At 70.0% G+C, this 227758-nt stretch carries 210 protein-coding genes, 1 tRNA gene and 3 pseudogenes (2 of these 214 only partly in view); 100 read left to right on the forward strand and 114 right to left on the reverse strand.

Translation table 11 applies throughout. From position 1 onward, the window contains the following. The 4 genes in view from KA711_05475 to KA711_05490 are tightly spaced (at most 51 nt apart) and all read left to right on the forward strand, a layout consistent with a single transcriptional unit that may run on beyond the window. A protein-coding gene (locus tag KA711_05475) for a site-specific DNA-methyltransferase (protein MCM0608435.1) crosses the window boundary here: on the forward strand, positions 1-1251 show its 3' portion. It extends 288 nt beyond the left edge of the window; only the last 1251 of its 1539 coding nucleotides appear in the window; its start codon lies off the left edge, out of view; the stop codon is at positions 1249-1251. 51 nt (positions 1252-1302) lie between these two features. Next, the gene (locus KA711_05480) at positions 1303-1524 is read left to right on the forward strand and encodes an addiction module protein (protein MCM0608436.1); all 222 of its coding nucleotides are present in this window, start codon (positions 1303-1305) and stop codon (positions 1522-1524) included. After that, entirely contained in the window at positions 1521-1814 is a 294-nt protein-coding gene (locus KA711_05485; protein MCM0608437.1) for a type II toxin-antitoxin system RelE/ParE family toxin, read from the forward strand. The genes KA711_05480 and KA711_05485 overlap by 4 nt, the downstream gene beginning before the upstream one ends. A 5-nt stretch (positions 1815-1819) precedes the next feature. After that, a complete protein-coding gene (locus tag KA711_05490) occupies positions 1820-4627 on the forward strand; it encodes a DEAD/DEAH box helicase family protein (protein MCM0608438.1) in 2808 nt (935 codons plus the stop codon). Between the two features lie 131 nt (positions 4628-4758). On the opposite strand, the gene KA711_05495 is transcribed toward KA711_05490, so the two are convergent. After that, positions 4759-5475, reverse strand: coding sequence for a DUF433 domain-containing protein (locus KA711_05495; GenBank protein MCM0608439.1), 717 nt, complete (start codon positions 5473-5475; stop codon positions 4759-4761). Positions 5476-5739: 264 nt separating this feature from the next. Here KA711_05495 and KA711_05500 point away from each other — a divergent pair, with 264 nt between their 5' ends. The 4 genes from KA711_05500 (at position 5740) to KA711_05515 (ending at position 9085) form a co-directional block, all read left to right on the forward strand. After that, on the forward strand, positions 5740-5997 hold the full coding sequence (locus KA711_05500; protein ID MCM0608440.1) for a toxin HicA: 258 nt from the start codon (positions 5740-5742) through the stop codon (positions 5995-5997). Continuing rightward, positions 5987-6310 (forward strand): toxin-antitoxin system HicB family antitoxin, encoded by a 324-nt coding sequence (locus KA711_05505; GenBank protein MCM0608441.1) that lies wholly within the window; start codon positions 5987-5989, stop codon positions 6308-6310. Before KA711_05500 ends, KA711_05505 begins: the two co-directional genes overlap by 11 nt. A 310-nt stretch (positions 6311-6620) precedes the next feature. Beyond that, the gene (locus KA711_05510; protein ID MCM0608442.1) at positions 6621-8300 is read left to right on the forward strand and encodes an AMP-binding protein; all 1680 of its coding nucleotides are present in this window, start codon (positions 6621-6623) and stop codon (positions 8298-8300) included. Between the two features lie 59 nt (positions 8301-8359). Further along, positions 8360-9085 carry a 16S rRNA (uracil(1498)-N(3))-methyltransferase gene (locus KA711_05515; protein MCM0608443.1) on the forward strand — a complete coding sequence of 242 codons (726 nt, stop codon included), beginning with the start codon at positions 8360-8362 and terminating at the stop codon, positions 9083-9085. 39 nt (positions 9086-9124) lie between these two features. On the opposite strand, the gene KA711_05520 is transcribed toward KA711_05515, so the two are convergent. Then, positions 9125-10354, reverse strand: a complete 1230-nt coding sequence (locus KA711_05520; GenBank protein MCM0608444.1) for an MFS transporter — start codon at positions 10352-10354, stop codon at positions 9125-9127. A gap of 257 nt (positions 10355-10611) precedes the next feature. On the opposite strand from KA711_05520, the gene KA711_05525 reads away from it, so the two are divergent. The 9 genes from KA711_05525 to KA711_05565 all read left to right on the forward strand — a co-directional run bounded on the left by KA711_05525 (position 10612) and on the right by KA711_05565 (position 25158). Next, the gene (locus KA711_05525) at positions 10612-13470 is read left to right on the forward strand and encodes a TonB-dependent receptor (protein ID MCM0608445.1); all 2859 of its coding nucleotides are present in this window, start codon (positions 10612-10614) and stop codon (positions 13468-13470) included. 293 nt (positions 13471-13763) lie between these two features. Then, positions 13764-15308 carry a site-specific DNA-methyltransferase gene (locus KA711_05530; GenBank protein MCM0608446.1) on the forward strand — a complete coding sequence of 515 codons (1545 nt, stop codon included), beginning with the start codon at positions 13764-13766 and terminating at the stop codon, positions 15306-15308. Further along, entirely contained in the window at positions 15305-16870 is a 1566-nt protein-coding gene (locus KA711_05535; GenBank protein ID MCM0608447.1) for a putative DNA binding domain-containing protein, read from the forward strand. Before KA711_05530 ends, KA711_05535 begins: the two co-directional genes overlap by 4 nt. A 321-nt stretch (positions 16871-17191) precedes the next feature. After that, on the forward strand, positions 17192-19999 hold the full coding sequence (locus KA711_05540; GenBank protein MCM0608448.1) for a DEAD/DEAH box helicase family protein: 2808 nt from the start codon (positions 17192-17194) through the stop codon (positions 19997-19999). After that, positions 19996-21111, forward strand: a complete 1116-nt coding sequence (locus KA711_05545; protein MCM0608449.1) for a serine hydrolase — start codon at positions 19996-19998, stop codon at positions 21109-21111. The genes KA711_05540 and KA711_05545 overlap by 4 nt, the downstream gene beginning before the upstream one ends. A gap of 153 nt (positions 21112-21264) precedes the next feature. Further along, positions 21265-22185: an LD-carboxypeptidase gene (locus tag KA711_05550; protein ID MCM0608450.1), complete on the forward strand. Its 921-nt coding sequence runs from the start codon at positions 21265-21267 to the stop codon at positions 22183-22185. A 369-nt stretch (positions 22186-22554) separates the two neighbouring features. Continuing rightward, positions 22555-23460, forward strand: coding sequence for a phosphoribosylaminoimidazolesuccinocarboxamide synthase (locus tag KA711_05555; GenBank protein ID MCM0608451.1), 906 nt, complete (start codon positions 22555-22557; stop codon positions 23458-23460). Next, positions 23457-24431 carry a succinylglutamate desuccinylase/aspartoacylase family protein gene (locus KA711_05560; protein MCM0608452.1) on the forward strand — a complete coding sequence of 325 codons (975 nt, stop codon included), beginning with the start codon at positions 23457-23459 and terminating at the stop codon, positions 24429-24431. The genes KA711_05555 and KA711_05560 overlap by 4 nt, the downstream gene beginning before the upstream one ends. A gap of 16 nt (positions 24432-24447) precedes the next feature. Further along, a complete protein-coding gene (locus KA711_05565) occupies positions 24448-25158 on the forward strand; it encodes a hypothetical protein (protein ID MCM0608453.1) in 711 nt (236 codons plus the stop codon). A gap of 145 nt (positions 25159-25303) precedes the next feature. Here the strand turns inward: KA711_05565 and KA711_05570 are convergent, their stop codons facing one another. Then, positions 25304-26521, reverse strand: a complete 1218-nt coding sequence (locus KA711_05570; protein ID MCM0608454.1) for a ProQ/FinO family protein — start codon at positions 26519-26521, stop codon at positions 25304-25306. Between the two features lie 36 nt (positions 26522-26557). Between KA711_05570 and KA711_05575 the strand changes: the two genes are divergently transcribed. Next, on the forward strand, positions 26558-27862 hold the full coding sequence (locus tag KA711_05575) for an NAD(P)-binding protein (protein ID MCM0608455.1): 1305 nt from the start codon (positions 26558-26560) through the stop codon (positions 27860-27862). On the opposite strand, the gene KA711_05580 is transcribed toward KA711_05575, so the two are convergent. From KA711_05580 to KA711_05590, 3 genes are read right to left on the reverse strand one after another with little or no spacing between them, the layout of a single operon-like run. After that, the gene (locus KA711_05580; protein ID MCM0608456.1) at positions 27763-28665 is read right to left on the reverse strand and encodes a class I SAM-dependent methyltransferase; all 903 of its coding nucleotides are present in this window, start codon (positions 28663-28665) and stop codon (positions 27763-27765) included. The two genes, KA711_05575 and KA711_05580, sit on opposite strands and share 100 nt — an antisense overlap. Then, positions 28665-29339 carry a TIGR04283 family arsenosugar biosynthesis glycosyltransferase gene (locus KA711_05585; protein MCM0608457.1) on the reverse strand — a complete coding sequence of 225 codons (675 nt, stop codon included), beginning with the start codon at positions 29337-29339 and terminating at the stop codon, positions 28665-28667. Before KA711_05585 ends, KA711_05580 begins: the two co-directional genes overlap by 1 nt. A gap of 14 nt (positions 29340-29353) precedes the next feature. Continuing rightward, positions 29354-31747 carry a xanthine dehydrogenase family protein molybdopterin-binding subunit gene (locus KA711_05590; protein ID MCM0608458.1) on the reverse strand — a complete coding sequence of 798 codons (2394 nt, stop codon included), beginning with the start codon at positions 31745-31747 and terminating at the stop codon, positions 29354-29356. A 104-nt stretch (positions 31748-31851) separates the two neighbouring features. Here KA711_05590 and gshA (KA711_05595) point away from each other — a divergent pair, with 104 nt between their 5' ends. From gshA (KA711_05595) to KA711_05620, 6 genes are all read left to right on the forward strand, one after another. Beyond that, complete coding sequence (gene gshA, locus KA711_05595; protein MCM0608459.1) at positions 31852-33387, forward strand: glutamate--cysteine ligase; 1536 nt, start codon at positions 31852-31854, stop codon at positions 33385-33387. Between the two features lie 46 nt (positions 33388-33433). Further along, positions 33434-33706, forward strand: a complete 273-nt coding sequence (locus KA711_05600; GenBank protein ID MCM0608460.1) for a hypothetical protein — start codon at positions 33434-33436, stop codon at positions 33704-33706. Between the two features lie 7 nt (positions 33707-33713). Then, a complete protein-coding gene (locus KA711_05605; protein ID MCM0608461.1) occupies positions 33714-34178 on the forward strand; it encodes a PIN domain-containing protein in 465 nt (154 codons plus the stop codon). A gap of 168 nt (positions 34179-34346) precedes the next feature. Continuing rightward, positions 34347-35951, forward strand: a complete 1605-nt coding sequence (locus KA711_05610; GenBank protein MCM0608462.1) for a Fic family protein — start codon at positions 34347-34349, stop codon at positions 35949-35951. A 175-nt stretch (positions 35952-36126) separates the two neighbouring features. Beyond that, the gene (locus KA711_05615; protein ID MCM0608463.1) at positions 36127-36597 is read left to right on the forward strand and encodes a helix-turn-helix domain-containing protein; all 471 of its coding nucleotides are present in this window, start codon (positions 36127-36129) and stop codon (positions 36595-36597) included. Between the two features lies 1 nt (position 36598). Next, positions 36599-37180, forward strand: coding sequence for a PIN domain-containing protein (locus KA711_05620; protein MCM0608464.1), 582 nt, complete (start codon positions 36599-36601; stop codon positions 37178-37180). On the opposite strand, the gene KA711_05625 is transcribed toward KA711_05620, so the two are convergent. Together KA711_05625 and KA711_05630 are read right to left on the reverse strand one after the other, a co-directional pair. After that, the gene (locus KA711_05625; protein ID MCM0608465.1) at positions 37177-37668 is read right to left on the reverse strand and encodes a hypothetical protein; all 492 of its coding nucleotides are present in this window, start codon (positions 37666-37668) and stop codon (positions 37177-37179) included. The two genes, KA711_05620 and KA711_05625, sit on opposite strands and share 4 nt — an antisense overlap. A gap of 133 nt (positions 37669-37801) precedes the next feature. Beyond that, positions 37802-37993, reverse strand: a complete 192-nt coding sequence (locus KA711_05630) for an antitoxin VbhA family protein (protein ID MCM0608466.1) — start codon at positions 37991-37993, stop codon at positions 37802-37804. A 107-nt stretch (positions 37994-38100) separates the two neighbouring features. On the opposite strand from KA711_05630, the gene KA711_05635 reads away from it, so the two are divergent. From KA711_05635 to KA711_05655, 5 genes are read left to right on the forward strand one after another with little or no spacing between them, the layout of a single operon-like run. Next, on the forward strand, positions 38101-38526 hold the full coding sequence (locus KA711_05635) for a hypothetical protein (protein MCM0608467.1): 426 nt from the start codon (positions 38101-38103) through the stop codon (positions 38524-38526). A 12-nt stretch (positions 38527-38538) separates the two neighbouring features. After that, positions 38539-38799 carry an AbrB/MazE/SpoVT family DNA-binding domain-containing protein gene (locus KA711_05640; protein MCM0608468.1) on the forward strand — a complete coding sequence of 87 codons (261 nt, stop codon included), beginning with the start codon at positions 38539-38541 and terminating at the stop codon, positions 38797-38799. Then, complete coding sequence (locus tag KA711_05645; GenBank protein ID MCM0608469.1) at positions 38796-39236, forward strand: type II toxin-antitoxin system VapC family toxin; 441 nt, start codon at positions 38796-38798, stop codon at positions 39234-39236. Before KA711_05640 ends, KA711_05645 begins: the two co-directional genes overlap by 4 nt. A 20-nt stretch (positions 39237-39256) precedes the next feature. After that, positions 39257-39559, forward strand: coding sequence for a hypothetical protein (locus KA711_05650; protein MCM0608470.1), 303 nt, complete (start codon positions 39257-39259; stop codon positions 39557-39559). Between the two features lie 9 nt (positions 39560-39568). After that, on the forward strand, positions 39569-39823 hold the full coding sequence (locus KA711_05655) for a hypothetical protein (protein ID MCM0608471.1): 255 nt from the start codon (positions 39569-39571) through the stop codon (positions 39821-39823). Between the two features lie 100 nt (positions 39824-39923). Here KA711_05655 and KA711_05660 read toward each other — a convergent pair whose 3' ends face one another. The 8 genes from KA711_05660 to KA711_05695 all read right to left on the reverse strand — a co-directional run bounded on the left by KA711_05660 (position 39924) and on the right by KA711_05695 (position 48021). Next, positions 39924-40787, reverse strand: coding sequence for a DUF4338 domain-containing protein (locus KA711_05660; protein ID MCM0608472.1), 864 nt, complete (start codon positions 40785-40787; stop codon positions 39924-39926). Further along, complete coding sequence (locus tag KA711_05665; protein ID MCM0608473.1) at positions 40784-42430, reverse strand: IS66 family transposase; 1647 nt, start codon at positions 42428-42430, stop codon at positions 40784-40786. The genes KA711_05660 and KA711_05665 overlap by 4 nt, the downstream gene beginning before the upstream one ends. Before the next feature lie 225 nt (positions 42431-42655). Continuing rightward, positions 42656-44347: an IS1634 family transposase gene (locus KA711_05670; protein MCM0608474.1), complete on the reverse strand. Its 1692-nt coding sequence runs from the start codon at positions 44345-44347 to the stop codon at positions 42656-42658. A gap of 96 nt (positions 44348-44443) precedes the next feature. Beyond that, positions 44444-44692 (reverse strand): hypothetical protein, encoded by a 249-nt coding sequence (locus KA711_05675; protein MCM0608475.1) that lies wholly within the window; start codon positions 44690-44692, stop codon positions 44444-44446. Between the two features lie 86 nt (positions 44693-44778). Next, positions 44779-46374, reverse strand: coding sequence for a hypothetical protein (locus tag KA711_05680; GenBank protein MCM0608476.1), 1596 nt, complete (start codon positions 46372-46374; stop codon positions 44779-44781). Between the two features lie 144 nt (positions 46375-46518). After that, entirely contained in the window at positions 46519-46809 is a 291-nt protein-coding gene (locus tag KA711_05685; protein MCM0608477.1) for a hypothetical protein, read from the reverse strand. 113 nt (positions 46810-46922) lie between these two features. After that, entirely contained in the window at positions 46923-47321 is a 399-nt protein-coding gene (locus KA711_05690; protein ID MCM0608478.1) for a M15 family metallopeptidase, read from the reverse strand. Beyond that, a complete protein-coding gene (locus tag KA711_05695) occupies positions 47299-48021 on the reverse strand; it encodes an RHS repeat-associated core domain-containing protein (protein MCM0608479.1) in 723 nt (240 codons plus the stop codon). Before KA711_05695 ends, KA711_05690 begins: the two co-directional genes overlap by 23 nt. 354 nt (positions 48022-48375) lie before the next feature. Here KA711_05695 and KA711_05700 point away from each other — a divergent pair, with 354 nt between their 5' ends. From KA711_05700 to KA711_05710, 3 genes are read left to right on the forward strand one after another with little or no spacing between them, the layout of a single operon-like run. Next, positions 48376-48735: a helix-turn-helix transcriptional regulator gene (locus KA711_05700; GenBank protein MCM0608480.1), complete on the forward strand. Its 360-nt coding sequence runs from the start codon at positions 48376-48378 to the stop codon at positions 48733-48735. Positions 48736-48765: 30 nt separating this feature from the next. Continuing rightward, positions 48766-49029 carry a hypothetical protein gene (locus KA711_05705; protein ID MCM0608481.1) on the forward strand — a complete coding sequence of 88 codons (264 nt, stop codon included), beginning with the start codon at positions 48766-48768 and terminating at the stop codon, positions 49027-49029. 2 nt (positions 49030-49031) lie between these two features. Continuing rightward, entirely contained in the window at positions 49032-49409 is a 378-nt protein-coding gene (locus tag KA711_05710; GenBank protein MCM0608482.1) for a type II toxin-antitoxin system VapC family toxin, read from the forward strand. Here KA711_05710 and KA711_05715 read toward each other — a convergent pair. The 9 genes from KA711_05715 to dacB all read right to left on the reverse strand — a co-directional run bounded on the left by KA711_05715 (position 49399) and on the right by dacB (position 57049). Further along, the gene (locus tag KA711_05715) at positions 49399-49773 is read right to left on the reverse strand and encodes a hypothetical protein (protein MCM0608483.1); all 375 of its coding nucleotides are present in this window, start codon (positions 49771-49773) and stop codon (positions 49399-49401) included. The two genes, KA711_05710 and KA711_05715, sit on opposite strands and share 11 nt — an antisense overlap. Further along, entirely contained in the window at positions 49770-50201 is a 432-nt protein-coding gene (locus tag KA711_05720) for a hypothetical protein (GenBank protein MCM0608484.1), read from the reverse strand. The genes KA711_05715 and KA711_05720 overlap by 4 nt, the downstream gene beginning before the upstream one ends. After that, positions 50198-51259: an RHS repeat-associated core domain-containing protein gene (locus KA711_05725; protein ID MCM0608485.1), complete on the reverse strand. Its 1062-nt coding sequence runs from the start codon at positions 51257-51259 to the stop codon at positions 50198-50200. The genes KA711_05720 and KA711_05725 overlap by 4 nt, the downstream gene beginning before the upstream one ends. An 86-nt stretch (positions 51260-51345) precedes the next feature. Further along, positions 51346-51582 (reverse strand): hypothetical protein, encoded by a 237-nt coding sequence (locus KA711_05730; GenBank protein ID MCM0608486.1) that lies wholly within the window; start codon positions 51580-51582, stop codon positions 51346-51348. Positions 51583-51590: 8 nt separating this feature from the next. Continuing rightward, positions 51591-52619: an RHS repeat-associated core domain-containing protein gene (locus tag KA711_05735; protein MCM0608487.1), complete on the reverse strand. Its 1029-nt coding sequence runs from the start codon at positions 52617-52619 to the stop codon at positions 51591-51593. Positions 52620-52725: 106 nt separating this feature from the next. Further along, positions 52726-53133, reverse strand: a complete 408-nt coding sequence (locus tag KA711_05740; protein ID MCM0608488.1) for a hypothetical protein — start codon at positions 53131-53133, stop codon at positions 52726-52728. 26 nt (positions 53134-53159) lie between these two features. Then, positions 53160-53972: an RHS repeat-associated core domain-containing protein gene (locus KA711_05745; protein ID MCM0608489.1), complete on the reverse strand. Its 813-nt coding sequence runs from the start codon at positions 53970-53972 to the stop codon at positions 53160-53162. Positions 53973-54436: 464 nt separating this feature from the next. After that, the gene (locus tag KA711_05750; protein ID MCM0608490.1) at positions 54437-55423 is read right to left on the reverse strand and encodes a tripartite tricarboxylate transporter substrate binding protein; all 987 of its coding nucleotides are present in this window, start codon (positions 55421-55423) and stop codon (positions 54437-54439) included. 114 nt (positions 55424-55537) lie between these two features. Next, entirely contained in the window at positions 55538-57049 is a 1512-nt protein-coding gene (gene dacB / locus KA711_05755; protein MCM0608491.1) for a D-alanyl-D-alanine carboxypeptidase/D-alanyl-D-alanine-endopeptidase, read from the reverse strand. Positions 57050-57078: 29 nt separating this feature from the next. Here dacB and KA711_05760 point away from each other — a divergent pair, with 29 nt between their 5' ends. The 5 genes from KA711_05760 to KA711_05780 are packed head-to-tail and all read left to right on the forward strand — an operon-like array spanning position 57079 to position 62924. Further along, positions 57079-58029 (forward strand): ATPase, encoded by a 951-nt coding sequence (locus KA711_05760; GenBank protein ID MCM0608492.1) that lies wholly within the window; start codon positions 57079-57081, stop codon positions 58027-58029. Between the two features lie 35 nt (positions 58030-58064). Then, positions 58065-58934: an N-acetylmuramoyl-L-alanine amidase gene (locus KA711_05765; protein ID MCM0608493.1), complete on the forward strand. Its 870-nt coding sequence runs from the start codon at positions 58065-58067 to the stop codon at positions 58932-58934. Then, positions 58931-60562 carry a family 10 glycosylhydrolase gene (locus KA711_05770; GenBank protein MCM0608494.1) on the forward strand — a complete coding sequence of 544 codons (1632 nt, stop codon included), beginning with the start codon at positions 58931-58933 and terminating at the stop codon, positions 60560-60562. Before KA711_05765 ends, KA711_05770 begins: the two co-directional genes overlap by 4 nt. Positions 60563-60578: 16 nt before the next feature. Next, a complete protein-coding gene (locus KA711_05775) occupies positions 60579-61469 on the forward strand; it encodes an N-acetylmuramic acid 6-phosphate etherase (GenBank protein MCM0608495.1) in 891 nt (296 codons plus the stop codon). A 33-nt stretch (positions 61470-61502) separates the two neighbouring features. Beyond that, complete coding sequence (locus KA711_05780) at positions 61503-62924, forward strand: FAD-binding protein (GenBank protein ID MCM0608496.1); 1422 nt, start codon at positions 61503-61505, stop codon at positions 62922-62924. A gap of 6 nt (positions 62925-62930) precedes the next feature. On the opposite strand, the gene KA711_05785 is transcribed toward KA711_05780, so the two are convergent. Further along, complete coding sequence (locus tag KA711_05785; GenBank protein ID MCM0608497.1) at positions 62931-64484, reverse strand: SpoVR family protein; 1554 nt, start codon at positions 64482-64484, stop codon at positions 62931-62933. Beyond that, positions 64481-65770: a YeaH/YhbH family protein gene (locus KA711_05790; protein MCM0608498.1), complete on the reverse strand. Its 1290-nt coding sequence runs from the start codon at positions 65768-65770 to the stop codon at positions 64481-64483. The genes KA711_05785 and KA711_05790 overlap by 4 nt, the downstream gene beginning before the upstream one ends. Between KA711_05790 and KA711_05795 the strand changes: the two genes are divergently transcribed. After that, positions 65769-66053 (forward strand): hypothetical protein, encoded by a 285-nt coding sequence (locus tag KA711_05795; GenBank protein ID MCM0608499.1) that lies wholly within the window; start codon positions 65769-65771, stop codon positions 66051-66053. The genes KA711_05790 and KA711_05795 overlap by 2 nt on opposite strands. Before the next feature lie 235 nt (positions 66054-66288). Here the strand turns inward: KA711_05795 and KA711_05800 are convergent, their stop codons facing one another. Then, entirely contained in the window at positions 66289-68211 is a 1923-nt protein-coding gene (locus KA711_05800) for a PrkA family serine protein kinase (GenBank protein MCM0608500.1), read from the reverse strand. Between the two features lie 395 nt (positions 68212-68606). Between KA711_05800 and KA711_05805 the strand changes: the two genes are divergently transcribed. From KA711_05805 to KA711_05820, 4 genes and pseudogenes are all read left to right on the forward strand, one after another. Then, positions 68607-69785: an MFS transporter gene (locus KA711_05805; GenBank protein MCM0608501.1), complete on the forward strand. Its 1179-nt coding sequence runs from the start codon at positions 68607-68609 to the stop codon at positions 69783-69785. A 76-nt stretch (positions 69786-69861) separates the two neighbouring features. Further along, positions 69862-70116 (forward strand): annotated as a pseudogene (locus KA711_05810) (SAM-dependent DNA methyltransferase). 280 nt (positions 70117-70396) lie between these two features. Continuing rightward, a complete protein-coding gene (locus tag KA711_05815; GenBank protein MCM0608502.1) occupies positions 70397-71584 on the forward strand; it encodes an AAA family ATPase in 1188 nt (395 codons plus the stop codon). A 104-nt stretch (positions 71585-71688) separates the two neighbouring features. After that, complete coding sequence (locus KA711_05820; GenBank protein MCM0608503.1) at positions 71689-72261, forward strand: cob(I)yrinic acid a,c-diamide adenosyltransferase; 573 nt, start codon at positions 71689-71691, stop codon at positions 72259-72261. 12 nt (positions 72262-72273) lie between these two features. Here the strand turns inward: KA711_05820 and KA711_05825 are convergent, their stop codons facing one another. From KA711_05825 to rsmI, 8 genes are all read right to left on the reverse strand, one after another. Then, positions 72274-72999, reverse strand: coding sequence for a mobilization protein (locus tag KA711_05825; GenBank protein ID MCM0608504.1), 726 nt, complete (start codon positions 72997-72999; stop codon positions 72274-72276). An 18-nt stretch (positions 73000-73017) separates the two neighbouring features. Continuing rightward, positions 73018-73173 carry a hypothetical protein gene (locus KA711_05830; protein ID MCM0608505.1) on the reverse strand — a complete coding sequence of 52 codons (156 nt, stop codon included), beginning with the start codon at positions 73171-73173 and terminating at the stop codon, positions 73018-73020. A 20-nt stretch (positions 73174-73193) separates the two neighbouring features. Beyond that, positions 73194-74276, reverse strand: a complete 1083-nt coding sequence (locus tag KA711_05835; protein MCM0608506.1) for a 3-deoxy-7-phosphoheptulonate synthase — start codon at positions 74274-74276, stop codon at positions 73194-73196. 244 nt (positions 74277-74520) lie between these two features. Then, entirely contained in the window at positions 74521-75051 is a 531-nt protein-coding gene (locus KA711_05840; GenBank protein MCM0608507.1) for a hypothetical protein, read from the reverse strand. Positions 75052-75211: 160 nt separating this feature from the next. After that, on the reverse strand, positions 75212-76414 hold the full coding sequence (locus tag KA711_05845; protein MCM0608508.1) for a threonine ammonia-lyase: 1203 nt from the start codon (positions 76412-76414) through the stop codon (positions 75212-75214). 261 nt (positions 76415-76675) lie between these two features. Continuing rightward, positions 76676-78151: a metalloprotease TldD gene (gene tldD, locus KA711_05850; GenBank protein MCM0608509.1), complete on the reverse strand. Its 1476-nt coding sequence runs from the start codon at positions 78149-78151 to the stop codon at positions 76676-76678. Between the two features lie 40 nt (positions 78152-78191). Next, on the reverse strand, positions 78192-79118 hold the full coding sequence (locus KA711_05855) for a DMT family transporter (GenBank protein ID MCM0608510.1): 927 nt from the start codon (positions 79116-79118) through the stop codon (positions 78192-78194). 5 nt (positions 79119-79123) lie between these two features. After that, entirely contained in the window at positions 79124-80035 is a 912-nt protein-coding gene (gene rsmI / locus KA711_05860; GenBank protein ID MCM0608511.1) for a 16S rRNA (cytidine(1402)-2'-O)-methyltransferase, read from the reverse strand. A gap of 10 nt (positions 80036-80045) precedes the next feature. On the opposite strand from rsmI, the gene KA711_05865 reads away from it, so the two are divergent. From KA711_05865 to KA711_05875, 3 genes are read left to right on the forward strand one after another with little or no spacing between them, the layout of a single operon-like run. Then, entirely contained in the window at positions 80046-80423 is a 378-nt protein-coding gene (locus KA711_05865; protein ID MCM0608512.1) for a YraN family protein, read from the forward strand. 45 nt (positions 80424-80468) lie between these two features. Then, on the forward strand, positions 80469-81017 hold the full coding sequence (locus KA711_05870) for an SIS domain-containing protein (GenBank protein ID MCM0608513.1): 549 nt from the start codon (positions 80469-80471) through the stop codon (positions 81015-81017). Positions 81018-81067: 50 nt separating this feature from the next. Continuing rightward, positions 81068-81640, forward strand: coding sequence for a BON domain-containing protein (locus tag KA711_05875; protein ID MCM0608514.1), 573 nt, complete (start codon positions 81068-81070; stop codon positions 81638-81640). 24 nt (positions 81641-81664) lie between these two features. On the opposite strand, the gene KA711_05880 is transcribed toward KA711_05875, so the two are convergent. From KA711_05880 to KA711_05895, 4 genes are all read right to left on the reverse strand, one after another. Beyond that, positions 81665-82558, reverse strand: coding sequence for an NAD(P)-dependent oxidoreductase (locus KA711_05880; protein MCM0608515.1), 894 nt, complete (start codon positions 82556-82558; stop codon positions 81665-81667). Beyond that, positions 82555-83229, reverse strand: coding sequence for a DUF502 domain-containing protein (locus tag KA711_05885; GenBank protein MCM0608516.1), 675 nt, complete (start codon positions 83227-83229; stop codon positions 82555-82557). Before KA711_05885 ends, KA711_05880 begins: the two co-directional genes overlap by 4 nt. Next, positions 83226-84362, reverse strand: a complete 1137-nt coding sequence (locus KA711_05890) for a PilT/PilU family type 4a pilus ATPase (GenBank protein MCM0608517.1) — start codon at positions 84360-84362, stop codon at positions 83226-83228. The genes KA711_05885 and KA711_05890 overlap by 4 nt, the downstream gene beginning before the upstream one ends. A 99-nt stretch (positions 84363-84461) precedes the next feature. Beyond that, entirely contained in the window at positions 84462-85505 is a 1044-nt protein-coding gene (locus KA711_05895) for a type IV pilus twitching motility protein PilT (GenBank protein ID MCM0608518.1), read from the reverse strand. A 60-nt stretch (positions 85506-85565) separates the two neighbouring features. On the opposite strand from KA711_05895, the gene KA711_05900 reads away from it, so the two are divergent. Next, complete coding sequence (locus tag KA711_05900; GenBank protein MCM0608519.1) at positions 85566-86258, forward strand: YggS family pyridoxal phosphate-dependent enzyme; 693 nt, start codon at positions 85566-85568, stop codon at positions 86256-86258. 35 nt (positions 86259-86293) lie between these two features. On the opposite strand, the gene KA711_05905 is transcribed toward KA711_05900, so the two are convergent. From KA711_05905 to KA711_06020, 24 genes are all read right to left on the reverse strand, one after another. Beyond that, complete coding sequence (locus KA711_05905; protein ID MCM0608520.1) at positions 86294-87160, reverse strand: DMT family transporter; 867 nt, start codon at positions 87158-87160, stop codon at positions 86294-86296. Positions 87161-87210: 50 nt separating this feature from the next. Further along, positions 87211-87633, reverse strand: coding sequence for a universal stress protein (locus KA711_05910; GenBank protein MCM0608521.1), 423 nt, complete (start codon positions 87631-87633; stop codon positions 87211-87213). A gap of 82 nt (positions 87634-87715) precedes the next feature. Further along, entirely contained in the window at positions 87716-88489 is a 774-nt protein-coding gene (locus KA711_05915; protein MCM0608522.1) for a metallophosphoesterase, read from the reverse strand. Continuing rightward, positions 88486-89637, reverse strand: a complete 1152-nt coding sequence (locus KA711_05920) for a DUF2332 family protein (GenBank protein ID MCM0608523.1) — start codon at positions 89635-89637, stop codon at positions 88486-88488. The genes KA711_05915 and KA711_05920 overlap by 4 nt, the downstream gene beginning before the upstream one ends. A gap of 10 nt (positions 89638-89647) precedes the next feature. Next, entirely contained in the window at positions 89648-91555 is a 1908-nt protein-coding gene (locus tag KA711_05925; GenBank protein MCM0608524.1) for a phosphoenolpyruvate carboxykinase (GTP), read from the reverse strand. A 427-nt stretch (positions 91556-91982) separates the two neighbouring features. Further along, positions 91983-92735 (reverse strand): hypothetical protein, encoded by a 753-nt coding sequence (locus KA711_05930; protein MCM0608525.1) that lies wholly within the window; start codon positions 92733-92735, stop codon positions 91983-91985. Positions 92736-93072: 337 nt separating this feature from the next. Next, a complete protein-coding gene (locus tag KA711_05935) occupies positions 93073-93228 on the reverse strand; it encodes a hypothetical protein (GenBank protein MCM0608526.1) in 156 nt (51 codons plus the stop codon). 119 nt (positions 93229-93347) lie between these two features. Next, a complete protein-coding gene (gene istB, locus KA711_05940) occupies positions 93348-94109 on the reverse strand; it encodes an IS21-like element helper ATPase IstB (protein MCM0608527.1) in 762 nt (253 codons plus the stop codon). 13 nt (positions 94110-94122) lie between these two features. After that, a complete protein-coding gene (istA, locus tag KA711_05945; GenBank protein ID MCM0608528.1) occupies positions 94123-95583 on the reverse strand; it encodes an IS21 family transposase in 1461 nt (486 codons plus the stop codon). After that, a complete protein-coding gene (locus tag KA711_05950; GenBank protein ID MCM0608529.1) occupies positions 95576-95998 on the reverse strand; it encodes a hypothetical protein in 423 nt (140 codons plus the stop codon). Before KA711_05950 ends, istA (KA711_05945) begins: the two co-directional genes overlap by 8 nt. Positions 95999-97145: 1147 nt before the next feature. Then, positions 97146-99368: a hypothetical protein gene (locus KA711_05955; GenBank protein ID MCM0608530.1), complete on the reverse strand. Its 2223-nt coding sequence runs from the start codon at positions 99366-99368 to the stop codon at positions 97146-97148. Next, on the reverse strand, positions 99365-101617 hold the full coding sequence (locus KA711_05960) for an AAA family ATPase (protein ID MCM0608531.1): 2253 nt from the start codon (positions 101615-101617) through the stop codon (positions 99365-99367). The genes KA711_05955 and KA711_05960 overlap by 4 nt, the downstream gene beginning before the upstream one ends. 231 nt (positions 101618-101848) lie before the next feature. Beyond that, positions 101849-103408, reverse strand: a complete 1560-nt coding sequence (locus tag KA711_05965; protein ID MCM0608532.1) for a hypothetical protein — start codon at positions 103406-103408, stop codon at positions 101849-101851. Then, entirely contained in the window at positions 103386-106721 is a 3336-nt protein-coding gene (locus KA711_05970) for an AAA family ATPase (protein MCM0608533.1), read from the reverse strand. The genes KA711_05965 and KA711_05970 overlap by 23 nt, the downstream gene beginning before the upstream one ends. Then, entirely contained in the window at positions 106718-108106 is a 1389-nt protein-coding gene (locus tag KA711_05975) for a hypothetical protein (GenBank protein ID MCM0608534.1), read from the reverse strand. Before KA711_05975 ends, KA711_05970 begins: the two co-directional genes overlap by 4 nt. Then, the gene (locus KA711_05980; GenBank protein ID MCM0608535.1) at positions 108103-108828 is read right to left on the reverse strand and encodes a protein phosphatase 2C domain-containing protein; all 726 of its coding nucleotides are present in this window, start codon (positions 108826-108828) and stop codon (positions 108103-108105) included. Before KA711_05980 ends, KA711_05975 begins: the two co-directional genes overlap by 4 nt. 7 nt (positions 108829-108835) lie before the next feature. Next, a complete protein-coding gene (locus tag KA711_05985; GenBank protein ID MCM0608536.1) occupies positions 108836-109498 on the reverse strand; it encodes a VWA domain-containing protein in 663 nt (220 codons plus the stop codon). A 305-nt stretch (positions 109499-109803) separates the two neighbouring features. After that, complete coding sequence (locus tag KA711_05990; protein ID MCM0608537.1) at positions 109804-110121, reverse strand: DUF4258 domain-containing protein; 318 nt, start codon at positions 110119-110121, stop codon at positions 109804-109806. A 208-nt stretch (positions 110122-110329) separates the two neighbouring features. Then, a complete protein-coding gene (locus tag KA711_05995) occupies positions 110330-111979 on the reverse strand; it encodes a sigma 54-interacting transcriptional regulator (GenBank protein ID MCM0608538.1) in 1650 nt (549 codons plus the stop codon). 3 nt (positions 111980-111982) lie between these two features. Beyond that, positions 111983-112879 carry an antitoxin gene (locus KA711_06000; protein ID MCM0608539.1) on the reverse strand — a complete coding sequence of 299 codons (897 nt, stop codon included), beginning with the start codon at positions 112877-112879 and terminating at the stop codon, positions 111983-111985. Beyond that, entirely contained in the window at positions 112879-113973 is a 1095-nt protein-coding gene (locus tag KA711_06005) for a MarR family transcriptional regulator (protein ID MCM0608540.1), read from the reverse strand. Before KA711_06005 ends, KA711_06000 begins: the two co-directional genes overlap by 1 nt. A 70-nt stretch (positions 113974-114043) precedes the next feature. Then, the gene (locus KA711_06010; protein ID MCM0608541.1) at positions 114044-114307 is read right to left on the reverse strand and encodes a type I restriction-modification system subunit M N-terminal domain-containing protein; all 264 of its coding nucleotides are present in this window, start codon (positions 114305-114307) and stop codon (positions 114044-114046) included. Between the two features lie 27 nt (positions 114308-114334). Next, positions 114335-116875, reverse strand: coding sequence for a S8 family peptidase (locus KA711_06015; GenBank protein MCM0608542.1), 2541 nt, complete (start codon positions 116873-116875; stop codon positions 114335-114337). Then, positions 116853-117893 (reverse strand): ATP-binding protein, encoded by a 1041-nt coding sequence (locus tag KA711_06020; protein MCM0608543.1) that lies wholly within the window; start codon positions 117891-117893, stop codon positions 116853-116855. The genes KA711_06015 and KA711_06020 overlap by 23 nt, the downstream gene beginning before the upstream one ends. 401 nt (positions 117894-118294) lie before the next feature. Here KA711_06020 and KA711_06025 point away from each other — a divergent pair, with 401 nt between their 5' ends. Then, on the forward strand, positions 118295-118888 hold the full coding sequence (locus KA711_06025) for an MOSC domain-containing protein (protein ID MCM0608544.1): 594 nt from the start codon (positions 118295-118297) through the stop codon (positions 118886-118888). A 31-nt stretch (positions 118889-118919) separates the two neighbouring features. On the opposite strand, the gene KA711_06030 is transcribed toward KA711_06025, so the two are convergent. After that, positions 118920-120032, reverse strand: a complete 1113-nt coding sequence (locus tag KA711_06030) for an alkene reductase (protein ID MCM0608545.1) — start codon at positions 120030-120032, stop codon at positions 118920-118922. Between the two features lie 92 nt (positions 120033-120124). On the opposite strand from KA711_06030, the gene KA711_06035 reads away from it, so the two are divergent. Further along, a complete protein-coding gene (locus tag KA711_06035) occupies positions 120125-120982 on the forward strand; it encodes a 23S rRNA (adenine(2030)-N(6))-methyltransferase RlmJ (GenBank protein MCM0608546.1) in 858 nt (285 codons plus the stop codon). An 18-nt stretch (positions 120983-121000) separates the two neighbouring features. On the opposite strand, the gene ppk2 is transcribed toward KA711_06035, so the two are convergent. Continuing rightward, positions 121001-121756 (reverse strand): polyphosphate kinase 2, encoded by a 756-nt coding sequence (ppk2, locus tag KA711_06040; GenBank protein ID MCM0608547.1) that lies wholly within the window; start codon positions 121754-121756, stop codon positions 121001-121003. Between the two features lie 143 nt (positions 121757-121899). After that, entirely contained in the window at positions 121900-122151 is a 252-nt protein-coding gene (locus tag KA711_06045) for a hypothetical protein (protein ID MCM0608548.1), read from the reverse strand. Positions 122152-122327: 176 nt separating this feature from the next. Here KA711_06045 and KA711_06050 point away from each other — a divergent pair. After that, positions 122328-122615: pseudogene (locus tag KA711_06050) on the forward strand (transposase). After that, positions 122563-123023, forward strand: a pseudogene (locus KA711_06055) (sensor histidine kinase). The pseudogenes KA711_06050 and KA711_06055 overlap by 53 nt, the downstream one beginning before the upstream one ends. 23 nt (positions 123024-123046) lie before the next feature. Here KA711_06055 and KA711_06060 read toward each other — a convergent pair. The 9 genes from KA711_06060 to KA711_06100 form a co-directional block, all read right to left on the reverse strand. Further along, on the reverse strand, positions 123047-123478 hold the full coding sequence (locus KA711_06060; protein ID MCM0608549.1) for a F0F1 ATP synthase subunit epsilon: 432 nt from the start codon (positions 123476-123478) through the stop codon (positions 123047-123049). An 836-nt stretch (positions 123479-124314) separates the two neighbouring features. After that, positions 124315-125715: a F0F1 ATP synthase subunit beta gene (gene atpD / locus KA711_06065; protein ID MCM0608550.1), complete on the reverse strand. Its 1401-nt coding sequence runs from the start codon at positions 125713-125715 to the stop codon at positions 124315-124317. Between the two features lie 50 nt (positions 125716-125765). Further along, entirely contained in the window at positions 125766-126650 is an 885-nt protein-coding gene (gene atpG, locus KA711_06070) for a F0F1 ATP synthase subunit gamma (GenBank protein ID MCM0608551.1), read from the reverse strand. Between the two features lie 27 nt (positions 126651-126677). Beyond that, positions 126678-128231, reverse strand: a complete 1554-nt coding sequence (gene atpA / locus KA711_06075; protein ID MCM0608552.1) for a F0F1 ATP synthase subunit alpha — start codon at positions 128229-128231, stop codon at positions 126678-126680. Positions 128232-128257: 26 nt separating this feature from the next. After that, positions 128258-128797 carry a F0F1 ATP synthase subunit delta gene (locus KA711_06080; GenBank protein MCM0608553.1) on the reverse strand — a complete coding sequence of 180 codons (540 nt, stop codon included), beginning with the start codon at positions 128795-128797 and terminating at the stop codon, positions 128258-128260. 8 nt (positions 128798-128805) lie between these two features. Then, entirely contained in the window at positions 128806-129276 is a 471-nt protein-coding gene (locus KA711_06085; GenBank protein MCM0608554.1) for a F0F1 ATP synthase subunit B, read from the reverse strand. A 116-nt stretch (positions 129277-129392) separates the two neighbouring features. Then, positions 129393-129656: a F0F1 ATP synthase subunit C gene (atpE, locus tag KA711_06090; GenBank protein MCM0608555.1), complete on the reverse strand. Its 264-nt coding sequence runs from the start codon at positions 129654-129656 to the stop codon at positions 129393-129395. A 96-nt stretch (positions 129657-129752) separates the two neighbouring features. Continuing rightward, positions 129753-130610 (reverse strand): F0F1 ATP synthase subunit A, encoded by an 858-nt coding sequence (gene atpB, locus KA711_06095; GenBank protein ID MCM0608556.1) that lies wholly within the window; start codon positions 130608-130610, stop codon positions 129753-129755. 16 nt (positions 130611-130626) lie between these two features. Then, positions 130627-131127, reverse strand: coding sequence for an ATP synthase subunit I (locus tag KA711_06100; protein MCM0608557.1), 501 nt, complete (start codon positions 131125-131127; stop codon positions 130627-130629). Positions 131128-131307: 180 nt separating this feature from the next. Here KA711_06100 and KA711_06105 point away from each other — a divergent pair, with 180 nt between their 5' ends. Together KA711_06105 and KA711_06110 are read left to right on the forward strand one after the other, a co-directional pair. Then, positions 131308-133449, forward strand: a complete 2142-nt coding sequence (locus KA711_06105) for a thioredoxin family protein (GenBank protein ID MCM0608558.1) — start codon at positions 131308-131310, stop codon at positions 133447-133449. A gap of 22 nt (positions 133450-133471) precedes the next feature. Then, positions 133472-134089, forward strand: a complete 618-nt coding sequence (locus KA711_06110; protein MCM0608559.1) for a thioredoxin family protein — start codon at positions 133472-133474, stop codon at positions 134087-134089. A gap of 10 nt (positions 134090-134099) precedes the next feature. On the opposite strand, the gene KA711_06115 is transcribed toward KA711_06110, so the two are convergent. The 6 genes from KA711_06115 to KA711_06140 all read right to left on the reverse strand — a co-directional run bounded on the left by KA711_06115 (position 134100) and on the right by KA711_06140 (position 141652). Further along, positions 134100-135743, reverse strand: a complete 1644-nt coding sequence (locus KA711_06115) for a glycerol-3-phosphate dehydrogenase/oxidase (protein MCM0608560.1) — start codon at positions 135741-135743, stop codon at positions 134100-134102. Further along, positions 135740-136663: an SMP-30/gluconolactonase/LRE family protein gene (locus tag KA711_06120; protein MCM0608561.1), complete on the reverse strand. Its 924-nt coding sequence runs from the start codon at positions 136661-136663 to the stop codon at positions 135740-135742. Before KA711_06120 ends, KA711_06115 begins: the two co-directional genes overlap by 4 nt. Next, positions 136660-137520 carry an aldose 1-epimerase gene (locus tag KA711_06125; GenBank protein MCM0608562.1) on the reverse strand — a complete coding sequence of 287 codons (861 nt, stop codon included), beginning with the start codon at positions 137518-137520 and terminating at the stop codon, positions 136660-136662. The genes KA711_06120 and KA711_06125 overlap by 4 nt, the downstream gene beginning before the upstream one ends. Positions 137521-137647: 127 nt before the next feature. Further along, complete coding sequence (mdeB, locus tag KA711_06130) at positions 137648-140419, reverse strand: alpha-ketoglutarate dehydrogenase (protein MCM0608563.1); 2772 nt, start codon at positions 140417-140419, stop codon at positions 137648-137650. A gap of 22 nt (positions 140420-140441) precedes the next feature. Continuing rightward, positions 140442-140957: a GNAT family N-acetyltransferase gene (locus KA711_06135; GenBank protein MCM0608564.1), complete on the reverse strand. Its 516-nt coding sequence runs from the start codon at positions 140955-140957 to the stop codon at positions 140442-140444. A gap of 17 nt (positions 140958-140974) precedes the next feature. Beyond that, positions 140975-141652: a cytochrome b/b6 domain-containing protein gene (locus KA711_06140; GenBank protein MCM0608565.1), complete on the reverse strand. Its 678-nt coding sequence runs from the start codon at positions 141650-141652 to the stop codon at positions 140975-140977. Positions 141653-141845: 193 nt separating this feature from the next. Here KA711_06140 and KA711_06145 point away from each other — a divergent pair, with 193 nt between their 5' ends. Beyond that, entirely contained in the window at positions 141846-142301 is a 456-nt protein-coding gene (locus KA711_06145; GenBank protein MCM0608566.1) for a cytochrome c, read from the forward strand. A gap of 59 nt (positions 142302-142360) precedes the next feature. On the opposite strand, the gene tgt is transcribed toward KA711_06145, so the two are convergent. Together tgt and queA are read right to left on the reverse strand one after the other, a co-directional pair. Further along, complete coding sequence (gene tgt, locus KA711_06150; protein MCM0608567.1) at positions 142361-143533, reverse strand: tRNA guanosine(34) transglycosylase Tgt; 1173 nt, start codon at positions 143531-143533, stop codon at positions 142361-142363. A gap of 251 nt (positions 143534-143784) precedes the next feature. Next, a complete protein-coding gene (queA, locus tag KA711_06155) occupies positions 143785-144855 on the reverse strand; it encodes a tRNA preQ1(34) S-adenosylmethionine ribosyltransferase-isomerase QueA (GenBank protein ID MCM0608568.1) in 1071 nt (356 codons plus the stop codon). A gap of 58 nt (positions 144856-144913) precedes the next feature. Between queA and recG the strand changes: the two genes are divergently transcribed. Continuing rightward, positions 144914-147040, forward strand: coding sequence for an ATP-dependent DNA helicase RecG (recG, locus tag KA711_06160; protein MCM0608569.1), 2127 nt, complete (start codon positions 144914-144916; stop codon positions 147038-147040). A 27-nt stretch (positions 147041-147067) separates the two neighbouring features. Next, positions 147068-147988 (forward strand): LysR family transcriptional regulator, encoded by a 921-nt coding sequence (locus tag KA711_06165; protein ID MCM0608570.1) that lies wholly within the window; start codon positions 147068-147070, stop codon positions 147986-147988. Between the two features lie 58 nt (positions 147989-148046). On the opposite strand, the gene KA711_06170 is transcribed toward KA711_06165, so the two are convergent. After that, positions 148047-149528: a response regulator gene (locus KA711_06170; GenBank protein ID MCM0608571.1), complete on the reverse strand. Its 1482-nt coding sequence runs from the start codon at positions 149526-149528 to the stop codon at positions 148047-148049. A 366-nt stretch (positions 149529-149894) separates the two neighbouring features. Between KA711_06170 and KA711_06175 the strand changes: the two genes are divergently transcribed. The 6 genes from KA711_06175 to KA711_06200 all read left to right on the forward strand — a co-directional run bounded on the left by KA711_06175 (position 149895) and on the right by KA711_06200 (position 156955). Further along, positions 149895-151523 carry a peptide chain release factor 3 gene (locus tag KA711_06175; protein MCM0608572.1) on the forward strand — a complete coding sequence of 543 codons (1629 nt, stop codon included), beginning with the start codon at positions 149895-149897 and terminating at the stop codon, positions 151521-151523. Positions 151524-151840: 317 nt separating this feature from the next. After that, positions 151841-152050, forward strand: coding sequence for a hypothetical protein (locus KA711_06180; protein ID MCM0608573.1), 210 nt, complete (start codon positions 151841-151843; stop codon positions 152048-152050). A gap of 187 nt (positions 152051-152237) precedes the next feature. Next, the gene (locus KA711_06185; protein MCM0608574.1) at positions 152238-152951 is read left to right on the forward strand and encodes a response regulator transcription factor; all 714 of its coding nucleotides are present in this window, start codon (positions 152238-152240) and stop codon (positions 152949-152951) included. Positions 152952-152961: 10 nt separating this feature from the next. Beyond that, positions 152962-154131 (forward strand): HAMP domain-containing histidine kinase, encoded by a 1170-nt coding sequence (locus KA711_06190; protein MCM0608575.1) that lies wholly within the window; start codon positions 152962-152964, stop codon positions 154129-154131. A 158-nt stretch (positions 154132-154289) separates the two neighbouring features. Beyond that, positions 154290-156251 (forward strand): TonB-dependent receptor, encoded by a 1962-nt coding sequence (locus KA711_06195; GenBank protein ID MCM0608576.1) that lies wholly within the window; start codon positions 154290-154292, stop codon positions 156249-156251. A gap of 68 nt (positions 156252-156319) precedes the next feature. Then, the gene (locus KA711_06200; GenBank protein MCM0608577.1) at positions 156320-156955 is read left to right on the forward strand and encodes a hypothetical protein; all 636 of its coding nucleotides are present in this window, start codon (positions 156320-156322) and stop codon (positions 156953-156955) included. Here KA711_06200 and KA711_06205 read toward each other — a convergent pair. Further along, the gene (locus KA711_06205; protein MCM0608578.1) at positions 156883-157050 is read right to left on the reverse strand and encodes a hypothetical protein; all 168 of its coding nucleotides are present in this window, start codon (positions 157048-157050) and stop codon (positions 156883-156885) included. The two genes, KA711_06200 and KA711_06205, sit on opposite strands and share 73 nt — an antisense overlap. 418 nt (positions 157051-157468) lie before the next feature. On the opposite strand from KA711_06205, the gene KA711_06210 reads away from it, so the two are divergent. Further along, positions 157469-157978, forward strand: coding sequence for a DUF1993 domain-containing protein (locus tag KA711_06210; GenBank protein MCM0608579.1), 510 nt, complete (start codon positions 157469-157471; stop codon positions 157976-157978). A 318-nt stretch (positions 157979-158296) separates the two neighbouring features. Continuing rightward, a complete protein-coding gene (locus KA711_06215) occupies positions 158297-160099 on the forward strand; it encodes an NAD(P)/FAD-dependent oxidoreductase (GenBank protein ID MCM0608580.1) in 1803 nt (600 codons plus the stop codon). Between the two features lie 41 nt (positions 160100-160140). On the opposite strand, the gene KA711_06220 is transcribed toward KA711_06215, so the two are convergent. Both KA711_06220 and KA711_06225 read right to left on the reverse strand, forming a co-directional pair. Next, complete coding sequence (locus KA711_06220) at positions 160141-160908, reverse strand: SDR family oxidoreductase (GenBank protein ID MCM0608581.1); 768 nt, start codon at positions 160906-160908, stop codon at positions 160141-160143. A gap of 32 nt (positions 160909-160940) precedes the next feature. Continuing rightward, positions 160941-161930, reverse strand: coding sequence for an acetamidase/formamidase family protein (locus KA711_06225; GenBank protein ID MCM0608582.1), 990 nt, complete (start codon positions 161928-161930; stop codon positions 160941-160943). A gap of 432 nt (positions 161931-162362) precedes the next feature. On the opposite strand from KA711_06225, the gene KA711_06230 reads away from it, so the two are divergent. From KA711_06230 to ubiA, 3 genes are read left to right on the forward strand one after another with little or no spacing between them, the layout of a single operon-like run. Continuing rightward, positions 162363-162626 (forward strand): CopG family transcriptional regulator, encoded by a 264-nt coding sequence (locus KA711_06230; protein ID MCM0608583.1) that lies wholly within the window; start codon positions 162363-162365, stop codon positions 162624-162626. A 6-nt stretch (positions 162627-162632) separates the two neighbouring features. After that, on the forward strand, positions 162633-163106 hold the full coding sequence (locus KA711_06235) for a PIN domain-containing protein (protein MCM0608584.1): 474 nt from the start codon (positions 162633-162635) through the stop codon (positions 163104-163106). 41 nt (positions 163107-163147) lie between these two features. Next, positions 163148-164071, forward strand: a complete 924-nt coding sequence (gene ubiA, locus KA711_06240; protein ID MCM0608585.1) for a 4-hydroxybenzoate octaprenyltransferase — start codon at positions 163148-163150, stop codon at positions 164069-164071. 13 nt (positions 164072-164084) lie between these two features. On the opposite strand, the gene KA711_06245 is transcribed toward ubiA, so the two are convergent. Then, complete coding sequence (locus KA711_06245; protein ID MCM0608586.1) at positions 164085-164900, reverse strand: pyrroline-5-carboxylate reductase; 816 nt, start codon at positions 164898-164900, stop codon at positions 164085-164087. A gap of 597 nt (positions 164901-165497) precedes the next feature. On the opposite strand from KA711_06245, the gene KA711_06250 reads away from it, so the two are divergent. After that, entirely contained in the window at positions 165498-166796 is a 1299-nt protein-coding gene (locus KA711_06250) for a Glu/Leu/Phe/Val dehydrogenase (GenBank protein ID MCM0608587.1), read from the forward strand. 149 nt (positions 166797-166945) lie between these two features. Further along, positions 166946-167896, forward strand: coding sequence for a tetratricopeptide repeat protein (locus KA711_06255; GenBank protein MCM0608588.1), 951 nt, complete (start codon positions 166946-166948; stop codon positions 167894-167896). Between the two features lie 18 nt (positions 167897-167914). Here the strand turns inward: KA711_06255 and KA711_06260 are convergent, their stop codons facing one another. After that, positions 167915-170935 (reverse strand): L-glutamate gamma-semialdehyde dehydrogenase, encoded by a 3021-nt coding sequence (locus tag KA711_06260; GenBank protein MCM0608589.1) that lies wholly within the window; start codon positions 170933-170935, stop codon positions 167915-167917. A 98-nt stretch (positions 170936-171033) separates the two neighbouring features. Between KA711_06260 and KA711_06265 the strand changes: the two genes are divergently transcribed. After that, positions 171034-171543, forward strand: a complete 510-nt coding sequence (locus tag KA711_06265; GenBank protein MCM0608590.1) for an Lrp/AsnC ligand binding domain-containing protein — start codon at positions 171034-171036, stop codon at positions 171541-171543. An 18-nt stretch (positions 171544-171561) separates the two neighbouring features. Here the strand turns inward: KA711_06265 and KA711_06270 are convergent, their stop codons facing one another. After that, positions 171562-172179 carry a TetR/AcrR family transcriptional regulator gene (locus KA711_06270; GenBank protein ID MCM0608591.1) on the reverse strand — a complete coding sequence of 206 codons (618 nt, stop codon included), beginning with the start codon at positions 172177-172179 and terminating at the stop codon, positions 171562-171564. A 454-nt stretch (positions 172180-172633) separates the two neighbouring features. Between KA711_06270 and KA711_06275 the strand changes: the two genes are divergently transcribed. Continuing rightward, complete coding sequence (locus KA711_06275; protein MCM0608592.1) at positions 172634-173941, forward strand: Hsp70 family protein; 1308 nt, start codon at positions 172634-172636, stop codon at positions 173939-173941. A gap of 21 nt (positions 173942-173962) precedes the next feature. Here KA711_06275 and KA711_06280 read toward each other — a convergent pair whose 3' ends face one another. Beyond that, the gene (locus tag KA711_06280) at positions 173963-174457 is read right to left on the reverse strand and encodes a tetratricopeptide repeat protein (protein MCM0608593.1); all 495 of its coding nucleotides are present in this window, start codon (positions 174455-174457) and stop codon (positions 173963-173965) included. Further along, on the reverse strand, positions 174454-175128 hold the full coding sequence (locus KA711_06285; GenBank protein MCM0608594.1) for a YecA family protein: 675 nt from the start codon (positions 175126-175128) through the stop codon (positions 174454-174456). The genes KA711_06280 and KA711_06285 overlap by 4 nt, the downstream gene beginning before the upstream one ends. A 171-nt stretch (positions 175129-175299) precedes the next feature. Here KA711_06285 and KA711_06290 point away from each other — a divergent pair, with 171 nt between their 5' ends. Together KA711_06290 and KA711_06295 are read left to right on the forward strand one after the other, a co-directional pair. After that, entirely contained in the window at positions 175300-176832 is a 1533-nt protein-coding gene (locus KA711_06290) for a CoA-acylating methylmalonate-semialdehyde dehydrogenase (GenBank protein MCM0608595.1), read from the forward strand. A 23-nt stretch (positions 176833-176855) separates the two neighbouring features. Next, on the forward strand, positions 176856-177494 hold the full coding sequence (locus KA711_06295) for a hypothetical protein (GenBank protein ID MCM0608596.1): 639 nt from the start codon (positions 176856-176858) through the stop codon (positions 177492-177494). A 90-nt stretch (positions 177495-177584) separates the two neighbouring features. Here the strand turns inward: KA711_06295 and istB (KA711_06300) are convergent, their stop codons facing one another. From istB (KA711_06300) to KA711_06310, 3 genes are read right to left on the reverse strand one after another with little or no spacing between them, the layout of a single operon-like run. After that, positions 177585-178346 carry an IS21-like element helper ATPase IstB gene (gene istB / locus KA711_06300; protein MCM0608597.1) on the reverse strand — a complete coding sequence of 254 codons (762 nt, stop codon included), beginning with the start codon at positions 178344-178346 and terminating at the stop codon, positions 177585-177587. Positions 178347-178359: 13 nt separating this feature from the next. Then, positions 178360-179820: an IS21 family transposase gene (gene istA / locus KA711_06305; protein ID MCM0608598.1), complete on the reverse strand. Its 1461-nt coding sequence runs from the start codon at positions 179818-179820 to the stop codon at positions 178360-178362. Further along, entirely contained in the window at positions 179813-180235 is a 423-nt protein-coding gene (locus KA711_06310) for a hypothetical protein (GenBank protein ID MCM0608599.1), read from the reverse strand. The genes istA (KA711_06305) and KA711_06310 overlap by 8 nt, the downstream gene beginning before the upstream one ends. A gap of 717 nt (positions 180236-180952) precedes the next feature. On the opposite strand from KA711_06310, the gene KA711_06315 reads away from it, so the two are divergent. Further along, entirely contained in the window at positions 180953-181903 is a 951-nt protein-coding gene (locus KA711_06315) for a diguanylate cyclase (protein MCM0608600.1), read from the forward strand. A gap of 43 nt (positions 181904-181946) precedes the next feature. On the opposite strand, the gene KA711_06320 is transcribed toward KA711_06315, so the two are convergent. After that, a complete protein-coding gene (locus KA711_06320) occupies positions 181947-183794 on the reverse strand; it encodes a PhoX family phosphatase (protein ID MCM0608601.1) in 1848 nt (615 codons plus the stop codon). Between the two features lie 115 nt (positions 183795-183909). Next, the gene (locus tag KA711_06325) at positions 183910-185802 is read right to left on the reverse strand and encodes a PhoX family phosphatase (GenBank protein MCM0608602.1); all 1893 of its coding nucleotides are present in this window, start codon (positions 185800-185802) and stop codon (positions 183910-183912) included. Between the two features lie 205 nt (positions 185803-186007). On the opposite strand from KA711_06325, the gene phoU reads away from it, so the two are divergent. The 3 genes from phoU to KA711_06340 all read left to right on the forward strand — a co-directional run bounded on the left by phoU (position 186008) and on the right by KA711_06340 (position 188326). Continuing rightward, positions 186008-186715 (forward strand): phosphate signaling complex protein PhoU, encoded by a 708-nt coding sequence (phoU, locus tag KA711_06330; GenBank protein MCM0608603.1) that lies wholly within the window; start codon positions 186008-186010, stop codon positions 186713-186715. Between the two features lie 14 nt (positions 186716-186729). Next, positions 186730-187440 carry a phosphate regulon transcriptional regulator PhoB gene (phoB, locus tag KA711_06335; GenBank protein MCM0608604.1) on the forward strand — a complete coding sequence of 237 codons (711 nt, stop codon included), beginning with the start codon at positions 186730-186732 and terminating at the stop codon, positions 187438-187440. 100 nt (positions 187441-187540) lie between these two features. After that, on the forward strand, positions 187541-188326 hold the full coding sequence (locus KA711_06340; protein ID MCM0608605.1) for an SDR family oxidoreductase: 786 nt from the start codon (positions 187541-187543) through the stop codon (positions 188324-188326). Between the two features lie 98 nt (positions 188327-188424). Here the strand turns inward: KA711_06340 and KA711_06345 are convergent, their stop codons facing one another. Further along, on the reverse strand, positions 188425-189123 hold the full coding sequence (locus tag KA711_06345) for a septal ring lytic transglycosylase RlpA family protein (protein MCM0608606.1): 699 nt from the start codon (positions 189121-189123) through the stop codon (positions 188425-188427). A 139-nt stretch (positions 189124-189262) separates the two neighbouring features. Between KA711_06345 and KA711_06350 the strand changes: the two genes are divergently transcribed. From KA711_06350 to KA711_06360, 3 genes are all read left to right on the forward strand, one after another. Beyond that, on the forward strand, positions 189263-189499 hold the full coding sequence (locus KA711_06350) for a hypothetical protein (protein MCM0608607.1): 237 nt from the start codon (positions 189263-189265) through the stop codon (positions 189497-189499). A gap of 73 nt (positions 189500-189572) precedes the next feature. Further along, positions 189573-189809, forward strand: coding sequence for an Arc family DNA-binding protein (locus KA711_06355; protein ID MCM0608608.1), 237 nt, complete (start codon positions 189573-189575; stop codon positions 189807-189809). Further along, entirely contained in the window at positions 189806-190201 is a 396-nt protein-coding gene (locus KA711_06360) for a type II toxin-antitoxin system VapC family toxin (protein ID MCM0608609.1), read from the forward strand. The genes KA711_06355 and KA711_06360 overlap by 4 nt, the downstream gene beginning before the upstream one ends. A 175-nt stretch (positions 190202-190376) precedes the next feature. Here the strand turns inward: KA711_06360 and KA711_06365 are convergent. After that, positions 190377-190451 (reverse strand) — tRNA-Arg (locus tag KA711_06365). Positions 190452-190617: 166 nt separating this feature from the next. On the opposite strand from KA711_06365, the gene KA711_06370 reads away from it, so the two are divergent. Further along, the gene (locus tag KA711_06370) at positions 190618-191175 is read left to right on the forward strand and encodes a c-type cytochrome (GenBank protein MCM0608610.1); all 558 of its coding nucleotides are present in this window, start codon (positions 190618-190620) and stop codon (positions 191173-191175) included. Between the two features lie 19 nt (positions 191176-191194). On the opposite strand, the gene KA711_06375 is transcribed toward KA711_06370, so the two are convergent. Genes KA711_06375 through purU form a run of 4 tightly spaced genes read right to left on the reverse strand, consistent with a single transcriptional unit; the run spans position 191195 to position 194112 of the window. Then, the gene (locus KA711_06375; protein ID MCM0608611.1) at positions 191195-191752 is read right to left on the reverse strand and encodes a DUF2946 family protein; all 558 of its coding nucleotides are present in this window, start codon (positions 191750-191752) and stop codon (positions 191195-191197) included. 24 nt (positions 191753-191776) lie between these two features. Continuing rightward, a complete protein-coding gene (locus KA711_06380) occupies positions 191777-192754 on the reverse strand; it encodes an alpha/beta fold hydrolase (protein ID MCM0608612.1) in 978 nt (325 codons plus the stop codon). Continuing rightward, entirely contained in the window at positions 192754-193206 is a 453-nt protein-coding gene (locus KA711_06385; protein ID MCM0608613.1) for a nuclear transport factor 2 family protein, read from the reverse strand. The genes KA711_06380 and KA711_06385 overlap by 1 nt, the downstream gene beginning before the upstream one ends. A 21-nt stretch (positions 193207-193227) precedes the next feature. Next, positions 193228-194112: a formyltetrahydrofolate deformylase gene (purU, locus tag KA711_06390; GenBank protein ID MCM0608614.1), complete on the reverse strand. Its 885-nt coding sequence runs from the start codon at positions 194110-194112 to the stop codon at positions 193228-193230. A gap of 143 nt (positions 194113-194255) precedes the next feature. Here purU and KA711_06395 point away from each other — a divergent pair, with 143 nt between their 5' ends. Then, positions 194256-195257: an XdhC family protein gene (locus KA711_06395; protein MCM0608615.1), complete on the forward strand. Its 1002-nt coding sequence runs from the start codon at positions 194256-194258 to the stop codon at positions 195255-195257. Positions 195258-195274: 17 nt separating this feature from the next. Here KA711_06395 and KA711_06400 read toward each other — a convergent pair whose 3' ends face one another. Genes KA711_06400 through KA711_06410 form a run of 3 tightly spaced genes read right to left on the reverse strand, consistent with a single transcriptional unit; the run spans position 195275 to position 197383 of the window. Continuing rightward, on the reverse strand, positions 195275-195781 hold the full coding sequence (locus KA711_06400; GenBank protein ID MCM0608616.1) for a TPM domain-containing protein: 507 nt from the start codon (positions 195779-195781) through the stop codon (positions 195275-195277). Between the two features lie 11 nt (positions 195782-195792). Beyond that, the gene (locus tag KA711_06405) at positions 195793-196710 is read right to left on the reverse strand and encodes a TPM domain-containing protein (protein ID MCM0608617.1); all 918 of its coding nucleotides are present in this window, start codon (positions 196708-196710) and stop codon (positions 195793-195795) included. A gap of 25 nt (positions 196711-196735) precedes the next feature. After that, the gene (locus KA711_06410) at positions 196736-197383 is read right to left on the reverse strand and encodes a LemA family protein (GenBank protein MCM0608618.1); all 648 of its coding nucleotides are present in this window, start codon (positions 197381-197383) and stop codon (positions 196736-196738) included. Positions 197384-197500: 117 nt separating this feature from the next. Here KA711_06410 and KA711_06415 point away from each other — a divergent pair, with 117 nt between their 5' ends. The 3 genes from KA711_06415 (at position 197501) to KA711_06425 (ending at position 201842) form a co-directional block, all read left to right on the forward strand. Then, the gene (locus KA711_06415; protein MCM0608619.1) at positions 197501-198250 is read left to right on the forward strand and encodes a hypothetical protein; all 750 of its coding nucleotides are present in this window, start codon (positions 197501-197503) and stop codon (positions 198248-198250) included. A gap of 42 nt (positions 198251-198292) precedes the next feature. Continuing rightward, positions 198293-199381, forward strand: a complete 1089-nt coding sequence (locus KA711_06420) for a uroporphyrinogen decarboxylase (GenBank protein MCM0608620.1) — start codon at positions 198293-198295, stop codon at positions 199379-199381. Positions 199382-199745: 364 nt separating this feature from the next. Next, a complete protein-coding gene (locus KA711_06425; protein MCM0608621.1) occupies positions 199746-201842 on the forward strand; it encodes a primosomal protein N' in 2097 nt (698 codons plus the stop codon). Positions 201843-201894: 52 nt separating this feature from the next. Here KA711_06425 and KA711_06430 read toward each other — a convergent pair whose 3' ends face one another. Beyond that, positions 201895-203424, reverse strand: coding sequence for a YifB family Mg chelatase-like AAA ATPase (locus tag KA711_06430; GenBank protein MCM0608622.1), 1530 nt, complete (start codon positions 203422-203424; stop codon positions 201895-201897). Between the two features lie 305 nt (positions 203425-203729). Between KA711_06430 and KA711_06435 the strand changes: the two genes are divergently transcribed. The 4 genes from KA711_06435 to KA711_06450 all read left to right on the forward strand — a co-directional run bounded on the left by KA711_06435 (position 203730) and on the right by KA711_06450 (position 208952). Beyond that, positions 203730-204068, forward strand: a complete 339-nt coding sequence (locus KA711_06435) for a P-II family nitrogen regulator (GenBank protein ID MCM0608623.1) — start codon at positions 203730-203732, stop codon at positions 204066-204068. A gap of 98 nt (positions 204069-204166) precedes the next feature. Next, a complete protein-coding gene (gene amt / locus KA711_06440) occupies positions 204167-205633 on the forward strand; it encodes an ammonium transporter (GenBank protein MCM0608624.1) in 1467 nt (488 codons plus the stop codon). Between the two features lie 140 nt (positions 205634-205773). Continuing rightward, positions 205774-207066, forward strand: coding sequence for a glutamate--cysteine ligase (gene gshA, locus KA711_06445; GenBank protein ID MCM0608625.1), 1293 nt, complete (start codon positions 205774-205776; stop codon positions 207064-207066). Continuing rightward, positions 207063-208952: a potassium transporter Kup gene (locus tag KA711_06450; protein MCM0608626.1), complete on the forward strand. Its 1890-nt coding sequence runs from the start codon at positions 207063-207065 to the stop codon at positions 208950-208952. Before gshA (KA711_06445) ends, KA711_06450 begins: the two co-directional genes overlap by 4 nt. Here the strand turns inward: KA711_06450 and KA711_06455 are convergent, their stop codons facing one another. Then, the gene (locus KA711_06455; GenBank protein MCM0608627.1) at positions 208953-210026 is read right to left on the reverse strand and encodes a homocysteine S-methyltransferase family protein; all 1074 of its coding nucleotides are present in this window, start codon (positions 210024-210026) and stop codon (positions 208953-208955) included. Between the two features lie 45 nt (positions 210027-210071). Here KA711_06455 and KA711_06460 point away from each other — a divergent pair, with 45 nt between their 5' ends. Further along, on the forward strand, positions 210072-210464 hold the full coding sequence (locus tag KA711_06460) for a rhodanese-like domain-containing protein (protein ID MCM0608628.1): 393 nt from the start codon (positions 210072-210074) through the stop codon (positions 210462-210464). Positions 210465-210491: 27 nt separating this feature from the next. On the opposite strand, the gene KA711_06465 is transcribed toward KA711_06460, so the two are convergent. From KA711_06465 to KA711_06475, 3 genes are all read right to left on the reverse strand, one after another. Next, positions 210492-212003, reverse strand: coding sequence for a bifunctional diguanylate cyclase/phosphodiesterase (locus KA711_06465; protein MCM0608629.1), 1512 nt, complete (start codon positions 212001-212003; stop codon positions 210492-210494). Between the two features lie 128 nt (positions 212004-212131). Then, entirely contained in the window at positions 212132-212389 is a 258-nt protein-coding gene (locus KA711_06470) for a DUF3567 domain-containing protein (GenBank protein ID MCM0608630.1), read from the reverse strand. A 54-nt stretch (positions 212390-212443) separates the two neighbouring features. Continuing rightward, positions 212444-213604 (reverse strand): DUF3108 domain-containing protein, encoded by a 1161-nt coding sequence (locus KA711_06475; protein ID MCM0608631.1) that lies wholly within the window; start codon positions 213602-213604, stop codon positions 212444-212446. A gap of 31 nt (positions 213605-213635) precedes the next feature. Here KA711_06475 and KA711_06480 point away from each other — a divergent pair, with 31 nt between their 5' ends. The 9 genes from KA711_06480 (at position 213636) to KA711_06520 (ending at position 221856) form a co-directional block, all read left to right on the forward strand. Further along, entirely contained in the window at positions 213636-214493 is an 858-nt protein-coding gene (locus KA711_06480) for a fumarylacetoacetate hydrolase family protein (protein MCM0608632.1), read from the forward strand. 19 nt (positions 214494-214512) lie between these two features. Beyond that, on the forward strand, positions 214513-214998 hold the full coding sequence (locus tag KA711_06485) for a clan AA aspartic protease (protein MCM0608633.1): 486 nt from the start codon (positions 214513-214515) through the stop codon (positions 214996-214998). Positions 214999-215113: 115 nt separating this feature from the next. Beyond that, positions 215114-215743 (forward strand): hypothetical protein, encoded by a 630-nt coding sequence (locus KA711_06490; protein MCM0608634.1) that lies wholly within the window; start codon positions 215114-215116, stop codon positions 215741-215743. A gap of 21 nt (positions 215744-215764) precedes the next feature. Further along, positions 215765-217006 carry an FIST C-terminal domain-containing protein gene (locus tag KA711_06495; GenBank protein ID MCM0608635.1) on the forward strand — a complete coding sequence of 414 codons (1242 nt, stop codon included), beginning with the start codon at positions 215765-215767 and terminating at the stop codon, positions 217004-217006. A 32-nt stretch (positions 217007-217038) separates the two neighbouring features. Beyond that, complete coding sequence (locus tag KA711_06500; GenBank protein MCM0608636.1) at positions 217039-218541, forward strand: FAD-binding protein; 1503 nt, start codon at positions 217039-217041, stop codon at positions 218539-218541. A 5-nt stretch (positions 218542-218546) separates the two neighbouring features. Next, positions 218547-219653: a glycolate oxidase subunit GlcE gene (gene glcE, locus KA711_06505; protein ID MCM0608637.1), complete on the forward strand. Its 1107-nt coding sequence runs from the start codon at positions 218547-218549 to the stop codon at positions 219651-219653. A 29-nt stretch (positions 219654-219682) separates the two neighbouring features. Continuing rightward, positions 219683-220318, forward strand: coding sequence for a class I SAM-dependent methyltransferase (locus KA711_06510; GenBank protein ID MCM0608638.1), 636 nt, complete (start codon positions 219683-219685; stop codon positions 220316-220318). A gap of 16 nt (positions 220319-220334) precedes the next feature. After that, positions 220335-221615: a glycolate oxidase subunit GlcF gene (glcF, locus tag KA711_06515; GenBank protein MCM0608639.1), complete on the forward strand. Its 1281-nt coding sequence runs from the start codon at positions 220335-220337 to the stop codon at positions 221613-221615. A gap of 85 nt (positions 221616-221700) precedes the next feature. Continuing rightward, positions 221701-221856 carry a hypothetical protein gene (locus tag KA711_06520; protein ID MCM0608640.1) on the forward strand — a complete coding sequence of 52 codons (156 nt, stop codon included), beginning with the start codon at positions 221701-221703 and terminating at the stop codon, positions 221854-221856. Between the two features lie 23 nt (positions 221857-221879). Here KA711_06520 and KA711_06525 read toward each other — a convergent pair whose 3' ends face one another. Then, positions 221880-222917 carry a M48 family metallopeptidase gene (locus KA711_06525; protein ID MCM0608641.1) on the reverse strand — a complete coding sequence of 346 codons (1038 nt, stop codon included), beginning with the start codon at positions 222915-222917 and terminating at the stop codon, positions 221880-221882. 17 nt (positions 222918-222934) lie between these two features. Further along, positions 222935-224101: a DUF898 domain-containing protein gene (locus KA711_06530; protein MCM0608642.1), complete on the reverse strand. Its 1167-nt coding sequence runs from the start codon at positions 224099-224101 to the stop codon at positions 222935-222937. Positions 224102-224233: 132 nt separating this feature from the next. On the opposite strand from KA711_06530, the gene purB reads away from it, so the two are divergent. Together purB and KA711_06540 are read left to right on the forward strand one after the other, a co-directional pair. Further along, positions 224234-225649, forward strand: coding sequence for an adenylosuccinate lyase (gene purB / locus KA711_06535; protein ID MCM0608643.1), 1416 nt, complete (start codon positions 224234-224236; stop codon positions 225647-225649). 227 nt (positions 225650-225876) lie between these two features. Next, positions 225877-227758: the 5' portion of a DEAD/DEAH box helicase family protein gene (locus KA711_06540; GenBank protein MCM0608644.1), read on the forward strand. The gene runs 1415 nt beyond the window's last position; 1882 of the gene's 3297 nt are visible here — the first part of the coding sequence; the start codon lies at positions 225877-225879; the stop codon falls past the right edge of the window.

Genomic DNA, 227758 nt, shown 5'->3' on the forward strand with positions numbered 1-227758 from the left:
CCGCGGCTGCAGCTGCTGCGCGAGTTTCTGCGCGAGGACGGCAGCATCTGGGTGACCATCGACGACCACGAGGGGCATTACCTCAAGGTGTTGATGGATGAGGTGTTTGGGCGGGGGAACTTCATCGGCGAGTTGGTCTGGCAGAAGCGCACATCGCGCGAGAACCGCGCACCCATAAGTTCCGCGCACGATGCGCTCTTTCTATACGGCAGAAACCCGCCGAACGTTTGGAAGGCGCACCGAAACCTGCTGGCTGCGAATGAAGCCGGGCTCTCCAATCCTGACCACGATCCTCGCGGTCCTTGGAAGTCCGTACCTTTCACGGCTCAAGGGTATCGAGAGAACCAGATGTACAAGATCCGGACGCCGACCGGGCTACAACTTGATCCGCCTAAAGGTCGCTGCTGGGGTGCTACGGAGCCCGAGTACTTGAAGCTTCGGGACATTGAGAGGCGTGTGTACTTTCCAAAGCAAGGGCGTGGTAGGCCACGAATCAAGCAGTTCCCTGAGCAGCAGAAGGGTCTGGTTCCAATGACGCTCTGGTTTGCCAAGGAGGTGGGAGACAACGAGGACGCAAAAAAGGAAAGCCTTGAGCTGTTTCCCGATCGAGAGGCCTTTGGAACGCCGAAGCCGGAAGGGCTCCTACAGAGAATCGTTCACATCGCCACCAACCCCGGCGACCTCATCCTCGACTCCTTCCTCGGCTCCGGCACCACCGCCGCCGTCGCCCACAAGATGGGCCGCCGCTGGATCGGCATCGAGATGGGCGAGCACGCCGTCACCCACTGCCTGCCGCGCCTGCAGAAGGTGGTGCAGGGCGAACAAGGCGGCATCAGCCAGGCCGTGAACTGGCAGGGCGGCGGCGGCTTCCGCTTCGTGCAGCTGGGCGCGCCGCTGTTCGATGAACACGGCGAGCTGCACCCCGAGGTGCGCTTTGCCGACCTGGCCGCCTTTTTGTGGCTGCGCGAAACCGGCACCGCCTACGAGCCGGCCGCCAGCCCCGTGCAGGGCACGCCGCTCTTGGGCGTGCACGAGGGCCGCGCCGTCTACCTGCTCTACAACGGCATCCTCGGCGACAAGCGCCCCGCCGCCGGCAACGTGCTCACCAGCGCGGTGCTGGCCGCCATGCAGGCCCGCTGCTGGCACGAAGGCCCCAAGGTCGTCTACGGCGAGGCCTGCCTGCTGGGCGATGCGCGGCTGCACAGTGCCGGCATCAGCTTCCGCCAGCTGCCGCATGCGGTGCCGCGCTAAGCTTCGGCACACGCCCTTCGCGTTGCGACGTTCAACCTTCTGGAGACGGCCATGACCACTGTCGACGCCATCGTGGCCCAAGCCGAGGCCCTGCCCCCCGAAGAGTTCGAGCTGCTGGTGCTGCGGTTGACGGACTGCCTTCACCACTTCGCGAGCCCCGAAGTCGAGGCGGCCTGGCATGCCGAGATCGACCGGCGCGTGGCCGCCGATGACCGCGGCGAGACGACGTATGTGCCTTGGGAACAGGTTCGCCAGGAGCTGGGCCTGAAGTGATTCGTGTCGTCTTCGAAGTCGCCGCGCAGGCCGATGTACGGGCTGCGATGGCCCACTGCAGCGCCGTGTCGACGGAGTTGGCGACACGCTTCGCCACGGACCTCGACGACGCCGTAGGCCGCATCCAGCAGTTGCCCGAAGCCTGGCCCCCGGCTGGCGCTGGTTTGCGTCGGTGCCTTCTTCGCCACTTCCCCTATTCGGTGGTCTACCGCACGGCCTTCGACCCCTTGCGCGTGTTGGCCGTGATGCACCACCGCCAAAGTGCAGCCCGCTGGCAGGGCCGGCTTTGAACGCCATGCCGGCCTTCGCGCTCAAGCACTACCAAACCCAGGCGCTCGAAGCGCTGGAGCGCTACCTGCGCCGCACCGCCGTGCTGGGCGCCGGCAGCGCCTTCAACGACTGCACCGGCTACGGCTACAACGCCGAGCCCTTTGGCGAGCTGCCCTGCGTGTGCCTGCGCATCCCCACCGGCGGCGGCAAGACGCTGCTGGCCGCGCACGCCATCGGCACGCTCTCTCGTGAATGGCCCGGCCGCCACCCCCGGCCGCTGGCGCTGTGGCTGGTGCCCAGCGACACCATCCGCAGCCAGACGATCAAGGCCCTGGCCACGCCCGGCCACCCGTTCCGCGCGGCGTTGGTTGAGGCCTGCGGCGATGACGTGGTGGTGTGCGATCTCGACGCCCTGGCGCAGCTCTCGCCGCAAGACTTCGAGCAGCGCGCCGTGGTGGTGGTGGCCACCATCCAGAGCTTCCGCGTCGAAGACACCGACCAGCGCAACGTCTACGCCTTCAGCGAGGCCTTCGAGCCGCACTTCCGCGGCGTGCCGGCGGCGGCGCTGCAGCTGCTGCACGGCCTGCCCGATGCGCTGGTGACCGAGGCCGATGTGAGCGCGGCGCACGCCGCAGCGAAAGCCGGTGAACCGGAGCGGCCGGCCAAAGCCGGCCGCGGGATGCTGGCGCGCTTCGTGGGCCAGCCGCGCTGGAGCCTGGCCAACTGGCTGGCGCTGCGGCAGCCCTACGTCATCGTCGACGAGGCGCACACCACCAAGACCGAGCGCAGCTTCGAGGCGCTGAAGCGGCTGAACCCGGCGCTCATCCTCGAGCTCACCGCCACGCCGCTGCCCCAGCGCAGCAACGTGCTGTTCCACGTGTCGGCCCAGCAGCTGCAGGCCGAGCACATGATCAAGATGCCCATCACGCTGGTGGAGCACACGCGCGGCTGGCAGGCCGCGGTGCTGGACGCCGTGCAGACCCAGCGCCTGCTGGAGGCCGAGGCGCACGAGGAAGAGTCAGCCACCGGCGCCTACATCCGCCCCATCGTGCTGCTGCAGGCGCAGAACCAGGGCGAGCCGGTGGACGTGGACGTGCTGCGCGCGCACCTGGTTGAGGACCTGCACATCCCCGAGGCCCAGGTGAAGGTGGCCACCGGCACGCGGCGCGAGATCGATGGCATCGACCTGGCCGCGCGCGACTGCCCGGTGCGCTTCATCATCACCGTGCAGGCGCTGGGCGTGGGCTGGGACTGCCCCTTTGCCTACGTGCTGTGCACGGTGCAGACCATCCGCTCGGGCACCGCCATCGAGCAGTTGCTGGGCCGCGTGCTGCGCATGCCCTACGCCACGCCGCGCACGCGGCCGGCGCTGAACCGCGCCTACGCCCACGTCACCGAGGCCAGCACCGGCCTGGCCGCCAATGCGCTGGCCGACCGGCTGATCGACGGCATGGGCTTCGATCCGCTGGACATGGCCTCGATGATCGCGCCCCAGTTGCCGCTGGCCTTGACGGGGGGTGGGGGCGGGCCGCGCGACGACGGGCCGCTGTTCGCCGCCGCGCCGCCTGCGGCGCCGCTGCCGGCGCTGACGGTGGACGTGCCCCCCGGCAAGCCGCTGCCGCCGGCGGTGGCCGCGGCCGTGGCCGCGGGCGAGGCCCAGCTCAGCAGCGACGGCGAGCGCCAGCGCGTGCGCGTACCCGGCCATGTGGGCGAGGCCCTGGCCACGGCGCTGGTGGAGGCGCAGCCCAGAAAGCAGCGCGAGGCCACGCAGCAGCAGGTGGAGCGGCACAACGCGCTGGTGGCCGGCGCGGCGGCGCCGGCCAACCGCGGCGACGTGTTTGCGCCGGTGCCGCGCCTCGCTTACCGCATGGCTGCGGGCGGTGAGTGGCCGGCGGGCGGGCAGATGCCGCTGGCCCTGCTGGAAGTGGAGTCGGTGCGCGAGACGGTGGCGCTTAACCTGCTGGCGGAGCCCATCACCATCGACGGCTTCACCATGGTGGAGCAGGCCGCGCAGTGGGAGCTGTACCTCGATGGCCAGAAGCGCCTGGTCGTGGGCCGCGGCGACACATCGCAGTTGCCGCTGGACGGCGTGGCCACCACGGTGCGGCCCGAAGACCTGGCGCGCTGGCTGGCCGAGCAGCTGCAGCACCCTTCGCGCAACGTGGCGCGCGACGTGCTGCCGGCGCACCTGCGGGCGTTTGCGCTGGCCTGCGTGAACCACCTCGTGCACAGCAAGGGCGTGCCCCTGGCCCAGCTGGTGCGGCATCAGGTCCCGCTGGTGCAGCGGCTGGCGCTGCGCATCGACGAGTTGCGAGAGCTTGCCGGGCGCAGCGCGTTCCGGCAGCTGGTGCTCGATGGTGGCTGGGAGCTCGTTGCCGGACCGGCGTTCGAGTTCCGCTTCGACCCCAACGCGTATCCGGTGCCGGGCAACAAGCGCTATGGCGGCAAGTTCCGCATGGCCAAGCACTTCTATCCCGTGGTGGCCGACCTCGAAGACGGCTCGGAAGAGATGCTGTGCGCGCTGGCCATCGACGGGCACCCGCGCATCAGGCGCTGGGTGCGCAACCTCGACTCGGAGCCGGTGCATGCCTTCTGGCTGCCCACGTCATTCGGCCGTTTCTACCCGGACTTCGTGTGCGAGCTGGACGATGGCCGCGTCTTCGTGGCCGAGTACAAGGGCGCGCATCTGCGCAACGTGCCGCGCGAGATCGAGAAGGGCCAGGTGGGCCGGCTGTGGGCCGAGCGCAGCGGCGGCCGCGCGCGGTTTGCCATGCTGTTCAAGCTGGAGCGGGGCATGAGCGTCGCGCAGCAGATCGACGAGGCGCTCGGATAGCGTTCGGCGGGCATTGCGAGGCCACCGAAATCGCACCGCAAGGGGTGATGGATCCTCACGCCGCAAGCCGCGCGCGACACCGACCACACGGCCGGTGGTCGCTGGCTCGCCGCGGCGCGCTGGATGGCGGGTCAGGCCTGCACCACGATGCGCCCGGTGTCGGCCGCGCGAAGGCGCTCGAAGCGCAGCGCTTCTTCGATCACCGACGCCGGCACCGCGTAGTCGGTGGCCATCTGCTCGATGGTGTCGCCAGCACGGAAGCGGTCTTCCACCACCTCGGTCCGCACGAAGGCGCCGCTGATGACGGGCCGGCCGAAGGCGCGGGTCGGGTCCACCACCACCGTGCGCGGCTGAGTCTCGCGGCTGTCGCCCAGGCGCGTGTACGGGAACAGCGCCACCGGCAGCCCGCCCTTGCCGTAGTCGATGCGCGCCAGGGCGGCCTCGAAGTCGGCTTGCAGCGCTTGCTGGCCACCGTCGGACACGTTCAGCAGCTGGCCGGCCTCCTTCACGAACAGGGCCACGCCGTTGGTGCGGAACTCGCGGGCCACGAGGGGGCGCTCCGCGCGCAGGTGCTGGCTCACGTAGTCGAGTGCCCGCCGCACCACGGGCAGCGTCACGCGGTGACGGCGACGCATGGCCGCCAGCACGTGCAGCTCACAGAGGTTGGTGAACGAGAGCAGCCGTTCGGCCGGCGCAGCCGGTGCGATGACGGCCCTGAAGCGATCGGATTGGCCGAAACACCAAGCCCGAACCGTGGCGCTGGGAAGGGCCAGGATGCGCGCTGCCTCGGCGGCGCGATAGGCCGGCTGGTCTTGAGGTCGATCTCGTGCGGGTTGGGCGGGCTTCATGGCATCTCCGAGTCCATCGTGGGCCGGATCGGCGCGGCGCTCAGTGTAGTCAACGGGCGGTGGGCGGCTCCGCGTATGTCCACCCCTGCGCTCACGCTTCAGTTGCCTGCTGTTCCTGAAGATGGGCCAGGCGCGCACCGGCCCGGCGAAGCTCAAGCGCGTGGTGTCGCTGATCGACGCCGAAACCTGGATCGGCATTGGCGTGGTCGCGAACCTGCCTTTCGATCTTGACGGATGGTGCCACTATTGACACCATTCCCCGCCATGGCGGACATCGCCAAGATCCTCAGCCGGATGCAGGCCTCGCCCACCAGCGTGCGCTTTGCCGATCTGGCCAAGGTCTGCGAGCACTTCTTCGGGCCGCCCAGGCAGTCGGGTTCCAGCCCTGCGGTGTTCAAGACACCGTGGCCGGGTGACCCGCGGGTCAACACTCAGAACGACAAGGGCAAGGCCAAGGGCTACCAGGTGCGCCAGGTGCTGGAAGCCATCAGCAGACTGAAGGGGCAGCGCGATGAACACTGATCACTACACCTACCGCGTCACCTGGTCGGCCGAAGACGGCGAGCACCTGGGCCTGTGCGCCGAGTTCCCCTCGCTGTCATGGCTGGCCGCCAAGCCCGAAGACGCGCTGTCCGGCATCCGCGCCGTCGTGGCCGGGTGCGTGCGCGACATGCAGGCCGGCGGCGAGGCGGTGCCGGTGCCGATCGCCGACCGCCGCTACAGCGGCGAGTTCAAGGTGCGCATCCCGCCGCAGCAGCACCGGCGCCTGGTCATCGAGGCCAGCGAGCAGGGCGTGAGCCTGAACCGGCTGGTGAGTGCGAAGCTGGCGGGCTGAAGGCTGACGACTTTGGCAAGCTGCTGCGGGAGAAGCTGCACGAGGTGCTGACACGCCGGCAGAGGGTCGGCGAGGCGCACAAGCTGAACCCGTCACTCACCGGCAGGGCCATCCGGAACCCTGGGCCCGGCACGCCGCACTCGAGGCCATCCAGCCCGCCGCCCTGAGGGCAAGCGCCAGCAGACAGCCCCTTGCGCGAACCTTACAGTCAGCCCATGACCCCGTTTCCCCTGCCCTTGCCGGCGCGGCGTGCCGGGCGGCCCGCCTGCGACACCCGGGCGGCGCGCTGAAGCCGTCGGGCCGCTCCGCCATGCTGGCACCGCGCATCAGGCCGCCGGAGACGCTGCCCGCCGGGTCGGCCCCGGCGGCCGCCCGGTCGCTGGGCTTGGCGCTGCGCGCCGCGATGCAAACCCATGCCCAGCGGCCCGCGCTGCGCTGCCACGGCCGCACGTTGCGCTACGCCGAACTCGACACCGCCTCGCGCGCGCTGGCGGCCTTCTGGCAGCAGCGCGGGCTGGTCGCGGGGGACCGCCTCGCGGTGATGCTGCGCGGCGGCCTGCCGCTGCCGGTGGCGGTGATCTCGGCCTGGCGCGCCGGGCTGGTGGTCGTGCCGGTCGACCCCGCCCTGGCCGGCGAGGCCCTGCTGCACCAGCTGCGCGACAGCGGGGCCCGCGCGCTGGTGGCCGACGAAGCCGCCGCCTCGGCGCTGGCCCCGCTGCTCGAAGCGCAGCCGCTGCCGCTGGTGCTGGTGGCCGGCGTCGGCGAGTTGCTGGGCCCCGTGCGCGCGGCGCTGGTGCGGCGCCGCCAGCGCCCGCGCCCCGCGGCCCCGGCGCTGCCCGGCGCCGTCGCCTTCGGCGTGGCCCTGGACCGGGGCCGCGTGCTGCCGCTGGCCGAGGCCGAGCCGGGCCCCGACGACATCGCCGTGCTGCAGTACACCGGCGGCACCACCGGCGTGGCCCGCGGGGCGGTGCTGCTGCACCGGCAGCTGCAGGCCAACCTGCGCCAGGCCGGGCAGTGGCTCGAGCCCGCGCTGGCCGCCTGGCCGTCCGACGAACCCTGGACGACCGTGGCCGCGCTGCCGCTGCACCACACCTTCGGCTTCACGCTGGCGCTGCTGCTCACCCTGCTTCGCGGCGGGCGGCTGCTGCTCCTGCCCGACTGGACCGACACCGATGCGCTGGCCGCGCTGCTTCTGCGCGAGCGCTTTCACCTCTTTCCCTCGGTCAACCCGGTGTTCGACTCGCTGGCGCGCCACCCCGCCGCCGACCGCATCGACTGGAGCGGCCTGCGCCTGAGCCTGGCCGGCGGCCTGGCCGTCGATCCCGCCACCGCCATGCTCTGGTTGCTCAAGACCGGCAGCCCCATCGTCCAGGGCTACGGCCTGGCCGAGTGCAGCCCGGCCGTCACCTGCAACCACGTCGACGACACGGCTTTCAGCGGCCATGTCGGCTACCCCCTGCCCGAGACCGAGCTGATGCTGGTCGACGCGGCGGGCCGGCCGGTGGCTCCGGGCACCCCGGGCGAGATCACGGTGCGCGGGCCGCAGCTCATGGCCGGCTACTGGCAGCGCCCCGACGAGACCGCCCGCGTCATGCTGCCCGGCGGCTGGCTGCGCACCGGCGACCTCGGCCGCGTCGAGCACGACGGCGCGCTGGTGCTGATCGAGCGCCTGCAAGACCTCATCTGGGTCGGCGGCCTGCCGGTGGTGCCGGGGCAGGTGGAAGAGACCGTCCGGCGTCTGGCCGGTGTGCGCGAGTGCGCCGTGCTCGGCGTGCCCCAGCCGGCCGGCGGCGATGCCGACGAGCTCGTCCGGCTCGTCGTGGTGCGCAGCGACCCGGCCGGCGAGCAACCCTCCGAGGCCGAGGTGCGCGCCCATTGCGAGTGCCACCTGGCCGGCTACCAGCGGCCGGCGCAGGTGCTGTTCCGCGCCGCGCTGCCGCGCAGCCCCATCGGCAAGGTGCTGCGCCGCGCGCTGCGCGACGGGTCCTGAACGCACGCGCGCGCCCGGTCCTCACGCCGCCCCCACGCCGCCCCCACGCCACCACCCTGATGCGCCTGCTCGTCGACATCCCGCTGGCGGCCGGCGCCGTGGCCACCTTGCCCGAGGCCGCCGACCGCCACGCCCGCGTGCGCCGCGTGCAGCCGGGTGACGCGCTGGTGCTGCTCGACGGCTGCGGCGCCGAGTGGCCGGCCACCGTGCGCGAGGTGGGCCGCAGCGCGATCACCGTGGCGCTGGGCCAGCCGCGCGCCGTCGACCGCGAGCTGGCCCTGCCGGTGACGCTGGCCGTGGTGGTGCCGGCCAACGAGCGCATGGACTGGCTGGTGGAGAAGGCCACCGAGCTGGGCGCCGCGGCGCTGCAGCCCTTGCAGGCCGAGCGCTCGGTGCTGCGCCTGCACGGCGAGCGCGCGGCGCGGCGCCACGCCCACTGGCAGGGCATCGTGCGCGCGGCCAGCGAGCAGTGCGGGCGCACGCGGCTGATGGCCGTGGCCCCGCTGCGCGAGCTGGCCGACTGGCTGGCCATGCTGCCCCCGGCGCCGCCTGCGCCCGGCCCGGCGCGCTGGGTGCTGGATGTGGCCGCCGACGCCCGGCCGCCGGCCGGCGCGGAGCGCCCGCCGGCCCTCATCGCCTTGTCGGGGCCCGAGGGCGGGCTGGCCCCGGCCGAGCGGGCGGCGGCACGCGCCGCCGGCTTTCAGCCGCTCACGCTGGGCCCGCGTGTGCTGCGGGCCGAGACGGCGCCGCTGGCGGTGCTGGCCTGGGCGGCGCTCGCCGGGTAGGGTCGTGGGCGGCCTGGCCGGCCCCGCGGGCCTGCTGGCTCAGCGCGGCGTGGCGGCCGCTTCCTTGCCGAAGTCGCGCGGCATGCGCGCCCAGGCGGCGGCCACGAATCCCGGCAGCGTGGCGATGCAGCACCACACGAAGAAGGCCGTGTAGCCCAGCTGCTCCTGCAGCCAGCCGGCGGCCATGCCCGGCAGCATCATCCCCAGCGCCATGAAACCGGTGCACAGCGCGTAGTGCGCCGTCTTGTGCGGGTTGCCGCCCCCGGCGCCATCGCCTGGCCCGCCGGCCACCCACAGCATGAACACCATGTAGGCCGTGAAGCCGAAGCCGTAGCCGAACTGCTCCACCGCCAGCGCCGCCGCCACCACCAGCAGGCCCTCGGGCTGCGCCCAGGCCAGCCCCACGTACAGCAGGTTGGGCGCGTTCATGGCCAGCAGCAGCACGGGCAGCAGCCGGCCCAGGCCGGCGCGCGAGATGGCCCAGCCGCCGAGCAGCCCGCCTAAAGTGAGCGCGGCCACGCCCACGGTGCCGTAGGCCAGGCCGAGCTGCTGCGTCGTGAAGCCCAGGCCGCCGTCGGCGCGGGCGTCCAGCAGGAAAGGCGCCACCAGCTTGAGCAGCTGCGCCTCGCCCAGCCGGTACACGAGCAGGAAGACCAGCACGCGCACGATGTCCTCGCGCGCAAAGAAGCTGCGGAACACGGCGACGAAGCCGCGCCAGAACTCGCCCGTGCGCGGCGCCGGCCTGTCGTCGGCCGGCCGCGGCAGCGCCCAGGCATGCCAGGCCGCGAAGGCCGCAAAGAGAACGGCCAGCAGCAGGAACACCGCCTGCCAGCCGGCCACCGGCCCGCCGTGGTGCTCGGCCCACCAGCCGGCCAGCCACACCAGCCCGCCCTGGCCGCCCAGCATCGACAGCCGGTAGAAGGTGCTGCGCACGCCCACGAAGGCGGCCTGGCGGCGGCCGTCCAGCGCCAGGATGTAGAAGCCGTCGGCCGCGATGTCGTGCGTGGCGCTGGCAAAGGCCAGCAGCCAGAACATCACCAGCGTCCACTGCAGGAAAGCCGGCGCCGGCACGGCCAGCGCCACCCCGGCAAAGGCGGCGCCCACCCCCAGCTGAAGCCCCACGATCCACAGGCGCTTCTTGCCCAGCAGCTCCACCAGCGGGCTCCACAGCGGCTTGATCACCCAAGGCAGGTACAGCCAGCTCGTCAGCAGCGCGATCTGCGCGTTGGACACGCCGAGGTTCTTGTACATCACCACGGCCAGCGTCATCACGGCCACGTAGGGCAGGCCCTGGCCGAGGTAGAGCGTGGGGATCCAGCGCCAGGGCGAAGCCGACATGCGGGCGATGTTCCCACGGCGGCGGCGCAGCCCTGGCTTGCGCAGGGAATGTGGTTCGCGGGTCGACGCCGGGGGCTAATCCGGATGGGCGACGGCCCCGGTGCATGGCGACACTGGTCGATGAGTCTGCCGGCGACGCCCAGCCTGCCCGCATCCCCACCAGAAACCACGGTCCCGAGGAACCCCCCATGTCCTTCAAGCTCACCACCCTGGCCGCCGGCCTGGCCCTGGCCGGCCTCGCCGCCAGCGCGCTGGCGCAGACGCCCGAGCGCATCACCATCACCGGCTCCAGCATCAAGCGCATCGCCACCGAGGGCGCGCTGCCGCTGCAGGTGATCACCCGTGCCGAGCTTGACCGCCAGGGCATCACCAGCGCCGAGCAGGTCATCTTCAGGCTCAGCACCAATGGCAACGGCCTGGACAACCTGGCTTCCAACGCCGACGTGGTGGGCGGCGCGCAGCGCGGCAACAACGGCGCCACCAGCGCCAACCTGCGAGGCCAGGGCAGCAACGCCACGCTGATCCTGCTCAACGGCCGCCGCGTCGCCGCGCACGGCCTCAACGGCGGCGTCGTCGACCTCAACCAGATCCCGATGGCCGCCGTCGAGCGCATCGAGGTGCTGAAGGACGGCGCCAGCGCCATCTACGGCACCGACGCCATCGGCGGCGTCATCAACTTCATCCTGCGCACCGACTTCCGCGGCGGCCTGGTGCGCGCCCTGGCCGATGTCACCCAGGCCGGCGGCGGCAACATCTACAGCGGCGGCGCGGTCTTTGGCATCGGCGACCTCGACAAGGACGGCTACAACTTCATGGCCACCCTGTCAGTGAGCGACAACAAGGCGCTGCGCGGCGACCAGCGCGGCTTCGTCAACACCTTCCAGCCGAACCGCGGCCTGAGCGTGGACACGCGCGGCACGCCGCACGCCACGATCTTCCCGCTGGCCGGCACCATCTTCCCCACCAGCGCCGACGCGCCGCTGATCCCGGGCAGCACCACGGTGCGCGCCTCCGGCGGCCTCAACGTGCTCGACCTGCCCGGCGGCCCGGGCTGCGGCGCCATCCCCGGCATGGCGCCCTACGACGCCCTGCTCTGGGATGTGCCCAGCGCCGCGCTGGCCTGCGCCTGGGACACTGGGCGTGCCGCGGTGCTGCAGCAGCCGGTCGAGAGCACCACCTGGGTGATGCGCGCCACCGGCAAGCTCGGCGAGCACCAGATGGCGCTGGAGCTCACCGGCTCTCAGACCGGATCGGCCAAGCGCTTCTCGAACCTGCAGATGACGCCCAACACCACGACGCAGCAGCTGCGCTTCCCGCGCAATGCGCAGTCGCAGGCGGCCTACGACGAGATCTACGACCGCCTCGTGGCCGCCTTCCCGGGCCAGATCACGGCCAGCCGCGGCATCCCCATCGCCTACCGCTGGCGCTGCATCGAGTGCGGCCCGCGCGAGATCACCACCGACGCCGACACCACGCGCTGGGCGCTCACCGCCGAGGGTCCCTTCTTCGGCGGCTGGGACTACAAGGCCGGCGTGCTGCAGGCCACCTCCGAGGCCAAGAGCACGCTGGGCGGCGGCTACTACTTCCGCGACAACGCCACCAGCCCAGGCTCCGGCAACCCGGCGGGCATCGTGCCGGCGCTCAACAGCGGGCGCATCAACGTGTTCCTGCTGCCGGGCCAGACGCAGAGCGCCGACGGCCTGGCCGCGCTCGAGGAAGCCTCGGCCCGCGGCGTGGTGCTGTATGGCGGCAAGTACACCGTGCAGCAGACCGACTTCTCCGTCTCGGGGCCGGTGTTCAAGCTTCCCGGGGGCAGCGCCATGGCGGCGCTCGGCGCCGACCTGCGCAGCGAGAAGTACCGCTTCAACGGCGACGAGCGCGACCCCACGCTGCAGCGCATCGTCGTGGCCGCGCCCTTTGACCAGACCAACGTGCTGACCGGCGCCAAGCGCGACGTCACCGCCTTCTATGGTGAGCTGCTGATGCCGGTGCTCAAGGGCCTGGAGTTCACGCTGGCCGTGCGCCAGGACAAGTACGACGGTTTCGGCACCACCACCAACCCCAAGGTCTCGGGCCTGTGGCGGCCGGCCGAGCCGCTGCTGGTGCGCGGCTCCTACAGCACCGGCTTCCGCGTGCCGACCTTCAACCAGCTCTACAACGGCGCGTCGTCGGCCACCTTCACCGGCGCCACCCTGGTGGACCCGCTGCTCTGCCCCACCGGCCGGGTTGACGCCAACCGGCCGGGCTGCGAGTCCATCCGCCCGCTCATCATCAACGGCGGCAAGGAGGACCTGGGCCCCGAAGAGGCCAAGATGGCGTCGGTGGGCTTCGTCTTCGAGCCCTCGCCGCTGTTCAGCATCGGCCTGGACTGGTGGAGCATCCAGCGCGAGGGCACGATCCAGATCCTGAGCCTGCAGCAGCTGGTGGACAACTTCAACCTGCTGCGCAACCGCTTCGCCTACCAGCTCGACGGCACCCTGGGCGCCATCGACCAACGCTGGGTCAACGCGGGCGAAACCCAGACCGAGGGTGTGGAGGTCAGCCTCAAGAGCAGCTTCAACGCCATGGGCGCGCGCTGGACGGCGGGCCTGGAAGGCACCTACCTGCTGAAGAAGCGCTCGCGCGTGCTGCCCACGGTGCCCTTCGGCCCCAGCGAGATCGGCCAGTTCAGCTTTGCCGGCGACCTGGGCCTGCGCTGGAAGCACAACGCCGCCATCACCTACCAACGCGGCGACTGGACGGCCACCTTCAGCCAGCTCTACCGCGCCGGCTACAACGACCAGGTGCTGCCCGGCGTGAGCTCGGGCCGCGTCTCGCCGCCCGACTGGAATCCCAAGGTCGACGCCTACACCACTTACAACCTGGGCCTGAGCTGGACCGCCATCAAGAACCTGACGCTCACCGGCCTGGTGAAGAACCTCTTCGACGAAGACCCGCCCTTCGCCGTCACCTACGACAGCAACTTCGGCAGCGGCAGCAGCTGGGAGCCGCGCGTGGCCGACCCGCGCGGGCGGGCCTTCGTGCTGTCGGCCGAGTACAGGTTCTGAGCCCCCAAGCTCGCTGGCGCTCCACGCACGGCCAGAGGCCGCGCCGTTTGGGCCGTCCAAGCCGGCGCAGGCCGGCTTGGAGCCGCGGCCTTCACCCCCCCGGGGCGGCCGCCCTGCGGCGGACCGGCAGAGCCGGCTCCGCGCAGGGGGCTTGGCGGCCGGCGGCTGGCTGACGCCAGCGCCAGCCTGGGCCGGGCCACCGCAGCCGCGCTGGCCTAACCCGCCAGCGGTGCGCGCTGGCGGCCGGCGTGGACCCAGGGCCGCTGCAGCCGCCCAGCCCCGACAATGCCGGCATGCCCACCCTGAACTGGCTCCAGCGCGACGCCGCCTTCCGCGCCGCCGAGGCCGTGCCCTACCGGCTGCTGCAGCCCATCAGCACCCACGGCGACGGCGACGCCCGCAACTGGCTTGTGCACGGCGACAACCTGCAGGCGCTGAAGGCCCTGCTGCCCCTGTTCCGCGGCCAGGTGAAGTGCATCTTCATTGACCCGCCCTACAACACCAAGAGCGCGTTCGAGCACTACGACGACAACCTCGAGCACTCGCAATGGCTGTCAATGATGCTGCCGCGGCTGCAGCTGCTGCGCGAGTTCCTGCGCGAGGACGGCAGCATCTGGGTGACCATCGACGACCACGAGGGGCATTACCTCAAGGTGTTGATGGATGAGGTGTTTGGGCGGGGGCGTTTCGTTGCGAATTGCGTTTGGCAGAAGCGGTACTCACGTGAGAACCGGGAGTCCATCGGCGACGTTCACGATCATCTGCTTGTTTACGCCGTGAACGCGAGCTTGTTCAAGGAAACACGCAGTCTGTTGCCGCTTGCGGAAAAGCAGCTAGAGCTCTATCGGAATCCTGATTCGGATCCTCGTGGAAAGTGGCAGAGCGTGTCGCTGCTGGCGCAAGGCTTTCGACCGAATCAGATGTACGAGATCACCGCGCCATCGGGCCGTACTCATCTGCCGCCACCTGGCAACTGCTGGAAGCTTGTCCGCTCGGAGTTCGACAGACTTCTTGCCGATCACCGGGTGTACTTTGGTGCGGACGGAAACGGGGTTCCCAGACGCAAAGAGTTCCTGGTGAACGCCAAAGGACTCGTGCCTTGGACTTGGTGGCCACACGAGGAAGTCGGCCACACCGACGAGTCCAAGAAGGAAGCCAATGCACTGTTTGGCGCAGACATCAGCTTCGGTACACCCAAGCCCGAACGTTTGCTCCAACGCATCCTGCACATCGCCACCAACCCCGGCGATCTCGTCCTCGACTCCTTCCTCGGCAGCGGCACCACCGCCGCCGTGGCGCACAAGATGGGCCGGCGCTGGATCGGCATCGAGATGGGCGAACACGCGCGCACCCACTGTCTGCCGCGGCTGCAGAAAGTGGTGCAGGGCGAACAAGGCGGCATCAGCCCCGCCGTGGGCTGGCAGGGCGGTGGCGGCTTTCGCCTCGTGCACCTGGGCGAGCCGGTGTTCACGGCCGACGGCCGCATCGACCCCGCGGTGCGCTTCGCGGCACTGGCCGCCTTCGTGTGGCAGCAGGCCACGCGCACGGCCTACACGCCGCCCGAGCTGGGTGGCCAGAGCGGCGCCCGCGCCGGCACGCCGCAGCTCGGCACGCACGAGGGCACAGCCGTGCTGCTGCTCTACAACGGCATCCTCGGCGACCGCCGGCCCGAAGGCGGCAATGTGCTCAACCTGGCCGTGCTGCAGGCGCTCAAGCGCAGCTGCCCGCACGACGGCCCGCGCCTGGTGTACGGCGAAGCCTGCACCCTGGGCCCGGCGCGGCTGGCGGCCGAGGGCATCGAGTTCCGGCAGATTCCGTACGAGCTGGCGGCACGATGACCGAGCCGCTGCCCCCCGCCGAGCCGCCACTGCCGGCGCCGCTGTGGGCCGATGCGCGCGCCGCACCGCGCCCGCTGCCGGTGGCCTGGCTCGACGGCCTGCTGCGGGAGGCCGACGAGTGCCCGTGGGTGGAGTTCAAGCAGGACAACCAGCACCCTGAGTTGCTCGCCGAGTACGTGTCGGCGCTGGCCAACGGCGCCGCCTGGGCGGGCCAAGCGCACGGCTATCTGGTGTGGGGTGTGCACGACGGCACGCGCGAATGGGCGGGCACCCGCTTCCGGCCTGAGCAGGCGCGCAAGGGCAATGAAGAGCTGCCCTTCTGGCTGCAGGTGGTGTTCCGCGGGCAGACCGAGCCGGAGTTCTTCGAGGTGATCGATGGAGAGCGGCGGGCCGTCGTCATGCGCGTGCCAGCGGCGGCTGGCCGGCCCGTGAGCTATGGCGGCGAGCGCTACATGCGCGTGCGGGCCTCGAAGGTGAGGCTGCGAGACTTTCCGGAGCAGGAGCGCGAGCTGCTTGAGCGCCTGGCCCGCCTGGGCTTCGAGCAGCGCGTGGCTGCCGAAGGCGTGGCCGCCACCGAGGTGGCGGCCCTGCTCGACGTGGCGGCGTGGTTCCGTGCCCTGCGTGAGCCGCAGCCCGGGCCGGCCGAAGCGCTGTTGATGCTGGCCGAACGCGGGCTGCTGCAAGCGCGGCCTGATGGCCGCTGGAACCTGCTCAACCTGGGTGCGCTGCTGCTGGCGCGCGACCTCGCCCGCTTCGGCCCGCTGGCACGCAAGGCGTTGCGGGTGGTGTGGTACCACGGCGCCGATGCCGCGGCGCCGGCCGAAGAGCTGCCGCTGGGCGAGAAGGGCTACGCGCTGGTGGTGGACGACGCGATGCAGACGCTGGTGTCGCGCCTGCCGGCCGAGGAGGTGGTGGTGGGTGCGCGCCGCGAGAGGCGCGAGCACTTTCCGCCGCTGGCGTTGCGCGAGTTGCTCGTCAACGCGCTGGTGCACCAGGACTTTGGCGCCCACGGTACGGGGCCTTTGGTGGAGGCGTTTGCCGGCTGCATCGTCATCACCAACCCGGGCCGGCCGCTGGTGGCGGTGGAACGGCTGCTGGACTGGCCGGCGCAGTCGCGCAACGAAGCGCTGGCGCGGGCGATGCGGCTCTTGCGCTTCTGTGAGGAGCGCGGTTCCGGCATCGACCGCGTCGTGGCCGCAGCCGAGGAGGCCGGGCTGCCGCCGCCGGGCTTCGAAGTGCTCGCGGCCGATGGCGGCGGGGCCGACTTCATGCGGGCGCGTCTGTTTGGCCCGCGCCCCTTTGCGCAGATGAGCCAGGAGGACCGGCTGCGTGCGGTGTACCAGCACGCCTGCCTGCTGTACCAGCGCGGCGAGAAGCTCACCAATGCCAGCCTGCGCCAGCGCTTGCGCCTGCCCGACCGTCAGGTGGCCCAGGTGTCGCGCCTTATCGCCCAGGCGCGTGACCGGCGGCTGGTGAGGCCCGCTGACGATGCCGAGCGCTCCTACATTCCGGCCTGGGCGGCGCGCGCCGCAGGCGCCGCCGATGAATTGCGCCGCATTTGACGTCCTGCCCACCGCCGCTGCACCGCGCGGCGGGCCGTTGGAGACCAAGTGCCTGATGTGCAACGATTTTTTGGTGTCACGAAGATGCTCGCCCGATTTGACGCGGATTTGATGGCCCCAAAACCTGCGCCATGAAACCGCTGGCTCCAATCGTTGTGGCGAGTGTGCAGGCTTGCGCCAATCTGAAAGCTAAGCTGTTGATTTTTATATGATTTTTCTGCGCCAAACCTGAGCTCTTGCGCCAATACGGCCCCAATCCGTCTCTGACACCCACTTGCAGACGGTCCTGATCGGACTCACTGGTCGAACCCGACGCCCACCATGCCGTCCCTCACCCTCAAGACCTACCAGCAGCAGGCCCTGGCCAGCCTGGAGCGCTTTCTCGCCGACGCGCGCACCACGGGCGACCTCGACGCCGCCTGGGCGCGCGAACTGGCCCGCCAGGCCCCGGCGCCCGAGCCCGGCGAGCGCGTGCGCACCGTGCCCTACCGCCGCGAGGCCTTCGGCGACACGCCCTGCGTGTGCCTGCGCATCCCCACCGGCGGCGGCAAGACGCTGATGGCCAGCCACGCCATCGTGCAGATGGCACGCGTGTGGCGGCAGGCTGCCCACCCGGTGGCGCTGTGGCTGGTGCCGTCCACGACCATCCGCGACCAGACCTTGCGCGCGCTGCAGCAAAGCGGCCACCCCTACCGCGAGGCGCTGCAGGCGCACTACGGCCAGGCCCTGGCCGTGCTCGACCTGGAAGCCGCGCCCACGCTGGCGGTGCAGGAGCTGGGCACCAAGGCCGTGGTGCTGGTGGCCACGATCCAGAGCTTTCGCGTCAAGAACACGCAGGGCCGCAACGTCTACGCGTTCAGCGAGGAGTTCGACACCCACTTCGCGCACTTCGCGGCGCAGGGGCTGCTGGGCCCGGATGCACCGCTGGAGCGCGTGAGCGCCGAAGACCTGGTGCCCGGCGCCGCCAGCGGCGCCCTGACGGCGGCGGACATCGGCCGCGTCAAGCATTCGCTGGCCAACCTGCTGGCGCTGGTGCGCCCGTTGGTGGTGGTGGACGAGGCGCACAACGCGCAGAGCAGGACCAGCCTCGACACGCTGCGGCGCGTGGCACCCAGCGCCGTGCTGGAGCTGACGGCCACGCCGGTGCCCAAGAAGGCCAACGTGCTGGCGAGCGTGAGCGCGCGCGAGCTGCAGGCCGAAGAGATGATCAAGCTGCCGGTGATGCTGGCCGAGCACCGCGAGTGGCCGGCTGCCGTGCGCGACGCGCTGCTGCGCCGCCGCCAGCTGGAGGCCGAGTGCGCGCACGAGCCGCAGTACATCCGGCCCATCGTGCTGTTCCAGGCGCAGGACAAGTCGGCCGAGGTCACGCCCGAGCTGCTGCGCCGGCACCTCATCGACGACCTGCACGTGCCCGAGGCACACATCGTGGTGGCCACCGGCGATCAGCGCGGCCTCGATGGCGTGGATCTGTTCGACCCGGCGTGCCCGGTGCGCTGCGTCATCACGGTGGAGGCCCTGAAGGAGGGCTGGGACTGCGCCTTCGCCTACGTGCTGTGCTCGCTGCAGAACGTGCGCTCGGGCAAAGACGTGGAGCAGCTGCTGGGCCGCGTGCTGCGCATGCCCTACGCGCGGCGGCGGCGCAGCCCCGCGCTGAACCGGGCCTACGCACACGTGGTGGCACGCAGCTTTTCCGAAGCCGCGGCGGCCCTGGTGGACCGCATGGTCGACGGCATGGGCTTCGAGGCGCTGGACGCCGCAGCCGTGCTGCTGCCCGATGCCGGCGTGCAAGGCGAGCTGCTCGACGTCACGCCGCAACCCGCCCTTGCGGCGCCGGTGCTGACGCTGGAAGTGAGCGCCGAGGTGGCCCGGGCGCTGCAGGCCGAGCCCGACATCGAGGTGCACTGGCCGGTCTCCGCGGCCGAGGGCGGCGATGCAGGCGATGCCGGCACTGGCGCAGATTCGCCGCCCTCGGCCGGCCCGCGGCTGCGCCTGCAAGACGAGGTGTCCGACGCCACGCTGGCCCGCCTGCTGGCGGTGCTGCCGGCCAAGGACCATGCCCCGGTGATGGCCCATGTGGCGCAGCACAACCAGCGTGTGCAGGCGGCCCGCGCGCCGGCCGAGCGCGGCGTGCCCTTTGCCGCGATGCGGCGGCTGTGCGTGGGCTTGCGTGCGGCGGCTGGCGAGCAGCAGGAGCTGCATTTGTTCGAGCGCCAGACGCTGGACGAGATCGTTGGCTTCGACCTCCTGCGCGCCGACCCCATGCCCGATCTGCCGGGCTTTGCCGTGGTGGAGCAAAGCGAGCTGTTCGAGATCTACGTCAACCAGGCGCGGGTGGAGTTCCGCAAGGCGCAAGACGAGCGGCAGCTCTCGCTGGACGCGGTGCCCACGAGCGAGACCGACACCGATCTGGCCTGGTGGCTGGCCCGCAGCTTGCGCCGCGACAGCCTGACCGACGAGACCCTGCGCCGCTGGTGCGTGGCGCTGCTGGGGCGGCTTCAGCGGGAGCGCGGCTTCAGCCTGACGGGGCTGGTGCGGGCGCGTCACCAGGTGGCCGGGCAAGCCATGGCGCGGCTTGAGGACTTGCTGGCGACGGCGCGGCAACGCGGCTTCCGGCAGCTGCTGCTGCCCGACAGCGGGGCTGCGCAGACCGACTGGACGGCCGGCACCAGCGCCGACTTCACTTTTGCCTTCAGGCCCGGCCAGTACCCGGCGCGGCATGTCTACACCGGGCGCTGGCGCTTTACCAAGCACTACTACCCGTTCATCCATGCGCTCAAGAGCCAGGGCGAGGAGTTCGAGTGTGCGCGGGCGCTCGACGGCCAGCCCGAGGTGAAGCACTGGGTGCGCAACGTCGAGCAGCAGGAGCGCTTTTCGTTCTGGCTGCCCACGGCCACCGACTACTTCTACCCCGACTTCGTGGCCGAGCTGAAGGATGGCCGGGTGCTGGTGGTGGAGTACAAGGGCGATGCCTATGCCAGCAACGACGACTCCGCCGAAAAGCGCGCCGTGGGCCTGGCTTGGCAGCGCGCCAGCGCGGGCCTGGGCTTGTTCGTGATGGTGGAGAAGCGGCTGGCCGGCATGGACATGACGGCCCAGTTGCGGCAGGCCATCGTCGGAGGGCGCACGTGAACGCGCCTGCAGCGCCGGCCCTGGCCGACGCGCTGCGCCAGGCCGTCCTCGTGCAGCGCTTCGACACCACGCCCGACCGGCTGCGCGGCGGCGCGCCGGTCGAGGCCTTTCCGAGCCTCGACCTGGCCGTGCTGCGCTTCGCGGGCGGGGGCCGCTCGATGCAGGCGGCCAATGTGCTGTTCTCGCGCGAGTTTCCGCAGGGCGTGGTGGCGCACTTCGGCCCGGCGGGCGGCGGCCTGGGCCCGGTGGCCAGGCTGCGCTTCGACGCCGACGTGCGCGACGCTGCCGGCACCTCGGTAGCCTGGCAGCCCGGCGCCGACTGGGCGCGCATCGCCTTCCCCCCGCTGTTCACCCCGCCCGGCCTGCCGCCGGGCGCGCCGCGCTTCGTGGCGCCCTACCCGGCCTCGTTGCTGAAGCTGATGGTGGCCGTGGGCCTGGGCCTGGCGGTCGACGCCGGCCGGCTGGGCTGGGCCGAGGTCCTGCCCGAGCTGACGCCGATGATCGTGGTCAGCGACAACGACGCCACCGACCGCGCCGTGGCGCTGCTGCACCGCGCCGGCATGGTGGACGTGCTCAACCGCAGGTTGCAGCAGGCCTGGGGCCTGCCGACGCTGCAGCTCAAGCGCACCACGCCCGCGGGCGGTTGGCGCAACGGCGACGGCTCGGGCGTCGGCCAGATCCACATGACGGCCTGGGACACCGTGCGGCTGCTGTGGATCCTGGACCCGCAGGCCCCGCCCGCGCCCTGGCTGCCGCCGGGCACGCCCACGCTGGCCGAGGCCACGAAGCAGCGGCTGCTGGCCGCCCTGGCGGCGCAGGAGCTCGACGAGATCCTGTCCTCCGGCCGTCTGCGCGGCCTGCCCGGCTGGCAGCCGGGCCTGCCCGATGCGCCGGTGTTCGCGCACAAGACCGGCACCACCGAGAACTACGCGTCCGATGCCGGCATCGTGGCCGTGCCGGGCGGCCCGCGCTACGCGGTGGCGCTGCTCAGCAACCTGGGCAGCCGCTACCGCCCGCGCTTCGTGGGCGCCGACGACGAGCGCGCCGCCACCACCTGGAAGCTGCCCGCCCTGGGCGCCGCGGTGCACGCGCTGATGCAGACCCTGCCCTGAAGCGGCGCCCCTGCACACATCCCGCGCCGCGGTGCACGCGCTGATGCAGACCCTGCCCTGAAGCGGCGCCCCTGCACACATCCCGCGCCGCGGTGCACGCGCTGATGCAGTCCCTGCCATGATGCGGCTGCCATGACCGCCCCCACACCCTGGCTGCCGCTGCGCGTAGGCGCACTCGTCGGCGTCGTCGCCCCCGCCGGCCCCGTGGACCCCGCCGTGCTGCCCGCGGTGGAGGCGCTGTACGCGCGCCACGGCTGGCGCGCGCGCCTGTACCCCTCGTGCCGCGCGCGCCACCCCGTGCTGCCCTACCTGGCCGGCGACGACGCGCAGCGCCGGGCCGACCTGCACGCCGCGCTGGCCGACGACGAGGTGGCCGCCATCCATGCCTTGCGCGGCGGCTACGGCGCCCTGCGCCTGCTGCCCGGCATCGACACCGCGCTGCTGCGGCGCAGCCCCAAGCTGCTGATGGGCTACAGCGACATCACCGCCCTGCAGGCCCTCTGGGCCGCCGAGGGCCTGCCCAGCCTGCATGCGCCGATGCCGGCCTCGGACCTGATCCGCCCCGGGCGCGAGGACGACGAGGCCGCGCTGGTGGCCCTGCTCAAGGGCGGCCTGCCCGCCGGCAGCGTGCTGGCGCCCGAGCTCGAGCCCGGCGAGCCCGTGCACCCCGGCGTGGCCGAGGGCGTGCTGATCGGCGGCAACCTCAGCCTGGTGGCCGCGCTCACCGGCACGCCCTGGGCCTGGAACCCGCACGGCGCCATCCTGTTCCTCGAGGACGTGAGCGAGTCGCTCTACCGCGTCGACCGTTGTCTCACCCAGCTGCAGCTGGCCGGTGTGCTGCAGGCCGTGGCCGGCATCGTGCTGGGCAGCTTCACCGAGAGCGAGGCGCCCGAGGCGCTGCTGCGCGAGCGGCTGCTGCCGCTGTGCCGCGAGCGGGGCAAGCCGCTGCTGGGCGGCTGGCCCACGGGGCACGGCACGCCCAACCGCCCGCTGCCGCTGGGCCTGCGCGTGCGGCTGGATGCCGGCGCGGGCACGCTGACCATGCTGGAGGCGCTCGCGGCGCCCGCGGGCTGAACCGGACCGCGTCGGCGAGCCGCCGCCGGCACCCGTGACATCGACCCCCCACCGCTCGGCTGGGCCCGTCGAAGCGCCGGACTCGGACCCCCCACCGTTCGCGCTGAGCCTGTCGAAGCGCCGGACTTGACCCGAACCCCTCGCGCTGAGCCTGTCCGAGCACCGGAACGGACCCCCACCGTTCGCGCTGAGCCTGTCGAAGCGCCGGACTCGACCCGAACCCCTCGCACTGACCCTGTCCAAGCACCGGAACGGACCCCCACCGTTCGCGCTGAGCCTGTCGAAGCGCCGGACAAGACCCCCACCGTTCGCGCTGAGCCTGTCGAAGCGCCGGAAGACAATGCCCGGTCTTCGCCGCACCGCACGTCCATGACCGCCATCGCCGATCCCGCCCCCCTGCACTCGCTGCCATTGCTTGGCCAAGGCAAGGTGCGCGACAACTACGCCGTCGGCAGCGACCGCATCCTCATGGTGGCCAGCGACCGCCTGAGCGCCTTCGACGTGGTGATGAAGGCGCCGGTGCCGGGCAAGGGCGCGCTGCTCACGCAGATGGCGCTGGCCTGGTTCGCCCACCTCGAAGGCATCGTGCCCAACCACCTGACGGGCGAGCCGCCCGAGAGCGTGGTGCAGCCCGACGAGGTGCCGCGGGTGGCGGGGCGCAGCATGCTGGTCAAGCGCCTCGTGCCGCTGCCCTGCGAGGCCGTGGTGCGCGGCTACGTGGCGGGCTCGGGCTGGAAAGAGTACGCCAAGAGCGGCACCGTCTGCGGCCAGCCGCTGCCGCCGGGGCTGACCATGACCACGCCGCTGGCCGAGCCCATCTTCACGCCCGCCACCAAGGCCGCGGTGGGCGACCACGACGAGAACATCTCGTTTTCGCAGCTCGAGGCGCTGATCGGCGCGCCGCGCGCGGCCGAGCTGCGCGACGCCGCCATCCGCCTGTACAAGGCCGCGGCGGCCTATGCCCGGACGCGCGGCCTCGTCGTGGCCGACACCAAGTTCGAGTTCGGGCTGGACTTCACCAACAGCGAACACGGCACGCTCACGCTGATGGACGAGGTGCTCACGCCCGACTCCAGCCGTTTCTGGCTGGCCGATGCGCTGGCCCAGGGCCGCATCGAGGCGCTGGACAAGCAGCCGCTGCGCGACTGGCTGGCCGGCATCGGCGTGGCCGGCGGGTCTGAGCAGGCGGCGCTGGACCTGCCGCCCGACGTGAGTGCCGGCGTGATGGAGCGCTACGGGCGCGCGATGCACATGTTGTGGGGCGGGGAGGAGTGATGACCGTGACGCCATCGCTGAACCACCTGCGCCAGCACCGCTACTCCGCGCTGCGGCCGGGCCCGAAGCTCATCGTCACCGGCGCCGTGCACGGCAACGAGACCGCCGGCACGCGCGGCATCGAGCGCGTGATCGGCGAGATCGAGCGCGGCGAGATCGACATCGTGCGCGGCAGCGTCACCTTCGTGCCGGTGTGCAACCCGCTGGCCTACCGCGAGAAGCGGCGCATGGGCGAGCGCAACCTCAACCGGCGCCTCCTGCCCACGGCCACGCCGCAGGACTACGAGGACCGCCTGGCCCGCGTGCTGTGCCCGCTGCTGGCCGAGCACGAGGTGCTGCTCGATCTGCACAGCTTCCGCAGCCCCGGCCGCCCTTTCGTGATGTGTGGCCCGGCCGACAACGACGGCGTGCTGGAGCCCTTCGCGCACGCCGCGGCCGAGGCGCGGCTGGCGGCGCACGTGGGCGTGAGCCGCGTCGTCGAGGGCTGGATGTCCGCCTACGCCGACGGCGTGGCGCGCCGCAAGGCGCGGGGGCTCACGCCCGGCGCCGTGCACGAAGACCCGAGCTACGGCGTCGGCACCACCGAGTGGATGCGCTCGCAGGGCGGCTGGGGTGTCACGCTGGAATGCGGCCAGCACGAGGACCCCGCCGCGCCCGGTGTGGCCCACCACGCCATCCGGCAGACGCTGGCGCTGCTGGGCATCGCCGAGGGCCTCGCGCTCGCGCCGCCGCAGCGGCCTTTCGAGTGCCTGCGCCTGGTGGAGGTGATCGACCGCCACGACGCCGCCGACCGCTTTGCCAAGGCCTGGACGAGCTTCGACGCGCTGCGCGAGGGCGAGCTCATCGCCGTGCGCGCCGACGGCAGCGAGCTGCGCGCCCCGCGCGAGGGCTGCATCGTGTTCCCCGACGTCGGCGCGCTGCCGGGGCACGAGTGGTACTACTGGGCGCAGGCCAGCGAGCGGGCGCTGTAGCCGCGGGTCCGCCCCCATGCCCGAAACCCTTGCCGTGCCGCGCCGGCCCTGGCCGGTGGCGCAATCGCCGCGCCGCGACGCCTTTGCCTTCTACCGCGGCTTCAGCCAGCCCTTCTTCAGCGTCTGCGTCGCCATCGACGTGACGGCGCTGAAGCCCGCGCTGCGCGAGGCCGGCCTGGGCAGCCTGACGCTGGCCACGCACTTCGTGGCCTTGCGCCTGGCCCAGCGGCTGGAGCCCTGGCGCGCGCGGCTGGACGCCCTCGACGCCGATGCGCAGCCCTGGCTCTACGACAGCGTGCACGCCAGCACCACGGTGCTGCGCCCCGACGGCAGCTTCGGTTTTGCCACGCTGCGGCACGCGCCGCGCTTTGCCGACTTCTGCCGCGACGGCGCCGCCGCGCTGGCCGCCGCGCGGGCTGCGGCGCAGGCCTTCGTGCCGCTGAACGACGAGCTGGCGCTCATCCACTGCACCACGCTGCCCTGGCTGCACTTCACGCAGTTCTCGCACGCGCGGCAGGTGGGCCCGGACGGTGCCCGCGACAGCTGCCCCAAGCTGGCCTTCGGCCGCATCGACACGGGCGCCGATGGCGTGGCGCGGCTGCCGCTGGCCATCGACGCCCACCACGCGCTGATGGACGGCCGCGACGTGGGCGAGTTCGTCGAAGGCTACGAGGCCGCGATGCGCGCGCCGCGCGGGTGGATCGACGGTGGCGAGCTGCCGCGCTGACGCCGATCACCGCAGCCGCAGCGCGCCAGAACCCTTTCAAACCGCCGATCGGGCCGAGAGCCTGAGAGTCTGTCGAAGCCCCGCGCTCGATGCACCGAACGGCAAAGGGCCGCGCGGGGGTGGGCCGGGGAGCGTCAGCGGCCGTTCAGCGGCGCTCGCGGTCGGCGCGGGCCTGCGCCAGCAAGGCGTCGAGCGCGGCCTCGGACAGGCCCTTGAGCGCGCCGAAGTTGGCCTTCGACAGCGGGCTCTGCTCGAAGGTGCGCAGCAGCTGCGCGCGCTGGCGGCGCGCCTCGGCCTCGGCGGCCTGCTCGGGCGTGAGTGGCACGGCGGGGGCGGCGTCTGGCCGCGGCAGGTGCTCGTCGCGCGCGGGGCGCGGCGGGCGGTCGGGGCGGGGGCCGGCAAAGGGCCGGTCCTGGCGATCCGGGCGGCCTGGCCGATCGCCACGGGGCGGTCGATCGGGGCGGCCCTGGCCCTCGGGCCGCGGCGGCCGCGGCGGGCGGCGCTCGCCTTCGGCGCGCGGGGGCTGGCCCGCACCCGCGGGCCCGGGCGGACGCGGGCCACGGGGCGGTCGGTCGGGGCGTGGAGGGCGTGGTCCGCGCTCGGGGCCGGGGGCGCCAGGGGCGGCAACGTCCTGCGGCGGGCGCGGCGGGCGGGCGGCCTCGCGCGCGGCGCGGGCGGCGGCGCGGCCGGCTTCCTTCTTGGCCTCGACGATGGCGCGGCGCCGCTCCACCTCCACGCGCGCGGCCTCCTTGTGCTCGGGCGCGATCTCGCCGGCCGGCTGGCCGTCGAGGTCGAAGCGCGATTCCGCCGCCAGCAGCGCGCGCAGGTAGGCGCTGCCGGTGGTGTGGCGGTGCAGAAACAGCGACAGCGCCTTCTTCGTGAACACGCCGGGCGTGCGCTGCTGGATGTCGGCCTGGATGCGCAGCTTCACGGGCTTGACGACGCCAGGCCCGAACAGCGCCGGAAACTGCTCAGCCATCTGCCGTGCGGTGTCGGCCAGCGAGGGCTCGGAACGGGGCGAAGCGGGCGTGCCCGCGTCGGCCGAGGGGGCCGCTTCGAAGGGCCCTTCGGTCGGTGCTTCGGTGGGTGTTTCGGTGGGTGCTCCGGTGGGTGCTCCGGCAGGCTCTTCGGCAGCCGATTCGGCGCCTGGCGCTGCGGCGGCATCGCCATCGGCAGGCGCAGCCGGCACCTCGTTCACGCCCGGCATGCCAGGCTCCGCCACGGCTGCCGCACCGGCCTCGGGCGGCGCTGAAGCCGTGGCTTCGGCAGCAGGCGCCGCCACGCTTGGTGCGTCGGGGGTCGGCGCCGTCTCGGCGGCGTTCGGGGGCGTGGGATCCGCCGGGGTGGGGGTGGGATCGTGCATGGCGCGCGGGGGTGGAGGGCCGCGTATTCTCGGCCCATGCGCGCCCCTGCTGCCGGCCCCGGCCCCGACATTCCGCTCGACATCGCCGTGGTCGGCGCCGGCATCGCCGGCCTGGCGGCGGCCTGGATGCTGGCGCAGCGCCACCGTGTGACGCTGTACGAGCGGCTGCCGGCCCTGGGCTTCACGGCCGCCAGCGTGGCCGTGCACGGCCAGCGCGCCGACGTGCCGCTGCGCGTGTTCTACCCCGGCTACTACCCCCTGCTCACCCGGCTGTATGCGGCGCTGGGCGTGGCCAGCGAGCCGGTGAGCTACGCCACCACCTTCAGCGGCGCCGACGGCGAGCCCTACTTTCGCTGGCGCAACCTGCGCTGGGGCAGCCGCAGCTGGCCGCTGGTGGCCCCGCACGACCTGCTCGGCGCGCGGGCCCGCCGCATCGTCTTCGGGGCGCTGGCGCTGCAGCGCCGGCTGCGCGCCGCCGCTGCGGCCGGTGCGCTCGACGGCGCCACCATCGGCGAGTTCGTCGAGGCCGAGCGCATCGACCGCGACTGCACCGAGGGCCTGCTGTGGCCGGCGCTGGCCACCATCGCCACCTGCACCACGGCCGACGCGCGGGCCGTGCCGGCGGCCGTGGTGGCCGGCTACTGGGGCGCGGGCCTGGCGCGCGACAGCGTGCGCCGTGCCGTGCACGGCGCCGACGAGGTGGCCGCGCGCCTGGTGCAGCCGCTGTCGCGCGTGGTCTGCGACGCCGGCATCGAGCGTGTCGAGGCCGACACGGCAGGTGTGCGGCTGCACCGCCGCGGCGGCATCGAGGAGCGCTTCGACCACGTCGTGCTGGCCACGCACGCCGCGCAGGCGCTGCAGCTGTGGCCCGGCGCGCCGGCCGACGAGGCGGCGCTGCTGGCGCGTTTCCGCACGCGCGCGCTGACCGTGCTGATGCACCGCGACGACGGGCTGATGCCGCGCCGCCGCCACCACTGGAGCCCCGTGCACGCGCACGTCGACCCCGCCGCCGAGCGGCCCGAGAGCACGATCTGGCTCAACGCCGTGCAGCCGTCGCTGCGGTCGGCCCCGGCCTTGTTCCAGACCGTGCAGCCCCGGCGCGAGCCGCGTGCGGGCACGCTGCTGGCCGAGGCGCGTTTCGAACGGCCGCTGCTCAGCCTGGACAGCCAGGCGGCGCTGGCGGCGCTGCGCGGCATCTGGCAGCGCACGGCGGCGCAGCGCCGCGTCTGGCTGGCCGGCAGCTACGCCGAGACCGGCGTGCCGCTCTTGGAGAGCGCCGTGCGCTCGTCGCTGGCCGTGGCCGTGGCGCTGGGCGTGGCCGCGCCGCTGAGCAGGGCGTAGCCCAGGCCGGCGGCGCGGCAGGGGCCGATCAGCCGCGCCGTCAGCGCCACGCGCCGCCAGTCCGGATGCAGCCCGGTGTGCGCCAGGCGCAGGCCCTGCGCGTGCACGTAGCGCGCAAAACCCCCGAGCACGGGTTCATCCAGCGCCTGCGCCTGCACGGCGCCGAAGCCAGCGGCGTGCAGGCGCGCCACTTGCGCCGGCAGCGGCAGCAACTCGGCCAGGGGCACCTGCGCCAGTGCCGCGGCGCCGCGCAGCAGCAGCCGCCAGCCGGCCCGGCGCGGCGGGCCCAGCGTGAGGTCGGTCAGCGCAAGGCGGCCGCCCGGGCGCAGCAGCGCGCGCACGGCGCGCAGGAAGGGGCCGCGCGGGGCCAGGTGGTAAGCGGCGTCGACGCAGACGACGCGGTCAAACGGCGGCCCCAGGGCGGGGTCGCCCTCGGCGGCGCGCTGCGCCAGCGTGGCCAGCCCGGTGGCGTCGCCCGCCAGCACCTGCACCCGCGTGCCCGCCGGCAGCATGCTGCGCCCCAGCCGCTCGCGCGCGGCGTCCACGAGCGTGGCATCCTGCTCGAGGCCGCAGACCTCGGCGGCGCCGAAGGCCTGCACCCACAGCAGCAGCTCGTCGCCGGCACCGCAGCCCAGGCTCAGCACCCGCTCGCCGGGCTGGATGCCGGCGGCCTGGCCCACCGCCCGGGCCAGCGACTCGCAGGCCTGGGCATAGTCGTCGCCACCCTCCTGCCACAGCCCCAGGCTGCCCCAGGTGCCGGGCCCGCCCCCGCGGTGCAGCAGCGCGCGCTCGGCCGTCGGCATCAGCGGTACAGCCGGGCCAGCGCCTGGGGGCTGTCGCCGCGCCAGTAGCGCCAGCGCAGCAGCCACATCAGAAGGATGGTCCGCCACACGCCGTGCTTCTGCCAACGCCGCCCCGAGGTGGCCACGCGCTCGCGCAGGCAGGCCGGACGGCCGGCGCCGGGCAGCGCCTTCAGGCGCCGGCAGAGCTCGACGTCTTCCATCAGCGGCTGGTCGGCATAACCGCGCAGTTGCCCGAACAGCGCCCGCCGCACGAAGATCGCCTGGTCGCCGGTGGCGATGCCCGTCAGGCGCGAGCGCAGGTTCATCAGCGTGGCGATGACGGGAAACATCGCGCTGCCGCCGCGGCCTTCGCCAACGATGCGCACGTCGAAGCGGCCCCAGTGTGCGCCGCGCGCCAGCGCCTGCCGCAGCAGCGCATCGGCCTGCGGCGGCAACCGGGTGTCGGCATGCAGGAACAGCAGCAGCTCGCCGGATGCCGCCGCGGCACCGGCGTTCATCTGGCGCGCGCGGCCCCGCGGCGCGGCGATCACGCGGTCGGCGAGCGCTGCGGCCAGGGCCGGCGTGCCGTCGCTGCTGCCGCCGTCGGCGACGATCAGCTCGTGGCCCGCCTGCCGCAAGGGCGCCAGCGCGGCCAGCGCGGCGGCGATGCCGGCGGCCTCGTCCAGCACCGGCATCACCACCGAGATCTTCACGCCGGGGTGGCCGGCAGCCGCAGCGGCAGCTCGCGCAGCCGGACGCCCGTGAGGGCAGCCACGGCGGCGGCCACCGCCGGCGCCAGCGGCGGCACGCCGGGCTCGCCCACGCCCTCGGGGTGGCGCAGCGCCGAGTCGACGATCTCCACCTCCACCACCGGCGCCTCGCCCATGCGCACCAGCGGCTGGTCGAGAAAGTGCGTCTGCTGCACGCGCCCCTGGGCCACCGTGATGCCGCCGTGCAGCGCTGCGCTGAGCGCGAAGACCACCGAGCCTTCGAGCTGCTGGCGCACGAGCTTGGGGTTGACCGCAACGCCGCAGTCGATGGCCGCCACCACGCGGTGCACGCGGATGCGGCGCGCGGCCTCGGCCTCCCCGCGCGCCACCGACACGGTGGCCACCATCGCCACCACGCTGCCGAAGCTGGCGTGCAGGGCCACGCCGCGGGCGGTGGGTGCGCCGTCGGGCGCCGGCGGCGAGGGCGTGCCCCAGCCGGCGGCGGCGGCGGCGCGGTCGAGAACCGCGCGGTGGCGCGGCTGCGCCGCCAGCAGGTCGCGGCGGAAGGCCACCGGGTCGGCGCCGGCCGCGGCCGCGCACTCGTCGATGAAGCCCTCGGTGAAGAAGCCCATGTGCGAGTGGCCCACCGAGCGCCAGAAGCCCACCGGCACGGCCGCTTGCACCGGCGTGTGGCGCATGCGCGCCGCCGGCCAGGCGTAGACGGGGTCGAAGCCGCCTTCGGCGCTGAGCTTGTCGCGCACCACGCCCAGGCCGTTGAGCGCGCCGAGCGGCCCCAAGGCCCGGGCCAGTTCGCCCTGGCCTTGCGCCATTGTCGGCATCACGGCGGCGCCCCCCCGGAAGCGCGCCATCACGGCCGGGGTCAGCAGCGGTCCGGCGGCGTGGTGGTCCCAGGCCACGAGACGGCCCTGGGCATCGAAGCCGGCACGCAGCCGCGCCACGCAGGCCGGCCGGTAGAAGTCGTGCTGCGTGTCCTGTGCGCGGCTCCACAGCACCTGCACCGGCACGCCCGGCAGCGCCTGCGCCACCCGCGCGGCCTGCTCGATGAAGTCGACGTCGAGCCGGCGCCCGAAGCCGCCCCCGGCGAGCGTGACGTTCACCGTCACCGCCTCGGCCGGCAGGCCCAGCGCCCGCGCCACCGCGCCGCGGGCCAGGTCGGGCGCCTGGGTCGGCGCCCACACGGTGGCGCGGCCCTCGTCCACGCGCACCGTGGCGTTGGCCGGCTCCAGCACCTGGTGCGCGAGGAAAGGCGCGCGGTAGGTGGCCTCGATGCGGCGTGCGGCGCCGGCCAGCGCGGCCTCGACGTCGCCACGCTCCAGGTAGGCGAAGGGGGTGTCGGGCGCGTCCGGGGCCAGCGCGGCCTCGCAGGCCTGCTGCAGGGCGGCGCTGTCGGCGATGCCCGGCCCCGTGCCCTCGTCCCACTGCACCTGCAGCGCCTGCGCCGCCTGCATCGCCTGCCAGGTGGTGTCGGCGATCACGGCCACGCCGCCGGGCCCGCCCGTGGCCGGGGGCTCGAAGCGCACGACGGCGCGCACGCCGGGCAGCGCCCGGGCGGCGCTGTCATCGACGCTGCGCACGCGGCCGGCCAGCGTGGGCGGCAGCGCCAGCGCGGCGTGGGCCAGGCCGGGCTGGCGCACGTCGATGCCGTAGCGGGCCTGCCCGCTGGACAGCGCGGCGGCGTCCAGCCGCGGCAGGGCGCGGCCGATCAGGCGCCACTCGGCGGCGGGGCGCGGCTGCGGCTCGTCGGGCAGGGGCCGTGCCGCCGCCGCCGCGGCCAGCTCGCCGAAGCGCAGGGTGCGGCCGCTGGCGGCGTGGTGCAGGCGGCCGTCGGCCAGGCTCACCGCGCCCGGTGCGACGCCCCAGCGCGCGGCGGCCTCGGCCTGCAGCATCTGCCGCGCCGCCGCGCCAGCCAGGCGCAGCGGCACCCACAGATCCTTGAGCGAGCTGGAGCCGCCGGTGAGCATGGGCGCGGCCTCGCGCATGATCTTGGCCACCAGGTGCTCGGTGACGCGGCGCAGCACCGATTCGTCGTCGGGCAGGAAGGGCAGCGAGTCGACCACCGTGCTGAGGTTGCCGTAGATCGCGTCGATGGGCGCGGGCGCGATGGCGATGCGCTCCAGGCCGACGCCCAGCTCCTCGGCCAGCAGCATGGCCAGGCCCGTGTGCACGCCCTGGCCCATCTCCGTCTTGGGGCACACGAGGTGCACGCGGTCGTCCTCGCCGATGCGCACCCAGCCGTTGAAGGCGTGGCGGCCCGGCTCGGGCGGCAGCGGCTCGGCGCCCACCAGGCGCTGGCGCACCGGCAGCAGGGCCCAGCCGACGGCGAGTGCGCCGGCCACGGCCAGCGGGGCGAGCACAAGATGACGGCGCTTCATGGACCGCGAGCTTAAGGCGGGCGACGAAGGCCCGCCGCAGCGCGATCGGCGGCCGGCGGGTAATCTTCGGCCTCCCGCATCGACGGGAGCTCCCTCCGCGCGCCATGACACTCATCGACCGACTGAACGCCCTCGGCGCCGACCGCCTGCGCGGCCTGCGCCGCGGCGTCGAGAAGGAAAGCCTGCGCGCCCGCGACACCGGCGGCCTGGCGCGCACGCCGCACCCCACCGGCCTGGGCGCGCCGCTCACCCACCCGAACGTCACCACCGACTACAGCGAGAGCCAGCTCGAGCTGATCACCGGCGTGCACGCCACGCCCGAGGGCGCGGTGGCCGAGCTCGAGCGCATCCACCGCCACGTCTACGAGGTGCTCGAGACCGAGCCGGGCCGCGACGGCAACGAGATCCTCTGGGTCGGCAGCATGCCCTGCGGCCTGCCGCCCGACGAGAACATCCCCATCGGCAGCTATGGCAGCAGCCACATCGCGCGCGCCAAGAGCGTCTACCGCATGGGCCTGGGCCACCGCTACGGCCGCCGCATGCAGACCATCAGCGGCATCCACTACAACTGGTCGCTGCCGGGCCTGGGCAACGACGAGCACTTCGCGCTCATCCGCAACTTCCGCCGCCAGAGCTTCCTGCTGCTGTGGCTGTTCGGCGCCAGCCCGGCGGTGTGCGAATGCTTCGTGGCCGGCCGCCCGCACGACCTGCTGGCGCTGGAGCCGGGCACCTTCTACCGCCCGCACGCCACCAGCCTGCGCATGGGCCGGCTGGGCTACCAGAGCGAGGCGCAGGCCAGCCTGGCCGTGAGCTACAACGGCCTGGAGGGCTACGCGCACTCGCTGCACGGCGCGCTCACGCAGCCCTACCCGGCCTACGAGGCCATCGGCATCAAGAACCTCGGCGGCGAGTACAACCAGCTCGCCACGACGCTGCTGCAGATCGAGAACGAGTTCTACGGCACCATCCGCCCCAAGCGCGTGATCCACCCCGGCGAGCGCCCGCTGCACGCGCTGCGCGAGCGCGGCGTCGAGTACGTCGAGGTGCGCTGCATGGATCTCGACCCGTTCGAGCCGGTCGGCATCAACGCCGGCACCATGCGCTTCCTTGATGTCTTCCTGCTGCACTGCCTGCTGGCCGACAGCCCGCCCGACACGCCCGACGAGATCGCGGCGCTGGGCCGCAACCAGCACCGCACGGCGGCCTTCGGGCGCGAGCCGGGCCTGAAGCTCGAACGCGGCGGCCGCGAGGAGACGCTCGTCGAGTGGGCGGCGGAGATCCTGGCGCAGTGCCAGCCGATCGCGCAGGCGCTCGATGCGCTGCAGGGCGGCACGCTCCACGCGCAGCAGCTTGCCGCGGCGCAGGCGGCGCTGGCCGCGCCCGACACGCTGCCCTCGGCGCGCGCGCTGGCCACCATGAGGGCCGACTTCGGCGGCAGCCACGCCCGCTACACCCAGGCGCAAAGCCTGCAGACGCGATCGCACTTCCGCGCCCGGCCGCTGACGGCCGAGGAGCGCGAACGCTGCACGGCCGAGGCGCGCGCCTCGGTGGAACGGCGCATCGCCATCGAACGCGCCGACACCGGCGACTTCGAGAGCTGGCGCCGGGCCTATCTGGCGCCGGAGCGGCTGCTGGCGTGAAGCGGCCGGGTTCCGTGTTACACGGAACCCGTGTAGCATCGTCGCCATGGCCAACCTCACCCTCGCCATCGACGATGAACTGCTGCGCAGCGCCCGTGTGAAGGCCGTGCAGCAGGGCACCAGCGTCAACGACATCTGCCGCGAGGCCATCGAACGCTTCGCGGCGGATGGCGTGGCCGACGACTTCCTGCGCGAGCTGCGCGCCGTGGCCGCGCGGGGCCGGCGCCGGGCCCGCGCGGCGCCTGAACCGTCGCCGCGCGATGCGCTGATGGACGAGGCCCTGCACGAGCGTCTGCCCACGCTGATGGCCGGCCGCTGAAGCCGCGATGCGCCCCTTTGTCGACACGAGCGTCGTCGTCTACGCCCTCACCGACCAGGATCCGCGCAAGCAGGCTGTTTCCCAGCGCCTGCTGGCCGAACGCGGCGCCGCCCGGCCCAGCCTGAGCACCCAGGTGCTGGCCGAGACCTACGCTGTGCTCACGCGCAAGCAGCGCTGGGCGGCCGACGACGCCCTGGCAGCCGTCACGCTGCTGAAGAGCCTGCGTGTGGTGGCGCTGACGCCCGAGAACCAGATCGAGGCCCTGCGCCTGGCCGTGGCGCACCGGCTGTCGGGCTGGGATGCGATGGTCGTGCAGGCCGCGCTGCAGGCGGGCTGCGACGTGCTGTTCAGCGAAGACCTCCAGCCCGGCCGGCGATTCGGCAGCCTGGAGATCGTGAACCCGTTCGCGCCGCAGCCCCGCGAAGCCGCCGCCGTCCCGTCCAGAAGCCGCCGAAGCGCCAGGCGCAGCTGACGCGACGTGAGCGTTCAGCTGTCCCATCTTGGATGGGGATTTGGGAGACCTGACCCCGGTTCGCTTCGGATCAGAGAGTGAGCAGAAGCCAAGATTGATCTTGAGCGCGATATGTATGTCGAGCATCGATTTTGCGCAACCAAGATCGTTCGAACACATAATCGCTCGATGGAAGCGCCCCAAGAACCGAACGATCCCATCGGTGCTGCCTGGTTCGTTCAGCGCCATGCCTTCCAGCTGGTCATGCCGCTGGCCGTCGCAAGTCGCATCGGCGGACGAAGGTCGACCCATGCCGGCCGGCCGACAACCGTCGAGACCTACGTCGAGTCCATGCGTCCGGCCCAGACGCTGCGCGGTCACCTGACATTTCACCTCAAGCACGAGGCCCCGCACTTCGAGTTGCTCTCCAGGCTCTTCGCATCCTGCGACGCTGGCGAGATCGCCGCCTGGGTGGCCGACGAACCGACCGGGCAGTACGCAAGGCGAGCCGCCTTCCTCTACGAGTTCTTCACCGGACACGAGTTGCCTGTGCCGCCCGGCATCGGCGGCGGCTACCACGATGCGATCAGTGCACAGGATCTCGTGGCCGCGAGTCCGGAGCAGGCCGAAATCAACAAGCGTTGGCGCATCCGCGACAACATGCCGGGCACGCGGGCCTTCTGCCCGATGATCGTCAAGGCGCAGGTGGGCGCCGCTGCGCTCGGGCTCGACGTGCGGGCTCTCATCCACGATCTCGAGGTCGAGTTCGGCGAAGAGCTTCTTCTTCGTTCGGCCGTCTGGATGACCCTGCGCGAAAGCCGCGCCAGCTTCGAGATCGAAGGCGAGGCGGACAAGACCGACCGGATCCAGCGGTTTGCGGACGTATTGGCACGTCGGACCGGGCAGGGAGATGGCCTGCCGCTGGACGCCACCTCCCTGGCCGAACTTCAGCGTGAGATCCTGGGCGCCCGCACGACAGTCCGAAGTTTTGGACTGCGGCGATCACCCGTCTTCGTCGGCGAAGTGGTCCGCTACCAGGAGGTCGTCCACTACGCCGCACCGCCGCCGGAAGATCTCGCGGCCATGCTGGCCGGCCTGCAGACCTTCCTCGACAGGACTCGCGGGCAGTCGCCGGTGATGCGCAGCGCAGTGGCGGCCTTCGGCTTTGTCTACATCCATCCGCTGGCCGACGGCAACGGCCGCGTCCACCGCTTCCTGGTCAACGATGTCCTGCGTCGGGACGGCGTGGTCCAGGAGCCCATGATCCTGCCGGTGTCCTCGCTCATCGCCAGCGACGCTTCGGAGCGCCGCGCGTACGACCGGATCCTCGACGTCGTCTCCCGGCCGCTGATGCGAACACTCAGCGAGACCTACCGTTTCGCCGAGACCGCGACGGCCTACCCCGACGGCATCGCGTCGAACTTCGTCTTCGACGGCGCGGACTCTGCCCGCCATGCGTGGCGGTACCTCGATCTGAGCCAGCACGTCGCGTACATGGCCGATGTCGTTCAGCGCACCGTGCGGGAGGACATGCTCGAGGAGTCCCGCTACCTGCGCAGCCATGGGCGGGCCCGCATCGCGATCAAGGAGATCGTGGAGATGCCGGATCTGCAGATCGATCGGGTCATCCGCTCGGTCCAGAACAACCGGGGCGAACTCAGCGGGGCGCTGCGCCGGGAACTGCCGATCTTCGAAGACCCCGTGCTCTGGGCGGCCGTTGTCGAGGCGGTTCATCGGTCCTTCGAGCACGGTCCGAAGAGCGATGCGGCGGACAAGTACGCTGGGGCCGGCTGAGGTTTGGCCCCGCAGGGGTCCGTTCTGGATGTCGCTTGACCCGCCGTGACCCCGATTCGCTCTGAAGCACTTGCTGTGTTTATTGCGTTTACTCGGCACCATGCCGAAGACGAAGCAGTGATGCGCGAGCCCGGGCCCTGTCCCGTCGTTCAACACCACATCCAGGAGAGCCCGCATGCGCACCCTCGAAAGAACCCGTCAGGTCCTGCCGCCCCCGCTGTCCCCGCAGGACATGGAGATGGCCCGGGTCGCCCAGCGCTGCATCATGGAAGCGCTGGACCACGCGCGCGCCGCGGCGATCACCTTCACCACCGACAGCGGCGAGCATCCGACCGTCGACCTGCCCCCCGCTGCGCTCAAGCTCATCGGGCAGTTGCTCGGCGCCATGAGCGAAGGGCGTCCGGTCATGCTCGTGCCCTCCAACCAGGAGTTCAGCACGGTCGAGGCCGCGCACTTCCTGAACGTCTCCCCGCCATTCGTGATCAAGGAAATCGAGTCCGGGAAGCTGCCCCACCGCATGGTCGGTACCCACCGGCGCGTCGCCTTCGAGGACCTGATCGCCTACGCCAGGAAGATGCGCGAGCGGCAGGAAGCCGCTCTCGAGCGCTTGGCCGAGAACTCCCGAGAGCTCGGCCTGGACTACTGACATGGCCGGGCAAGCGCGCTACACGGCGCTCCTGGACGCGTGCGTGCTGTACCCGCTGGCCATGGCCGATGCGCTCATGAGCCTCGCGACGGCGGGGCTCTTCGCCGCGAAGTGGACTGCCCGCATCGAGTCGGAATGGATCGCCGCGTTGGAGGAGAAGCGGCCCGACCTGCAAGGCCGACTGGGCTTCCGGCGCGACCAGATGCGTGAGGCGGTTCCCGACTGGGAGCTTGCCGAGACTGCGTGGAAGACCTGTGCCGGCGGGCTCTCGCTGCCCGACCCTGACGATGTCCATGTGCTGGCGGCCGCCCTGGCAGGACACGCGGACTGCATCGTCACGGCCATCCAGAAGGACTTCCCAGCGGAAGTCGTGGGTGTGCTTGGCATCGAGGTCATGCACCCGGATCAGTTCATCGTCGCGCAGTGGGACCTCGACCAACTCGGGGCCGTCGCAGCCTTCAAGCGGATGCGCGTCCGGTGGAAGAAGCCCAGTGCGAACGCCGAGCAGTTCGCCGAAGCCTTGGAACGCGGTGGACTGCCTGCCACGGCGCAAAGACTGCGCGAGGCGATCGAACTGATCTAGCCAAGGCAGCGGCGCATCGGCGAGGGAGCGCTCCCTGTGGAGCCCTCAGCTCGACGCGCACCTGCGACCTCGTCGGCCAAGGCCCGGGACCTGCGCAGCAGCGACCCAGTGGCGAGCCTTGATCGGCGCACTGGCCCTTCTCCTGTCCGACGTAGTCCACGGCTGACGCTGAGCAACCGGGTGATGGTGTGGCTTGTGGCCACGGTGGCGCAGTTCAGGCTGGTGGTGGGCTGGCCAAAGGTCCTGTCGACGATCTGGGTCAGGCCGTTGCCGCAGGGAATTGGGAGACCTGACCCCGACTCCCGGCTGTCGTAGCTGAAACTCGCCAGGCTCGTGGCCCCGGCGCTCAGCCCGGTGAGCTGGTTGCGTTCGTTCCACTGGTAGCTGTGGGTGCCGTCGGCCAGGAGGTTGCCGTTGGGGTCGTAGCTGTAGGTCTTGCCGCCCCAGCGGGTCAGGCGGTTGTTGGCGTCATTGGGCACGATGGTCAAGGCGTTCGTGCTGTGTGTACGGGCAACATGAGAGACCTGACCCCGAGGCCCCTCGCGACCTGGTGCAGCTCATCGCGGCTGCGGATGCCGAGCTTGTTGAAGTGGGTTCCGGTGGCCTCGTCGATGTACGGGTTCACGCGCCCGTCGCCTGATCGTCGCGCTTGGCGCGCTCGATCGCGGCTTGCACGGCCTGGTCGAACGTCAGCCTGCCGGCGACGACGGCTGCTTGAAGTTCGGCGACCTCGGGAGTCTTGGTGAAGCCTTCGAGGGCCATGATGGCATCGGCGCGCTCGAAAGCGCCCCTGCGTTCGGCAGCAGTGGACATGGTGACTCCTTCGACTTTGAAGACGCCCCGATTTTACCTGATATATGGCTTGATATCTACCGCCATTTGGTATATTCTTGGGTACATACCATCAGAAGGAGTACACCATGCAGACCATCAAGACCGTGGGCGACCTCAAGAGAGTGCTGTCGGTTTACGACGACGCCTTGCCCATCGAGTTCGCGAATGGTGTTCAGGCGCTGTCGTTGGGCACCGACATGCAGATAGCGCGGGTGCAGCGTGAGGGTCAGCCCTCGGCGCTGCGCGTCGAGCTGCATCCCGCAGTGACCGTGAAGCCCTCGGCTTCATGGTTGGCGCACGCCTACCCGTTGCAGCAGATCACGATCCAGTTGCAGGGGCGTCGAGAGAGTCGGCGCGAGGACGTTGCTCGCCAGCTCGATGAGGTGGCGAACCGCCTGGTGCAAGGCGACTTGCGCGGCGAGGTCAGCGATGACGACTTCGGCTATCGCTTCAGGGTTGTCGAGCAATCTGGTGGCCCGTCGTTCTTCGACGAACCGGCCTCGGCGAACTGAGTGGGGGCGATCATGGGTCAGACAGCGAAGGTCTTCACGACGGGTCGGAGCCAGGCGGTACGGTTGCCGCTGGAATACCGCTTCGACGAGAAGGAGGTCTACATCCGCCGCGATCCGGCCACTGGCGACGTGATTCTGTCGCGTCGGCCCGAGTCGTGGGATGGCCTCTTCGCGCTGGACGCGACAACTGCGGTGCCTGCGGACTTCATGAGTGCCGCCGACCGCAACCAGGGCGAGCAGACGCGCGACCCGTTCGCGGAGTCTGCGCAATGACGACGTACATGCTCGACACGAACATCGCGAGCCACATCATCAAGGGCGACATCCCGCATGTGCGGTTGCGCCTTGTGGCGGTGCCCATGCACTGCGTTGTCGTGTCAGTCGTCACGCAAGCCGAACTGCTGTACGGCGTGGCGAAGCGGGGACACCCGCAGGGCTTGACCGCCCGCGTGCGCGAGTTCCTTGCGCGCGTCACGGTCATGCCGTGGACACAGGAGGTCGGCGAGGTCTACGCCGACTTGCGTGCTCGGTGCGAAGCGGCTGGCATCACGCTCGCGCCGATGGATTTGATGATTGCCGCGCATGCAAGGACGATTGACCTTGCATCGGAGAACGTGCAGGACACGGCTGTGCTCGTCACTCGTGATCGAGCTTTCGGCCGTGTGCCTGGTTTAAGGCTCGACGACTGGACAAAGGAGGTTTCACCATGAAGGTCGCTCATCTTCGGCTTGTGGCCGACAACACCGAACGGCCCGCCGATGCCGGCCGGTCTGATCCCGGCGCGGTCAAGGCCAAGGCGCTCGCCGACTTCGAGGCGCTGGCTTCGCGTGCTCGCTACTGGTTCGCCCTGGCGCTCATGATCCTCGGTGCGCCGTTCCGCTTCGTCGCGGCCGTCGCACGCTTCGCTGTCGCGGCTGGACGGGCCTTCTTCGATGCGGTCTTCAAGATCGTCATCGGGACGATCGGCCTGACCCTGATCGTGATCGTGGGCTATGGCCTGCTGCGTGTGGTGCTGCACCCTCTGTTTCACTGAGGGGGCGGCATGGCGAACTGCACCGGCTGCACCAGGTCGCGCCCCAAGCGCGAGGAACACCTTGCCGTCGATGGCTTCATCGAGTGCAAGGCTTGCGAAGACGCTGGCACCCTCATGAAAGCGTTCGGCGAGTACGCCAGCCTTCGGCGGGCCTCGCAACCCTTCGTCATCGAGGGCGTGCCGGGGCATCCCGGCTCGGCCTGGCCGTTCCAGTTCCAACCCGATTCGATCGCTCGCTGCGACGGCTTTAGCGAGCGCGCGTAACACCTACCCAGGGAGACAAAGCACATGACATTGCAGACACTAATTTGCGGCCTGGTCGGTCGCCCCCGAGTTCGTAAACATTCGGTGAGCACGTCCCCGCTCACCCCCGCAGAACCGCAGCGTAGTCTCGTCTGAGCGGATACAGCCAGATGTCCTTGGTGGGCAGCACCTGTTCATGGACGGTGCTCTTCTTGCCCCGGCCGACCGTCTTGCCCACCAGTTGCCAGTTGGCGGCCCTGTAGCAGGTGCCCTTGTGCCGGGGGCTCTCGACGAAGGTCTCCAGCAGCACCGGTCGGTAGCCGTATCGCAATTGCCAGTCCACCGGCAGCCGGCGCGCAGCCAGGGCCAGGATCTTGGAGGCCAGCCCCTTGGACTGCACCCACGGCAGGATCAGGAAGCGCGCGTTGTTGACGATCAGCTGCAGGTTCTTCTGCCGCTGCTCCGGTGTCCAGCCGATGAAGCGTTCGCGGTCGGCCAGCTTCCACGCGCTGGCGCCGAAGCTCAACAGCGCCAGCAGTTGCTCTCCCGCATACACGTTGTAGCGGATCTGGCTGCCCGACAGTGGCGTGTAGCCCAGGTAGTGGTACCGCGCCACATACTCGTTCCACAACCGGGACTCGGCCCCGCGTCCTTGCACGATGTGCAGGCTCAGCGCCGGCAGGTCGTGCACGGCAGCCACCAGCGCGGGCTGCCCGTCGGTGGCCGATGTGGCGGTGAACTGGGCGCGCCGGCGGGGATTGGGGATCAGCGAGGGCGGCAGTGTGATCAGCCCGTCGGCTTGCATGCGCAGCATCGCCACGCGGCAGCTCATCTCCCGCAGCCGGCCATCCGGACGCCGCCACTCCAGCAGTTCGCAGACCACGCGCGACAGCGGGGTTCGCTTGAGCGCCGGGTTCGACTCGATCGTGTCGACGATCGCCTGCAAGTCCTGCGCGCTGAAGTCGCGCCCGCTGTACCGCCTCATGAGCTGTCCAGGGTGACGATGTCGCTGCCGCGCAGGGCGGCCAGCTCTGCGGCATCCATCTGCCACGGCACGAAGCGCCGGCAGTCCTCGGGTGCATGACCGCCGGCTTGCGCACAGGCTTGCAGGTAGCTGCGCAACCACAGTCGCGGGTTCAGTCCCCACATCCGGACCGTGCCCAACAGACTCATCATCGTGGCCGCCAACTGCCCGGACCACTGGCTGCCCGAACCGTAGAAGTTCTTTCGGCCCACCACCGCCGGCCTGAGCGCGCGTTCGCTGGCGTTGTTGTCCAGGTCCAGCCAGGGATGGTCCAGGAACAGCACCAAGCCGGGCCAGTACGTGCGCATCGTGCGCAGCACCTTGCGGGCGGGCTCGGCCAGATGCTCATCGGACAGGCCGGCCTGGCACTGCGCATCCAAACCGGCGATGAGCTTGCGCAGCTGGGTGTCGCTGTCGATGAACGCTGCCGAGTCAACGGCGCTGTCGTACTGCTGGCGGCGCAAGGCGTGCAGCCGGTACAACTGTGCAATCTGCTCAACCCAGCCCATGGCCCAGCCCCACAACAAGGGGCGGTCGTTGGCCAGGCGCAAGAAGTCCCGGCGCTGGTGTGCCCAGCAGATCGCCAGGCTCACGCCTGGCACTTGGCGGGCGAACTTGCGATAGGCGCCGAAGCGGTCGACGCTGAGAATGCCTTGATCAACGCCTTGCAGGGCGGCGCCGGGTACCTTCGCCGAACGCGACGGGTCGAGCACGAAGCACACCACCGTCTTGGACTTGAACACCCACAGGTACCAGCGGTGGCCGACCTTGCCTTCAAGCTCCTCGAAGACCTCCCAACGCGTCTCGTCGGCATGCCAGTGGTTAGCGGAGCGCAGCTGGGCCAGCCCGGCCTCAACCAGCGGCGCGAACATCGGCAGCAGGCAGTGCAGCCCGTCGGTGAGCGTGCCCTGGGAGATCTCCAGCCCCTTGTCGCGCCAGTCTTGGAGCAGCCGCGCGCTGGGCTGGCCGTAGGCAAACTTAGACAGCAACACTTCCGCCCAGATCGACACACCCAGCTTGCCGCGCGGGATCAACTGCGCCGGTGGTGGCGCCGTCACGATGCCGGGCAGGCGAGCGCATTGGCACAGAGGCCGGTAACGGCGGCGGCGCACGACACGACGGTAGGCCTTGACTTCGATCTCCAGCACCTCGGCGTCTTGCGTGCCGGCAAAGTCGCGAAGGCCCAGGCCGCACGCAGGGCAGCAGGCCTGGCTCGTCATCTCCTGGACCACGGCCGGCAGTGCGCGCAGTCGGGTGCGGCCGTGGCCAGGCCGGCCGCGCTGTTGACCCCGTGGACGCGCCTTGCCGGTGACCCTTTGGGGCAAACCTGGAATCGTGCGCGACTGCTCCGTCTTCTCACCGAACACACGTTGGCGAAGATCGCGGATCTGGGCATTCGCCGCCTCCAGTTCGGCCCGCAGGCTGTCCTCGCGACAGCGGGCCCGACCCAGTTCGATCCGGTGGCGCCCCTGCATTCGTTCAAGTCGCTCGACGGCCCTCGCGTGCAGGGACTTGTACTGCTTGGCCTGCATGACGAGCTCGATGTGCTCGCGCTTGGTCAGCGTCACACGTTCCAGGTCGAAGGGCTTGGGGGTAGACGACAAAGCCGGCTTGGGCGGCAAGTCGGGAGGTGATCCCCTGCTCACGGCGTCTAGAACTTCGGCGTTTTGCACACCGCCAAAGGTAGCGCAGTGGGGTAGACGTGTCCAGCGATTTCGGGGCTCTGCCCCAGCGGGGTGTTGCTTACGTGCTCACCGAATGTTTACCCGAGTTCGACACTAACCGCTGTAAGTGCTTGATCCATATAGGCCAGGCCTTGGAAAATGCCACTACAGCAGCGGCATCTGGGCGTCGATGGTCGGCTTCTTGACGTTGAGCGCGGCCAGGGCTGCGGCCTGGCGTGGTTGAACGGTGGAGACGCCGTGGATAGGGGCGCTGCGGTCAATGGTGACCGTGTGCCGCTGGATGCGACGCAAGTCCGCCAAGGCTGCCTCCGGCGACAACTCGCTGCCGGCGAGCTTCAGGCGCTGGCGCATCACGCGGTACAGGATCAAGGCCATGAAGCAGATGCTCGCATGGGCCCTGATGCGCTCGGGCAGCCGGTGGAAGACCGGCGCGATCTCGATCTCCGACTTCAGCACCTTGAAGCCGCGTTCGATGTCGGCCAGCGACTTGTAGCGGCGCACCACCTCGTTCGCGGTCATGTCGCGGACATTGGTGATCAGCATCAGCTTGCCGTCCATGAGCTGCGCCCGGGCCAGCGCGGCATCGTCGATCTCGTAGGCGAACAGGTCGGACTTCAGATCGACCCGGATGATGCGCGCCAGATGCGCGTCGCTGACCTCGTGGAACAAACGCGCCTTGGCGCCGGAATCCGAGAGCTTGCGGCCGCGGTGTACCTGGCCGGCGTCCTGCGCATCGAGCTTGCTGGCCCATTGCGCTGCGCGCTCTTCCAATGCGTGGATCCTCGCCAGCCGCTCCTGGGTCTGCTCCGTCGCACGCACGGGGTTGTGGGCGACCACCAGTCGGTGGCCCTGCCACTGCGCCTCCTCGACGACTTCGTCGGTGGCCTGGGCCATGCGTGCACTCATCGGCGCCAAGAGATCGACGAACTCCCCATAGCGCCGCCCTGGCACCGCCAGGATGAATTCCAGTGGCCGATCCCCCGCCACGTGGAGCTTGGTCAGCGCCTCGATGTTGTCCAGCGAGAGCAGCCCGCGGTCGGCCACCACGACCAGGCGGCGGATGTGCGGGTAGCGCGCCAGCACCTTCTTGAGCGTGGGCTCCAGCGTCGGCGCCTCGGCCGTATTGCCGTCGAAGACCTCGTGGTAGATCGGCATACCGTCGGCCGTCTGCACCACGCCCAGCATGAACTGGCGGGCGATGACGCCTTCCTTGGACATGCCGAAGTGCCGCACGTCGCCGTCTTGCTGGCTGTGGCCCTCGGCGCGGATGGTCGTCAGGTCGTAGAAGACCACCGAGAGGTCTTCGTCGATGAGCGGCCGCAGCAGCTGCGCCACGCAGTCATCCACGGCCTGCTGGTGGTCCATCAGCGCATCCATGCTGCGCAGCAGATGCTGGTGGCTCAGCTTGGCCACGTCGATGCCCGGCATGCTCACCGTCTGCAGCCAGCGCAGCACACCCAGCTTGGACTCCGGATCGCTAAGCCGGTTGAAGGCCATCACCCGGATCGCCTGCTCGACGGCGGTGGTGAAGCGGGCGCGCCGGAACACCGCCCCCAGGGCATTGAAGCCCAGCTCATGCCACAGCGCATCGAGGGCCCAGACATCGCCCAGGCACAGGGCCGACTCGAAGCGCACCTGGAGGTCGCCGCCCGTGGCAACTGGGCGCCCCTTGGCTCGCAACAGGCCATCCAGAAGCGAGTCGACCTGACCGCCGCGCTCGTCGATGCGGCCCAGAGTGGCTACCGTGCGCTGGCGCGGCTTGCCGTGTTCATCGCGGAACGACTCGACCAGTTGCGCGTAGGTGCGTTCGCCGGACCGGGTGAGCTTGATGAACATGGCGAGAGTGTAGCTACCTCCCTGTTGCATGCCAACACACCCGCATTCATGTCGTGCCACTACAGAAAAACTGGCGCTGCAGCGCTAACTTGTTGATTACATTGGCGCCGGGGCGAGAAAATCGCTCGAACTCGGCTTTTGGTGTCGAACTCGGGTGCCCAGGCTGTCGTAGCTGAAACTCGCCAGGCTCGTGGCCCCGGCGCTCAGCCCGGTGAGCTGGTTGCGTTCGTTCCACTGGTAGCTGTGGGTGCCGTCGGCCAGGAGGTTGCCGTTGGGGTCGTAGCTGTAGGTCTTGCCGCCCCAGCGGGTCAGGCGGTTGTTGGCGTCATTGGGCACGATGGTCAAGGCGTTCGTGCTGTGTGTACGGGCAACATGAGAGACCTGACCCCGAGGCCGTGACCCCGAGGCCGTGCCGAGGCCGCTCTGAGCAATCAGCGCGACACAGATGCTGCAGACAGCACAGTAAGCAACTCAACATTGGTCGCTAAAACCACCACAGCATCGAATGCACTTTTGCAGGCTGTTGCCCCGAGATCACCGTGGAGCACGAGCAGTCGATTGCCATCCAGAAAAATGCTAAAGCCTCCACCCTCTGTGGATCTCTTAACCCTAGCAAGATAGAGATTCTTTTTCGTCGTATCAAATGAAGTAGGAATCGAGGCAATTCGTTCAACCAACGCTCTATCAACACGCAGTAGTTTGAGGTGGCCAAGCTGAGTAAACGCGGCGACTCTATTTTTTGGGGCAATCTCAAAAAAGTCGGACGAATCAACTCGGTTTACGAAGAACCTCTCAAAGTCATTCGTTGAGATCGGATCACTGCAATGAATCGCTGAAGCAGGGACAGTCAACATCATGCAACCTAGAAAGACCAATGGAGTCCATCTAACTGTTTTGCTCGTCATGTTTACCTTCCACATCCGGCCCAAACGCCCAGCCGCATTTCGATCACCATTCGTCGGAGTCCCCAGGTGCTGTGCCATGATGTTTCCCACGTAGCCCGGGAGTGGTTTCGTGCTACGCGGGGTAGCGCCTGGAATTTCTCGATATCGGTCGGGCAACCCCATGAGATGTCCTGCCTCATGTGCCGCAACCCAGGGATCGTTGCCACCATACCAGCGTCCCGTATGGCCACCTACACCATCAACATACGAGGTTCCTGTTCCCGCAGGCACATAAATCACATTGTCGGTACCGCTTGTGACTCTAAAGTTATAGCCCGGTGCGGACCAGGCTGACTCAATTGCTCGATCCATTGCCGTCGTTATCGCTGGGGTTGCACCAGGTCCCATGTATGTAATTGGAATCGTAATATTCCAATTGCCATCGGAATCTACTGAGCAAGATGCGGCTAGCCCATAGGGATCTCTGCGGCTAATGGGGTTCCCCCCCACATATGCGTAGTTATTCGTCTGCCCCGACGCCCACCCGATGGGATCCTCGCTGATGAACCTCGCGCACCCCGGCATGTAGTACCGCGCGCGATAGTAGTACAGCCCCCCTGCATTGCCCGGGTTGTCGTTCTCCCGCCCGGTGTACTGCTGGGTGTTGCCGTTGGTGGCGTCGGCCGTGGTGCGGCCGTAGAGCCGCTCGTAGGTGTAGTCCACCACCTTGGCCTGGTTGGCGTCCAGCAGCCTGACGGTGTTGTTGTTGCCGTCAGCCAGGAAGCTGTGTCGGCTGGTGCCTTCGATGCGCAGAAAGGTCTCGTCGATGCCGCCGGTCAAGAGCTGGGCCTTCACCGCGCTGTTGCTGCTGGCGCCCAGCAGTTCCTGCACGAAAGTGTCGCCGTCGTAGACGAAGCCGGTGGTCGCCCCGGCGACGGTCTTGGCGCTTCGCCTGCCCAGGCTGTCGTAGCTGAAACTCGCCAGGCTCGTGGCCCCGGCGCTCAGCCCGGTGAGCTGATTGCGTTCGTTCCACTGGTAGCTGTGGGTGCCGTCGGCCAGGAGGTTGCCGTTGGGGTCGTAGCTGTAGGTCTTGCCGCCCCAGCGGGTCAGTCGGTTGTTGGCGTCATTGGGCACGATGGTCAAGGCGTTCGTGCTGTGTGTCCGTGCAACATGAGAGACCTGCCCCCGAGGCCCGAGGCCCCGTGACCCTGAGGCCCCGAGGCCCCCCCCGAAGCCCCCGCCGACCCCAATTCCTGTGTTTTTCACGGTCACGCCAAGTGTTGCCTGCTATCTTTCCCAATAGCTCTTGCCGCGTCGAAGAACTACAGAATCTGCACCCCCTCGATCGAAGGTAAAGACCCCGTTTATCTGATCACGATTCACACTGCCTTCAAACTTAATCAGACCATGTCGATGATTACTGAAATCAATTACTATCTGCTTTCCCTGAATCCTCACCGGCTGCAAAGTTACAATGCCTGGGCCGCCTTCCGACATTTGAACAACGGAAACATACCCATCTGAAGACAGTAGTAGCCGAATCTCATAGCCATTCAAGTCACCGGTCTGAGCGCTCATGCGCAAGTTTGTGTATGTGCCGGTAGTAATTGTTTCCGACGCAATTAGCGGCTTACCGAGCGCCCCGAGAAAAAGAATGGCGAGCAGGCAGTTTCGGACCAGTTTCATTGTACTCATGGGCATGCAATAAGCGGGGCTTCGCCGTAGTACTCTCGTTGCGCCGTTCCAATTGCTTTCGGTTTGTTCTTGGAAGGGTAGTCAAAGTGCGGTGGATCGTGGTCGCTGAAATTGCCTCCCCATCGCATACCTAGAGCCTTCGCATTAGCAATAACTCGGCTTCTGCTGTAGGGGTCTAGGCGCCGCATATTTGCATCAACAGCCCTCCCTGCCTCATGCCAACTTTTCCCCGGGGAGGCGGGAGTTATGGCATTCGGGTTGTTGCGCATTGCCGCTTGAGCCTTGCTAGTGCGGAACGCCTCATTAAAGGTTAGACTAATTCCTTCTTGCTCGTTAAGCTGTATCCACTGCCCAACCAGTCGAGCAAAGCCATCATCCAGAATAGCATTGCCCATGCCGGGTAGATTGGCGCGGCAAAGATAAAGCCCATATGGGTCTATCGAACCGATTGGATCCCCCCCCCACATACCCATAGTTATTCGTCTGCCCCGACGCCCACCCGATGGGATCCTCGCTGATGAACCTCGCGCACCCCGGCATGTAGTACCGCGCGCGATAGTAGTACAGCCCCCCTGCATTGCCCGGGATGTCGTTCTCCCGCCCGGTGTACTGCTGGGTGTTGCCGTTGGTGGCGTCGGCCGTGGTGCGGCCGTAGGGCTCGTAGGTGTAGTCCACCACCTTGGCCTGGTTGGCGTCCAGCAGCCTGACGGTGTTGTTGTTGCCGTCAGCCAGGAAGCTGTGTCGGCTGGCGCCTTCGATGCGCAGGAAGGTCTCGTCGATGCCGCCGGTCAAGAGCTGGGCCTTCACCGCGCTGTTGCTGCTGGCGCCCAGCAGTTCCTGCACGAAGGTGTCGCCGTCGTAGACGAAGCCGGTGGTCGCCCCGGCGACGGTCTTGGCGCTTCGCCTGCCCAGGCTGTCGTAGCTGAAACTCGCCAGGCTCGTGGCCCCGGCGCTCAGCCCGGTGAGCTGGTTGCGTTCGTTCCACTGGTAGCTGTGGGTGCCGTCGGCCAGGAGGTTGCCGTTGGGGTCGTAGCTGTAGGTCTTGCCGCCCCAGCGGGTCATGCGGTTGTTGGCGCCATTGGGCACGATGGTCAAGGCGTTCGTGCTGTGTGTCCGGGCAACATGAGAGACCTGCCCCCGAGGCCTGACCCCGAGGCCGTACTGGCAACATGAGAGACCTGACCCCAAGGCCCTGGGCCTGACCCCAAGGCCCTGGGCCCTGAGTGAGTGAGAGACCTGACCCCAAGGCCCGGCCGCTCAAGCTCGGTCTCGGGTATCCGCGCCATGGCATCGTCCTCAAAGATACTCGTCATCACCTTTGCGTGACGAACGGCACCGATGCGTGCTACTGTTGTCAAGACCAAGAGGTATTGACCATCACCTTACCGTCCCCTAGATTGGCCTGTCAGCACCGTTTTCAGGTGCCTTCGGTCATGGGTAGGTGACGAAATGAGCGAGATTCAAGCTGTGTTTGCCAAGCGTCTGCATGATTTGCGCCGCACCAAGGGCTGGTCACAGCCCGAGGTGGGCAAGTTGATCGGCACTTCCGGGGCCATCATTGGCCGCTATGAGCGCGGTGAGATGACACCATCCATCGAGGTGGCCAAGAAGCTGGCCGAGGCCTTCGGGGTGACGCTGGATTCGCTGGTGTCGCAGCACGAGCAAAGCGCCTTGGTGCAGGACACCACGATGATCGAGCGCATCCGCGCCATCGGTGAGTTGTCAGCCGACGAACGCGACAAGCTGCTGTATGTGGTCGATGGGCTACTGCGCGATGCGCGCGCCCGGCGTGCCTACGCGACGGCCTGAAGCGGCCAACTACCTGAGGAAGGATTTGTGATGAATGGAGTCGTGTTCGAGCATGTGCCGGTGGCCGAACTACCGCCGGCCTGGCGCGAGAAGCTGGCCAAGGCCGCCGGCGCGCTGGTGACGGTGCGCATCGAGGAAGAAGCGCAAGCCGCCGCGCCGGCCGAAGAGTTCGTCACCGACGATCCGGCCTTCGGCATCTGGCGCGACCGCGAGGACATGGCCGACGTGGCGGCCTATGTGCGCAAGATTCGTGAGCCGCGCTACAACCGCGACGGCTCGCGCAACGAACCCTGATGATGCTGGTCGATACCGATGTGCTGATCTGGCATCTGCGCGGCTACCCGCAGGCCATGCGCCGTCTCGATGAACTTGGCGCGCTCACGCTGTCGGCGGTGAGTTATCTCGAAGTCCTGCAGGGCATGCGCAACAAGGCCGAGCTCGTAGCGGTGAAGAAGATGCTGGCGCACCGCGCGGCAACCCTGCTGCCCGTGTCCGAGGCCATCACGCGGCGGGCCATCGAGTTGATGGAGGCCATCACCTTGAGCCACGGCCTGCAAATGGGCGATGCCCTTATCGCCGCCACCGCCCTGGATCATGGGCTGCCGGTGCTCACCGCCAACGTCAAGCACTTCGGGGCGGTTCAGGGATTGAAGGTCGAGGCGTTCATCCCCTGACAGCAATGCAGCGCCGGGAGGCGCTGCATGCAAGATGAGAGACCTGACCCCGGCGCCGCTGGCGCGCTGCATAACTTTGAATGGCGCCGTCCCGCATCTGGTTGCCGACCCAAATCTGCCCATGGATATCGCCAGTTCCCCGGTAGATGGTGCCCTGAGAAAGTCCACGCAAACCATCCGGATCGACGTAGCTGATCGGGTTCCCACCCACATAGGTGTACGTGTTGATGCCGCCTTCAAGCCCGATGGGATCGGACTGGGTGTAGATCCCACCAGACGCGAGGTCACCGTACCACGTGACAGGCCCGAACGCGATCTTCGGAGGCCTGTCAATACCGCAAAGACAGTCCAATGACACCTTCAATTTCTTGCCGGAACTAGAGCATCAATGATCTGCTTGCAAATACCGGCATGCGTACTGGGGCAGCGAGTGCGCGCGTTGCTCACGATCTGCGCGGCCTGTTTTTGGGGAACAGCTTCATTCAGGGCAGCCAAGACATCGGTGGCGAAGAGTTTGTGGCGGGCTGACAGTTGCGCGTACTCGTCGAGCAGCTGCCATTGCTCTGCGAAGAGCTCGCCAACCTTCTCTGTAAACGCTCCAGCTACTACCCCGTCAAGTCGACCGACAAGGCCCTTGTGTACTACCCGCAACTCTTCCCAACTTGCAACACGGAACACCCGCTCTTCGGGGGCAACATCTGCCGCTTGTGTACAGGCCGCCCCCACCACAACCAAAAAACAGACGATATTGGCGAGCCGACTCGCCCGGGCACCCACGACAAGCGGCTTCATGGCCGAATAACCGTCAGGCTACGGATCGGATCGCCGCCGAGGTGCAGCTGGCGAATTGCATCCATTGCTTCAGGGGTCGTGCGAACGCAACCCAACGTAGCGTGCGCTGCGCCACAGCGGTTCGCGAGATCACACTTACCCTGCCTGCCAGCGTGGACGCCCATGAAATCGCGCCCAGGGACTGTGAAGCCAATGAAGTTAGTACCTGTGTCGCTGCTTGCGCTTCGAGTTGGGTGCGCGTTGTAGCGTTCATACGAAAACCTCCCTTCGGGCCAAACGCCTCCAGAAGTCGAAGCTGCATTGTTGAAGGCGGGATAGGAACCTTCTGCGCCGCCCGCGCTGACGACGGTTAGTCTGTTTGTGGCCGCATTGAAGTAAAGATCGGCGAGTCCAGTCGGATCAATGCGGGAAATCGGGTTCCCACCCACATAGCTGTAGTTATTCGTCTGCCCCGACGCCCACCCGATGGGATCCTCGCTGATGAACCTCGCGCACCCCGGCATGTAGTACCGCGCGCGATAGTAGTACAGCCCCCCTGCATTGCCCGGGTTGTCGTTCTCCCGCCCGGTGTACTGCTGGGTGTTGCCGTTGGTGGCGTCGGCCGTGGTGCGGCCGTAGGGCTCGTAGGTGTAGTCCACCACCTTGGTCTGGTTGGCGTCCAGCAGCCTGACGGTGTTGTTGTTGCCGTCAGCCAGGAAGCTGTGTCGGCTGGTGCCTTCGATGCGCAGAAAGGTCTCGTCGACGCCGCCGGTCAAGAGCTGGGCCTTCACCGCGCTGTTGCTGCTGGCGCCCAGCAGTTCCTGCACGAAGGTGTCGCCGTCGTAGACGAAGCCGGTGGTCGCCCCGGCGACGGTCTTGGCGCTTCGCCTGCCCAGGCTGTCGTAGCTGAAACTCGCCAGGCTCGTGGCCCCGGCGCTCAGCCCGGTGAGCTGGTTGCGTTCGTTCCACTGATAGCTGTGGGTGCCGTCGGCCAGGAGGTTGCCGTTGGGGTCGTAGCTGTAGGTCTTGCCGCCCCAGCGGGTCAGGCGGTTGTTGGCGTCATTGGGCACGATGGTCAAGGCGTTCGTGCTGTGTGTCCGGGCATGAGAGACCTGACCCCGACACTTGACCCCGACACTCGCAGCTCTCACGTTTCGGCCCGGACTTAGCTTAAGAAGATGGCACGAAAATAGTACACGTCGCGTGGAATAGCGCCTGCAAGTTTCATAGTTTGTTCGTCGTTCAAGCTTCCAAAATTGAAACACACACTATCGTCGCAGTCTGTGGTTGGTTCTTCAATATATTTAAAGCCAAGCTCTGTCGCGATCTTGCGAACCACGTCTAATTTTGACTTCACCACTGTGATGCTTGCTGAGTTTCTTTTAGGGTATTTCTTGGACATGATCTATATCAGTGAGAACACCCAGGGAAGCGATCCGGGCCATTGAAAACTCCAGGAACAAAACCACCTTTTACAACTCCCAGGGGAACCGTTTTGTTACTCATAGATTGAATTATACCATTTCTGTAATGCAGGCGCTGTCGCAGACTGAGCTGTGCATCTCCTGTTTTTATTTCCCCAACAATGACCAAGTCTGTCCCTGGTCTTCTCGCCCAGTAATCTGCAACTGCCCAACCTTCGGCATCCGGAGACAAATATCTCATCTTTACATTCGTTGCCACAACGAAGCCTGCTCCCTGCAAGGCAAGCACCTTCTCTGCTTGCTTTAGGTTATGCCATGCCCGGTGGTCACATAGACTTGGCGCAAGTCCAAAAGGATCGGTGAAGCTAACAGGATCCCCCCCCACATACCCATAGTTATTCGTCTGCCCCGACGCCCACCCGATGGGATCCTCGCTGATGAACCTCGCGCACCCCGGCATGTAGTACCGCGCGCGATAGTAGTACAGCCCTCCTGCATTGCCCGGGTTGTCGTTCTCCCGCCCGGTGTACTGCTGGGTGTTGCCGTTGGTGGCGTCGGCCGTGGTGCGGCCGTAGGGCTCGTAGGTGTAGTCCACCACCTTGGTCTGGTTGGCGTCCAGCAGCCTGACGGTGTTGTTGTTGCCGTCAGCCAGGACGCTGTGTCGGCTGGCGCCTTCGATGCGCAGAAAGGTCTCGTCGATGCCGCCGGTCAAGAGCTGGGCCTTCACCGCGCTGTTGCTGCTGGCGCCCAGCAGTTCCTGCACGAAGGTGTCGCCGTCGTAGACGAAGCCGGTGGTCGCCCCGGCGACGGTCTTGGCGCTTCGCCTGCCCAGGCTGTCGTAGCTGAAACTCGCGAGGCTCGTGGCCCCGGCGCTCAGCCCGGTGAGCTGGTTGCGTTCGTTCCACTGGTAGCTGTGGGTGCCGTCGGCCAGGAGGTTGCCGTTGGGGTCGTAGCTGTAGGTCTTGCCGCCCCAGCGGGTCAGGCGGTTGTTGGCGCCATTGGGCACGATGGTCAAGGCGTTCGTGCTGTGTGTCTGGGCAACATGAGAGACCTGACCCCGAGGCCCAAAATTTGCCTTAAAGTGGCTCAGTTTTCAAACGCAATCAACAGCATCCCACAACTTACGACTGTGCCCGTTGATTGCCAAAAAATTCATGATTCCTTTTTACAGCATCTTCAAGCTGCACACGCAAACGCTTTGCAGCAATACGAAGATCAGCCCAGGCAGGATGGCTCATGGCCTGCTCATGTTCATGCGTCCGCTGCAATGCACCATCCGGCAGGTCTCTCAGCATTGGCAGCAATTCAGTAATCGCGGCCTTTTCAGCAGGAAGTAAATAGTCCTCGGGCCAATTTATCAATGCAGTCCCACCGTCAAGAACATCGTGCTGAATCTCCCATGCGACGTTGAAATTCCCCATGACTTCACATTGTTCCGCTGAATCTAACGACAACACATCAACAGCTTTCATAAAGTAGAAAAAAAAGTTATGGAACGACTCTTCTAGCGGCATACGCTCTTCGTTCATGGCTGAATTTTCTTGTTGTGATGCCATCAAGCAGGCCCAATTACCGGTGGAGGCGAATGCATGATGTCGCATAGTGGACATATCAACAAGTAAAAAGGTAGGCGCAATGGAATTCTTGGGTTCCCGGGATGTGCCTCTTCTGGGGTAATTGGCTTACCCTCCAAATTGTAGCGCTGCCAACCTTTTTGTCCGGGTTCCTGCGTTTTCCAATACGCTTCTTTCGCACCTTTAGGTCCGCCATTAGCTTCATCAGGCACGAACATACACATCTTACGAGGACCACCTGGATTTTTGGGGCCTTGGAATGTCCCAGGTGGTTGACCCGCCTGAGGTGTCCAAGATCCTCCAGGAATGCTTGCGGGGGGTGTTTGCCCTACATACGCCTGCAACCCCGTTGGATCGCTAAAGCTCAGCGGATTCCCTCCCACATACCCATAGTTATTCGTCTGCCCCGACGCCCACCCGATGGGATCCTCGCTGATGAACCTCGCGCACCCCGGCATGTAGTACCGCGCGCGATAGCAGTACAGCCCTCCTGCATTGCCCGGGTTGTCGTTCTCCCGCCCGGTGTACTGCTGGGTGTTGCCGTCAGCCAGGACGCTGTGTCGGCTGGTGCCTTCGATGCGCAGCAAGGTCTCGTCGATGCCGCCGGTCAAGAGCTGGGCCTTCACCGCGCTGTTGCTGCTGGCGCCCAGCAGTTCCTGCACGAAGGTGTCGCCGTCATTGATCGTCTCTGAGCCAGATCCAAGCACGCAGAAGCAGCGCGGTTGCGACGTCGGTCGCTCAGCCCGCATTCGGCGGGTCCGTAGAGAAGACGGCATGTAGAGAATGAGCGTCATTTGGAACGCTGCTCAGAAACGCGATGGCCCTGCGATCGCTTGTGGACCCAAATCGAAAGCGAACGCATGGCTGAACGTCCGTGTACGACTCTTCAGTCCACGGTAGCTTGTGATCATTGGCGATCTGCCGAACAAGCTCCGCATGCGACTGCTTCACAGAGATTGAGAACGGCAAAACTGTTGCCTTAGTGCTCTTCACCAAACACCTGCCCCTACCCAGGACAACCAGGGAAGCGATCAACACTGTGGGTGCCGTCGGGCAGCAGGTTGCCGTTGGGGTCGTAGCTGTAGGTCTTGCCGCACCAGCGGGTCACGAAGCAGTTCGGGAATCTCATTTCAGTTTCCACAGAAGGAACGAATCGCCTCTGGAACACCGAAGTGGGCTTCTGCTGCCAAGACAGGGGTTACGGCAACGCCGAGCGAGGCCTGCGCGCCCGCGCCAGCGTCTGCTCCCTGCGCCCGCTTCAGTCGGGCTTGATCTTCGCCCGCGCGATCACCGGCTGCCAGCGTTTCTGCTCGGCGGCGATGAAGGCCGCGTATTCCCTCGGCGTGCCGCCCACCGCGATGGCCGCGTCGTGCGCCAGGCGTTCCAGCGTGGCCGGTTCCTTCATCGCCTTGGCGGCGGCCTGGGCCAGCCGCTCGATCGCGGCGGCCGGCATCGAGGCCGGCACGTTCAGACCGTACCACTGCGACATCTCGAAACCCTTGTAGCCCTGCTCGGCCACCGTGGGCACGTCGGGCAGCTGCGCGATGCGCTGCGGCGTGCCGGTGGCGATGCAGCGCAGCTTGCCGGAGCGCACGAACTGCAGCACGGCCGCCGCGCCCACCGAGGCGGCCTCCAGACGGCCGGCGAGCAGATCGGTGAGCATCGGCCCCGTGCCCCGGTAGGGCACGTGGATGATGAAGGTGCCGCTTTCCTTCTTCAGGTACTCCATCGCCAGGTGGCCGGCGCTGCCGTTGCCCGCCGATCCGTAGTTCAGCCGGCCCGGCTGCTTTTTGGCCAGTGCCACGAACTCCGGCAGCGTCTTCGCCGGCAGGTCAGGGTGCACGAGGTAGAGGCTCGGCACCTTGGCCAGCAGCGACACGGGCTTGAAGTCGCGGTCGGCGTCGTAGGGCAGTTTGTCGAAGATGTAGGGGTTGACGGCCAATGTGCCGATGTGGCCCAGGATGACCGTGTGCTGGTCTTCCGCCCGGGCCACCTCCTGCATGGCCACGCTGCCGGCGCCGCCGGGCTTGTTGTCGACGAACACCGACTGGCCCAGCAGCTTGCCCATCTCGGCGGCGGCGGCACGGGCGATGATTTCCGAGCTGCCGCCCGGCGCGAAGGGCACGACCAGGCGGACGGACTTGGTCGGCCAAGCCTGGGCCCGCAGCGGGGTCAGGGCCAGGGTGGCGGCACCGGCGCTGCCAACCTGCAGCAGGCGACGGCGGGACAGGGCTCTCGGTTGCATCGTGTGTCTCCTAAAGGGGGCGTGGCGGGCTCTGGCGCGGACTCTCTGGTAGGGCTATTGTGCCGCCCACGCGCCCACGCGCCCACGCGCCCACGCGCCCAGGTTGCCCGCCCCTCAGGGCCCTTCGCCCTGTGGCCCCACGCGCGGCGGCGCCGCGGCGTCCGGCGACGAGCGCACCCAGTGGTCCACCAGCGCATCCAGCACCGCCCGGCCGCGTGCGGCGCCCTCGTCGTTGATCAGCATCGCCACCGCCCAGTCGCGGCCGTCGGCATCGCGCAGCACACCGGCCAGCCCGACCACGTTGCGCAGCGTGCCGGTCTTCAGGCGCGCCCAGCCGGCGGCGGGCGAGTCGCGCAGCCGCAGCCGCATGGTGCCGTCCACGCCCACCGTGGGCAGCGTGGCCAGCAGGTCGTGGCGGTGCGGGCCCCGCCAGGCGGCCTGCAGCAGCTCGGCCAGCAGCCGTGCGCTCACGCGCTCGCGGCGTGACAGGCCCGAGCCGTTGTCGGTGACGAGCGCGGCAGCGTCGATGCCCTGGCGCGCGAACCAGTCGCGCAGCACGCGGTCGGCGCGCTCGGCGGTGGGCAGGCTGCGCGGCGCCAGCGCCTCGGGGGCCAGCGCGCCGAGCTCGTGGAACAGCACGCGCGTCCAGGCGTTGTCGCTGGCCTTGTTCAGGTGGCGCAGCAGCTCGCCCCAGGGCCGGCCCTGGCGGCGCGCCAGCACGGTGGCGCCCGGCGGCGCGGCACCGGCGCGCACCCGGCCCTGCCACACGCCACCCAGGCCGCGCCACAGGGTGCGCAGCAGCCGTTCGGCCAGCTCGTCGCGGTCGAGCAGCTGCAGGCTCGGCCGCGCCGTGCAGCCGCGCGGAAACGCGCCGTGCAGCGCAACGGTGATGGTGCTGCCGTCGCGGGCCACGGTGGCGGGCTTCCAGTGGTCGTCCCAGTCGGCGCAGCGCGCGTCCACCAGCGTCATCGCGCGCGCATCGAGCACCAGGCCATCGAGCGCCGGCACGCTGCGCGCCACCACGCCATCGGCCGTGGCCTGCAGCTGCAGCGGCAGCAGGCTGCCGGCCAGGTTGAGCGCATCCGGGATCACGTTGTACGGGAACTCCGGGGCCTCGTCGAAGGGCGGCAGGCCGAGGTCGGCGCGCGGCGGGTCGTAGCGCGTGCGGTCCAGCAGCACGTCGCCGCGGATCTCGTGCACGCCGGCCTCGCGCAGCTCCATCAGCAGCGCCCAAAGCTGCGGCACGCCGAGCTCGACGTCGCCGCCGCCGCGCAGCACGAGATCGCCGTCGAGCACATCGCCCTGCGGCCCGGGCCGCCGCGGTGCGGCGCTCAGCAGCTCCGTGTGGCCGCGGTGGCTGGGCCCCAGCCGGTCGAGCGCGACGATGCTGGTGACGAGTTTCATCGTCGAGCCGGGCTGCAGCGATCGGGTGGCCTGGAAGCCGACTGCCCGGCCGCGGTGGCCCAGCGGCAGCGCGGCATAGGCCAGCGCGTCGGAGGGCAGGCTCGCCGCCTGCAGCGCCCGCTGCACGGGCTCGGGGGGCGTGGCGCGCGCGGCCCCGGCGGCCGCCAGCAGCGTGGCCAGCACAGCCGCCGGCCCGCGCAGGCGGCGCATCGGCAGGGTCATGGCGGCGATTGTGGGCCGCCGCCGCGACAATGCCGGGCGTGAGCGCGATCCTCTCCTCCGCCCCCTGCCACCTCGGCCTGGATGCCGGCGGCACCCAGACCCGCTGGGCGCTGGCCGACGCCGCCGGTCGCCTGCACGCCGAGGGCACGGCGCCGCCGCTGTCGGGGCTGATGCTGCTCGACGACGTCGGCCGCGCCGCGCTGCGCGCCGCGCTCGATGCGCTGGCGGCCGCGCTGCCGCCGGGCCTGGCACTGCGGCGGGCCTGGGCCGGCATCACCGGCGTCGATGCCACGCTGGCCCCGGCGCTGGCGCAGGCACTGGCCGCGGCGCTGCGGCTGGGTGCGGCGCAGGTGCACGTCGTCAGCGACATCGACCTGGCCTGCCGCGCCGCTTTCGCGCCGGGCGAGGGCGTGCTCGTCTACGCCGGCACCGGCTCGGTCGCCGCGCACCGGGCGGCCGATGGCCGCCTGCACCGGGCCGGCGGCCGGGGTGCCGTCATCGACGACGCCGGAGGCGGCCACTGGCTGGCGCGCGAGGCCCTGTGCCGCGTCTGGCGCCTCGAAGACGCCGCGCCCGGCCAGGGCCTGGCCACGCCGCTGGGGCGCGCACTGGCGCGCGCCGTCGGCGGCGCCGACTGGGCCGCCACGCGCAACTTCGTCTACGGCGCCAGCCGCGGCGAGCTGGGCACGCTGGCGCTGGCCGTGGCCGAGGCCGCCCGCGAGGGCGACGCCACCGCGCGCGCTCTGCTGGCGCAGGCCGGGGCCGAGCTGGCCCGCCTGGCACAGGCCCTGCACACGCGGTTGGGCGCAGCGTTGCCGGTGGCCCTGGCCGGGCGCGTGTGGGCGCTGCACCCGGCCATCGAGGCGGCCTTCCGTGCGGCGCTGCAGGCCAGCGCGCCGGGCGTGCCGGTGCGGCCCCTCTCCGAGCCGGCCCACGTGGCCGCCGCGCGGCTGGCCGCGGCGCAGGAGGCCGCCCCGTGAGGCCGGGCCTGCCGCTGAGCCGTGTCGCGCGCTGGATGGCGCTGTGGTGGGCCCTGGTGCTGGGCGCCTGCGCCACGCACCCGCCCGGCATGGGCCGCACCCCGGGCGGCGTGCCCGTGGTCACCACGCACACGGCCAAGGGGCAGGACAGCCGCGTGCTCTTCCTCATCCTCCACTACACCGTGGCCGACCTGCCGCAGAGCCTGCACATCCTGACCGAGCGCGAGGTCTCGGCGCACTATCTGCTCACCGACGAGACGCCGCCGCGCATCCACCGCCTGGTCGACGAGGAGCGCCGCGCCTGGCACTCGGGCCAGAGCGGCTGGAAGGGCCACCGGCTGCTCAACGCCAGCAGCATCGGCATCGAGATCGTGCACCCGGGCTACCGCAAGGGGCCGGACGGCGAGAAGGTGTTCGCGGCGTTCCCGCCGGTGCAGATCGAGGCCCTCGTGCCGTTGGTGCGCGACATCGTCACGCGCCACCGCATCCGGCCCGACCGCGTGCTCGGCCACGGCGAGGTGACGCCCTCGTACAAAGAGGATCCCGGCCCCACCTTCCCCTGGGCGCGGCTGGCGGCCGAAGGCCTGGTGCCGCCGCTGCCCGACGCCGCCCGCGTGGCCGCGCAGCGCGCCGTGTACGAGGCGGCGTTGCCCGGCGCGCTGTGGTTCCAGCAGCAGTTGCGGCAGTGGGGCTACGTGATCGAGGCCACCGGCCTGTGGGACGACCAGAGCCGCCGCGTGATGATGAACTTCCAGATGCGCTACCGCCCTGCCGACCACCGTGCTGAGATGGACGCCGAGAGCGCCGCCCTGCTGTGGGTGCTGAACAACCCCCCGGCGCCCGCAGCCGCGGCGCCCGCGGGGCGCCCGGCACCCCGGGTGCTGGGCGCCCCGGCCCCGCGATGAGTGCGCCGCCCTCGCGACGCGAGGCCCTGGGCCGGCTGGGGGCGCTGGGCACGCTGGCCACGCTGGGCCCGCTGGCGACCGGCGGTTGCGCGGGGCTCGACCGCCCGTCACCGCTGATCGAGGTCCCGGCACCGGCGCCGGCCCCGGCAGCGGCGCCGGAGCCTGCCGAGGAGGGGCCGCCCCCCAGCCCGCGCGAGCTGCGCGGGGCCTGGGTCGCCACCGTGGCCAACATCGACTGGCCCAGCCGCGCCGGCCTGAGCGGCGCGCAGCAGCGCCACGAGGCCCTGGCGCTGCTGGACCGCGCGCGTGCCCTGAACCTGAACCTGCTGGTGCTGCAGGTGCGGCCGGCCGGCGACGCCATCTACCCCTCGGCGCTCGAGCCCTGGACCGAGTTCCTCTCCGGCGAGCAGGGCCGCGCCCCCTGGCTGGCCGGCGAGCCGGCCTGGGACCCGCTGGCCTTCTGGCTCGAGCAGGCGCATGCGCGCGCCATCGAGCTGCACGTGTGGTTCAACACTTACCGCGCGCGCCACTCGGCCGCCCAGTCGCCGCCGGTGGCGCCGCACCTGGCCGTGCGCCAGCCGGCGCTGGTGCGGCGCTACGGCGAACAACTTTGGATGGACCCCGGCGAGCCCGCCGCGGCGGCGCACACCCTGGCCGTGGTGGCCGACGTGCTGCGCCGCTACGCCGTCGATGGCGTGCACATCGACGATTATTTCTATCCCTACCCGGTGCTGGCCAACCCGGCGGCCGGCCCCGGCAGCGCCGAGCTGCCCTTTCCCGACGACGACAGCCACGCCCGCCACCGCGCGGCCGGCGGCACGCTGGCGCGCGAGGACTGGCGGCGCGCCAACGTCGATGCGCTTGTGCGGCAGCTGCACGACACGGTGCATGCCGTGCGTCCCGGCACACGCTTCGGCATCAGCCCCTTCGGCATCGGCCGGCCCGAGCGGCGGCCCCCCGGCATCACCGGTTTCAGCCAGTACGACAAGCTGTTCGCCGACGTCGAGCGCTGGATCGCCGAGGGCTGGCTCGACTACCTGGTGCCACAGCTGTACTGGCCCATCGACCGCGTGGGCCAGCAGTTCCCGGTGCTGCTGGCGCACTGGCAGCGCGAGCTGGCGCAGCTGTCTCCGCCACCGCAGCGCCACCTGTGGCCGGGGCTGTTCACGAGCCAGGTGCGGCGCCGCGCCGACGACGCCCCGGGCCCGCGCGCCTGGCCGGCGGCCGAGCTGCTGGCGCAGGTGCAGCTCCTGCGGCAGCAAGGCGCGGCCGGGCACGTCCACTTCAGCCTGGTGGCGCTGATGCAGGACCGCGACGGCCTGGCCGCCGCGCTGCAGCGCGGCCCCTATGCCGAGCCCGCGTTGGTGCCGGCCACGCCCTGGCTCGACGCGCGGGTGCCGGCGGCGCCGACCCTGCAGCGCGAAGGCGCGGCGCTGCGCATCGAGCCCGCCGCCGGTGAGCCGCCCGTGGCCCGCTGGGCGCTGTGGCGCCGCGTGGCGGGCCGCTGGCGCTTTGCCGTGCTGCCCGGGACCGCGCGCACCGTCGCCCTGGAGGGCGCCGACCGCGTGGCCCTGGCCGCCGTCAGCCGCACGGGCGTCGAAGGACCGCGCCACCTGTTCACGCCCTGAGCAGCCCCAAGCCCCGATGACCCTGCCCCGCACCGAACAGCCGCACCCGGATCACCCGGGCCTGGACGGCTACGACACGGCCACTTTGCTGGCGGCCTTCGTCGACGACCAGGCGCTCGCTGCCGCGGCCGTGCGCGCCGCGCTGCCGGCGCTGCAGCGGGCGGTGGAGGCCGCCGTGCCACGGCTGCACCGCGGCGGCCGGCTCGTCACCGTGGGCGCCGGCACCAGCGGCCGGCTGGGCGTGCTCGACAGCGTCGAGCTCGGCCCCACCTTCGACTGGCCGCGGGAGCGCGCCCCGGCCCTGCTGGCCGGTGGCGAGGGCGCGATGTTCGTCGCCGTCGAAGGGGCCGAGGACAGCGCGCCGCGTGGCGCCGACGACGTGATGGCGCTGGCGCCCACCGCCGACGACGTGGTGATCGCGCTGGCGGCCTCGGGCAGCACGCCCTACGCGCTGGGCGCGGTGGACGCCGCGCGCGCGGCCGGCGCCTTCACCATCGGCATCGCCAACAACCCCGGCGCGCCGCTGCTGGCGGCGGCGCACATCGGCGTGCTGCTGGACACCGGCCCGGAGCTCATCAGCGGCAGCACGCGGCTGAAGGCGGGCACCGCGCAGAAGATCGCGCTCAACAGCTTCAGCAGCGCGTGCATGGTCCGGCTGCACAAGGTCTACGGCAACCTCATGGTGGACCTGCGCGCCACCAACGCCAAGCTCGTGCAGCGCGCGCTGCGCCTGACGGTGCGCGCCAGCGGTGCCGACGAGGCCGCCGCGCAAGCGGCGCTGCAGGCCGCGGGGCTGCGCGTGAAGACGGCCATCGTCATGCTCAGGGCCGGCGTCGACGCCGCCACCGCCGAGGCCCGCCTGGCCGCCGCCCTGGGCAGCGTGCAGCGCGCGCTGGACGGGCGCTGACGACAGAATCACATCCTCGACCTGGAGACTGCCATGAACGCACCGCTGCCCGACCACGTGCTGCCCCGCATCGAGCCTCGCCCCGTGCCGCCGGCCCTGCTGGCCGAGCTGAGGGCCCGCTTCGGCGAGCGCTGCAGCACCGCGCTGGCGGTGCGCGAGCAGCACGGCCGCGGCGAGAGCGTCTACGACGCCGCGCCGCCCGAGGCCGTGCTGTTCTGCGAGAGCAACGACGACGTGCAGTTCGCGGTGCGCCTGGCGCACGAGCACGCCGTGCCCGTCATCCCCTTCGGCGTGGGCAGCTCGCTCGAGGGCCACCTGCTGGCGGTGCAGGGCGGCCTCAGCCTGGATCTCTCGCGCATGACGAAGATCCTGGCGGTGCACGCCGAGGACCTGACCGTCACCGTGCAGGCCGGCGTCACGCGCGAGCAGCTCAACCGCGAGATCCGCGACACGGGCCTGTTCTTCCCCATCGACCCCGGCGCCAACGCCAGCCTGGGCGGCATGGCGGCCACGCGGGCCAGCGGCACCAACGCCGTGCGCTACGGCACCATGCGCGAGAACGTGCTGGGGCTGGCGGTGGTCACCGCCGCGGGTGATCTGGTGCACACCGGCACACGCGCCAAGAAGAGCAGCGCCGGCTATGACCTGACACGCCTGTTCGTGGGCAGCGAGGGCACCCTGGGCGTGATGACGGAGATCACGCTCAAGCTCTACCCGCTGCCCGAAGCGGTGAGCGCCGCAATCTGCCACTTCCCGAGCATCGACGCGGCGGTGCGCACGACGATCCAGGTCATCCAGATGGGCGTGCCCATCGCGCGCTGCGAGCTGCTGGACGCCCACGCCATCCGCGCCGTCAACCGCCACAGCAAGCTCAGCCTGGCCGAGCAGCCCATGCTGCTGATGGAGTTCCACGGCAGCGCGGCCGGCGTGCAGGAGCAGGCCGAGACGGTGCAGGCCATCGCGGCCGAGTTCGGTGGTGGCGGCTTCGAGTGGGCGACCACGCCCGAGGCGCGCAGCAAACTCTGGACGGCGCGCCACCAGGCCTACTTCGCGGCGCTGCAGATGCGCCCGGGCTGCCGCTGCCAGAGCAGCGACACCTGCGTGCCCATCTCGAAGCTGGCCGAGAGCATCAACGACAGCGTGGCCGAGGCCGAGGCCTCGGGCATTCCGTACTGGATCGTCGGCCACGTGGGCGACGGCAACTTCCACCTGAGCTATCTGATGGACCCCACCGACCCGGCCGAGGCCGAGGCCGTGGAGCGCCTGAACGTGCAGATGGTGGAGCGGGCCCTCCGGCTGGGCGGCACCTGCACCGGCGAGCACGGCATCGGCCTGCACAAGATGGGCTACCTCGTGCAGGAGGCGGGCGAGGGCGCTGTGGCGCTGATGCGCAGCGTGAAGCAGGCGCTGGACCCGCGCAACATCATGAACCCGGGCAAGGTGTTCCGGGCCTGAACGCGCTCAGGCCGACGGCGCCGGCACGCCGTAGCGCTGGGTGACCTCGCCCCGGGCGTTGACGCTCTCCAGCTGCACGCCGAAGCCCCAAAGCCGCGCCACGTGCTTCAGCACCTCGGCGGCGGTGTCGTGCAGCGGCCGGGCGTTGTGCTGGAAGTGCCGCAGCGTGAGGCTGCGGTCGCCGCGCAGGTTGACGTTCCAGACCTGGATGTCGGGCTCGCGTTGTCCCAGGTCGTACTGGCGGCTGAGCATCTCGCGCACGCGGCGGTAGCCCCGCTCGTCGTGGATGGCGGCCACCTCGAGGTCGGCCTCGCCTTCGTCGTCGCGGATGGCAAACAGGCGCATCTCGCGCATCAGCTTCGGGCTCAGGTACTGGCCGATGAAGCTCTCGTCCTTGTAGTTGCGCATGGCCTCATGCAGCGCAGGCAGCCAGGGCTTGCCGGCGAGGCCGGGGAACCAGGCGCGGTCCTCGTCCGTCGGCTGCTCGCAGATGCGCTGGATGTCGGTGTACATCGCGAATCCCAGAGCGTAGGGGTTGATGCCGCTGTACGCCGGGTGGCCCACCGGCGGCTGGAAGATGACGTTGGTGTGCGACTTCAGCCACTCGATCATCACGCCGTCGGTGAGAAACCCGTCGTCGTACATCGTGTTGAGCAGGCGGTGGTGCCAGAAGGTTGCCCAACCTTCATTCATGACCTGCGTCTGGCGCTGCGGGTAGAAGTACTGCGCCACCTTGCGCACGATGCGCACGATCTCGCGCTGCCAGGGCTCGAGCAGCGGCGCGTTCTTTTCGATGAAGTACAGCAGGTTCTCCTGCGGCTCTTCGGGGAAGCGCCGGCTCTCGCTGGCCGCGGCCTCTTTCTCGGCCTTGCGCGGCAGCGTGCGCCACAGGTCGTTGACTTGCCGCTGCGCGTGGGCCTCGCGGTCGGCACGCTCGGCCAGCTCCTGCGCCAGGCTCTTGCGCGTGGGGCGGCGGTAGCGGTCCACGCCGTGGTGGGCCAGGGCATGGCAGCTGTCGAGAAAGGCTTCGACGGTGTCCATGCCGTGCTTCTCTTCGCAGGCCGCGACATAGTTCCGCGCGTAGACGAGGTAGTCGATGATCGACGCCGCGTCCGTCCACATGCGGAACAGGTAGTTGCCCTTGAAGAAGCTGTTGTGGCCGTAGGCCGCGTGCGCGATGACGAGGGCCTGCATCGCCAGCGTGTTCTCCTCCATCAGGTAGCTGATGCAGGGGTTGCTGTTGATGACAATCTCGTAGGCCAGCCCCATGTGGCCACGCTTGTAGTTCTTCTCGGTGGCGATGAACTCCTTGCCGTAGCTCCAGTGGCGGTAGTTCACCGGCATGCCCACGCTGGCGTAGGCGTCCATCATCTGCTCGGCGGTGATGATCTCGAGCTGGTTCGGGTAGGTGTCCAGCCCGTAGCGTTCGGCCGTGGCCCTGATGATGCGGTGGTAGCGCTCGATGAGCTCGAAGCTCCAGTCGCTCGGCCCGGGCAGCGGTTCGCCGGGCCGCTCGGCCAGCGGCAGGGGATGCTCCAGGGCCAGCGGGCGGGGCTTCATGCGGCTTGGGCCCCTTCTTTCTTGAAGAGATCGCGGAACACGGGGTAGATCTGGTCGGCGCTGACGGCCTTCTTCATGGCAAAGTGCCGGTGCGTGCCCAGCAGCTGGGTGTATTCCTCCCAGAGGTTCTGCTCTTCCTCGGCCACCTGCACGTAGGCGAAGTGGCGCACCAGCGGCAGCAGCTTCTCGGCGAGCAGCTCGCGGCAGCGGCCGCTGTCATGGTGCCAGTTGTCGCCGTCGCTGGCCTGCGCGCCGTAGATGTTCCACTCGCTGGGCGGGTAGCGCGCACGGATGATCTCTTCCATCAGCACCAGCGCGCTGCTGACCACCGTGCCGCCGGTCTCGCGGGCGTGGAAGAAGTTCTCCTCGTCCACCTCAGAGGCCTGCGTGTGGTGGCGGATGAACACCAGCTCGATCTTCTCGTAGTGCCGCGTCAGGAACAGATACAGCAGGATGAAGAAGCGCTTGGACAGCTCCTTGCGCGCCTCGTCCATCGAGCCGGACACATCCATCAGGCAGAACATCACGGCCCTGCTGGTGGGCACGGGCACGCGCACGCGGCTGCGGTAGCGCAGGTCGATGGGGTCGAGGTAGGGGATGCGCTCGATGCGGCTGCGCAGCAGCTCGATGCGTTCCACGAGTGCCTTGATGAACGCCTCGGCCACGGCGTCACCGGGCTGCAAGTGGGCGCGGCACTCGGCGAGCTCGTCCTCCAGCTCCTTGAGCGTGCGGCGCGTGCCGGCACCCAGTGCGATGCGGCGGCCCAGGGCGCCGCGCATGCTGCGCACCACGTGCAGGTTGTTGGGCGTGCCGTCGCTGGAGTAGCCGGCGCGGTGCGACTTCCACTCCGGCACCTCGGCCAGCTGCGTGCGCACCAGGTGCGGCAAGGCCAGATCCTCGAAGAAGACCTGCATGAACTCGTCCTTGCTGAGCGCGAAAACGAAGTCGTCCTCGCCGTCGCCGGAGTCGCTGGCCTGGCCATTGCCACTGCCGCCACCGCCTGGGCCGCCCTGGGGCTTCTCGATGCGGTCGCCCTGCACGTACTCGCGGTTGCCCGGGTGCACCACCTCGCGGATGCCGCCGGGGCCGTGGCCGAAGACCGGCTCCGAGATGTCCTTCTTCGGGATGCGGATGTCCTCTCCGCGCTCGACGTCGCGGATGCCGCGGCCGTCGATCGCGCGCTTGACGGCTTCCTTGACCTGCTCCTTGTAGCGGCGCAGGAAGCGCTCGCGGTTGCCGACGGACTTGTTCTTGCCCGCCAGGCGTCGATCAATGATCTGCTGCATGCGCCCCCCGCCGTTCGCCCTGAGCCTGTCGAAGGGCCCGCCGCCGTTCGGGCTGAGCCTGTCGAAGGCCCCCCCGCCGTTCGCCCTGAGCCTGTCGAAGGCCCCCCCGCCGTTCGGGCTGAGCCTGTCGAAGGCCCCCCCGCCGTTCGGGCTGAGCCTGTCGAAGGCCCCCCCGCCGTTCGCCCTGAGCCTGTCGAAGGGCGTCGATAACCCACTGGGCTTCGACAAGCTCAGCCCGAGCGGTGCGCAGGGCTTCGACAGGCTCAGCCCGAGCGGTGTGTAAGGCACCGACAAGCTCAGCCCGAGCGGTGCGCAGGGCTTCGACAAGCTCAGCCCGAACGGTGCGCAGGGCTTCGACAAGCTCAGCCCGAGCGGTGAGTAGGGCTTCGACAAGCTCAGCCCGAGCGGTGCGCAGGGCTTCGACAAGCTCAGCCCGAACGGTGTGTAAGGCTTCGACAGGCTCAGCCCGAGCGGTGCGCAGGGCTTCGACAGGCTCAGCCCGAGCGGTGGCCTTCATCTCAGCTGCTCTTGCGCACGCGCAGGTACCACTCGCACAGCAGGCGCACCTGCTTCTGCGTGTAGCCCTTGGCCACCATGCGCGTCACGAAGTCCTCGTGCTTCTTGGCTTCGTCCGCACTCGCCTTGGCGTTGAAGCTGATCACCGGCAGCAGCTCCTCGGTGTTGCTGAACATCTTTTTCTCGATCACGGTGCGCAGCTTCTCGTAGCTCGTCCACACCGGGTTGTTGCCCTGGTGGTTGGCGCGGGCGCGCAGCACGAAGTTGACGATCTCGTTGCGGAAGTCCTTGGGGTTGGCGATGCCGGCGGGCTTCTCGATCTTCTCCAGCTCGGCGTTGAGCGACGCGCGGTCGAAGACCTCGCCGGTGTCGGTGTCGCGGTACTCGTGGTCCTGGATCCAGTAGTCGGCGTAGGTGACGTAACGGTCGAAGATGTTCTGCCCATACTCCGAGTAGCTCTCCAGGTACGCCGTCTGGATCTCCTTGCCGATGAACTCGGCGTAGCGTGGCGCCAGCATCTCCTTGATGAAGCCGACGTACCGGTCTTCCAGCTCCTTGGGGAACTGCTCGCGTTCGATCTGCTGCTCCAGCACGTACATCAGGTGCACGGGGTTGGCCGCGACCTCGGTGCTGTCGAAGTTGAAGACCTTACTCAGAATCTTGTAGGCGAAGCGCGTGCTGATGCCGCTCATGCCCTCGTCGACACCGGCGTAGTCGCGGTACTCCTGGTAGCTCTTGGCGCGCGGGTCGGTGTCCTTGAGGTTCTCGCCGTCGTAGACCAGCATCTTCGAGTACAGCGAGCTGTTCTCGGGCTCCTTCAGGCGCGTCAGGATGGCGAACTGGCTCATCATCTTCAGCGTGCCCGGCGCGCAGGTGGCCGCGCTCAGCGACGAGTTGCGCAGCAGTTTCTCGTAGATCCGGACCTCCTCGCTGACGCGCAGGCAGTAAGGCACCTTGACGATGTAGATGCGGTCGAGGAAGGCCTCGTTGTTCTTGTTGTTGCGGAAGGCCTTCCACTCGCTCTCGTTGCTGTGCGCCAGCACGATGCCGTCGAAGGGGATGGCGCCGAAGCCCTCGGTGCCCTTGAAGTTGCCCTCCTGCGTGGCCGTCAGCAGCGGGTGCAGCACCTTGATCGGCGCCTTGAACATCTCGACGAACTCCAGCAGCCCCTGGTTGGCCAGGCACAGGCCGCCGCTGTAGCTGTAGGCGTCCGGGTCGTCCTGGCTGTAGGCCTCGAGCTTGCGGATGTCGACCTTGCCCACCAGCGAGCTGATGTCCTGGTTGTTCTCGTCGCCGGGCTCGGTCTTGGCGATGCCCACCTGCTTGAGCACGCTCGGGAAGCGCCGCACCACCTTGAACTGCCGGATGTCGCCGCCGAATTCCTCGAGCCGCTTCACGGCCCAGGGGCTCAGGATGCGGTTGAGGTAGCGGCGCGGGATGCCGCACTCGCTTTCGAGGATGAGGCCGTCCTCCGCGGGGTCGAACAGGCCCAGCGGCGATTCGTTCACCGGGCTGCCCTTGATGGCGTAGAAGGGCACCTCCTGCATCAGCTGCTTCAGCCGCTCGGCGATGCTGCTCTTGCCGCCGCCTACCGGGCCCAGCAGGTAGAGGATCTGTTTCTTTTCCTCCAGCCCCTGTGCGGCGTGGCGGAAGTAGGACACGACCTGCTCGATCGAGTCCTCCATGCCGTAGAACTCGGCGAAGGCCGGGTAGATCTTGATCACCTTGTTGGCGAACAGGCGCGAGAGGCGCGGGTCGTTGCGCGTGTCCACGCTCTGCGGCTCGCCGATGGCCTTGAGCATGCGCTCGGCTGCGGTGGCGTAGGCCAGCGGGGTGCGCTTGCATTCGGCCAGGTAGTCCTCGAGGGACATCTCTTCTTCGCGCGTGCGCTCGAAGCGGGCGGCGAAGTGCTTGATCACGTCCATGGGCGGCCTCCGATCCCCACGCGGGCGGCTGCGGACGATTCCGCAACCCGACCCTGGCGTCTAGGGAAGTTCTGATGGAGTCCCGGCTTGACGGGCCCTGGCTCCATCAGAGCTTTCCGGAACTCCGGCGTGCCCACCGCGAAGGTGGCGCGCCGGCCCAATGCCCTGCCTTGAACGACAGCTTACCCACTTCGACAGCGCCCAAAGCGGGAACAAGGGTTTCCTGACCGGCCAATCCTGCGTCAGGTGCCCGGGCGCAACACCGATTTCGCACCGACGCAAGTGATGCAAGCCGCGTGCCGCCCATGAGGCGGTGGCATCATCGACGCCGCCGAGTGTGTGCTCAGGTCCCAAGACTCCACGGCCCGGAAGGCCGACATGCCGAAGAAGTCCGCTTGAACACCCCGCTGTTGCTGCTGGCCTTCTGCCAGGCGCTGTTCCTGACGAACAACGTCACCTTCATCGCCATCAACGGTCTCGTGGGCCTGCAGCTGGCGCCCTGGGGCTGGATGGCGACGCTGCCGGTCACGGGCTACGTGGTCGGCGCAGCGCTGTCGGCCCTGCCGGTGTCGCGGCTGCAGGCGCGGCTGGGCCGGCAGCGCAGCTTTCAGATCGGCCTGGTGGTGGCAGCCGGATCCGCCGGCTTGTGCGCGCTGGCCGTCAGCATCGGCAGCTTCTGGCTGCTGGTGGCCGCCACCGTGGTGGCCGGCTTCTACAGCGCCAACGGCGCGCTCTACCGCTTTGCCGGCACCGAGCTGGTGGCGCCGGCCTTCCGCGAGCGCGCGCTGTCGTGGGTGCTGGCCGGCGGCGTGCTGGGTGCCTTCCTCGGGCCGAACTTGGCCAGCGCCACGCGCGGCTGGTTCGCCACGCCCTTCGTCGGTGCCTACCTGGCGCTGGTGGGCGTGGCGATCGTCGGGCTGGTGGTGATGTCCTTCATCCGCTTTCCGGCTCTTGCGGTGCCGGTGGCGGGCGCACCGGCCGGGCGCACCATCGCCGAGCTCGCCCGCCAGCCGGCCTTCGTGGTGGCCGTGGCGGCAGCGGCGCTGGGTTACGGCGTCATGAACCTGCTCATGGCGGCCACGCCGATCGCCATGCAGCAGTGCCGGCACCCCTTCGAGAGCGCGGCGCTGGTGCTGGAGTGGCACGTGCTGGGCATGTTCGTGCCCAGCTTCTTCACCGGCAGCCTCATCAAGCGCTTCGGCGCCCTGCCGGTGATGGCCGTGGGCCTGCTGCTCAACATCGTGTGCGTGGCGGTGGCGCTGTCGGGCGTGGACCTGATGCAGTTCCTCATCGCGCTGGCCGCTCTGGGCGTGGGCTGGAACTTTCTCTACACCGGCGGCAGCACGCTGCTCACGCAGACCTACCGCCCCGAGGAGAAGACGCGGGCGCAAGGCTACATGGACACCTGCGTGTTCTGGACCATGGCGCTGAGCTCGGTCAGCTCGGGCGCGCTCATCACCACCCAGGGCTGGACGCTGCTGAACCTGGGCTCGCTCGTGCCGCTGGCGCTGCTGGGCCTGGCGCTGGGGTGGCTGGCGGCGAGCCAGCGGCGGGCGGCAGCGGCGGCCTCCTAGACTCTGCACCCCCGGCGCCGCCGGTGTTGACGGCGCGGCGTCGAAGCGGGTGAGCCCCTCGACGCGCCCCCTGACCATGCCGATCAAGAAATCCGACCGCTACGCCAAGCTCTGGGCCAGCTGCGACGAACTGCGCGGCGGCATGGACGCCAGCCGGTACATGGACTACGTGCTGGTGATGCTGTTCATCAAGTACGTCAGCGACAAGTACGCCGGCCAGCCCTTTGCCCCCATCCAGATCCCGCCCGGCGCCAGCTTCGCCGACATGGTGGCGCTCAAGGGCCGCAGCGACATCGGCGACCAGATCAACAAGACCATCATCCGCCCGCTCGAAGAGGCCACCATGACCACATTGGGCTACGCCTTGAACGCACCGCAGGTCGTGCGGCAGAAGGCCAGCCGGGGGCAGGGCGATGCGGTGGTTCACATCAGCAGCGCGGCACTTGGCAGTGTGTCGCTGTCAAGTGCCTGATTTCAAAGGGGTCTGGCGACCGTCTTTCCAGATCCTGCGCCCATCGTCTGCAGATCTCCGCGTCCCCCCCGCACGCGACTATTGCGTTTTATCTCGAAATCGATAAATTACCGATCTCCGGATAAAACATGATAGTCCCATGATCGTCTACCCCCGCACGGCCCTGGCCCGGGACATGGTGGCCGCCCTGCAAGGACGGGCGCTGCTGGGCGACGCGCACAACGGCCTGTTCCTGGCCGCGCCCCGGCGCACCGGCAAGAGCACCTTCTTGCAGGGCGATCTTGCGCCCGCGCTGCAGGCCGCGGGCGTGGAGGTGGTGTACGTGGACCTGTGGGCCGACCCGCGGCGCGATCCCGGCGCGCTGATCGCCGAGGCCATCGCCCGCGCGCTGCAGCCCCACCTGGGCGTGGTGGCGCGCGCCGCCCGCAAGGCCGGCGTGAAGGCCGTGAAGGTGGCCGGCGCGCTGGACATCGACACCAGCAAGATCGGCCAGGTCGACGGCCTGACGCTGGTGGACGCCCTGCGAACCCTGCTGCAGCAGGCCGGCCGGCCGGTGGCGCTGATCGTGGACGAAGCCCAGCACGCGCTCACCAGCGAGGCCGGTGAAGCCGCCATGACAGCGCTGAAGTCCGCCCGCGACCAGCTCAACCAGCCGGGGCAGGTGAACCTGATGCTCGTGATGTCCGGCTCCGACCGCGACAAGCTGCTGCGCCTGGTGGTGAGCGCTGGCGCCCCTTTCTACGGCTCGCAGATCCAGGCGCTGCCGCCGCTGGACACCGACTTCATCGCCCACGTGGCGGCGCTGGTCGAGGGCCAGCGGCCCGACTTGAAGCCGGTGGACCGCGCCGCGCTGCAAGCCGCCTTCACCCAATTTGGCCACCGGCCGCAGTTCTTCATGGCCGCCCTGGGCGCGGTGCTCAGCCCGCTGGCGGGCATCAGCGGGCGCTTCGAGCCGGCGCTGCAGCAGGCGGCGCTGGCACAGCAGCAGCAGGACGAAGCGCAGATGGAGTCCGACTACGCGGGCCTGAAACCCAGCGAACAGGCCGTGCTGTGGCGCATGCTGGAACAAGGCCCGCGCTTCCGCCCCTACGACGCCGAGGCGCTGCGCTTCTACCGCGACAAGCTGGGCCGCCCGATGAGCGCGCAGCAGGCGCAGCGTGCGCTGAAGGCGCTGCGTGAACGCAGCCCGGCGCAGGTGTGGAAATCGGCCCGCGGCGAGTACGCGGTGGAAGACGCGGCCATGCACCGCTGGTTCCAGGGCCGCGTGGCCGCAGGGACTTGGCCACCCGTGCCGCCGCAGGGGACACTGGCGCTGGAAGACGGCTGATGCGGCGCTCGCCGAGCCGGGCCCTTGCCGTCAACGGCCCCCACGGCCACGGGATCCGGCCGGGGATGGTGCAATAGCGCCCCTTCACGAGACCCCCGCCCGCCATGGCCAACCGCCTCACCCAGATCGCCACCCGCACCGGAGACGACGGCAGCACCGGCCTGGGCGACGGCACGCGCGTGCCCAAGAGCCACCTGCGCGTGGCCGCCATGGGCGACGTCGACGAACTCAACTCCAGCCTGGGCGTGCTGCTGGCCGAGCCGCTGCCGGCCGACGTGCGCGAGCTGCTCGTCACCGTCCAGCACGAGCTGTTCAACCTGGGCGGCGAGCTCTCCATCCCAGGCTACGTGCTGCTGAAGGAGGCCGCCGTGCTGCGCCTGGACGAGGCCCTGGCGGCCTACAACGAGCAGCTGCCGCGCCTGAAGGAGTTCATCCTGCCGGCGGGCGCGCGCAGCGCCGCCCTGGCGCATGTGTCGCGCACCATCGCCCGCCGCGCCGAGCGCAGCCTGGTGGCGCTGGTGGCGGACGAGGCCGTGAACGAGGCGCCGCGCCAGTACCTCAACCGCCTGTCGGACCTGATGTTCGTGCTGGCGCGCGTGCTCAACCGCGCCAACCTCGACGGGCTGGGCGGCGACGACGTCTACTGGAAGAGCGAGCGGCTGGCGCGCGAGGGTTGAAGACCGCGCCGCTCAGGGCGCGGCCTTGGCCAGTTCGCCGAAGGCGTGGGCCAGCCACATCTTCAGGCGCTGGCGCTCCATCAGGCCCAGGCCCGGGCCGTCCAGCCCGGTGAGGTGGCGCGCCGCCCAGAAGCTGGCGTTGCGCGCATCGATCTTCTGCACCACGGCGTCGTGCAGCCGGCGGATGCGCACGACCTTGGCGCCCAGGCCCAGCGCACGTTCGAGCTGGCCCGAGCGCTCGAGCATGCCGAAGTCGTCGCCGCGCAGCTCGTTGAGCACCAGCACGTGGTGCAGGCGCTGGCCGAAGCGGTCGAGCAGCCGCTCCAGCAGGTCCACCGAGTCGCGGCCGGCGTCCATCACGTGCCAGTACTGCAGCACGAGGCCGGAGAGGTCGGCCATGTCGAGCACGCCGGACTCGTCCATCCACTTCACCAGCGGCTCGTGCGTCTGCGCGGCCAGGTCCACCAGCACGCGGCGGCCGGGCTGCTCCACCGCGCTCTCGATGATCTTGTCCAGCGCCTCGAAGCGGTCGGCCAGCGCCGGGCTGGCGTAGTCCGTGTAGAAGCGCAGCAGTGAGCCGTGAGAGCGGTCGGTGTCGAAGCCGATCCAGGGCAGCTCGTTGTCGATGAAGTGCTGCGCCAGCAGCCGCGCCAACATCGACTTGCCGACACCGCCTTTCTCGCCGCCGATCAGGTGGACCTTGGTGGCAGGGGGCGTTACAAGGACGGGGACTTCCATGGCGGGGCTCGTCGGGGCTCAGTCGGGTTGGCGCGGATTCTGCCCCGCGCCCGGGGCTGCGGCGTCCAGCACCGCGAACTCCTCGCGGATCTCCGCGCGGCGCGTGGCCAGGCCGCGGGCGTAGAGGGCGTCGAGATTGCGCGGATCCTGCCGGTCGTTGGGGTGATCCCTCATGGGGGCAGCACAACCAGCCGTCAGCGCGCGCGCCGCCGTGTCTTCACCGCCTGCGCAAGCCCTTCGAGCACGCCCACCGTGTCGGCCCAGTCGATGCAGGCGTCGGTGATGCTCTGGCCGTAGGCCAGCTGCGACGCGTCGTCCTTGCCCGGGGTGAACTTCTGCGCGCCGCCGTTGAGGTGACTTTCCAGCATGACGCCGAAGATGCAGCGGTTGCCGGCGGCGATCTGGCCGCCCACGTCCTTCATCACCTCGATCTGGCGCTGGTGATGCTTGCTGCTGTTGGCGTGGCTGGCGTCGATCATCAGCCGGCACGGCAGTTTCGCGGCCTCGATCTCGGCGCAGGCCGCGGCCACGTGGGCGGCATCAAAGTTGGGCGCCTTGCCACCGCGCAGGATGACGTGGCAGTCCTTGTTGCCCTTGGTCTCGACGATGGCGACCTGGCCGTTCTTGTGCACAGACAGGAAGTGGTGCCCGCGCGCCGCCGCCTGGATGGCGTCGATGGCGATCTTGATGTTGCCGTCGGTGCCGTTCTTGAAGCCCACCGGGGCGCTCAGGCCGCTGGCCAGCTCGCGGTGCACCTGGCTCTCGGTGGTGCGCGCGCCGATCGCACCCCAGGCGATGAGGTCGCCGATGTACTGCGGGCTGATGACGTCGAGGAACTCGCTGCCCGCGGGCACGCCCTGGCGATTGATGTCCACCAGCAGCTGCCGCGCGATGCGCAGGCCCTCGTGGATGCGGTAGCTCTCGTCGAGGTAGGGGTCGTTGATCAGGCCCTTCCAGCCCACGGTGGTGCGCGGCTTCTCGAAATACACGCGCATCACCACCTCCAGATCGCCGGCATGGCGATCGCGCTCGGCCTTGAGCTTGCGGGCGTAGTCCAGCGCCGCGGCGGGGTCGTGGATGCTGCAGGGGCCGACGATCACGAGCAGCCGGTCGTCCTCGCCCTGCATCACCCGGCGGATGCGCTGGCGGGTGTCGCCCACCAGCGCCTCCACCGGGGTGTCAGCGATCGGGAAGAAACGGATCAGGTGCTCCGGTGGCGGCAGCGGCGTGACGTCGCGGATGCGCTGATCGTCGGTCTGGCTGGTGCGTTCCGACAGCGCCAGGCGTTCGTCGGGGGGGGTGGCGGATTTCGGGCTCACGGGACGGCTTCCTCGGTGGGGCCGGGGTCTGCGGCGGGCAACAAAAAACCGCCGGGGCTGCCGGCGGTTCCTGGGGGTTTGCGTCTGCTGTGTTCTGCCTACGCTTTTGCCTCTCCAGCCGCCGTGCGGTGCGAGAACCAAAAGTACGAAAAATAGAACGCCGCGGAACGCATGGCCGGGAATGTAGCACGCGCGCGGCGCTTCAGAAGCTGGAGCCCATAGCGACCGTCCGCTGCGGCGCCAGGCGCACCTTGCCCATGCCTACGCGCAGCTCGGGCAGTCCGGCGTCGATGTCGGTGAGTGCGACGCGCTGGGCCCAAGGGTCGGCGAGCGGGGGCGACAAGGTCGCGTTGCCGAGTGGGGCGCCGAGCTTGAACGAGAAGCGCAGCCCGCCGTGGCCCTGGTGGCCCCAGCCGAGGCCCAAGTAGGGCATCGACGACGGCAACCTGACCGTCACCTTGAAGCCGTCGGCCGAGGCCGTGAGGTCGCGGGTGTTGCCCACGGCGATGCTGCCGCCGGAGCCGTTGGCCAGCAGGTCCAGGGAGTACCGGCTGCGGGTGAGGCCGCCGGTGAAGCGGGCGTTGCCGTCGGGCACGAACCAGTCGCCCGGCAGCCCGCCCTTCACACGCAGCTCGCCCGCCCGGGCAGCGCCCACCGACAGCAGCAGCGCGGCGCCGATGCTGGCCACGGCCACGATGGCCGAAACGGTACGGATGACCTGCTGTTCGCGCATGGTGGCGGCTCCTGGGGCTCGACACGGGTCGATCAGGTCATTCTCGGCAGGCGCGCGGCGCGGCTTGAGCGAATCAGCCACGCGAACACGGTGCTTCTTGACGCCCAGGTTTGCCGGACGCGGGTTCCGGCGCGCTCTCGGCCGGGTGGACGACGCGGCCTCAGTGCCCCGGCGTCGTGAAGCCGGCCGCCGCCAGCCGCGCCAAGACCTCGTCGACGTGCTCGCGGTTGCGCGTCTGCAGCACCAGTTCGACCTCCACGTGTTGCGCGGTCAGCGTGCTGAAGGCGCGCTGGTGGTGGACCTCGTCGATGTTCGCGCCGGCCTCGGCCACCACGGCGGTGATGCGGGCCAGCACGCCGGGCGTGTCGCGCGCCGCCACGCGAATGCGCGCCAGCCGGCCGGCGCGCACCATGCCGCGTTCGACGATGCGGGCCAGCAGCAGCGGGTCGATGTTGCCGCCGCACAGCACCAGGCCCACGCGGCGACCGGCAAAGGTCTCGGGGTGGCGCAGCAGCGCGGCCAGGCCGGCCGCGCCCGCGCCCTCGACCACGGTCTTCTCGATCTCCAGCAGCATCAGCACGGCCTGCTCGATGTCGCCTTCATCCACCAGCAGCAGGTCGTCCACGCGCTCGCCGATCAGCGCCTGCGTCAGCCGCCCGGGCTGGCCCACGGCGATGCCCTCGGCGATGGTGCTGGCGCCCTGCGGATGCGCCGTGCCCTTGATGGCGTTGAACATGGCCGGAAAACGCGCCGTCTGCACGCCCACGATGCGGATGCCCGGCTGAATGGCGCGCGCCGCGGTGGCGATGCCGCTGATGAGCCCGCCGCCGCCGACCGCGATGAGCAGCGTGTCGAGATCGGGCTGAGCCGCCAGCATCTCCAGGCCGATGGTGCCCTGCCCGGCGATCACGGCGGCGTCGTCGAAGGGATGCACGAAGGTGAGGCCCTGCTCGTGGGCCAGCTGCAACGCGCGCTCGCTCGCGGCGTCGAAGGTCTCGCCGTGCAGCACCACCTCGGCGCCGAAGCCGCGCGTGCGCTCCACCTTCACCATCGGCGTGTGTTGCGGCATCACGATCACGGCGCGCAGGCCCAGCCGCGCGGCGTGGTGCGCCAGGCCCTGGGCGTGGTTGCCGGCGCTGGCGGCGATCACGCCGCGGGGCCGCTCGCCGCTGGCCAGCAAGGTGGCCAGCTTGTTGAGCGCGCCGCGCTCCTTGAACGAAGCCGTGAACTGCAGGTTCTCGAACTTCAGGAACACGCGGCAGCCGGTGATCTGCCCGAGCGTGAGGCTTTCGACGCAGGGCGTGTCGAGCACATGCCCGCGCAGCCGCTGCGCAGCCGCCTCGATGTGCGCCAGCGAAACCAAGTCCCCCGCCGCGGAACCGGCTTCGCCGGTCCGCTGGCGGGCGGCCCCCTCGGGGGGTAGCGAGCGCAGCGAGCTTGGGGGCTCCACGCTTCCCGCCGCGGAACCGGCTTCGCCGGGCCGCTGGCGGGCGGCCCCCTCGGGGGGTAGCGAGCGGAGCGAGCTTGGGGGCTCCACGCTTCCCGCCGCGGAACCGGCTTCGCCGGGCCGCTGGCGGGCGGCCCCCTCGGGGGGTAGCGAGCGCAGCGAGCTTGGGGGCTCCATCTACGCCGTGCCGCCCACGGTGAGGCGCTCGATGCGCAGCGTCGGTTGCCCCACGCCCACCGGCACGCTCTGGCCCTCCTTGCCGCACACGCCCACACCGGTGTCGAGCTCGAGGTCGTTGCCGATCATGCTTACGCGCGTCATCGCCTCGGGGCCGTTGCCGATGAGCGTGGCACCCTTCACCGGGTAGAGGATCCTGCCGTTCTCCACCCAGAAGGCCTCGCTGGCGGAGAACACGAACTTGCCGCTGGTGATGTCGACCTGGCCGCCGCCGAAGTTGGTGGCGTACAGGCCGCGCTTGATGCTGCCGACGATCTCTTCCTTCTTCTTGTCGCCGGCCAGCATGTAGGTGTTGGTCATGCGCGGCATCGGCAGGTGGGCATAGCTCTCGCGGCGGCCGTTGCCCGTCGGCTTCACGCCCATCAGGCGGGCGTTCAGGCTGTCCTGGATGTAGCCCTTGAGGATGCCGTCCTCGATGAGCACGTTGCGCTGGCTGGCGTGTCCCTCGTCGTCGATGTTGAGGCTGCCGCGGCGGTCGGGCAGCGTGCCGTCGTCGAGCACCGTCACGCCCCGGGCCGCCACGCGCTGACCGATGCGTCCGCTGAAGGTGCTGGAGCCCTTGCGGTTGAAGTCCCCCTCCAGGCCGTGGCCCACGGCCTCGTGCAGCAGCACGCCGGGCCAGCCCGGGCCCAGGACCACCGTCATCTCGCCGGCCGGCGCGGGGCGGCTGTCCAGGTTGGTGAGCGCCGCCGTGACGGCGTGGTCGACGTACTGCGCGATCACGGCATCGGTGAAGTAGCCCAGGCCGAAGCGGCCGCCGCCCCCGCCATTGCCGACTTCCCGCTTCAGCTCGCCCTTGACCGTCTGCTCGGCGATCACGGTCACGCTCAGCCGCACCAGGGGCCGCACGTCGGCGGCGCGCGTGCCGTCGGCGCGCGCCACCAGCACCACGTCGTACTCGGCGCCCACGCTGGCCATCACCTGCACGACGCGCGGGTCCTTGGCGCGGGCGAGCTTCTCCACCTTCTCCAGCAGCGCCACCTTCTGCGTGCTGTCGAGCGTGCCGATGGGGTCCATCGGCGCGTAGAGCAGCCGGCTCTTCGCGACCTTGGGCGCGCGCGCCAGCTTCACGCGGCGCTGCTGACCCGCCGCGGCGATGGTGCGCACCGTGCGTGCAGCGTCCATCAGCGCCTCGGGCGAGAGGTCGTCGCTGTAGGCGAAGGCGGTCTTCTCGCCGGCCACGGCGCGCACGCCCACGCCCTGGTCGATGCTGAAGCTGCCGCTCTTGACGATGCCCTCCTCCAGGCTCCAGCCCTCGTGGCGCGTGGTCTGGAAGTAGAGGTCGGCGTCGTCGACGCGGTGCTCGCCGATGAGCGCCAGCGCATGCGCCAGCGTGGCCTCGCCCAGCCCGAAGGGCTCGAGCATCAGCTGCTGGGCCAAGGCCAGGCGTTCGAGGGTGGGTTCGCGGGAGATCATCGGCACGGCCTTTCGTCAGGGCCCCGACCGGGGCTCGAATTCATTCTAGGAGTCGCTCCGTAGCCCTGCCGGCCGCGGCCTCGCGCCGCGCCGCCCAGATCGTGGCCGCGGTGATCAGCGCTCCCCCCAGCAGGGTGGTGGCCGTGGGCACGTCGGCAAAGAGGGCAAAACCCAGCAAGGCCGCCCACAGCAGCTCCAGGAACTTCAGCGACTGCGTGGCCGAGATGTCGGCGCCCCGGAAGCTGCGCGTCAGGCAGTAGTGGCCACCGCTGCCCAAGGCCCCGCACAGCAGGAAGCCGGCCCACTGCCAGGCCGTGGGCCACTGCCAGGTCCACAGGCCCATCGGCAGGCTGAACAGCGTGACGGTGAGCGCCTGCCAGAACACGATGACACCGGTGGACTCGCTGCGCGTGAGCACCTTGGTGATGAGGAAGGACGCCGCGAACACCGGGGCCGAGGCCAGCATCAACAGGTGCGCTGCGCCGCTGCCGCGCCCGTCGGCGGCGGCCACCAGCGCCGGCCCCAGCACCACCAGCACACCCGCGAAGCCGATGCCGGTGGCGGCCCAGCGCTCCCAGCGCATGGGCTCCTTGAGGAACCACCAGGCGCCGAGCATGATGAAGATCGGCGTGGTGAAGCCGATGGCCGTGGTGTCGGCCAGCGGGATGTGCGGCAGCGCCAGGAACCACAGCACCAGCCCCAGCGTGTGCACGGCGCCGCGCCACAGCTGGCCGGCGGGGCTCTGCGGCCGGTAGGCGGTCAGGCCGTGGCGCAGCACCCAGGGCAGCAGCACGGCCAGCCCAAACAGGTAGCGCAGGAACTGCGTCTGCATGGGGTCCAGCTGCTGGGCCAGCAGGCGCATCAGCGCGTTGAGCACCGTGAAGACGACGCCAGCCGCGGCCGCCCACAGCAGTGCGCGCACCGCGGGTGGCTGGCCGCGCACGTGGCGCGCGAGGGCGGCGACCATGGCCCTCAGCCGGGCTCGGCCTCGCCGCGGCGGCGCAGCGCCTCGGCGTACAGGCGCTTGCGCGGCAGCCCGGTGATGCCGGCGGCCAACGCCGCGGCCTGCTTCAAGGGCAGCTCGGCCAGCAGGGTGTCGAGCACGTGCAGTGCGGCGGGCGGCAGCGCATCGGCCGGCCGCGCATCGGGCGGCAGCGCGTGCAGCACGAGCACGAACTCGCCGCGCTCGCCATGCGGCAGGGTCGCCAGGCGCGCTGGCCAGGCGCGGGCGGGCCCCGTGGCGATGCTCTCGAACTGCTTGGTCAGCTCGCGGGCCACCGTCACCGTCCGCCCGGGTGCGGCCGCCGCCAGAGCGCCCAGCAGCGCGGCGATGCGGTGCGGTGCCTCGAACAGCACTTGCGTGTGCGGGTCGCCCACGGTGGCAGCCAAGGCGGCGTCGCGCTCGCTGCCCTTGGCCGGCAGGAAGCCCCTGAACACAAAGCCGTGGCCCAGCGCATCGCCGGCCACGCTGAGCGCTGCCAGCGCGCTGCTGGCGCCGGGCAGCGGCACCACCGGGTGGCCGGCGGCGGTGGCGGCGGCCACCACACGCGCGCCGGGGTCGCTGACGGCGGGCGTGCCGGCGTCGCTGAGGAGCGCCACGCGCTCACCCGCGGCCAGGCGCGCGAGCACGGCGCCGCTGGCCTCGGCCTCGTTGTGCGCGTGCAGCGCGATCAGCGCCAGGCCCGGTCGCTGCAGCCCGTAGGCCTGCAGCAGCGAGCCGGCCACGCGGGTGTCTTCACAGGCCACGGCGTCCACCAGCGTCAGCAGGTGCAGCGCGCGCAGCGTGATGTCGGCCAGGTTGCCGATGGGCGTGGCGACCACGTAGAGTGCGCCGTGCTCGTGGCGCTGCGAGCCGGCCAACAGGGCGGCCGCGGCGTGCAGCAGGGAGGGGTCGATGGCGGGCAAGACGGCGGCCGCGTTGCGCGGCGAAGAAGGCGAGGGCCGTGCGCTGCAATGGCTGCAGCAGCAGGGCCTCGTGCTCGTGCAGCGTCATTATCGAGTGGCGCGCGGCCCCGGCGCGCGGGCCGGTGAGATCGACCTCGTGATGCGCGAGCGCGACGGCACGCTGGTGTTCGTGGAGGTGCGCGCCCGTGCCGGCACCGGCCACGGCGGCGCGGCCGCCAGCGTGGACGCGGCCAAGCAGCGCAGCCTGGTGTACGCGGCACGGCACTTCCTGGCGCGGCTGCCGGGCCTGCCGCCCTGCCGCTTCGACGTGGTGGCCATCGACGGCGAGCGGCTGCAGTGGCTGAAGGGGGCCTTCGACGCCGGCTGACGCGGACCGGCAGGCCGGCGGAGCCCAAGGCCTATGATCCCGCGCATGCTCGAGCAGCGCATCCAGCAGCACATCTTCGACAGCGCGGACCTTCAGGTCCGCTCGGCCGAGGTCCTGGCCCGCCCGGTGGCCGAGGCCGCGGGCGCTCTGCTGGCCGCGATCACCGCCGGTGGCAAGGTGCTGGTCGCCGGCAGCGGCGCCGGTGCCGGGCTGGCGCCCCATCTGGCGCGCTTGTTCACCGGCCGTTTCGAGCGCTCACGGCCGCCGCTGGCGGCGCTGGCGCTGGCCGCGCACCCGCCGCAGGCGGCGCAGGAGCTTCGTGCCCTGGGCCTGCCGGGCGACGTGCTGCTGTTCATCGACGACGCCGAGCGCGACGGCATCGCCGTCATCACCGCGGCTCAGGCCAAGGACATGACCATCGTCGTGCTGGCGGGCCGCAGCGCGCAGGCGTTCTCGGAACTTCTGGCCGAAACCGATGTCCTCGTGCCCTTGCCGCACGAGCGCGGCGCCCGCGTCACCGAATTGCAGCTGCTGGTGCTGCACTGCTTGTGCGACGCGGTCGATTTCCAGCTCATGGGAGACCCTGAATCGTGATCTCGATCTTGCCCTGGCGGCCCGTGCTGGCCGTGACCGCTGCCGTGCTGATGTCGGGCTGCGCGCCGCTGCTCCTGGGCGGTGCCGTGGTGGGCGGCGGACTGGTGGCCACCGACCGCCGCACCGCCGGCATCCAGCTCGAGGACCAGGGCATCGAGTTCCGCGCCGCGGCCCGCGTGCGCGAACTCGCCACCCTCGGGCAGATCAGCGTGAACAGCTACAACCGCGCCGTGCTCATCACTGGCGAGGTGCCCAGCGCGGCGGAGCGCACGCGCGTCGAAGAAGCGGTGGCCCGGGTCGAGAACGTGCGGGGTGTCGTCAACGAACTGGTCGTCGCGGGCAACAGCTCGCTGTCGTCGCGCTCGGCCGACACGGTGCTGGCCACCAAGGTCAAGGCCACGCTGATGGATGCCAAGGACCTGCAGTCCAACGCGTTCCGCGTGGTGGTGGAGCGCCGCGTGGTCTTCCTGATGGGCCGCGTCACCCCGCGCGAGGCCGAGCGCGGCGCGGAACTGGCCAGCCGCGTCGGCGGCGTGGAGCGGGTGGTCAAGGTGTTCGAGATCGTGCCCGAAGCCGAGCTGGCTGCCCAGGGCGTGCCGGCGGGGCCGGCCACCGGCCGCTGATGCGCGGCGGCGCTGACGCGGGCTTCAGGCCGGCTTGAGCCGCGCGATCAGGCTGGAGGTGTCCCAGCGCTGCCCGCCGTGGGCCTGAATCTCGGCGTAGAACTGGTCCACCAGCGCCGTCACCGGAAGCTGCGCGCCGTTGCGCCGGGCTTCGTCGAGCACGAGCCCGAGGTCCTTGCGCATCCAGTCCACCGCGAAGCCGAAGTCGAAGCGGCCCTCGAGCATGGTCTTGCCGCGGTGGTCCATCTGCCAGCTCTGGGCTGCGCCCTTGCCGATGACGTCGAGCACGGCGGGCATGTCCAGCCCGGCTCGCTGCCCGAAGGCCAGCGCCTCGGCCAGGCCCTGCACGAGTCCGGCGATGCAGACCTGGTTGACCATCTTCGCCAGCTGCCCCGAACCGCTGGCGCCCAGCAGCGTGCAGGCCCTCGCGTAGGCCATGACCACCGGCCGCGCGGATGCAAAGGGCTCGGCGTCGCCGCCGCACATGACCGTGAGCACGCCGTTGACGGCGCCGGCCTGGCCGCCCGAGACGGGGGCGTCGATGAAGTGCAGGCCGCGCGCGCGGGCTTCGGCGTGCAGCACCCGCGCCACCTCGGCCGAGGCCGTGGTGTGGTCGACGAAGACCGCACCCGGTTGCATGCCGGCGAAGGCGCCGTCGGGCCCCAGGGTCACGCTCTTGAGGTCGTCGTCGTTGCCCACGCAGGCGCAGACGAGGTCGGCGCCGGCCGCGGCCTCGCGCGGGGTCGGTGCGTGGGCGCCGCCGTGTTCGGCGACCCAGGCCTCCGACCGGGCGGCGGTGCGGTTGTAGACGGTGACGTCATGGCCGGCCCTGACCAGGTGTCCGGCCATCGGATGGCCCATGACACCCAGGCCCAGGAAGGCGACGCGGCGGGAGGCAGCGCTGGCGGGTTGGTTCATGGCGCGATGCTGCCACGCTCCGGCGCCGCCGGCAGGTGCTGCGGTGCCGTCACGCCCATGCTGACGTACAGCGCCGTCACGGCCTCGACGCTGAGCTCGGCCCGCACCACCCACTCCTCGGGCACGAACATCAGTCCGCCCCCAACCGGCACGGGCGCCGTCGGCACCATCACCGGCAGGCAGCGACGGCCGTCCACGCGCACCGGCTCGGCCGTGGTCTGCAGCGCCAGCACCACGCAGCCCGGTGTGGCGCGGCCGCCGAAGCTCACCCACACGGGCTGCATGGCGCCCGCGCCGTCCTCGTCGCGCTGCGACAGCAGCGACACGAAACGCTGCACGAGGTCGTAGACGTTGCGCACCAGCGGGATGCGCCGGACCACCGCGTCGACGACGCTGGCCATGCCGCGCTGCAAGCCCAGCTCCACGAGCAGGCCCAGCAGCAGGATGGCGCCGATGATGATGCCCACCCCGACGGCATAGCCGACGATCTCGGAGCCCGTGACGCCCAGGCCAATGCCGCCGAGCAACTCGCCGAAGGCGCTGCGCGGCCCCACCCACTGCAGCAGCAGGCTGATGGCCCAGGCGAACACCGCCACCGTGGCGGCCAGCGGCAGCGCCGCCAGCAACCCCGTGACGAAGAGGCGCAGCAGATGACGCGTGGCGCGCGTCACAAGACCTTCAGGTGTTCGGTGCCGACCGCGAGATCGACGCTGCGCGCGCGCGCACTCTGCAGCTTGATCTGCAGCCGCAGGTCGTTCACCGAATCGGCATGGCGCAGCGCGTCCTCGTAGCGGATGTGCCGGCTTTCGTAGAGGTCGAAGAGGCTCTGGTCGAAAGTCTGCATGCCGAGCTCTCGGCTGCGCTTCATGAGCTCCTTGATCTCGGCCGTCTCGCCCTTGAAGATGAGCTTGCCCACCAGCGGCGTGTTGAGCAGGATCTCGACCGCCGCGACGCGGCCGCGGCCGGCCTCGCGCGGCAACAGGCGCTGGCTGATCATGGCCTTCAGGTTGAGCGACAGGTCCATCAGCAGCTGCTGGCGCCGCTCATCCGGAAAGAAGTTGATGATGCGGTCGAGCGCCTGGTTGGCGCTGTTGGCATGCAGCGTGGCCAGGCACAGGTGGCCCGTCTCGGCGAAGGCGACCGCGTGCTCCATGGACTCGCGGTCGCGGATCTCACCCATCAGGATGACGTCGGGTGCCTGGCGCAGCGCGTTCTTCAGCGCCGCCTCCCAGCTGTCGGTGTCGATGCCGAGCTCGCGCTGCGTGACGATGCAGTTCTTGTGCGGGTGCACAAACTCCACCGGGTCCTCGACCGTGATGATGTGGCCGTGGCTGTTCTCGTTGCGGTGGTCGACGATGGCGGCCAGCGAGGTGCTCTTGCCGCTGCCCGTGGCACCGACGAAGATGACCAGGCCGCGCTGGGTCATTGCCACGTCCTTGAGGACCGCTGGCAGGCCGAGGCCGTCGATCGTGGGCGGCGCGGCCGGGATCGTGCGGAACACCAGGCCCACCTGGCCCTGCTGCACGAAGGCGTTGACGCGGAAGCGCCCCAAGCCCTGCAGGCTGACGGCGAAGTTGCACTCCCGCGTGCGCTCGAACTCGGCCGTTTGCCTGTCGTTCATGACCGCGCGAGCCAGCGCCAGCGTGTGCTGGCCGCTCAGCGGCTGCGGGCTGACCTTGGCGACCTTGCCGTCGACCTTGATGGCCGGTGGGAAGTCGACCGTGAGGAAGAGATCGGAGCCGCCGCGGCTGACCATCAGCCGCAGCAGATCGTTCACGAACTTCGATGCCTGGTCACGTTCCATCACAGGCCCCCAGGCTGCGCTCGGCGCCCCCGAGGCGGCTCGAACCGGGCCGGGAGACCAGGATCCGGTTCGGCCTCTCGATTGCACGCGGCAGGGCGGTCATCCTGGGAAGTTTTCGGGGATCTTGGCTTTGCTGCGCGCTTCGGCCGGGCTGATGAGGTTGCGGCGCACGAGGTCGGCCAGATTCTGGTCCAGCGTCTGCATCCCCAGGTTCTGGCCGGTCTGGATGGCGCTGTACATCTGGGCGATCTTGTTCTCGCGGATCAGGTTCTTGATGGCGCTCGTGCCCAGCATGATCTCGTGCGCCGCGACCCGGCCCGAGTCGTCCTTGAGCTTGCACAGCGCCTGCGAGATCACCGCCACGAGCGACTCGGACAGCATCGAACGCACCATCTCCTTCTCGGCCACCGGGAACACGTCGACGATGCGGTCGACGGTCTTGGCGGCGCTGCTGGTGTGCAGCGTGCCGAACACCAGGTGGCCGGTCTCCGCAGCCGTGAGCGCCAGGCGGATGGTTTCGAGGTCGCGCAACTCACCCACGAGGATGACGTCGGGGTCCTCGCGCAGCGCACTGCGCAGCGCGTTGCCGAAGCTCAGCGTGTGCGGACCCAGCTCGCGCTGATTGACGAGGCACTTCTTGCTCTCGTGCACGAACTCGATCGGGTCTTCCACCGTGAGCACGTGCCCGTACCGGTGCTCGTTGAGGTGGTTCACCATGGCCGCCAGCGTGGTGCTCTTGCCCGAGCCGGTGGGACCGGTGACGAGCACCAGCCCGCGCGGCCTGAGCGCCAGCTCGGCAAAAACCTTGGGTGTGCCCAGTTCCTCGAGCGTGAGGATCTTGCTCGGGATGCTGCGGAACACCGCGCCGGCGCCGCGGTTCTGGTTGAAGGCGTTGACGCGGAAGCGCGCCAGGCCCTGGATCTCGAAAGAGAAGTCGCACTCCAGCGTGCCCTCGTAGTGCTTGCGCTGGGCATCGTTCATGATGTCGTAGACCATCGCATGGACCTGCTGGTGCTCCAGCGGCTCCACGTTGATGCGGCGCACGTCGCCGTGCACGCGGATCATCGGCGGCAGCCCGGCCGACAAGTGCAAGTCCGAGGCCATGTTCTTGACGGCAAAGGCCAGCAACTGGGTGATGTCCATGCGACGAAGGGCCGGGCGACGGCGGGGGCTGTCGGCGCGGCAGAGTAGGCTCGGGGCATTATGGAGAGCATCGGAAGCCGACTGCAAGCCGTGAAGGATCGCATCGCCGCTGCCTGCGAGAGCGCGGGCCGCGATGCCAAATACGTCACGTTGTTGGCCGTGAGCAAGACCTTCGGCCCCGAAAGGGTGCGCGAGGCGCATTCGGCCGGCCAGGTGGCCTTCGGCGAGAACTACGTGCAGGAGGCCCTGGTCAAGATGGGCGCGCTGGCCGACCTGAGGGCCCGGCTGGAGTGGCACTTCATCGGCCCGCTGCAGAGCAACAAGACGCGCCCGGTGGCCGAGCTCTTCGACTGGGTGCACTCGGTAGAACGCTTCAAGATCGCGCAGCGCCTGGCGGAGCAGCGGCCGGCGGGGCTGCCGCCGCTGAACCTGTGTCTGCAAGTGAACGTCAGCGGCGAAGCCAGCAAGAGCGGTGTCCCACCCGACGATCTGCCTGCCCTGGCCGCTGCGGTCGCGGCGTTGCCGCCTGCCCGGGTGCGCTTGGTGGGGCTGATGAGCATCCCCGAGCCCACGTCCGATGCCGCGGCGCAGCGTGCGGCGCACCGCCGGCTGCGCGCGCTGCGCGACGCGCTGCGCGAGCGCGGTCTGGATCTGCCGACCTTGAGCATGGGCATGAGTACCGACCTGGAGGCCGCCATCGCCGAGGGCAGCACGCTCGTGCGGGTCGGCACGGCGATCTTCGGCGCACGCTGAAGGCCGCAGCCGGCCGCGGCCGGGCGGCTGCTTCATCAGCGCCGTGCGCGGTTCATCACCACCATGCCGGCCACCGCCAGTGCGCCGCCCACCAGCAGCGAGGCCTGCAGCGGCTCGTCCAGCAGCAGGGTGGAACTGGCGACGCCGAACACCGGCACCAGGCTGATGTAGGCCGCGGCACCGCCCGCGCCCAATGCGGCCACGCCATCGAAGTACCAGGCGTAGGCCAGCACCGTGGCCCCGGCCGCCAGGAACAGCATCGCTGCCCACACCGCTGCCGATGCCTGCAGGGGCGCCGCCAGCCCGGCCGGGCCCTCGACCACGAACGCGGCACCAAACAGCAGCGCCGTGCCTGCCGTGGCGGTGACGGTGGTGGTGGTGAGCGTGTCGATGCCGGCGAGCAGCCGCCGGCCCATCAGCGTGTAGCCCACCCAGCAGGCTACGCAGCCCAGCAGCAGCCACTCACCCAGGCCGAGCGCCCCGTCGAACAGCCGCCAGGGCTCGCCCTTCGTGAGCACCGTGGTCGCACCGAGCACGGCCAGCGCCATGCCCAGGCCGATGCGGGCGTTCAAGCGCTCGCCGAACAACCACGCCGCGATCAGCGTCGTGAACACCGGGTTGACCGTGACGATCAGCGCCGCGCGGCTGGCCGGCACGTGCTGCAGGCCCCACATGAAAAAGGCGGTGTAGCCGAACACGCCCACACCGCCGGCGGCGGCCAGGCCCAGCCACTGTCGGCGCGACAACGCCGCCAGCGGTGCCCAGCCGCGCCGCGCCAGCCGCCACCACAACGCAAACAACAGCAGCGCCAGCGCGAAACGCCAGGCCCCGCCGGTCAGTGGCGGCAGCGCCTGTGCCAGCACGCGCCCGGCCGGCCACGAGGCACCCCACAGCACCGCCATGCCCAGCAGCTTGAGGTGCACGCCGGCCGCGGCCGGCGTGCGCCGCGCGTTCAGCGGATCAGCAGCACCGGCGTGCTGCACTGCGCCAGCACCTTGGTGGCCACCGAGCCGAGCACCAGGTTCTTCAGCGTGCCGTGGCCGTGCGAGCCCATCATCACGAGGTCGAACCTGCCCTTGGTGGCGGTGTCGGCGATGAGGTCTGCGGCCGGGCCTACCTTGCCCACGAAGTCGGCCTTGATGCCCTGCTTGCCAAAGAAGCTGCGGATGGGCTTCAACACCTTGTCGGCACTGTCGTCGTAGTAGCCCTTGAGCGTGGTCTTGTCGATCACCGCCGCGGCGCGCGGCGGCACGGCGGGCACGGCGGTGATCACGGTGTAGTCGTGCTGGGCACCGAGCCAGTCGTCGTGGGCCGCCAGATAGGCCAGCATCTTCTTGGTGAACGAGCTGCCGTCGGCGGCGACAAGGATCTTCATGGCGTGCTACTCCTGCAGCGGATGCGGTGGGGTCGTCGCAGCGAGTGTCTCACCGACGTGGAGCGCAGCGGCTTGACCCTGCTCAGACGGAGATTGTCTTGAGCGGCTCGAAGCCCGCGTCCTCGCCCTTTTTGGCCAGACCGCGGGCCTGGCTCAGCACGCGGCCCGGGCGGCGGCCCGCGCGCGGCACGGCGTAGTCGTGGCGGCAGTGCAGATGGCCGTGCAGCCAGAGGTCGGCGCGCTCGATCAAGTCGTCGTCGGCATTGCAGAAGCTGGCGGTGCCGGGCTGCGTGCCGTAGCGCGGGTCGGCGCTTTTCAGGCTGGGCGCGAAGTGCGTGACCACGACCGTGCGCTCGCCCGGCGCTGCAGGGCGTGCCAAGGCCTGTTCCAGCCAGGCGCGGCAACGCTGGCCTTCGTCGCGCACGGAGGCGGCGTCGAAGGGGCGGCCGTGGCGCGTGGCCTTCATCACGCGCTGGAAGTAGGCCGCGGCACGCTCGGCGCGCTCGCGGCCGGCGGCGCCGAAGAGGCCGAAGTCGCTCCAGCGCGTCGTGCCCAGGACGCGCACCCGCGTGCCGTCGGCGGCCGTGTGGCGGTGCTCGCCACACTCCAGGAAGACGAAGCCCAGGCTGTCGGTCATTCGGCGGAAGTCACGCAGCGCCTCGTCGACGTCGCGGCCGTCGAACTCGTGGTTGCCGGCCACCACCACCACCGGCACCGGCCAGCCGCGAAAGCGCCGGTAGCCGGCCCAGGTGCTGTCGATGTCGCCGGCCAGCACCAGCAACTCGGCGCCCGGTGCGGGCTCGGGCTCGAAGGATTCGGTCTCGAGGTGGAGGTCCGACAGCAGCTGCAGCTTCACGCCGGGGATGCTGCCACGGGCCCGAGGGCACGCCAGTGCACCCAGGCGCCGTGCGGGTGGGCCTCGGCCAGGAGCGTGTCGTGCCCGCCGGGCCAGGTGGTGCAGCGCAGCGACACCTGCAGCTGGGGCTGCGTGGGCTCGAAGCGCAGCCAGGCCACGGGCGACGCGGTCGTGGCCCCGGCCCCGGCGGCCTGCATCTGCGCACAGATGTCGGCCTGCTCGGCCGCGCCGATGTACTGCCAGACCACCGAGTGCATCAGCACGAAGGCCTCGCCGTCGCGGCGCCGCGCGATCTGCTCGCGCACGAAGTCGGCGGCGCACCGCGTCTGCACGGCGCCTGCGGCGGTCAGGCGCGGCCGTACCACGGCCACGGCGGCGCGCAGGCGCGCCATGCGCTCGGCCTGGTCGGCCCAGACGAAGGAGGCCAGGCGCAGGTCTTCGCCCGCTTGCGCAAGATCCACCGGCGCGGCATCGCAGCCGGCGCGGCGGGCCACCGCGAGCGGCGCATCGACGGGCGGGGCTGGTCCCCGCCAGATGGCGCGCAGCGTCAGCGCCGCCGCGGCGTCGCCCCAGGCCCAGGGCGTGTGGGCCGGCTCGCTGACGGGCTCGCTGACGGGTTCGCTGACGGGTTCGCAGACGGGTTGGCAGACGGGTTCGTGGCGGTAGCCGTCGGCCCACAGGTTGAGGCCGGCCGAGGCGCCGATCTCGGCCAGGTGCAGCGGCCGACGCAGCGCCTGCGCCAGGTGCAGCAGCCCGGGCAGCAGCGCGGCGCTGCGCATCACCTCGTTGGTTTGCGGCGGGCGCGCCAAGGCGGCGTGCAGGTGGGCGCGTTCGCTGCGCCAGGCGTGGGCGATGGCCTCGGTGAGCGCGTCGTTTTCCGGCGGCTCGGCCGGCGGCCACAGCGCCGCCCAGGGCTCACGCCCGAGCAAGGCCAGGTGGTGCAACGCCCCCAGCCAGCGCAGCGACACCGCGGCGGCCAGCGGATCGGCATCCACCGCCGACAGCAGCGCCAGCGCCGCGGGCTCGCGCTCGAGCCAGCGCCGCGACTGTGCCAGCACGCGCGCCGAAAAAGGCGACGCGCCTTGTCTGCACCACCCGACCTGCTGGTCGAAGGCGGCGAGCAGGCGCGTCGCGGCGGCGTCGCTCACGCGCGTGGCGTCAGAGCTGCTCGAGCCGCGCCTCGATCTGCGCCTTGGTGGCCGGCAGCGCCGCCGGCAGCTTGCTCTCGAGCTGCTTGAACAGCTCGGCGTGCAGCGTGAGCTCCTGCTGCCAGGCGGCCTTGTCGATGCCGATCACGGCGGCGAACTGCTCGCGCGTGAACGCCAGCCCGTCCCAGCGCAGGTCTTCGAAGCGCGGGCTGGTGCCGAACACGTTGTCGGCACCCTGCGCCGTGCCCTCGACGCGGCCGACCAGCCACTCCAGCACCCGCATGTTCTCGCCATAGCCGGGCCACACGAAGCTGCCGTCGGCCCCCTTGCGGAACCAGTTGACGCAGTAGATCTTGGGCAGCCGGGCGCCACCGGCGGCGAGCTTTTCGCCCAGGCTGAGCCAATGCTGCACGTAGTCGGCCATGTGGTAGCCCACGAAGGGCAGCATGGCGAAGGGGTCGCGGCGCACGGCGCCGTTGCCGCCGGCCATGGCGGCGGTGGTCTCGCTGCCCATGGTGGCGGCCATGTACACGCCCTCGACCCAGGTGCGCGCTTCCGTCACCAGCGGCACCGTGGTGCTGCGCCGGCCGCCGAAGATGAAGGCGTCGATCGCCACGCCCTCGGGGTTGTCCCACTCGGGGTCGAGCACCGGGTTGGCGGTGGCGGCCACGGTGAAGCGGGCGTTGGGGTGTGCCGCCGGTCTGGGCTTGCCGTTCTCGCCGGCCTCCTTGGCGAGGGCCGGTGTCCAGTCCCGGCCTTGCCAGTCGATCAGGTGCGCGGGGGGCGTGTCAGTCATGCCCTCCCACCAGACGTCGCCGTCTTCGGTGAGCGCCACGTTCGTGAAGACCGTGTCGCTCTTGAGGGACGCCATGCAGTTGGGGTTGGTGTGGTCGTTGGTGCCGGGCGCGACGCCGAAGTAGCCGGCCTCGGGGTTGATGGCGTACAGGCGGCCGTCGGCGTGTGGCTTGATCCAGGCGATGTCGTCGCCGATGGTCGTGACCTTCCAGCCCTCGTAGCCGGCGGGCGGCACGAGCATGCTGAAGTTGGTCTTGCCGCAGGCGCTGGGGAAGGCGGCGGCCACGTGGTACTTCTGGCCCGCGGGCGTGGTGACGCCGAGGATCAGCATGTGCTCGGCCAGCCAGCCCTGGGCGCGGCCCATCGTTGACGCAATCCGCAGCGCGAAGCACTTCTTGCCCAGCAGCGCGTTGCCGCCGTAGCCCGAGCCGTAGCTCCAGATCTCGCGCGTCTCGGGGTAGTGGACGATGTACTTGGTGGGGTTGCAGGGCCAGGGCACGTCTTTCTGCCCCTTGCCTTCCGAATCCACCAGGGGCGTGCCCACGGTGTGCACGCAGGGCACGAAGTCGCCATCGGCGCCCAGCACGTCGAGCGCGCCGCGGCCCATGCGCGTCATCGTGCGCATGCTCACGGCCACGTAGGCGCTGTCGGTGAGCTCGACGCCGATGTGGGCGATGTGACTGCCCAGCGGGCCCATGCTGAAGGGCACGACGTACATCGTGCGGCCGCGCATGGCGCCCTTGAACAGGGCCGGGGTTCCGTCGGGCCGGCCGGTCTGCAGCATCTCGCGCATCTCGCGCGGGTCCATCCAGTTGTTGGTGGGGCCGGCGTCGTCCTTGTGGGCGCTGCAGATGAAGGTGCGGTCCTCCACCCGGGCCACGTCGGACGCGTCGCTGCGCGCCAGGAAGCTGCGCGGGCGTTTCACCGGATCGAGTTTCATCAGGGTACCGGCGGCCACGAGCTGCTCGGTCAGGCGCTGGTACTCCTCGGCGCTGCCGTCGCACCAGTGCACGCGGTCACATTCGGTGAGCGCGGCAATCTGCGCCACCCACTCGACGAGGCGGGCATGCCGGACGTGCGTGGGCACGTTCAGGCGCAGCCCTTCCATCGCGGGACGGTTCATGGGGGATCCAATCATGCGGAAGTGAGGAAACGGGTAACCGGCATGGGGCGAGCGTCGCGCGCGACGCTCGCCCCATGGCGGCAGGGCCGGGGATTGTCGGACCACTGTAATCAGCCCGTAACCGCCTGGGGGCGGGGTCCCATGCAATATCCGCATGGCTTGATGCAAGCCGCTCGACGCGAGACGGCACGAGCCGACGCCGCGCGGGCTGTACCGCGCCCGCGTCGAAATGTCGATGACAAGGCTCGGCGGTCTATTGTCGGAGACTGCCCACGGGGAGAAGCACTCAAGAGAGCCCCCCCGTCGCTTCTCCCGGAGAACCTACGCTGCGCCACAACTTGGTCGAGGCCGGTCTTCGGTGCTTTCGTTCGACGCTGCGCTGAAGGGCCGTGAACTCCAAACATCATTGGAACCGCAGGCAAGTCGGTCAGATCCTGTAGCACAGCGGCGCCGGTTGCTTTTCTTGGATCAGTTTGGCGATGAGGTTGCCGAACGAGCCCTCCTCATCATTCCCAGTAGACCGGATGATCCCCTGAGCCTCATCGAACCTTCCCTGCTCGCGGTACAGCTCGGCCAGCGTCAGGGCGCCGAGCCCACGCCGGGATGCCACCCCCCGCTTCAGCAAGAGCTCGCTCAGCCGCTTCATGTTCTGACGCTGCTCGTCCGTGGGCTCGTAGGCCGCGAACGTGAAAGGACTGTCTGCGGGTCTGGTGTAGCTGGGCGGCTTGTGCCGGCGAAACCTGTCCCACCACGTCCTGCGATCGGGGTTGGCCGCTTCCCAAGCGGCCTTCGTGGCCGCCTCTTCCACTTTCCGGTGCTGACGGTACTCTTGCCTGTAGGGGTGGTTGAGCCGGCGCCAGTACGTCAGCCTTGCGGCGACCTCCAGGTCCTCGCTGTCAGCCGCTGCGACGCACTCCGGCACCAGGTCGTCCGGCAAGCCATCGATGTCGGGCAGGTCGCTGGTTTCCGCTGTGCCGATCTTGACCAGGGCCTTCATCAGGACGAACCGCCCGCACTGGCAGCGGCGAAGCCCCTCGTCATTCGGCATGAGCGAGCCTTCACGCCAGCCGTCCGTCCAGTACCGGGAGGCCATGAAGTTGACCGAGAGGTATCTGGGAACGGCATAGCGCGCACCGCAGCAAGGCGCGGCCACGATTCGAACCCCGCTGACGATGGTCATGGTCTTGCCTTCTTGGTGGTGTGACTGGGACGTTCACCGAACCGCTCGCAGATATCAGCGTGGTGATCTTGCTTGGTCGATCCAGCCATCTTCGGCTCTACATGGCTCACCAGGTGAGTCTGCAGGACTTCATCGTAGGCCCGGCGACGCCGTCGCGCGAAAGCCGACAGCTAGGTGACGCGATGAAGGCGCCGAAGAGCTCAACGGCAGCGGGCGGGTGACAGGGCAGCGGCTCGCACGCGGCCTGGTCCCGACGACCTTCGAGTTCGTGACCTACCGCCTTGGCTACCTCCTGAATGCCGATGGTTGTTCCGGCGGAGGTGCGCTGAACATCGACTCAGCCCGGCCCCTTCGCCCACCGCCCAGCAGCCCGGACGAAGGACGGATGGTCGGCGCGGAAGCTGACCAGTCGCACGTCCAGCCCCTCGAACTCGACGACGCGCAGTGCACGATCGGCCGAATCATCGATCCAGTTGTCGGTGTTCCCGAACACGCCTGTGGGCGCCGGTGCGAACGTGTTGAGTTCTGGCCGGTTTCGAAATGCTGAGGGGATCGCGGAGGGAGTGGCGTGATGCCGGCGCTGACGCGGCACGCAGTGGATGCCGGCGTGCTTCAGATCTCGGCGTGTGACTGGCCGCGGTAGCTCTTGCCTTCGATCACGACGGTCTCGACGTGGTGCAGCAGCCTGTCCAGGAGTGCCGAGGCCAGGGTCGCGTCGTTGTTGAAGATCCCGGCCCATTGCTTGTACGGGCGATTCGTTGTCAACAGCGTGGTGCCGCGCTCGTAGCGGTGGCTGATGATCTGGAACAGGCAGTCGGCGCCGAACTTGTCGATGGGCAGGTAGCCCAGCTCGTCGATGCACAGCACCTCGGGCTTGACGTAGGCTGCCAGCGCCCGCTTGAGGCCGCCGGCGGCCTGCGCGGTGGCCAGCGTGTTGATGATGTCGATGGCGCCGGTGAACAGCACCGAGTGCCCGCGCTGGCACGCTGCATAGCCCAGGGCCGTCATCAAGTGGCTCTTGCCCAGGCCGACGCCGGAGATGAACACCACGTTGGCGTGCCGGGCCACGAAGTCCAGGTGGAACAGGTTCTGTATCTGCGGCCGGTTGATCTTGGTGGGCCAGTTCCAGTCGAACTTGTCGATGGTCTTGAGCACGGGGAAGCGGGCCTGGCGGATGCAGCGCTGCACGCGTCGGTCCTCGCGCTGGGCGGCCTCGCCGTTGAGCAGCTCGGCGAAGTAGGCCAAGTGCGACCACTGCTTGTCGGCGGCGGCCTTGGCCAGTGGCTGGTAGTTCTCGCGCATGAACGGCAGGTTCAGCGCGGTGAGCTTGGCCTGCGCGGACAGGGCATCGGGGTGGGCGTGGCGTGCTCGCATGGTTGTCGCTCCTTCACTCACGGTCGTAGATGGACAGGTCGGGCGCGGGGATCTCGATGTCGAGCAGGTCGGCACTGCGGGTGAGCTGCAGGGCGGCGGGCTCGGCCCCGATGCGCCGGCGCGCGGCCAGGATGTGGGCGATGTACTCGGCGCTGAAGGCCTGCAGCTCCAGACCGTCGTCGATGGCGCGCTCGACGGCCTCGCGGCCGTGCATCTCGGCCAGGGCGAGGATCTGGCGCAGGTGCACCCGGGCGTTCACACGCCGGGCCTCCAGGCCCTCGCGGTAGGCTTGGGCGCGCGGCGACAGGGCCAGGAACTGCACCAGCAGGCGTTGCTCGCGGGCGCTCTTGCGCTGCTGGGCGAGTTGCTGGGCGTGCTCGGCAAGCTCGAAGTCCTTGTTGCGCTGCATGCTTCGCGCGTGGAGCGCGACGAGTTGGTCGTGGGCATAGATGCACAAGCGGTCGGCCCAGGCCTTCAGGGTCAGGCGTTGACCCACATGGCGCGAGGGCACGGAGTAGGTGTTGGAGTCCAGCGCGACGCGGAACTGCTTGTTGACGCTTGCCGTGCGCACGCGTGCGAGGTCGAACCCGACGGGGTTGAGCCGCTTGAGGCGGGCGCGCTCTTCCTCGAACATGTCCACGGGTCGGCGCTGGGTGGCGCCGTGCACGCGCACGTCGGCCACCGTGTCCACCCACAGCTGCGCGGCGGGCTGCACGGCGCTGAAGTCGATGAACTCCTGGCCGGCCAGGAAGTTCTTCTTCACGTAACCCACGCCGTTCTCCACGCGTCCCTTCTCCCAACCCGAAGCCACGTTGCAGGGGGTGATCTGGAAGCCCCAATGGCGCGAGAAGTCGAGGTACTTGGGGTTGAACACCGGCGCCTCACCGACCAGGCGCTTGAGCACGGCGGACTTCAGGTTGTCGACCATCAGCCGCGCGGGCACTGAACCGAAGGCGGCGAAGGCGTTCTCGTGGCAGGCCAGGAAGAACTCCATCTCCTGCGACACGGTGAACTCCAGGTACATGCGCCGGCTGTAGCACAGCACCATCACGAAGAAGCTCAGGCGCCGGCGCGTGTTGCCCACGGCGACGGTGCCGAACTCACCCCAGTCGAGCTGCGCGCACTCGCCCGGCTCGAAGTCCAGCTTGAGGAAGGCCGGCCGCTGTCGCGGGCGGATGCGGTGCACGTAGTCCTTGACGATGGTGATGCCGCCGCCGTAGCCGGCCTCGAGCAGCCGCTGGTAGATCTGCTGGGCGCTGTACGGGTGGGCGTCGAGCCAGCGCACGATCTGGCCCTTGAAGGCGTCGAGCTTGCTGGCGCGCAGCACGGCCTTGCGCGCTCGGAACTGTTCGGCCTGCGCCCACCGGGCGACGGTGCGTACATCCAGGCCCAGCGCTCGCGCGGTCTGCGCCACCGTGAGTTGCTGGCGCACCAGGTGGTCACGGATGCGGCAGTAGGTCTCGTAGTCAACCACGGCGCGCTCGAGCCTGCTGCAGCAGCGCGGCCAGGCTCACGGGCTGGCCGCCGGTGTTGGCCCCGGCAACGCCCGGTGGACGCGGCGCCGGGCGCTGCGCCGCCACGGTCCCCGGCAGGGCCAGCACCTGGTACAGCGGCGAGCGATAGGCGATGAGATCCAGCTCGATGAGCTGCTGGCGTGCCGCGGCGAACTGCTCGTCACTCAGGTGCAGCCGCCGGGCGAGCGTGGCCGAGCCGTAGTAGCTCAGGCCCTGGGCATCGGACACCGTGACCAGGAACAGGTACAGCGCCGCCGAGCGGGCCTCACAGCGGTCGATGAAGTGCTGCTGCACGAGCGCCTGGTCAACCCAGCTGAACTGCTCGGGGACCTGGCGCAGCCGCTCGGGCCGAAGTAGCTGCTTGATGGCCTTCACCGCACCTCCCGTTGATCACGTCGCGCCCAAGTTGTACGAGGCGCCGGGTGGTGCTGGCCATGTCATCTTGTAGCGCCGGCTGGAACAGATGGGCCACAAGCCCCGCCAGCAAAGGCGATTCGGCGATCAAGAGATCTTGTAACGCCACGGTCGGGGGCGCCCCGGGAGCCTCGACACGATTGGCCGATTCCTCAATCGAATCAGGCACTTGCAGCGGCAAGAGATCTTGTAACGCCCGCGGCGGGCGCACCCGGTCGCAGCTGTAGCCGGGATGCGCGGCGCGCCAAGCCTGGACGCGGGCGACGTGCACGGGGCCGCTGAAGTAGTCGCGGTTGGATGGCTTGGACAACCAGGCGGCCTGGCTGGCTGCCTTGCTCGCGCGCCGGCAATCGACGGCGCAGCAGTAGCGCTGACGTTCACCGCTGCGATGGTCGGGGAGGAAAAACTCCCCGCACGACATGCACTTGCGCTGTCCCGCCTTGGCCATCGTCGCTCCCCAACGAACCCGTCGAGCGCGACAACCACCTCGAGCGAACACTCGTCGGCGCAGAGTCTGAAGAAGAAGGAGAACGGAGCTGAAGAAGACCGTCAGAGACGGTGATCCGAAGAAGACGGATCAGCAAGAACACGCACGTTCAGACCGGCTGAAAGAAGACAAATTCAAGCCGGCGCCCACACACGCCGCGCCAGAGCGCCTGCGTGCGCCCGTTGAGTCTGGGCTCCGCATCCCCCCAGTGCAGCCGCTGCATAGCGTAGTGGTTGCGCCCGTTCAGTGACCCCAAAGATCGGTGACGAGTCCTGAGTCGAGCAGTGCAGCCGTTCCGGGCATGAGGATCTCGCTGTTGGAGGTGGCCACTCGGCTTCGATCAACCCCGGGCGACCCCTTTGCGTTCCAGGAGCGCTGCGTGCCTCGCATTGGCGTCGAGCCGCCACTCGCGCATCGATGCGCCCGCACAGTGCAGCCCAAGCTCAAGCCTCTCACTCCGGCCCAGGTAGCGCCGCCCACCCGCCGCGAAGGCGGTGACGCAGGCGCTGCTGCAGGTTTCCAGCACCTATTTGACATACCGGCGCCGGAGTTCCAAAGTCCCGATCACGAAACGACTTCCAGCCGGAAACTTGCCCTTGCTGCTGCCGTGCGGCCGGCCCACTATGGGGTCTCCGCTTCGTGGCCCAAATCACCGTGACCGCAGACATGACAGATGAAGCCCCGAACCCCGTTCCCGTCGAACCAAGGCACTGCCAAGACGTCGGCCCCGAGGTAGCGATCCACCCATCCCGGCTGGGAGCCTAGCTCTTCCAGATTCTTGACCGAGGGCAGTAGCGTCGGCATCCACGCCTTGCAGGTCGGACAGATCTCTGTCCCCCACGACGTAGAGCAGCTCGGGCACTGGCACGAGAATCGACGGCCTTGGCCAAGCGTGAAGTCGCGCCGACTGTCGCAGGCCACGCCGCAGGTTGGACAGGTCAACAGCGCATTCACCATGCCGATGCCCTGCTCCAGCTTCTCCGCGAAGACCTGGAGCTTTCGAATCGACTCCTCGGACTTGGTGATCAGCGCTTTGAGCTCCTTCTTCTTGGCGTTGAATTGACCGCTGGGTCCTCGATCTCTGACTGCAAGGTGCAGTTGCTCCGAAACGGCCACATGATCGGCCCGCAAGGTGGCCAGGCGAGCTTGCTCCGCGGCAAGTCGTTGGGGCAAGTTCAACTGCTCCTGCGGCTGCGGCGCCCGCCGAATGAGCACATTCCCGCCTGACACCTCCAGCCAGGGAGCTCCGTCGCATACGCCGGGCAGTGGTGACTCGCCAAGTTCCGGCGGGTACGCAAGGAACTTCGATCCGGTGATGACCCAGCGCAGCTCACGGGCAACGCGTTCGACACTCGACAGATCCCACGGCGAAACCGACAGAAATCCCGCCCGCTCCCGTCCCTGGCACGCCACCTCGTGTGGCAGAGCGTGCAAGCGCGACCGGAGCTGCCTAAAGGCATCTTCACCGCTATGGTCGGTCGACAGGCTGGGATGCAGAAGCACCACCTGTTCGCCATGACTCGCCGCGAGGTCCGCGTCAGCGATCACCGAACGGAGAGCATCCTCACCCAGCCTGCCCATCGAAGCCGCGATCGGCACGAAGCGCACTGGTCTTGCACCGGGCACATCCAGCCGCAAGGTACCCTCGGTCTCAGACCACGAAAGCTCGGCCCGCCCGCCCTGCCCGATGAGGCTCACCTTGCCTCGTTCGAGCGACTCCTCCAAATCCTCGGGTTCGAGTTGGAGCTGTTCTAGGGCGCGGATGACCAGCAGCAGTGCGAACAAGTCGAACCCCCTGCAAAGGTCCTGCATCGCCTGGAAGTACTCCTCAGGCCGTGGAGTCTGCTCGAGACCGAGCCGCGCCCAGGCCAGCCAAAGCTCCGAAACCCGTCGATAGTGAACATCGTTCGCGAGGATGTTCGTCATCTTGAGCGTCGTGCTCACGAACGCCCGCCGCGGGACTTCCTTGTACAGGGTTGAGTCCATCAGTCCTGCCACCGAGTACTTGAGGAACTTCAGCTTTTCGAGGGTACGCTCGGCCTTCCTGCGCGCTTCGCCGGCATCGAGGGACGCCCCCCACAGCTGGAACACCCGCTTCTGCCGCCAATGCGAACCCAATGAGGCTGATGAGCTGTAGTCTTCGGCCTCGCTGAAGAGCCGCACCAGCTTTGCCACCTCGCTCACCCTGCGGGACAGGTAGGCATCAAGGTGGTCTACGAGCCGCACCGCCACGCGATTCTCGTAGATGTCGAATTGCTCCTCTCTCACGAGAGCGAGAACGCGCTTGGGGATGACCGCTCGCAACGTCGGTCGGTCCCAGTCCTCGGTGTGCGAAGCCAGATACCCGGCAGCCTGTGTAGCCAATCGGCGTGCGCGACTGACCGCGGTCCGCTCGACGTCGATGCGCAGGTGTGTGCGAGGTCTCTGGCACACCTCGGTCAGGTGACCGAGTTGGTCCGCAAGCAGCAGTTCGAATTCCTGCAGGTCCGCGCGCTCCGACAATCCGGGGACCAGCGGCGAGACCGAGAGAAGGTCCAGCCACGTGCCACCCTCCTGGATGACCCGGCGGACGCTGCTTCCGACATCGACGATGCTCTTGATGTCCAGGTCATCGAGAAGCTGCGATCGCGGGATGGCACCCTGCAGACGCTCACCGCCTGCCGCCAGCAGTTGCCACTGCCCGCGAAGATCGGGGACGAAGTAAGCAGGCTCTCGGACCGGGACCGAGTTCAGAAAGAGCGGCAGGTTGCCCTCAGGCTGGACCAGGTAGCGCCCCAGGACGGCCGAACCGGGACTGGCCTCACGGGCTTCTCCCGTCACTCGATCGATCAGGTGCAGGGTCATGCCGCTTCGTCGGCACCCAGACGACGCAACTCGGACTGAACGATGCCCATCGACTTCTCGGGCTTGTCCTCCGAACGCAGGACCGGCCAGGCGTCGTCCAACGCGGTGCGAAGGACCTCCAGGTCATCCGGCCGCGTGTCGTGGCGATCTCGGATCTTCCTCAGAAGCTTGGTCGCGAGGACATGGTCTACTGCCTCTGCCACGCTGCCCCCTGCGGCCAGCACGACCGGTACGAACGTCATCATCTGCCGCTCCAGGCGGTTGCCCCAGCCCACCCTGAATCGCTTGCCGAGAACGTCAGCGAACCGATCATCGAGGAACCGATAGGCCTCGGCGGCCTTGCGCTGGTGCGTGGTCTGCGCTGCCGAGAACGCAGCTTGGAGGCCCGTCATGGCGACAGGTGCACGAGCGCGCAGCCGCTTCGGCTTGAACGACTCGCGGTGACGCGGCAGTTCCATCACGTGGGCGCGGTCGTACGTCTTGTCTGCGAAGTCCTTGGTCGTCTCGTCGTGATTGGCCGTTCCCACGAACCAGACGTTCTGAGGTAGCGGCAGCGTTCGCCCATCGCGCAGCAGCGCCGGTGCCGGATCGACGGCAGCCGTCATCAGATCGAGCTTCTGGTACTGCGGATCCTGCTCGAGCGCCGACAGCAGATCGGCAAAGTACTGCTCCGGATGCGAGAGGTTCATCTCGTCGAGCACCACGATGAACGGCAGGTCTGCATAGCGCGGGCATTGCGCGCGATAAAGCGCCTGCAGGAACTCCGACTCGTAGAAGCGCCGCTCGAACGCGTTGAAGTGCCCGATCAGATCCTGTCGATCCCGCCACCCCGCCTGCACCTCGATGAGCGCCGAACCAGCCCCAAGCGCCCGCGCAAACGCCAATGGCAGACTGGTCTTGCCGGTGCCGCTGATGCCTTGGAGAAGATGCAGGCGGCTCGAGGCCATTCCGGCGAGGAAGCAACGGATGTCGGAAAGCGAGTAGTAGAGCTCCTTGCCGGAGGCCGGATCGAGTGCGACTCGCTGCTGCAGTTCGACGCAGAAGTCGGCCAGGTTGTCGATCTCATCCAGCGCGGAAACGGTGCTCTGCAGATCGTCGTCCTCGTCCATCTGGCTGCAAGACGGGAACGGGCTGACACCGTCCGACCTGCGGATACGCTCATCGACGTCCTTTCGCAGTTCTTCCAGGGCAGCCTGCAGAAGATCCCGACTGCTCTCAAGGGCAGCCTTCTGATCCCGGAGCGATTCGAGCTCCGTCACCGCGATCGCCGATCGAGCCGTTGCCGCGCGGCTGGACAGAAGCTCCTGCGACAGGCGAGCGCGGTCGGCTTCCCACTCTTCGCGGGCCTGCTCAAGTTCCTGCAACCGGTCCATGGCGCCCGCACTGGGTTGTTCCGCTAGGCGATCCTGAAGTGACTTGTTCTCCTTGCGGAGCGCGTCGAGCTCCCGCTTGATCTCCTCCAGAGGCCTGTTACCCAGGGCGCGCACGGCGTCTTCACGTTCCCGGAGTTGGCCATAGAGGTCATCCCGCTCTCTGCGAGCCTCTTCCAGCCGCGCTTCCAGGTCACGGATCCTTGCCTGCGCCTGCTCCTGCGCTGCGCTGGCCCGTTGAGCAACCCTTGCGTCGAACGCCTCGCGATCCTCGCGAAGAATGTCCTCAACGACATCCAGATGCGCACGCTGCGTCTTCAGTTCCGCGCGCTGCCTGGAAAAATCGGCCTCGACCTGTCGCCTCTCGGCGTCGAGCCGTTGCGCGGCCTCGCCGTGCTCGGTTTCCCACTGACCACGAAGCTCGTCAATCCGAGCCCTGCCTGCCGCTTCGGCATTCCGCCACTCCTCGTCCCATCTGGCTCGTTCATCGGCAATGGTCTTTCGAGCCTCAGACATGGACTTTCGCAGAACCTCGGCCTCTTCCTCCAGGAGTGTCAGAGACTTGCGCCGCTCCTTTGCAAAGCCGGCTTCGGCGTTGAGCGTCGCAACCCGCAAGGCGTCTTCGCGTACCCGGAGTTCGTCTTCGGCTGCCTTGGCTGCAGCCTCACGTCCGGCGAGCGAGGCAAGCGTACTGTCGAGATCCTCGCGGTCCTTCGCGAGCGCCGCCCGCGCGTCGGCGAGTTTCCTCTCACCGTCTTCCAAGCGCAGCATCCGCTCGGCCCGCGCCTTGCACAGGGCGTGAGCCTCCCACAGCTCCCGAGCGGCGTGTACCAGGTCGCTCTCGGAAACAGACGGAGCTGGCGGCGCATTCGTGGCCACGGTGATGTCCGCGTCTGTAGCAGTCTCTATCGACTGCCCGTGAACCGTGCTGATCGCAGCGACAGCGAGGGTGGGTGTCGTGATGTCCTGGGAGCTTGTCGGGACAGAGACCGGCGGCGCAGGAGCCGCAGCCACAGGTGGAGGAGCCGCGACAGCCGGCTTCGGGGCCGGAGGTTGCGGAGGTCGGTGCTTGTTCTTGTGCTTCGCCATCTTCTGAAACCCTCTCCCTGATTACGCTCTGCCCTGATCCAGTCCACCCAGGATTGCAACGGACCGATAGACGGACTCGACTGCATCCCTTACCAAGACCATGTCCAGATCTCTGCCGCCCGCGTGACTCGCCTCGCCACCCAATGAGGCGATGCGATCTAGTTCCTCAAGAAGCTCCGCATCGCGTTTCGCTGCATGAACAAGCGGATGATCCGGATGTTTCGTTGCCACCATCATGGACGCAACGATTACCGCGCGCAGCCGCCAACCGGACTCAAAGCAAGCAGACTTGACGTGATTCGGAGGCGTTCGAGAAATGGCCTCAGGTAAGGGAATTCGGAAGCCCAGCTGTTTGGCATGCTCTTCATAGATACTTTGCACGTACTGCCTGTCTTGGACCGGTTTCGTCTTTCCCGTCCGGTCCGTGAAGTAGACCTGTCGCCAAATGGTTCCTAAAGGAAACCGGAGCGCGATCGTCCGGAAGGCAGATTCCATAAGACGCCGGGCGGAACCTAAGAGCCCTTTCAAACGGTCCTTGGGGCAGTGATCACCGAGGTACTCCGCATCGACGCAACCCATCTCCAGTTCGACCAGGGCGTCGAACTCCGGCAGATCTCGCGCGTTGAGCGTGAGCCGCCTCTCGACATTGGCGACGGCTAGCGCGCGGACCTCCGCGATCCATTTCTGCTGGTCCGCTGCGCGGGAGTCGAGCGAATCCCCAAGCAGTCCCTCGAGCACTTCGCGCAGACCAGACTGATTCGGCAGCTCCCGCGAAATGGCCCGGCGCAACATCGTGTTCTCCCCGAGTCCGAAGGGATCGCAGGCGTGCCAATCAGCCGACATCTCTCCTTCGACTAGGTACACGAACGTGGTGAGGAAGACGGGGACGCGGGTGTCGTCCACCATCGAGACCCGCTCCAGCGCAGGGCCGACGTCGACGTCCACCGCAGGGTCATCGTCGTCTATCTCGACCGATTCGGAGTTCCGCAGAGCCGCCTTGTACCGCCGTGTCGCACGGAGGATCTGCCTGACGTCGGGCACGGGCGGAAATGCGTCGTCGCGTGGTCGGCACATGAACGCGCGCTCGCGCCGCGGCTTGCCGCGTGTGCCAAGCATCAGGTCTGGAAAGCCGCTGTCCCCACGCTCCAGTTCCGCGAAGTCCAGCCTCTTCACGAACCGAGGCCAGAGTTCCCCAGACCATGGATCCTGGAAGACATGTCCAGTCACTGGCGGGCGCATGTCGAGGGCTTCCGCCTGGAACATTTCCTCGCCCGCCTGGCTCGGGAGACCGTCAGAGCGGATCAGTCCTCTCTGCAACAACTCGGCAAGGATCAGCGTGGCGAGATCCCGATGGATCTTCAGTCGATCCCCGATCCGTTGGGGGACGGTGATGCCCGCTCTGCACAGACCGAGGACGGCCTTCTGGAGCACATTGATCTCGCGGTCGCGGACCTCGGGGGCCACGACCCGATACGCGAGTGCAGGCCAGAGGACAAAGCGGCGCTGCGTGAATCGCACCCCCTTCGGCAGCCTTGGCCCGAAGTACAGGACGGGCGAGTCAAGCTGAAACAACGCAGCCATCCCGACCCTCACACAGTTTCCGGAAGGCGACCAGGCCGCGCAGACTGTTCTGCGCAGCCTCGCCTTGCAGCATCCCGGCATCGCCGACGACGATGAGTAAGCGCTGTTGTCGGCTCATGGCCACGCACAGGCGGTTCTCCAGCATCAAGTGGCCGAACTTACGGCGCATCGAACGTTCATCGGAAAGGCGGTGATCGTTCGAACGGGTCATCGACAGGAAGACGACATCGAACTCCTTGCCCTGGAAGGCATCGACCGTACCGACCCGGATTCGTTCCTTGCGTTGACCGTCCGAACGAAAGGTCTCGCGCCACGCGTCTGCAACGCGGAACGATCCGTCTGGCAGGAGTTCCGCGATGCCCAGGGGCTCGAGTTGCTGGAACACCTCGTCGACCTGCGCTGCATAGAAGGAGATCACGCCGAAACTCAGATCCTGCCGCATCGAGGCAAGCTTATTGAGCTCCTTGGCGATCCAGCGCGCTTCTGCTGGTCTGCGCTTGCTTTGCCCACCCTGTTCCCGCCCGGCAGAGAGCGGCACATCCACCCAGGCCGCGACGTGCGGCTGATATCCCGGCAGGTCATGCGCAAACTCATCCGCCAGCTTGCCCGAACGGAATGCCTCCCCGTAAGGCGCGTAGAAGGTGTCGCTGACGAACGAGCCCAGGACCGGATGCATGCGGTACTGAACGTCGAGCGTCACGGTTCTCTTGATGCCATCGGCGGCCTCGCGCTCCCGCATGGACTCGAACAGCCGTTGAAAAAGGCTGCGCCGCAGCGCGTTGCGGGTCTCCTCGGAGACCGAGAGCTCCAACTGCCCCTCGACATCCGGCTCCAGGATGTGTGGCAGCTGCCGGTGGTCGCCCACCAGAATGATGCGTCGCTCGGCGAGCGACATCGGGATGAAGAGATCCAGTGGGTTTGCCCGGGCCGCCTCGTCGACGATGACGTTCGCGAAGACGCTGTTGTCGCCCTTCTGCTGGCTCATCTGGTAACCAACCGATTGCTGGCAGGTCGCTGCAAGAACCACCGTGTAATCGGCAACGGCAGCCTTCACCCCGTCGATGTCGTTCTCTAGGTCGGCGAGGTATTCGTAGAGCACCGCATCTTCACCCCCAGAGGACTCCCTGACGCGAGCGTAGAGCTCGTTGACGATCTCGTTGAGAAGTTCCTCCAGTCCAGCGTGGGCTACCGGGCCCCCAACGGTCGCAGACTCCGAGAATAGGTCAATGAGGCGGCCCTGAAGGGACTTCAGGTCCTCCAGGAAATCGGGATCCTTATCCTCTGACCACTCGGCGGCGGCCGAAAGCAGACGCATGTCGACCTCTTCGTCGTACGCAACCCGCTCCAGCCGGTGGCGCAACCTCGCAGCATTGCGAGGGCCGTCGTCGCCGAAACTCGCGGCGTCCGTCCGAAGAGCCCGGATGGACTTGAGCAGCAGTTCCCGGTCATCGGTCTCGACGGATGCCATCCCCGCGGGGCCGGCAGCCAACTCCCGGCGCACCGCGGCGAGTCGGTCGACGGTGGCTGGCGCCAGATAGGGTCTGACCAAGCCCTCCACTTTGACGGCTACCCGTAGCCCCTCCTCCAACCCCAGATGAGATGCCTGGTAAGCGGCCGCGATGGATCGCACCTTATTGAGCACCTCGCTGATCGGGCGTTCGGGAAGCGCCGCCACATCGGCTTTAATGGCATCGATCCGGTCTCTTCGCCAGCGATCGAATTCGTCCCCATCCTCGCCGCGCCCATGTTTTCGGCCGATCTTGAGAGCTGGTAGCCCGAACACGAGGGTGCGCGCCGCTGCGTTCTCCACCGCATCGTGCTGATAGCTGGTCAGCAGCGTCTGCCCAGCGAGATCGGTTTCTTCGGTCAGTTCGGCGAGGCGTGCCTGCAGCGCAGCGATCGTCTTCGTCTTGCCGGTGCCCGGAGGGCCTTGAATCAACGCGATGTCGGGCGTATTCAACGCCACGCGCAAAGCTTCGACTTGCCGCGGGGTGGGCTCGCTTCCGAAGATCTCTCTAACGGCCGTAGAGAGGGGCGCTTTGGCACTTCTTCGCCCGGTCCGAACAGGAACGTTTTCCAGCAGTAGGCCCAACGTAGGCATCGGCCCGTCGGCAGAGGCAATCATCGCTTGAGCCCGCTCACGCCGCTCGAGACGTCGGCGGTCGCCGCTCAGGCTCATGAACAGCGCTCCTGGCGACGGCGGGGCGCGCTCATCGAGTTCACCCGAGGGCTGGACATCGATGTAGCGCCCTGCCACGTCGGCACCCGCGAACGATCCAACGAAGATCCTGGGGCGGCCGCCTGTCAGGCTATCCGCGAGCGCTGAGTCGCCTGGCGCGGCATCCGAGACTTCCCGTAACTCCTTGGGCGGAAAAGCCGCGGCCTCCAGCTCGACGTCATCTGCGCCGCGCAAGACATTGAACGCCGCATCCAGTTGGCGGCCGTCCGAGACCTTGAAGCGCCAGCGGCCGTCGGCCTGACGTTGGGCGTCCGAGTAGTTCAGCCAGCCAAGCGCGCGAGCGCGACGAAGGACAGACTCGCGTTCCAGCTTGTTGTATTCGCGCCAGACGTTGAGGTAGCTGCCCGCCCGCTCCACGAGTTGATCGAGTTGCGAACGCGCCGCTCCACGGAAAGCACCCGCGATCGTCGAGTCGCAGAAACGCACCCGACCGACCACGGGTGAAATCGGTCGACGGTCCTGAGCGAACTCTCCCCGCCGGGCTTCGACAAGCCGGGTCACCAGGAGCCGATCATCGGGCGTTCTCTGGACGTCGATCGCGTAGCCGCGTCCGTGCATACGAAACGGCTGGCGTTGATCACCAGTAGCAGTGGGGCTCCCAGAGATGAAGACCTTGTGGGGCGACTGCTGGTCTGCCACGACGAACCGTTCCGCCAGCCAGTTGATGACCTCGGCTGCCGAGATGCTCTTGCCCAGCTTCTTGCGGATCGCATCAACGATCTTTTCGTCGACTCCGACGTCGATGTCATCCGGCCAGGAGTACTGAACCGGGAACTCGTGCAACTGGATCTGCAACCGCTCAGCAGCCGCCTCCTTAGACGCAGTCGAGACGATCCAGCCGATCCTGGGCAGGTTGCGATCGCGCATCCTGCCGAGGATGGTCTGCTGCTGGGTGTCCCGGCCCGTGACGTTGACCGCAGTGTCCCCATAACGCAGAAGGGTCTGTCCCGACGAGTCCGAAAACAGAAGCGAGACCTCCGCCTTCTGCAGAGCGGGCGGGTCGAAGACCCGAGCATCCGCTGGGCAGACCTCGACCAGGAAGCAGGTGCCGTACGGGATCTCGTGTGCCTTCATCGCGCAGTGCCCTTGCGAAGTGAAAACGACACGACGCGATGCAACCGGTCAGCTGGACCCAGGTGGAGGGTCCATGAGGCTTCGCCTTCCTTCAACAGCATCGACGCCGGTTTGGACCCGACTTCGGCAGACCGACTTCCGCTCGGAGATGTCAGTCGATAGGCCGTACCGTCGAGCGCCTTCAACTCGACGCGGGCACCGTCGAAGCGGACCCCAACGACCTCGCGCTGGGCTTCTCGCCCCGCATGCCCGCCGGCAAGTCTGCGCGTGATCACGCGGGAATCACCTGCCCCGAGCGAAAGGATCGACAACGGCCGCTGCAGTTGACCACCGGGTCCCGATCGGACTCCGGAGCTGTGGATGAGCGCCGGATCCCACAGGCGGAACTCCGCGGTCGCGATCGCAGGTCTCGGCGAATCGCACCAGGGGCAGCGTGCGGCATTCAGGTAGTAGGTGCCATGGCACTCGGGGCACCTGACGGTTGCGTCGGCGGCGGCATGCAACCTTTCCGTCCACTCGGCAACACCAGGCCGCTTCAGTGGGTCCTTGAGCGCTTCGCCGAAGGTCCTGTGGGCGATCTCGGCCAAGCGGGGTGACAGCGTCAAGCCTCGTGGGATTCCGACGGAGCAACGATTCGAGCTATCGCTGGGGTGGTCGATCCAGGGGAGTTCGCCCGCCAAAGCCTCCTCTTCCCGCTCAGGCGCGTCGTTGGCGATGTCGTCTCCGATCAGCGGGTGGACCAATGAGAGCGTCTGAAAGCACAGCACGGCAAACGCATGTGCATCGGTGAGGGAATTCACTCCGGAAGTCCTGCGCAGCAGTTCTGGAGCTCCGAAGGTGGGGGTGAAGACCACCGAGGCGCCCGCGCTCGACGCGTAGTGAATGTTGTCGCTGTCGATGAGGCGGACTTCCGTGGCATCGACATCTTCGGAAACGAAGATGTTGTGAGGCGAGGGATCCGAGTAGACGAGCCCCTTGCCATGCAAAGCCGCCAAGACGTCCCCAGTACGCGCGAGCAGCGTGAGCCGCCTACGCAGCCCACCCGTCGCGATGTACCACTCGGCGAGCGACGAACTGGGCGGCCGGGACAAACCGCTCAAGGGCTGCATACCCGTGAGCAGCTCCATCACATAGCCGAGTGCGGGCTCGCGCAGCATCTCCAGCGGCCGAGCGATTTCCAGGTCCACCAGTTGCAGCCGCTTCACTGCGATCAGCTGGTTTCTGAGCCGCTCCCGACGAGACGGCAGTGTGTCGAAGATGAGCTTGGCCGCCAAGCGGCCTCCCTTGACTTCGAACACTGCGCCTTGTCCACCCCGCCCAAGCTGGCGCGTGAGCACATAGCGCGCGCCGTTGACGTCGGCGACCTGGCGGGACGCGGTCGTCATACGGCCTCCGCGGGTCGCCACGTCAGGACCGCGAGGGTCTTGTCGTCGAGATGACGTGGCGTGGGCCAGTCGTGAAGTTCACGGCAGAGCTGTCGCCATCTCGGCTGTGGTTGCAGTGGAGCAATGTCGTCCGTCAGCCATGCGATGAAATCGGCGATGCGATCCGATCGCAGATCATCGGAGACCCCATCGGACGCCAGAACGACCGCATCGACCTCAGCAACACCATAGCGTCGACTCGCCCAGGTCCCGGCCCCTCCGAGCGACATCGTCTCGTTCGAGAAGGCAGAGGACCCTCGAGGGAATTCGATTCGCTCGACGGCCCTGCCCGAGCGCACTGCGGCCATGCCGTCACCCAGTGCGGCCACGTAGGCTCCGCCGTCTCGATGAGCCAATGCCATGAGGCAGGTGGCCGCACAGTCCGTACGGTCGTGAGGTGCAATTTCCTCCAGCCAGAAGGCTTCGATTTGGGGGAGCAGTTGCTCGAAGCTACCTCCCCCTTCGGAGAACCAACTCCTGACCGCACGGAGCGTTGCGATGCAGGCGGCTTGAGCACCTCGGCGAGCTTGTGGCTTTGAGCCCAGCCCATCGCTCACGACGATCAGGCTGCCGAACGAGCCAGAGGCGCCGAGCCATCTATCCTCGTTCAGCTGGCGCGCCGCTCGATGCGCTGGTCCCGCAACGCTGGCTCCGAAATAGTCCACGTGCTTCTGGCTGGCCATCCGCGTCTCAGAAGTCGTATTCGTCGAGGGCCATCGGGTCGATCGCCACCACGCTGTTGGGGTTCGAGCTGCGCGTCCTCTGCGTCACGCTCATCGTGACCCATCGGAAGAAGTTCTTGATCTGCCGCGCCTCATGAGCCGAGTAAACGCGGGCGGTAGGGTCCGCCAAGAACTTGGCCAGCATTGCCGGGTCAGCGTCGTCCCCGACGCCTAGGACAAACCGCGAGGCCTTCGAAGCCCGTTCCGACGATAGAAGCCGGGCGAGCGGCTCCTCCCAGTCGTCCGTAGGCTCACCATCCGAAATGAGCACGATCGCGGGCCGGTAGGCCCGTCCCGGAACCTGCTCGGGATCCTCGATCATCTTCACGACCAGATCGAAGGCCGCTCCCATTGGTGTGTTGCCTGCCGCGGAGACCTTTTCCCACTGGACCCCGGTCGAAGGTCGCAGCGGTTGATGGATCCGCGCCCCACCTTTGCCGAAGGCGATGACGCCCACGTGGATCTCGGCTCGACTGGGATCCTCCTCGGCGAAGCTTTCGATCATCGCCTTGATCGCGTCGTTCAAGGCGTCGATCTTCCCGTTGGTGCTCATGCTTCCGCTGACATCGGCCAGCACGATGACCGGCAACGGACGGGCCGCTGCAATGGTGAAGTCCTTCAACTTGGACACGTTGCTCTCCCCTGCGATGTCTGCGACGGGCACTGGGCGCGACACTTTCCCGCCGGTTTCGGTGGCCGCCAGACTGCGCCCTTTGCTACGGCCACGGATTGCCCCTTGGCTGTCCCGGCCCTTTGACTTCCCGGTTCGTTCTTCTTGTCTATCGGGATCTGCTTCGGCGATCCGGCGGGACGGCCAGCAGATTCCGTCCGAATCTCCGTCTTGGCGTCTCGCCAAAAACGGCTGACATTATCTTCATGGTACTTCGCCCAACCCATTCCTGGCCCCCTATAACGCTGTCTGATAAGCCTCCCGGATCAGTGCCAACGGCGGTTCGACCGTGGCTTCAACCCTCTGAAGTCGCTGTTGCGATAGACCGTGATGACGGTCTCGCAGTCCGGGGTGCAGACGACCTGCACACCCTCGCAATCGCCAACGTCGACGCCTTGGCGGCTCAGCCTCTGGACCTCTTTCTTTCCGATTACATGGATCGCAGCGCCACGGACATGGACCACGCGACCGTAGTTCAGCACGGTGTCGATCGTCCGGCAGTTCAAGCCCCGTCCGCCCATCCGGGCCCAGGCATGGGCGGTAATCCGCGGCAGGTAGTCGGTGGAAGCGTGTTGCTGAATCATTTGGCTGGCTCTCTTCGGTAGAGAGGCCCGAACCGCTCGGACCCCGTACCGCCCTTACCGCGAGAGTCGTGCCAACAGGCCTCGAGATAGCCTCGCCAACAAAAAACTTCATTCTCGACAAGTACTTAGAGGGACTTCGAAGGATGTCACCAACCTACCTTCGCTTCGCAACTTCATGCGAGTCGGAGCATTGGTTCCGCTAACCGGATCAAATTTTCCGATCGGCATGCGCCGACCAGTCGCGCAGGGCACGGTCCGTCACATCACAGAGCGTCTCGGGGGCCACCCCCCGAGCCTTGGCGACGCGCCGAATTTCATCGGCGATGAACTTCTTCAGCCCCCGCTCGATGGCTCGGGTGGGAATCGGCTGGTCATCAGCCATGAGGTCGTCGAGGCCTGACGAGGCCGCAAAGGCTCGGGCCACCGCCCTCGGCAAGTCCTCGGCAATCGAAGATGTTTCATCCGACCGAAGACCTTCCAACGCGTAATCGATCGAAGCGCTCATCGACAAAGGCTCATGGCTGTCGCCACGAGCAGCGATCGCGCGATAGGCGACGCGAAACAGATCACGAAGGTTTCCCGGCAGGGGGTGGCGGGTCAGTTCCCTCGCAATCGTCGCGTGAGCCGCTTCGGACAGGCGCACGGGCCCGGCCCCAGCCCGGGCGGATGCCTGGGCGAAGACGGCTTCCCACAGCCAGGCGATCTCTTCCGTGATCTCGCGCAGAGGCGGCAGACGCAGGGTGAGCATGCTGATGCGGTCAAGAAAGTCTGGATCCAGCCGCTCACGCAGTTGCTCATTGCCGATGTTGGTGGCCGACACCAGCCGGAAGTCACTTGTCAGCCGACGGTCATCGCCCAGCCGCATGTAGCTCTTCTCTTCGACGGCCTTGATCAACAGCCGTTGCAGGTCGCGGCTGACATCGCCAACCTCGTCGAGAAAGAGCGTGTCCTTGTGGGCGATGGCGAGGAGCCCGTCGTGGTCCTTGAGCGCCCCCGTAAAGGCCCCGCGCCTGTAGCCGAACAACTCTGCGCGCATCGTCTCGGGGTTGTACTGGCCGCACGCGACGGCCGGCCAACTCGCATCCCGATCGGGTACACGGTAGGGGCTGTGCGAGCGGATCCATCCGGCCAGCGTCGTCTTGCCCGTGCCGCGCTCACCAAGCAACAGGACGGGAACGTTGACCTGCGCGAACCGTCTCGCCTCCTCGAAAACGCGCCGCATTCGCTCCGACCGGAAGCGCGCCGGATCCCAGATCACGGCCGCATCCTCGGATGACAACTCCGAGGGCCTCGCGCTGCGATAGGCCTTGTAGTAGCTGTCGATCCCGAGCTGGACCGGTACCACGGCCGGACGGCCGTGGCGCTCATCCTTGCGGTACGACTTGACGAGCGTGAACGGGGCGTCGATGAAGCCCGTCTCCCCCATCAGTACCAGCACCGTCTGCATCGATGGCGTGCCGGGGCTGACGTGGATGATCATCTCCCTGTCGGCGAACTTCCTGCGTACCTCGGGAAGGCGCTTTCTCAGGAAGTCGAAGAGCTGGCCGTGATCGGTGGGATCGTTACCGTCCCAGGGATATTGATGAATACGGAGCGAAGCATCGCGACTGTGCAGTTCCTCGAGCGTCTGCGTCACCGCCCTTGACTCTCGCGTCGCCCTGCCATCAGCGGACTGACCGAAGAACAGCACGACGTCCGATACCGTACCCGCGTACGGCGACTCAGGATCGAAGAGCAGTGTCAGCGTCGGGCCGGGTACAGGCGCGCCATCAACGAGACGAAACGAGCCGCCCGAACGTTCCCGCTCATAGGGATCGTTGTTGACGGCAACCCAGGAGACGAGTACTCGGCGCCGCATGCCTTACCCCAGCTCGGAAAGCAGTCGATCGATCGCGTCGCTGGCCTGGCGTTGCCTCAACACCCTCGCTTCGCGCTCGTCGGGGCCCGGCCGATCACCGATCTCGAACTTCGCGACGGCGACCGGCCCGTCCTTGCGGAACCCGTCGGAGGTTGCATCATCTGCGAAGCGACGCCGCAAGATGTCCAGCGCTTCGCGCAGGACATCTTGATGCCGGCCACTCAGCGCTTCGCGGAATGACGTGGCGACCGACGCCAGGCCTCCCGGTGCGTGCTCGAGGCAGTACACGAGGTCGTGAGCGTCCTTGCGCTCGAAGCGCTGGTCGAACGCGAACGCCTTCAGGCACGTGAAGCTGACGATGTCCGCGTGCTTGATGCGCTCCACCGCCAGTCCGTTCTCCCCAAGCAACTCAGCCTGGATCTCGGTGACCTGATGAAGGTCGAAGCCGATGGAGGAGTGGGGTATGTTCAGCGCAGAGATCGTGCCGGCCGTAGGTAGCGGCTGCACTCGGCCGCCCGCGATTTGAGGCGCGTCGGCGAGCAACTCCAGGACCATCAGCGCACCGTGCTCGGTTCGTGTCTGCCATCGCCACGACAGCTTCACGCCTTGCTCATTCTCGGCCCTCTCGAAGCCCATGCGACGGAGGTTATCCTCCAGGGTGTGATAGGCCTCGGTGTCTGCCAGGAGTTGAAGGTCGATGACGATGTCCACGTCCATCGTGCCGGCGTGAGCCGGTACTGCGGGCGGACGCGCTGGCACCAAGTACCGAGGTGTCAAGCCGCCCACCAGATAGACGGACTCCTTCCACGGCCCCAAGCCTCTGAGCAGCGTCACCAAGACGCGCTCGCAATCGAGCGTGTACCGGTCGCTGTAGCCTTCGGACGTGCTGGGCTTGATCATCAGAACCCGATCCTCTCCTTGCGCAAGTGCTCTGCCATCTCCTTGGCCCGACCTTCGGCGCTGAGGAGGTCCAGATAGACCTGAATCGGGCTGGCCAGCCAGACCCCGTCAACACGCTCGCGAAACTGGAGGACACCCGCTGATTTCGCGGCGAGCACGACCAGATTCGCGCCTTCTCCGACGGGCCGCGCGCCCAGCGCGGTCAGCGCCGCTGTGGTGGCGCTTGCGTCGAGCGTCCGTACCCGGAGTTGCGAAACTGATGACAGGAACGGCGTGTAGCGCTGGGCAGCGGCCTCGAAGCTCAGCGCGTACGTGGCATGTGCGGAGTCGAACGCTCGGTCGAGCCGCTCCAACACGTTGCCGCTGCCCGCAGCGGGCACGAAGTAGCGGCGAAGGTCGGCGGTGGTGTTCGAGGACGCGTCCTTCGCCCAGGCGTCGAGGAGCGCAGCCGGATCCGACAACTGCCGCTGTTTGAAGGGGCCCTGTCCCCGCGTCTGCACCCAGTCCTGCCGCTCCAGCTCGGCAAGCACCGGCGAGACGGTCGATGGCAGGACGCCCGTCCGTTCTGCGAGATCCTTCACCCCGAACCAGTCCTTGTGATGCAGGAGCATCGCGTGCAGGACTTGCGCCCGTCGGCCGGTGAACAACGAGCGCATGGCCCGGGACTGGGACTTGGGCGCAGGCTTCTGGACAAACAGATAGGCGCCAGGCGCTGGCAGGTATAGGCTGCCGCCGCCGTCGTAGTACCCCACCCGTTCTGCAGCGAGCAGTTCCTTGGCGCCCGGGGAGACCTCTTCGGCTACGACCATCGCATGCACGTTGTCTTCGGACCCATCCTGCGGCCCTCGCCCTCTTGCCGCTCGGACCCGCCAGACCAAGCCCCGTGCATCGCGCGGGTAAACGGCCTTCTTCAATTCGACAAGGACGGTGATGGGGCGGCCAGCGGCCTGCAGCAAGAGCCGCGCATGCGGCCACGACTCGACTGCTCCCGAGTTCAACCCATGCGCGGCATCCACCCGTACGTCGGGGAGGGCTTGTAGATCGGCGATGAGCCGATCCAGCATCGCGTGGTGCGAAGGTGGTGCCTGGAGCATGGGCCTGCCGGGTGATGGAGCGAACTTGTCCATCCTAGCCGACATTCACCGTGAATCTAATATTCTCTGTTCAGCGAATATCTTTGCACTGGATCCTTCGGCCGCCTGGCTCAGGCCGCCCGCCGGCCCAAGCCTTCACCCGCGTGGCCCGCGCGTTGGCGAACAGGTAGCCGTGGTGGGCATGCGCCTGGCCCAGCGAGTGCGCGTCGTCCAGGCGGCGGATGAAGAGCAGGCAGGTGATCTGCTCGATCACCTCCATCGGGTTGGAGCTGCCGCCGGTCCAGAAGGCATTCCAGATGGCATCGACTTGGCTGCGAAGTTCGCCGGTGAACATGCGGGGTTCTCGATCTGGGAAGTGAGTTCAGCTGTTCACGACGACGGGCACGGCCGCCTGCGCTGCCACCTGTTGGGCAATGGGGGTGTAGAGGTCCACGTCGGTTTCGGGTGTGCGGATGGAGACGATGAGGCTGTAGCGGGCGGGAAGGTCGTAGCGCTCTTGAGCTGGGCGGGTACGCCACCAGCCCTTGGCAGGGTAGACAGCGATGAAGCCACGGTTGGCCAGCGCGGCGGCGGTGCCTCGCCAGATGTCTTGGTGCAGCGATCCTCGGTGGCGTTGCCTGTCGCCCAGGATCCAGTCGGGGTCGCGCGGGTCGATCGGGTCGCCGTCGTCTTCTCGCTCGGCCGCAGCGTTGATGCGCGCGACGAAGTCGTCGGTCGTCGCGTCGAGAGGGCGTTGCACATCAAAGCGCAAGCGATGCGACGGGTAGTGGAACTTCGACGATGTGCCGCGCGCCGACGGGTTGGGCTCGATGAAGTAGGACAGAGTGATGCAGAGCTCTACCTGGGTGTCTGGCGGTAGAGCTTCGAGTTGCGCCTTCGGCCAGGGCAGCGCGTGCAGGTTCATGTCACGGCTGACGACGCCTTTGCCGGTGACTTTCTGAAACGGATGCACCATGTCTTCGACGACCAGCGTCAGGGAGTTGCCAGCGCTCCACAGCGCGCGCTCCAGACTGGGCACGCCCCAGCCGCAGTGACGAATCAGGTTGACGAAGTCGGACTTGCTGGGGTAACCGTGAGCCGGCAGGTAGACCGTCCGCATAGCGGCGGTCCACTCGGCCGAGTGCACGATCAGCGCCCGGATGGTCTCGGGCCGAAGCGCAGGGTAGGCGGCCATCAGTTGCGCTGCCATGCGCGCACCAAGCGCCGACGACGCACTCGTCGCGTTGGTGGTGGTGAATAGGCGCTCCTGCGGCAGGTTGTGGACGGTCAGCAGGTTCAGGCTGTTGATGCCGATGGCGCCGAGCACATCCTTGCCGGCATTGCCCCCTTCAAAGACCACGTCGGGCTTCAAGGGCCACGCCGAGTGCCAACCGTTCGACGTGCGGGTGTATGGGCTGAGGCCACCGCTCGGGGCAACCGGCACTTTGTGCTGTGCGTCAGCCTCGCTGATGGTGACCTTGTCTGTGCAGGCGCCGACCGTCAGCGCGTTCCAGGCCTGGCCGGGGTCGCGAATACCGCGTGAACTCAGGCTGTCGGGATAGGCGTTCCAAGACTGCGCGTCCTGGGTATTGCCTGCACACAGTACAAAGAGCCGGGGAAACTGGCCGTCGCCGTCGTAGTCACTGGCAAGTCGGTCAACGGTCGATGACCAGGCCGAAGGGCGGCCTCGGTCGCGTTCATCGTCGGAGGTGACTGCCGAGGTGAACACCCGCGGTCGTTTGGGGGCCGCGATCTCGGGCCTCGATACCGCCTCGGAAAAGAGGTAACCGTGCTGCCGTGAGTCGCCAGCGTTGGCGCCTTGCTCCGGGGTCAGCTTCACCGACTCCAGGCGGTGAGACACCGTCAGTAGCCCATCTGTTGCCAGCGCCGCCGACAGGTCACCCAGTGCCACGAGTCCGGCGAGGCCTGTGCCGTGGTTGGCGGTGTCGTCAACGCCCCAGGCTGGATTCACGGTGTGTAGATCCGCACTGGCGACGAACGGGGCTACCAGCGGGTGGGCTCGATTGACGCCCGAGTCCAGCAGGCAAACCCGTGGCGTCGAGTCCTCGTCGGGGGCAACGGTCAAGCGAGCGAGGGTGTCGTCCACCCACTCCTGCTGTTCTGTCGGCGTCATGCCGTCGAAGAAGTGGGCAGTTTCCTTTGCGCGGCGCAGTTCGGCGACGCAGTTCAGCGTCATGACCGAGGTTGAGAACTGCTGTTCCGAGCCGAACATCAGCACGACGGTACGCTCGGGAAAACTGATGTGGTGCTCGCTGACCTGGCACTGGGCCAACTCCGCCAGTTTGCGGAAGTCCGCGAGCACCGCCTGGCGATCGCCGCGCACGGGCAGCCAGACTTCCCACCACATCGGCTCGGTTGGGTCTTGCGGTAGCAGCTTCGGATCGTCTGTCCACAGGGCACGAACCTCGGCGCGGCGGATCGCCAGGATTGTGTCCAGCAACGCACGGTGATCGAGCGCATCGCCTCTGACGTTCTTGCGCTCGGCAAGATAGTCCTCGACGTACTTCTCGAAGTGAGCCAGCTTGCCGTCCGGAACGAAGACGTTGGCGAAGGTCGTGTCGCCTTCGACCCGCACGCTCAGCACCTCGATCTTCTTCTGCGGGTCCTTGCCAACTTCGTAGCCCAGGCTCTCAAAAGCCAGCGCTACGTCGGGTTGCCCGACGAACTGAACCTGCAGGCCTAGCCCACTTTCGAGCCCTTGCTCCTTCTGAGCAGCTACTGCCTGCTGAGCGATGGGCTGTAGCGCGAGCAGCTGGGCCTTGAGGGCACCGCCGTGCTGAGCGCGATCAAGCGCCGGAACAGCGCTCGACCCTCCGCCAGACGAAGGCGCCGTGAACGCCTGTGCGGTGGATGTATTTGCTAGAACGAGGTGTGGGCGTCTATCGAGTGGTTGATCCGGCATGGTTGGACGAGTGCTTTGCGCTTTGTGCCAACCGAGCACTGATCAGGCGGCGTTCCCCTAACGCGCGCCCCAGATCGGTTGGTTGCACTTTCGTCTGGTCATGCAGGATGGCGTCCTTGATAGACGCATCAACCGCGCGACAGATTTCAGCGTGGCTCAGGCCCTCGGCCTGGCCCTGCAGCGCTTCCTTTCGGAAGGGCTTGGGCGCGAAGTGGCCCAAGCGGGATCGAATCAGATCCACTGCTTGAGCCGGCGACGGCAGGTGGTATTCCACGACATCGTCGAAGCGGCGGAACAGCGCGTAGTCCAGAACTTCAGCGTGGTTGGTCGCCGCGATGATCAAACTGTTCGACGTGTCCTGCTCGATCATTTGCAGGAAGCTGTTCAAGACCCGGCGAATCTCGCCTACATCATTCGCCATCCCGCGCTGCGTACCGATGGCGTCAAACTCATCGAAAAAGTAGACGCCACGAATATCGGTCACGGCGTCGAAAACCTGCCGGAGTTTGGTTGCCGTCTCGCCCATGAATTTGGTGATGAGCGAATCAAGGCGGACCATAAAAAGGGGGATACCCAGCTCACCGGCTAGCGCAGCGGCAGTCATGGTCTTGCCAGTCCCCGGCGGCCCGACCAGCAACAGCTTGCGGCGCGGCGCAAGCCCATGCTCCTTGATCCGGGCAAGCTGGCGCTGTTCCTTGATGACGCGTTGGAGCTGGGTGGAAGCCACTTCGTCCAGCACCATGTCCCCAAGCCGGTTGGCAGGATGAGACACCGTCAGCAGGCTGGCCAATTCGCCGCGCGGCTTCGCCGCGCTGCCGATGGCGACCAGCTTCCCAGACGCGTCCTGGCCGACCCGGGCCTTGGCCGCGTCGATCATGTCGCGCAGTTCCTCGGCCAGCTTGCCGTGGCCCAGCTTCGCTTCGTGTGCGGCCACCTGCATGGCGACCGACAAGAACTGCCCATCATCGCGACTGATGTGCGACTTGATGAGCGCCTTGAGTTGGTCTGAACTGGCCACGGAAAGGTGTGGTGTTGGGGGCGAGGATGCCAGGGGCATTGTGCACCTTGAAGGCGTGACTCCACCTCGGGCACTGCCCTCATCCCGACTCTCTACGGGGCCCACCTCCAGAGCCACGCTCCGGCTGCCAGGGCGAACACCCAGCCGACGGACATGCCACTTGAATCGCTGCTCTGTAGACCCTTGGGGCCTCTGACCCCGGTGCCGTGGCTGGACCGCGCTGGGTAGAGAGCACTGGCTCAGACTGCAGCAGCAAACCTCCAACAGAGTTCAGCATTCAGCGTAGAAAATCCTGGGCAGTTCAGCCCTGAGCGAAGTGATGGTTCAAAAATCACCGAACTCCGCGAGCGTAAGTCGTTGATTCATGCAGTAAGGGCGTTAAGGACTGTTTGGAACTCGCCATGAGCGCCATCGCACCGGCCACCGCCACCATCGTCCACGTCTGCGTCGGCCGGACGCGGCCGGTGGTCATCGCGGGCCGCCGGGTGGCCACCGCCATCGCCAAGCAGCCGCTGGCCGGCCGTGTGGCCGTGGGCCCGCTGGGCCTGGCCGGCGACGAGCAGGCCGACCTCGCGCGCCATGGTGGCCTGGCCAAGGCGGTGTACGCCTATCCGCAGGCCCACCTGGCCTTCTGGCAGACGGTGCGCGCGCAGGCCCGCCAGGCGCTGTGGGACGAACCCGTGCCGCCGGGTCTGTTCGGCGAGAACCTGCTGCTGGCCGGCCTGCGCGAGCCCGATCTCTGGATCGGCGACCGCCTCGCCGGCCCCGACGCCACCTTCGTCGTCAGCGAGCCGCGCACGCCCTGCTTCAAGTTCGAGGCCGCGATGGGCTTCGCGCAGGCCGGCCGGCTGATGGTGGACAGCGGCTACTGCGGCACCTACCTCGCCGTGCTGCACCCGGGCAGCGTGGCCGCGGGCGACGTGCTGCGGCTGCAGCCGGGCCCGCGCGAGGTGAACCTGCGCGAGCTGTTCCGTGCCCGCATGGGGCGCGGCTGAAGCGGTCCTTGCCAGCGCCCGCCGGGCCGGGTCAGGCCGCGGCAGGCAAGGTCGGGTAGTCGGTGTAGCCCGGCGCGCCGCCGCGGTAGAAGGTGCTGCGGTCGGGCTCGTTCCAGGGCGCATTCTCGCGCAGCCGGCGGCCGAGGTCGGGGTTGGCGATGAAGGGCCGGCCGAAGCTCACCAGATCGGCCTGCCCCGAGGCCACGGCCGCGAGCGCCATCTCGCGCGTGTAGCCGTTGTTCACCATCCAGGGGCCCGCGAAGGCGCGGCGCAGCGCGGTGTAGTCGAAGGGCTGGCCGTGGACGGGCACGTCGCGCGTGCCACCGGTGGCGCCTTCCACCACCTCGACGAAGGCCAGGTCCAGCGGCGCCAGCGCCTGCAGGGCCGCGGTGAACAGGGCCAGCGGGTCGCTGTCGGCGCTGGCGCCGTTGGACGGCGTGACGGGCGAGAGGCGCAGCCCCGTGCGCCCGCCGCCAATCGCGCCGGCCACGGCCTGCATCACCTCCACGAGGAAGCGGATGCGGTTGTCGATCGGGCCGCCGTAGCGGTCCTGGCGGTCGTTGATGGTGTCGCGCAGGAACTGGTCGATCAGGTAGCCGTTGGCGCCGTGCACCTGCACGCCGTCGAAGCCGGCCTCCATCGCCAGCACCGCGGCGCGGCGGAACTCGTCCACCGCCTGCGGCACCTCGTCGGTGGTCAGCGCGCGCGGCGTCGAGCACGGCGCCATCCCGGCGTCGACGAGCGTGCGGCTGCCACTGGCCACTGCGGTGCTGCTGACGGGCGCGGCGCCCCCGGGCAGCAGGCTGCTGTGCGAGATGCGGCCCACGTGCCAAAGCTGGCAGACGATGCGGCCACCGCGGGCGTGCACGGCGTCGGTCACCTGCCGCCAGGCGCGGACCTGCTCGTCGCTGTGGATGCCGGGCGTGTCGATGTAGCCGTGGCCCATCGGGCTCACGGGCGTGGCCTCGGTGATGAGCAGGCCGGCGCCGGTGGCGGGGTCGGCGCGCTGCGCGTAGTACTCGGCCACCAGGGGCGTGGGCACCTGGCCCGGCGAGCGGTTGCGGGTGAGCGGCGCCATCGCAATGCGGGTGGCCAGCGGGATGTCGCCGAGGCGGATGGGGTCGAACAGGGAGGGTGTGCGCATGGGGCGAGAGTCTGGCGCGGCGCGCGAATCGTTGCCGGCAGTGGGAATGGCGCCGCCGGGCCCCGCCGCCGGCCGTGGCACAGTCCGCCCCCATGCTTGCCTACCGCCACGCGTTCCATGCCGGCAACCACGCCGACGTGCTCAAGCACGTGGTGCTGCTGGCCGTGCTGGAGTACCTCAACACCAAGCCGGCCGGCTGGCGCTGCATCGACACCCACGCCGGGGCCGGCGGCTATTCGCTCGAAGGCGCTTACGCGCAGAAGAAGGCCGAGTTTGCCGACGGCATCGGCCGCCTGGTGGGCCGCGACGACCTGCCGGAGCCGGTGGCGGCGCTGGTGCGGCAGGTGCAGGCCTTCAACGACGGCAGGGGCCTGCGGCAGTACCCCGGCTCGCCCGCGCTGGCGCGGGCCTGCCAGCGCGGGCAGGACCAGCTGCGCCTGTACGAGCTGCACCCCACCGAGCACAAGATCCTGCACTCCTACCTCGGCGACGAGCCCGGCGTGCAGGTGCATCTGGGCGATGGCTTCGGTGCCATCAAGGGCCAGCTGCCCCACGCCACGCGGCGTGCGGTGCTGCTGATCGACCCGCCCTACGAGCTGAAGACCGACTACGCGCGCACCTTGGCTGCCGTGCGCGAGGCGCTGCAGCGCATGCCCGAGACCATCGTCATCGTCTGGCTGCCGCAGCTGCAGCTGCTCGAGGCGGCGCAGCTGCCGCAGCGCCTGAAGGCCGCGGCCGATGCCGGCGCCAAGAAGGGATGGATCCACGCCCGGCTGACCGTGGCGCCACCGCAGGCGCGCGGCTTCGGCATGCTGGGCAGCAGCGTCTTCGTGGCCAATCCGCCGCACTCGCTGTTCTCGACCCTGCAGCCGGTGCTGCCCTGGCTGGCCCAGGTGCTGGCGCAGGTCGACGACGCGAAGAGCGCGCTGGAAAAGTCGGCGAGCGCCTGAGCTCCTGGGCCTGGCGGCTCAGATCGGCTTCAGCGGGCCCTTGAAGCGCTCTTTCAGCGGCGCGCCGGCCAGTGGCGTGAACACGATCGGCGCCGACGGCACGTTGTGCTCGGGCAGCGCGTCGATGAGGTGGCGGATCAGTGCCAGGCGCCCGCGCCGCTGGTCGTTGAAATTCACCAGCGTCCACGGCGCGTGGCTGGTGTGTGTGGCCTCCAGCATGCGGTGGCGGGCCTCGGTGTAGGCGGCGTAGCGGCTGCGCGCCTCCAGGTCCACGGGGCTGAGCTTCCAGCGCTTGAGCGGGTCGGCCAGGCGCTCGGCAAAGCGCTGCTCCTGCAAGGCCTGGTCAACGGTGAGCCAGTACTTGAACAGCAGGATGCCCTCGTCGACGAGCATCTTCTCGAAAACCGGCGCCTGCTTCAGGAAGGCTGCGGTCTGCTCGGGTGTGCAGTAGCCCATGACGGCCTCGACGCCGGCCCGGTTGTACCAGCTGCGGTCGAACAGCACGATCTCGCCGGCGCCGGGCAGGTGCGACACATAGCGCTGGAAGACCCACTGCGTGCGCTCGCGGTCGTTGGGCTTGGGCAGGGCCACCACGCGGCACATGCGCGGGTTCAGCGGGTGGCTGATGGCGCTGATGACGCCGCCCTTGCCGGCGGTGTCGCGGCCCTCGATCAGCACCACCAGGCGCCGGCCCGTGTGCTGCAGCCAGCGCGCCAGGGTGTCGAGCTCCAGCTCCAGGGGCGCCAGGCCTTCGAGGTACTCGGCCTTGCCCATCGGACGTGGGTCGTCCGGGCTGGCGGCGCGGCCTTTGTGCTTGGAGTGGTTCTTGCCCATCCTGGCTGCCCTTGGGGGGGTGGGGACGGTGCAGTCTGGGTGCTGGGCCTGATCCTCGTCAAGGAGGCGGCGGCGGCGCCTCGTCAGATGGCCTTCCACCCCGACCGGGCGGCGGGCTCGGGGCGCCTGGCGGCCTCGGGCGCCGTCCGGTGCGCGGGCCGCGCCGTGCCGGCCGCCCGCGCGAGCGCCTGCTGTGCCAGCCTGGCTGGGGTTTCCTGTCCGGCGTCGCCGCACGGGAAGACCGACACCGCCTCAAGCAGCTGGCGGGCCTGCTCCCGCAGACTCTCGGCGGCGGCTGAGCTCTGCTCCACCAGGTCCGCGTTCAGCAGGGTCACCTGGGCGCCGGCCTTGACGTCAGTGCGTTGCAGTCCCAGTTCTGCGACGTTGACGAGCGAGGCGATCCGCCTCGTTCATCGACGGAGCAGCAACCATGGACACGACCCACCGAGCGGGTACCCCGCTGCGTCATCGCATGCTCAACGCCACACTCACGGGCCTGAAGTTCTTCTTCGTCGTGCCCGGTGGCGAACTGGCACCCGATGGCAAAACCTGGGTCGCGTGCAGACCGGCGTTTTTCCCGCCGGTGCGCGTGCTGTTGCGCCTGCTCAGACGGTGCTTCCTGAAGGAACTCCAGCGGCTGCAACAGGACGGCAAGCTGAGGTTCTTCGGCGAGCAAGCCGGCCTGGCCGACACCCGGGCGTTCAAGGCCTGGCTCACGCCGCTGCGCAAGGTCGCGTGGGTGGTGTATGCCAAGCGACCGTTCGCAGGACCCAGGGCCGTGCTGGCTTTCCTCCCCCGAGGCTTGTGCGACGCCTGCCCTCAGGTCATCGCTGTTCGATGCTCGGTGGTGCGCGCCGGGCAGGCATCCCACATGCCTCAACAACATCAGCCATGCGTTGCGCACCCCGCTGCAGTCGATCATCGGCTTTTCGGAGCTGGGCCTGCGACGAGCCGGCGAACAGGCGCGGCTGGCGACCATGTTCGGTGACATCCACGCCTCTGGCCATAGCGCGGCGACCTGCGGCTGCCGGTGGCCGACCGCGGTCCGGGCATTCCCGACGGCGAGCAAGAGGCCATCTTCGAGGCCTTCGTGCAGAGCAGCCGCACCAAGGACGGCTCGGGCGGCACGGGCCTGGGCCTGGCCATCAGCCGCACTCTGGTGCAGGCCCACGGCGGCCAGATCAGCGCACGCAACCGCGCCGGCGGCATCGGGGCTGGCGCTGAGCGACCCTACTTCTTGCGCAGCTTCTGGATGGCCGCCAGCTGCGCGGCCATGGCGGCGAACTCGCCCTGCGCCGCTGCCAGATCGATGTCGCTCTTGGCGTTCTTCATCGCCTCTTCGGCCAGCTTCTTGGCCTCGGTGGCCTTGGCTTCGTCGAGGTCGTGGCCGCGGATGGCCGTGTCGGCGAGCACCGTCACCACACCCGGCTGCACCTCGAGGATGCCACCGGCCACGAACACGAACTCTTCTTCGCTGCCGTCTTTGTCAGGCTGGGCGCGCTGGATGCGCACGGCTCCGGGCCGGATGCGCGTGATCAGCGGCGTGTGGCGCGGCAGGATGCCGAGCTCGCCGTTTTCGCCCGGAAGGGCGACGAACCTGGCCTCGCCGCTGAAGATGCTCTCTTCAGCGCTGACCACGTCCACGTGCAGGGTAGTAGCCATGGGGTCTCCGCTTACTCCGTTCGCGCTGAGCCTGTCGAAGCGCCTGTGGTGAACCGGGCTTCGACAAGCTCAGCCCGAACGGCTGATGTTCAGCCTACTCCGTTCGCGCTGAGCCTGTCGAAGCGCCCGTGGTGAATCGGGCTTCGACAAGCTCAGCCCGAACGGCTGGTGTTCAGCTTACTCCGTTCGCGCTGAGCCTGTCGAAGCGCCTGTGGTGAACCGGGCTTCGACAAGCTCAGCCCGAACGGCTGATGTTCAGCTTACTCCGTTCGCGCTGAGCCTGTCGAAGCGCCTGTGGTGAACCGGGCTTCGACAAGCTCAGCCCGAACGGCTGATGTTCAGCTTACTCCGTTCGCGCTGAGCCTGTCGAAGCGCCTGTGGTGAACCGGGCTTCGACAAGCTCAGCCCGAACGGCTGGTGTCCAGCTTACTCCGTTCGCGCTGAGCCTGTCGAAGCGCCTGTGGTGAACCGGGCTTCGACAAGCTCAGCCCGAACGGCTGATGTTCAGCCTACTCCGTTCGCGCTGAGCCTGTCGAAGCGCCTGTGGTGAAACGGGCTTCAACAAGCTCAGCCCGAACGGCTGGTGTTCAGCTTACTCCGTTCGCGCTGAGCCTGTCGAAGCGCCTGTGGTGAACCGGGCTTCGACAAGCTCAGCCCGAACGGCTGATGTTCAGCCTACTCCGTTCGCGCTGAGCCTGTCGAAGCGCCCGTGGTGAACCGGGCTTCGACAAGCTCAGCCCGAACGGCTGGTGTTCAGCCTACTCCGTTCGCGCTGAGCCTGTCGAAGCGCCTGTGGTGAAACGGGCTTCAACAAGCTCAGCCCGAACGGCTGGTGTTCAGTTGATTTTCTTGGCCTTCTCGAAGGCTTCGTCGATGGTGCCAACCATGTAGAACGCCTGCTCGGGCAGGTGGTCGCACTCGCCGGCCACGATCATCTTGAAGCCGCGGATGGTTTCCTTCAGCGGCACGTACTTGCCCGGGGCGCCGGTAAACACCTCGGCCACGTGGAAAGGCTGGCTCAGGAAACGCTGGATCTTGCGCGCGCGCGCCACGGCCAGCTTGTCTTCGGGGCTGAGTTCGTCCATGCCCAGGATGGCGATGATGTCGCGCAGTTCCTTGTAGCGCTGCAGCGTGGCCTGCACGGCGCGCGTGGTGGCGTAGTGCTCTTCGCCGACCACGTTGGGGTCGATTTGGCGGCTGGTGCTGTCCAGCGGGTCCACGGCGGGGTAGATGCCCAGCGAGGCGATGTCGCGGCTCAGCACCACGGTGGCGTCGAGGTGGGCGAAGGTGGTGGCGGGCGACGGGTCGGTCAGGTCGTCGGCGGGCACGTACACGGCCTGGATCGAGGTGATCGAGCCCACCTTGGTGGAGGTGATGCGCTCCTGCAGGCGGCCCATTTCCTCGGCCAGCGTCGGCTGGTAGCCCACGGCCGACGGCATGCGGCCCAGCAGCGCGGACACTTCCGTGCCGGCCAGCGTGTAGCGGTAGATGTTGTCGACGAAGAACAGCACGTCACGGCCCTCGTCGCGGAACGACTCGGCGATCGTCAGGCCGGTGAGCGCCACGCGCAGGCGGTTGCCCGGCGGCTCGTTCATCTGGCCGTAGACCATGGCCACTTTCGACTCCGGCAGGTTGTCCTGCACCACGACCTTGGAGTCCGACATCTCGTGATAGAAGTCGTTGCCCTCGCGGGTGCGCTCACCCACGCCGGCAAACACCGACAGGCCCGAGTGCGCCTTGGCGATGTTGTTGATGAGCTCCATCATGTTCACGGTCTTGCCGACGCCGGCGCCGCCGAACAGGCCCACCTTGCCGCCCTTGGCGAACGGGCAGATCAGGTCGATCACCTTGATGCCGGTTTCGAGCAACTCCTGCGACGGGCTCAGCTCGTCATAGGCCGGGGCCTTGCGGTGGATGGAGGCGGTGAGCTCCTGGCTCACGGGGCCGCGCTCGTCGATCGGGCTGCCCAGCACGTCCATGATGCGGCCGAGCGTGGCCTTGCCCACCGGCACCGTGATCGGCGCGCCGGTGTTCATGACGACGAGGCCGCGCTTGATGCCGTCGGACGAACCGAGCGCAATGGTGCGCACGATGCCGTCGCCGAGCTGCTGCTGCACCTCGAGCGTGAGCGCGCCACCTTCGGTCTTGAGCGCGTCGTAGATGTGCGGCATCTGATTGCGGGGGAACTCGACGTCGACCACGGCGCCGATGCACTGGACGATCTTTCCTTGCGACATTGTTGTGTCCTTCTAAATCGAAATCGGGGGTGGGCGTCAGCCAGGGAACGTCAGCCCGAGATGGCGGCCGCGCCGCTGACGATCTCGGAGAGTTCCTTGGTGATCGCGGCCTGGCGCGTTTTGTTGTAGATGAGCTTGAGCTCACCGATCAGCGTGCCGGCGTTGTCGGTGGCGGCCTTCATGGCCACCATGCGCGCGCTCTGCTCGCTGGCCATGTTCTCCGCGACGGCCTGGTAGACCAGGGCCTCGATGTAGCGCGTGAGCAGGTCGTCGATGACGGTGGGCGCGTCGGGCTCGTAGATGTAGTCCCAGCCGTACTGCGTCTTCTCGGCGGCACTCTGCTCCAGGCGCGCGGCGGCCAGCGGCAGCAGCGGCTCGACCAGCGGCTCCTGCTTCATCGTGTTGATGAACTTCGTGTAGCACAGGTACACGGCGTCGAGCTTGCCCTCGACGAAGGCGTCGAGCATCACCTTCACCGGGCCGATGAGCTTATCGAGCTGCGGCGCGTCGCCCAGCTGCGTGGCGTGGCTCACCACGGTGGCGCCGATGCGGTTGAGGAAGCCAAAGCCCTTGTTGCCGATGGCCACCGTGTGGATGGTGCAGCCGGCGGACTGCACTTCCTTCATCTTGTTCGTCACCGCGCGCAACACGTTGGTGTTGAGGCCGCCGCACAGGCCCTTGTCGGTGGTGACGACGATGAAGCCCACGGCCTTGGGCTTGTCGGTGGACCGCAGGTACGCGCTCTTGTACTCGGGGTTGGCTTCCGAGAGGTGCGCCGTGATGTTGCGGATCTTGTCGGCATAGGGCCGCGCCGAGCGCATGCGCTCCTGCGCCTTGCGCATCTTGCTGGCGGCGACCATTTCCATGGCCTTGGTGATCTTCTTGGTGTTCTCCACCGACTTGATCTTGCCGCGTATCTCTTTGCCGACCGCCATGGTCTTGCTCCTTCGCTGCGCCGGCGTTTAGACGAACGACTTCTTGAACGACGCGATGGCGCCGGCGAGCTCTTCTTCGGCGGCCTTGTCCATGGCCTTGTCGTTTTCGAGCTTGGCCAACAGGGCGGCGTGGCTGCTCTTCAGGTGCTGGTGCAGGCCATGTTCGAAAGCGAGCACCTTCTTGGTGTCGATGTCGTCCACGTAGCCCTTGTTCACCGCGTACAGCGTGGCGGCCATCAGGCTGATGGGCAGCGGGCTGTACTGCGCCTGCTTGAGCAGTTCGGTCACGCGGGCGCCGCGGTCAAGCTGCTTGCGGGTGGCGGCGTCCAGGTCGGATGCGAACTGCGCGAAGGCGGCCAGTTCACGGTACTGCGCCAGGTCGGTACGGATGCCGCCGGACAGGCTCTTGATCAGCTTGGTCTGGGCGGCACCACCCACGCGCGACACCGAGATACCGGCGTTGATGGCGGGGCGGATGCCGGCGTTGAACAGGCTGGTTTCCAGGAAGATCTGGCCGTCGGTGATCGAGATCACGTTGGTCGGCACGAAGGCCGACACGTCGCCGGCTTGCGTCTCGATGATCGGCAGCGCCGTCAGCGAACCGGTCTTGCCCTTGACCTCGCCCTTGGTGAAGGCCTCGACGTAGTCGGCGTTCACGCGCGCGGCACGCTCCAGCAGGCGCGAGTGGAGATAGAACACGTCGCCGGGGTAGGCTTCGCGGCCCGGCGGGCGGCGCAGCAGCAGCGAAACCTGGCGGTACGCAACGGCCTGCTTGGACAGGTCGTCATAGATGATCAGCGCGTCCTGGCCGCGGTCGCGGAAGTACTCGCCCATCGTGCAGCCCGAGTAGGCCGACACGTACTGCATCGCGGCCGATTCCGAGGCGCTGGCGGCCACGACGATGGTGTACTCCATCGCGCCGGCCTGCTCCAGGCTGCGCACCACGTTCTTGATCGACGACGCCTTCTGGCCGATGGCGACGTAGACGCAGGTCATGTTCTGACCCTTCTGGTTGATGATCGTGTCGATCGCCACGGCCGTCTTGCCGGTCTGGCGGTCGCCGATGATCAGCTCGCGCTGGCCACGGCCCACGGGCACCATCGAGTCGATCGACTTGAGACCCGTCTGCACCGGCTGGTCCACGCTCTTGCGCGCGATCACGCCCGGGGCGACCTTCTCGATCACGTCCGTCATCTTGGCGTTGATCGGGCCCTTGCCGTCGATCGGCTGGCCGAGCGCGTTGACGACGCGGCCGATGAGCTCCGGACCCACCGGCACCGACAGGATGTTGCCGGTGCACTTGACGGTGTCGCCTTCGGAGATGTGCTCGTACTCGCCCAGGATCACCGCGCCGACCGAGTCGCGCTCGAGGTTCAGCGCCAGGCCGTAGGTGGCCTGGCCGCTGGCGGTGGGCGGGAACTCGAGCATTTCGCCCGCCATCACGTCGGACAGGCCATGCACGCGCACGATGCCGTCGGTGACGGACACCACCGTACCCTGGTTCTTGATGTCCGCCTGGGCCGAAAGGCCCTCGATGCGGCTCTTGATCAGCTCGGAGATTTCAGCGGGATTCAGGTTCATGGGGTGCTCCTATTGCTTCGCTCGGCTCAGCTGGCGAGCGAAAGCTTCATCTGTTCGAGACGGGCCTTGACCGAGGTGTCCAGCACTTCGTCGCCCACGGTGACGCGGATGCCGCCGATCAGCTCGGGCAGCACTTCGACGCGCGCATTCAGGCGGCGACCAAAGCGCTTTTCCAGCGTGGCGAGCACGTCGGGCAGTTGCCCGGCGTCGATCGGGAAGGCGCTTTCGACGAGCGCATCGGACACGCCGCCCTGGGCGTTGACGAGGGTCGAGAACTGCGCCGCGATCTCGGGCAGCACCGACAGCCGGCCGTTTTCAAGCACCGCACGCAGCAGGTTGCCGGCCTTGGCATGCAAGGACAGGCCTTGCTGCAGCGCGATGCCGGCGATCACGTCGAAGACCTGGTCCGTCGACACCTTGGGGTTGTCGGCGAACTGCTTCAGCAGCGGGTCGGCGGCCAGTGCGGCCAGGTCGGTGACCTGGCTCTTCAGGGCCGCGGCGTCCGCGCCAGCGGCCTTGAACAAGGCCTCGGCGTAAGGCCTGGCGAGGGTGGCGATCTCGGCCATGGTTCGCCTCAGAGCTCGGTCTTCAGGCGCGACAGCAGCTCGGCGTGCACGCCGGCGTTGACCTCGCGCTTGAGGATGGCTTCGGCACCCTTGACGGCCAGCCCGGCGACCTGGTCGCGCAGCGTCTCGCGGGCCTTCACCGACTCCTGCTCGGCCTCGGCGCGGGCGGCGGCGATGATCTTCGCGGCCTCTTCCGACGCGCGGCCCTTGGCCTCTTCGACCATCTGCTGAGCCAGGTGCTCGGCGTCGGCCAGGCGCTTGGCCGCGTCGGTGCGCGCGGCAGCCAGTTGCTGCTCGACACGCGAGTTGGCAGCGGCGAGGTCGGCCTTGGCCTTGTCGGCGGCCGACAGGCCTTCGGCGATCTTCTTCGCGCGCTCGTCCAGCGCCGCCGTGATCGGCGGCCAGATGTAGCGCATCGTGAACCAGACCAGGATCGCAAAGACGATCAGCTGGAAGAAAAGTGTGGCGTTGATGCTCATGGCATGCCTCGGTCGCAATTAACTTCCCAAGCGAACGCCGCGGAACCGGCTCCGCCGGGCCCCTGGCGTTGCCCCCTTGAGGGGGAGCGGCGAAGCCGCTCCGGGGGTGGGCGACATTACTTCGGCAGGTTGGCGATCTGGCCCAGGAACGGGTTGGCGGTGGCAAACCACAGCGCGATACCGGTGCCGATGATGAAGGCCGCGTCGATCAGGCCGGCCAGCAGGAACATCTTGGTCTGCAGCTCGCCCATCAGTTCGGGCTGGCGCGCCGCGGCTTCGAGGTACTTGCTGCCCATGATGCCGATGCCGATGCAGGCGCCGACGGCACCGAGACCGATGATCAGACCGACGGCGATGGCGGTAAAGCTGATGACTTCCATGTTGTGCTCCGTGAGTAGGAAGGTTGGTTTGGAGAAGAAGCGGATGCGATCGAAACGAGGCCGTGCTGAAGACCGGGCTTCGGCGCGGCCGAGGGGTCAGTGGGCGTCGTGGGCCTGGCCGACGTAGACCAGCGTGAGCATCATGAACACGAACGCCTGCAGAGTGATGATCATGATGTGGAAGATGGCCCACACCGTGCCGGCGACGATGTGGCCTATGCCCAGAAAGATGCCGGTGGCCGACAGCGTGAAGGCCCCGCCCATGAGCGCGATCAGGAAGAAGATCAGTTCGCCGGCGTACATGTTGCCGAACAGCCGCATGCCGTGGCTCAGCGTCTTGGCGAAGAATTCGATGATCTGCATCACCAGGTTCACCGGCCACAGCAGCGGGTGAGCGCCGAACGGGGCCGTGACCAGCTCGTGGGCCCAGCCGCCGATGCCCTTGATCTTCATGTTGTAGAAGAGGCAGACGATCAGCACCCCCATCGCCAGCCCCATCGTCACCGACAGGTCGGCGGTGGGCACGACCCGCATGTAGTCCTTGGCGCCAAACACCGCGTGCAGACCCATGTGGTCCCAGACGTACGGGAGCAGGTCGACAGGCAGCAGGTCCATCGCGTTCATCAGGAAGATCCAGACGAACACCGTCAGGGCCAGCGGGGCCACGAGCTTGCGGCTTTGGGCGTTGTGCACGATCCCCTTGGCCTGGCTCTCGACCATCTCGACGAGGATCTCCACCGCCGCCTGGAAGCGGCCCGGCACGCCGGCCGTGGCGCTCTTGGCGGCACGCCAAAGGATGAAGCAGCCCAACACGCCCAGCAGCAGCGACCAGAACGCCGAATCCAGGTTGAGCACGGTGAAGTCGGCGACCGCGCTCTGCTTGCCGGTCTGCAGATGCCCGAGGTGGTGGCGGATGTACTCGCCCGCGGTGAGTTCCTGGCCTGGCGCTGACATGACGTGACGAGTCCCTCTAGCTCTTCGGCGACGGGCGCCACAGCAGCGCCCACCAGTAAACCTTGATGCACACCACCAGGCCCACCAGCAGCGCTGGCCAGCTCAGCGGCTCGACCACCTTCGGCGCCAGCGCAAGCAGGGCGATCGAGGCGACGATCTTCACCATCTCCCACAACATGAAGCTGACGCCGCTGACGCCGGGCGACATGCTGCTGAGCCGGCTGGTCATGCCCCGGGCCATCAGTGCCCCCGGCAGCACCACCGTGGCGGCGCCGTAAAGCACCGACCACGCCAGCTCGACCCGGCGCGTGAGCAGCACCGCGAGCAGCGCCACCCCCACACCCACCGCCACTTGCACCATCAGCACCCGCCACGGTGACAGCGGCGGCTGCTTCTGGCGCAGGGCCGACGCCTCCTCGCGCGTCAGCGGCTTGAACGCCTGCCGGCCCGAGCCGTCTTCGGTATCGTCCCAAGGCACGGGGTGCAGCCCGGTGCGGGTTTGCGGAAGCTGCGCCATCTGGAACGACTTGCGGCTGTGGGTAGCAAAGCCTGTCGATTATACGAAGAAACCCGTGGTGCCCCAGAATGCCCCCTCGCCGCCGGCCCTGGAGGACAGCGGCGGAACTTCAGCCGCGCCTCACCGTCTGTACCGGTGCTGCCCCCTCTGCGACCCCGGGTCGCCCGTGCCCGTCACTGCATGCGATTCCAATCCGTCACGCTCGCCGCACTCGCCGCACTCGCCCTGGTCGCCCTGGCCCCCGCCGCGGCAACAAGCCCGCGTTCGGCTGTCGTCACCACGCCACAGGTGCGGGCGGAACTGGTGGCGCACGCGCCCGAGGGGCTGCAGCCCGGCAGGCCCGCCTGGCTGGGCCTGAAGATCGAACACAAAGAACACTGGCACACCTACTGGAAGAACCCGGGCGACTCGGGTCTGCCCACGACGCTGGCCTGGACGCTGCCGGCCGGCGCGGCGGCCGGCGATATCGACTGGCCCACACCCCAGCGGCTGCCCATCGGCCCGCTGATGAACTTCGGCTACGAGGGCAGGCTGCTGCTGCCGGTGTCGCTCTCGGTGCCCGCAGGGCTGCAAGGCGACAGCCTCACCGTCAAGCTGGCCGCTGAGTGGCTCGTGTGCAAGGACGTGTGCATTCCCGAGAGCGGTGAGTTCACGCTGCAGCTGCCGGTCAACGCCGCCACGGCGGGGCACGCGGCGCTGTTCGAGGCTGCGCGCGCCGCGCGCCCGCAAGACCTGCCCGGCGCCCGGGCCGAGGCCGCGCTCGAGGGCAGCGAGCTCGTCGTGCGCATCGCCGGCCTGCCGGCGGCCTGGCAGGGCCGCGAGCTCGGCTTCCTCCCCGAGACGCCCGGCGTCATCGTCAACGCCGCCAAGCCGGCCACGGCCTGGGCCGACGGCACCTGGACGGCGCGCGTGGCGGTGGATCCGATGCGCAGCGAATCGCCCGCCACGATGCCGGCGGTGCTGATCAGCGAGGGCCAGCCCGCCGGGCTGCGCGTGGCCGTGACGACGCCCTGGCCTGCGCTGGTTGCGGTGACGGTGCCCGCGCCGGTGCTGGGCAACGCCGAGATCACGGTGGTGCCCGCGGCTGTGCCGCCGGGTTTCGTGCTCGCCGTGGCCTTGGCCTTGCTGGGCGGGCTGATCCTCAACCTGATGCCCTGCGTCTTCCCGGTGCTGTCGCTCAAGGTGCTGGGCTTTGCCCGCACAGGCGCAGACCGGCGCGCGCAGCGGGCCGGCGGCCTGGCCTACACGGCCGGCGTGGTTCTCAGCTTCATGGCCCTGGCCGGCCTGCTGCTGGCGCTGCGCGCCGGGGGCGAGCAGCTGGGCTGGGGCTTCCAGCTGCAGCAGCCGGCGGTGGTGGCGGTGCTGGCGGCCCTCTTCACGCTGATCGGCTTGAACCTGGCGGGCGTGTTCGAGGTCGGCTCGGTGCTGCCGTCCTCGTGGGCCGGGGTGCAGGCCCGCCATCCGGTGGCCGATCACTTCCTGACCGGCGTGCTTGCCGTGGCCGTGGCCAGCCCCTGCACGGCGCCGTTCATGGGCGTCTCGCTCGGCGCGGCCCTCACCATGCCCCCCATGCAGGCACTGGCCGTGTTCGCCGCGCTTGGCGTGGGCATGGCGCTGCCCTTCCTGGCCGCCAGCGTCTGGCCGGCATTGACGCGCGCGCTGCCGCGCCCGGGCGCCTGGATGCAGCACTTCAAGTCGCTGATGGCCTTCCCGATGTTCGCCACCGTGGTGTGGCTGGTGTGGGTGCTGGGCGTGCAGGTGGGCATCGACGGCGCGGTGGCGCTGCTGGGCCTGCTGGTGGCGCTGGCCTTCGTGGCCTGGGCTCTGGGCTCGCCGACGCTGGGCCCGAAGGCCCGGGGCGGCTTCGGCACCGCGGCCGTGTTGCTGCTGGTGGCGGCGCTGGTGTGGGCGCTGCCCTCGCTGCGCCAGGACGCGCTGGCCGGTGCCGCGCCGGGCGGCAGCGCTGCGGCGGCCGATGCGGCCTGGCAGCCCTGGAGTGCCGAGCGCGTGGCGCAAGGGCAGGCCGAAGGCCGCACGGTGTTCGTCGACTACACCGCGGCCTGGTGCGTCACCTGCCAGTTCAACAAGCGCACCACGCTGGCCGCGGCCGATGTGCAGGCCGCGTTCGACGCGAAGAACGTGCTGCTGCTGCGCGCCGACTGGACGCGGCGCGACCCCGCCATCACCGCGCAGCTCGCGCGCTACGGCCGCAGCGGCGTGCCGGTCTATGCCGTCTACACCCCCGGCGCGGCAGGGCCAAGGCTGCTGAGCGAGATTCTCAGCATCGACGAGGTGCTCGGCGCCCTCGGCGCCGCGCGCTGACCCACCATCGCCAGGCGCCCGCATGCACGCCTACACCCGCCGCGCCTTCACCGGTGCCGCCCTCGCGCTGGCCGCCAGCGCGGCCTTCGCCAACGCCACCGTCGGCCAGCCCGCGCCGGCCTTCACGGCGCTGGACACCGCCGGCAAGGCCGTTTCGCTGGCCGACTTCAATGGCCGCCATGTCGTGCTGGAGTGGGTGAACCCGGGCTGCCCCTACGTCGTCAAGCACTACGGCAGCGGCAATATGCAGGGCACGCAGCGCGAGGCGGTGGCCAAGGGCGTGGTCTGGCTCAGCGTCAACAGCACCGCCGCCGACTCGCGCGACTTCCGCAAGCCCGCCGACATGGCGGCCTGGATGCAGCAGCAGAAGGCCGCTGCCACGGCGACGCTGATGGACGCCGAAGGAAAGGTCGGCCGCGCGTACGGCGCCCGCACGACGCCGCACCTGTACATCATCGATCCCGCCGGCAAACTGGTCTATGCCGGCGCCATCGACAGCAACCCCAGCAGCCGGCAGGCCGACATCGCCACCGCCACCAACCACGTCAAGGTGGCGCTGTCCGAGTCGCTGGCCGGCAAGCCGGTGAGCACGCCGGTGACGCGGCCCTATGGCTGCTCGGTGAAGTACTCGTCGATGTGAGCGCAAGGCCTCACGGCAGGCGCGTGTACTGCGCAGCCAGCGCCGTGAAGGCCTGGAGCGCCGGATCGCGGCCGGTCTCCTCGCCGACGATGGCCGCGACGGCGGGTGCTGCCGCGGCGGCCACGGCGGCATCGAGGAACAACAGGCGCGAGCGCCTTGCCAGCACGTCGGTTGTCGTGCGCGCGAACTCGTGGCGTACGGCAAAGCGCACCATGGCCTCGCTCAGCACGCCGACCCCGGTTTCGCCATCGTGCGCGAGCCAGCGGTCGGCGCCGGGCAGCACCCGCAGCGCAGCGGCCTCGGCACCGTAGAGGTGCTCGCCCGGCGGCGCGGAGAGCGTTCGCGCCGGATCGCTGACGGCGGGTGTGCCCAGCAGGCGCAGCGCCGTCGTCGCGCCCGCCGGCCGCTGCGGCAGCAGGCCGGCGGCCATGCAGCGTGCCAGCACGTCCTCGGCCATCGCGCGGTAGGTGGTCCACTTGCCGCCCGTCACGCTGACGAGGCCCGAGCGCGACACCCACACGGTGTGCTCGCGCGAGATCGACCGCGTGTCGCCGACCGCGCCCGCTGCCCCGGCGCCAGGCCTGACCAGCGGGCGCAGCCCCACCCACACCGAGCGCACGTCGGCCGGCCGTGGTGCCCGCGCCAGGTAGCGGCCGGCCTCGCGCAGGATGAAGGCCACCTCGTCGGCGCGCGGCTCGGGCTCGGCGGGGGCGTCGGGGCGCGGCGTGTCGGTGGTGCCCAGCACCGTCTTGCCCAGCCAGGGCACGGCGAAGAGCACGCGGCCGTCCTCCGTCTTGGGCACCAGCAAGCCATGAACCTGGGCGCCGGGGCCGGGCAGGAAGGCGCGGTCGACCACCAGGTGCACGCCCTGGCTGGGCGCCACGCGCGGCGCGGCGGGCGCGGCGGGCTCCGCCTCGTCGTGGTCAAGCGCGGTGATCCCGTCGACCCACACGCCGGTGGCGTTGACGACGCAGCGTGCCGTCACGCGGTGGGCGCTGCCGGTCTCGGTGTCGTGCACCACCAGGCCGCGCACCTGGCCGCGCTCGCGCAGCAGCGCCGTCACCCGCGCATGGTTGAGCAGCAGCGCGCCGCGCTCGGCGGCGGTGCGCGCCAGCAGCAGCGCCAGGCGCGCGTCGTCGAACTGGCCGTCCCAGTAGCGCACGCCGCCTTGCAGCGTGCCGGCGGGGCCCTGCGCGCGCACGCCGGGCAACAGGGCCTGCGCGCGGCGCGCATCGAGCCACTCGGTGGTTCCGAGGGCCCGCGAGCCGGCCAGCAAGTCGTAGGCCTTGAGGCCGGCGCCGTAGAAGCCTTTCTCCCACCAGCGGTAGGCCGGCATGACGAAGGGCAGCGGCGCGGCCACGTGCGGCGCGTTGGCCAGCAACGCGCCGCGCTCGCGCAGGGCTTCGCGCACGAGGCCGAGGTCGCCCTGCGCCAGGTAGCGCACGCCGCCGTGCGCCAGCTTGGTGGCGCGCGACGAGGTGCCGCAGGCAAAGTCGCCGGCCTCCAGCAGCAGCACCGAGAAGCCGCGCGCCGCGGCGTCGAGCGCCACGCCCAGGCCCACCGAGCCGCCGCCGATGATGGCGAGGCCCCACTCGCGCGGCGCGGTCAGCCGCGCAACGAGCTCGGCCCGGGGGTGTGGCGTGGCCACGCTCAGCCGCGCGCGAAGTTCACCGGCAGGCCGGCCACCGGTGCCCGCGCCATCAGCACGCGGCCCGCCCAGGGCTGGGCCGCCAGCTCGGCCGCTGGCCGGTTGATGCAGGCGGTGGTGACGTAGAGGGTGCGCCCGTCGGCCCCGCCGAAGCAGGGCATGGTCGGGCAGCGCACCGGCAGCGGCACGCTGGCACGCAGCGTGCCGTCGGGCGCGAGGCACACGAGGCGCTGGCCTTCCATCATCGCCACCCAGTAGCCGCCATCGACGTCGATGGCTGCGCCGTCAGGGCGGCCGCCATAGTGGTCGAGTGGAGCGCCAGAGACCTTGGGCTCGAAACGATGCAGCACGCGCGGCGCCACCAGGCGGTCGGTGCCGCTGTCCAGCGTGTGCGCCGTCACCGCGTGCGTGGGCGTGTCGGCGGTGAGCACCGTGCGGCCGTCGGCGCTGAAGGCCAGGCCGTTGCCGATGGTCAGGCCGCCGAGCAGGCGCTCGAGCGTGGCACCGTCCCATCGGTACAGCGCTGCCGCGGGCTTGTCGCGCGGCTCGTAGATGGTGCTGACCCACAGCCGGCCGGCGGCGTCGGCCTTGCCGTCGTTGAAGCGTTCGGTGGCGGGCTCGTAGGGCGGCGCGGCCAGGCGCTCGGCCGTGGCCGTGGCGGGGTCGACGCGGAACAGGCCGTCGCGCCGCGCCATCAGCAGCCAGCCGCAGGGCAGCGGCGCAATGCAGCCGGGCTCGGCAGGCAGCTCCCAGCGGCGGTGTGCGCCCTCAGTGCCGGGCGCTGGCTGCCAGCGGTGCAGCGCGCGGCCGGGGATGTCGAGCCAGTACAGCGCCTGCTCGTCGGGGTGCCAGAACGGCGACTCGCCCAGCAGGCCCGGGGGTACGGGCAGCGGTTGCCAGTCGAGCTGCAGCACCGGGCCTGTCATGCGCAGGCCACCTCCAGCCGCATCCAGCCCTCCAGCGTGGCGCCGGGCAGCAGGTCGACGAGGCCGTGCGTGGGCGGTTCGGCCATGTGGATGGCGTTGCTCACGTGGCTCACGGGCTCGACGCACCAGTAAGGCCTGGTGGCCGGCGTGTAGACCACGAGCCGCGTGCACGAGGACGTGAGCCTGAGCGACAGCCGCTCGTCGCGCAGCCGCGCCGCGCCTTGCCAGCCGTCGAAGCAGTGGTCGAAGCCCAGGTGGGCGACGTCGCCGTCGATGCCGGCCTGCGGCAGCTGGCGCACGGGCAGGCCGCTGGCGTCGGGTTCCCAGCGGCTGCTGACCTCGGCGTGCAGCCGGCTGCGCGAGCGCTTGGGGAAGTACGGATGCCAGCCCAGGCCCGCGGGCTGCGCGCGCTCGTCGGTGTTGGTGAGGGTCAGGCGCAGCGTGAGCGCGCTGCCGTTGAGCTCGAAGCGCTGGCGCGCGGCGAAGGCAAAGGGCCAGTGCGCGTCGGGCACGTGGGTGTAGCGCAGCTCGGCCTCGGTGCCGGCCTGCGACGCTACGGCCCAGGGCCGCAGCCAGCCCACGCCGTGCACGGAGTGCGGGTTGTCGTCGAAGTTGGGCGCGGTGGCGTGGTCCTGCCCGTGCCAGCGGAAGCGCCGGTAACCCAGGCGGTTGGAGTAGGGCACCAGCGGGTAGCAGGCTGCGGCGCGGCTGCTGGTCAGGTCGGCGGGCTCGGTGCTGCGCAGCACGGCCTGCTCGCCATGGGCGTCGGTGAACCACAGGCCGGCGATCGCACCGCCGAGGTCGGGCCGCAGGGCCAGACGCAAAGGCCCGGCGTTCAGGGTGAGGGTGGGCGTGATGGTCGTCTCCGGCAGGGGTGTCCGTGCGGCGATGATGCCGCAGGCCAGCCCGTCCGGGCTGCGCCTGCGGATGCCGCGGTGTGTTGCGGGGCGCTTCGACCGGCACCGCGCGACCGGGGGCGCGGGATCACAGCGTCCAGGGCGCGGGCGTCGGCGCCAGGCCCCAGCGCGTGCGGGCCTCGGCCGGCACGCTGGCCGGCAACGCGCGGTCGTCGGCCAGCGCCACCAGCGCACGCAGTGCGATGTGGCGCGCATCGACCTCGAAGAAGCCGCGCACGGCCTCGCGGCTGTCGCTGCGGCCGAAGCCGTCGGTGCCCAGCGTGGCGTAGCGGCGGCCGGCCGGCAGGTAGGCGCGGATCTGCTCGGGCACCGCGCGCACGTAATCGGTGGCGGCGACGATGGGGCCGGCCGTGGCCGCCAGCTGTGCCGTCACCCAGGCCGCGGCGGGCTCGGCCCCCAGCACGCGCCCGCGCTCGGCGGCCATGCCCTCGCGCGCGAGTTCGCTCCACGAGGTGACGCTGGCCACCGTGGCGGCCACCCCGAACTCCGCCGCCAGCCGCCGCGCGGCGGCCAGCGCGTCGTGCAGGATGGCGCCGCTGCCCAAGAGCACGCAGCGCGGGGCATCGGCCGGCAGCGAGGCCACCTCGGGCAGCGCCGGCAGCACATGCAAACCGCGCAACACGCCCTCGGCCGCCCCCTCCGGCATCGGCGGCTGCTCGTGGTTCTGGTTCATCACCGTGAGGTAGAAGAACACGTCGTGCTGCTGCTGGAGCATGCGCTGCATGCCGTGCTCGACGATCAGCGCCAGCTCGTAGGCGAAAGCCGGGTCCCAGGCCACGCAGTTGGGCACGGTGGCGGCCACCAAGTGGCTGCTGCCGTCCTGGTGCTGCAGGCCCTCGCCCGACAACGTGGTGCGGCCCGAGGTGGCACCGAGCAGGAAGCCGCGCGCGCGCTGGTCGGCGGCGGCCCAGATGAGGTCGCCCACGCGCTGGAAGCCGAACATCGAGTAGTAGATGTAGAACGGCAGCATCGCCAGGCCGTGCGTGCTGTAGCTGGTGGCCGCGGCCGTCCACGAGGCCATGGCGCCGGCCTCGCTGATGCCTTCTTCCAGGATCTGGCCGTCGCGGCTTTCGCGGTAGCTGGCCAGGGTGCCGGCGTCCTCGGGCTCGTAGCGCTGGCCCTCGGGCGCGTAGATGCCCAACTGGCGGAACAGCGCCGCCATGCCGAAGGTGCGTGCCTCGTCGGCCACGATGGGCACGATGCGCGGGCCGAGCCCGGGCTCCTTCAGCAGGTTGCCCAACAGCCGCACGAAGGCCATCGTGGTGCTCATGGCCCTGCCCCCGGCCTGCAGCGCGAAGGCCGCCACGCGCGTGGCCGACGGCACCGGCAGCGGCGGCTCGGCGGCCTGCGGCGCGCGCACCGGCATCGGCCCGCCGAGTGCGGTGCGGCGCTCGCGCAGGTAGTGCGCCTCGGCGCTGTCGGCCGCCGGCCGCACAAAGGCCTGGGCGCGCGCGGCCTCGTCGCTCATCGGCAGGCGAAAGCGCCGTGCGAAGGCCACGAGGTCGTCGCCGTCGAGCTTCTTGTGCTGGTGCGTGGTCATGCGGCCCTGGGCCGTCTGGCCCATGCCGTAGCCCTTCATGGTCTTGGCCAGGATGACCACCGGCGCGCCGCGGTGCCGCACCGCCGCGGCGTAGGCGGCGTGGATCTTCACCAGGTCGTGGCCGCCGCGGTGCAGGCGGTCGATCTCGTCGTCGGTCATGGCGCCCACCAGCGCGCGCAGCTCGGGGCTCTGGCCGAAGAACCTCTCGCGGTTGTAGGCGCCGTCGTTGGCGCTGAAGGTCTGGAACTGGCCGTCCACCGTGCGCGCAAAAGCCCGCGCCAGGGCCTGCGTGGTGTCGCGCGCGAAGAGGGCGTCCCAGTCGGAGCCCCACAGCAGCTTGATCACGTGCCACCCGGCCCCAGCGAACACGGTTTCCAGCTCGTCGACGATGCGGCCGTTGCCGCGCACGGGGCCGTCCAGGCGCTGCAGGTTGCAGTTGACAACGAAGACGAGGTTGTCGAGCCGCTCGCGTGCGGCGATGCTCAAGCCGGCCAGCGACTCGGGCTCGTCCATCTCGCCGTCGCCGAAGAAGCCCCAGACGCGGCGGTCCGTCGGCGGTGTGAGGCCGCGGTGCTCCAGGTACCGCAGGAAGCGCGCCTGGTACACCGCCGAGATCGGCCCCAGGCCCATGCTGCCGGTGGGGAACTGCCAGAAGTCGGGCATCAGCCAGGGGTGCGGGTAGGAGCTCAGGCCGCGCACCGTCTCGCCCCGCGCGCGCGCCGCGGCGGCGGTGACCTCCTGGCGGTAGTGGTCCAGGTCAGCCTCGGTGAGCCGGCCCTCCACAAACGCGCGGGCGTAGACACCGGGCGCCGAGTGCGGCTGCACGTAGACGAGATCGCCGCCGTGGGCCGCACCGGGCGTGTCCGATCGGGCGCGGAAGAAGTGGTTGAAGCCGACCTCGAACAGGTCGGCCGCCGAGGCATAGCTGCTGATGTGGCCGCCCAGCTCGCCCTGGCGCAGGTTGGCGCGCACCACCATCGCCAGCGCGTTCCAGCGCATCAGCGCGGCCAGGCGCTGCTCGATCTCGAGGTCGCCCGGGAACGCCGCCTGCTCGTGCAGCGCGATGGTGTTGACGTAGGGCGTCTGCCGCGCCGGCTGCCAGGCCAGCGCGTGGCGGCGGGCCTCGTCCTGCAGCGCGTTGAGCACGAAGCGCGCGCGCTCCGGGCCGCCCTCGCGCACCAGCGTGGCCAACGCGTCAAGCCACTCGCGGGTTTCTGCCGGGTCCGCGTCGGCCGGAAATCGCACGGCGTGAAGCAGCGCCTCGAACTCGGGCGTGCCGGGGGCGGGGAAGGCGGTCATGGCGGGTGTCCGGGAGCCGGGCTCACCACCGCATGCCGGGCCTGTCGAGCTCGACCTTCAGGTAATGGGCCCCGGGGATCGGGTTGTAGTAGTACGGCGGGATCTCGACGAAGCCCAGCGAGGCGTACAGCCCGCGCGCGGCCTCCATGTCGTCGAGCGTGTCCAGCAGCATGCAGCTGTGGCCGGCCTGTGCGGCCCTCTCCATCAGCTGCTGCGCGAGCAGCCGGCCCAGGCCGAAGCGACGGAAGGCACGCCGCACGTACAGGCGCTTCATCTCGCAGGCGTTGGCGTGGTCGGACTCGGGCAGCGGACGCATGGCCACGCAGCCGGCCGGCTCGCCATCGACCAGCGCCAGCAGCAGCGCCCCGTGCGGCTGCGCGTACACCCCAGGCAGCGTGGCCAGTTCGCGTTCGAAGTTCTGGAAACACAGGTCAACGCCCAGTGCGGCCGCGTATTCGCGGATCAGCGTGCGCACGGCACCCAGCGCCTCGGCGCCTTCGGCCGTGACGAGCTGGATGTGCGGACTGGCGGGCTCCATCGACGGTCGTGCCTGCGCTACAGGCCCAGCCGCGCCAGCCACCAGGCCAGGCCGCCGGCCGCCGCCGCCAGCACCAGCGCGAGCGTGCGCTGTGCCAGGCCGTCGGCGCTGGCCGGCGTGCCGGCGGGCAGCGCCTTGTCGCCGTCGATCATGGGTTTGACGAGGTTGCGGCGCTTCACCAGGTACACCGCGATGGCCAGCACGTGCAGCACCGCCAGGCCGATGATCAGCCACTGGCCCCAGGTCTTGTGCAAGCTGGTGGCCAGCAAGCCGGTGTCGGTGCTGACGTAGCGGTTGAGCGGGCCGACGAAGGCGATCTCGTCGTCGGAGATCAGCCCCAGGCCCACCTGCGCCATCAGCACCGCCAGGATGGCAAAGACGCTGAGCGCGCCGGTGGGGCTGTGACCGACGTCGAGCCGCTCCCCGGGTTGCACCTCGCCGCGCAGATAGCGCAGCAGCGTGCCGGGTGCGTAAACGAAGCGCGCAAAGCGGCTCCAGTGTCCGCCGACGAAGCCCCAGGCCAGGCGGAACACCAGCAGCGCCAGCACGCACAGACCCAGCCGCGTGTGCCAGACCATGGCGCCGCCGCCGACCTTGGCTGTGACGACGCAGCCGATGACGGCCGCGGCCAGCAGCCAGTGAAAGAGGCGCGTGGGCAAGTCCCAGACGCGGGTGGGTACGGAATCGGCGGACATCTTGCGGGCCAGGGCAGGTTGGGGGTGGCGTAGCCTGCACCATACCGCGCCATGCCGCGATCCCGCCAGCGACCGGCCCGTCCCCGTGCAAACCCGGGGGTGCTTGGGCCCCGGTGACGGCCGTCACGCACCTGTCGGTGCTGGGCTCGCTACACTGACCCGGTCCTGCCAACCACTCCCCCAGGAGGTTTCCATGTCCCGTGTGATGCTCGTGTGTGCGGCCGTCGTCGGCCTTGCGACGGCGCTGCCTGCCGCCGCGCAGTTCCAGAAGCCCGAAGACGCGGTCAAGTACCGCAAGGCCGCCTTCACGGTGATGGCCACGCACTTCGGCCGCATCGGCGCCATGGCCAACGGCCGCGTGCCCTTCAACGGCCCCGCCGCCGCGGCCAATGCCGATATCGTGGCCTTCGTGGCCAACCTGCCGTTTGCCGGCTTCGTCGAGGGGACCGCGGGCACCGAGAAGGGCGCACCCCTGGCCAAGGTCTGGACGGAGCGTGCCAAGTTCGACGCCGCCGCGAAGAAGATGGTGGAAGAGTCGGCCAAGCTGGCAGCCGCTGCCAAGGCCAACAACCTGGATCAGCTCAAGGCCGCATTCGGCGCCACCGCCGCCTCCTGCAAGGCCTGCCACGACGACTTCCGCGTGCAGTAAGCCGCCGCACCCGTGTCCCCCGAGGCCCGCCACCGGCGGGCCTCGTCGTTTGTGGCTGATCAGACGCCGCGCGCCCGGTCGGCGTGGAACTGCGCGCGCCAGGCCTCGAAGCGGCCCTGCTCCAGCGCCTCGCGCAGCTCGCGCATCAGGTTCACGTAGTGGTGCAGGTTGTGGATCGTGGACAGCATCGGCCCGAGCATCTCACCGCAGCGGTCCAGGTGGTGCAGGTAGGCGCGGCTGAAGCCGCCGTGCACGCTGCCGTCGGTGTCCGTCCAGCCCTGGCAGGCGTGGCAGCTGCAGCTTTCGTCGATGGGCCGCGGGTCGGTCTTGTGGCGCGCATTGCGGATCTTCAGGTCGCCGAAGCGCGTGAACAGGTGGCCGTTGCGCGCGTTGCGCGTGGGCATGACGCAGTCGAACATGTCGATGCCGTTGGCCACGCCTTCCACCAGGTCTTCGGGCGTGCCCACGCCCATCAGGTAGCGCGGCTTGTGAGCCGGCAGCAGGCGCGGCGTGTGCGCCATGATCTTCAGCATCTCGGCCTTGGGCTCGCCCACGCTCACGCCGCCGACGGCGTAGCCGGGCAGATCCAGCTCCGCCATCGCAGCCGCGCTTTCGGCGCGCAGGTTCTCGAACATGCCGCCCTGCACGATGCCGAAGAGCGCATTGGGGTTGGCCAGGCGGGCGAACTCGGCCTGTGATCGCTTCGCCCAGCGCAGGCTCAGCTCCATCGAGCGCCGCGCCTCGGCCTCGGTGGTGATGCGACCCGCGGTCTCGTAGGGTGTGCACTCGTCGAACTGCATCACGATGTCGGCGTTCAGCACCGTCTGGATCTGCATGCTGACCTCGGGCGTGAGGAAGAGCCGGTCGCCGTTGACGGGCGACGCGAACTTCACGCCTTCTTCGCTGATCTTGCGGCTCTTGCCGTCGGCGCCGGCCAGGCTCCAGACCTGGAAGCCGCCGCTGTCGGTGAGCATGGGCTTGTTCCAGCCCTCGAAGCGGTGCAGGCCGCCGAAGGACTGGATGACGTCCAGCCCCGGCCGCATCCACAGGTGGAAGGTGTTGCCGAGGATGATGCGGGCGCCCATCTCGTGCAGGCTCTTCGGCATCACGCCCTTGACGGTGCCGTAGGTGCCCACGGGCATGAACACGGGCGTCTCGACGATGCCGTGGTTCAGCGTCAGCGTGGCGCGGCGCGCGAGGCCCTCGGTGCGGTGGATGTGGAACTGGAGCATGGCGGGATTGTCGGCTGCGCCCGCAGGGCTTCGACAGGCTCAGCCCGAACGGATTCCCTGACCGTTCGCCCTGAGCTTGTCGAAGGGCTGGTCGGTGAGCGGACGGGGCTTCGACAGGCTCAGCCCGAACGGATGCAGGCTCAGCCCGAACGGGGGCCTTCATGCCCACCACCCGTTCGCCCTGAGCTTGTCGAAGGGCTGGTCGGTGAGCGGACGGGGCTTCGACAGGCTCAGCCCGAACGGATGCAGGCTCAGCTCAAGCGGGCCAGCTGCATTGAGTCGCCGTAGCTGAAGAAGCGGTAGCGGCTCTCGATGGCGTGGCGGTAGAGGGCCATCACATGGGCGTGGCCTGCGAAAGCGCTCACCAGCATCATCAGCGTGCTCTTGGGCAGGTGGAAGTTCGTGATGAGCCGGTCGACGACGCGGAACTGGAAGCCCGGCGTGATGAAGATGTCGGTGTCGCCGGTGCAGGCCTGCAGCGCCCCAAGGCGCGCGGCGCTTTCCAGTGAACGCAGCGTGGTCGTGCCCACGGCCACCACGCGGCCGCCGCGGGCCTTTGTGGCCGCGATGGCGTCGACCGTGGTCTGCGGCACCTCGAACCACTCGCTGTGCATGCGGTGCTTGCTGATCCGCTCCACGCGCACCGGCTGGAAAGTGCCGGCGCCCACGTGCAGCGTCACGGCCGCGCGCTGCACGCCGCGCCCGGCCAGCGCGTCGAGCACGGCCTGGTCGAAGTGCAGCGCCGCCGTGGGCGCGGCCACGGCGCCGGGGCGGGCGGCGAACACCGTCTGGTAGCGGCGCTCGTCGTCGGCGCTGTCGGGGTGTTCGATGTAGGGCGGCAGCGGCACGTGGCCGTGGCGCTCCAGCAGCGCCAGCGGCTCCGACGGGAAGCGCAGCACGAAGAGCGCTTCGTCCGGCCCGGCGCGGCCCAGCACCTCGGCGTCGAAGCCCTCGGCGCCACCCAGGCGCACCAGGCCGCCAGCGCGCGGCGACTTGCTGGCCCGCAGGTGCGCGTGCACCACGTGGCCGGGCAGGAGGCGCTCCACCAGCACCTCCACAGCGCCGCCCGTGGGTTTTTCGCCGAAGAGCCGCGCCTTGATCACCCGCGTGTCGTTGAACACCAGCAGGTCGCCGGGCTGCAGCAGCGCGGGCAGCTCGCGGAACACGCGGTCCACCGGAGCGGGGCCGGTGCCGTCGAGCAGGCGCGAGGCGCTGCGCTCGGCGGCGGGGTGCTGGGCGATGAGCTCGGGCGGGAGCTCAAAGTCGAAGTCGGCGAGCGCGTACTCGCGGTGCGGCGCGGAGGGGGTGGCGGGAGCAGACATGACCCGGGGCTTGACCGGCCCTGGAAGCGCTGCGCGGCAGCGGGGCCAAAATTCTTCCATGCCCACCCCTGCCGCGCCAAGCCAGGCCCCGAAGGCCCCCGGGCCGACGGCGGCATCCGCGCCAGCGGGCAAACCCCTGTCGGCGCCGCAGCGCGCGCTGCGCAAGCTGGGCCTGGTGCGCGACATCGACCTCGCGCTGCACCTGCCACTGCGCTACGAGGACGAGACGCGCCTGGTCACCATCGCCAGCCTGCGCGACGGCGTGAGCGGCCAGGTGCAGGGCCAGGTGGTGGACAGCCGGGTGGAGCAGCGCACGCGCCGCCAGCTGCTGGTGCGCGTGGACGACGGCAGTGGCGAGCTGCTGCTGCGCCTGCTGCACTTCTACCCGAGCACGCAGAAGACCCTGGCCCCGGGAACGCTGGTGCGTGTGAAGGGCGAGCTGCGCGCGGGATTCTTCGGCCGCGAGATGGTGCACCCGGAGTTCCGCGCCGTGCAGCCCGAGACGCCCCTGCCCGCGGGCCTGACGCCCGTCTACCCCAGCAGCGCGCAGTTGCCGCAGGCCTACCTGCGCAAGTGCGTGGCGGCAGCGCTGGCGCGCGCGCCGCTGCACGAGCTTCTGCCCGAGGGCACGGTGCCGGCGGGGCTGCCGGCGCTGCGCGAGGCGGTGCAGTTCCTGCACAACCCGCCGCCCGGCACCAGCCTGGAGGCGCTGGAGCAGCGCCAACATCCGGCCTGGCAGCGCCTGAAGCTCGACGAGCTGCTGGCCCAGCAGCTGGCCCAGGCCCAAGCCCGCGCCGAGCGCGCGCGGCTGCGCGCGCCAGTGCTGGCGGCGCGGCCGGGCGGTCTGGCCGAGCGGCTGCTGGCCGCGCTGCCGTTTGCGCTGACCGGCGCCCAGCAGCGCGTCGTGGCCGAGATCGCCGCCGACCTGGCGCGCCCGCAGCCCATGCACCGGCTGCTGCAGGGCGACGTCGGCTCGGGCAAGACGGTGGTGGCCGCGCTGGCCGCTGCCGCCGCCATCGACGCCGGCTGGCAGTGCGCGCTGATGGCGCCCACCGAGATCCTGGCCGAGCAGCACTTCCGCAAGCTGGTGCAGTGGCTTCAGCCGCTGGGCGTGGGCATCGCCTGGCTCACCGGCAGCCGCAAGGGGCGCGGGCGGCGCGAGCAGCTCGCGGCGGTGGCCGAAGGCCGCGCCGGCCTGGTGGTGGGCACGCACGCCGTCATCCAGCACGACGTGGCCTTCGCGAAGCTCGGCCTGGCGGTGGTGGACGAGCAGCACCGCTTCGGCGTGGCGCAGCGGCTGGCGCTGCGTGACAAGCTGGCGGCCAGCGAGGTCACCCTCGAGCCGCATCTGCTCATGATGAGCGCCACGCCCATCCCGCGCACGCTGGCCATGAGCCACTACGCCGACCTCGACCTTTCCACCATCGACGAGCTGCCCCCCGGCCGCACGCCCATCGTCACCAAGGTCTTCGAGGACGGCCGCCGCGCCCAGGTGCTGGCGCGCGTGCGCGATGCCGTGGCCGCCGGGCAGCAGGTGTACTGGGTGTGCCCGCTGGTGGAGGAGAGCGAGCACCTCGATCTGCAGAACGCCACCGCCACGCATGCCGAGCTCGCCGCGCTCATGACAGCGGCCGTGCCGGGCGCCCCTGGTGGTGCGATGGTGGGCCTGCTGCACGGCCGCATGCCGCCGGCCGAGAAGGCGGCCGTGATGTCCCTCTTCAGCGCAGGCACGATGAAGCTGCTGGTGGCCACCACCGTGATCGAGGTCGGCGTGGACGTGCCCAACGCCAGCCTCATGGTGATCGAGCACGCCGAGCGCTTCGGCCTGGCGCAGCTGCACCAGCTGCGCGGGAGAGTGGGCCGAGGGGCCGCGGCGAGTGTGTGCGTGCTGCTCTACACCGCGCCGCTGTCGCCCACCGGCAAGACGCGCCTGAAGGCCATGGCCGAGACGACCGACGGCTTCGAGATCGCGCGCCGTGATCTCGAGATCCGTGGCCCCGGCGAGTTCATGGGCGCGCGGCAGAGCGGCGACGCGCTGCTGCGCTTTGCCGACCTGGCCACCGACGAGCCGCTGCTGCAACAGGCCCGCGCCGCCGCCGTGCGGCTGCTGGCCGAGCACCCGGCGCGCGCGCAGCAGCAGGTGGACCGCTGGCTGGGTGCCAAGACCGAGTTCCTCAAGGCCTGAGGCCACGTCGCGCGCGACAATCGCCGCATGACGCTCACCGAGCTCAAGTACATCGTCGCCGTGGCGCGCGAGCGTCACTTCGGTCGCGCTGCCGAGGCCTGCCACGTCAGCCAGCCCACGCTGAGCGTGGCGGTCAAGAAGCTCGAGGAGGAGCTCGACGTCAAGCTGTTCGAGCGCGGCGCCAGCGAGGCGAGCACGACGCCGTTGGGCGCACAGATCGTGCGCCAGGCGCAGCAGGTCATCGAGCAGGCCGCCGCCATCCGCGAGATCGCCAAGACCGGCAAGGACCCCGTCACCGGCCCGCTGCGCCTGGGCGTGATCTACACCGTGGGCCCCTACCTGCTGCCCGACCTGGTGCGCCAGGCCATCGAGCGCGTGCCGCAGATGCCGCTGGTGCTGCAGGAGAACTTCACCGTGCGGCTGCTGGAGATGCTGCGAACCGGCGAGCTGGACTGCGCCATCCTGGCCGAACCCTTTCCCGATGCGGGCCTGGCCGTGGCGCCGCTGTACGACGAGCCCTTCCTGGCCGCCGTGCCGCGCAGCCACCGCATGGCACAGCGCGACAGCGTCACCGCCGAAGAGCTCAAGAACGAGACCATGCTGCTGCTGGGCACCGGCCACTGCTTCCGCGACCACGTGCTCGAGGTCTGCCCCGAATACGCGCGCTTCTCCAGCGGTGCAGAGGGCATCCGCAAGAGTTTCGAGGGCTCGAGCCTGGAGACCATCAAGTACATGGTGGCCTCGGGCATGGGCATCACGGTCGTGCCGCGCCTGAGCGTGCCGGCCGAGCGACAGCCGCACGTGGCCTATGTGCCCTTCAGCGAGCCCGTGCCCACGCGCCGCATCGTGCTGGCGTGGCGCCGCACCTTCCCGCGCTACGAGGCCATCGCGGCGCTGCGCAACTGCGTCTACGCCTGCTCGCTCCAGGGTGTGCGGCGCATGTCATGAGCCAGTGTCCACGCCGCCGCCGCGGCCACTTGCTGGCCTGGGATGCCCCACAACGCGCTCACTCCGGGCGAGGCCAGGGCTCTCTCAGGGTGGACGGCCGCAGCGCTGATGCGACAGCGGGCACCAGCGACTCGAAGGCGTCCTCTTTGGGCACCAGCCGGACACCGAGCGCCGCTGCGCCGCTGCGCAGGGAGCTGTCGATGTAGCCCGTGACGATGATCAGCGGCAGTGAGGGCAGCTGCAACCGCGCAGCGCGGCAGAGATCAAGGCCGGACATTTCGGGCATCGTCTGGTCGCTCACCAGTGCGCCCAGTCCGGCACCGTGGCGATCGATCTCGCGCAAGGCGCCGTGAGCGCTGGTTGTGCGCAGCACGTGGTGGCCGGCACGTGTCAGCAGTGCGGCGTGGGCCAGACCCACCGTCTCGTCATCGTCCACGAGGAGCAAGGTGGCGGCGGGCGCCCCGGCGGCGGCCGGCTCCTCGGCCCGGGCGGGTTCCGCTGCCCCGGCCGGAGCCTCGCACAGAGGCAGGGTCAGCGTGAAGACACTGCCAACGCCCGGCTCGGAGCGCACATCGACTCGGCCGCCCATGCGCACGGCCATGCCGTGAACCTGGGCCAGCCCCAGTCCGGCACCTTCGCCGACCGGCCGCGTGGTGAAGAACGGTTCGAAGATGCGCTCGCGCAACTCTGCGGGGATGCCGCAACCGGTGTCGGCCACCTGGATTTCGGCGTTGCCAAGGCCTGCCGCGCGCAGCGCCACTGTCACCGTGCCGGGCCGTCCCTGAAGCGCCAGCCAGCCGTTGTGCACCAGGTTCATCAGCGCCTGCTGAAGGTCGGTCGCATCGCCTCGCACCCACAGCGCCTCGGCGCCGGCCGCCACTTCCAGGGCCAGCCCCGCCCCGGCCGGGCGGCTGGTGGCCAGCAGTGCCAGTGTCTCTTCCAGCAGCGGTGCCAGGGCCAACGGCTCGGCTGTCGTGGCAGGCCCACGCCCGAACGCGAGGACGCGGCGCACGAGGTCGCGCCCGCGCAGCGCGGCGCGCTGGATGTGCCGAAGCGGCTCCTGCTCTTCGCCGTGTTCCGGCGGGCCCTCCAGCAGCAGCGCGGTGTGGCCGAGCACGGCGCCCAGCACGTTGTTGAAGTCATGCGCGATGCCGCCGGCCAACGCGCCGAGGGCCTCCAGCCGCTGGCGCTCGCGCTCGCGAGCGTCGGCCAGGCGTCGCGCCGTGACGGACTGGTGCGACACGACCACGCGCCCGGGCCCCGGGCCTTCAATCAGCGCCGCCGCAGCGACGAACCAGCGCAATTCGGTGGGCGAATGACAGGGGTACTCGATCTCGAAGTGTGCCCGCCGGCCCGCCAGCACTTCGCGCAACAGGGCACCGAAGGCAGGCGCCTCGGTGGACTGCATGCCGCTGGCCGAGTCACACACGGCCAGATAGTTGCTACCTTCTACCGTGGCAGTCTCGTTACCACCGTTGCAGGCGCTGAACTGGCGCCAAGCGCGGTTGACCCACAGCACGGTGGCGTCGGCGGCCAGCACGCACACATGCGACGGAAGAGCATCGAGCGCGCTGCGCAGCAGATCGGGCAGGGCATCTTCCCGGCTGGGTCGGGCTCGCCTCAGATCCCGCGGGTGGGACCCACGGCGACTCTTGTCTCTGACTCGCATCTTGCTGCTTCTGTTCACGCAGATGTTAACGGCGGGACGGGCAAGCCGCACCAAGCCAGCGCATGTCGGCGTACAACGCTTGGCGATCTGCGGCAGCAGCTCGAGAGTTGGGCTTGCTTCGCGCGGCGCGGGTTCGCCCACCGCACGAGACTCAGGGACCGGGAGTCCTGACCGCGGGCATTGCAGGCGGCCCGGCGCACCCACCGGATAATGAGCGACCTCCTGGAGCCTGCTGCCATGCCCGCCGCCGCCCCCGAGCGCATCACCCACGAGGTGAAGCGCCGCCGCACCTTTGCCATCATCAGCCACCCCGACGCGGGCAAGACCACGCTCACCGAGAAGCTGCTGCTGTTCAGCGGCGCGATCCAGATCGCCGGCTCGGTGAAGGCGCGCAAGGCCACACGGCACGCAACCTCGGACTGGATGGAGATCGAGAAGCAGCGCGGTATCTCGGTGGCGAGCTCGGTGATGCAGATGGAGTACCGCGGCTGCGTCATCAACCTGCTCGACACGCCGGGCCATCAGGACTTTTCCGAGGACACCTACCGCGTGCTCACCGCGGTGGACGCGGCGCTGATGGTGATCGACGCCGCCAACGGCGTGGAGCCGCAGACGCGGCGCCTCCTGCAGGTGTGCCGGGCGCGGAACACGCCCATCCTCACCTTCGTCAACAAGATGGACCGCGAGGTGAAGGAACCGCTGGCGCTGATGGACGAGATCGAGCGCGAGCTGGGCATGACAGTGGTGCCCTTCACCTGGCCCGTGGGCATGGCCAAGTTCTTCGGCGGCGTGCTCGACCTTCGCCGCGACCAGATGCGCGTGTTCGCGCCTGGCGAGGACCGCGTGGCGGGCACGGAAGAGGTGATCGACGGCCTTGGTAATCCGCAGCTGGCCGAGCGCTTCGGCGGCCCGTACGAGCAGGCGGCCGGCGAGATCGAGCTGGTGCGCGAGGCCGCGCCGGCCTTCGACGAGGCGGCTTTCCTGGCGGGCCAGCAGACGCCGATGTTCTTTGGCTCGGCCGTCAACAACTTCGGCGTGCAGGAGGTGCTCGACGCGCTGGTGGACCTGGCCCCGCAGCCCGGCGCCAAGCCCGCCATCCAGCGCAGCGTGCAGCCCACCGAGCCCAAGCTCACGGGCGTGGTGTTCAAGATCCAGGCCAACATGGACCCGGCGCACCGCGACCGCATCGCCTTCGTGCGCGTGGCCAGCGGCCACTTCGAGCGCGGCATGCGGCTGAAGGTGTCGCGCAGCGGCAAGGAGCTGCGGCCGAACTCGGTGGTCACCTTCATGAGCCAGAAGCGCGAACTGCTGGAGGAGGCCTTCGCCGGCGACATCATCGGCATCCCCAACCACGGCGTGCTGCAGCTTGGCGACACGCTCACCGAGGGCGAGGTGCTGCAGTTCACAGGGCTGCCGTTCTTCGCGCCCGAGATGTTCCGCTCGGTGGAGGTGGCCGATCCGCTGAAGACCAAACAGCTGCGCGCCGGCCTCACGCAGCTGGGCGAGGAGGGCGCGATCCAGGTCTTCCGCCCGGTGGCCGGCAGCGTGCTGCTGCTGGGCGCGGTGGGGCAGCTGCAGTTCGAGGTGGTGGCGCACCGGCTGGAGCACGAGTACGGCTGCAAGGCGCGCGTGATGCCGGCGCGCTACAACGTCGCGCGCTGGGTGACGTGTGACGAACCCAAGGAGCTTCAGCGCTTCATCGACGGCAACGCCCACCGCGTGGCGCTGGATGCCGTGGACGCACCCTGCGTGCTGCTGGAGTACGCAGGCGAGCTGCGTGCCATGCAGGAGAACTGGCCGAAGATCAGGTTCCACGCCCTGCGCGAGCACGCGGGTTTGGTGTTCCAGAAGCAGCTGGAGGGCTAGGAGCGTGGGCGGCAGAAATCCAGCCCCGCGTTGGGCCGACTTCGGGGCCCAGGCCAGGCGCCGCGCGCAGCCCGGGCTGTGCGCCCGGGCCAGCGTGGCAACGCCGCATGGGCCCCGAAATCGGCCCAACCCGAGGGGCCGGGGCGGCCAAAGCCGCTGGCGGGTGTTGCGCCGCTGGCGCGGGCGTCAAGCCCGCGCTGCGCGACGCGCCTACGCCAGTGGCTTTGGCCGCCCCGGCGCGGGGCTGGATTTCTGCCGCCCACACTCCTAGGAGCGTGGGAGTGTTGCCGCCGGCGGCAGCGTCCCCAGGTGTGGGCGTGGCCGAGTTTGCCGGCTGGGTGCCGGGCGGCCAAGAGATGCTGGTGGCTCGCGAGTCGCGCGCGGAGGGCCGCTACCGGCGTACCTTCGAGCTGGTCTCGCTGGCGACCTTGCAGCCTGAACGGCAGGCGACAGAGCCGACCGGGCTGGGTGTTTTCCAGCGTTGGGCCGACACCGGCTGGCTGAACGCCTCGCCGGCGACCCGGTGAAGCTGGGAGCTGCACGTGCGCAGCTTGCCGGCTTAATCAGAGGCGTGCGATCGTGCGCACTTGGCGCAGCAGGCTTGCAATCGCTTCGCAACCTTCCGTACCCAGGCCAGCAACCGCCAGCGTGCAGCATCATCTGCGGCGGCCTCGCCTTCGGTCGGCGCGGCCCGCCAGCCGCTGGAGACCCCCTTTGCCGCAGAGCCTGCAGAACAAGCGCATCCTGATCGCCGAGGACGAGCCCGAGATCGCGGCCATCCTGCAGGCCTTCTTTGCCCGCGAGCAGGCGCAGGTGCTGATCTCGCCCAATGGCGCTGATGCGATCCAGGCCGCCCAGCACTGGCGCCCTGACCTGGTCTTGCTCGACATCCACTTGCCGCAGCGCGACGGCCTGTCAGTGCTGGCCGAATGGCGCGGCCGCGGGGGGGCCCCCGTCATCATCGTCACCGCGATGGGCGAGGATGTCGACCGCTTGCTCGGCTTTCGCCTGGGGTGCGATGACTACGTGGTCAAGCCCTTCAACCCCTTGGAGGTGGTGGCACGGGCCAAGGCCGTTCTGCAGCGCGGGGCGACTGTGGCGCAGCCACCGAGCCGTCTGCACCTGGGCGGCCTGAGCATCGACCTGGAAGCGCACACGGCCACGCTGCACGGTGCGGCCCTGAATCTCACGCCCACTGAATTCAGGCTGCTGCGCCTGCTGGCCGAACGTGCCGGCAGGCTGGTCACACGCAGCCAGTTGGTGGAAATCGCGATGGGTGAAGACGCTTTCGACAAGTCGGTCAACCCGCACATCAGCCGGCTGCGGCAGAAGCTGGAAGACGGCGGCACGCCCGGGCAGCGCCCGCAGCTGCGGCTGGTGAGCGTGCAGCGCGAAGGCTACCGGCTGGACGTGATCGAAGCCGCCTGAGGTGCCCCGGATGTCTACACCGTCGACTTTGCCGCTGAAGGTTCAGATCGCGCTGCTGGCCGGTGCCATTGCCGTTGCCGGTGCCCTGGCCACCTCCACCCTGCCCAGCGCGGTGTACGCGCTGCGCGACATGCTGTTCGATGCCAGCCTGAGCGAGGCTGCGCGGACGCAGCTGCGTGCAGCCGAGACGCAGTTCGGCAGTTGCGGGCCGCAGTACATCATGCTGCGCAATCAGTTCGGCTTCGAAGCCTGGCGGCTGAATTACCACGTCGTGGAGGGGGTGTTGGCTTTCAGCGTGGCGCTGCTGATGGCCCTGCTGGCGTGGTGGTCCGCGGCCCGGGTGGCCCTGCCCATCGAGGCCTTGGCACGGGCGGCGCGCCGTGTCGCTGCGGGCGAACGGGTGGCGGCGCCAACGCCGCCGCCGGCCTCCGGCGCTGAGGTGTTGGCGCTGCACGCCGACTTTGTGCGCATGACGGCCGCGCTGAAGTCGGCCGACGACGACCTGCGCTTGCGCTCGGCCGCGCTGGCGCACGACATCCGCACGCCGCTGACCATCATGAAGGGCCGCTTGATCGGGCTGCGCGAAGAGGTGTTCGCGGCCGACGCGGGTTTTGTCGATGGCCTGCTCCAGCAGGTGGCCTTCATCGACCATCTGGTCAGCGAAGTCAACGCGCTCAGCGATGCACGCGCGGCCCAGGCCTCAGCGGCCGTGGCGGTGGACTGGTCGGCGCTCACTCGGCAGGCGCTGGCCGCCATGGCGCCCGAGTTCCAGGCGGCAGGCATCGCCGTGCAGACCGACGTGGAACCCGCTGTGGTGGTGCAGGCCGACACCTTGCGCCTGAACCGGGCGCTGATGAACGTGCTGCGCAACGCGCTGCGCTACGCCCCTGATGCGCCCATGCATCTGAGCCTGCGCCGGCAAGGCCCAGAGGCCGTGCTGCGTTGCGAAGACGGCGGCCCTGGTTGGCCGCCCGGCGACCCCATGGCCCTGGCCGAGCCCTTCGCCCGTGGTGAAGGCTCTCGCTCGGCCGAAACCGGCGGCAACGGCTTGGGTCTGTCCATCGTGCAGGCGGTGGCGCTGGCCTATGGAGGCCGCCTCTCGCTGAAGCGCGGTGATGGCGACGGCGCCGTGGTGGAACTGCGCCTGCCCCTGGCAGCGGCCGCGACGCAACAGGTCTGAACCAGGCGCAACCACACGCCAACGGTTCGGTCGCCGCCCCGCACGAAGTCTTGGTCACAGTGAGCTGCATGCCCACTGCCGGAATTGCCATGCGCCGAATGGCCTGTCTTGCCCTGGTTTGCCTTGCTGCTGCGGGCCCTGCGAATGTTCAAGCCGCAGTGCGCGCAGTGGTGCAGAGCTACGACGCCAGCTTCTTTGCCCCCTTCACACCGCAGACGGCGCTGGACATGGTGAACCGCCTGCCTGGCTTTGTGCTGGACAGCGGCACCGAGCTGCGCGGCTTTGCCAACGCGGCCGGCAATGTGCTGCTGGACGGCGAGCCGCCGTCTTCCAAGTCGGGCGGCGTGCTGGAAGCCCTGGCCCGGGTGCCGGCGGCCCAGGTCGTTCGTATCGAGCTGGTGCAAGGCGGTGATGGCGGCCAGGGGTCGGGGGCCACCGTGCTGGCCAACGTGGTGCGGCGCGAGGTCGGCCTCAGCGGGCGCTGGGAACTGGTGGCCGAGCAGAATGGACGCCGTCCTGAGCAGTATCTCGAACTGAGTCTGACCGCGCCGGTGCAAGGCTGGCAGGCCGCCTTCGGTGTGTCGGGCTATGCGTCACGCCAGCAGATCGGGGGCACACGAACGCGCCGCGCGGCCGACGAAAGCCTGTTGCTCTTCGAGCAGCAGGACATCAACAGCACCTACCGCGGCCTCACGCTGTCCAGCGAGGCTTCCCGGGCCTGGCGTGCCGGCCAGCTGACGCTGTCGGCCCGCGCCGATGTGGCCACCGAAGACACCACCACGCGCCGAGACGGGTTCGGCGCCATCGCACCCCCAGGCGCGCTGCTGCAGGTGCAGCGTTTCGGGCTGGACAGCCGCACCACCACCAGCGAGCTGGGCGCCACGTGGAACGGTCTGCTGAACCCGTCCTGGCAGCTGAACCTGCTGTCGCTGGGCAAAGGCCGGCGTGCCGAGAGTCGTTCGGCGGGCTTGCGCAGTGCGGCCGATGGGCAGCCGCTGTTCATCAACAGTTCAACGCAGACCGACGATGCACTGGAGCTGATTGGTCGCGCCAGCATCCGCCGCAGTGAAGAGACCACCTTGCGCCCGGAGTGGGGCGTGGAGCTGGTCTTCAATCGCCTGGACAGCACGCTCGAAGGCGCCATGACCACGCCGCCGGCCGCGCCGCAGACGGTGCCCGGCCAGGCCGTGCGCGTGGAAGAGGGCCGTGGCGAGGTCTTCGGCCGGCTGGCTTGGACGGTCTCGCCACAGTTCAGCGCCGAGGCCGGCGTCGCTCTGGAGGCTTCGCGCATACGGGTCTCGGGTGGTGCACAGCGCGAACGCGATTTGCGCTACGCCAAACCCAGCCTCAGCGCCACCTGGCGCCCGGCCGAAGGCCTGGAGCTTCGCGGCAGCGTGAGGCGCAGCGTCGGCCAGCTCAACTTCAACGACTTCGCCGCCTCGGCCGAACTCGCCAGCGACCGCACCCAGACCGGCAACCCCGAACTGGTGCCCGACCGTCGCACCCGGGCCACGCTGGCGCTGGACCTGCGCGGCCAGGAGGGCGCCGCGCTGAACCTGCAGGTCTTCGCCGAGCAGCGGAAAGACGTGGTGGATGCCGTGATCCTGGGCCCGGGGCAAGGGGGTACGGGCAACGCCGGTTCGGCGCGGGTGTGGGGCCTGTCGGCCAGCGGCGCGCTGCCCCTGGACGGGTTGGCTGCGGGCCTGAGGCTCAGCGCCAATGGGCTGTGGCAGGACGCACGCTTCACCGACCCGGCCACCGCCCAACGGCGCCTGCTCAACGACTTCGAGCCCCAGCGCTACAAGGTCGAGCTGCGGCAGGACCTGCGCGCCCAGAAACGGTCCTGGGGGCTGACGCTGGACGGCAGCCTTCAGCGCACCAGCTACTTCTCCAACCAGTCATCCAGGCTAGACTTCGAAAGCCGCTGGGGCGCCTTCGTGGAGACCAGCGAGTTCACCGGCCTGAAGGCCCGGCTGGCGGTCTTGAACATCGGCGGCTACGACGTCGTGCGTGAAAACCGCTTCTTCACGCCCGACCGCACGGGTGCGCCCGCGGGCCGGCAGGCCCTGATGTTTCTCCATGGGCAGACAGTGCAGTTCAGCTTGGCGGGGACTTTCTGAATGCCAACCGCGCACCCGGCATCTGCCGCAACCACCTTCCTTTCCACAACGTTTGGTGGGGTCTTGCCGTGACTAAGCCACAGTTCATTCTGAGCGCCCTCGTCCTCTGCTTCGCCTGGGCCCCGTGCAGCGTGCCGGCGCAGGTGATCGGCAACCCTTCGCTTCAGGTCTCAAGCCCAGCAGCGGCTGCGCCGGAAGGCTGGCAGGCTGATGGCCGGGCTGAGCGCATGGCGCCGGACCCGGCGGTGCTTGTCGAGGGCCGGCCGGCGTGGCGAGTCGACTACCTCGTTACGGCACCGTACGCTGGTCTGGTGCAGCGTCTGGACGCTGCCGCACTGCGTGGTCAGCGCCTGGCGCTGGAAGGCTGGGTCGCCAAGGAGCAAGAGGCGGCCACCGCAGGAATCTGGGTGCGGGCTTTCGATGCGCAGCGGCAGAGCATTGCCTACGCCAACACCTACGAACAAACCTTGCCTGCGGACCGACAGTTGCGCAAGCAAAGACTCGAGTTCGCAGTGCCCGCCGAAGCCGCCTTGGTCCTTGTGGGTGCTTCGATCTACGCCGCCAGTGGCAGCGCTTGGTTCGGGGGCATTGACGCGCGCCTGATGCCCGCAGAGCCCATCGCTCGCGGGGCTCAAGCCGAAAAGCCGCCGCCAATGACGAGGTCGGCACCCGTCATGAACGCCGCTTCCGGGGTAGCCAGGTAGACCCGCAGGCTGGCGATCTCGTCCACCTGCGCGTGGCGCGGGATGGCCATCAGCCCAAGCAGCGCGGCGGCGAAGTCGCCCGAAGCGGGGTTCATCTCGGTATCCACCGGGCCGAGCGACGCGGGCGAAGTGTTTCCTGTCCAGAAGCGAGCTTCAAGCTGGCTGAGATCCGTTGAGCGTTGACCGCGCAGCCGAAGGGTGCATCTGGCGCCCGCTAGGAGCGTGGGCGGCAGAAATCCAGCCCCGCGTTGGGCCGACTTCGGGGCCCAGGCCAGTCGCCGCGCGCAGCCCGGGCTGTACGCCCGGGCCAGCGTGGCAACGCCGCATGGGCCCCGAAATCGGCCCAACCCGAAGGGCCGGGGCGGCCACGCTCATCACACCGAGAGCAGACGCGAAGAGCTGCCCGCGTGCGAACGCATGGGCTGCGCCCGAGCCCGAGCCTCAGCCCGACAATCCAAACAGCGCCCCGTCTTCGTCGGCGCTTTGTGCCACACCACCATCAGGACAAGAACCATGAGCTCAGACATGTACATCCAATCGGTTCCAGTCTTCAAGCAAATGCTGAATGCAATGAAGGCCGTGCTGGCAAAGGCTGAAGCACATGCCGTGGCCCACGCCGTCGAGCCCGATGCGTACCTGCAAGCGCGGCTGTTCCCCGACATGTTTCCCTTGCTCAAGCAGGTGCAGATTGCGGCCGACTTTGCGCGCGGCGTTTCTGCTCGTCTTGCAGGGGTTGCGGTCCCTGCCGGTGAAGGGCAAGAGAAGAGCTTTGCCGATCTGACCGCCATGCTGGATGAGAGCCTGGTGTTCCTGGACAGCTTGCAGGCCGCACAGTTCGACGGCAGCGACAAGCGCGAGATCGTCCTGCGCCCTGGCACGCCGAAGGAGAGGAGGTTCAGCGGCCAAGCCTATCTGGCCCACTACGGATTGCCGCAGTTCTTCTTTCACGTCACCACGGTCTACGCCATCCTGCGGCACAACGGCATTCAGATCGGCAAGAAGGACTACATGGGCGCGTACTAGGTAGGCAGCTTGCACAGTGTCGCGACCGGCCACTTCGGGGCGACGAGTGATGAATCCGCGGCTGAGGCAGGTGTTCGGACGACGGTTGTCCGAGATGCAGCGGTCGGCCGCCGTCGCGCCCGTTGGGGGTGTCGCGCGGCGACCCGAACCCGCCTACTGGAGCTGCTGCGGCGCCTCACGCAAGGCACACGGGAGAGCCTGCGCCCTGGCGAATCGTTCGAGGGTAAATGCTGTCACCCACCGGCGCGCCAGCGTCGAATGATCGGCGTCCGGACTCCACCCCAACGGCCGGTGGGGCCGTCAGCAGGAGACACCTGGATGACCGACCTTGCGTCCCACCCTAGCCAGGCCGCCAGCGCCTGGTTTATCGACTTCGAGCAGGCGCTGCGTGCGCACAACCTCGAAGCGGCGATGGCCCTGTTCGACGCCGACTGCTACTGGCGCGATCTGGTCAGCTTCACCTGGAACATCAGCACACAGGAAGGGCCGGCGGCCATCAGAGCAATGCTCCAGGCAAGGCTGGCAGATGTGCAGCCGCACCACTTCCAGATCGAAGGTCAGGCGACGGAAGCCGATGGCGTGATCGACGCCTGGTTCACCTTCGAGACCGCTGTGGCCCGCGGCCGCGGCCACGCGCGTCTGAAGAATGGCAAGTGCTGGACGCTGCTGACCACGATGACTGAGCTGAAGGGCTACGAAGAGAAAAAGGGCGCGCAACGCATCAAGGGCGCAGAACACGGTGTGCACCCGGGCCGCAAGACCTGGCTCGAAGAACGCCAGCACGAGCAGGCGACGCTGGGCTTCGAGACCCAGCCCTATGTGTTGATCGTCGGCGGCGGCCAGGGCGGCATCGCGCTGGGTGCGCGGCTGCGCCGGTTGGGCGTACCGGCCCTCATCGTCGAGAAGAACGAGAAGCCCGGGGACAGCTGGCGCAAGCGCTACAAGAGCCTGTGCCTGCACGACCCGGTCTGGTACGACCACCTGCCCTATCTGCCCTTCCCGGATGACTGGCCCGTGTTCGCGCCCAAGGACAAGATCGGCGACTGGCTCGAGATGTACACCAAGGTCATGGAGCTGAACTACTGGGGCAGCACCACGGCCAAGAAGGCGCGCTTCGACGAGGCCAGCCAGACCTGGGAAGTGGTGGTCGAGCGCGGTGGCAAGGACATCACGCTGCGGCCCACGCAGCTGGTGTTCGCACTCGGTGTGTCGGGCTACCCGAATGTGCCGCAGATCGCCGGCGCCGAGACCTTTCAGGGCGAGCAGCACCACAGCAGCAAGCACCCTGGGCCCGAGGCCTACAAGGGAAAGAAGGCCGTGGTGCTGGGCAGCAACAACAGCTCGCACGACATCTGCGCCGCGCTGTGGGAACACGGCGCCGACGTGACCATGATCCAGCGCAGCAGCACCCACATCGCGCCCTCCGATTCGCTGATGGAGCTGGCGCTGGGCGGCCTCTATTCCGAGCAGGCGGTGAAGAACGGCGTGCACACCGACATGGCCGACCTGATCTTCGCCAGCATTCCCTACAAGATCATGGCGCCGATGCAGGTGCCGGTCTACGACGAGATGAAGAAGCGCGACGCCGACCTGTATGCGCGGCTCGAAAAGGCAGGCTTCATGCTGGACTTCGGCGTCGACGGCTCCGGCCTGTTCATGAAGTACCTGCGCCGCGGCTCGGGCTACTACATCGACGTCGGGGCTTCAGAGCTGGTAGCCAATGGCAGCATCAAGCTGAAGAGCCGCGTCAACATCGACCGCATCAACCCGAACAGCGTGACGCTCTCGGACGGGACCGAGCTGCCGGCCGACCTGATCGTCTACGCCACCGGCTACGGCAGCATGAACGGCTGGCTGGCCGAGCTGATCTCGCCCGAGGTGGCCGACCAGGTCGGCAAGGTCTGGGGCTTGGGCAGTGACACGCCCAAGGACCCCGGTCCGTGGGAGGGCGAACTGCGGAACATGTGGAAACCCACGCAGGTTCCGCAGCTGTGGTTCCACGGCGGCAATCTGCACCAGAGCCGGCACTACTCGCAGTTCCTGGCTTTCCAGCTGAAGGCGCGGATGGAAGGGCTGGATACGCCGGTCTACAGGCTGGCGCCGGTGCACCACAAGCGCTGAAAGGCGTAGGCGGTGGCGCGTGATCCGCGCCTCCGCCGAGCTCAGAGCTGCACGCCCTTGGTCAGCGCGCCATCGACCACGAGATTGGTGCCGGTGATGAAGCTCGCCGCCGGGCTGGCCAGGAAGACCGCGGCATTGGCCATCTCCTGCGGGGTGCCCATGCGGCCTGTCGGGTTCAGGCCCAGCGCCATCTTGAACAGATCGGGGTTGCCGTGCTCGATCTGCTCCCACACGCCGCCCTTGAAATAGGTGTTGCCCGGCGACACCGTGTTGGCGCGGATCTTCTTGCCCGCCAGGTGATAGGCCAGGCCCTGCGTGTAGTGGACGATGGCGGCCTTGAAGGCGCCGTAGGGGCCGGAGGCAAAGTCGATCTCGCGGCCCGAGACGCTGCTGATCGTGACGATGGAAGCGGCGCTGCTTTGCTCGAGGTAAGGCATGGCGGCATTGACGAGCCGCACCGTGCCCATCATGTCGACCTCGAAGGTCTTCTGCCAGTTGGCTTCGTCGTTCGGTATCGCCAGTGCGCTGACGTTGGCCACGACGATGTCCAGCCCGCCGAAGGCGGCCGCTGCGCCATTGACGAAAGCGGCCAGACCGCCCGCGTCGCCAACATCGGCGACCGCCCCGTGCACCTTGATGCCGGGATAAGCGGCGGCGAAGTCCTTGCTCGTCTGCTGGACTTCATCGGCGTTGCGCGCGCAGAAAGCGATGTGCGCGCCTTCTGCCGCCAGCGTCTGCGCGATCGCGCGGCCGATGCCCTTGGTGCCCCCAGTGACGACGGCCTTCAGGCCCTTGAGTCCGAGATCCATGCGACGTGCTCCTTGCGGTTGAGATCAGGCGTTCAGGGGGTCAGGTACTTCTTCTCGATGCCTGCGCCCACCGTGTACTTCGGGTCAACAAAATTCCCCAGTCGCACCAGGCCGCACTGGCTGAGCATCATGTAGGCGTCCCAGCGGTCGTAGCCGAACTCGGCTTCCATCCACAACACCAGTTCCTTGTAGGCGATGCGCGCCGCGTCTTCCAGCGGCCGTGCGCTTCCGATGGCCATGATGCGGGTCTCGTTCTCCAGCCGCGGCCACTCGAGGTTCCAGCCCTTGATCAGGTCGACCTGGATGGTCGTCGTGCTGGCGTATTCGACGGCGGTGCCGCAGACCTCGCCATCGCCCTGGCAGGCGTGTGCGTCGCCGATGAACAGTCGCGCACCGGCCGTGCGCACCGGCAGGTAGGTGATGCTGCCAGGGCCCATGTCGGGCAGGTCCATATTGCCGCCGTGCGAGTCGGGCGTCAGTGTGTTGATGCTGTCGATCTCGGGACTGCAGCTCAGCGTGCCGATGTGCGGTCGATAGGGCAGCGTGACGCGCTTGCTCCAGTAGACGCCGTCTTCATCGAGGTCGATCTTGCGCACGATCTCGGGCAACGAGTCGTGCAGCATCGCCGTCAGTGACGTGGCGCTGAGCGCGCCGAACTGGGGAATCATCGCGCAGGTGCCGCGCGGGTTGGGGCCGCGCGGCGCCATGCTCTCGATGTAGACGGCCACCACGTCGCCCTTCTCGGCGCCCTCGATGAGGATGGGCCCGCTCTGGGGGTTCACGAAGGGCATGCTCAGCACTTTGGACGGCAGGTCTTGCTCGGTCTTGACCTTGCCTTCAAAGGCGTCGCGGGTTTCGACGATCACGCGGTCGCCGGGCCTCACCTGCATCACCGGCGTGGAGTAGGGGCCGATGGTGTAGTGGTAGGTGCCCTGCCTGGCTTCGGTCAGCGCGTGCGTGTCGGGCGTTCGGCCCTGCGCGACGCCGCGTGTGCGCATGATCGAGGTGCTCAGCCAACTCATGTTTTCGCTCCTTTTGCACCGCCGGGCACCGGCACAACAAGCCGGATGGCCCGGTCAGTGTAGCGAGCCCGATGATCACCAACGATGTCACCCCCGGCAAGGGGATGGAGGCGCGCGATCAATGGGTTGTCACGCGATGAGCCAAGAGCAGGAGACGGATGCCCCGTGCCCGTCGATGACTCCTCTTCGGCTGCCAGTCTCAGCAATGACGGCGCCCAACGACAGTGGCGGCGAGTCAGTTCACGCAGCGCGCTGCGCTTCTCTGCGCTTCAAGATGATGCCGCATCCCCGCCCGCCGAGCGCAGGGGGTCGCTGCGAACGGCCGCCAAGTGTCGGCAGCGCCAGCTCGCCGGACGAGGTCTGGGAACCGGCTTGACGGGCAGTCCATCAGGTAATACATTGGGTATTACGCTGGATCATCCCGCCGCAATCATGACCGTCACCATCAAGCTTGATCCCTCGCTCGAGGAGCAGCTGCGCCAGCGCGCTCAGGCCAGCGGCCGAAGCACGAGCGAGGTCGTGCGCGCCGCGCTGAAGCTGTACCTGGCGCAGGACGAGGCTGTCGGCGCGCCACGCTCGGCGTACGACCTCGGGGCCGACCTCTTTGGCCGCCACGCCGGGCCCGCCGACCTCGCCACGCGGCGGCGGCTGGGATTCGCAGCCGGGGTCGCCGAGCGCCACGCGCGCCGGGGCTGATGCGCCGTGCCTGCTCGCAAGCTGCCCACGGCTGAGCCATCGCCGCGCTACCTGGCCCACCGCGGCCCGGTGCTGGTGGACAGCGGGCCATTGATCGCGCTGTTCAACGGGGCCGACCGCTGGCACGCCCGGGTGCGGGACTGGCTGCGCGACAACCCGGGCGCCGAGCTGTGGTCCACCTGGCCGGTGGCCACCGAGGTCTGCGCGCTGTTGGCGCGTCGCATCGCCAACGACTGCGCGCTGGACTTCCTGCGCTGGGTGCAGCGCGGCGCCCTGGTGCTCCAGCCCGCGGCGGAGGGCTCCGTGACGGAGGTGCTGCGCATCAGCGAGCACTTTGCCTACCTGCCCTTCGACCTGGCCGACGCCTCCATCGCCGAGGCCGCGGCGCGGCTGAAGCTCCGCCACGTGCTCAGTCTGGACGCCGACTTCGATGTCTACCGCGACCGCGGCGGCCGGCCGCTGCTCAACCTGCTGCGCTGAACCTGCGCCCAGGTGCAGAAGCGCCTGCGGATAATCGCCGTGTGGCTGCCGCTGCTCCGCCGCCGCCGGGCCCGCCGCCTGGCCGCCTGGCCCTCTACCTCGACCTCGTCCGCTGGGACCGCCCCGCTGGCTGGCTGCTGCTGCTGTGGCCCACGCTCGGCGCGCTGTGGATCGCCGCCGACGGCTGGCCGGGCTGGCACCTCCTGGGCGTGTTCGTGGCCGGCACGGTGCTCATGCGCAGCGCCGGGTGTTGCGTCAATGACGTGGCCGACCGCGAGTTCGACCGTCACGTCAAGCGCACCGCCCAGCGCCCTGTCACGCGCGGCGCAGTGTCGCCGCGCGAGGCGCTGGCGGTGGGTGCGGTGTTGGCGTTGGTGGCCTTTGGCCTCGTGCTCACCACCAGCGCGCCGGCCATCCTGCTCAGTGTCGCGGCGCTGGCGGTGACGCTGCTGTATCCCTACGCCAAGCGCGTGCTGGCCATGCCGCAGGCGGTGCTGGGCGTGGCGTTCAGCTTCGGCATTCCGATGGCCTTTGCGGCGGCGCAGGGTGGGCGCGAGTGGGGCCTGCAGGCCATTGCCGACGCCGTGCCCTGGCAGGCCTGGGCGCTGCTGGTGAGCAACCTGTTCTGGGTGCTGGCCTACGACACCGAGTACGCCATGGTCGACCGCGACGACGACCTCGCGATAGGCATGAAGACCAGCGCCATCACGCTGGGCCGGTTCGACGTGGCGGCGGTCATGGCCTTCTATGCCGTGTACCTGCTGGCCTGGGGGTGGTTCGGCCGTGCCCTGGGGCTGGGTGGCTGGTTCCTGGCCGGTCTCGCGGTGGCGGCGATTCAAGCCGCGTGGCACTGCACGCTCATCCGCGACCGCAGCCGCGAGGGCTGCTTCCGCGCCTTCCGCGCCAACCACTGGTTGGGCTTCGCCGTGTTTGCGGGCACGGTGGTGGACCTGGCGCTGCGCTGAGCCGCCGCCCTCTTCATCCGCGACCAAGCTCCTCGGCGCGCGCCCGCGCCGCGTGCAGCGCTTTCACGAACCGGGTCTTCACGCCGTCGGCGTCGAGCGAGGTGATGGCGGCGTGCGTGGTGCCGCCCTTGCTCGTGACCTGTTCGCGCAACGCCGCAGGCGACAGATCGGAGCGCATGGCCAGCGCCGCCGCACCGGCAAAGGTGGCCTGCCCGAGTGCGCGGCCCTGCTCCGGGCTCAGGCCCATCTCAACGGCGGCCTGCATCATGGCTTCCAGAAAGTAGAAGACATAGGCCGGCCCCGAGCCGGACAGCGCCGTCACGGCATCCAGGTCGGCCTCATGCGCCACCCACAGCACGCCGCCGGTGGGCGCGAGCAGGGCCTCGGCGCCATCGCGCCCGGCCGCGCTGACCGCCGGCTCGGCGTACAGGCCCGCGATGCCCTGGCCAATGAGGGCGGGTGTGTTGGGCATGCTGCGCACGATGCGCAGGCTGCCGGTGGCCGCGGCGATCGTGGCGCAGCGTACGCCGGCCATCACGCTGAGCTGCAGCGCGCCGGCCACGTGGGCTGCGCAGGGCGCGGCGGCCTGGGCAAAGAACTGCGGCTTCACCGCCCAGACGACGGTGTCACAGCCGGCGAGCCGGGTGTCGGCAGCGGCCTGGGCGCGCACGCCGTGCGCGTGCAACAGCCGCTCGCGCGCCGCCTCGTCGGGCTCGACGACGACCAGCGCCGCCTGGTCGTGCCCGCTGCGCACCAGGCCACCGATCAGGGCCGCGGCCATGTGGCCGCCACCGATGAAGCCGATCCGCTGCGCCGCCACTGTGTCCATGGCGCGGCAGTGTAGGGCGGCACCGTGGCCGCCGACAGCGGCTAAGCCTGGCGGCCGGGCACCTGGAAGGCGGCCCTCGTGGCGGCGAGCTCGCGGGCCGACTTCGACGGTTCGAAGACCCGACCGCCCACGCTCCTAGGAGCGTGGGCGGCAGAAATCCAGCCCCGCGCCGGGGCGGCCAAAGCCACTGGCGTAGGCGCGTCGCGCAGCGCGGGCTTGACGCCCGCGCCAGCGGCGCAACACCCGCCAGCGGCTTTGGCCGCCCCGGCCCCTCGGGTTGGGCCGATTTCGGGGCCCATGCGGCGTTGCCACGCTGGCCCGGGCGCACAGCCCGGGCTGCGCGCGGCGCCTGGCCTGGGCCCCGAAGTCGGCCCAACGCGGGGCTGGATTTCTGCCGCCCACGCTCCTAGCCATGCCGCGCCGCGCGGCCTGCACCCGCCGCCGCCATGCGCAGCCCCATGCAAAGCCGGCATGAGGCGCCGTGACAAATCCAGCGGCACCGCGCCTACAGTGCGTGCCACGCCACCGCCGCCGCCCCGCCGTCCACGAGAGGCGGCAGCGGCCGCCGCGGGGGCCCCACCACCGGAGACACCCTTCATGGCCGCCTCGCGCACGCCCCTCTCGCCGACCCCGTTGTCCTTCGTCAGTCCCGGGCCCGACAGCCCCTGGGGCACCTACATCAGCCAGGTCGACCGCGTCATCCCCTACCTTGGCCACCTGGCCCGGTGGGCCGAGACGCTCAAGCGCCCGAAGCGCGCGTTGATCGTGGACATTCCGATCGAGCTCGACAACGGCGATGTCGCTCACTTCGAGGGTTTCCGCGTCCAGCACAACCTGAGCCGCGGCCCGGGCAAGGGCGGCGTGCGCTACCACCCCGACGTCACGCTCGAGGAGGTGATGGCGCTGGCGGCGTGGATGAGCATCAAGAACGCGGCCGTCAATCTGCCCTATGGCGGCGCCAAGGGCGGCATCCGCGTCGACCCGAAGCAGCTCAGCAACAAGGAGCTGGAGCGCATGACGCGGCGCTACACCAGCGAAATCGGCATGATCATCGGGCCGCAGCAGGACATTCCGGCGCCCGACGTGAACACCAACCCGCAGATCATGGCGTGGATGATGGACACCTACTGCATGAACACCGGCAGCAACGCCACCGGCGTCGTCACGGGCAAGCCGGTGCACCTGGGTGGCAGCCTGGGCCGCGTCAAGGCCACCGGCCGCGGCGTGTTCGTCACCGGCCGCGAGGCGGCGCGCCGCCTGAACCTCGATCTGAACAGCGCCCGCGTGGCGGTGCAGGGCTTCGGCAACGTCGGCTCGTCGGCGGCGGAGCTGTTCGCGCAGGCCGGCAGCAAGATCGTCGCCGCGCAAGACCACACCGGCACCATCGTCAACGACCGCGGCTTCGACATGGCCGACCTGATGGCGCACGTCAAGGCCACCGGCGGCGTCGGCGGCTTCAAGGGTGGCGAGTCGTGTGATGCCGAGGCCTTCTGGGACGTGAACTGCGACATCCTGATCCCGGCCGCACTTGAGGGGCAGATCACGGCCGAGCGGGCGCGGCGCATCACCGCGAAGCTGGTGCTTGAGGGCGCCAACGGCCCGACGGTGCCCAGCGCCGACGACATCCTGGCCGACCGCGGCGTGCTCGTCGTGCCCGACGTCATCTGCAACGCCGGTGGCGTGACGGTGAGCTACTTCGAGTGGGTGCAGGACTTCAGCTCGTTCTTCTGGACCGAAGACGAGATCAACGTGCGCCTGGACAAGATCATGATCGGCGCGCTGAAGAAGATCTGGGACACCGCCGACCGCCACCAGATCACGCTGCGCACCGCCACCTTCGCGGTGGCCTGCGAGCGCATCCTCACGGCGCGCGAGGAGCGCGGTCTGTATCCCTGATCCAGGGTGAGTGCTGGGTGGGCTGCCTGCCATGGTCCCGGGGCAGCTTCCGGCCCGTAGCGGCCAAGGGGCGCTGCGGGCCTTGAGCCCGAAACCGCGGCCTGACCCGGCCGCGGCCGGTGCGGGTCCGGATTGGCCACAATCGGCCCATGAACACGCCGCACAACCCGTTCGCCGCCCACGACCCCTACGCCACCGGCGCCGCCCCGACCTCTTTCGGCGCGCCCGTGCCGGCGGCGGCGCAGGCCCCCTTGGTTTACGACGTCACCGAGGCCGACTTCCAGGCCCGCGTGCTGGAGCGCTCGCTTGAGGTGCCCGTGCTGCTGGACTGCTGGGCGCCCTGGTGCGGCCCCTGCCGCAGCCTGGGCCCCCTGCTGGAGCGCCTGGCCGAGGCCTACGGCGGCGCCTTCGAGCTGGCCAAGATCAACACCGACGAGGCCCCCAACCTCAGCGCGGCGCTGCGCGTCCGCAGCATTCCGCTGGTGGTGCTGTTCGTGGGGGGGCGGCCGGTCGACCAGTTCACCGGCGCACTGCCCGAGGGCCAGATCCGGGCTTTCCTCGACAAGCACCTGCAGCCGCCGGCCGATCCCGTGCAGGCCCTGCTCGACGAAGCCGCAGCGGCCCCGGCCGAGGATGCCGAGGCCATGCTCACCGAAGCGCTGCAGATGGTGCCCGGCCACCCCGACGTGACGGCGGCGCTGGCCGATCGGCTGCTCGCGCGCAACGCCGAGATCGCCGAAGTGACCGCGCTGCTCGACGCCGTGCCCGAGGCTGAGCGCGGTGAGCGCGACGACGCGCTGCGCAAGCGCCTGGCGCTGCTGGCCAACCGCCCCGCCGGCGATCCCCAGGCCCTGGCCGCGCGTGTGGCCACCAACCCGCGCGACTTCGAGGCCCGCTTTGCCCTGGGGGCCTGGCAGGTGTTCGAGGGCGACTGGAAGGCTGCCTTCGACAACCTGCTCGAGGTGGTGTTGCGCGACAAGGCCGAGGGCCGGCCCGACCGCGAACGGGCGCGCCAGCAGCTCATCGAGTGGTTCGGTGCCTGCCCCGACGCCGAGGCCGTGAGCCACGGCCGGCGCTATCTGGGCATGTACCTCAATTGACGCGCACGCCCCCGCGCGTCACGCCGGCCCCGCCAGCAGCTCGGCGTTGCCGCCGGCAGCAGCGGTGTTGATGCTCAGCGTCTGCTCGGCGCAAAAGCGAACCAGGTAGTGCGGCCCGCCGGCCTTCGGGCCGGTGCCGCTCAAGCCTTCGCCGCCAAAGGGCTGCACGCCCACGACGGCGCCGATCATGTTGCGATTGACGTAGACGTTGCCCACGCGGGCCTGCGCTGCGATGCGCTCGGCGCGGGTGTCGATCCGCGTCTGCACGCCCAAAGTGAGGCCGTAGCCCAGCGCGTTGATCTGCACCACGACCTCGTCGATCGTCGTCGCCGCCTGGCCCGGGCCCCAGCGCACCACGTGCAGCACGGGGCCGAAGATCTCGGCCTCCAGGTCCGCGATGCGGCCGATCTCGAAGGCCACCGGCGCCAGCAGGTTCGGCACCGCGGCCGCGGGCATCGGCGCGCGACCCAAGAGGCGCGCCTCGCGCTCCAGCCGCTGCACGGCCGCGCCGATGGCGGTGTGCGCTTCTTCGTCGATCAGCGGGCCCACGTCGGTGGCGAGCATGGCGGGGTCGCCCACCACCAGCTCGGCCATCGCGCCCTTGAGCATCTCGATCACGCCGTCCGCGGCTGCCGAGTGCAGCACCAGCAGGCGCAGCGCACTGCAGCGCTGGCCGGCGCTGCGGAAGGCGCTCTGCACGACGGCGTCCACCACCTGCTCGGGCAGCGCGGTGCTGTCCACCACCATGGCGTTCAGGCCGCCGGTCTCGGCGATCAACGGCACGATGGCGCCATCCTTTGCGGCCAGCGTGCGGTTGATCAGCCGCGCCACTGCCGTGCTGCCGGTGAAGCACACGCCCGCGGTGTGCGGGTGCGCCACCAGCGCGGCGCCCACGGTCTCGCCCGGGCCGTGCAGCAGGGCCAGCGCGTCGGCCGGCACGCCCGCGCGGTGCAGCAGCTCCACGAAGCGCGCCGCCACCACCGGCGTCTGCTCGGCCGGCTTGGCGGCCACGGCATTGCCGGCCACCAGCGCGGCCACCACCTGGCCGGCGAAGATGGCCAGCGGAAAGTTCCACGGGCTGATGCAGACGAAGACACCGCGGCCCTTCAGGCGCAGCACGTTGCGCTCGCCGGTGGGGCCGGGCAGTTCCTGCTCCGCCAGGCGCGACTCGGCCTGGTCGGCGTAGTAGCGGCAGAAGTCCACGGCCTCGCGCACCTCGGCCACGCAGTCGCCGAGCGTCTTGTGCGCCTCCTTGACGAGCAGGCCGCAGAACTCGGGCAGGCGCGCGTCCAGCGCGTCGGCAGCGGCACGCAGGAGGGCGGCGCGCTCGGTCAGCGCCCGGGCGCGCCAGGCCTCGAAGCCGTGCGCCAGGCGCTGCATGGCGGTGTCGACGTCGGCCGGCGTGTCCATCGGCGGCGGCGCGATGCGCGTCAGCGCCACTGCGGCCTCCAGCGGCGCGCGCTGGGCGACGCAGGCGAGATCCGCACCCGTGCTGTTGGCGCGGCCCGCGCCGTACAGCGCCACCGGCAAGGGCAGCGCCGATGCGGCCTGCGTGGCGACGGCGGCTTCCACTGGCGAGGCCAGCAGCTCCTCGGCGGCCACGGCCTCGTCGGCCAGCTGGTGCACGAAGCTGCTGTTGGCGCCGTTCTCCAGCAGCCGGCGCACGAGGTAGGCCAGCAGGTCGTGGTGCTCGCCCACCGGCGCATACACCCGGCAGGCCACAGGCCCGCCGGCCAGCACCTCGCGGTAGATGCCCTCGCCCATGCCGTGCAGCCGCTGCATCTCGAAGGCGGCACCCCGCTCGGCGGCCATCTGCACGATGGCCGCGATGGTGCCGGCGTTGTGGGTGGCGAACTGCGGGTAGATCACGGCATGGTGCGCGATCAGCCGCGCCGCGCAGGCCAGGTAGCTCAGGTCGGTGTGGTGCTTGTGCGTGAACACCGGGTAGCCGGGCAGGCCGGCCTCCTGCGCGCGCTTGATCTCGCCGTCCCAGTAGGCGCCCTTTACCAGCCGCACCATGAAGCGCAGGCCGTGCCTCTGGGCGATGCGCGCCACCTCGTCCACCACCTCCAGCGCGCGCGTCTGGTAAGACTGCACCGCCAGGCCGAAGCCCTGCCACTGCGGGTGGGTGGCGGCGATGTGCGCAGCCAGCTGCTCGAACAAGGCCAGCGAGAGTTCGAGCCGGTCGCTTTCTTCGGCGTCGATGGTCAGGTTCAGGTTGGCCGCCGCGGCCTCGTCGACGAGCATGCGCACGCGCGGCAGCAGCACGGCGGACACGCGCTCGCGCTGCGCGTCTTCATAACGGCTGAAAAGGGCGGAGAGCTTGATGCTGATGCCATCGGCGGCCATCGGCGAGGCGGCCACGCGGCCACCAGCGATGCTGCGCAGTGCGTGGCGGTAGCTGGCGAGGTAGCGCTCGGCGTCCGGCTCGGTGCGGGCGCCTTCGCCGAGCATGTCGTAGCTGAACGTCAGGCGCGGCTGGGCCTTGCGTTGCGCCGCCGCCTCGTCCATGGCTTCGCCGATGGTGCGGCCGAGCACGAACTGCCGGCCCAGCAGCTGGATCGCGCGCACGGTGGCCGCCAACACGGTGCGCGAGCCCAGTCGCCGCAGCACCCCGGGTGGGTTCTCGTTGTCCGGGAGGAACTTCTTCGACAGCGCGATGGCGCTGGCCGAGATCTGCGCCAGCATCCTGTGCGGACCCTCGGCCGGGCCGCCCCCGCCTTCGAACTCGGCACGGCCCAGCTGGTCGGCTGTCAGCGCGATGGCCGTCTCGGCGTCGGGCACGCGCAGCAGCGCCTCGGCCAGCCGCATCAGTGCCAGGCCCTCGTTGCTGGAGATGGGGTATTCGCGCAGCAGGCTCTCGAGGGCCCAGAACGGCGCCGGCTTCTCGCGAACCGCCTGCACCCAGGGCCTGGCCTGCGCCACCACGGCAGGCCAGGCCAGCCGGCCGTTCAGCTGCTGCAGCAGGGCGGCCACCGCCTCGGGCTCGGGCCGGTAAGGGAAGGGCAGGCGTGGGGCGGGGTCGAGGTGGGTGCGCATGGAGGGGGTGGCCGGCGGGTGTGGACGATGCGCAGCTTAGGCCGCCAGAACCTGCACGCGATTCGGTTTTGCGCCCGCCTGCCGGAGAATCCTGCGCCATGGACACCCGACCCTCCCCCGGCATCGACAGCGACGCCGCCGGCCGCGACCGCGGCCTTGACAAGATCGACCGCCGCATCCTTCGTGTGCTGCAGGCCGACGGCCGCATCAGCAATCTCAAGCTCGCCGACGAGGTGCACCTGTCACCCACCGCGGTGCTGGAGCGCGTGAAGCGCCTCACCCGCGACGGCTACATCCTCGGTTACGAGGCGCGGCTGAACCCCGTCAAGCTGGGGCAGGGGTTGCTGGTGTTCGTGGAGATCCTGCTCGACCGCACCGTGCACGACGTGATGGACAGCTTCAAGGCCGCCGTCCAGGTGCGCCCCGAGATCCTGGAGGCCCACCTCGTGGCCGGCGGCTTCGATTACCTGCTGAAGACGCGTGTGGCCGACATGGCCGCCTACCGCGAGTTCATCGGCAGCGTCATCTGGACGCTGCCCGGCGTGCGCGAGACCCGCACCTATGCGGTGATGGAAGAGGTGAAGAGCACCTCGCTGCTGCAAGTCTGAACGCGGGCCGCGCCGGACTCAGCCCTTGGGCGCCGGCCGCAGGCCGTTCCAGCAGGTGCGCTGCACGAGCTCGACGATCTTCGCGTCGGCGTACGCGCCGCCGGCCTTGAGGTAGGCGGGCACGGGGTCGCAGGCGCGGGCGTAGATGGTGTAGAGCACCAGCTCGGGGGGCAGTGTGGGGTCGATGTCGCCATCGGCCTGGGCCTGCAGGATCCACGCGCCCATGCGATCGGAAACCTGCACCAGCAGCTCAAGGTAGGTCTTGTGCGCCACCAGTTCGGCGCGCAGCGAGCTGTTCTGCGAGGGCACGGTGGGCATCTCGCCGCCGAGCTGCATCTCCAGCGCCCAGCGCGACAGGGCCATCAGGCGATCGATCGCGCTCGCGCCCTCGCGCGCGGCCTGCTGGTCGATCATCGCCAGTGTGCGCTCAAGCAGCCGCACCATGGCCGCGGCGGCCAGGGCTTCCTTCGACGGGAAGTGCTTGTACAGGCTGGCCTTGGCGATACCGACATCGGCGGCGACCTCGTCCACCGTCATGAGGTCGAACCCCTTGTCGGCCAGCAGCCGGTTGACGGCAGCGATGATGGCGTCCTCGCGGACGCGCAAGACTTGTTCCTTGAAAGACAGACGGCTCATGGCGCGATTCTAAGATTCGCAGGTCGAAAAGCGACCTCGCGGTCACCAAAAGACCGCGGCGTCTGCCCGGTGGCGCTCAGGCCGCGCGTCGCCGCCGTGCCCAGCGAGCGCGCCAGCCCTGACCTGCTGGCGGCGCCGTCCGGGTGACAGGCTCCGCGCACGGGAGGCTGAGTTCCAGCCCGAAGGTGGTGCCGAAGTCGGCCGGGTCCAGCGTGGCGGCAGCCTTCGGGCGAGCACGCCAGGCCGTGAACCAGCGGGTGAAGGAGCGTTCGGCCTTGTTCATCGGGCACCTTGGCGGGGTGGGTGTTGGGTGTGTGACCGAAGTGTCGATCTCCTTGCCCTGGCGTGAGCAACCGAACAAGGCTGGCGATGTGGCCCAGTTCACGGGCTCCTGGCCTTCGTGCGCGGGGCGGGTCCTAGAATCGCGTGCCTTCTGGGTCCCCGGGATGCGGCGATGGCGGGTTTCGTGGCGATCGACTTCGGCACCTCGAACTCCGCGGCGGCCCTGCCCGCACACGGCGGCGGCGTCGAGCTGGTGCCCCTCGAGGGCGCCGAGCGCACCATGCCGACCGCGGTCTTCTACCGCGCCGACACGCCGCCGCAGCAGCTGGAGCCCGAACGCCTGGTGGGCCGCGCCGCCATCGCCGCCTACGTCGAGGGCGTCGATGGCCGGCTCATGCGGTCCATGAAGAGCCTGCTCGGCTCCAGCCTGCTCGACCAGCGCACCGAGGTCGGCGGCGGCCGGGCGGTGCGTTACCACGAGGTCGTCACCGGTTATCTGCGCGAACTGAAGACGCGGGCCGAGGCACGCGCTGGCGTGCCCCTGCGGCGCGCGGTGCTCGGGCGGCCGGTGTTCTTCGTCGACGACGACCCGGCGCGCGACGCGCAGGCGCAGGCTGCGCTGGCGCAGGCGGCGCGGGCAGTGGGCTTTGCCGAGTTGGAGTTCCAGTACGAGCCGATCGCCGCCGCGCTGGACCACGAGTCCACGGTCGGAAGCGAGCGCCTGGTGCTGGTGGCCGACATCGGCGGCGGCACCTCCGATTTCACGCTCGTCCGTGTCGGCCCGGAGCGCCGCGGCCGGCCCGATCGGCGCGACGACATCCTGGCCAGCCACGGCGTGCACAGGGCCGGCACCGACTTCGACCGGCAAGTCGAGCTGGCCGCGATCCTGCCGCTGCTGGGCCACCGCTCGCGCCGCGCGCCGCGTGCCGGTGATGCGCCCGGCGTGCCCACCGCCGAGCTGCCCAGCGGCCTGTACTTCGACCTCGCCACCTGGCACTTGATCAACACCGTCTACGCCCCGGCCCGGCTGGCCGAACTGCGCGGCATGAAAGCCTGGTACGCCGAGCCCCGCCACCACGCGCGGATGATGACGGTGCTGGAAGAGCGACTGGGCCACGCCCTGGCCGCCGCGGCGGAGGCGGCCAAGATCGAGGTCGCCCAACGCGGCCTGGCGCCGGTGGACCTGGGCCTCGTCGAGCCCGGGCTGGCCACGCTGCTGCGCGAGGCCGACGCCGCCGCGGCACTGGAGCCTGATCTCGGCGCCATCGTGGCCGCCGCGCGCGAGACGGTGCGCCTGGCCGGTGTGGCACCGGGCGCCGTGCAGGATCTCTACTTCACCGGCGGCTCCACCGGGCTGGCGCCGCTGGTGGACCGCATCGCGGCCGAATTCCCGGCCGCCACGCGCGTGCGCGGCGACCGCTACGCCAGTGTTGCCCAGGGCCTGGGCCTGCACGCACGCGCCGTGTTCGGCACGGCCTGATCAGACGCGCATCAGCGGCCACTACCGGTTGGCGGCCTTGTAGGCCGCGACGGCCTTCTTCAGCGTCTCCAGCGGCTCGCAGGGGCTGGCGATGCCGCAGGCGCGCTGCAGCCGCGCCAGGTAGGCCTCGGCGGCGGGCAGGTCCTTGTTCATCAGCGCCAGCTCGCCCACGTACTCCAGCGCACCCAAGTGGTTGGGGTCGATGCGCAGCGCGGCGTCGTAGAAGCGCTGCGCGCCCGCGAGGTCGGGCGTGGCCTGCTTGCGCAGCACAAAGCCCATCAGGTTGTTCCAGTCCGCGCTGCGCTCCTGGTTCAGGCGTCGCAGCTCGGCCAGTGCCTCGGGCCAGTGCCCGGCCTTGATGTGGCCTTGCACGGCCGCCAGCGGCGCGGCGGCCGGGGCGCTGTAGCGCGGCGGTGGTGGCGGCTCGGGGGTGGTGTCGGCCGCCTGCGCCTGCGGCGCCAGCAGCGCCAGGCTGGCGAGCACGCCCACGGTGGCCAGGGATCGGTGGGGTGTCATCGTGGGCTCCGGATCGGTCGGCGGGAAGGGCGGGGAACGGGGTGGGACGCAGCGCGGCCGGTGGGCCCGCGCCGCACGGGCGTTGCGGCGCGCGGCCGCGTGACGTCGGCCATCAGCATCAGCGCGCGCACGGTGTCCTGCACGGCCTCGGCCAGGTCGGCCGGTGGCTCCAGCGTCTCGATCACCGCGGCCAGTGCGTCGGCGTCCTCGAGGTCCTCGCGTGGCACGTGCATGAACAGCAGCGCCAGCGGTTCCACCAAGGCCGGGTCGTCTTGGGCCATCAGCGCGGGGAACAACTCGGTGGCGGCGGCAAAGCCGGCCACCCAGGGCAGCAGGCAGTCCGAGGGCGAAGCCGGCTCGCCGTCGTCGTCTTCGAGCGGGTAGACCCAGGGGTCGAACCAGTCGCGGCGGCCGATGGCCGCGTCGATCTCGGCGTGGCGGCGCGTCACCAGCGCACGGATCTCGTCGCTGGCCGCCCCCGGCGGGGGCGCCTGGCCGTCGAGGTCGAACACCGCCGGCAGCCAGGCCGTCAGCGGCACCGGCTTCGGCTGCAGCAGCACGCCACACAGATAACCGTCGATGGCGCTCACGTCCAGCGCCTGCAGCGGGGCCGGCAGGTCGTCGAGCAGGCTTTGCAGGCGGAGCAGGTCTTGGTCGGAAAGCGTCGGCATGAACGTTGGCGTGGTCAGCGGGGGGGGGGGGGGGGGGAGGGAAGCGTCGATGGTGGCAGACCCGGCGGCACCGCGTCCGGCGCCCTTGCCGCGGACGCCGGCTTTGGGGGCTTGACGGCAGCCCCATAAACTCACCGGTTTGGTGTTCATCACCGCCGCCGACCGACCGCCATGGGTGCCCCAGAAGCCTACACGCACAAGCTCGACGTCACGCATTGGATCGGCGGCGCGCCGCAGCGCGGCAGCGGCAGCCGCTCGCAGACGGTCTGGAACCCGGCCACCGGCGCCGCCGCGCGCCGCGTGCTGCTGGCCGAGACCGCCGACGTCGACGCCGCCGTGGCTGCCGCACGGGCCGCGCAGCCGGCCTGGGGCGAGATGCCGCCCATCCGCCGCGCCCGTGTGCTCAACCGCTTCCTCGCGCTGATGAACGAGCACAAGGACACGCTGGCTGCGATGATCACCGCCGAACACGGCAAAGTGTTCTCCGACGCGCAGGGCGAGGTGATGCGCGGCATCGACATCATCGAGTTCGCCTGCGGCGCACCGACCCTGCTCAAGGGCGACCACACCGAGCAGGTCTCCACCGGCATCGACAACTGGACGCTGCGCCAGCCGCTGGGCGTGGTGGCCGGCATCACGCCGTTCAACTTTCCGTGCATGGTGCCGTGCTGGATGTACCCGGTGGCGCTGGCCTGCGGCAACGCCTTCATCCTCAAGCCCAGCGAGCGCGATCCGAGCCCCAGCCTCTTCATGGCCGAGCTGCTCAGGCAGGCCGGCTTGCCCGACGGCCTGTTCAACGTGGTGCAGGGCGACAAGGTCGCGGTCGACCGGCTGCTCGAGCACCCCGATGTGGCCGCCGTCAGCTTCGTCGGCAGCACGCCGATCGCCCAGCACGTCTACGAGACGGGCGCCCGGCACGGCAAGCGCGTGCAGGCCCTGGGCGGCGCCAAGAACCACCTGGTGGTGATGCCCGACGCCGATCTCACGCAGGCGGTCGACGCCTTGATCGGCAGCGCCTACGGCAGTGCCGGCGAGCGCTGCATGGCCATCAGCGTGGCCGTGCTGGTGGGCGACGTGGCCGAGCGCATCGTGCCGCTGCTGGCCGAGCGCGCCCGGGCGCTGAAGGTGAAGAACGGCCTGGAGCCCGACGCCGAGATGGGCCCCATCGTCACGAAGGAAGCGCGCGACCGCATCGAGGCCGCCATCGGCCGCGGTGTCGAAGAAGGCGCGCGGCTCGTCGTCGACGGCCGCAGCCTGCGAGTGCCCGGCCACGAAGGCGGGTTCTTCACGGGCGGCACGCTGTTCGACCACGTCACCCCCGCGATGGCGTTGTGGCGCGAGGAGATCTTCGGGCCCGTGCTGGCCTGTGTGCGCGTCGCCAGCCTGGACGACGCGCTGGCGCTGATCAAGGCGCACGCCTACGGCAACGGCGTGGCCTGCTTCACCCGAGACGGCGGCGTGGCGCGCGAGTTCGCGCGGCGGGTCGACGTGGGCATGGTGGGCATCAACGTGCCGATCCCGGTGCCCATGGCCTGGCACGGCTTCGGCGGCTGGAAAAAGAGCTTGTTCGGCGACCACCACGCCTACGGCGAGGAGGGCGTGCGCTTTTACACGCGGCAGAAGAGCATCATGCAGCGCTGGCCCGACCCGAACGCCGCGGCCGGTGCCGAGGGCGCCAGCTTCGTGATGCCCACGGCGCGCTGAGAAGCCCTGAACCCGATGCCGAGATGCCGTACGCCGCCCTCTCGCTGAGCGACGGGCTGGACGAGTTGCTGGCCGCCACCGCCGGCCCCGACGTCCTGCCCGAAGACGGGCTGCGCGCGGCGCGCCAGGCGGCGGCCTGGGCGGGCGAGCTCGGGCTCGAGGCTGAGGAGGTGCTCGCCGACGCCTGGGCCTGCACGCACCTGTCGCGGCTGGGCCGGCTGGCCGAGGTGCTGGAGCAGGGCCCTCGCGTGCTGGCGCGCTGGCCGGACGGGCTTCACGGCGAGCGGCGGCGCGAGTTGCTGCGCCACTTGACGCTGGCGGCCAGCGAGCTGGGGAGCTTCGGCGTGGCGCTGGACGCCGCCTACGAGCTGGCGGCGCTGGCGCAGGCCAGCGGTGCGCCGGACGACATGCTGGCCGGCAGCTTCCTGCTCGCGGCCACGCTGGAGCGCATGGGCGACTCCTGGCGGGCCCTGCGCCTGATGGGCGACGCCGTCGCGGCCTACGGCGCCCGGCCGCCCAGTCACGCGCTGCTGGTGGCCAGCAACGCCATCTGTGCCATCTGTGTGGGCCTGGCGCACCGGCTGCGCGATGCCGGCGACGACGACGAACGCGCCACGCTGCTGGCCCAGGGCCGGCTGTGGGCGCCGGTGCGAACGTGTTGAGTTCTGGCCGGTTTCGAAATGCTGAGGGGATCGCGGAGGGAGTGGCGTGATGCCGGCGCTGACGCGGCACGCAGTGGATGCCGGCGTGCTTCAGATCTCGGCGTGTGACTGGCCGCGGTAGCTCTTGCCTTCGATCACGACGGTCTCGACGTGGTGCAGCAGCCTGTCCAGGAGTGCCGAGGCCAGGGTCGCGTCGTTGTTGAAGATCCCGGCCCATTGCTTGTACGGGCGATTCGTTGTCAACAGCGTGGTGCCGCGCTCGTAGCGGTGGCTGATGATCTGGAACAGGCAGTCGGCGCCGAACTTGTCGATGGGCAGGTAGCCCAGCTCGTCGATGCACAGCACCTCGGGCTTGACGTAGGCTGCCAGCGCCCGCTTGAGGCCGCCGGCGGCCTGCGCGGTGGCCAGCGTGTTGATGATGTCGATGGCGCCGGTGAACAGCACCGAGTGCCCGCGCTGGCACGCTGCATAGCCCAGGGCCGTCATCAAGTGGCTCTTGCCCAGGCCGACGCCGGAGATGAACACCACGTTGGCGTGCCGGGCCACGAAGTCCAGGTGGAACAGGTTCTGTATCTGCGGCCGGTTGATCTTGGTGGGCCAGTTCCAGTCGAACTTGTCGATGGTCTTGAGCACGGGGAAGCGGGCCTGGCGGATGCAGCGCTGCACGCGTCGGTCCTCGCGCTGGGCGGCCTCGCCGTTGAGCAGCTCGGCGAAGTAGGCCAAGTGCGACCACTGCTTGTCGGCGGCGGCCTTGGCCAGTGGCTGGTAGTTCTCGCGCATGAACGGCAGGTTCAGCGCGGTGAGCTTGGCCTGCGCGGACAGGGCATCGGGGTGGGCGTGGCGTGCTCGCATGGTTGTCGCTCCTTCACTCACGGTCGTAGATGGACAGGTCGGGCGCGGGGATCTCGATGTCGAGCAGGTCGGCACTGCGGGTGAGCTGCAGGGCGGCGGGCTCGGCCCCGATGCGCCGGCGCGCGGCCAGGATGTGGGCGATGTACTCGGCGCTGAAGGCCTGCAGCTCCAGACCGTCGTCGATGGCGCGCTCGACGGCCTCGCGGCCGTGCATCTCGGCCAGGGCGAGGATCTGGCGCAGGTGCACCCGGGCGTTCACACGCCGGGCCTCCAGGCCCTCGCGGTAGGCTTGGGCGCGCGGCGACAGGGCCAGGAACTGCACCAGCAGGCGTTGCTCGCGGGCGCTCTTGCGCTGCTGGGCGAGTTGCTGGGCGTGCTCGGCAAGCTCGAAGTCCTTGTTGCGCTGCATGCTTCGCGCGTGGAGCGCGACGAGTTGGTCGTGGGCATAGATGCACAAGCGGTCGGCCCAGGCCTTCAGGGTCAGGCGTTGACCCACATGGCGCGAGGGCACGGAGTAGGTGTTGGAGTCCAGCGCGACGCGGAACTGCTTGTTGACGCTTGCCGTGCGCACGCGTGCGAGGTCGAACCCGACGGGGTTGAGCCGCTTGAGGCGGGCGCGCTCTTCCTCGAACATGTCCACGGGTCGGCGCTGGGTGGCGCCGTGCACGCGCACGTCGGCCACCGTGTCCACCCACAGCTGCGCGGCGGGCTGCACGGCGCTGAAGTCGATGAACTCCTGGCCGGCCAGGAAGTTCTTCTTCACGTAACCCACGCCGTTCTCCACGCGTCCCTTCTCCCAACCCGAAGCCACGTTGCAGGGGGTGATCTGGAAGCCCCAATGGCGCGAGAAGTCGAGGTACTTGGGGTTGAACACCGGCGCCTCACCGACCAGGCGCTTGAGCACGGCGGACTTCAGGTTGTCGACCATCAGCCGCGCGGGCACTGAACCGAAGGCGGCGAAGGCGTTCTCGTGGCAGGCCAGGAAGAACTCCATCTCCTGCGACACGGTGAACTCCAGGTACATGCGCCGGCTGTAGCACAGCACCATCACGAAGAAGCTCAGGCGCCGGCGCGTGTTGCCCACGGCGACGGTGCCGAACTCACCCCAGTCGAGCTGCGCGCACTCGCCCGGCTCGAAGTCCAGCTTGAGGAAGGCCGGCCGCTGTCGCGGGCGGATGCGGTGCACGTAGTCCTTGACGATGGTGATGCCGCCGCCGTAGCCGGCCTCGAGCAGCCGCTGGTAGATCTGCTGGGCGCTGTACGGGTGGGCGTCGAGCCAGCGCACGATCTGGCCCTTGAAGGCGTCGAGCTTGCTGGCGCGCAGCACGGCCTTGCGCGCTCGGAACTGTTCGGCCTGCGCCCACCGGGCGACGGTGCGTACATCCAGGCCCAGCGCTCGCGCGGTCTGCGCCACCGTGAGTTGCTGGCGCACCAGGTGGTCACGGATGCGGCAGTAGGTCTCGTAGTCAACCACGGCGCGCTCGAGCCTGCTGCAGCAGCGCGGCCAGGCTCACGGGCTGGCCGCCGGTGTTGGCCCCGGCAACGCCCGGTGGACGCGGCGCCGGGCGCTGCGCCGCCACGGTCCCCGGCAGGGCCAGCACCTGGTACAGCGGCGAGCGATAGGCGATGAGATCCAGCTCGATGAGCTGCTGGCGTGCCGCGGCGAACTGCTCGTCACTCAGGTGCAGCCGCCGGGCGAGCGTGGCCGAGCCGTAGTAGCTCAGGCCCTGGGCATCGGACACCGTGACCAGGAACAGGTACAGCGCCGCCGAGCGGGCCTCACAGCGGTCGATGAAGTGCTGCTGCACGAGCGCCTGGTCAACCCAGCTGAACTGCTCGGGGACCTGGCGCAGCCGCTCGGGCCGAAGTAGCTGCTTGATGGCCTTCACCGCACCTCCCGTTGATCACGTCGCGCCCAAGTTGTACGAGGCGCCGGGTGGTGCTGGCCATGTCATCTTGTAGCGCCGGCTGGAACAGATGGGCCACAAGCCCCGCCAGCAAAGGCGATTCGGCGATCAAGAGATCTTGTAACGCCACGGTCGGGGGCGCCCCGGGAGCCTCGACACGATTGGCCGATTCCTCAATCGAATCAGGCACTTGCAGCGGCAAGAGATCTTGTAACGCCCGCGGCGGGCGCACCCGGTCGCAGCTGTAGCCGGGATGCGCGGCGCGCCAAGCCTGGACGCGGGCGACGTGCACGGGGCCGCTGAAGTAGTCGCGGTTGGATGGCTTGGACAACCAGGCGGCCTGGCTGGCTGCCTTGCTCGCGCGCCGGCAATCGACGGCGCAGCAGTAGCGCTGACGTTCACCGCTGCGATGGTCGGGGAGGAAAAACTCCCCGCACGACATGCACTTGCGCTGTCCCGCCTTGGCCATCGTCGCTCCCCAACGAACCCGTCGAGCGCGACAACCACCTCGAGCGAACACTCGTCGGCGCAGAGTCTGAAGAAGAAGGAGAACGGAGCTGAAGAAGACCGTCAGAGACGGTGATCCGAAGAAGACGGATCAGCAAGAACACGCACGTTCAGACCGGCTGAAAGAAGACAAATTCAAGCCGGCGCCCACACCGGCGCGAGGGCGAACGCGCGCAGGCCCTGCTGCAGCAGGTGCGCGGCGACTCCTACGACGTGGCCGTGCCCGGCAACCTGGGCGAGCTGCGGCTCATGCAGGGCGAGACGCAGGCCGCGCGCCCGCTGCTCGAGTCCGCTTTGGCGCTGGCGCACGCGCGCGGGCTGCGCGCCCACGCCTGGCGCATCACCGCTTCGCACGCCGACTGGCTGCTGGCCACGGGGCAGGCAGGTGTGGCGCGCGACCAGGTGCTGGCGCTGATCGCGGAGATGGGCGAGCAGGCGCCGCAGCAGACGCTGATACGCGCCCACGACACCGCCTACCGGGCCTGCCGTGCGCTGGGTCGCTCCGGCGAGGCGCTGCACCACCTGGAGCAGGCCGAGCGGCTGGATCGCAAGCGCTCCATCGGGCAGCTGCGTTCGCAGTCGCAGCTCTTCGTCACCCGCACCGAGGCCGACGCCGCCCATGCCGACGCCGCGCGCCAGCGCCAGCGCGCCGCCGAGTTCGCCGCCGCGGCCGAGCGCGACGCGCTCACCGGCCTGGGCAACCGCCGCCATCTCGAGCGCCGTGTCGCCGAGCTGCTGCCGCGCGCGCTGGCCGAGGGCGCACCGCTGGCGCTCGCCGTGCTCGACATCGACCACTTCAAGCTGGTGAACGACCGCCAGGGCCACCTGACCGGCGACCAGGTGCTGGTGCAGCTGGCGCAGCTGCTGCGCGACAACATGCGCGCATCCGACGTGCTGGCGCGCTACGGCGGCGAGGAGTTCGTGGTCGTGCTGCCGAGCATGACGCTGGGCGCCGCGACCGAGGTTTGCGAGCGCCTGCGCGAGCGCGTGCACAGCGCCCGCTGGCCCGCGACGCTGCCGATCAGCGTCAGCATCGGCCTGGCGGTGCCGCCGCCGCACGATTGGGTCGATCTGCTGCAGCGGGCCGACGAGGCGCTGTATCGCGCCAAGGCCGGCGGCCGCAACCGCATCGAAGCCGCCTGAGGCGCCCGCGAGGGCGCACTCCTCAGACCCTGGCCACCAGCGCTCAGGCGCCGATCACGCCGCCGTCGCGCCGCCGCACCACCACGGTGGCGCTGCGCGGCCGCCCGGTGGGCCGGAAGTCGGGCCAGTTGCTGTAGCGCCGCGGGTTGGCGGGGTCGTTGCGTCCGCGCGGTGCCTCGCCCGGGTGCTGCACGTTGACGAACATCGTGCGCCCGTCGGGCGTGAAGCACAGGCCGGTGAGCTCGCAGTTCGCCGGGCCGACGAGAAAGCGCCGCGTCGTGCCGGTGCTCACGTCGCAGGCCAGCAGCGCGTTGTGGCCCAGGCGCGAGTGTTCGCCGCGGCCCAGCACCGAGCTGCCGATGTCGCTGCCGATCCACAGCACGCCGCGCGGGTCGAAGGCGATGGTGTCGGGGTTGGCGTAGGCGTCGCCGACGATGTTCCCGCGCGCCTCGGCGCGCTCGTTGGCGGGGTCGCCGGCCAGCGCCAGGTGGTTCCACTCGAAAGCGAGGCCGTCGAAGTCCCCGTCTTCGCGCCAGCGGATGATCTGGCCCATGGTGTTGTTGGCGCGCGGGTTGGCGGCGTCGACATCGGCCCGGCTGCCGGGGCCGCGCTGCGTGTTGTTGGTGAGCGTGCAGTAGACCCAGCGGCTGGTGGTGTCGATGGCCAGCCACTCGGGGCGGTCCATCATCGTCGCGCCCAGCGCGTCGGCGGCCTGGCGCGCCTTGATGAGCACCTCGCCCTGGTCGGCGAAGCCGTTGGCGGCGCTCAGCGGGCCCTGGCCGTGCACCAGCGGCAGCCAGCGGCCGCGGCCGCCCGCGTCGAAGCGCGCCACGTACAGCGTGCCGTGGTCGAGCAGCGCGCGGTTGGCCCGCGCCGCGCTGACATCCCGGCCACCCGGCTGGATGCGGTCGCGGCTGACGAACTTGTAGATGCACTCGAAGGCCGCGTCTTCGCCGCTGTAGACGACGGCGCGGCCGTCCTGCGTGACCGCCACCCACGCGCCCTCGTGCACCGCGCGGCCCAGGGCCGTGCGCTTGACGGGCGTGCTCGCGGGGTCGGAGGGGTCGATCTCCACCACCCAGCCGAAGCGGTGGGGCTCGTTGGGGTGGCGCACGGTGTCGAAGCGGCTGTCGTGCGCGGCCCACTGGTACACGCTGCGCCGGCTCAGGCCCCAACGCTGCTCGTGGCGCGTGGGCGTGTCGGCGGTGACGAAGTAGTCCTGGAAGTTCTCCTCGCCCGCGAGGTAGGTGCCCCAGGGCGTCATGCCGGCGGCGCAGTTGGCGAAGGTGCCGAGCACGCGGGTGCCCGTGGGGTCGGCCGCGGTGCGCATCAGCGCGTGGCCGGCCGCCGGGCCGCCGACGGCGAACGGCGTCGCCGCGGTGATGCGGCGTGCGCGCGGCGACGGGCGCACCGGCTGCCAGGCACCGCCGTTCAGCACGACCTCGACCACCGAGATGCCGTGCGCGGCCTGGCTCTTGGCCACCTTCTCGGCGCTCCAGTCGGCGGTGCCGGTGGTGTGCAGCAGCCCGTCGTCGACGTACTCGTGGTTCATCACCAGCAGGCCGCGGCCGCTGCCTTCCAGCGGGAAGTACTGCATGCCGTCGTGGTGCATGCCCAGCTGCAGCGCCTGCTCGGAGGCCGGGTTGCCGGCATCGTCGCGCCAGGCCGGCATCGGCACCCCGGCGATGCCCACCGGCTCGCCCCAGGCCAGCATCGGCGTGGCGGTGTAGCCCTCGGCCACCACCAGCCCGTCGGTGCTGGAAGGCGGCACCGACGCGAAGCCCAGCGTCGGTGCGCGCGCCGACGTGGCGGCGCAGCCGGCCAGCAGCGGGGCGAGCGCACCGGCCAGGCCGCCGCGCAGCAGCACGCGGCGGTCGGCGTCGAGGGGCAGGCGGCGGTGGAGCGGCGCGTCGGTGGTCACGGGTGGCGGGTCGGTCAGGGCGGCGGCGCCGCATTCTCCGCCGCCGCCATGCCCCCGGCCCGCGTCAGGGCCCGGGCAGGGCCGCTCAGGTGCCCACCAGCCCGCCGTCGGCCTTGGTGATGACGACGGTGGCGCTGCGCGGCCGGCCGTCCGGCCGCTGGTCGGGCCAGTTGCTGAAGCGGCGCGGGTTGGCCGGATCGCTGCGCTCGCTGGGGCTTTCGCCCGGGTGCTGGATGTTGACGAACATCGAGCGGCCGTCGGGGCTCATCGTGGCCCCGGTGATCTCGCAGCCCGCCGGGCCGGTGAGGAAGCGGCGGATCTCGCCCGATTTCGGGTCGGCCGCCAGCATGGCGTTGTTGCCCAGATTGGCCAGGTCGCCGCGGCCCATGGCGCTGGTGGACATGTCGGTCTGGATCCACAGCACGCCGCGCGCATCGGTCCACAGGCCGTCGGGGCAGGCGAAGGCGTCGCCGCGCACATTGCCGCGGGCCTCGGCGCGCCCTTGCGCGGGGTCGCCCGCGAGCACGAAGTGGTTCCACTCGAAGCGCTCGCCGTCGAAGTCGCCCCGCTCCTTCCAGCGGATGATGTGGCCCATGGTGTTGTTCTCGCGCGGGTTGGCGGCGTCGGTGTCGTAGGTGCCGGGCCCGCGGTTGCTGTTGTTGGTGAGCGTGCAGTAGACCCAGCCGTCCTTGTCGATGTCGATCCACTCCGGGCGGTCCATCTTCGTGCCGCCCAAAGCGTCCGAGGCCTGGCGCGCCTTGATCAGCACCTCGCCCTGGTCGGCAAAACCCATCTGCGGGATCAGGAAGCCCTCGCCGTGGCGCAGGGGCAGCCAGCGGCCGCTGCCGTCGGCGTCAAAGCGCGCCACGTACAGCGTGCCGTGGTCGAGCAACTCGCGGTTGGCCTTGGCACCACCGGGCTTGATGCGGTCGCGGCTGACGAACTTGTAGATGTACTCGAAGCGCGCGTCCTCGCCGCTGTAGACCACGGCGCGGCCGTCCTTGGTGACGGCCACCGTCGCGCCCTCGTGCGCGGCGCGGCCCAGCGCCGTGCGCTTGACGGGCGTGCTGCTGGCGTCGGTCGGGTCGATCTCGACGATCCAGCCGAAGCGGTGCGGCTCGTTCGGGTGCTTGCCGGCGTCGAAGCGCTCGTCGTGCTCGTGCCAGCGGTAGCCCACGGGATCGCCCGGGCGCAGTCCCCAGCGCGCCTCGTGCACGCTGGGCTGCTGCGGGCCCCGGAAGTAGAAGATGAAGTTCTCCTCGCAGGTGAGGTAGGTGCCCCAGGGCGTGATGCCGCTGCCGCAGTTGTTGAGCGTGCCCAGCACGCGGCGGCCCGAAGGATCGGCCGCGGTCTGCAGCAGCCGGTGGCCGGCGGCCGGGCCGCCGACGGCGATCGGCGTGCTGGCCGTGATGCGCCGCGCCCAGGGGCTGGGGCGCACGATGTCCCAGCGGCCGTCCTTGCGCTCGACCTCGATCACGCTGACACCGTGCGCCGCCTGCGCCTTGCGCACCTTGGCCGCGTTCCAGGCGGCCATGCCGTCGGGGTGCAGCAGGCCGTCGTCGGCGTACTCGTGGTTCATCACCAGCAGGCCGGTGGCGGGGTTGTCGGGTGTCAGCGGGTGGCGGTAGAAGTGGATGCCGTCGTGGTGGGTGCCCAGCTGCGCCTCCTGCTCTGCGGCGCTGTTGCCGCCGTCGAAGCGGAAGGCCGGGTTCTCGCCCGACAGGCCCACCGCCTCGCCCCAGGCGGCGATCACCTGCACGCGGTAGCCCGGGGGCACCGTCACGGTGTCGGCGACGGACACCGGCACCGACTGGAAGCCCAGCAGCGGCGAGCCCCGACCCTGAGCCTGCACGGGCGCGGCCAGCGGCGCCAACAGCGCCGTCACCGCGCCGGCCAGGCCGCCGCCGAGCACGCGGCGGCGCGCGGGGTCGGAGACCTCGTGGATGCCCGGGTTGGCCGAGCGGTTGCTGTCTTCCATCGTGCTGAAGTCCTTGGCCACGGCGGGGTGCTCCTGGATTTGAGGGGGGCTGGGATGCGGCAACAAACCCGCCAGCGTGCAAACGCCCGGTGACAAAACGATGAACCCCGGAGTTGCGGGGGCGGGGCGTCACCGGCGTGTCACGGAACCGTCGCACCATGGTCTGCATTCCGATTCCTGCCGAGGCCTGCGGCCCCGGCCCGCGATGAGCGATTCCTCCAACCGCGCGCCGCTCGATGCCGAGCTCGGCCACCTGAGCGCCCAGCTGCTGGCGATGGGCGGTCTCGCGGAAGCGCAGCTGTCGCAGGCGCTGTACGCCGTCACGCGCGCCAGCGGCGAGACCGCGAGCCAGGTGCTGGAGCTGGAGCACCGCCTCAACGCCAGCGAGGTGGACCTGGAGCGCGAGTTGTGGGCCCTGGTGGCGCGCCAGCAGCCTGCCGCGCGTGACCTGCGGCTCCTGATCGCGGTGTCGAAGATGGTGCGCGACCTCGAACGCATTGGCGACGAGGCCTCACGCGTGGCGCGCGTGGCGCACCGGCTGTTGAGCCACGGCGTGCACGGCCCGCTGCGCGAGCCGCTGAAGGCCATCGCCGCCACGGGGCAGCTGGCACTGCAGCAACTTCGCCAGGCACTCGATGCCTTTGCGCGCCAGGACGTCGAGCTCGCGCTGGCCGTGCTGCGCAGCGACGAGCTGCTCGACGCCGGCTTCGAGCAGCTGCTGCGTGCGCTGGTGGCGCTGATGGGCGACGACCCGCGCACCATTTCCAGCGGCATCGACCTCGTGTTCGCCGCCAAGGCGCTGGAGCGCGTGGGCGACCACGCCAAGAACCTGGCCGAGCAGGTGATCTATTGCGTCAAGGGCACCGACGTGCGGCACACGCCGCTGGGCGGTGTCGAGGCGCTCGTGAACTGAAAGTGAAGGCCGCCATGCCCCGCATCCTGATCGTCGAAGACGAACCCGCCATCGCCGAACTGGTGGCGCTGAACCTGCGCCACAGCGGCTACGAGACGCAGTGTGTCGGTACCTGCGCCGACGCCGACACCGTGGTGCGCGCCGCGCTGCCCGATCTGGTGGTGCTGGACTGGATGCTGCCCGGCGAGAGCGGTGTGGCGCTGGCCCGTCGCTGGCGTGCCGACACGCGCACGCGCAACCTGCCGATCGTCATGCTCACCGCGCGCAGCCAGGAGGCCGACCTGGTGCAGGGCCTGGATGCGGGCGCCGACGACTACCTCGCCAAGCCCTTCAGCAACGCCGAACTGCTGGCGCGCATCCGCGCGGTGCTGCGCCGCAAGGCGCCCGAGAGCACCGACGTGGCCGTGCAGGTGGGGCGCCTCTCGCTGGACCCGACCACCATGCGCGCCTCGGCCGACGGCGTGCCGGTGCACCTGGGCCCCACCGAGTTCCGCCTGCTGCGCTTTCTGCTGTCGCACCCCGAGCGCGTGCACACCCGCGCGCAGCTGCTCGACCGCGTCTGGGGCGACCATGTCTTCATCGAAGAGCGCACGGTCGACGTGCACATCAAGCGCCTGCGCGAGGCCCTGACGGCGGTGGACTGCGCCGCGATGATCGAGACGGTGCGGGGCGCCGGCTACCGGCTGGCGCGGCCGGGGGCGGTGCTGGGCGCCTCGGCGGCCTGAGCACCGCACAGCCGCCGTGCCGTGGGCACGGCGGGCGCCTGCTGGTGCCGGGGTGGGCTGCTCCACCACGGGCCGGCGGCGCACGCGCTACGATGCACGCATGGCATCGGCAAACACCCCCTCCACCCCCGACCGCGGCCCTCGGCGCCGCCTGCTCGTCACGGGCGCCGGGCGCGGCATCGGCCGCGCCGTGGCGCTGATGGCGGCGCGGCGTGGCTGGGACCTGGCCCTCAACTACGCGCGCGACGCCGCGGCCGCGGAGCGCACCGCCGCAGAGGTGCGCGCCGAAGGTGCCCAGGCCCTGCTGCTGCCGGCCGACGTGGCCGACGACGCCGCGGTGGTGGCCATGTTCGCCGCGCTCGACGCCGCCTGGGGCGGGCTTGACGGGCTGGTCAACAACGCCGGCATCGTCGACGTGGCGCAGCGCGTCGACGAGTACTCGGCCGCGCGCGTGCAGCGCATGTTCGCCGTCAACGTGTTCGGCAGCTTCTCGTGCGCGCGCGAGGCCGTGCGCCGCATGAGCACACGCCATGGCGGGCGCGGCGGCGCCATCGTCAACATCGGCTCCGTGGCCAGCAAGCTCGGCTCGGCCGGCCAGTACGTGGACTACGCCGCCGCCAAGGGCGCCATCGACGTCTTCACCGTGGGCCTGAGCCGCGAGGTGGCCGCCGAGGGCGTGCGCGTGAACGCCGTGCGCCCCGGCATCACCGACACCGAGATCCACGCCAGCGGCGGCCAGCCCGACCGCGCCCGCGCCCTGGCGCCGCAGATCCCGATGCAGCGCCCGGGCACGGCCGACGAGATCGCCGAGGCCGTGCTGTGGCTGCTTTCGGACGCGGCGGGCTACACCACCGGGGCGCTGCTGGACGTGACCGGAGGGCGCTGATGAGCGGGGCGGGCAGCGTGGCCGGCAGACATCCAGCCCTGCGCCGGTGCGGCCCCCGCTCCTAGGAGCGCGGGGCTGGATTTCTGCCGCCCCCGCGCCTAGGGATCGAGCAGCGCGCGTGCGCGCTCGGCGCTGCCCTGCAGCGAGCGGATCTCTTCGGTCGTCAGCCGCCGCACCTGCACCGGTGCCACGTTGTTGAGCACACCCAGCCGAAGCGCCGCCACGTAGCTGAGGTCGATGATGCGCCCGTCGACGAAGGGCCCGCGGTCGTTGACGCGCACGATGATCTCGTGGCCGTTGGCCGGGTTGCGCACGCGCGCATAGCTCGGGATGGGCATGGTCTTGTGCGCCGCCGTCATCGCGAACATGTCGTAGGGCTCGCCGTTGCTGGTGGGCCGGCCGTGGAACTTGCGGCCGTACCAGCTGGCCAGGCCGTGCTCCACCAGCGGGCGGTCATCGGTGAAGGGCACGTAACGGCGGCCCAGCGCCTCATACGGCTTGTTGGGGCCGCCCGCGCGGATGGGCTCGACGCGCGGTTGCGCGTCGGGCGTGCGGTGCAGGTCGGCCGGCACCTTGAGCGGCGGCCCGTCGCGCTCGCCGGGCGGCGGGGTGGATGCGCAACCTGCCAGCAGCGCGATGAGGCCCAGCGTGGCCGTGGTGCGCGTGGTGGCCGGACGAGGGCGCAGGCTCGTGGCGCTGGCGCGGGGCGGGGCCGGTTGGCCTTGGCCGCCGGGGCCGGGGCCGGCAGTGCGCGGTCGGGTCAGGCAGAACAGGGCAGGAAGGGAACGCAGGCTCATGGGCGGTCACGGTGCGCTGCGCAAGCCAGGCCGCCGAAAACCCCCGCCCGCCTCGCGGCGCACCGAGTGTAGCCACGGGCCCGCAAGCCGGTGACCGGATTTGGTCTGGGGTGAAGCCGTTGGGGCGGCGTGCGGCCGCATGGACAAAGGCAAGGCGGTCACGGCTGCGGCCCACAAGTTGGCGCGCCGGTTCTACGCGCTGATGACCCAGGGACAGGAGTGCGTCGACCAAGGTCAGCGGTACTGCAAAGAGCGCTACCGGCAGCGGGTCATCCATCACCTGCAGCGCCGCTCAGAGCCTAGGCATGGGTCTGGCGCCGACCGCACGACGCCGAAAAAACACAAGCGAATCAGCTACTTGGAAGGAGTTTCTTGAGAGGCATCGGTGCGCAGGTACCAAATTGGTACCATAATGGTTTTGGCCGGCCAGCAAGGTTGTTGAGATGCCTATGAACCTGACTCTCAAGGGCGTGCCCGATGAGGTGTACGAGCGCTTGAAGACCTCTGCGACGGTGAACCACCGCAGCCTGAACAGCGAAATCATCGCGCGGCTTGAGGCGCAAGTGCTTCCCCGGCGCTCTGCTGCGGAGCAACTTGCAGCCGTCCGAACGGCGAGAGCTCGGCTTACCAGGGATGCCTTCGATCATGAAGTGATTGACGCGGCGAAGCGTGAGGGCAGGGCGTGATCGTTGTTGACGTCAACGTGCTGGCGTACCTGCTGATGCCGGGCAAGTACACCCAGGCCGCTGAGCGACAGCTTGAGGAGGACTCGGTCTGGGTGGTGCCAAGGCTCTGGCGCAGTGAACTACGCAATGTCCTGGCGAACTATTTGAAGGCCGGTCAGATGAACATGACCGACGCGTCTGTTGTGTTCCAGAAGGCCGAGGAGTTGGTTGGAGCCGAGGAGTACGAAGTAGAGACGACCCACGTCCTGCGGCTGTGTGCGGAGAGCAAGTGCTCAGCCTACGACTGCGAGTACATCGCGCTCGCAGAGTTTTTGGACGTGAAGATGGTGACGAAGGACGGGAAGCTCGCGAGAGCGTTCCCGCGGCGCACGGTCTTGCTTCCTGATGCCTAACGAAGAAAGGGAAGCCCTTGTAGTTCGAGCCAAGGCAACGCCAGATAAACATGCGCAAAGCTGCACTCCCGGCGCCGCCCGCGTGGGCGCCAGGGCCAGAGTTGCGCATCACAGTGCGTTGCGCCACGTCATGGGCAACTTCACAGTGGTTGGCCTACAGCCACCCCACACGTCCTGGCGCGACCGGCAGGGATCGAACCTGCAACGCAGCCTTCGGAGGGCTGCATGATATCCATTTCACCACGGTCGCCAGCGCGGCTGAGCCGGCGATTCTAGCCCGCGGTGGCGGGGTGTCCGGTGGGCGTGGGGCCGGCTTCTATAATCGACCGGTTTTGTCCGGCGCAGCCCCTGTGTGGGCCCCCGGGCCCGCTGGGCCCGCGCCGCCCGCAGCACCCGAGCAGCATCACGGCACCACGATGAGCGAGCAGCACTCCGCGCCCCATTCCCAGGGTGAGTCCCACGACGGCCCCCACGAGGGCCCGATCCGCACCCCGAAGCAGCTGATCGCGACCGTGGTCGCGTCCTTCGTGGTGCCGGTGGTGGTGATCATCCTGCTCGTCAACTATGTCGACTTCGGCGCCAAGCCGGCGGCCGGCACCAATGCCCTGGCCGAAGAGGCGGTGGCCAAGCGCATCCAGCGCGTGGGCTCGGTGGAGATCCGCGATGCCTCGGCCCCCGCCGTGCTGCGCACGGGCGAGCAGGTCTACCAGCTGGCCTGCACGGCCTGCCACGCCGCCGGCGCCGCCGGCGCGCCCAAGACCGGCGACGCCGCCGCCTGGGCGCCGCGCCTCAAGACCGGTTACGAGGCGCTGCTGAACTCGGCGCTCAAGGGCAAGGGCGCGATGGCCGCGCAGGGCGGCGGCGAGTACAGCGATCTCGAGATCGGCCGTGCCGTCGTCTACCTGGCCAACAAGGCGGGCGGCAACCTGCCCGAACCGGCCGTGCCGGCGCCGGCCGCCGCGGCCTCGAAGTAAGCACCCTGCGCCGGCCCGGTCAGGCCTGCGGCAGCAAGCGGTAGCCGAAGCGCGCAGGCATCTGCGCAAACGGCAGTTCGGCGGGCGCCCAGGCGCCCGTTTCCTTTTGCCCGGCGCCTTCTTGCTGCGCCGCCTCCACCGCGCGCGCGGCCACCTCCATGTCGGCCGTGTGCACGAGCCCGAAGCCCAGCGCGGTGTGGGCGAACAGGCGGCCGTGTTCGTCGAGCCAGGCCTGGTGCAGCGCACCCGCGGCTTGCCCCGTGTGGGCCGTGAGCGGAAAGCCCGGCGCATCGTGCACGCGCCACACGTAAGGCGCGGCCTCGAGCTGCACGTACACGCGCTGCGGGCCGTTCTGGAAGAACCAGGCGCCGTGCTCGTCGGCGGCGTAGTTGCGGTGGATGAACTCGCGCAGCTTCTCGTGCGTGATGCGGCTGCCCTTGACGGCCGGGAAGGGCCCGGCGCGCTGCACGCGCTCATCGCGCATGCACCACTCGCCGCGCGTGTCCAGCGCCAGCCAGCCGTGGCAGTGCGGCACGTTGGGCCACTTCTTCAGCGCCGCCTTGACGATCTCGTCCATGCGCCGATGCCCGCTGCCAAATGCTCAGGCGTGGGCGGCGAGCCAGCCCGCCACCGCCGAGGGCATCTGCTGCACGCGCCCCGGAAAGCCGCCGTGCGGGAAGCCCACGTGCCCGCCGCCGGCCGGCCGCCAGAAGGTGACGAAGCGCCCGGCCTGCTGCGGCCCGGGCAGCTCGTGCGCCGGCACGAAGGGGTCGTTGCCGGCGTTGAGCACCAGCGCCGGGATGCGCAGCCGTGCCAGGTGCGGCGCCGCCGAGGCCCGCGCCCAGTAGTCGGCCGTGCCGGCAAAGCCGTGCAGTGGCGCGGTGAAGGCGTCGTCGAACGCAAAGATCGTGCGCGCCGCCGCCACGCGCTCGCGGTCGAACAGGCCCGGGTGCTGCTGCCACTTCTTCAGCGCCTTGGGGATCATGGTCGACAGGAACATGCGCGCGTAGACGAGCCGGTTGAAGCCGCGGTCGATGGCGCGGCCGGCCGAGGCCAGGTCGATCGGCGAGCACACCGCGGCCACCGCGGCGGCCGTGGCGGCGGCGCCCTCGCCGGCCTCCTGCGCCCAGCGCAGCAGCGCGTTGCCGCCCAGCGAGATGCCCACCGCCAGCAGCGGCTGCGGGCCCGAGGCGCGCAGGCGCTGCAGGATCCAGCCGATCTCCTCGTAGTCGCCCGAGTGGTAGGCGCGCGGCGCGGGGTTGAGCTCGCCGCTGCAGCCGCGGAAGTGCGGCACGCTGCAGGCCCAGCCGCGCGCGCGCGCCACGGCCGCGAAGGCCTGTGCGTACTGGCTGGCGCTGCTGCCTTCGAGGCCGTGGAACAGCACCAGGCGGAGTGGCGCCGCGGCCGAGCCGGGCAGGTGGTCGACGTCGATGAAGTCGCCGTCGGGCGTGGCCCAGCGCTCGCGCACGAAGCGCGGCGGCTCGCCGTCGAAGCGGCGGGCGTGCAGCGCGGCCCAGATCGTCTGCGCGTTGCCGCCGGGCAGCCAGGCCGGCGGCCGGTAGTCGAAGGCCACCGCCATCAGTGCAGCGTGGTGGACGCGTCGTGCACCACCGGCACGGCCGGCACCTGCGGCTCGGCGGGGCTGGCGTGGTGGGCCACGATCCGCCAGCCCCGGGGCGACTTGAGGTACACGTTGGTGGCCACCCCCCAGCCGACCTGCCGACCCTCGGGCGTGAGGATCTCGATGCGCTCGACCAGGTGGTGCACCGAGGCGCCGATCTGCTGCAGCCGGTGCACCTGCTGCGGCGCCACCGGGATGCCGCCGTTCGCGAAGATGGCCTCGAAGCTGGCGCGGATGGCCGCCGGCCCCACCAGCCGCCCCCCGCCGCCAGGGTGCACGCAGACGATCTCGTCGTCGTCGGCCCACAGCGCCATCAGCGCCTCGATGTCGCCGCGCTGCAGCGCCTCGTAGAACTGCGCCTCGACGTCGTCGGGGCTGGTGTGCAGGGCGGCGGCGGGCGGGCGCGGCATGGGTGTCGGCCTCTCACACGCTCAGCGCAAGACCACGCACTTGCGGCCGTTGACGAGCACACGGTGCTCCAGGTGCCAGCGCACGGCGCGCGCCAGCACCATGCACTCGATGTCGCGGCCGGCGGCGGTGTAGTCCTCGGCCGACATCGCGTGGTCCACCCGCTGCACGTCCTGCTCGATGATCGGGCCTTCGTCCAGGTCGGCCGTCACGTAGTGCGCCGTGGCGCCGATGAGCTTGACGCCGCGGGCGTGCGCCTGGAAGTAGGGCCGCGCGCCCTTGAAGCTGGGCAGGAAGCTGTGGTGGATGTTGATGGCACGACCGGCCAGCGCCGTGCACAGCTCCGGGCTCAGGATCTGCATGTAGCGCGCGAGCACGACGAGGTCGATCTTCTCGCGCGCCACCAGCGCCTCGAGCCCGCGCTCCTGCGCGCGCTTTGCTTCGGCGCCGCTGCCGGCCTTCAGCGGCAGGTGGTGGAAGGGGATGCCATAGCTCTCGGCCAGCGCGCGGTGGGTCTCGTGGTTGCTCAGGATGGCCGGAATGTCGGCGGCCAGCGAGCCGCTTTTCCAGCGGAACAGCAGGTCGTTCAGGCAGTGGCCGTGCTGGCTCACCATCAGCAGCACGCGCGGCCGGGCCGCCAGGGCATGGAACCGAGCCGTCATGCCGAACTGCTGCACCGTGTGGGCGAACAGGCCCTGCAGCGTGGCCTGGCTGGCCAGCTGCGGCGGTGCTTGGAAGTGCACGCGCATGAAGAACAGGCCCGTGGCGTCCTCGCCGTCGAGATCGCCGAACTGCTGCGAGTCGACGATGTTGCAGCCGGCCTGGTACAGCAGCCCGGAGACCGCGTGCACGATGCCCTTGGCGTCGGGGCAGGTCATCGTCAGCACAAACTGGTGGTCCAGGCTCATGGGCGCGGATTCTAGGTTTTGGCCTGGATGCCGCTCGTCCGGGCGCCCAGGGCCGCGTCGACGGCACCGACCGCCGGGCCGCCGCGGCTGTGGCATCCTGCCGGCCTCGCCCAAACAGGGCGGCAGCCGAGCCGGGGTGCCCGATGAACAGCATGGACGTGGACGTGGTCCGCACCGCGATGGACTGGATGAACCGGGGCCATCGTGTCGTGCTCGGCACCGTGGTGCGCACCTGGGGCTCGAGTCCGCGCCCGCCGGGCAGCCTGATGATCATCCGCGACGACGGTCAGGTGGCCGGCTCCGTCTCGGGCGGCTGCATCGAGGACGACCTGATCGGCCGCATCCAGCGCGGCGAGCTGGCACTGCGCCTGCCGCAGGCCACCACCTACGGCGCCAGCGCCGAGGAGGCGCAGCGTTTCGGCCTGCCCTGCGGCGGCACGGTGCAGATCGTGCTGGAGCCTCTCAACGCCGGCAGCCGGCTGCGCGAGCTGCTGGCGGCCATCCAGGAGCACCGCGTCGTGCGCCGGCGGCTCGAGCTCGCCACGGGTCTGGTCACGCTCGCGCCCAACACCGAGGGCGACGAAGTCCGCTTCGACGGCAAGGCGCTCGAGACGGTCCACGGCCCGCGCCTGCGCCTGCTCATCATCGGTGGCGGCCAGCTCAGCCGTTATCTCGCGGGCTTCGCCGGCATGCTCGACTACCGCGTGACGGTCTGCGACCCGCGCGAGGAGTACCACGAAGGCTGGGACGGCCTGGAGGGCGTGACGCTGTCGCGCCAGATGCCCGACGACCTGGTGATCGCGATGAACCTCGACGCCATGAGCGCCGTGGTGGCCGTGACGCACGACCCCAAGCTCGACGACCTGGCGCTGATGGAGGCGCTCAAGACGCCGGCCTTCTACGTCGGTGCCCTCGGCTCGCGGCGCAACAACGACAACCGGCGCCTGCGCCTGCTCGACTTCGACGTGAGCCGCGCCGAAGTGGCGCGCCTGCGCGGCCCGGTGGGCCTGAACCTCGGCGGGCTGACACCGCCGGAGATCGCGATGAGCATCGTCGCCGAGATGACGGCGCTGCGCCGCGGCATCGACCTGGCCGGCCCGCTCGCGGACTGGGCGGCGTCCGACACGGCCTGCCGCACGGCCTGACCCCGCGGGCCCGGGGCTCAGCGCAGGTCCGCCGCGTCCGGCAGCTCGTTCGGGTTGGCCTGCCCCGCGGCCAGCGGGAAGTGCGCCACGAGCAGGGCGTCCACCCGGTCCACGGCCTGCGCCAGGCCGTCCTCGAAGCGCCCGCCGCGGAAGGCTTGGCGCATGCCGCCCACCAGCTGCTGCCAGGTCTCGGGCGGCACGGCACGCGCCAGGCCGCGGTCGGCCACCACCTCGATGGCGTGCTCGGCCAGCAGCAGGTAGATCAGCACGCCGTTGTTGTGCTCGGTGTCCCACACGCGCAGCTTGCCGAACACCGTGACGGCGCGCTCCCGCGCCGTGGCGCCGCGCCACAGGTAGGACAGCGGCAGCCCGGCCTCCACACACAGGCGGATCTCGCCGCTGTGGCGGCGCTCGCTCGTCGCCACGCGCTGCTCCAGGCGCTGCAGCGCCTCGGGGCCGAGCGCGCGCGCGGCGTCGGTCTCGTCGGTCCAGCGGTGCTTGAGGATGCGCAGCCAGCGGTTCATCTTGTCCGTCCCTACCAGTCGCCGGAGGCGCCACCGCCGCCGAAGTCGCCGCCGCCGCCCGACGAGAAGCCGCCACCGCCACCGCCACCGCCCCAGCTGCCGCCGCCCCAGCCGCCGATGTGCGGCAGGCTGCGGCTGCCGCGGCCCAGGCGCCGCGCCACCGCGCCGACGCCCACGATGCCCACGAGCACCAGCGCGGCCACGGCGGCACCGATGGCAATCAGCACGCTGGCCGTGATCCACCAGCCCAGGCCCCCGGCCACGCCGGCCGCCAGCAGCGCGCCCAGCTTGCGCCCGAAGAGGGCCGTGAGCACCTGCCCGGCCACGGCCACGGCAATGAAGAAAAACACCGCCAGGCCTTCGAGGTCCGGGTCGCTGTCCCCCGCGCGGTCGCCGCGGGTGTCGTGCCCGGGGTCGGGTGCGGGCAGGTTCTCGCCGCGGATGCGCGCCTCGAGCTGCGCCACCGCCGCCATCAGCCCGTCGCCATAGCGGCCCTCGCGGAACGGGGCGCGCAGGGTGCGGTCGATGATCTGGCGCGCGGCCAAGTCGGGGATGGCGCCTTCCAGGGCCTTGGCCACCTCGATGCGCACGCGGCGGTCGTCGCGCGCCACCACCACGAGCACGCCGTCGCCCACCTCACGGCGACCGATCTTCCAGGTGTCGGCCACGCGCTGCGCGTAGGCTGCGATGTCCTCGGGCGCGGTGGTGGCCACCATCAGCAGCACGATCTGCGGGCCGGCCTGGGCCTCAAAGGTGGCCAGGCGCTGCTCCAGCGCCTCGCGCTCGGCCGCCGCCAGCGTGCCGGTGGTGTCGATGACGCGGGCCGTCAGGGCCGGCACCGGCTGCACGTCTTGCGCGTGCAGCCCGCCGCCGCCCAGCAGGGCCGCCAGCGCCCACACCGCCAGCAGCAGGGAGCGCCAGTGGCGCATCACGGCCGTGCCCGCCGCGGCCGCGTCAGCGCGACGCCGCCGGTGCAGCCGGCGCCGCGGGCTTGTCAAAGCTCACGGCCGGCGGCGCGCTGATCGCGGCCTCGTTCTGCACCGCGAAGCTGGGCTTGACCTCGTAGCTGAAGACCATCGCCGTCAGGTTGCTGGGAAAGCTGCGCGTGAGCACGTTGTAGGCCTGCACCGCCTTGATGTAGCGGTTGCGTGCCACGGTGATGCGGTTCTCGGTGCCTTCGAGCTGCACGCGCAGGTCCTGGAAGCCCTGGTTGGCCTTCAGGTTGGGGTAGTTCTCGGTCACCATCATCAGCCGGCTCAGCGCGCTGCCCAACTCGCCCTGCGCGGCCTGGAAGCGCTGGAAGGCCTGGGGGTCGTTCAGCGTCTCGGGCGTCACCTGGATGCTGGTGGCCTTGGCGCGCGCCTCCACCACCTTGGTGAGCGTCTCCTGCTCGAAGTTGGCCTCGCCCTTGACGGTGGCGACGATGTTGGGGATGAGGTCGGCGCGCCGCTGGTACTGGTTGAGCACCTCGCTCCAGCCGGCCTTGGCTTCTTCGTCGAGGCGCTGGAAGTCGTTGTAGCCGCAGCCGGCCAGCGCGGTGGCCAGCCCGAGCACGGCGGCCAGCCGCAGGGCGCGGGATCGGATCGAGGCGCTTGGGGTCATGGAGAGGCTCCTGGCGGGCCGGTGGCCCGCATCGACGGGCGGCGCGATGCCGCCCACAACGGCCTGACATGGGGGCGCGAGAATCGGTTTTCAAGGACACGTGATCAGGGGGTGGCCGTGGGAGATGCGCTGCAGCAGGCGCTGCGGGGCGCGCGCCATGAAGCCGCGCCCGGGGCCGACGCGCTGGCGCCGCGGCTGGCGCTGGTGGTGATCGGTGCCGGCGGCGCACTCGGCTCGGCCGTGCTGGCCGAGGCGCTGGTGGCCGGCCGCTTTCGCCAGGTTGCGGCGCTGGTGGCGGCGCCCCTGGCCAGCACGCTGCGCGGCTTGCTGCCGCTCACGCTGGCTGCGCTGCATGCAGGCCAGGGCCCGGCCTTCGACGCCGCCGTCGTCGTCTTTGACCGCGAACGCCGCAGCAACGGCCGCGACGACGCCTTCGCGATGCCCGGCCCCGAGCAGCTGCTGCCGCTGGCGCAGGCCCTGCACGCCCGCGGCACGCGCCGGCTGGTGGTGCTGATGCCGCACGCGCCCGCCCTGCTGCCGCAGGCACTGGCGGCGGGGCTGGCCTCGGTGGACGAGGTGGCGCTGGCGGCGCTGGGCTTCGAGCACCTGGTGATCCTGCGCGCGGCGCGCGCCGACGGCTCGGCGCGGCCCCTGCGAGGGCTGGACCGCGTGGCGCAGCTGTGGCTGCAGCAGCTGCGCTGGATGGTGCCCACGCGCCTGCAGGCGCTGCGTCCGGCTGCGCTGGCGCGCTGCGTGGTCGAGCTCCTGATGGCGCTGCCGGCCAGCCCGCCGGGCACCCGCGTGGTATCGCCCGAGACGCTGTGGCAGTGGGTGCAGGACATCGAACAGCGCCAGCGCCCCGAGTGAACCCGGCCCGGCGCCGTCAGGGCGCTGGTGATAATGCCCCGCATGTGGCCGACCCTCATCAACGACACCTTCCTGCGCGCCTGCCTGCGCCAACCCACCGCCCACACGCCGATCTGGCTGATGCGCCAGGCCGGCCGCTACCTGCCCGAGTACCGCGCCACCCGCGTGAAGGCCGGCAACAGCTTCATGGGGCTGGCCACCAACGTGCAGTACGCCACCGAGGTGACGCTGCAGCCGCTGGATCGCTACGCGCTGGACGCCGCCATCCTTTTCTCGGACATCCTGACCGTGCCCGATGCCATGGGCCTGGGCCTGAGCTTCGGGGCCGGCGAGGGCCCGAAGTTCGCGCATCCGGTGCGCGACGAGGCCGCGGTGGCGGCGCTGGCCGTGCCCGACCTCGACCGCCTGCGCTACGTGTTCGACGCCGTCACCAGCATCCGCCATGCGCTGAAGGGCCGGGTGCCGCTGATCGGCTTCTCGGGCAGCCCCTGGACGCTGGCCTGCTACATGGTCGAAGGTGGCGGCAGCGACGACTACCGGCTCGTCAAGAGCATGCTCTACGGCCGGCCCGACCTGATGCACCGCATCCTCGATGTCAACGCGCAGGCCGTCACGGCCTACCTCAACGCGCAGATCGAGGCCGGCGCGCAGGCCGTGATGGTGTTCGACAGCTGGGGCGGCGTGCTCGCCGACGGCGTGTTCCAGCGCTTCAGCCTCGAGTACACGCGCCGCGTCGTCGCAGGGCTGAAGCGCGAGCACGAGGGCCAGCGCATCCCGGTGATCGTGTTCACCAAGGGGGGCGGGCCCTGGCTCGACGAGATTGCGGCCTGCGGCGCCGACGTTGTCGGCCTGGACTGGACGGTGAACCTCGGCGCCGCCCGCGCCCGCGTCGGCAGCCGCGTGGCGCTGCAGGGCAACCTCGACCCGGCCGTGCTGTTCGCCCCGCCGGAGGCCGTGGCGCGCGAGGGCATGGCCGTGCTCGACAGCTTCGGCCCGCCGCAGCGGCCCGACGGCAGCTGGGACGGCCACATCTTCAACCTCGGCCACGGCATCAGCCAGCACACGCCGCCCGAGCACGTGACGGCGCTGGTCGAGGCGCTGCACCGCCACTCGCGCACGCTGCGGCGCTGAAGCCCGCCGCCTTGGCGGCAGGGGCAAAGACGGTGGGCTTGTCAAGGGGTGAGTGAGCGCTCAGGGCTTGACTTATCCCCAGTTTCGATGCTGCGGTGCACCGCAAGGCCGGAGGCCGCCGCGCACCGCAGAAAATCACCGGACTACGTAGCAAATCCTTGATTCATATGGAATCCTGAGCCTGCCCTGAATTGAGGCAAGCAGCCCCACAGCCCGCAGAATCAAGCACTTGGCGCGGCTGGGCGCAGGTTTCGCACAAAGTTATCCACAGAAACCGGGTGCAAGTCGGAAAGTGCCTTGAAATCATGAACTTGGAGCACTTATCTGTGGCAATGCCTGAACAGCGGCGGGGCCGCGCGGCGGCGTGAGCGGGATCATCGCCGTGGCGTTGGAGACGCCGCGCCATGTGGCGCTGGCGCCCTGCCTGAGCTACCGGAGTGAGCGTGCGCTCGCGCCCGGAACCCTGCTGCGGGTGCCACTGGCACGGCGCGAGGTCCCGGGCCTGGTGTGGGACACGGCGCCGCAGCCGGTCCCCGAGGGCAATGAGCTGCGCGAGGTGCTCGAAGTCTTCGATGCGCTGCCGCCGCTGCCCGCAGAGTGGCGGGCGCTGGTGGACTTTGCCGCGGCCTACTACCAGCGCAGCGTCGGCGAGCTGGCGATGGCGGTGCTGCCGCCGGAGCTGCGCAAGATGGACAGTGCGGCGCTGGCGCGGCGCATCGGGCGCCTGCGCGGCCGCGTTGGCGCGTCAGTGGCCGCCGAAGGCGGCACGGCGCCGGCAGCAGGCGCATCCGCAGCCGGCGTGGCGCCCGAGCTGGCCGCCGAGCAGCGCCTCGCGCTCCAGGCCGTGGCCGAGGCGCGCGCGCGGCTCGACCTGCGCCCCCTCCTGTTGCATGGCGTCACCGGCAGCGGCAAGACCGAGGTCTATCTGCACGCGGCCGCCGAGGCGCTGGCCGCCGGCCGGCAGGCGCTGGTGCTGGTGCCCGAGATCAACCTCACGCCCCAGCTCGAGGCGCGCTTTGCGGCGCGGTTTCCGGGGCGCGTGCTGTGCAGCCTGCACAGCGGCCTCACGCCCGCGCAGCGGCTGCGCCACTGGCTGCAGGCCCACCTGGGCCTGGCCGACCTCGTGCTCGGCACGCGGCTGGCGGTGTTCGCGCCGCTGCCACGGCTGGGCCTGATCGTCGTCGACGAGGAGCACGACGCCTCGTTCAAGCAGCAGGAGGGTGCCCGCTACTCGGCGCGCGACCTCGCCGTCTGGCGCGCCCACCAGGCCGGCGTGCCGGTGTTGCTGGGCTCGGCCACGCCGTCGATCGAAACCTGGCACCGCGTGCAGCAGGGCCGCTACCGGCGCGTGCCGCTGGCCACGCGCATTGGCGGCGGCGCGATGCCCCAGGTGCGGCTGCTCGACATGGGCCGGCTGCCCAAGGTGGCCGGCGCCGAGCGCGTGCTGGCCCCGGCCCTGCAGGACGCCATCGAGCGGCGCATCGCGCGGGGCGAGCAGAGCCTGCTGCTGCTCAATCGCCGCGGCTACGCGCCGGTGCTGCAGTGCGGCGCCTGCGGCTGGAAGAGCGGCTGCCCGCACTGCAGCGCCTGGCGCGTGTTCCACAAGGGCGACCGCACGCTGCGCTGCCACCACTGCGGCTACACCGAGCGCGTGCCGCACGCCTGCCCCGACTGCGGCAACCTCGACATCGCGCCCATCGGGCGCGGCACCGAGAAATTGGCCGAGCAGATCGGCGCGCTGCTGCCGGCGGCGCGTGTGGCGCGCGTCGACGCCGACACCACCCGCGGCGCCGGCAGCCTGGAGCAGCAGCTCGCCGCCGTGCATGCCGGCGAGATCGACGTGCTGGTGGGTACGCAGATGGTGGCCAAGGGCCACGATTTCCGCCGCGTCACGCTGGTGGCGGCCGTCAACCCCGACACGGGCCTGTTCAGCAGCGACTTCCGCGCCCCCGAACGGCTGTTCGCCTTGCTGATGCAGGCTGCCGGCCGCGCCGGGCGCGATGCCGCGCAGTCTGCCGCCGCCGAGATGTGGGTGCAGACCTGGAACCCGGGCCACCCGTTGTATGCCGCGCTGGTGGCGCACGACTACGGGCGCTTCGCGCTGCAGCAGCTTCGGGATCGCGAGGCCGCCGGGCTGCCGCCGTTCGCGGCGCTGGCGCTCATCCGCGCCGACGCGAAGACGGCCGCGGCGGCGCAAGCCTTCCTGGCCGAGGGCGCGGCCGAGGCCGAGGCCGAGGCCTCGGCGCTCGGCCTGGCCGAGGCGGTGCGCGTCTACCGCCCCGTGCCGCCGCCGGTGGCCAAGGTGGCCGATGTCGAGCGCATGCAGCTGCTGCTGGAGTCGCCGTCGCGCAGCGCGCTGCAGCGCCTGCTCGCGGCCTGGCTGCCGCGGCTGGACGCACTCAGGCCCCGGCACAAGGGCCTCCTGCGCTGGGCGGTGGACGTCGACCCGGTGGCGATCTGAGCGCCCGCAGGCTGGCAGCGCCCAGCCCGGCCCGGGGACAGCCCTCCAGCCCTCAGCCGCCCGACAACACCCGTTGCAGCTGCAGCGCCTCGGCCACGTGCACGAGGCCAATGCGGTCGGCACCCGCCAGGTCGGCGATGGTGCGCCCCACCTTCAGGCAACGGTGCAGACGCCGGCCGCTCCAGCCCAGGCGCGCCGCCGCCTGCTGGACGAAGCGGGCGGCGGGCTCGTCGAGCGGGCACAGGGCGTCGATGCGCGCGGCGCCCAACCTGGCGTTGGCCTCGCCCTGCCGGGCCTGCTGGCGCTGCCAGGCCGCGGCCACGCGTGCAGCCACTGCCGCCGAGGGCTCGCCGGCCGGCGCCGCCATCAGCTCTTCGGGGCTGGCGGCGAGCACCTCCACCTGCAGGTCGATGCGGTCGAGCAGCGGGCCCGACAGCCGCCCCTGGTAGCGCGCCACTTGCTCGGGTGTGCAGCGGCACGCGCGGCCGACACGGCGGCCGCTGCCGAGCCAGCCGCAGGGGCAGGGGTTCATCGCGGCCACGAGCTGGAAACGCGCCGGAAAGCGCGCCTGCCGCGCGGCGCGCGAGATCGTCACCATGCCCGTCTCCAGCGGTTCGCGCAGCGCCTCCAGCGCCGCACGTGGGAACTCCGGGGTCTCGTCGAGGAACAGCACGCCGCCGTGGGCCAGGGAGATCTCGCCCGGCCGGGGCGGCGAGCCCCCTCCCACCAGCGCCGGCGCGCTGGCCGTGTGGTGCGGGGCGCGCACCGGGCGCTGGCCGCTGCCGGCCGTGGCCTCGTCGGTGGTGGTCCGCAGCCCGGCCACCGCGGCGGCGGCCAGCGCGTCGGCTTCGTCCAGGGGGGGCAGGAGGCCGGCCAGGCGCTCGGCCAGCATCGACTTGCCGCTGCCCGGCGGGCCCACCATGAGCAGGCTGTGGCCGCCGGCGGCGGCGACCTCCAGCGCCCGCTTGGCGGCCGCCTGGCCCTTGACGTCGCGCAGGTCCGGCCTCGGCTGGGGTGCGGCCGGCACAGCCGGCAGCGCCCGCGGCAGTGGGGTTGCGCTCTCGCCCGGCACCAGCGAGGCCACCACCTGGGCCAGTGAGCTGGCGGAACGCACATCGAGCGCACGTACCCTGGCAGCTGAGCTAGCGCTCACGTCAGGAAGAACCAGCATGCGGCTCGGCGCGTCGGCCTCCAGGGCCAGGGCCAGCGCCAGTGCGCCTCGCACCGGGCGCAGCTCGCCGGCCAGCGACAGCTCGCCGGCCCACTCGGCGGCATCCAGCCGCGCCCCATCGAGCTGACCGGCCGCCGCCAGCACGCCCAAGGCGATGGGCAGGTCGAAGCGACCACTCTCCTTGGGCAACTCGGCCGGCGCCAGGTTGACGGTGATGCGCTTGTTGTGCGGGAAGGCAAAGCCGCTGGCCTGCAGCGCCGCGCGCACGCGCTCGCGCGACTCCTTCACTTCCGTGTCGGCCAGACCCACCAGCGTGAAGCTGGGCAGGCCATTGGCCAGCTGGACTTCCACCTGCACGGGCGGCGCGTTCAAGCCGTCCAGCGCCCGACTGCGCACCACCGCCAGTGACATGACCTCTCCCTCGCTCAGGGCCGACGATGCTGCCCATGCACCATCGCCGTGCGACGCACCACGCGGGTGCACCCGGCCGAGGGATTGGTGCGGGTGCACCCCTGAAGGGGACAGCGGACGGGCCCCTGGCCCGCGCAGCCCGAACGCAGGCCGGCGCCGCCGCGAGCGGCGCATGGCACAGGCCTTGCAAACCTGGGCTTGATCGGCCGTGGGAGGCAGGGGAGTTCGTCGTTCGCCACGCCGTGGGCCCACGCCCTGTTCGTTGGGATCTCTTTTTCTGGTTTGCGACTTGAGGAGTCCGCGCAATGAAGATGGTGACTGCCATCGTCAAGCCCTTCAAGCTTGACGAAGTGCGTGAAGCCCTGAGCGGCATCGGCGTTCAGGGAATCACGGTGACCGAGGTCAAGGGCTTCGGCCGACAGAAGGGCCACACGGAGCTGTACCGTGGCGCCGAGTACGTCGTCGACTTCCTGCCCAAGGTGAAGATCGAGGCCGCCGTCGACGAGAGCATCGTCGAGCGCGTGATCGAAGCCATCGAGAGCTCGGCCCGCACGGGCAAGATCGGCGACGGGAAGATCTTCGTCACCGCGCTGGAGCAGGTGGTGCGCATCCGCACCGGCGAAACCGGCAAGGACGCCCTGTGATGCGCGCGCCGAGCCTGAGCCTTCCGAAAGAAGACGACATGAAGAAACTCCTCACCACCTTCCTGGCCGGCGTGCTGCTGGTCTTTGCCGGCCTGCTGATGAGCGGCACGGCCTTCGCGCAGGCGGCTTCCGCGCCGGCCGTGGCGGCCTCCGCCGTGGCCGACGCCGCCTCGGCAGCGGCTTCCGCGCCGGCCGCCGCGTCTGCCCCGGCCGAGGCCGCGTCCGCCGCCGCCGCGCCGGCTGCGGTCACGCCAGTGCCCAACAAGGGCGACACCGCCTTCATGACCATCGCCACCGTGCTCGTCATCCTGATGACGATTCCTGGCCTGGCGCTGTTCTACGGCGGCCTCGTGCGCAGCAAGAACGTGCTCAGCGTGCTGATGCAGGTGTTCTGCGTCTTTGCGCTGATCTCGGTGCTGTGGGTCGTGTACGGCTACACGCTGGCCTTCACGGCGAGCAACCCCTACATCGGCGGCCTGAGCAAGATGTTCCTGAGCGGCGTCACGCCCGAGTCGATCGCGGCCACTTTCAGCAAGGGCGTCTACATCCCCGAGCTCACCTTCGTGGCCTTCCAGGGCACCTTTGCGGCCATCACCACGGCGCTGGTCGTCGGGGCCTTTGCCGAGCGCATGAAGTTCTCGGCCGTGCTGCTGTTCTCGGTGATCTGGTTCACCTTCGCCTACCTGCCGATCGCGCACATGGTCTGGTACTGGGACGGCCCGGATGCCATCACCGACGCCGCCAGCCTGGCCACCGTGACGGCCAACGCCGGTGCGCTGTGGGCCAAGGGCGCGCTCGACTTTGCCGGCGGCACCGTGGTGCACATCAACGCCGCCATCGCCGGCCTGGTGGGCGCCTACGTGGTGGGCAAGCGCGTGGGCTACGGCAAGGAAGCCATGGCGCCGCACAGCCTGCCGCTGACGATGATCGGCGCCTCGCTGCTGTGGGTGGGCTGGTTCGGCTTCAACGCCGGCTCCAACCTCGAAGCCAACGGCATCGCTGCGCTGGCCTTCATCAACACCGTGGTGGCGACGGCCGCCGCCACGCTGGCCTGGATCGCCGGTGAAGCGCTGATGCGCGGCAAGGCCTCGATGCTGGGTGCCGCCTCGGGTGCGGTGGCCGGTCTCGTGGCCATCACCCCGGCCTGCGGCTTTGTGGGCGTGGGTGGCGCGCTGGCCATCGGCCTGATCTCCGGTCTGGTGTGCCTGTGGGGCGTCAACGGCCTCAAGAAGATGCTGGGCGCGGACGACTCGCTCGACGTGTTCGGCGTGCACGGTGTGGGCGGCATCGTGGGCGCGCTGCTGACCGGCGTGTTCGCCAGCCCGGCCCTGGGCGGCACCGGCATCTGCGACTACGTGGCCAACACCTGCGGCGGCTTCGGCGGCATCGGCAGCCAGGTCTGGATCCAGCTGCAGGGCGTGATCTACACCATCATCCTCTCGGGCGTCGTGGCGTTTGTGGCCTTCAAGATCGTCGACCTGACGATCGGACTGCGGGTGGCTGAAGACGAAGAGCGCGAAGGCCTGGACATCGCCAGCCACGGCGAGACCGCCTACAACAAGTGATCTGCCGCGAGCCGGCGCGCTGAGCGCGCCGGTGCAAAGAGACGGGGCCCGTGCTGCGCACGAGGCCCCGTTTGTCCATCTGGGCAGCCCTCTGGACGGCCGTGATTTGGGCGGAGAATGGTCCGTCTGGCGAGGTGACCATGGTTCCGCATCTGACGACCGCCCTGACGGGCCCCATCAACGAACTCGAGCAGCGCATCCTCGAGTCCATGCCGGCCATCGAGCGCTGGTTCCGGCTCGAGTGGATGGAGCACACGCCGGCCTTCTACGCCGCGGTGGACCTGCGCAATGCCGGCTTCAAGCTCGCACCGGTGTCGACCGACCTGTTCCCGGGCAGTTTCAACCACCTCACGCCCGAGATGCTGCCGCTGGCCGTGCAGGCCGCGATGGCGTCCATCGAGAAGATCTGCCCAGAGGCGCGCAACCTGCTCGTCGTGCCCGGCGACCTGGGCGACGACCCGTTCTACCGCGCCAGCGTGGGACGCCTGATGCAGATCTTCACCCAGGCGGGTCTGAACGTGCGGCTGGGCTCGACCGATCCCGCGCTGGCCGGGCCGCAGCGGCTGCCGCTGCCCGACGGCGGCGAGCTCTTGCTGGAGCCGCTGCTGCGCAGCAAGACGCGCCTGGGCCTGAAGGAGTTCGACCCCTGCACCATCCTGCTCAACAACGACTTCGCCCATGGCATCCCGCGCGAGTTCCACAACCTGCACGAGCAGTACCTGCTGCCGCCGCTGCATGCCGGCTGGACGGTGCGCCGCAAGAGCCGTCACTTCGAAAGCTATGAAGAAGTCGCCAAGAAGTTCGCCAAGCTGCTGGGCATGGACCCCTGGCTGATCACGCCGCTGCACAGCCGCTGCGGCGAGGTGGACTTCGACGACGCCGCCGGCCTGGACTGCGTGCGCGCCAACGTCGAGGCCGTGCTCGGCAAGGTGCGGCGCAAGTTCAAGGAGTACGGCATCAACGAGCGGCCTTTCGTCGTCATCAAGGCCGACCACGGCAACCTGGGCCGTGGCGTCGTGACGGTCCGCGACCTGCGCGATCTGGCGCATGCTGCCGCGCTGCGCGACCGCATGGGCCTGGCCAAGGACGGCCAGGCCATCACCGAGGTGCTGATCCAGGAGGGCGTGCCCAGCTTCGAACGTGTGCATGGCGCCGTGGCCGAGCCGGTGGTGATGACGATGGACCGCTACGTGGTCGGTGGCTTCTACCGCGTGCACGCCGAGCGCGGCGCCGACGAGAACCTCGGCGGCCCCGGATCGAGCTACGTGCCGCTGGCCTTCGCCGAGGGCAGCGCCCTGCCCAGGCCCGGCGCCAAGCCCGGCGCCAGCCCGCCCAACCGCTTCTACATGTACGGCGTCATGGGCCGGCTGGCCATGCTGGCCGCTGCCTACGAGCTGGAGGCCACCGACCCCGAGGCCGAGAGCTTCGAATGAGCGGTGCACAAGGTGGCCAGCGCGCGGCGCTGCCGGCGCTGACCCTGGCTGCCATCGGCGTCGTCTATGGCGACATCGGCACCAGCCCGCTGTATGCACTGAAGGAGGTGTTCGCGCACGGCCGCGTCGCGATGACGCCGGAGCACGTGCTGGGCATCCTGTCGCTGGTGTTCTGGACAGTGACGGTGGTGGTCACGCTCAAGTACGTGACGCTGATCCTGCGCGCCGACAACCACGGCGAAGGCGGCCTCATCGCGATGCTCGCGCTGGCCTCGCAGGCCGTGAAGGACCGCCCCGTGCTGCGCTCGCGCCTGCTGCTGCTGGGCATCTTCGGCACGGCGGTGTTCTTCGGCGATGGCGTCATCACGCCGGCCATCAGCGTGTTGTCGGCCGTCGAAGGGCTGGAGGTCGCCGCGCCGGGGCTGCACCGCTATGTGGTGCCGGTCACGCTGGCGGTGCTGACGCTGCTTTTCGCGCTTCAGCGCTTCGGCACCGCGGCGGTGGGGCGCTGGTTCGGGCCGATCACGCTGGTGTGGTTTGTGGTGCTGGCGGTGCTGGGTGTCGTGCACATCGTGCGCCATCCCGGCGTGCTGGTGGCGCTGTCGCCGCACCACGCGCTGGGTTTCATGCTCGCCGAGCCCGGCGTGGCCTTCGTCGCGCTCGGGGCCGTCGTGCTGTGCGTCACCGGCGCCGAGGCGCTGTACGCGGATCTCGGCCACTTCGGCAAGCGACCGATCCGCCTGGCCTGGTTCACCGTCGTGATGCCGGCGCTGCTGCTGAACTATTTCGGCCAGGGTGCGATGCTGCTGCAGCACCCCGAGAACGTCGCCAACCCCTTCTATGAGATGGCGCCGCAGTGGGCGCTTTTCCCGCTGATCGGGCTGGCCACGGCAGCCACCGTGATCGCCTCGCAGGCGCTCATCACGGCGGCCTTCTCGGTGGCCAAGCAGGCGGCGCAGCTGGGCTACATCCCGCGGCTGCGGCTGCTGCACACCAGCGTGCGTGCCAGCGGTCAGGTCTACATCCCGTTCATCAACTGGAGCCTTTACGGCTGTGTCGTCTTCGCCGTGGTGGTGTTCGGCAGCAGCAGCGCGCTGGCCTCGGCCTACGGCATCGCGGTGACGATCGACATGACCATCACCACGGTGATGACCTTCTTCGTCATCCGCCACGCCTGGCGGCTGCCGCTGTCGCTGTGCCTGGCGGCCACCGGCTGCTTCTTCGCCGTCGACCTGGTGTTCCTGTCGGCCAACCTCGTGAAGGTGCTCGACGGTGGCTGGTTCCCGCTGGCCATCGGCGGCGTGGTGTTCGCACTGATGACCACCTGGCACGCCGGCCGGCGGCTGATGGCCGAGCGGCTGCGCGACGAGGCGCTGGAGCTCGGCCCCTTCATCGAGAGCCTGTTCCTGGCGCCGCCGCTGCGCGTGCCGGGCACGGCGGTGTTCCTCAGCGCCGAGCAGGGCAGCACACCGTTCGCCTTGCTGCACAACCTCAAGCACAACAAAGTACTGCACGCGCAGAACCTGTTCGTCACCGTGGTGCACCATGAGCAGCCCTGGATCGGCTTCGACCGGCGCGTCGAGGTGCAACCGCTGGGCCACGACTGCTGGCAGGTGACGTTGCACTTCGGCTTCAAGAACGAGCCCGACGTGCCCGAGGCGCTGAAGCTGCTTTCCGGCCGCGGCATCGAACTCGACGAGATGGAGACGAGCTACTTCCTCAGCCGCGACAGCGTGATCCCGACCCTGGGCCGGGCGCGTGGGGGCATGGCACCCTGGCGCGAGAAGCTGTTCGCCAGCATGCACCGCAACGCCGCCGCGGCGGCCGACTTCCTGCACCTGCCGACGAACCGCCTCGTCGAGCTGGGCACGAAGATCGAGGTGTGACTACGCCGCCAGCAGCGGGGTGAACAGCCTGGTCTGCCGCGGCCGGAAGGGCTTGAGCCGCCGGGCGATCTCGGCGATGTGCTCCGGTGTGGTGCCGCAGCAGCCCCCGGCGATGTTGAGGAAGCCGCTCTTGGCGAACTCCTCCAGCAGCGCGGCCGTGACCTCGGGCGTCTCGTCGAAGCCGGTGTCGCTCATCGGGTTGGGCAGGCCGGCGTTGGGGTAGCAGCTGATCCAGGTGTCGAAGGCCACCTTCGACAGCTCTTCGATGTAGGGCCGCATCAGCGCCGCACCGAGCGCGCAGTTCAGGCCCACGGCCAGCGGCCGGGCGTGGCGCACGCTGTGCCAGAAGGCGGCCACGGTCTGGCCGCTGAGGATGCGGCCGGAAGCGTCGGTGACGGTGCCGCTGATGATGACCGGCAGCCGCTCGCCCGTGTCCTCCATCAGCTCGTCCAGCGCGAAGATGGCGGCCTTGGCGTTGAGCGTGTCGAAGATGGTCTCGACCAGGAACACATCGCAGCCGCCTTCGAGCAGGCCTTCGGCCTGCTCGCGGTAGGCGGCGCGCAGCTCGTCGAAGCTGACGTTGCGTGCACCGGGGTCGTTGACATCGGGGCTGATGCTGGCGGTGCGCGGCGTCGGGCCCAGGGCGCCTGCCACGAAACGCGGCTTGTCGGGCGTGCTGTGGCGGTCGCAGGCCACGCGGGCCAGGCGCGCGGCGAAGACGTTCATCTCGCGTGCCAGGTGGGCCAGGCCGTAGTCCTCTTGCGCAATGCTGGTCGCGCCGAAGGTGTTGGTCTCGATCAGGTCGGCGCCGGCGGCGAGGTACTGCTCATGGATGCCGAGGATGACATCGGGCCGCGTCAGCACCAGCAGGTCGTTGTTGCCCTTCAGGTCCTTGGGGTGGCCGGCCAGCGCCGCGTTGCGGAAGTCCGCCTCGCCGAGCTTGTGGCGCTGGATCATCGTGCCCATGGCGCCATCGATGATGGCGATGCGCTGCTGCAAAATGGCGGGCAGGGCGGCTGCTCGGGTGTAGCGAGCGGTCAGGGGGGCCGGGACGGGCGAGTTCGGCGCGTTCATCATCCGATTGTAGAAAGCCCCACCACGGCGCACCACGCCGAGCGCATGAAACACCTCACTCCCCTACAGACCTGGCGTTACCTGCAGTCGAACCCTGACGCGTTGTTCGTCGACGTGCGCATGGAGATCGAGTACCTGTACGTCGGCCACCCGCCCGGCGTGGTGCACATCGCGTGGTACGAGTACCCGGAGATGCAGGCCGACCCTGGCACCTTCGTGCGCCAGGTGCGGCTCGAGGGTGGTCGCGAAGACCGCCCGGTGGTGCTGATCTGCCGCTCCGGCAAGCGCACCGTCGAGGCCGGCCAGGCGCTCGAGTCCGCCGGCTTCCGCGAGGTGGTCAACGTGCTGCACGGATTCGAGGGCGAACTCGACGAACATTTCCAGCGTGGCCGCCTCAACGGCTGGCGGCACGACGGGCTGCCCTGGGAGCAGCTCTGAGAGCGTAGCCCCGCCCCGGGCCGCCCGTCACACCAGCGGCGCCGGGGCCGTCGGGTCGAACAGCGAGGGCCTGAACGCCGGTGGCGCTGCCGGGCCGTCGCACATCGCCCACAAGGCCAGCGCCGAGGGCGACATGGGCCTGGCGAACAGGAAGCCCTGCAACTCGTCACAGCCCAGCGTCACCAGCGCGTCGCGCTGGGCCTCGGTCTCCACGCCCTCGGCCACCACGTGCAGCTGCAGCGAGCGCGCCATCTGCACGACGGCGCGCACGATCGCGCGCGCCGCCTCGCTGTCTTCGATGTCATGCACGAGGCCGGCGTCAATCTTCAGCTCGGCCGGTGCCAGGCGGCGGATGTGCGCCAGGCTGGCCGAGGTGCCGGCGCCGAAGTCGTCGATGGACACGTGCAAACCGGCCCTGCGCATGCGTTCGAACGCGCCGCGCGTGGCCGGCGTGTCCTCGATGGCGATGTTCTCGGTGATTTCGCAGGTCAGACGGTGCGGGGGTATGCCGTGGTGGCGCAACGAGTGCAGCAGCTGGTCGACGAAGTCGGGGCTGCGCAGCTGGTGGCCGGAGATGTTGACGGCGATGCGCATGCGCAGGCCAGCCTCGCGCCACTCGGCAGCCTGGCGGCAGGCCTCCTCGATGACCCACGCGCCGATTTCGCGGATCAGGCCGTGGCGCTCGGCCAGTGGCACGAACTGCGCCGGGCTCACGAGCCCGCGCCTCGGGTGCTGCCAGCGCAGCAGCGCCTCGGCGGAGGTGACCTGCAGCGAGCGGGCGTCGATCTTGGGCTGGTACACCAGCTGGAGCTGGCCGCGCGCCAGGGCCTGGCGCAGGTCCAGCAGCAGCTCGGCGTGCTCGCGGTGCTTGACGCTCATCGTCAGGTCGTAGCGGGTGTGGCCGTTGCCGCCGGTTTGCTTGACGCTGCGCATCGCCAGCGCGGCGTGCGCCAGCAGGCGAGGCCCAGCGGCATCGTCGGGGTAGACCGCGAAGCCGATGGAGGCGCTGATCTGCAGGTTCAGGGCCCCGGTCTCCAAGGGCGCGTTCAAATGCTTTTGCAGCTCGCGAGCGAGGGTGTCAAGCTCGCCGACGCCACCCTCGCGGAACAGCACGAACTCGTCGCCGCCCACACGCGCCACCTGCGGCCGGTCATCCACCCAGGCCGACAGGCGCGCGGCCAGCTCGCGCAGCACGACGTCGCCGACGCCGTGCCCGTAGGCGTCGTTGATGGCGCGGAAGCCGTCCAGGCCGATGCAGGCCAGGCACAGTGCGCGCTGTTCGCGATCAGCCCGCTGCACCGCCATGCAGAGCTCCTGCTCCAGGGCCTCGCGCGAGATCAGGCCCGTGAGCGGGTCGCGCTGGCGCAGGTCGCTCAGCTCGGAACAGGCCGCGTCAAGGCGGCGGCGCAGACGGCTGTGCGCCTGCCATTGGCGCGCCGCCATCATCAAGGCCAGGGCCAACAGCGAGACGACCAGCCCGAACGATGCCACCGTGTGGTCGCTCAAGGACTCGCTCAAAGCCTCTATCAGGGATCCCATGCCCGGCTTATCGGAGCCGCGCGAGCCAGCTTGACACCTGTCTTTCAGATCGGCGGAAATCGGCACCCGCGCCAGGGCCGCCCGTTCCCCCGCCGCAGGCGGGCCGCGCCGCGCGGCCCCCGTGGCGTTCAGTGCAGCGCCAGCGGCTGCAGCGCGGCGTGGGCGAAACCGGCAATGAACTCGTCGAGCGACTCCGGGTTGGAGCCCTGCCGCACGAGCGCCTGCACGCCGCGTTCGAAGCGTTGGGCCACCGCACCCTGGAGGTAGACCTCCCGGCGTGCGAACTTGTCCACGATTTCGTAGCCACCCGCCGCGCTGCCCGGCTCGCCACCGGAGTTGTCGAAACGGACGACCACGAAGTTGTCGGAGTTGTAGAGCATCTGCATGGCACCGCAGGTGGGGCCCCCAGGGCCGGCTTCAAGGCCGCGGGGCGGGGCGGGTCAGCGCCAGGCCAGCTCCAGGCGCCGCAGTTCGACCACCGGGCCCTCGCCGTCGTGGCGCCAGGCGGCACGCAGCGGCAGGTGGTGCGCAGCGGGGTCGAGCCAGACGCGCACCTCGGTGTCGAGCTGGCGGTCGGCCTTGCGCTGCAGGGCCAGCGCCGGCTGCGGCCGGCCGTCGTCGCCGCGCAGCGACTCGGCGCCGGTGATCTCGAAAACCCAGACGTCGGCGTCGCCGCGCGGGCTCACCACCCACATCGACACGCGGGCCCCGGGCTGGCGCAGCGCGGGGTCGGTATCGACGATCGCCGCCAGCTGCAACAGCCAGCTCAGGCGGTCCTGCACGCCCTCGGGCAAGGGCAGCTCGTGGGCCGGGCCGCTGAAGCTGATGCGCGCGCCACCGGGCGCGTCGCGCTGGAAGTTCACGGCGCGCCGGTCGCGGCCGCGCCGGCCATCGACGAAGCGCACGGGCTCCAGCCCGGCGCGGCCCATGCCCCCCTCGCTGCGCAGGTGGCTGATGTTCTGGCCCAACACACTGGTCTGCAGCTCCAACTGGTAACGCCCGCCGACGTTGCTGAAGCGCCAGTCCGCCTGGCCTCCGAAGGCCCCGCGGCGCATGTCGAAGCGGGCCTCAAAGGGCGGCGGCAGGCTGGCGCGGTAACGCGGCAGGGGCGGCGCCGAGGGTGCCGCAGGCGCAGCCGCTGCTGGCGGCGTGGCGGCGGCCACCAGCCTGGGCTCGGGCGATCCCGGTGGGGGGGTGCTGCCCGGCTCGGTGGCCGCTGCGGCCGGCAGGGCGGCGGCCGTTGCGCCGGGCGTTGCGGATGGCGGGCCGCTTGCGACAAAGGGCTCGCCGGTGGCCACCGGCGCGTCGGGCCGGGTCGGCTGCGGACGGGGTCGGTCAGCCGGCGGCTCCTGCGGTGCGGCGACGGGCGCCACGACGGGTTCCGAAGGCGCCGGCACCGTACGCACCGCCATGGTCGCCCCACGCGCAGGCGGTGCCTGCCCCGCGATGGCCGGCGTGCCCCCGCCGGCCGCCACCAGGCCCATCAAGGCCAGCGCGTGCACCAGGGCTACCGTCACCAGCAGGGCCGCCGCCAGCGGCCAGCGACGCGCCGGGGGTGCGCCCTCGGGCTGCGCAAAGGGACTGGGGTCGGGAGCGCTCACCCCACAATAGTGCCATCGACACCCGCTCCCCATGAAACTCGCCACCCTGATGGACGGCTCGCGCGATGGCCAGCTCGCCGTCGTCTCGCGCGACCTCACGCAAGCCCACTTTGCTGCCGGCATCGCCACCACGATGCAGCAGCTGCTGGACGACTGGAACTTCGTCTCGCCGCAACTCGAGGATCTCTCGGCCATCCTCAACGGCGGCAAGGCGCGGCACGCCTTTGCCTTCGACCCCGCTCGCTGCCTGGCGCCGCTGCCGCGGCCGGTGGCCTGGCTGCGCACGGTGGGCGATGGGCTCGAGGCCGGCGCCGGCGGCGCGCTGGCCGGCGCACGGCTGTCGCTGCCGGCCGATCCGCCTTTCGAGCTGCAGGCGCAGCTGGCGGTGATCACGGCCGACATCCCCTGCGGAGCCGACGCCGACACCGCGCTGGAAGCCGTTCGCCTGCTGCTGCTGGCCGCCGAGGCGCCGCAAGCCGCGGCCGACCTCGCGGCCTGGCGGCTGCACACACAGGCGTGGGCCGCCTTCGGCCCGGTGGCGGTGACGCCCGACGAGCTGGGCGCCGCCTGGCAACGCGGGCGCATCGACGGGCTGCTGCGCGTGTTGCGCGCCGGCCGTGAGGCCGGGCGGGCCGACACCGGCAGCGCCATCGGCGGCTTCGGGCGCTGGCTGGCCGCGGCGGCGCAGTGCCGGCCGCTGGCTGCAGGCACCTTGCTGGCCCAGGCAGTGCCGCTGTCGGCGCAGAACGGCGCCGCCGACGGCCCGACCGGTGCCTTGCGTCTCGCCCTGGGCGACAGCTGCACGCTCAGCCTGGAGACCGCCCAGGCCGAGGCGCCGCTGGGGCGGCTCATGGTCGACGTCGACACGCCCGCGGCGACGGCAGCCTGAGAGCCGGGCGCGAGCGGCGATGAACGAGCTGCCGGGCTGGCTGAAGCACGCCACGGTTTGGCTGCTGCTCGGGTTGTTGATGTTCCTGGGCGTGCAGGTCTGGCAGGCCCGTGAGCGCCAGACGCGCTTCGCGATCGAAGGCCAGCTGGTCGAGATCCGCCGCAGTGCCGACGGCCACTACCACTGGCTGGGTCGGCTGGCCGGCCGCGAGGTGGAGTTCCTGGTTGACACCGGCGCCACCGGCACCGCCATCCCGTCGCGCCTGGCGGACGAGCTGGGCCTGCCGACCGTGGGCGCGGTGCAGTCGGCCACGGCCGGCGGTGTGGTGCAGGGCCGGGTCGTCGTCGGCGACCTCGAACTCGAGGGTGGCGTGCGCGCCGAACGGCTGCGCATCACTGCGCTGCCGCAGCTGCACGCGCCGCTGCTGGGCATGGACGTGCTCGGCCGGTTGCCGCTGCAGCAGGACCGCGGCGTGCTGCGCATCGACCTCGGCGGCGCCCGGTGATGCCGCGAGCGGCGGGCGCGCCTGGGAGCGTGGGCCGCTGGAATCCAGGCTCGCTGGCGCACAATGGAACGGCGGCCGCTGCGCGCCGCGACTTGCACCCCGAGGGAGACCGGTGATGAGTTCCGCGGCCGACTTCGCCCGCCACGTGCCGGGCTTCGACTTCCTGCAGGGCCTGCTGAAGAACGCGGGTGCCGGGCTGCCGAACGTTGGCCAGTGGATCGCACCCACCCTGGACCCTGCCGAGCTCGACAAGCGGATCCAGGAGCTCAAGACCGTGCAGTTCTGGCTCGAGCAGAACGCGCGGCTGCTGGCCACCACGATCCAGGCGCTCGAGGTGCAGCGCATGACGCTGAACACGCTCCAGGGGATGAACCTGCCGATGGCCGAGCTGTCGGAGTCGCTGAAGATCAAGCCGTTTGCAAAACCGGCGCCTGAGCCCAAGCCCGCGGCGCGGCCGCGCCGCAAGGCCGCGCCGCGTGCCAAGGCTGCCGGGCCGACCGCTGCGGCCGTCGACCCCATGCAGTGGTGGGGCGCGCTCACGCAGCAGTTCAGCGAGCTGGCTGCGCAGGCCCTCAAGGACACGGCCCAGGACGGCGCCCGGTCGCTGGCCGGCACCGTGGTCAAGCGCTCGGTGGACGCCGCCGCCAGTGCGCTCGATACCGCGGCTTCGTTGCCGGGCAAGGCGGCCAAGGCCGCCAAGACGGCAACCCGAAGCGCAGGCCGTGCGGCGCCCAGGCGTCGTTGAGCGGCAGCCCGAAGCGCTGTCATGCACGCCTTTCTCGTCGGTCACGCCACCCACCCCGACTGGCGCGGCGCCCTTGCGCTGGCCGCGGCGCAGGTGGAGGCGCGGCGCGCCGAGCACGAGGCCAGCGCGCGTGGGCCGCTGTCCTTGGGTTTCGTCTATTTCACCGACCACTTTGCCGGTGACGCCGACGCGCTGGTGGCCGCCCTGCGCCAGCGCTGGCCGGGTGTGGCCTGGGTGGGCAGCGTCGGCGTCGGCGTGGCGGCCATGGGGGTGGAGTACTTCGACGAGCCGGCGCTGGTGCTGATGTTGGCGGCGCTGCCCGCCGGGCGCTTTGAGGTCTTCTCGGGCGCCCGCAAGCTGCACCGCATCGAGCCCTTCAGCGCGCTTGTGCACGCCGACCCGGCCACGCCGGACCTGGCCGAGCTGATTGGCGAAATGAGTGACCGCCTCAGCTCGGGCTACGTGTTCGGCGGCCTGGCCTCCTCGCGCAGCGCCGCCGTGCACGTGGCCGACGGCGCCTGGCGCGGCGGCCTGTCGGGCGTGGCCTTCACGCGCGATGTGGCGCTGGTGTCGCGCGTGAGCCAGGGCTCGCAGCCGCTGGGCCCGGTGCGCCGCGTGACGGCCGCCGAGCGCAACCTGGTGCTGGCGCTCGACGGTGAGCCGGCACTGCCCTGCCTGCTGCGCGACATCGGCCTGGCCGATCTCTCCGAGCCGCGCACCGCCCTGGCCCGGCTGCGCGCCACACTCGTGGCGCTGGCCGACGCCGATGCCACGATGCTGGGCCGCGGCGGCCAGTTTGGTGCCGATACGCGCGTCCGTCACCTCGTGGGGCTCGATCCCGCCCGCGAGGCCGTGGCCGTGGCCGACCTGGTGGAGCCCGGCATGTCGCTGGGCTTCTGCCAGCGCGATGTGCAGGCGGCGCGGCGTGATCTCGTGCGCATCTGTGCCGAGATCCGCGACGAGCTCGAGTCGGCGCAGGCCCCGGTCATCATCGCGGGCGATGGACCCGACAGCCTGGCGCCCCTGGACGACGGCCCGTCCGGCGCGCCGAGGCGCATCGCCGGTGGCCTCTATGTGTCGTGCTCGGGCCGTGGCGGGCCGCACTTTGGCGGGCCCTCGGCCGAGCTGCAGCTGGTGCAGCACGCCTTGTCGGGCGGTGGCCCGGAGGTGCCGCTGGTGGGGTTTTTCGCCGCGGGCGAGGTGGCGCGCCACCATGTCTACGGCTACACCGGGGTGCTGACAGTCTTCACCGCAGCGGGCTGAATCACCGCCGGGCCGGGCGCTACAGTCTGTGCATGAATGCGCCGCTGCCCACCGTCCGCGCCGATCCGGCCGAACGTGCCGCCCGCCAACGCCTGCTGGTTGACGCCCTGGCCCCTCTGCTGCCGGCTCACGCGCTGCTCTGGCAGGCCGAGGACACCGTGCCCTATGAATGCGACGGGCTCACCGCCTACCGCCAGCTGCCGCTGGCGGTGGCGCTGCCCGAGACCGAGGCCCAGGTGAGTGCCGTGCTCGCGGCCTGCCACCGGCTGGCCGTGCCCGTGGTGGCGCGCGGCGCCGGCACCGGGTTGTCGGGCGGCGCCATGCCGCACCCGCTGGGCCTGACGCTCAGCCTGGCCAAGTTCAACCGCATCGTGCAGGTGGACGTGCACGCGCGCACGGCCACCGTGCAGTGCGGCGTGCGCAACCTCGCGATCAGCGAAGCCGTGGCGAAGCACGGCCTGTACTACGCCCCGGATCCGTCCAGCCAGATCGCCTGCACGATCGGCGGCAACGTGGCCGAGAACTCCGGCGGCGTGCACTGCCTGAAGTACGGCCTCACGCTGCACAACGTGCTGCGCGTGCGCGGTTACACGGCCGAGGGCGAGGCGGTGGAGTTCGGCTCCGAGGCGCTGGACGTGCCGGGCCTGGACCTGCTGCCGCTGGTGGTGGGCAGCGAGGGCATGCTGGCCGTGACGACCGAAGTGGTGGTGAAGCTCACGCCCAAGCCGCAACTGGCGCGCTGCATCATGGCCAGCTTCGACGACGTGCGCAAAGCCGGCGATGCGGTGGCCGCGGTCATCGCCGCCGGCATCATCCCCGCGGGCCTGGAGATGATGGACAAGCCCATGACGGCGGCGGTGGAAGACTTCGTGCACGCCGGCTACGACCTCTCGGCCGAGGCCATCCTGCTGTGCGAGAGCGACGGCACGCCCGAAGAGGTGGCGGAAGAAATCGACCGCATGCTGGAGGTGCTGTCGGGCTGCGGCGCCACACGCCTGGAGGTGAGCCGGGACGAGGCCCAGCGCCTGCGTTTCTGGAGCGGCCGCAAGAACGCCTTCCCGGCCAGCGGCCGCATCAGCCCCGACTACATGTGCATGGACTCGACCATCCCGCGCAAGCGCCTGGCCGACATCCTGCTGGCCATTGCCGAGATGGAGAAGAAGTACCAGCTGCGCTGCTGCAACGTCTTCCATGCCGGCGACGGCAACCTGCACCCGCTGATCCTGTACGACGCCAACGATCCCGACCAGCTGCGCCGCTGCGAGCTGTTCGGCGCCGACATCCTGGAAACCAGCGTCGCCATGGGCGGCACCGTCACCGGCGAACACGGCGTGGGCGTGGAAAAGCTCAGCAGCATGTGCGTGCAGTTCAGCCCCGAGGAGCGCGAGGCGATGTTCGCCGTGAAGCGCGCGTTCGATGAAGCCGGCGGCCTGAACCCCGGCAAGGTGATCCCGACGCTGCAGCGCTGCGCCGAGTACGGCCGCATGCACGTGAAGAAGGGCCTGCTGCCCTTCGCCCACCTGGAGCGCTTCTGAGCACCATGGCGCTGCAGGATCCGGCGCTGGCGCGCCTCGTCGAACGCATCCGCGCCGCCGCGGCCGACCGCCAGCCGCTGGCGCTGCGCGGCGGCGGCACCAAGGACTTCTACGGCGGCGAGCCCGTGGGCGACGTGCTCGACCTGCGGCCGCTGGCCGGCATCAGCCGCTACGAGCCCAGCGAGCTGGTGGTCACCGTGCGCGCCGGCACGCCGCTGGCGGCGCTTGAGGCGGTGCTCGCCGAGCAGGGCCAGAGCCTGGCCTTCGAGCCGCCGCGCTTTGTGTCATCGGCGGGTGAGGGCGGCACCGTGGGCGGCATGGTGGCCGCGGGCCTGGCCGGCCCGGCGCGGCTGGCCGCCGGCGGCGTGCGCGACTACGTGCTCGGTGCGACCATGGTCAACGGCCGCGCCGAGGTGCTCAGCTTCGGCGGCCAGGTGATGAAGAACGTTGCCGGCTACGACGTCTGCCGCGTCCTTGCCGGCAGCCTGGGCGTGCTGGGCCTGATCGCCGAGGTGTCGCTGAAGGTGCTGCCGCTGCCGCGTGCCGTGGCCACGACGCGGCTGGAGCTCGACGCCGGCACGGCCATCCGCCGCGTCAACGAGCTGCTCGGCCAGCCGCTGCCGCTGAACGCCAGCGCCTGGTGGGACGGCATGCTCGTGCTGCGCCTGGCCGGCGCCGAGGCCGCCGTGCAGTCGGCACTGGCCCGCATCGGCGGCGAGCGGGTCGATGACGCGATGGCCGCACCGTTCTGGCTCGGGCTGCGCGACCACACGGACGAATTCTTCGCCGGTGCGGCCAAGGCCGTGATGGCCGGGGCCGCACTGTGGCGGCTGTCGGTGCCGGCAGTGACGCCGCCGCTCAAGCTCTCGGGCGAACAGCTCGTGGAATGGGGCGGCGCGCAGCGCTGGATCTGCACCAGCGCGCCCGCGGCCACGCTGCGCGAGGCCGCGGCGGCGGTGGGCGGGCACGCGGTGCTGTTCCGCGCGCAGGACAAGTCGGCCGGCAGCTTTGCCACGCCGCCGCCCGCGCTGCTGCGCATCCACCGCGCCCTGAAGCAGCAGTTCGACCCCGCCGGCATCTTCAACCCCGGTCGGCTGCTGCCGGGGCTGTGAGCGAGCCGCCGATGGACATTACCGATCAGATGCGCGGCTACTACGCGCAGCGCGCCGCCTACTACGAGCGCGTCTACGCCCAGCCCGAGCGCCAGGACGAGCTGCGCGCCATCGAGGCCGCGCTGCCGGCGGTGTTTGCCGGCCGGCGCGTGCTGGAGATCGCCTGCGGCACCGGGTGGTGGACGCCGCACGGCGCGCGCGACGCCGCGTTCTGGCTGGCCACCGACGCCCAACCCGAAACGCTGGCCGTGGCGCGCGCCAAGCCCATGCCGCCGGCTGTGCGCTTTGCCACCGCCGATGCCTACTCGCTGGCCGAGCTGGGCGTGAAGCGTTTCGACGCCGCCTTCGCCGGCTGCTGGTGGAGCCACGTGCCGCTGGCGCGCCTGCGCGCCTGGCTCGACACGCTGCACGCGCGGCTGCTGCCTGGCGCGCGCGTGCTGATGCTCGACAACAGCTTCGTGCAGACCCGCAGCACGCCCATCTCGCGCGCCGACGCCGAGGGCAACACCTACCAGCTGCGCACGCTCGACGACGGCAGCCAGCACGAGGTGCTGAAGAACTTCCCCTCGGCCGCCGAGGCCATCGCCGCACTCGGCCCGCGGGCCTGCGCCCCGCAGTGGACGGCGCACACGCACTACTGGCTTCTGAGCTACACGCTCGACTGACAACCCGAGCCACCGGATGCAAACCCACCTGGCCCCCGAGTTCCAAGGCACGCCCGACGGCCAAGAGGCCGAGGCCATCCTGCGCAAGTGCGTGCACTGCGGCTTCTGCACCGCCACCTGCCCCACCTACCAGCTGCTCGGCGACGAGCTCGACGGCCCGCGCGGGCGCATCTACCTGATGAAGCAGGTGCTGGAGGGCGCCGAGGTCACGCGCAAGACGCAGCAGCACCTGGACCGCTGCCTCACCTGCCGCAACTGCGAGACCACCTGCCCCAGCGGCGTGGACTACGGCCACCTGGTGGAGATCGGCCGCCGCGTGGTCGAGGCCAAGGTCGAGCGCCCCAAGGGCGAGCAGGCCGTGCGCTGGCTGCTGAAGGAGGGCCTGACCTCGCCGCTGTTCGGGCCCGCCATGAAGCTGGGCCAGGCCGTGCGCCCGCTGCTGCCCGCGGCGCTGAAGGCCAAGGTGCCGGCGCCGGCCCGGGGCGCGGCCGCCGCCCGCGCCCACCGCTGGCCCACCCGCGAGCATCCGCGCAAGGTGCTCTTGCTGCTGGGCTGCGTGCAGCCGGCCATGATGCCCAACATCAACAGCGCCACTGCGCGTGTGCTCGACGCCGCCGGCATCCAGACCCTGGTGGCCGACGGTGCCGGCTGCTGCGGTGCCATCCGCTCGCACCTGAACGACCACGAGGGCGGCCTCGCCGACATGCGCCGCAACATCGACGCCTGGTGGCCGCTGGCGCAGGGTCTCACGTCACAGGGCAGCGTCGAGGCCATCGTGATGAACGCTTCCGGATGCGGCTCAGCAGTGAAGGACTACGCCCACGCGCTGGCCCACGACCCCGACTACGCCGACAAGGCCGTCGCCATCAGCGCGCTGACGAAGGACCTCTCGGAGCTGCTGCCCGCGATGCTGCCAGCGCTGACGCCCAAATTGAGCGCCGCCGCGCAGGGTCGGGGCAATGCACTGAGCCCGCGCAAGCTGGCCTTCCACCCGCCCTGCACGCTGCAGCACGGCCAGCAACTGCGCGGCGGCGTCGAGCAGGCGCTGGGCGCGCTCGGCTTCGAGGTCTCGCTGGCCACGGCCGAGAGCCACCTGTGCTGTGGCAGCGCCGGCACCTACAGCGTGCTGCAGCCCGAGCTGGCCACGCAGCTGCGCGACCGCAAGCTGGGCCATCTGGCGCCGCTGGAGCCCGAGGTCATCGTCAGCGCCAACATCGGTTGCATCCAGCACCTGCAGTCGGGGACGGCCACGCCGGTGCGCCACTGGGTCGAGGTCCTCGACGAAGCCCTGGGTTGAGCGGGCCGGCGGGCCAGGCCCGGCGCGTGGGCGACGGAAAGACCATGAGGTCCACTTGAGAGCAAGAGGAAGGTCGACTTCCCGTTTGCCGATCAGGTGCTCGAGCGCGCTGGCCTGCGACTGCGACGCCGCCGCCTTCGGGCGCCTGTTCCAGGTGCTGGTGCACCACGCCGCCCGCGTGCGTGAGACGGCCTGCGAGGCCCGCGGCGACGATGCCTGCGGGTTCGGACTGCGCTGGTGACAGCGACCCCCGAAGACGCTCCCTCATGGCGGTGATCGGGCAGCCTCCCGGAAGAACCGCACCCGCTCCTCGTCTGCCGGGTGCGAGGCAAACGCGATCGGCAGCCCGCCCGCGGTGCGGTCGCCTTTGCTGCGGGCCTGCAGCCTCTCGAACAGCACCACCATCGCCGCCGGGTCGCGGCCGGCAGCCCGCAGCACGCGGGCGGCATCGGCATCGGCCTCGCGCTCGGCGTCGCGCGAGTAGCCCAGGTGGGCCAGCAGGGCCGGCACGCCGGCCATCAGGCTGCTGAAGTCGCCCAGCGCCACCGAGGTGGCGGCCGAGACGAGGCCGAAGCGCACCACCGCATGCAGGCCGTGGCGCCGCCGCACGTGGCCGTGCTCGTGCGCCAGCACGCCCAGGACCGCGTCGTCAGCCCCCTGCAGCAAGGCCAGCAGCTCGTCGGTGATGACGATGTGGCCGCCGGGCAGGGCCAGGGCATTGGCCCCCAGGTGGCCGCCACCGACGAAGTGCAGTTGCCACGCTGCCGGGCCCTCGGGGTAGGCCTGCCGCAAGGCCGCATCGAGGCGGCTGCGCCACGTCGCCTGCTGTTCCGGGGGCGTCTTCGTGGGCTGGAACAGGCCGTCCTTGATCTGCTGCAGCGCCGTGTCGCCCAGGGCCTGTTCGACCTCGGCCGGCGTCACCGCCACCACGCCGGCCGTCAGGGCCGGCACGCCCCAGATGTAGCCCGCGGTGCCCAGCAGCAGCAGCGCCGCCAGCGCCGCCAGGGTGCTGCGCCAGCGCTGCTGCGTGCGCACGACCCAGCTCTCGCGCTGGCCGATGCCGTGCCACCAGGCGTCGAAGGTGGCCGCGTCGGCAAAGGCCAGCGAACCCCCGTCGGGCAACTGGGCCACGCGCTGGCCGTGGCGCGTGCGCTCGGGCCACTGCACACGCGTCAGCGCCAGGCCCTGGCGCACGCCGGCCTCGTCGCAGAGCCACAGCGTGCCGCCCTGCACCGAGGCACGCACCGTCCGGCCCCGTGCCGTCCGGCCGTCGTACCAGGTGGCGCTGATGCCCTCGCCCATCGGGATGTCGGGGGCGCTCAGAGCCCGATGTCGAAGCCCAGCAGATCGCCCGCCGCGTCGCCCGCTGCGGCCTCGTCGGCCTGCGCGGCGCTGGCGGCCAGTTCGTCCGGGTCGACGTCCGAGATCACCGTCATGGCCTCCAGCCGCAGCCGGGCGCTGGCAACCTGGGCGAAGGGCATGTACAGCCCCAGTGTCAGCAGCACCAGCAGCGTGTTCTTGAACCACAGCCCGGCCAAGGCGCGCGCGCGCAGCGAGCTGTCAAATCGCAGCCGCGGGCTCGCGGTGTGGCCCCAGACCAGGTTCTGCAGCCGGGCCGTCCAGTAGCCGCCGGCTACAGGGAACACCACGAGGTAGGACACGAAGACCGTCAGAACGCCGATCAGGATGCCGGCTCTGTGTGCATCCTCGAAGCTGCCCAGCATGAACGAGACCGCGGTCACCACCGCCACCACGGCTGCGATGGCCAGCAGGCCCACGCCCAGGGTCTTGAAGGCCAGCCCGTAGAACGAGCCCAGCCGGCCCGTGAAGTCTGTGCGCTCGCCGCCCAGTGCGTAGTTCGCGTGCTGCAAGAGCTTGAGCAGCCAGAAGAACAGCGGCAGCAGCACCAGCAGCAACAGCCCCGGCGACACCGCCAGGAACAACTCGGTGCCCGAAGGCGGGGCCGGCGGGTCCGTTGGCTTGTCGGGCTGGATCAGCAGCGCCGTCAGCACAAACAGCATGCTCACGCCCAGCGGCACGGCCATCACGGCGTAGGCGCCACCCAGCGGCCCGGTGTAGCGGAAACGCAGCCCGCGCCAGCCGGTGTTGGCCAGCCGGAAGCGCATCGACGAATGCCACAGCGCCGGCCACAGCGCCGCGACGATGAGGAAGGCGATCGCCCCGGCGGTGGCTGAGAACTGCCCGGCGCCGGTGTAGACGCCGAGCAGCACCGCCACCAGCACATAGCCGCGCAGCATCTTCCAGGGGTCGGCGTGAAAGCTCAGTGGCGAACCCCCCACCTCGGTGGCGCCGTGGAAGTAGCGCAGCCGCCGCACCTTGGCGAAGGGGTAGTACAGCCCGAGTGTCACCAGGGTCAGCAGCAGGTTGACGATCCAGATGCGGAAGTACTCGCTTCCCGAGCCGACGAAGCGCAGCGGCAGCTCGCGGGGGGCAGAGGACGGAGGGACCGAAGGGGTGTCATTCATGCGTCATCTCCCTGTGTGCGGCTCGGGCCCATCGTGACGGCCGCAGGCCCTGCTGGCCGCATTCGACGACTGTAGCGCCGGGCGGGCAAACCCGCCCTCGGCAACGCCCCTGACTCCTACAATGCCAGCCCGATGAACGTGCCCGCTGCCGCCGACCTGCCGACACCGCTGACGGCGCTGTCCCCTCTGGACGGCCGTTACGCGGCCCGGCTCGGCGCGCTGCGCCCGCTGCTGTCGGAGTACGGGCTCATGCGCTGCCGCGTGCAGGTGGAGGTGGAGTGGTTCGTCGCGCTGTCGGAGCTGGGCCTGGCGGAATTCGGGCCCTTGTCCGAGGCCGCGCGCACGGCGCTGCGCACCCGCGTGGCCGGCTTCTCGCTGGCCGATGCCGCACGCATCAAGGCCATCGAACGCACCACCAACCATGACGTCAAGGCAGTGGAGTACTTCATCCGCGAGGGCTTCACCGGTGTGGTGGAGCTGGAGCGTGCGGCCGAGTTCGTGCACTTTGCCTGCACCAGCGAGGACATCAACAACACCAGCCACGCCCTGATGCTCGGCGCGGCACGGCGCGAGGTCCTGCTGCCGGCCCTCGACGGCGTCATCGCGCGCATGGAGCGCATGGCCGCGGCCTTTGCGGCCCTGCCCATGCTCAGCCGCACCCACGGTCAGACCGCCAGCCCCACGACGCTGGGCAAGGAGGTCGCCAACGTCGCGCACCGGCTGCAGCGGGCCCGCGCGCGCATCGCCGCGGTGGTGCTGCCGGCCAAGATGAACGGCGCGGTCGGCAACTACAGCGCCCACCTCGCGGCCTACCCGGATGTGGACTGGGAGGCCTTTGCAAAGAAGGTCGTCGAAGAGCGCCTGGGCCTGGTCTTCAATCCGTACACCATTCAGATCGAGCCGCACGACGGCATCGCCGAGCTGTTCGACGCCATGGCGCACGCCAACACCATCGGCATCGACTGGGCGCGCGACGTCTGGGGCTACGTCAGCCTGGGCTATTTCAGACAGCGCGTGAAGAAGGACGAGGTCGGCAGCTCGACCATGCCGCACAAGGTCAACCCCATCGACTTCGAAAACGCCGAGGGAAACTTCGGCCTCGCCAACGCCCTGCTGGTGCACATGAGCGGCAAGCTGCCCACGAGCCGCTGGCAGCGCGACCTCACCGACAGCACGGTGCTGCGCAACATGGGCGTGGCGCTGGGCTATGGTGTGCTCGCGTTGGACAGCTTGGCCCGCGGCCTCGACAAGCTCGAGGTGAACGAGGCCGCGCTCGCCGCCGACCTCGACGACGCCTGGGAGGTGCTGGCCGAGCCCGTGCAGACCGTGATGCGCCGCCACGGCCTGCCCGACCCCTACCAGCAGCTCAAGGGCTTCACCCGCGGCAAGCCGATCACACGCGAGCTGATGCAGGGCTTCATCGCGGCGCTGGCCATCCCGGCCGACGACAAGGCACGGCTGATGGCGATGACGCCGGCCTCCTACACCGGCAAGGCGGCCGAGCTGGCGGCGCGGCTGGGCGCGGCCACCCCCACCCGTTCACCCTGAACGGGCACCGGTGCCCCCACCCGTTCACCCTGAGCGGGCACCGTTGTCCCCACCCGTTCACCCTGACCGGGCACCGTTGCCCTTACCCGTTCACCCTGACCGGGCACCGTTGCCCTTACCCGTTCACCCTGAGCAGGGGACCGAGCTTGTCGAGGGCCCCGTGTCGAAGGGCGATGGCCGAGAAGACCCTGGCATCCCCCAGCCGGCCCCATCGCTAACATGCCAGCATGAGTGAACGTCGCCCTCCCGCCAAGGCCGCCACAGGCGCAGCGAAGGGCGACCCGGGCCCCATCCTCAACGGCCCCTACGACGAGCCCCAATTCCACTACGCCACCGGCACCGACGGCCATCTCGACTACCGCGACCGCCGCCCCGGCCGCCGCATCTTCGCCCCCGACACGCCCCAGGTGCCGCTGGCCAGCGCGCCGCAAAGCGAGCTGTACGACCTCAACGAGCTGGCCGCCAACTACCGCGACCACCTCGTCAACCTGCTGCGCGAGCAACTCGGCCGCTGGCGCAGCGAAGGCTACCCGGGCGTCACCAGCCGCGTCACGCGCGAGCTGCTGAGCCACTGGTTCGACAACCCCGAGCGCGCCGACCACCACCGCCTCTTCTTCGCCCAGCGCGAGGCCGTCGAAGCCGCCATCTGGCTCAACGAGGTGGCCGACAAGAGCAACCCCGGCACGCACGTCCTGAACCTGCTCGCGCGTGCCCAGGCCAGCAGCGGCGACCCCGGGCTCACGCTGCCGCGCATCGCCTTCAAGATGGCCACCGGCACCGGCAAGACCGTGGTCATGGCCTGCCTGGTGCTGTACCACTACCTCAACCGCCAGACCTACGGCCAAGACCCGCGCTACGCCGACTACTTCTTGCTCGTCGCCCCGGGCGTGACCATCCGCGACCGGCTCGGCGTGCTGCGCGTCGACACCCAGACCCTGGCCGACCACGACGCCGCCGACTGCTACCGCCAGCGCAAGCTGGTGCCGCCGGCCTATGCGCCGCTGATGGCCGGCCTGAACGCGCGGCTGGCCATCACCAACTTCCACGGCTTCGAGCCGCGCCTGATCGGCGGCAACAAGAAGAGCCCGCTCGACGGCAAGCTGGGCCCCGACGGCCGCAAGGTCGAAGCCCGCGAAGACGACGCCGGCGTGCTGCGCCGCCTGCTGCCCGGCTTCAAGGCCGGCCGGCGGCTGCTGGTGCTCAACGACGAAGCGCACCACTGCTACCTGCCCAGGGCCAAGGGCCGCGACAGCGACGACGAGCACAGCGCCACCGAGAACGAACGCGCGGCTGTCTGGTACAGCGGCCTGTGCGCCGTGACCCGGCGCTGGCAGGTGCGGGCGGTGTACGACCTCTCGGCCACGCCCTACCACCTGTCGGGTTCGGGCTGGCCGGCGTACAGCTGCTTTCCGTGGGTGGTGACGGACTTCGGCCTCATCGAAGCCATCGAGGCCGGCCTCGTGAAGATTCCGTTCCTGCCGGTCGACGACAGCGCGCAGCACCTCGAAGAGCCCGTGCTGCGCAACCTGTACGAGCACTGCAAAGACCTGCTGCCGCGCAAGGGCCAGCGCACACAACGCAAGGACGACAAGGCCGAAGAGGCCGTCCCGCCTGCAAAGCCCGGCAAGGCGGCCAAGCTCGCTGCCGAGCCGCCGCCGCAACTGCCTTCGCTCTTGCTCCACGCGCTCGAACAGTTCTACCGCCACTACGAGGGCTACGAGAAAGGCCAGCGCGAGAAGGGTGAACGCGGGGCCGATCTGCTCACCAGCCCGCCGGTGTTCATCGTCGTGTGCAGCAACACCACGGTGTCGAAAGAGGTGTTCAAGAAGATCGCGGGCTACGAGGGGGCTGACGCCGAAGGCCGGCCGTTGGTGGTGCCCGGCGTGCTGCCGCTGTTCTCGAACTTCGACCCCGCCACGCGCACGGCGAGGCCGCGCCCGCCCTCGCTGCTGATTGACTCCGACGCGCTGGAGCACTCCGGCCAGATCGACGACGACTTCAAGCGCGTGTTCGCCCCCGAGATCGAGGCCTTCAAGCGCGACTGGCGCATCGCCCACCCCGAGCAGTCGGTCGATTCGCTCACCGACGCGCACCTGCTGCGCGAAGTGG

This window comes from Ideonella sp. WA131b (assembly GCA_023657425.1).
Taxonomy (GTDB): Bacteria; Pseudomonadota; Gammaproteobacteria; order Burkholderiales; family Burkholderiaceae_C; genus Rubrivivax.

Bases quoted from the DNA above. Each gene is read 5' to 3' on its own strand.
- KA711_05480 (MCM0608436.1), top strand. From the start codon at position 1,303: ATGACCACTGTCGACGCCATCGTGGCCCAAGCCGAGGCCCTGCCCCCC.
- KA711_05490 (MCM0608438.1), top strand. From the start codon at position 1,820: ATGCCGGCCTTCGCGCTCAAGCACTACCAAACCCAGGCGCTCGAAGCG.
- KA711_05495 (MCM0608439.1), bottom strand. From the start codon at position 5,475: ATGAAGCCCGCCCAACCCGCACGAGATCGACCTCAAGACCAGCCGGCC.
- KA711_05500 (MCM0608440.1), top strand. From the start codon at position 5,740: ATGGCGGACATCGCCAAGATCCTCAGCCGGATGCAGGCCTCGCCCACC.
- KA711_05505 (MCM0608441.1), top strand. From the start codon at position 5,987: ATGAACACTGATCACTACACCTACCGCGTCACCTGGTCGGCCGAAGAC.
- KA711_05510 (MCM0608442.1), top strand. From the start codon at position 6,621: ATGCTGGCACCGCGCATCAGGCCGCCGGAGACGCTGCCCGCCGGGTCG.
- KA711_05515 (MCM0608443.1), top strand. From the start codon at position 8,360: ATGCGCCTGCTCGTCGACATCCCGCTGGCGGCCGGCGCCGTGGCCACC.
- KA711_05520 (MCM0608444.1), bottom strand. From the start codon at position 10,354: ATGACGCTGGCCGTGGTGATGTACAAGAACCTCGGCGTGTCCAACGCG.
- KA711_05525 (MCM0608445.1), top strand. From the start codon at position 10,612: ATGTCCTTCAAGCTCACCACCCTGGCCGCCGGCCTGGCCCTGGCCGGC.
- KA711_05530 (MCM0608446.1), top strand. From the start codon at position 13,764: ATGCCCACCCTGAACTGGCTCCAGCGCGACGCCGCCTTCCGCGCCGCC.
- KA711_05535 (MCM0608447.1), top strand. From the start codon at position 15,305: ATGACCGAGCCGCTGCCCCCCGCCGAGCCGCCACTGCCGGCGCCGCTG.
- KA711_05540 (MCM0608448.1), top strand. From the start codon at position 17,192: ATGCCGTCCCTCACCCTCAAGACCTACCAGCAGCAGGCCCTGGCCAGC.
- KA711_05555 (MCM0608451.1), top strand. From the start codon at position 22,555: ATGACCGCCATCGCCGATCCCGCCCCCCTGCACTCGCTGCCATTGCTT.
- KA711_05565 (MCM0608453.1), top strand. From the start codon at position 24,448: ATGCCCGAAACCCTTGCCGTGCCGCGCCGGCCCTGGCCGGTGGCGCAA.
- KA711_05570 (MCM0608454.1), bottom strand. From the start codon at position 26,521: ATGCACGATCCCACCCCCACCCCGGCGGATCCCACGCCCCCGAACGCC.
- KA711_05575 (MCM0608455.1), top strand. From the start codon at position 26,558: ATGCGCGCCCCTGCTGCCGGCCCCGGCCCCGACATTCCGCTCGACATC.
- KA711_05580 (MCM0608456.1), bottom strand. From the start codon at position 28,665: ATGCCGACGGCCGAGCGCGCGCTGCTGCACCGCGGGGGCGGGCCCGGC.
- KA711_05585 (MCM0608457.1), bottom strand. From the start codon at position 29,339: ATGCCGGTGCTGGACGAGGCCGCCGGCATCGCCGCCGCGCTGGCCGCG.
- KA711_05590 (MCM0608458.1), bottom strand. From the start codon at position 31,747: ATGAAGCGCCGTCATCTTGTGCTCGCCCCGCTGGCCGTGGCCGGCGCA.
- gshA (MCM0608459.1), top strand. From the start codon at position 31,852: ATGACACTCATCGACCGACTGAACGCCCTCGGCGCCGACCGCCTGCGC.
- KA711_05600 (MCM0608460.1), top strand. From the start codon at position 33,434: ATGGCCAACCTCACCCTCGCCATCGACGATGAACTGCTGCGCAGCGCC.
- KA711_05605 (MCM0608461.1), top strand. From the start codon at position 33,714: ATGCGCCCCTTTGTCGACACGAGCGTCGTCGTCTACGCCCTCACCGAC.
- KA711_05610 (MCM0608462.1), top strand. From the start codon at position 34,347: ATGGAAGCGCCCCAAGAACCGAACGATCCCATCGGTGCTGCCTGGTTC.
- KA711_05615 (MCM0608463.1), top strand. From the start codon at position 36,127: ATGCGCACCCTCGAAAGAACCCGTCAGGTCCTGCCGCCCCCGCTGTCC.
- KA711_05620 (MCM0608464.1), top strand. From the start codon at position 36,599: ATGGCCGGGCAAGCGCGCTACACGGCGCTCCTGGACGCGTGCGTGCTG.
- KA711_05630 (MCM0608466.1), bottom strand. From the start codon at position 37,993: ATGTCCACTGCTGCCGAACGCAGGGGCGCTTTCGAGCGCGCCGATGCC.
- KA711_05635 (MCM0608467.1), top strand. From the start codon at position 38,101: ATGCAGACCATCAAGACCGTGGGCGACCTCAAGAGAGTGCTGTCGGTT.
- KA711_05640 (MCM0608468.1), top strand. From the start codon at position 38,539: ATGGGTCAGACAGCGAAGGTCTTCACGACGGGTCGGAGCCAGGCGGTA.
- KA711_05645 (MCM0608469.1), top strand. From the start codon at position 38,796: ATGACGACGTACATGCTCGACACGAACATCGCGAGCCACATCATCAAG.
- KA711_05655 (MCM0608471.1), top strand. From the start codon at position 39,569: ATGGCGAACTGCACCGGCTGCACCAGGTCGCGCCCCAAGCGCGAGGAA.
- KA711_05660 (MCM0608472.1), bottom strand. From the start codon at position 40,787: ATGAGGCGGTACAGCGGGCGCGACTTCAGCGCGCAGGACTTGCAGGCG.
- KA711_05670 (MCM0608474.1), bottom strand. From the start codon at position 44,347: ATGTTCATCAAGCTCACCCGGTCCGGCGAACGCACCTACGCGCAACTG.
- KA711_05685 (MCM0608477.1), bottom strand. From the start codon at position 46,809: ATGAGCGCTCAGACCGGTGACTTGAATGGCTATGAGATTCGGCTACTA.
- KA711_05690 (MCM0608478.1), bottom strand. From the start codon at position 47,321: ATGGGCAATGCTATTCTGGATGATGGCTTTGCTCGACTGGTTGGGCAG.
- KA711_05700 (MCM0608480.1), top strand. From the start codon at position 48,376: ATGAGCGAGATTCAAGCTGTGTTTGCCAAGCGTCTGCATGATTTGCGC.
- KA711_05705 (MCM0608481.1), top strand. From the start codon at position 48,766: ATGAATGGAGTCGTGTTCGAGCATGTGCCGGTGGCCGAACTACCGCCG.
- KA711_05710 (MCM0608482.1), top strand. From the start codon at position 49,032: ATGCTGGTCGATACCGATGTGCTGATCTGGCATCTGCGCGGCTACCCG.
- KA711_05720 (MCM0608484.1), bottom strand. From the start codon at position 50,201: ATGAAGCCGCTTGTCGTGGGTGCCCGGGCGAGTCGGCTCGCCAATATC.
- KA711_05730 (MCM0608486.1), bottom strand. From the start codon at position 51,582: ATGTCCAAGAAATACCCTAAAAGAAACTCAGCAAGCATCACAGTGGTG.
- KA711_05740 (MCM0608488.1), bottom strand. From the start codon at position 53,133: ATGAACGAAGAGCGTATGCCGCTAGAAGAGTCGTTCCATAACTTTTTT.
- KA711_05745 (MCM0608489.1), bottom strand. From the start codon at position 53,972: ATGACGCTCATTCTCTACATGCCGTCTTCTCTACGGACCCGCCGAATG.
- KA711_05750 (MCM0608490.1), bottom strand. From the start codon at position 55,423: ATGCAACCGAGAGCCCTGTCCCGCCGTCGCCTGCTGCAGGTTGGCAGC.
- dacB (MCM0608491.1), bottom strand. From the start codon at position 57,049: ATGACCCTGCCGATGCGCCGCCTGCGCGGGCCGGCGGCTGTGCTGGCC.
- KA711_05760 (MCM0608492.1), top strand. From the start codon at position 57,079: ATGCCGGGCGTGAGCGCGATCCTCTCCTCCGCCCCCTGCCACCTCGGC.
- KA711_05765 (MCM0608493.1), top strand. From the start codon at position 58,065: ATGGCGCTGTGGTGGGCCCTGGTGCTGGGCGCCTGCGCCACGCACCCG.
- KA711_05770 (MCM0608494.1), top strand. From the start codon at position 58,931: ATGAGTGCGCCGCCCTCGCGACGCGAGGCCCTGGGCCGGCTGGGGGCG.
- KA711_05775 (MCM0608495.1), top strand. From the start codon at position 60,579: ATGACCCTGCCCCGCACCGAACAGCCGCACCCGGATCACCCGGGCCTG.
- KA711_05780 (MCM0608496.1), top strand. From the start codon at position 61,503: ATGAACGCACCGCTGCCCGACCACGTGCTGCCCCGCATCGAGCCTCGC.
- KA711_05785 (MCM0608497.1), bottom strand. From the start codon at position 64,484: ATGAAGCCCCGCCCGCTGGCCCTGGAGCATCCCCTGCCGCTGGCCGAG.
- KA711_05795 (MCM0608499.1), top strand. From the start codon at position 65,769: ATGCGCCCCCCGCCGTTCGCCCTGAGCCTGTCGAAGGGCCCGCCGCCG.
- KA711_05790 (MCM0608498.1), bottom strand. From the start codon at position 65,770: ATGCAGCAGATCATTGATCGACGCCTGGCGGGCAAGAACAAGTCCGTC.
- KA711_05800 (MCM0608500.1), bottom strand. From the start codon at position 68,211: ATGGACGTGATCAAGCACTTCGCCGCCCGCTTCGAGCGCACGCGCGAA.
- KA711_05815 (MCM0608502.1), top strand. From the start codon at position 70,397: ATGATCGTCTACCCCCGCACGGCCCTGGCCCGGGACATGGTGGCCGCC.
- KA711_05820 (MCM0608503.1), top strand. From the start codon at position 71,689: ATGGCCAACCGCCTCACCCAGATCGCCACCCGCACCGGAGACGACGGC.
- KA711_05825 (MCM0608504.1), bottom strand. From the start codon at position 72,999: ATGGAAGTCCCCGTCCTTGTAACGCCCCCTGCCACCAAGGTCCACCTG.
- KA711_05830 (MCM0608505.1), bottom strand. From the start codon at position 73,173: ATGAGGGATCACCCCAACGACCGGCAGGATCCGCGCAATCTCGACGCC.
- KA711_05840 (MCM0608507.1), bottom strand. From the start codon at position 75,051: ATGCGCGAACAGCAGGTCATCCGTACCGTTTCGGCCATCGTGGCCGTG.
- tldD (MCM0608509.1), bottom strand. From the start codon at position 78,151: ATGATCTCCCGCGAACCCACCCTCGAACGCCTGGCCTTGGCCCAGCAG.
- KA711_05855 (MCM0608510.1), bottom strand. From the start codon at position 79,118: ATGGTCGCCGCCCTCGCGCGCCACGTGCGCGGCCAGCCACCCGCGGTG.
- KA711_05865 (MCM0608512.1), top strand. From the start codon at position 80,046: ATGGCGGGCAAGACGGCGGCCGCGTTGCGCGGCGAAGAAGGCGAGGGC.
- KA711_05870 (MCM0608513.1), top strand. From the start codon at position 80,469: ATGCTCGAGCAGCGCATCCAGCAGCACATCTTCGACAGCGCGGACCTT.
- KA711_05875 (MCM0608514.1), top strand. From the start codon at position 81,068: ATGTCGGGCTGCGCGCCGCTGCTCCTGGGCGGTGCCGTGGTGGGCGGC.
- KA711_05880 (MCM0608515.1), bottom strand. From the start codon at position 82,558: ATGAACCAACCCGCCAGCGCTGCCTCCCGCCGCGTCGCCTTCCTGGGC.
- KA711_05890 (MCM0608517.1), bottom strand. From the start codon at position 84,362: ATGGAACGTGACCAGGCATCGAAGTTCGTGAACGATCTGCTGCGGCTG.
- KA711_05895 (MCM0608518.1), bottom strand. From the start codon at position 85,505: ATGGACATCACCCAGTTGCTGGCCTTTGCCGTCAAGAACATGGCCTCG.
- KA711_05900 (MCM0608519.1), top strand. From the start codon at position 85,566: ATGGAGAGCATCGGAAGCCGACTGCAAGCCGTGAAGGATCGCATCGCC.
- KA711_05905 (MCM0608520.1), bottom strand. From the start codon at position 87,160: ATGGCGGTGCTGTGGGGTGCCTCGTGGCCGGCCGGGCGCGTGCTGGCA.
- KA711_05910 (MCM0608521.1), bottom strand. From the start codon at position 87,633: ATGAAGATCCTTGTCGCCGCCGACGGCAGCTCGTTCACCAAGAAGATG.
- KA711_05925 (MCM0608524.1), bottom strand. From the start codon at position 91,555: ATGAACCGTCCCGCGATGGAAGGGCTGCGCCTGAACGTGCCCACGCAC.
- KA711_05930 (MCM0608525.1), bottom strand. From the start codon at position 92,735: ATGACCATCGTCAGCGGGGTTCGAATCGTGGCCGCGCCTTGCTGCGGT.
- istB (MCM0608527.1), bottom strand. From the start codon at position 94,109: ATGCGAGCACGCCACGCCCACCCCGATGCCCTGTCCGCGCAGGCCAAG.
- KA711_05955 (MCM0608530.1), bottom strand. From the start codon at position 99,368: ATGACCCTGCACCTGATCGATCGAGTGACGGGAGAAGCCCGTGAGGCC.
- KA711_05965 (MCM0608532.1), bottom strand. From the start codon at position 103,408: ATGGCTGCGTTGTTTCAGCTTGACTCGCCCGTCCTGTACTTCGGGCCA.
- KA711_05970 (MCM0608533.1), bottom strand. From the start codon at position 106,721: ATGAAGGCACACGAGATCCCGTACGGCACCTGCTTCCTGGTCGAGGTC.
- KA711_05975 (MCM0608534.1), bottom strand. From the start codon at position 108,106: ATGACGACCGCGTCCCGCCAGGTCGCCGACGTCAACGGCGCGCGCTAT.
- KA711_05980 (MCM0608535.1), bottom strand. From the start codon at position 108,828: ATGGCCAGCCAGAAGCACGTGGACTATTTCGGAGCCAGCGTTGCGGGA.
- KA711_05990 (MCM0608537.1), bottom strand. From the start codon at position 110,121: ATGATTCAGCAACACGCTTCCACCGACTACCTGCCGCGGATTACCGCC.
- KA711_05995 (MCM0608538.1), bottom strand. From the start codon at position 111,979: ATGCGGCGCCGAGTACTCGTCTCCTGGGTTGCCGTCAACAACGATCCC.
- KA711_06000 (MCM0608539.1), bottom strand. From the start codon at position 112,879: ATGATCAAGCCCAGCACGTCCGAAGGCTACAGCGACCGGTACACGCTC.
- KA711_06005 (MCM0608540.1), bottom strand. From the start codon at position 113,973: ATGCTCCAGGCACCACCTTCGCACCACGCGATGCTGGATCGGCTCATC.
- KA711_06010 (MCM0608541.1), bottom strand. From the start codon at position 114,307: ATGTTCACCGGCGAACTTCGCAGCCAAGTCGATGCCATCTGGAATGCC.
- KA711_06015 (MCM0608542.1), bottom strand. From the start codon at position 116,875: ATGCCGGATCAACCACTCGATAGACGCCCACACCTCGTTCTAGCAAAT.
- KA711_06025 (MCM0608544.1), top strand. From the start codon at position 118,295: ATGAGCGCCATCGCACCGGCCACCGCCACCATCGTCCACGTCTGCGTC.
- KA711_06030 (MCM0608545.1), bottom strand. From the start codon at position 120,032: ATGCGCACACCCTCCCTGTTCGACCCCATCCGCCTCGGCGACATCCCG.
- KA711_06035 (MCM0608546.1), top strand. From the start codon at position 120,125: ATGCTTGCCTACCGCCACGCGTTCCATGCCGGCAACCACGCCGACGTG.
- ppk2 (MCM0608547.1), bottom strand. From the start codon at position 121,756: ATGGGCAAGGCCGAGTACCTCGAAGGCCTGGCGCCCCTGGAGCTGGAG.
- KA711_06060 (MCM0608549.1), bottom strand. From the start codon at position 123,478: ATGGCTACTACCCTGCACGTGGACGTGGTCAGCGCTGAAGAGAGCATC.
- atpD (MCM0608550.1), bottom strand. From the start codon at position 125,715: ATGTCGCAAGGAAAGATCGTCCAGTGCATCGGCGCCGTGGTCGACGTC.
- atpG (MCM0608551.1), bottom strand. From the start codon at position 126,650: ATGGCGGTCGGCAAAGAGATACGCGGCAAGATCAAGTCGGTGGAGAAC.
- atpA (MCM0608552.1), bottom strand. From the start codon at position 128,231: ATGAACCTGAATCCCGCTGAAATCTCCGAGCTGATCAAGAGCCGCATC.
- KA711_06080 (MCM0608553.1), bottom strand. From the start codon at position 128,797: ATGGCCGAGATCGCCACCCTCGCCAGGCCTTACGCCGAGGCCTTGTTC.
- KA711_06085 (MCM0608554.1), bottom strand. From the start codon at position 129,276: ATGAGCATCAACGCCACACTTTTCTTCCAGCTGATCGTCTTTGCGATC.
- atpE (MCM0608555.1), bottom strand. From the start codon at position 129,656: ATGGAAGTCATCAGCTTTACCGCCATCGCCGTCGGTCTGATCATCGGT.
- atpB (MCM0608556.1), bottom strand. From the start codon at position 130,610: ATGTCAGCGCCAGGCCAGGAACTCACCGCGGGCGAGTACATCCGCCAC.
- KA711_06100 (MCM0608557.1), bottom strand. From the start codon at position 131,127: ATGGCGCAGCTTCCGCAAACCCGCACCGGGCTGCACCCCGTGCCTTGG.
- KA711_06105 (MCM0608558.1), top strand. From the start codon at position 131,308: ATGCGATTCCAATCCGTCACGCTCGCCGCACTCGCCGCACTCGCCCTG.
- KA711_06110 (MCM0608559.1), top strand. From the start codon at position 133,472: ATGCACGCCTACACCCGCCGCGCCTTCACCGGTGCCGCCCTCGCGCTG.
- KA711_06120 (MCM0608561.1), bottom strand. From the start codon at position 136,663: ATGACAGGCCCGGTGCTGCAGCTCGACTGGCAACCGCTGCCCGTACCC.
- mdeB (MCM0608563.1), bottom strand. From the start codon at position 140,419: ATGACCGCCTTCCCCGCCCCCGGCACGCCCGAGTTCGAGGCGCTGCTT.
- KA711_06135 (MCM0608564.1), bottom strand. From the start codon at position 140,957: ATGGAGCCCGCCAGTCCGCACATCCAGCTCGTCACGGCCGAAGGCGCC.
- KA711_06140 (MCM0608565.1), bottom strand. From the start codon at position 141,652: ATGTCCGCCGATTCCGTACCCACCCGCGTCTGGGACTTGCCCACGCGC.
- KA711_06145 (MCM0608566.1), top strand. From the start codon at position 141,846: ATGTCCCGTGTGATGCTCGTGTGTGCGGCCGTCGTCGGCCTTGCGACG.
- tgt (MCM0608567.1), bottom strand. From the start codon at position 143,533: ATGCTCCAGTTCCACATCCACCGCACCGAGGGCCTCGCGCGCCGCGCC.
- queA (MCM0608568.1), bottom strand. From the start codon at position 144,855: ATGTCTGCTCCCGCCACCCCCTCCGCGCCGCACCGCGAGTACGCGCTC.
- recG (MCM0608569.1), top strand. From the start codon at position 144,914: ATGCCCACCCCTGCCGCGCCAAGCCAGGCCCCGAAGGCCCCCGGGCCG.
- KA711_06165 (MCM0608570.1), top strand. From the start codon at position 147,068: ATGACGCTCACCGAGCTCAAGTACATCGTCGCCGTGGCGCGCGAGCGT.
- KA711_06175 (MCM0608572.1), top strand. From the start codon at position 149,895: ATGCCCGCCGCCGCCCCCGAGCGCATCACCCACGAGGTGAAGCGCCGC.
- KA711_06190 (MCM0608575.1), top strand. From the start codon at position 152,962: ATGTCTACACCGTCGACTTTGCCGCTGAAGGTTCAGATCGCGCTGCTG.
- KA711_06205 (MCM0608578.1), bottom strand. From the start codon at position 157,050: ATGAACCCCGCTTCGGGCGACTTCGCCGCCGCGCTGCTTGGGCTGATG.
- KA711_06210 (MCM0608579.1), top strand. From the start codon at position 157,469: ATGAGCTCAGACATGTACATCCAATCGGTTCCAGTCTTCAAGCAAATG.
- KA711_06215 (MCM0608580.1), top strand. From the start codon at position 158,297: ATGACCGACCTTGCGTCCCACCCTAGCCAGGCCGCCAGCGCCTGGTTT.
- KA711_06220 (MCM0608581.1), bottom strand. From the start codon at position 160,908: ATGGATCTCGGACTCAAGGGCCTGAAGGCCGTCGTCACTGGGGGCACC.
- KA711_06225 (MCM0608582.1), bottom strand. From the start codon at position 161,930: ATGAGTTGGCTGAGCACCTCGATCATGCGCACACGCGGCGTCGCGCAG.
- KA711_06230 (MCM0608583.1), top strand. From the start codon at position 162,363: ATGACCGTCACCATCAAGCTTGATCCCTCGCTCGAGGAGCAGCTGCGC.
- KA711_06245 (MCM0608586.1), bottom strand. From the start codon at position 164,900: ATGGACACAGTGGCGGCGCAGCGGATCGGCTTCATCGGTGGCGGCCAC.
- KA711_06250 (MCM0608587.1), top strand. From the start codon at position 165,498: ATGGCCGCCTCGCGCACGCCCCTCTCGCCGACCCCGTTGTCCTTCGTC.
- KA711_06255 (MCM0608588.1), top strand. From the start codon at position 166,946: ATGAACACGCCGCACAACCCGTTCGCCGCCCACGACCCCTACGCCACC.
- KA711_06260 (MCM0608589.1), bottom strand. From the start codon at position 170,935: ATGCGCACCCACCTCGACCCCGCCCCACGCCTGCCCTTCCCTTACCGG.
- KA711_06265 (MCM0608590.1), top strand. From the start codon at position 171,034: ATGGACACCCGACCCTCCCCCGGCATCGACAGCGACGCCGCCGGCCGC.
- KA711_06270 (MCM0608591.1), bottom strand. From the start codon at position 172,179: ATGAGCCGTCTGTCTTTCAAGGAACAAGTCTTGCGCGTCCGCGAGGAC.
- KA711_06275 (MCM0608592.1), top strand. From the start codon at position 172,634: ATGGCGGGTTTCGTGGCGATCGACTTCGGCACCTCGAACTCCGCGGCG.
- KA711_06280 (MCM0608593.1), bottom strand. From the start codon at position 174,457: ATGACACCCCACCGATCCCTGGCCACCGTGGGCGTGCTCGCCAGCCTG.
- KA711_06285 (MCM0608594.1), bottom strand. From the start codon at position 175,128: ATGCCGACGCTTTCCGACCAAGACCTGCTCCGCCTGCAAAGCCTGCTC.
- KA711_06290 (MCM0608595.1), top strand. From the start codon at position 175,300: ATGGGTGCCCCAGAAGCCTACACGCACAAGCTCGACGTCACGCATTGG.
- KA711_06295 (MCM0608596.1), top strand. From the start codon at position 176,856: ATGCCGTACGCCGCCCTCTCGCTGAGCGACGGGCTGGACGAGTTGCTG.
- istB (MCM0608597.1), bottom strand. From the start codon at position 178,346: ATGCGAGCACGCCACGCCCACCCCGATGCCCTGTCCGCGCAGGCCAAG.
- KA711_06325 (MCM0608602.1), bottom strand. From the start codon at position 185,802: ATGGAAGACAGCAACCGCTCGGCCAACCCGGGCATCCACGAGGTCTCC.
- phoU (MCM0608603.1), top strand. From the start codon at position 186,008: ATGAGCGATTCCTCCAACCGCGCGCCGCTCGATGCCGAGCTCGGCCAC.
- phoB (MCM0608604.1), top strand. From the start codon at position 186,730: ATGCCCCGCATCCTGATCGTCGAAGACGAACCCGCCATCGCCGAACTG.
- KA711_06340 (MCM0608605.1), top strand. From the start codon at position 187,541: ATGGCATCGGCAAACACCCCCTCCACCCCCGACCGCGGCCCTCGGCGC.
- KA711_06345 (MCM0608606.1), bottom strand. From the start codon at position 189,123: ATGAGCCTGCGTTCCCTTCCTGCCCTGTTCTGCCTGACCCGACCGCGC.
- KA711_06350 (MCM0608607.1), top strand. From the start codon at position 189,263: ATGGACAAAGGCAAGGCGGTCACGGCTGCGGCCCACAAGTTGGCGCGC.
- KA711_06355 (MCM0608608.1), top strand. From the start codon at position 189,573: ATGAACCTGACTCTCAAGGGCGTGCCCGATGAGGTGTACGAGCGCTTG.
- KA711_06370 (MCM0608610.1), top strand. From the start codon at position 190,618: ATGAGCGAGCAGCACTCCGCGCCCCATTCCCAGGGTGAGTCCCACGAC.
- KA711_06375 (MCM0608611.1), bottom strand. From the start codon at position 191,752: ATGGACGAGATCGTCAAGGCGGCGCTGAAGAAGTGGCCCAACGTGCCG.
- KA711_06380 (MCM0608612.1), bottom strand. From the start codon at position 192,754: ATGGCGGTGGCCTTCGACTACCGGCCGCCGGCCTGGCTGCCCGGCGGC.
- KA711_06385 (MCM0608613.1), bottom strand. From the start codon at position 193,206: ATGCCGCGCCCGCCCGCCGCCGCCCTGCACACCAGCCCCGACGACGTC.
- purU (MCM0608614.1), bottom strand. From the start codon at position 194,112: ATGAGCCTGGACCACCAGTTTGTGCTGACGATGACCTGCCCCGACGCC.
- KA711_06395 (MCM0608615.1), top strand. From the start codon at position 194,256: ATGAACAGCATGGACGTGGACGTGGTCCGCACCGCGATGGACTGGATG.
- KA711_06400 (MCM0608616.1), bottom strand. From the start codon at position 195,781: ATGAACCGCTGGCTGCGCATCCTCAAGCACCGCTGGACCGACGAGACC.
- KA711_06405 (MCM0608617.1), bottom strand. From the start codon at position 196,710: ATGCGCCACTGGCGCTCCCTGCTGCTGGCGGTGTGGGCGCTGGCGGCC.
- KA711_06410 (MCM0608618.1), bottom strand. From the start codon at position 197,383: ATGACCCCAAGCGCCTCGATCCGATCCCGCGCCCTGCGGCTGGCCGCC.
- KA711_06420 (MCM0608620.1), top strand. From the start codon at position 198,293: ATGTGGCCGACCCTCATCAACGACACCTTCCTGCGCGCCTGCCTGCGC.
- KA711_06430 (MCM0608622.1), bottom strand. From the start codon at position 203,424: ATGTCACTGGCGGTGGTGCGCAGTCGGGCGCTGGACGGCTTGAACGCG.
- KA711_06435 (MCM0608623.1), top strand. From the start codon at position 203,730: ATGAAGATGGTGACTGCCATCGTCAAGCCCTTCAAGCTTGACGAAGTG.
- amt (MCM0608624.1), top strand. From the start codon at position 204,167: ATGAGCGGCACGGCCTTCGCGCAGGCGGCTTCCGCGCCGGCCGTGGCG.
- gshA (MCM0608625.1), top strand. From the start codon at position 205,774: ATGGTTCCGCATCTGACGACCGCCCTGACGGGCCCCATCAACGAACTC.
- KA711_06450 (MCM0608626.1), top strand. From the start codon at position 207,063: ATGAGCGGTGCACAAGGTGGCCAGCGCGCGGCGCTGCCGGCGCTGACC.
- KA711_06455 (MCM0608627.1), bottom strand. From the start codon at position 210,026: ATGAACGCGCCGAACTCGCCCGTCCCGGCCCCCCTGACCGCTCGCTAC.
- KA711_06460 (MCM0608628.1), top strand. From the start codon at position 210,072: ATGAAACACCTCACTCCCCTACAGACCTGGCGTTACCTGCAGTCGAAC.
- KA711_06465 (MCM0608629.1), bottom strand. From the start codon at position 212,003: ATGGGATCCCTGATAGAGGCTTTGAGCGAGTCCTTGAGCGACCACACG.
- KA711_06470 (MCM0608630.1), bottom strand. From the start codon at position 212,389: ATGCAGATGCTCTACAACTCCGACAACTTCGTGGTCGTCCGTTTCGAC.
- KA711_06480 (MCM0608632.1), top strand. From the start codon at position 213,636: ATGAAACTCGCCACCCTGATGGACGGCTCGCGCGATGGCCAGCTCGCC.
- KA711_06485 (MCM0608633.1), top strand. From the start codon at position 214,513: ATGAACGAGCTGCCGGGCTGGCTGAAGCACGCCACGGTTTGGCTGCTG.
- KA711_06490 (MCM0608634.1), top strand. From the start codon at position 215,114: ATGAGTTCCGCGGCCGACTTCGCCCGCCACGTGCCGGGCTTCGACTTC.
- KA711_06495 (MCM0608635.1), top strand. From the start codon at position 215,765: ATGCACGCCTTTCTCGTCGGTCACGCCACCCACCCCGACTGGCGCGGC.
- KA711_06500 (MCM0608636.1), top strand. From the start codon at position 217,039: ATGAATGCGCCGCTGCCCACCGTCCGCGCCGATCCGGCCGAACGTGCC.
- glcE (MCM0608637.1), top strand. From the start codon at position 218,547: ATGGCGCTGCAGGATCCGGCGCTGGCGCGCCTCGTCGAACGCATCCGC.
- KA711_06510 (MCM0608638.1), top strand. From the start codon at position 219,683: ATGCGCGGCTACTACGCGCAGCGCGCCGCCTACTACGAGCGCGTCTAC.
- glcF (MCM0608639.1), top strand. From the start codon at position 220,335: ATGCAAACCCACCTGGCCCCCGAGTTCCAAGGCACGCCCGACGGCCAA.
- KA711_06525 (MCM0608641.1), bottom strand. From the start codon at position 222,917: ATGGGCGAGGGCATCAGCGCCACCTGGTACGACGGCCGGACGGCACGG.
- KA711_06530 (MCM0608642.1), bottom strand. From the start codon at position 224,101: ATGAATGACACCCCTTCGGTCCCTCCGTCCTCTGCCCCCCGCGAGCTG.
- purB (MCM0608643.1), top strand. From the start codon at position 224,234: ATGAACGTGCCCGCTGCCGCCGACCTGCCGACACCGCTGACGGCGCTG.